At 43.4% G+C, this 230,686-nt stretch carries 215 protein-coding genes, 10 tRNA genes, 3 pseudogenes and 1 riboswitch (2 of these 229 cut by a window edge); of the genes and pseudogenes, 97 read left to right on the top strand and 131 right to left on the bottom strand.

Annotation, left to right across the window (positions count from 1 at the left end; genetic code table 11):
* The 12 genes from mutS to DESYODRAFT_RS13895 all read left to right on the top strand — a co-directional run.
* Positions 1 to 2,281: the 3' portion of a DNA mismatch repair protein MutS gene (mutS, locus tag DESYODRAFT_RS13950; RefSeq protein WP_007784095.1), read on the top strand. 272 nt of this gene lie to the left of the window's left edge; 2,281 of the gene's 2,553 nt are visible here — the last part of the coding sequence; the start codon falls outside the window, past its left edge; it ends in the stop codon at positions 2,279 to 2,281.
* A gap of 214 nt (positions 2,282 to 2,495) precedes the next feature.
* Positions 2,496 to 4,163, top strand: a complete 1,668-nt coding sequence (locus tag DESYODRAFT_RS13945; RefSeq protein ID WP_007784093.1) for a hydantoinase/oxoprolinase family protein — start codon at positions 2,496 to 2,498, stop codon at positions 4,161 to 4,163.
* Positions 4,160 to 5,494 (top strand): histone deacetylase family protein, encoded by a 1,335-nt coding sequence (locus tag DESYODRAFT_RS13940; protein ID WP_007784092.1) that lies wholly within the window; start codon positions 4,160 to 4,162, stop codon positions 5,492 to 5,494. The genes DESYODRAFT_RS13945 and DESYODRAFT_RS13940 overlap by 4 nt, the downstream gene beginning before the upstream one ends.
* The gene (gene mutL, locus DESYODRAFT_RS13935; protein ID WP_007784090.1) at positions 5,491 to 7,440 is read left to right on the top strand and encodes a DNA mismatch repair endonuclease MutL; all 1,950 of its coding nucleotides are present in this window, start codon (positions 5,491 to 5,493) and stop codon (positions 7,438 to 7,440) included. Before DESYODRAFT_RS13940 ends, mutL begins: the two co-directional genes overlap by 4 nt.
* A gap of 96 nt (positions 7,441 to 7,536) precedes the next feature.
* Positions 7,537 to 8,478: a tRNA (adenosine(37)-N6)-dimethylallyltransferase MiaA gene (miaA, locus tag DESYODRAFT_RS13930; RefSeq protein ID WP_007784088.1), complete on the top strand. Its 942-nt coding sequence runs from the start codon at positions 7,537 to 7,539 to the stop codon at positions 8,476 to 8,478.
* A gap of 37 nt (positions 8,479 to 8,515) precedes the next feature.
* Positions 8,516 to 8,761, top strand: a complete 246-nt coding sequence (gene hfq, locus DESYODRAFT_RS13925) for an RNA chaperone Hfq (protein ID WP_007784086.1) — start codon at positions 8,516 to 8,518, stop codon at positions 8,759 to 8,761.
* Between the two features lie 158 nt (positions 8,762 to 8,919).
* The gene (typA, locus tag DESYODRAFT_RS13920; protein WP_007784085.1) at positions 8,920 to 10,743 is read left to right on the top strand and encodes a translational GTPase TypA; all 1,824 of its coding nucleotides are present in this window, start codon (positions 8,920 to 8,922) and stop codon (positions 10,741 to 10,743) included.
* A gap of 73 nt (positions 10,744 to 10,816) precedes the next feature.
* On the top strand, positions 10,817 to 11,818 hold the full coding sequence (locus DESYODRAFT_RS13915; protein WP_007784084.1) for an AAA family ATPase: 1,002 nt from the start codon (positions 10,817 to 10,819) through the stop codon (positions 11,816 to 11,818).
* A 59-nt stretch (positions 11,819 to 11,877) separates the two neighbouring features.
* Positions 11,878 to 13,488: a GTPase HflX gene (hflX, locus tag DESYODRAFT_RS13910; RefSeq protein ID WP_042339728.1), complete on the top strand. Its 1,611-nt coding sequence runs from the start codon at positions 11,878 to 11,880 to the stop codon at positions 13,486 to 13,488.
* A 37-nt stretch (positions 13,489 to 13,525) separates the two neighbouring features.
* Positions 13,526 to 14,794, top strand: coding sequence for a methionine gamma-lyase family protein (locus DESYODRAFT_RS13905; protein WP_007784082.1), 1,269 nt, complete (start codon positions 13,526 to 13,528; stop codon positions 14,792 to 14,794).
* Between the two features lie 67 nt (positions 14,795 to 14,861).
* Positions 14,862 to 15,407, top strand: coding sequence for a signal peptidase I (gene lepB / locus DESYODRAFT_RS13900; RefSeq protein ID WP_007784081.1), 546 nt, complete (start codon positions 14,862 to 14,864; stop codon positions 15,405 to 15,407).
* A gap of 89 nt (positions 15,408 to 15,496) precedes the next feature.
* Positions 15,497 to 16,600 carry a D-alanine--D-alanine ligase family protein gene (locus tag DESYODRAFT_RS13895; RefSeq protein ID WP_007784080.1) on the top strand — a complete coding sequence of 368 codons (1,104 nt, stop codon included), beginning with the start codon at positions 15,497 to 15,499 and terminating at the stop codon, positions 16,598 to 16,600.
* Positions 16,601 to 16,739: 139 nt separating this feature from the next.
* Here the strand turns inward: DESYODRAFT_RS13895 and lexA are convergent, their stop codons facing one another.
* The gene (gene lexA, locus DESYODRAFT_RS13890; RefSeq protein ID WP_007784079.1) at positions 16,740 to 17,354 is read right to left on the bottom strand and encodes a transcriptional repressor LexA; all 615 of its coding nucleotides are present in this window, start codon (positions 17,352 to 17,354) and stop codon (positions 16,740 to 16,742) included.
* A 107-nt stretch (positions 17,355 to 17,461) separates the two neighbouring features.
* Between lexA and DESYODRAFT_RS13885 the strand changes: the two genes are divergently transcribed.
* The 18 genes from DESYODRAFT_RS13885 (at position 17,462) to DESYODRAFT_RS13805 (ending at position 33,907) form a co-directional block, all read left to right on the top strand.
* On the top strand, positions 17,462 to 18,259 hold the full coding sequence (locus tag DESYODRAFT_RS13885) for a M23 family metallopeptidase (RefSeq protein WP_007784078.1): 798 nt from the start codon (positions 17,462 to 17,464) through the stop codon (positions 18,257 to 18,259).
* A 51-nt stretch (positions 18,260 to 18,310) separates the two neighbouring features.
* Positions 18,311 to 19,312 (top strand): D-alanyl-D-alanine carboxypeptidase family protein, encoded by a 1,002-nt coding sequence (locus DESYODRAFT_RS13880; RefSeq protein ID WP_007784077.1) that lies wholly within the window; start codon positions 18,311 to 18,313, stop codon positions 19,310 to 19,312.
* A gap of 45 nt (positions 19,313 to 19,357) precedes the next feature.
* Positions 19,358 to 19,612, top strand: a complete 255-nt coding sequence (locus tag DESYODRAFT_RS13875) for a hypothetical protein (RefSeq protein ID WP_007784076.1) — start codon at positions 19,358 to 19,360, stop codon at positions 19,610 to 19,612.
* A 386-nt stretch (positions 19,613 to 19,998) separates the two neighbouring features.
* Positions 19,999 to 20,667 carry a PspA/IM30 family protein gene (locus DESYODRAFT_RS13870; protein WP_007784075.1) on the top strand — a complete coding sequence of 223 codons (669 nt, stop codon included), beginning with the start codon at positions 19,999 to 20,001 and terminating at the stop codon, positions 20,665 to 20,667.
* A gap of 46 nt (positions 20,668 to 20,713) precedes the next feature.
* Positions 20,714 to 21,241, top strand: coding sequence for an NfeD family membrane protein (locus DESYODRAFT_RS13865; RefSeq protein WP_007784074.1), 528 nt, complete (start codon positions 20,714 to 20,716; stop codon positions 21,239 to 21,241).
* Positions 21,242 to 21,256: 15 nt separating this feature from the next.
* Positions 21,257 to 22,774: a flotillin lipid rafts scaffold protein FloT gene (gene floT / locus DESYODRAFT_RS13860; RefSeq protein ID WP_007784073.1), complete on the top strand. Its 1,518-nt coding sequence runs from the start codon at positions 21,257 to 21,259 to the stop codon at positions 22,772 to 22,774.
* 303 nt (positions 22,775 to 23,077) lie between these two features.
* Complete coding sequence (locus DESYODRAFT_RS13855; protein ID WP_007784071.1) at positions 23,078 to 23,287, top strand: hypothetical protein; 210 nt, start codon at positions 23,078 to 23,080, stop codon at positions 23,285 to 23,287.
* 70 nt (positions 23,288 to 23,357) lie between these two features.
* A complete protein-coding gene (locus tag DESYODRAFT_RS13850) occupies positions 23,358 to 24,188 on the top strand; it encodes an SDR family NAD(P)-dependent oxidoreductase (protein ID WP_242833465.1) in 831 nt (276 codons plus the stop codon).
* Between the two features lie 91 nt (positions 24,189 to 24,279).
* Positions 24,280 to 25,722, top strand: a complete 1,443-nt coding sequence (locus DESYODRAFT_RS13845) for an AMP-binding protein (RefSeq protein ID WP_242833464.1) — start codon at positions 24,280 to 24,282, stop codon at positions 25,720 to 25,722.
* Positions 25,723 to 25,836: 114 nt separating this feature from the next.
* Entirely contained in the window at positions 25,837 to 27,123 is a 1,287-nt protein-coding gene (locus DESYODRAFT_RS13840) for a 3-isopropylmalate dehydratase large subunit (RefSeq protein ID WP_007784068.1), read from the top strand.
* Between the two features lie 15 nt (positions 27,124 to 27,138).
* Positions 27,139 to 27,285 carry a hypothetical protein gene (locus tag DESYODRAFT_RS30075; protein ID WP_242833463.1) on the top strand — a complete coding sequence of 49 codons (147 nt, stop codon included), beginning with the start codon at positions 27,139 to 27,141 and terminating at the stop codon, positions 27,283 to 27,285.
* Positions 27,286 to 27,319: 34 nt separating this feature from the next.
* Positions 27,320 to 27,664 (top strand): 3-isopropylmalate dehydratase small subunit, encoded by a 345-nt coding sequence (locus tag DESYODRAFT_RS13835; RefSeq protein ID WP_242833462.1) that lies wholly within the window; start codon positions 27,320 to 27,322, stop codon positions 27,662 to 27,664.
* Positions 27,665 to 27,878: 214 nt separating this feature from the next.
* Positions 27,879 to 28,217, top strand: coding sequence for a GIY-YIG nuclease family protein (locus DESYODRAFT_RS13830; RefSeq protein WP_427854293.1), 339 nt, complete (start codon positions 27,879 to 27,881; stop codon positions 28,215 to 28,217).
* A complete protein-coding gene (locus DESYODRAFT_RS13825) occupies positions 28,214 to 28,678 on the top strand; it encodes a DUF6530 family protein (protein ID WP_007784065.1) in 465 nt (154 codons plus the stop codon). The genes DESYODRAFT_RS13830 and DESYODRAFT_RS13825 overlap by 4 nt, the downstream gene beginning before the upstream one ends.
* 2 nt (positions 28,679 to 28,680) lie before the next feature.
* Positions 28,681 to 30,726 (top strand): AAA family ATPase, encoded by a 2,046-nt coding sequence (locus DESYODRAFT_RS13820; RefSeq protein WP_007784064.1) that lies wholly within the window; start codon positions 28,681 to 28,683, stop codon positions 30,724 to 30,726.
* Positions 30,727 to 30,762: 36 nt separating this feature from the next.
* Positions 30,763 to 31,359 (top strand): helix-turn-helix domain-containing protein, encoded by a 597-nt coding sequence (locus tag DESYODRAFT_RS13815; RefSeq protein WP_007784063.1) that lies wholly within the window; start codon positions 30,763 to 30,765, stop codon positions 31,357 to 31,359.
* A 306-nt stretch (positions 31,360 to 31,665) separates the two neighbouring features.
* On the top strand, positions 31,666 to 32,100 hold the full coding sequence (locus DESYODRAFT_RS13810) for a small multi-drug export protein (protein WP_007784062.1): 435 nt from the start codon (positions 31,666 to 31,668) through the stop codon (positions 32,098 to 32,100).
* 328 nt (positions 32,101 to 32,428) lie between these two features.
* Positions 32,429 to 33,907, top strand: a complete 1,479-nt coding sequence (locus DESYODRAFT_RS13805; protein WP_007784061.1) for an Lsa family ABC-F type ribosomal protection protein — start codon at positions 32,429 to 32,431, stop codon at positions 33,905 to 33,907.
* A gap of 99 nt (positions 33,908 to 34,006) precedes the next feature.
* Here the strand turns inward: DESYODRAFT_RS13805 and DESYODRAFT_RS13800 are convergent, their stop codons facing one another.
* From DESYODRAFT_RS13800 to DESYODRAFT_RS13790, 3 genes are all read right to left on the bottom strand, one after another.
* The gene (locus DESYODRAFT_RS13800) at positions 34,007 to 34,648 is read right to left on the bottom strand and encodes a DUF3786 domain-containing protein (protein WP_007784059.1); all 642 of its coding nucleotides are present in this window, start codon (positions 34,646 to 34,648) and stop codon (positions 34,007 to 34,009) included.
* Positions 34,649 to 34,748: 100 nt separating this feature from the next.
* Positions 34,749 to 35,066, bottom strand: a complete 318-nt coding sequence (locus tag DESYODRAFT_RS13795; RefSeq protein WP_007784058.1) for an AzlD domain-containing protein — start codon at positions 35,064 to 35,066, stop codon at positions 34,749 to 34,751.
* Positions 35,056 to 35,781, bottom strand: coding sequence for an AzlC family ABC transporter permease (locus tag DESYODRAFT_RS13790; protein WP_007784056.1), 726 nt, complete (start codon positions 35,779 to 35,781; stop codon positions 35,056 to 35,058). Before DESYODRAFT_RS13790 ends, DESYODRAFT_RS13795 begins: the two co-directional genes overlap by 11 nt.
* Before the next feature lie 116 nt (positions 35,782 to 35,897).
* On the opposite strand from DESYODRAFT_RS13790, the gene pdxR reads away from it, so the two are divergent.
* The 10 genes from pdxR to DESYODRAFT_RS13740 all read left to right on the top strand — a co-directional run bounded on the left by pdxR (position 35,898) and on the right by DESYODRAFT_RS13740 (position 45,181).
* The gene (gene pdxR / locus DESYODRAFT_RS13785; RefSeq protein WP_007784055.1) at positions 35,898 to 37,409 is read left to right on the top strand and encodes a MocR-like pyridoxine biosynthesis transcription factor PdxR; all 1,512 of its coding nucleotides are present in this window, start codon (positions 35,898 to 35,900) and stop codon (positions 37,407 to 37,409) included.
* A gap of 233 nt (positions 37,410 to 37,642) precedes the next feature.
* Positions 37,643 to 38,428 carry a VanW family protein gene (locus DESYODRAFT_RS13780; RefSeq protein WP_207636386.1) on the top strand — a complete coding sequence of 262 codons (786 nt, stop codon included), beginning with the start codon at positions 37,643 to 37,645 and terminating at the stop codon, positions 38,426 to 38,428.
* Between the two features lie 37 nt (positions 38,429 to 38,465).
* On the top strand, positions 38,466 to 39,020 hold the full coding sequence (locus DESYODRAFT_RS13775) for a CDP-alcohol phosphatidyltransferase family protein (RefSeq protein WP_007784051.1): 555 nt from the start codon (positions 38,466 to 38,468) through the stop codon (positions 39,018 to 39,020).
* 390 nt (positions 39,021 to 39,410) lie between these two features.
* Entirely contained in the window at positions 39,411 to 40,292 is an 882-nt protein-coding gene (locus tag DESYODRAFT_RS13770) for an efflux RND transporter periplasmic adaptor subunit (RefSeq protein WP_007784049.1), read from the top strand.
* Positions 40,292 to 40,975 carry an ABC transporter ATP-binding protein gene (locus DESYODRAFT_RS13765; RefSeq protein ID WP_007784048.1) on the top strand — a complete coding sequence of 228 codons (684 nt, stop codon included), beginning with the start codon at positions 40,292 to 40,294 and terminating at the stop codon, positions 40,973 to 40,975. Before DESYODRAFT_RS13770 ends, DESYODRAFT_RS13765 begins: the two co-directional genes overlap by 1 nt.
* A complete protein-coding gene (locus DESYODRAFT_RS13760) occupies positions 40,976 to 42,148 on the top strand; it encodes an ABC transporter permease (protein WP_007784046.1) in 1,173 nt (390 codons plus the stop codon).
* Positions 42,149 to 42,213: 65 nt separating this feature from the next.
* Entirely contained in the window at positions 42,214 to 42,888 is a 675-nt protein-coding gene (locus DESYODRAFT_RS13755) for a response regulator transcription factor (RefSeq protein WP_007784044.1), read from the top strand.
* A complete protein-coding gene (locus DESYODRAFT_RS13750; protein WP_007784042.1) occupies positions 42,885 to 43,958 on the top strand; it encodes a sensor histidine kinase in 1,074 nt (357 codons plus the stop codon). Before DESYODRAFT_RS13755 ends, DESYODRAFT_RS13750 begins: the two co-directional genes overlap by 4 nt.
* Before the next feature lie 92 nt (positions 43,959 to 44,050).
* Positions 44,051 to 44,629, top strand: a complete 579-nt coding sequence (locus DESYODRAFT_RS13745; protein WP_007784039.1) for a Uma2 family endonuclease — start codon at positions 44,051 to 44,053, stop codon at positions 44,627 to 44,629.
* 339 nt (positions 44,630 to 44,968) lie between these two features.
* Positions 44,969 to 45,181 (top strand): hypothetical protein, encoded by a 213-nt coding sequence (locus tag DESYODRAFT_RS13740; protein WP_007784036.1) that lies wholly within the window; start codon positions 44,969 to 44,971, stop codon positions 45,179 to 45,181.
* Between the two features lie 986 nt (positions 45,182 to 46,167).
* Here DESYODRAFT_RS13740 and DESYODRAFT_RS13735 read toward each other — a convergent pair.
* Genes DESYODRAFT_RS13735 through DESYODRAFT_RS13690 form a run of 10 tightly spaced genes read right to left on the bottom strand, consistent with a single transcriptional unit; the run spans position 46,168 to position 61,452 of the window.
* Entirely contained in the window at positions 46,168 to 46,419 is a 252-nt protein-coding gene (locus DESYODRAFT_RS13735) for a tetratricopeptide repeat protein (protein ID WP_007784033.1), read from the bottom strand.
* On the bottom strand, positions 46,397 to 47,653 hold the full coding sequence (locus tag DESYODRAFT_RS13730) for a hypothetical protein (RefSeq protein ID WP_007784032.1): 1,257 nt from the start codon (positions 47,651 to 47,653) through the stop codon (positions 46,397 to 46,399). The genes DESYODRAFT_RS13735 and DESYODRAFT_RS13730 overlap by 23 nt, the downstream gene beginning before the upstream one ends.
* Positions 47,653 to 48,948 (bottom strand): hypothetical protein, encoded by a 1,296-nt coding sequence (locus tag DESYODRAFT_RS13725; RefSeq protein ID WP_007784028.1) that lies wholly within the window; start codon positions 48,946 to 48,948, stop codon positions 47,653 to 47,655. The genes DESYODRAFT_RS13730 and DESYODRAFT_RS13725 overlap by 1 nt, the downstream gene beginning before the upstream one ends.
* Positions 48,935 to 52,420, bottom strand: coding sequence for a hypothetical protein (locus DESYODRAFT_RS13720; RefSeq protein WP_007784026.1), 3,486 nt, complete (start codon positions 52,418 to 52,420; stop codon positions 48,935 to 48,937). Before DESYODRAFT_RS13720 ends, DESYODRAFT_RS13725 begins: the two co-directional genes overlap by 14 nt.
* 9 nt (positions 52,421 to 52,429) lie before the next feature.
* A complete protein-coding gene (locus DESYODRAFT_RS13715) occupies positions 52,430 to 54,352 on the bottom strand; it encodes a DUF6765 family protein (protein ID WP_007784023.1) in 1,923 nt (640 codons plus the stop codon).
* Positions 54,342 to 55,970 (bottom strand): Hint domain-containing protein, encoded by a 1,629-nt coding sequence (locus DESYODRAFT_RS13710; protein WP_007784022.1) that lies wholly within the window; start codon positions 55,968 to 55,970, stop codon positions 54,342 to 54,344. Before DESYODRAFT_RS13710 ends, DESYODRAFT_RS13715 begins: the two co-directional genes overlap by 11 nt.
* A 14-nt stretch (positions 55,971 to 55,984) precedes the next feature.
* Complete coding sequence (locus tag DESYODRAFT_RS13705; RefSeq protein ID WP_007784020.1) at positions 55,985 to 56,839, bottom strand: hypothetical protein; 855 nt, start codon at positions 56,837 to 56,839, stop codon at positions 55,985 to 55,987.
* Positions 56,817 to 58,106, bottom strand: a complete 1,290-nt coding sequence (locus DESYODRAFT_RS13700; protein WP_007784019.1) for a hypothetical protein — start codon at positions 58,104 to 58,106, stop codon at positions 56,817 to 56,819. Before DESYODRAFT_RS13700 ends, DESYODRAFT_RS13705 begins: the two co-directional genes overlap by 23 nt.
* Complete coding sequence (locus DESYODRAFT_RS13695; RefSeq protein WP_007784017.1) at positions 58,103 to 60,895, bottom strand: DUF6603 domain-containing protein; 2,793 nt, start codon at positions 60,893 to 60,895, stop codon at positions 58,103 to 58,105. The genes DESYODRAFT_RS13700 and DESYODRAFT_RS13695 overlap by 4 nt, the downstream gene beginning before the upstream one ends.
* Before the next feature lie 14 nt (positions 60,896 to 60,909).
* The gene (locus tag DESYODRAFT_RS13690) at positions 60,910 to 61,452 is read right to left on the bottom strand and encodes a hypothetical protein (protein ID WP_007784016.1); all 543 of its coding nucleotides are present in this window, start codon (positions 61,450 to 61,452) and stop codon (positions 60,910 to 60,912) included.
* A gap of 90 nt (positions 61,453 to 61,542) precedes the next feature.
* Between DESYODRAFT_RS13690 and DESYODRAFT_RS29235 the strand changes: the two are divergent.
* A pseudogene (locus DESYODRAFT_RS29235) lies at positions 61,543 to 61,689 on the top strand (IS3 family transposase); the annotation flags it as partial.
* Between the two features lie 326 nt (positions 61,690 to 62,015).
* The gene (locus tag DESYODRAFT_RS13685) at positions 62,016 to 62,588 is read left to right on the top strand and encodes a Uma2 family endonuclease (protein ID WP_007784013.1); all 573 of its coding nucleotides are present in this window, start codon (positions 62,016 to 62,018) and stop codon (positions 62,586 to 62,588) included.
* A 148-nt stretch (positions 62,589 to 62,736) separates the two neighbouring features.
* On the opposite strand, the gene DESYODRAFT_RS13680 is transcribed toward DESYODRAFT_RS13685, so the two are convergent.
* The 11 genes from DESYODRAFT_RS13680 to DESYODRAFT_RS13630 form a co-directional block, all read right to left on the bottom strand.
* Positions 62,737 to 63,198, bottom strand: a complete 462-nt coding sequence (locus DESYODRAFT_RS13680) for a toll/interleukin-1 receptor domain-containing protein (RefSeq protein WP_007784011.1) — start codon at positions 63,196 to 63,198, stop codon at positions 62,737 to 62,739.
* Positions 63,199 to 63,345: 147 nt separating this feature from the next.
* A complete protein-coding gene (gene nuoB / locus DESYODRAFT_RS13675) occupies positions 63,346 to 64,080 on the bottom strand; it encodes an NADH-quinone oxidoreductase subunit NuoB (protein ID WP_007784010.1) in 735 nt (244 codons plus the stop codon).
* Between the two features lie 11 nt (positions 64,081 to 64,091).
* On the bottom strand, positions 64,092 to 65,600 hold the full coding sequence (locus DESYODRAFT_RS13670; protein WP_007784008.1) for a hydrogenase large subunit: 1,509 nt from the start codon (positions 65,598 to 65,600) through the stop codon (positions 64,092 to 64,094).
* A gap of 6 nt (positions 65,601 to 65,606) precedes the next feature.
* Positions 65,607 to 67,070 (bottom strand): proton-conducting transporter transmembrane domain-containing protein, encoded by a 1,464-nt coding sequence (locus tag DESYODRAFT_RS13665; RefSeq protein ID WP_007784005.1) that lies wholly within the window; start codon positions 67,068 to 67,070, stop codon positions 65,607 to 65,609.
* A gap of 5 nt (positions 67,071 to 67,075) precedes the next feature.
* A complete protein-coding gene (locus tag DESYODRAFT_RS13660; protein ID WP_007784003.1) occupies positions 67,076 to 67,690 on the bottom strand; it encodes a hypothetical protein in 615 nt (204 codons plus the stop codon).
* A gap of 17 nt (positions 67,691 to 67,707) precedes the next feature.
* Positions 67,708 to 68,604 carry a respiratory chain complex I subunit 1 family protein gene (locus DESYODRAFT_RS13655; protein WP_007784001.1) on the bottom strand — a complete coding sequence of 299 codons (897 nt, stop codon included), beginning with the start codon at positions 68,602 to 68,604 and terminating at the stop codon, positions 67,708 to 67,710.
* Between the two features lie 2 nt (positions 68,605 to 68,606).
* Positions 68,607 to 70,625: a hydrogenase 4 subunit B gene (gene hyfB / locus DESYODRAFT_RS13650; protein WP_007784000.1), complete on the bottom strand. Its 2,019-nt coding sequence runs from the start codon at positions 70,623 to 70,625 to the stop codon at positions 68,607 to 68,609.
* 396 nt (positions 70,626 to 71,021) lie between these two features.
* A complete protein-coding gene (locus tag DESYODRAFT_RS13645) occupies positions 71,022 to 72,488 on the bottom strand; it encodes a sigma-54-dependent transcriptional regulator (RefSeq protein ID WP_007783999.1) in 1,467 nt (488 codons plus the stop codon).
* Positions 72,489 to 72,509: 21 nt separating this feature from the next.
* Positions 72,510 to 74,429: a PAS domain-containing sensor histidine kinase gene (locus DESYODRAFT_RS13640; RefSeq protein WP_007783998.1), complete on the bottom strand. Its 1,920-nt coding sequence runs from the start codon at positions 74,427 to 74,429 to the stop codon at positions 72,510 to 72,512.
* 298 nt (positions 74,430 to 74,727) lie between these two features.
* Positions 74,728 to 75,309, bottom strand: coding sequence for a GNAT family N-acetyltransferase (locus DESYODRAFT_RS13635; RefSeq protein WP_007783997.1), 582 nt, complete (start codon positions 75,307 to 75,309; stop codon positions 74,728 to 74,730).
* A gap of 20 nt (positions 75,310 to 75,329) precedes the next feature.
* Positions 75,330 to 76,391 carry a hypothetical protein gene (locus tag DESYODRAFT_RS13630; RefSeq protein WP_007783995.1) on the bottom strand — a complete coding sequence of 354 codons (1,062 nt, stop codon included), beginning with the start codon at positions 76,389 to 76,391 and terminating at the stop codon, positions 75,330 to 75,332.
* Between the two features lie 191 nt (positions 76,392 to 76,582).
* Here DESYODRAFT_RS13630 and DESYODRAFT_RS13625 point away from each other — a divergent pair, with 191 nt between their 5' ends.
* Both DESYODRAFT_RS13625 and DESYODRAFT_RS13620 read left to right on the top strand, forming a co-directional pair.
* Positions 76,583 to 77,446 (top strand): tyrosine-type recombinase/integrase, encoded by an 864-nt coding sequence (locus tag DESYODRAFT_RS13625; protein ID WP_007781978.1) that lies wholly within the window; start codon positions 76,583 to 76,585, stop codon positions 77,444 to 77,446.
* Positions 77,439 to 78,461: pseudogene (locus DESYODRAFT_RS13620) on the top strand (IS91 family transposase); the annotation flags it as partial. The gene DESYODRAFT_RS13625 and the pseudogene DESYODRAFT_RS13620, both read left to right, overlap by 8 nt.
* Positions 78,462 to 78,493: 32 nt before the next feature.
* Here DESYODRAFT_RS13620 and DESYODRAFT_RS13615 read toward each other — a convergent pair.
* Positions 78,494 to 79,993: an IS5 family transposase gene (locus tag DESYODRAFT_RS13615; RefSeq protein WP_007783992.1), complete on the bottom strand. Its 1,500-nt coding sequence runs from the start codon at positions 79,991 to 79,993 to the stop codon at positions 78,494 to 78,496.
* A gap of 130 nt (positions 79,994 to 80,123) precedes the next feature.
* On the opposite strand from DESYODRAFT_RS13615, the pseudogene DESYODRAFT_RS29230 reads away from it, so the two are divergent.
* Positions 80,124 to 80,276 (top strand): annotated as a pseudogene (locus DESYODRAFT_RS29230) (FmdB family zinc ribbon protein); the annotation flags it as partial.
* A 587-nt stretch (positions 80,277 to 80,863) separates the two neighbouring features.
* On the opposite strand, the gene DESYODRAFT_RS13610 reads toward DESYODRAFT_RS29230, so the two are convergent.
* Together DESYODRAFT_RS13610 and DESYODRAFT_RS13605 are read right to left on the bottom strand one after the other, a co-directional pair.
* Entirely contained in the window at positions 80,864 to 81,997 is a 1,134-nt protein-coding gene (locus DESYODRAFT_RS13610; protein WP_007783990.1) for a hypothetical protein, read from the bottom strand.
* 148 nt (positions 81,998 to 82,145) lie between these two features.
* Positions 82,146 to 82,763, bottom strand: coding sequence for a hypothetical protein (locus DESYODRAFT_RS13605; RefSeq protein WP_007783989.1), 618 nt, complete (start codon positions 82,761 to 82,763; stop codon positions 82,146 to 82,148).
* 321 nt (positions 82,764 to 83,084) lie between these two features.
* On the opposite strand from DESYODRAFT_RS13605, the gene DESYODRAFT_RS13600 reads away from it, so the two are divergent.
* From DESYODRAFT_RS13600 to DESYODRAFT_RS13590, 3 genes are all read left to right on the top strand, one after another.
* On the top strand, positions 83,085 to 83,948 hold the full coding sequence (locus DESYODRAFT_RS13600; RefSeq protein WP_007783988.1) for a tyrosine-type recombinase/integrase: 864 nt from the start codon (positions 83,085 to 83,087) through the stop codon (positions 83,946 to 83,948).
* The gene (locus tag DESYODRAFT_RS13595; RefSeq protein ID WP_007783987.1) at positions 83,941 to 85,107 is read left to right on the top strand and encodes an IS91 family transposase; all 1,167 of its coding nucleotides are present in this window, start codon (positions 83,941 to 83,943) and stop codon (positions 85,105 to 85,107) included. The genes DESYODRAFT_RS13600 and DESYODRAFT_RS13595 overlap by 8 nt, the downstream gene beginning before the upstream one ends.
* Positions 85,108 to 86,099: 992 nt before the next feature.
* Positions 86,100 to 87,134, top strand: coding sequence for a hypothetical protein (locus DESYODRAFT_RS13590; protein ID WP_007783986.1), 1,035 nt, complete (start codon positions 86,100 to 86,102; stop codon positions 87,132 to 87,134).
* Positions 87,135 to 87,199: 65 nt separating this feature from the next.
* Here the strand turns inward: DESYODRAFT_RS13590 and DESYODRAFT_RS13585 are convergent, their stop codons facing one another.
* Positions 87,200 to 88,021: a hypothetical protein gene (locus tag DESYODRAFT_RS13585; protein ID WP_007783985.1), complete on the bottom strand. Its 822-nt coding sequence runs from the start codon at positions 88,019 to 88,021 to the stop codon at positions 87,200 to 87,202.
* Positions 88,022 to 88,340: 319 nt separating this feature from the next.
* On the opposite strand from DESYODRAFT_RS13585, the gene tnpA reads away from it, so the two are divergent.
* The 4 genes from tnpA to DESYODRAFT_RS13565 all read left to right on the top strand — a co-directional run bounded on the left by tnpA (position 88,341) and on the right by DESYODRAFT_RS13565 (position 91,009).
* Positions 88,341 to 88,676, top strand: a complete 336-nt coding sequence (gene tnpA / locus DESYODRAFT_RS13580) for an IS66 family insertion sequence element accessory protein TnpA (RefSeq protein WP_007783983.1) — start codon at positions 88,341 to 88,343, stop codon at positions 88,674 to 88,676.
* On the top strand, positions 88,673 to 89,044 hold the full coding sequence (gene tnpB, locus DESYODRAFT_RS13575; protein WP_042338567.1) for an IS66 family insertion sequence element accessory protein TnpB: 372 nt from the start codon (positions 88,673 to 88,675) through the stop codon (positions 89,042 to 89,044). Before tnpA ends, tnpB begins: the two co-directional genes overlap by 4 nt.
* A gap of 77 nt (positions 89,045 to 89,121) precedes the next feature.
* Positions 89,122 to 90,744 (top strand): IS66 family transposase, encoded by a 1,623-nt coding sequence (gene tnpC / locus DESYODRAFT_RS13570; protein WP_007783979.1) that lies wholly within the window; start codon positions 89,122 to 89,124, stop codon positions 90,742 to 90,744.
* On the top strand, positions 90,731 to 91,009 hold the full coding sequence (locus DESYODRAFT_RS13565) for a hypothetical protein (protein ID WP_007783977.1): 279 nt from the start codon (positions 90,731 to 90,733) through the stop codon (positions 91,007 to 91,009). The genes tnpC and DESYODRAFT_RS13565 overlap by 14 nt, the downstream gene beginning before the upstream one ends.
* A gap of 206 nt (positions 91,010 to 91,215) precedes the next feature.
* On the opposite strand, the gene DESYODRAFT_RS13560 is transcribed toward DESYODRAFT_RS13565, so the two are convergent.
* Entirely contained in the window at positions 91,216 to 91,425 is a 210-nt protein-coding gene (locus tag DESYODRAFT_RS13560; protein WP_007783974.1) for a hypothetical protein, read from the bottom strand.
* Positions 91,426 to 91,960: 535 nt separating this feature from the next.
* On the opposite strand from DESYODRAFT_RS13560, the gene DESYODRAFT_RS30070 reads away from it, so the two are divergent.
* Entirely contained in the window at positions 91,961 to 92,272 is a 312-nt protein-coding gene (locus DESYODRAFT_RS30070; RefSeq protein ID WP_157137180.1) for a transposase family protein, read from the top strand.
* 309 nt (positions 92,273 to 92,581) lie between these two features.
* Here DESYODRAFT_RS30070 and DESYODRAFT_RS13550 read toward each other — a convergent pair whose 3' ends face one another.
* Entirely contained in the window at positions 92,582 to 93,247 is a 666-nt protein-coding gene (locus DESYODRAFT_RS13550; RefSeq protein ID WP_007783972.1) for an acetate uptake transporter, read from the bottom strand.
* Positions 93,248 to 93,624: 377 nt separating this feature from the next.
* Positions 93,625 to 93,816 carry a hypothetical protein gene (locus DESYODRAFT_RS28720; RefSeq protein ID WP_169315922.1) on the bottom strand — a complete coding sequence of 64 codons (192 nt, stop codon included), beginning with the start codon at positions 93,814 to 93,816 and terminating at the stop codon, positions 93,625 to 93,627.
* Between the two features lie 647 nt (positions 93,817 to 94,463).
* Here DESYODRAFT_RS28720 and DESYODRAFT_RS13540 point away from each other — a divergent pair.
* Complete coding sequence (locus DESYODRAFT_RS13540; RefSeq protein ID WP_007783968.1) at positions 94,464 to 95,225, top strand: hypothetical protein; 762 nt, start codon at positions 94,464 to 94,466, stop codon at positions 95,223 to 95,225.
* Here DESYODRAFT_RS13540 and DESYODRAFT_RS28220 read toward each other — a convergent pair.
* The 10 genes from DESYODRAFT_RS28220 to DESYODRAFT_RS13500 all read right to left on the bottom strand — a co-directional run bounded on the left by DESYODRAFT_RS28220 (position 95,222) and on the right by DESYODRAFT_RS13500 (position 101,122).
* Positions 95,222 to 95,380 carry a hypothetical protein gene (locus DESYODRAFT_RS28220; protein ID WP_007783967.1) on the bottom strand — a complete coding sequence of 53 codons (159 nt, stop codon included), beginning with the start codon at positions 95,378 to 95,380 and terminating at the stop codon, positions 95,222 to 95,224. The genes DESYODRAFT_RS13540 and DESYODRAFT_RS28220 overlap by 4 nt on opposite strands.
* Before the next feature lie 244 nt (positions 95,381 to 95,624).
* Positions 95,625 to 96,140, bottom strand: a complete 516-nt coding sequence (locus tag DESYODRAFT_RS13535) for a CBS domain-containing protein (RefSeq protein ID WP_007783966.1) — start codon at positions 96,138 to 96,140, stop codon at positions 95,625 to 95,627.
* A 418-nt stretch (positions 96,141 to 96,558) separates the two neighbouring features.
* Positions 96,559 to 97,830: a RidA family protein gene (locus tag DESYODRAFT_RS13530; RefSeq protein ID WP_007783965.1), complete on the bottom strand. Its 1,272-nt coding sequence runs from the start codon at positions 97,828 to 97,830 to the stop codon at positions 96,559 to 96,561.
* Positions 97,831 to 98,003: 173 nt separating this feature from the next.
* Positions 98,004 to 98,696: a DNA alkylation repair protein gene (locus tag DESYODRAFT_RS13525; RefSeq protein ID WP_007783964.1), complete on the bottom strand. Its 693-nt coding sequence runs from the start codon at positions 98,694 to 98,696 to the stop codon at positions 98,004 to 98,006.
* A gap of 61 nt (positions 98,697 to 98,757) precedes the next feature.
* The gene (locus DESYODRAFT_RS13520) at positions 98,758 to 99,174 is read right to left on the bottom strand and encodes a DUF2178 domain-containing protein (RefSeq protein ID WP_007783963.1); all 417 of its coding nucleotides are present in this window, start codon (positions 99,172 to 99,174) and stop codon (positions 98,758 to 98,760) included.
* Positions 99,161 to 99,391, bottom strand: a complete 231-nt coding sequence (locus tag DESYODRAFT_RS13515) for a helix-turn-helix transcriptional regulator (protein WP_007783962.1) — start codon at positions 99,389 to 99,391, stop codon at positions 99,161 to 99,163. Before DESYODRAFT_RS13515 ends, DESYODRAFT_RS13520 begins: the two co-directional genes overlap by 14 nt.
* A gap of 261 nt (positions 99,392 to 99,652) precedes the next feature.
* Complete coding sequence (locus tag DESYODRAFT_RS29985; protein ID WP_282433066.1) at positions 99,653 to 99,757, bottom strand: VWA domain-containing protein; 105 nt, start codon at positions 99,755 to 99,757, stop codon at positions 99,653 to 99,655.
* A complete protein-coding gene (locus tag DESYODRAFT_RS29555; protein ID WP_042338560.1) occupies positions 99,732 to 99,938 on the bottom strand; it encodes a VWA domain-containing protein in 207 nt (68 codons plus the stop codon). The genes DESYODRAFT_RS29985 and DESYODRAFT_RS29555 overlap by 26 nt, the downstream gene beginning before the upstream one ends.
* A 12-nt stretch (positions 99,939 to 99,950) precedes the next feature.
* On the bottom strand, positions 99,951 to 100,583 hold the full coding sequence (locus DESYODRAFT_RS13505) for an HAD family hydrolase (protein WP_007783961.1): 633 nt from the start codon (positions 100,581 to 100,583) through the stop codon (positions 99,951 to 99,953).
* A 116-nt stretch (positions 100,584 to 100,699) separates the two neighbouring features.
* Complete coding sequence (locus DESYODRAFT_RS13500) at positions 100,700 to 101,122, bottom strand: alpha/beta hydrolase (protein ID WP_007783960.1); 423 nt, start codon at positions 101,120 to 101,122, stop codon at positions 100,700 to 100,702.
* A gap of 156 nt (positions 101,123 to 101,278) precedes the next feature.
* Between DESYODRAFT_RS13500 and DESYODRAFT_RS13495 the strand changes: the two genes are divergently transcribed.
* On the top strand, positions 101,279 to 101,473 hold the full coding sequence (locus DESYODRAFT_RS13495) for a hypothetical protein (protein WP_007783959.1): 195 nt from the start codon (positions 101,279 to 101,281) through the stop codon (positions 101,471 to 101,473).
* A gap of 66 nt (positions 101,474 to 101,539) precedes the next feature.
* Positions 101,540 to 102,610: a hypothetical protein gene (locus DESYODRAFT_RS13490; RefSeq protein WP_007783958.1), complete on the top strand. Its 1,071-nt coding sequence runs from the start codon at positions 101,540 to 101,542 to the stop codon at positions 102,608 to 102,610.
* Positions 102,611 to 103,050: 440 nt separating this feature from the next.
* Here DESYODRAFT_RS13490 and DESYODRAFT_RS29980 read toward each other — a convergent pair whose 3' ends face one another.
* From DESYODRAFT_RS29980 to DESYODRAFT_RS13395, 19 genes are all read right to left on the bottom strand, one after another.
* Positions 103,051 to 103,134: a putative holin-like toxin gene (locus DESYODRAFT_RS29980; protein WP_366557028.1), complete on the bottom strand. Its 84-nt coding sequence runs from the start codon at positions 103,132 to 103,134 to the stop codon at positions 103,051 to 103,053.
* A 184-nt stretch (positions 103,135 to 103,318) separates the two neighbouring features.
* On the bottom strand, positions 103,319 to 104,491 hold the full coding sequence (locus DESYODRAFT_RS13480) for an RtcB family protein (protein WP_007783956.1): 1,173 nt from the start codon (positions 104,489 to 104,491) through the stop codon (positions 103,319 to 103,321).
* A gap of 52 nt (positions 104,492 to 104,543) precedes the next feature.
* Entirely contained in the window at positions 104,544 to 105,164 is a 621-nt protein-coding gene (prfH, locus tag DESYODRAFT_RS13475; protein ID WP_007783955.1) for a peptide chain release factor H, read from the bottom strand.
* A gap of 48 nt (positions 105,165 to 105,212) precedes the next feature.
* Positions 105,213 to 106,793, bottom strand: a complete 1,581-nt coding sequence (locus DESYODRAFT_RS13470; RefSeq protein ID WP_007783953.1) for a HEAT repeat domain-containing protein — start codon at positions 106,791 to 106,793, stop codon at positions 105,213 to 105,215.
* 92 nt (positions 106,794 to 106,885) lie between these two features.
* Positions 106,886 to 107,995 carry a slipin family protein gene (locus DESYODRAFT_RS13465; RefSeq protein WP_007783951.1) on the bottom strand — a complete coding sequence of 370 codons (1,110 nt, stop codon included), beginning with the start codon at positions 107,993 to 107,995 and terminating at the stop codon, positions 106,886 to 106,888.
* 518 nt (positions 107,996 to 108,513) lie between these two features.
* Positions 108,514 to 109,521 (bottom strand): WYL domain-containing protein, encoded by a 1,008-nt coding sequence (locus DESYODRAFT_RS13460; RefSeq protein ID WP_007783949.1) that lies wholly within the window; start codon positions 109,519 to 109,521, stop codon positions 108,514 to 108,516.
* Positions 109,508 to 110,791 carry a WYL domain-containing protein gene (locus tag DESYODRAFT_RS13455; protein WP_007783948.1) on the bottom strand — a complete coding sequence of 428 codons (1,284 nt, stop codon included), beginning with the start codon at positions 110,789 to 110,791 and terminating at the stop codon, positions 109,508 to 109,510. Before DESYODRAFT_RS13455 ends, DESYODRAFT_RS13460 begins: the two co-directional genes overlap by 14 nt.
* A 115-nt stretch (positions 110,792 to 110,906) precedes the next feature.
* On the bottom strand, positions 110,907 to 112,001 hold the full coding sequence (locus tag DESYODRAFT_RS13450) for a DUF3102 domain-containing protein (protein WP_007783946.1): 1,095 nt from the start codon (positions 111,999 to 112,001) through the stop codon (positions 110,907 to 110,909).
* A 213-nt stretch (positions 112,002 to 112,214) separates the two neighbouring features.
* Positions 112,215 to 112,454: a DUF2922 domain-containing protein gene (locus DESYODRAFT_RS13445; RefSeq protein WP_007783944.1), complete on the bottom strand. Its 240-nt coding sequence runs from the start codon at positions 112,452 to 112,454 to the stop codon at positions 112,215 to 112,217.
* A 36-nt stretch (positions 112,455 to 112,490) separates the two neighbouring features.
* Positions 112,491 to 112,715 (bottom strand): DUF1659 domain-containing protein, encoded by a 225-nt coding sequence (locus tag DESYODRAFT_RS13440; RefSeq protein WP_007783942.1) that lies wholly within the window; start codon positions 112,713 to 112,715, stop codon positions 112,491 to 112,493.
* A gap of 140 nt (positions 112,716 to 112,855) precedes the next feature.
* A complete protein-coding gene (locus tag DESYODRAFT_RS29975) occupies positions 112,856 to 113,116 on the bottom strand; it encodes a DUF362 domain-containing protein (RefSeq protein ID WP_042338555.1) in 261 nt (86 codons plus the stop codon).
* A gap of 71 nt (positions 113,117 to 113,187) precedes the next feature.
* Positions 113,188 to 113,655 (bottom strand): MarR family transcriptional regulator, encoded by a 468-nt coding sequence (locus DESYODRAFT_RS13430; RefSeq protein ID WP_007783940.1) that lies wholly within the window; start codon positions 113,653 to 113,655, stop codon positions 113,188 to 113,190.
* Between the two features lie 211 nt (positions 113,656 to 113,866).
* A complete protein-coding gene (locus DESYODRAFT_RS13425; RefSeq protein ID WP_007783938.1) occupies positions 113,867 to 114,439 on the bottom strand; it encodes an NADPH-dependent FMN reductase in 573 nt (190 codons plus the stop codon).
* Positions 114,440 to 114,461: 22 nt separating this feature from the next.
* A complete protein-coding gene (locus DESYODRAFT_RS13420) occupies positions 114,462 to 114,947 on the bottom strand; it encodes a ferritin-like domain-containing protein (RefSeq protein WP_007783936.1) in 486 nt (161 codons plus the stop codon).
* 164 nt (positions 114,948 to 115,111) lie between these two features.
* Complete coding sequence (locus tag DESYODRAFT_RS13415; RefSeq protein WP_007783934.1) at positions 115,112 to 116,371, bottom strand: MFS transporter; 1,260 nt, start codon at positions 116,369 to 116,371, stop codon at positions 115,112 to 115,114.
* 152 nt (positions 116,372 to 116,523) lie between these two features.
* Positions 116,524 to 116,997 (bottom strand): MarR family transcriptional regulator, encoded by a 474-nt coding sequence (locus tag DESYODRAFT_RS13410; protein WP_007783933.1) that lies wholly within the window; start codon positions 116,995 to 116,997, stop codon positions 116,524 to 116,526.
* 435 nt (positions 116,998 to 117,432) lie between these two features.
* On the bottom strand, positions 117,433 to 118,635 hold the full coding sequence (gene pylC, locus DESYODRAFT_RS13405; protein ID WP_007783932.1) for a 3-methylornithine--L-lysine ligase PylC: 1,203 nt from the start codon (positions 118,633 to 118,635) through the stop codon (positions 117,433 to 117,435).
* Between the two features lie 82 nt (positions 118,636 to 118,717).
* Positions 118,718 to 119,539 carry a helix-turn-helix domain-containing protein gene (locus tag DESYODRAFT_RS13400; protein WP_007783930.1) on the bottom strand — a complete coding sequence of 274 codons (822 nt, stop codon included), beginning with the start codon at positions 119,537 to 119,539 and terminating at the stop codon, positions 118,718 to 118,720.
* 581 nt (positions 119,540 to 120,120) lie between these two features.
* Entirely contained in the window at positions 120,121 to 120,504 is a 384-nt protein-coding gene (locus DESYODRAFT_RS13395) for a winged helix-turn-helix transcriptional regulator (protein WP_007783928.1), read from the bottom strand.
* Positions 120,505 to 120,675: 171 nt separating this feature from the next.
* Here DESYODRAFT_RS13395 and DESYODRAFT_RS13390 point away from each other — a divergent pair, with 171 nt between their 5' ends.
* A complete protein-coding gene (locus DESYODRAFT_RS13390) occupies positions 120,676 to 121,062 on the top strand; it encodes a pyridoxamine 5'-phosphate oxidase family protein (protein WP_007783926.1) in 387 nt (128 codons plus the stop codon).
* A gap of 483 nt (positions 121,063 to 121,545) precedes the next feature.
* The gene (locus DESYODRAFT_RS13385; protein ID WP_007783925.1) at positions 121,546 to 121,893 is read left to right on the top strand and encodes an ASCH domain-containing protein; all 348 of its coding nucleotides are present in this window, start codon (positions 121,546 to 121,548) and stop codon (positions 121,891 to 121,893) included.
* 81 nt (positions 121,894 to 121,974) lie between these two features.
* Here the strand turns inward: DESYODRAFT_RS13385 and DESYODRAFT_RS13380 are convergent, their stop codons facing one another.
* Both DESYODRAFT_RS13380 and DESYODRAFT_RS13375 read right to left on the bottom strand, forming a co-directional pair.
* Positions 121,975 to 122,280 carry an AzlD domain-containing protein gene (locus tag DESYODRAFT_RS13380; protein WP_007783922.1) on the bottom strand — a complete coding sequence of 102 codons (306 nt, stop codon included), beginning with the start codon at positions 122,278 to 122,280 and terminating at the stop codon, positions 121,975 to 121,977.
* Positions 122,270 to 122,986 carry an AzlC family ABC transporter permease gene (locus tag DESYODRAFT_RS13375; RefSeq protein ID WP_007783921.1) on the bottom strand — a complete coding sequence of 239 codons (717 nt, stop codon included), beginning with the start codon at positions 122,984 to 122,986 and terminating at the stop codon, positions 122,270 to 122,272. The genes DESYODRAFT_RS13380 and DESYODRAFT_RS13375 overlap by 11 nt, the downstream gene beginning before the upstream one ends.
* 116 nt (positions 122,987 to 123,102) lie before the next feature.
* On the opposite strand from DESYODRAFT_RS13375, the gene DESYODRAFT_RS13370 reads away from it, so the two are divergent.
* Complete coding sequence (locus tag DESYODRAFT_RS13370; RefSeq protein ID WP_007783920.1) at positions 123,103 to 124,008, top strand: LysR family transcriptional regulator; 906 nt, start codon at positions 123,103 to 123,105, stop codon at positions 124,006 to 124,008.
* A 50-nt stretch (positions 124,009 to 124,058) separates the two neighbouring features.
* Here DESYODRAFT_RS13370 and DESYODRAFT_RS13365 read toward each other — a convergent pair whose 3' ends face one another.
* The 8 genes from DESYODRAFT_RS13365 to DESYODRAFT_RS13335 form a co-directional block, all read right to left on the bottom strand.
* On the bottom strand, positions 124,059 to 125,006 hold the full coding sequence (locus DESYODRAFT_RS13365) for a hypothetical protein (protein WP_007783919.1): 948 nt from the start codon (positions 125,004 to 125,006) through the stop codon (positions 124,059 to 124,061).
* A gap of 38 nt (positions 125,007 to 125,044) precedes the next feature.
* Positions 125,045 to 125,212: a hypothetical protein gene (locus tag DESYODRAFT_RS28215; RefSeq protein WP_007783918.1), complete on the bottom strand. Its 168-nt coding sequence runs from the start codon at positions 125,210 to 125,212 to the stop codon at positions 125,045 to 125,047.
* A 28-nt stretch (positions 125,213 to 125,240) separates the two neighbouring features.
* Entirely contained in the window at positions 125,241 to 125,600 is a 360-nt protein-coding gene (locus DESYODRAFT_RS13360) for a cupin domain-containing protein (protein WP_007783917.1), read from the bottom strand.
* 224 nt (positions 125,601 to 125,824) lie between these two features.
* On the bottom strand, positions 125,825 to 127,849 hold the full coding sequence (locus tag DESYODRAFT_RS13355; RefSeq protein WP_007783916.1) for a DUF6449 domain-containing protein: 2,025 nt from the start codon (positions 127,847 to 127,849) through the stop codon (positions 125,825 to 125,827).
* Positions 127,824 to 128,723, bottom strand: coding sequence for an ABC transporter ATP-binding protein (locus tag DESYODRAFT_RS13350; protein ID WP_007783915.1), 900 nt, complete (start codon positions 128,721 to 128,723; stop codon positions 127,824 to 127,826). The genes DESYODRAFT_RS13355 and DESYODRAFT_RS13350 overlap by 26 nt, the downstream gene beginning before the upstream one ends.
* Complete coding sequence (locus tag DESYODRAFT_RS13345; RefSeq protein WP_007783914.1) at positions 128,716 to 129,102, bottom strand: GntR family transcriptional regulator; 387 nt, start codon at positions 129,100 to 129,102, stop codon at positions 128,716 to 128,718. The genes DESYODRAFT_RS13350 and DESYODRAFT_RS13345 overlap by 8 nt, the downstream gene beginning before the upstream one ends.
* 223 nt (positions 129,103 to 129,325) lie before the next feature.
* On the bottom strand, positions 129,326 to 129,697 hold the full coding sequence (gene crcB, locus DESYODRAFT_RS13340; protein ID WP_007783913.1) for a fluoride efflux transporter CrcB: 372 nt from the start codon (positions 129,695 to 129,697) through the stop codon (positions 129,326 to 129,328).
* A 196-nt stretch (positions 129,698 to 129,893) separates the two neighbouring features.
* Positions 129,894 to 130,748, bottom strand: coding sequence for a GGDEF domain-containing protein (locus DESYODRAFT_RS13335; RefSeq protein ID WP_042339719.1), 855 nt, complete (start codon positions 130,746 to 130,748; stop codon positions 129,894 to 129,896).
* Positions 130,749 to 131,002: 254 nt separating this feature from the next.
* Here DESYODRAFT_RS13335 and DESYODRAFT_RS13330 point away from each other — a divergent pair, with 254 nt between their 5' ends.
* A complete protein-coding gene (locus tag DESYODRAFT_RS13330; protein WP_007783911.1) occupies positions 131,003 to 131,359 on the top strand; it encodes a helix-turn-helix domain-containing protein in 357 nt (118 codons plus the stop codon).
* Between the two features lie 86 nt (positions 131,360 to 131,445).
* Here the strand turns inward: DESYODRAFT_RS13330 and DESYODRAFT_RS13325 are convergent, their stop codons facing one another.
* The 9 genes from DESYODRAFT_RS13325 to DESYODRAFT_RS29970 form a co-directional block, all read right to left on the bottom strand.
* The gene (locus DESYODRAFT_RS13325) at positions 131,446 to 132,303 is read right to left on the bottom strand and encodes a rhodanese-like domain-containing protein (RefSeq protein WP_042339717.1); all 858 of its coding nucleotides are present in this window, start codon (positions 132,301 to 132,303) and stop codon (positions 131,446 to 131,448) included.
* 70 nt (positions 132,304 to 132,373) lie between these two features.
* Entirely contained in the window at positions 132,374 to 132,982 is a 609-nt protein-coding gene (locus tag DESYODRAFT_RS13320) for a TorD/DmsD family molecular chaperone (RefSeq protein WP_007783908.1), read from the bottom strand.
* A 21-nt stretch (positions 132,983 to 133,003) separates the two neighbouring features.
* Positions 133,004 to 134,146 carry an NrfD/PsrC family molybdoenzyme membrane anchor subunit gene (gene nrfD, locus DESYODRAFT_RS13315; RefSeq protein ID WP_007783905.1) on the bottom strand — a complete coding sequence of 381 codons (1,143 nt, stop codon included), beginning with the start codon at positions 134,144 to 134,146 and terminating at the stop codon, positions 133,004 to 133,006.
* A 2-nt stretch (positions 134,147 to 134,148) separates the two neighbouring features.
* Complete coding sequence (locus DESYODRAFT_RS13310) at positions 134,149 to 134,706, bottom strand: 4Fe-4S dicluster domain-containing protein (RefSeq protein ID WP_007783903.1); 558 nt, start codon at positions 134,704 to 134,706, stop codon at positions 134,149 to 134,151.
* The gene (gene srrA, locus DESYODRAFT_RS13305) at positions 134,706 to 136,901 is read right to left on the bottom strand and encodes a respiratory selenite reductase catalytic subunit SrrA (protein WP_007783901.1); all 2,196 of its coding nucleotides are present in this window, start codon (positions 136,899 to 136,901) and stop codon (positions 134,706 to 134,708) included. The genes DESYODRAFT_RS13310 and srrA overlap by 1 nt, the downstream gene beginning before the upstream one ends.
* Before the next feature lie 27 nt (positions 136,902 to 136,928).
* Positions 136,929 to 137,984, bottom strand: a complete 1,056-nt coding sequence (locus tag DESYODRAFT_RS13300) for a rhodanese-like domain-containing protein (RefSeq protein WP_007783898.1) — start codon at positions 137,982 to 137,984, stop codon at positions 136,929 to 136,931.
* 140 nt (positions 137,985 to 138,124) lie between these two features.
* Positions 138,125 to 138,814 carry a Crp/Fnr family transcriptional regulator gene (locus tag DESYODRAFT_RS13295; protein ID WP_007783896.1) on the bottom strand — a complete coding sequence of 230 codons (690 nt, stop codon included), beginning with the start codon at positions 138,812 to 138,814 and terminating at the stop codon, positions 138,125 to 138,127.
* Between the two features lie 206 nt (positions 138,815 to 139,020).
* Positions 139,021 to 139,209 (bottom strand): hypothetical protein, encoded by a 189-nt coding sequence (locus DESYODRAFT_RS13290; RefSeq protein ID WP_007783893.1) that lies wholly within the window; start codon positions 139,207 to 139,209, stop codon positions 139,021 to 139,023.
* Between the two features lie 2 nt (positions 139,210 to 139,211).
* On the bottom strand, positions 139,212 to 139,406 hold the full coding sequence (locus tag DESYODRAFT_RS29970; RefSeq protein ID WP_042339713.1) for a helix-turn-helix domain-containing protein: 195 nt from the start codon (positions 139,404 to 139,406) through the stop codon (positions 139,212 to 139,214).
* A 395-nt stretch (positions 139,407 to 139,801) separates the two neighbouring features.
* Here DESYODRAFT_RS29970 and DESYODRAFT_RS13280 point away from each other — a divergent pair, with 395 nt between their 5' ends.
* Complete coding sequence (locus tag DESYODRAFT_RS13280) at positions 139,802 to 140,011, top strand: helix-turn-helix domain-containing protein (protein ID WP_007783890.1); 210 nt, start codon at positions 139,802 to 139,804, stop codon at positions 140,009 to 140,011.
* A gap of 6 nt (positions 140,012 to 140,017) precedes the next feature.
* On the opposite strand, the gene DESYODRAFT_RS13275 is transcribed toward DESYODRAFT_RS13280, so the two are convergent.
* Positions 140,018 to 140,593: a Uma2 family endonuclease gene (locus DESYODRAFT_RS13275; RefSeq protein ID WP_007783888.1), complete on the bottom strand. Its 576-nt coding sequence runs from the start codon at positions 140,591 to 140,593 to the stop codon at positions 140,018 to 140,020.
* A gap of 386 nt (positions 140,594 to 140,979) precedes the next feature.
* On the opposite strand from DESYODRAFT_RS13275, the gene DESYODRAFT_RS13270 reads away from it, so the two are divergent.
* The 4 genes from DESYODRAFT_RS13270 to DESYODRAFT_RS13255 all read left to right on the top strand — a co-directional run bounded on the left by DESYODRAFT_RS13270 (position 140,980) and on the right by DESYODRAFT_RS13255 (position 143,472).
* Positions 140,980 to 141,948, top strand: coding sequence for a sulfite exporter TauE/SafE family protein (locus tag DESYODRAFT_RS13270; protein WP_007783884.1), 969 nt, complete (start codon positions 140,980 to 140,982; stop codon positions 141,946 to 141,948).
* A gap of 76 nt (positions 141,949 to 142,024) precedes the next feature.
* On the top strand, positions 142,025 to 142,246 hold the full coding sequence (locus DESYODRAFT_RS13265; protein WP_157137179.1) for a hypothetical protein: 222 nt from the start codon (positions 142,025 to 142,027) through the stop codon (positions 142,244 to 142,246).
* A 27-nt stretch (positions 142,247 to 142,273) separates the two neighbouring features.
* Complete coding sequence (locus tag DESYODRAFT_RS13260; RefSeq protein ID WP_007783878.1) at positions 142,274 to 142,654, top strand: PadR family transcriptional regulator; 381 nt, start codon at positions 142,274 to 142,276, stop codon at positions 142,652 to 142,654.
* Positions 142,651 to 143,472: an extracellular solute-binding protein gene (locus DESYODRAFT_RS13255; protein WP_007783874.1), complete on the top strand. Its 822-nt coding sequence runs from the start codon at positions 142,651 to 142,653 to the stop codon at positions 143,470 to 143,472. Before DESYODRAFT_RS13260 ends, DESYODRAFT_RS13255 begins: the two co-directional genes overlap by 4 nt.
* Here DESYODRAFT_RS13255 and DESYODRAFT_RS13250 read toward each other — a convergent pair.
* Positions 143,469 to 144,269 (bottom strand): S1C family serine protease, encoded by an 801-nt coding sequence (locus DESYODRAFT_RS13250; protein WP_007783869.1) that lies wholly within the window; start codon positions 144,267 to 144,269, stop codon positions 143,469 to 143,471. The genes DESYODRAFT_RS13255 and DESYODRAFT_RS13250 overlap by 4 nt on opposite strands.
* Positions 144,270 to 144,432: 163 nt before the next feature.
* Here DESYODRAFT_RS13250 and DESYODRAFT_RS13245 point away from each other — a divergent pair, with 163 nt between their 5' ends.
* Genes DESYODRAFT_RS13245 through DESYODRAFT_RS13235 form a run of 3 tightly spaced genes read left to right on the top strand, consistent with a single transcriptional unit; the run spans position 144,433 to position 146,186 of the window.
* Positions 144,433 to 145,053 carry a bifunctional transcriptional activator/DNA repair enzyme AdaA gene (locus DESYODRAFT_RS13245; RefSeq protein WP_007783865.1) on the top strand — a complete coding sequence of 207 codons (621 nt, stop codon included), beginning with the start codon at positions 144,433 to 144,435 and terminating at the stop codon, positions 145,051 to 145,053.
* The gene (locus DESYODRAFT_RS13240; RefSeq protein WP_007783863.1) at positions 145,031 to 145,498 is read left to right on the top strand and encodes a methylated-DNA--[protein]-cysteine S-methyltransferase; all 468 of its coding nucleotides are present in this window, start codon (positions 145,031 to 145,033) and stop codon (positions 145,496 to 145,498) included. The genes DESYODRAFT_RS13245 and DESYODRAFT_RS13240 overlap by 23 nt, the downstream gene beginning before the upstream one ends.
* Positions 145,491 to 146,186 (top strand): DNA-3-methyladenine glycosylase family protein, encoded by a 696-nt coding sequence (locus DESYODRAFT_RS13235; protein WP_007783860.1) that lies wholly within the window; start codon positions 145,491 to 145,493, stop codon positions 146,184 to 146,186. The genes DESYODRAFT_RS13240 and DESYODRAFT_RS13235 overlap by 8 nt, the downstream gene beginning before the upstream one ends.
* 24 nt (positions 146,187 to 146,210) lie before the next feature.
* Here the strand turns inward: DESYODRAFT_RS13235 and DESYODRAFT_RS27350 are convergent, their stop codons facing one another.
* Complete coding sequence (locus DESYODRAFT_RS27350; RefSeq protein WP_083842172.1) at positions 146,211 to 146,702, bottom strand: hypothetical protein; 492 nt, start codon at positions 146,700 to 146,702, stop codon at positions 146,211 to 146,213.
* The gene (locus DESYODRAFT_RS13230; RefSeq protein ID WP_083842171.1) at positions 146,699 to 147,802 is read right to left on the bottom strand and encodes a hypothetical protein; all 1,104 of its coding nucleotides are present in this window, start codon (positions 147,800 to 147,802) and stop codon (positions 146,699 to 146,701) included. The genes DESYODRAFT_RS27350 and DESYODRAFT_RS13230 overlap by 4 nt, the downstream gene beginning before the upstream one ends.
* 259 nt (positions 147,803 to 148,061) lie before the next feature.
* On the opposite strand from DESYODRAFT_RS13230, the gene DESYODRAFT_RS13225 reads away from it, so the two are divergent.
* Together DESYODRAFT_RS13225 and DESYODRAFT_RS13220 are read left to right on the top strand one after the other, a co-directional pair.
* Positions 148,062 to 148,895 (top strand): methyl-accepting chemotaxis protein, encoded by an 834-nt coding sequence (locus DESYODRAFT_RS13225; RefSeq protein WP_007783854.1) that lies wholly within the window; start codon positions 148,062 to 148,064, stop codon positions 148,893 to 148,895.
* Between the two features lie 304 nt (positions 148,896 to 149,199).
* A complete protein-coding gene (locus DESYODRAFT_RS13220; protein WP_007783851.1) occupies positions 149,200 to 149,811 on the top strand; it encodes a TetR/AcrR family transcriptional regulator in 612 nt (203 codons plus the stop codon).
* A 179-nt stretch (positions 149,812 to 149,990) separates the two neighbouring features.
* Here the strand turns inward: DESYODRAFT_RS13220 and DESYODRAFT_RS26655 are convergent, their stop codons facing one another.
* The 10 genes from DESYODRAFT_RS26655 to DESYODRAFT_RS13175 all read right to left on the bottom strand — a co-directional run bounded on the left by DESYODRAFT_RS26655 (position 149,991) and on the right by DESYODRAFT_RS13175 (position 162,820).
* Positions 149,991 to 155,669 (bottom strand): cell wall-binding repeat-containing protein, encoded by a 5,679-nt coding sequence (locus DESYODRAFT_RS26655; RefSeq protein WP_007783848.1) that lies wholly within the window; start codon positions 155,667 to 155,669, stop codon positions 149,991 to 149,993.
* A 245-nt stretch (positions 155,670 to 155,914) separates the two neighbouring features.
* Positions 155,915 to 156,121, bottom strand: coding sequence for a hypothetical protein (locus DESYODRAFT_RS13210; protein ID WP_007783844.1), 207 nt, complete (start codon positions 156,119 to 156,121; stop codon positions 155,915 to 155,917).
* Positions 156,122 to 156,171: 50 nt separating this feature from the next.
* Positions 156,172 to 157,290: an anthranilate phosphoribosyltransferase gene (trpD, locus tag DESYODRAFT_RS13205; protein WP_007783843.1), complete on the bottom strand. Its 1,119-nt coding sequence runs from the start codon at positions 157,288 to 157,290 to the stop codon at positions 156,172 to 156,174.
* A 13-nt stretch (positions 157,291 to 157,303) separates the two neighbouring features.
* Positions 157,304 to 158,338 carry a zinc-dependent dehydrogenase gene (locus DESYODRAFT_RS13200; RefSeq protein WP_007783840.1) on the bottom strand — a complete coding sequence of 345 codons (1,035 nt, stop codon included), beginning with the start codon at positions 158,336 to 158,338 and terminating at the stop codon, positions 157,304 to 157,306.
* Between the two features lie 88 nt (positions 158,339 to 158,426).
* Positions 158,427 to 158,603, bottom strand: a riboswitch (cobalamin riboswitch).
* A gap of 42 nt (positions 158,604 to 158,645) precedes the next feature.
* Positions 158,646 to 159,284, bottom strand: a complete 639-nt coding sequence (locus tag DESYODRAFT_RS13195; protein ID WP_052315264.1) for an Rpn family recombination-promoting nuclease/putative transposase — start codon at positions 159,282 to 159,284, stop codon at positions 158,646 to 158,648.
* A gap of 26 nt (positions 159,285 to 159,310) precedes the next feature.
* The gene (locus tag DESYODRAFT_RS13190; RefSeq protein WP_042339704.1) at positions 159,311 to 160,057 is read right to left on the bottom strand and encodes a hypothetical protein; all 747 of its coding nucleotides are present in this window, start codon (positions 160,055 to 160,057) and stop codon (positions 159,311 to 159,313) included.
* A 62-nt stretch (positions 160,058 to 160,119) separates the two neighbouring features.
* Complete coding sequence (locus DESYODRAFT_RS29550; protein ID WP_282433024.1) at positions 160,120 to 160,251, bottom strand: hypothetical protein; 132 nt, start codon at positions 160,249 to 160,251, stop codon at positions 160,120 to 160,122.
* Between the two features lie 382 nt (positions 160,252 to 160,633).
* The gene (locus DESYODRAFT_RS13185) at positions 160,634 to 161,182 is read right to left on the bottom strand and encodes a DUF6144 family protein (protein WP_007783834.1); all 549 of its coding nucleotides are present in this window, start codon (positions 161,180 to 161,182) and stop codon (positions 160,634 to 160,636) included.
* Between the two features lie 126 nt (positions 161,183 to 161,308).
* Entirely contained in the window at positions 161,309 to 162,139 is an 831-nt protein-coding gene (locus tag DESYODRAFT_RS13180) for an AraC family transcriptional regulator (RefSeq protein WP_007783832.1), read from the bottom strand.
* 30 nt (positions 162,140 to 162,169) lie between these two features.
* Complete coding sequence (locus tag DESYODRAFT_RS13175) at positions 162,170 to 162,820, bottom strand: Crp/Fnr family transcriptional regulator (protein ID WP_007783831.1); 651 nt, start codon at positions 162,818 to 162,820, stop codon at positions 162,170 to 162,172.
* Positions 162,821 to 162,976: 156 nt separating this feature from the next.
* On the opposite strand from DESYODRAFT_RS13175, the gene DESYODRAFT_RS13170 reads away from it, so the two are divergent.
* The 6 genes from DESYODRAFT_RS13170 to DESYODRAFT_RS13145 all read left to right on the top strand — a co-directional run bounded on the left by DESYODRAFT_RS13170 (position 162,977) and on the right by DESYODRAFT_RS13145 (position 172,362).
* On the top strand, positions 162,977 to 166,969 hold the full coding sequence (locus tag DESYODRAFT_RS13170; RefSeq protein WP_007783827.1) for an acyl-CoA dehydratase activase: 3,993 nt from the start codon (positions 162,977 to 162,979) through the stop codon (positions 166,967 to 166,969).
* 19 nt (positions 166,970 to 166,988) lie between these two features.
* The gene (locus tag DESYODRAFT_RS13165; RefSeq protein WP_242833461.1) at positions 166,989 to 168,002 is read left to right on the top strand and encodes an ABC transporter substrate-binding protein; all 1,014 of its coding nucleotides are present in this window, start codon (positions 166,989 to 166,991) and stop codon (positions 168,000 to 168,002) included.
* Positions 167,977 to 168,729 (top strand): ABC transporter permease, encoded by a 753-nt coding sequence (locus tag DESYODRAFT_RS13160; RefSeq protein WP_007783823.1) that lies wholly within the window; start codon positions 167,977 to 167,979, stop codon positions 168,727 to 168,729. The genes DESYODRAFT_RS13165 and DESYODRAFT_RS13160 overlap by 26 nt, the downstream gene beginning before the upstream one ends.
* A gap of 3 nt (positions 168,730 to 168,732) precedes the next feature.
* The gene (locus tag DESYODRAFT_RS13155; protein ID WP_007783821.1) at positions 168,733 to 169,440 is read left to right on the top strand and encodes an ABC transporter ATP-binding protein; all 708 of its coding nucleotides are present in this window, start codon (positions 168,733 to 168,735) and stop codon (positions 169,438 to 169,440) included.
* Positions 169,441 to 169,602: 162 nt separating this feature from the next.
* Positions 169,603 to 169,914: a P-II family nitrogen regulator gene (locus tag DESYODRAFT_RS13150; RefSeq protein WP_007783820.1), complete on the top strand. Its 312-nt coding sequence runs from the start codon at positions 169,603 to 169,605 to the stop codon at positions 169,912 to 169,914.
* A 1,119-nt stretch (positions 169,915 to 171,033) separates the two neighbouring features.
* Positions 171,034 to 172,362: an ArsB/NhaD family transporter gene (locus DESYODRAFT_RS13145; protein WP_007783818.1), complete on the top strand. Its 1,329-nt coding sequence runs from the start codon at positions 171,034 to 171,036 to the stop codon at positions 172,360 to 172,362.
* 567 nt (positions 172,363 to 172,929) lie between these two features.
* On the opposite strand, the gene DESYODRAFT_RS13140 is transcribed toward DESYODRAFT_RS13145, so the two are convergent.
* From DESYODRAFT_RS13140 to DESYODRAFT_RS13125, 4 genes are all read right to left on the bottom strand, one after another.
* Positions 172,930 to 173,784 (bottom strand): 3-hydroxyacyl-CoA dehydrogenase family protein, encoded by an 855-nt coding sequence (locus DESYODRAFT_RS13140; RefSeq protein ID WP_007783813.1) that lies wholly within the window; start codon positions 173,782 to 173,784, stop codon positions 172,930 to 172,932.
* A 438-nt stretch (positions 173,785 to 174,222) separates the two neighbouring features.
* Positions 174,223 to 176,871 carry a translation factor GTPase family protein gene (locus DESYODRAFT_RS13135; protein WP_042339699.1) on the bottom strand — a complete coding sequence of 883 codons (2,649 nt, stop codon included), beginning with the start codon at positions 176,869 to 176,871 and terminating at the stop codon, positions 174,223 to 174,225.
* Between the two features lie 183 nt (positions 176,872 to 177,054).
* Entirely contained in the window at positions 177,055 to 177,369 is a 315-nt protein-coding gene (locus DESYODRAFT_RS13130; protein WP_007783809.1) for a 4Fe-4S dicluster domain-containing protein, read from the bottom strand.
* The gene (locus DESYODRAFT_RS13125; protein ID WP_007783807.1) at positions 177,353 to 179,041 is read right to left on the bottom strand and encodes an adenylyl-sulfate reductase subunit alpha; all 1,689 of its coding nucleotides are present in this window, start codon (positions 179,039 to 179,041) and stop codon (positions 177,353 to 177,355) included. Before DESYODRAFT_RS13125 ends, DESYODRAFT_RS13130 begins: the two co-directional genes overlap by 17 nt.
* 291 nt (positions 179,042 to 179,332) lie before the next feature.
* Between DESYODRAFT_RS13125 and DESYODRAFT_RS13120 the strand changes: the two genes are divergently transcribed.
* Positions 179,333 to 180,946 carry a nitrite/sulfite reductase gene (locus DESYODRAFT_RS13120; protein ID WP_242833692.1) on the top strand — a complete coding sequence of 538 codons (1,614 nt, stop codon included), beginning with the start codon at positions 179,333 to 179,335 and terminating at the stop codon, positions 180,944 to 180,946.
* 94 nt (positions 180,947 to 181,040) lie between these two features.
* The gene (locus DESYODRAFT_RS13115; RefSeq protein ID WP_007783801.1) at positions 181,041 to 181,424 is read left to right on the top strand and encodes a hypothetical protein; all 384 of its coding nucleotides are present in this window, start codon (positions 181,041 to 181,043) and stop codon (positions 181,422 to 181,424) included.
* 214 nt (positions 181,425 to 181,638) lie between these two features.
* Here the strand turns inward: DESYODRAFT_RS13115 and DESYODRAFT_RS13110 are convergent, their stop codons facing one another.
* Positions 181,639 to 182,868 carry a (Fe-S)-binding protein gene (locus DESYODRAFT_RS13110; protein WP_007783800.1) on the bottom strand — a complete coding sequence of 410 codons (1,230 nt, stop codon included), beginning with the start codon at positions 182,866 to 182,868 and terminating at the stop codon, positions 181,639 to 181,641.
* Between the two features lie 498 nt (positions 182,869 to 183,366).
* On the bottom strand, positions 183,367 to 184,008 hold the full coding sequence (locus DESYODRAFT_RS13105) for an adenylate kinase (RefSeq protein ID WP_007783797.1): 642 nt from the start codon (positions 184,006 to 184,008) through the stop codon (positions 183,367 to 183,369).
* Between the two features lie 179 nt (positions 184,009 to 184,187).
* Between DESYODRAFT_RS13105 and DESYODRAFT_RS13100 the strand changes: the two genes are divergently transcribed.
* Together DESYODRAFT_RS13100 and DESYODRAFT_RS28715 are read left to right on the top strand one after the other, a co-directional pair.
* Complete coding sequence (locus DESYODRAFT_RS13100; RefSeq protein ID WP_007783793.1) at positions 184,188 to 185,174, top strand: tyrosine-type recombinase/integrase; 987 nt, start codon at positions 184,188 to 184,190, stop codon at positions 185,172 to 185,174.
* Positions 185,175 to 185,303: 129 nt separating this feature from the next.
* The gene (locus tag DESYODRAFT_RS28715) at positions 185,304 to 185,468 is read left to right on the top strand and encodes a hypothetical protein (protein WP_007783790.1); all 165 of its coding nucleotides are present in this window, start codon (positions 185,304 to 185,306) and stop codon (positions 185,466 to 185,468) included.
* Positions 185,469 to 185,541: 73 nt separating this feature from the next.
* Here the strand turns inward: DESYODRAFT_RS28715 and DESYODRAFT_RS13095 are convergent, their stop codons facing one another.
* Entirely contained in the window at positions 185,542 to 187,017 is a 1,476-nt protein-coding gene (locus DESYODRAFT_RS13095; protein WP_007783787.1) for a protein adenylyltransferase SelO, read from the bottom strand.
* A 143-nt stretch (positions 187,018 to 187,160) separates the two neighbouring features.
* Positions 187,161 to 187,637, bottom strand: a complete 477-nt coding sequence (locus DESYODRAFT_RS13090) for a GNAT family N-acetyltransferase (RefSeq protein ID WP_007783784.1) — start codon at positions 187,635 to 187,637, stop codon at positions 187,161 to 187,163.
* A 117-nt stretch (positions 187,638 to 187,754) separates the two neighbouring features.
* Here DESYODRAFT_RS13090 and DESYODRAFT_RS13085 point away from each other — a divergent pair, with 117 nt between their 5' ends.
* The 3 genes from DESYODRAFT_RS13085 to DESYODRAFT_RS13075 all read left to right on the top strand — a co-directional run bounded on the left by DESYODRAFT_RS13085 (position 187,755) and on the right by DESYODRAFT_RS13075 (position 189,900).
* Positions 187,755 to 188,201, top strand: coding sequence for a demethoxyubiquinone hydroxylase family protein (locus DESYODRAFT_RS13085; protein ID WP_007783782.1), 447 nt, complete (start codon positions 187,755 to 187,757; stop codon positions 188,199 to 188,201).
* A gap of 184 nt (positions 188,202 to 188,385) precedes the next feature.
* Entirely contained in the window at positions 188,386 to 188,847 is a 462-nt protein-coding gene (locus tag DESYODRAFT_RS13080; protein ID WP_052315262.1) for a YtxH domain-containing protein, read from the top strand.
* A 156-nt stretch (positions 188,848 to 189,003) separates the two neighbouring features.
* Positions 189,004 to 189,900 (top strand): metallophosphoesterase, encoded by an 897-nt coding sequence (locus DESYODRAFT_RS13075; protein WP_007783779.1) that lies wholly within the window; start codon positions 189,004 to 189,006, stop codon positions 189,898 to 189,900.
* Here DESYODRAFT_RS13075 and DESYODRAFT_RS13070 read toward each other — a convergent pair.
* The 5 genes from DESYODRAFT_RS13070 to DESYODRAFT_RS13050 form a co-directional block, all read right to left on the bottom strand.
* Positions 189,897 to 190,334: a CBS domain-containing protein gene (locus DESYODRAFT_RS13070; RefSeq protein ID WP_007783776.1), complete on the bottom strand. Its 438-nt coding sequence runs from the start codon at positions 190,332 to 190,334 to the stop codon at positions 189,897 to 189,899. The genes DESYODRAFT_RS13075 and DESYODRAFT_RS13070 overlap by 4 nt on opposite strands.
* A gap of 89 nt (positions 190,335 to 190,423) precedes the next feature.
* Positions 190,424 to 191,311, bottom strand: a complete 888-nt coding sequence (locus tag DESYODRAFT_RS13065; protein ID WP_007783773.1) for a GNAT family N-acetyltransferase — start codon at positions 191,309 to 191,311, stop codon at positions 190,424 to 190,426.
* 35 nt (positions 191,312 to 191,346) lie between these two features.
* On the bottom strand, positions 191,347 to 192,249 hold the full coding sequence (locus tag DESYODRAFT_RS13060; protein ID WP_042338546.1) for a DUF2156 domain-containing protein: 903 nt from the start codon (positions 192,247 to 192,249) through the stop codon (positions 191,347 to 191,349).
* A gap of 70 nt (positions 192,250 to 192,319) precedes the next feature.
* A complete protein-coding gene (locus DESYODRAFT_RS13055) occupies positions 192,320 to 192,877 on the bottom strand; it encodes a hypothetical protein (RefSeq protein ID WP_007783768.1) in 558 nt (185 codons plus the stop codon).
* An 83-nt stretch (positions 192,878 to 192,960) separates the two neighbouring features.
* Positions 192,961 to 193,812 carry a DMT family transporter gene (locus DESYODRAFT_RS13050; RefSeq protein WP_007783765.1) on the bottom strand — a complete coding sequence of 284 codons (852 nt, stop codon included), beginning with the start codon at positions 193,810 to 193,812 and terminating at the stop codon, positions 192,961 to 192,963.
* A gap of 179 nt (positions 193,813 to 193,991) precedes the next feature.
* Between DESYODRAFT_RS13050 and DESYODRAFT_RS13045 the strand changes: the two genes are divergently transcribed.
* The 11 genes from DESYODRAFT_RS13045 to DESYODRAFT_RS12995 all read left to right on the top strand — a co-directional run bounded on the left by DESYODRAFT_RS13045 (position 193,992) and on the right by DESYODRAFT_RS12995 (position 196,105).
* A tRNA-Asp gene (locus tag DESYODRAFT_RS13045) sits at positions 193,992 to 194,067 on the top strand.
* Positions 194,068 to 194,087: 20 nt separating this feature from the next.
* Positions 194,088 to 194,171 (top strand) — tRNA-Tyr (locus DESYODRAFT_RS13040).
* A 130-nt stretch (positions 194,172 to 194,301) separates the two neighbouring features.
* Positions 194,302 to 194,376, top strand: a tRNA-Gln gene (locus DESYODRAFT_RS13035).
* A gap of 5 nt (positions 194,377 to 194,381) precedes the next feature.
* A tRNA-Lys gene (locus DESYODRAFT_RS13030) sits at positions 194,382 to 194,458 on the top strand.
* 484 nt (positions 194,459 to 194,942) lie between these two features.
* Positions 194,943 to 195,455 (top strand): hypothetical protein, encoded by a 513-nt coding sequence (locus DESYODRAFT_RS13025; protein WP_042338543.1) that lies wholly within the window; start codon positions 194,943 to 194,945, stop codon positions 195,453 to 195,455.
* 121 nt (positions 195,456 to 195,576) lie between these two features.
* Positions 195,577 to 195,652 (top strand) — tRNA-Thr (locus DESYODRAFT_RS13020).
* Between the two features lie 5 nt (positions 195,653 to 195,657).
* Positions 195,658 to 195,742, top strand: a tRNA-Leu gene (locus DESYODRAFT_RS13015).
* A 17-nt stretch (positions 195,743 to 195,759) separates the two neighbouring features.
* A tRNA-Asn gene (locus DESYODRAFT_RS13010) sits at positions 195,760 to 195,834 on the top strand.
* 14 nt (positions 195,835 to 195,848) lie between these two features.
* Positions 195,849 to 195,922 (top strand) — tRNA-Gly (locus DESYODRAFT_RS13005).
* Between the two features lie 12 nt (positions 195,923 to 195,934).
* Positions 195,935 to 196,009: transfer RNA gene (locus DESYODRAFT_RS13000), tRNA-Cys, on the top strand.
* Positions 196,010 to 196,017: 8 nt separating this feature from the next.
* Positions 196,018 to 196,105, top strand: a tRNA-Leu gene (locus tag DESYODRAFT_RS12995).
* 222 nt (positions 196,106 to 196,327) lie between these two features.
* Here the strand turns inward: DESYODRAFT_RS12995 and DESYODRAFT_RS12990 are convergent.
* From DESYODRAFT_RS12990 to DESYODRAFT_RS12940, 11 genes are all read right to left on the bottom strand, one after another.
* Positions 196,328 to 197,356 carry an ATP-grasp domain-containing protein gene (locus DESYODRAFT_RS12990; protein WP_007783759.1) on the bottom strand — a complete coding sequence of 343 codons (1,029 nt, stop codon included), beginning with the start codon at positions 197,354 to 197,356 and terminating at the stop codon, positions 196,328 to 196,330.
* An 83-nt stretch (positions 197,357 to 197,439) separates the two neighbouring features.
* Positions 197,440 to 198,288, bottom strand: a complete 849-nt coding sequence (locus DESYODRAFT_RS12985) for a class I SAM-dependent methyltransferase (protein ID WP_007783757.1) — start codon at positions 198,286 to 198,288, stop codon at positions 197,440 to 197,442.
* Positions 198,289 to 198,523: 235 nt separating this feature from the next.
* Complete coding sequence (locus DESYODRAFT_RS12980) at positions 198,524 to 198,778, bottom strand: hypothetical protein (RefSeq protein WP_007783754.1); 255 nt, start codon at positions 198,776 to 198,778, stop codon at positions 198,524 to 198,526.
* Positions 198,779 to 199,157: 379 nt separating this feature from the next.
* A complete protein-coding gene (locus tag DESYODRAFT_RS12975) occupies positions 199,158 to 200,015 on the bottom strand; it encodes a DegV family protein (protein ID WP_007783752.1) in 858 nt (285 codons plus the stop codon).
* A gap of 88 nt (positions 200,016 to 200,103) precedes the next feature.
* The gene (locus DESYODRAFT_RS12970; RefSeq protein ID WP_007783749.1) at positions 200,104 to 200,394 is read right to left on the bottom strand and encodes a DUF3846 domain-containing protein; all 291 of its coding nucleotides are present in this window, start codon (positions 200,392 to 200,394) and stop codon (positions 200,104 to 200,106) included.
* A gap of 213 nt (positions 200,395 to 200,607) precedes the next feature.
* Complete coding sequence (locus DESYODRAFT_RS12965; protein WP_007783748.1) at positions 200,608 to 201,846, bottom strand: (Fe-S)-binding protein; 1,239 nt, start codon at positions 201,844 to 201,846, stop codon at positions 200,608 to 200,610.
* Positions 201,847 to 201,869: 23 nt separating this feature from the next.
* Complete coding sequence (locus DESYODRAFT_RS12960; protein WP_007783746.1) at positions 201,870 to 202,712, bottom strand: FAD/NAD(P)-binding protein; 843 nt, start codon at positions 202,710 to 202,712, stop codon at positions 201,870 to 201,872.
* Positions 202,712 to 203,728 (bottom strand): 4Fe-4S dicluster domain-containing protein, encoded by a 1,017-nt coding sequence (locus DESYODRAFT_RS12955; RefSeq protein WP_007783743.1) that lies wholly within the window; start codon positions 203,726 to 203,728, stop codon positions 202,712 to 202,714. The genes DESYODRAFT_RS12960 and DESYODRAFT_RS12955 overlap by 1 nt, the downstream gene beginning before the upstream one ends.
* A 10-nt stretch (positions 203,729 to 203,738) precedes the next feature.
* On the bottom strand, positions 203,739 to 204,689 hold the full coding sequence (locus tag DESYODRAFT_RS12950) for a 4Fe-4S dicluster domain-containing protein (RefSeq protein ID WP_007783741.1): 951 nt from the start codon (positions 204,687 to 204,689) through the stop codon (positions 203,739 to 203,741).
* A complete protein-coding gene (locus DESYODRAFT_RS12945) occupies positions 204,682 to 205,149 on the bottom strand; it encodes a hydrogenase iron-sulfur subunit (RefSeq protein ID WP_007783738.1) in 468 nt (155 codons plus the stop codon). The genes DESYODRAFT_RS12950 and DESYODRAFT_RS12945 overlap by 8 nt, the downstream gene beginning before the upstream one ends.
* A 39-nt stretch (positions 205,150 to 205,188) precedes the next feature.
* Positions 205,189 to 208,221, bottom strand: coding sequence for an FAD-dependent oxidoreductase (locus DESYODRAFT_RS12940; RefSeq protein WP_007783735.1), 3,033 nt, complete (start codon positions 208,219 to 208,221; stop codon positions 205,189 to 205,191).
* A 384-nt stretch (positions 208,222 to 208,605) separates the two neighbouring features.
* On the opposite strand from DESYODRAFT_RS12940, the gene DESYODRAFT_RS28210 reads away from it, so the two are divergent.
* Positions 208,606 to 208,746 (top strand): hypothetical protein, encoded by a 141-nt coding sequence (locus DESYODRAFT_RS28210; protein WP_157137178.1) that lies wholly within the window; start codon positions 208,606 to 208,608, stop codon positions 208,744 to 208,746.
* Between the two features lie 46 nt (positions 208,747 to 208,792).
* Here the strand turns inward: DESYODRAFT_RS28210 and addA are convergent, their stop codons facing one another.
* Both addA and addB read right to left on the bottom strand, forming a co-directional pair.
* Positions 208,793 to 212,806, bottom strand: coding sequence for a helicase-exonuclease AddAB subunit AddA (gene addA, locus DESYODRAFT_RS12935; protein WP_007783732.1), 4,014 nt, complete (start codon positions 212,804 to 212,806; stop codon positions 208,793 to 208,795).
* A 5-nt stretch (positions 212,807 to 212,811) separates the two neighbouring features.
* Positions 212,812 to 216,435 carry a helicase-exonuclease AddAB subunit AddB gene (gene addB / locus DESYODRAFT_RS12930; protein ID WP_007783730.1) on the bottom strand — a complete coding sequence of 1,208 codons (3,624 nt, stop codon included), beginning with the start codon at positions 216,433 to 216,435 and terminating at the stop codon, positions 212,812 to 212,814.
* 126 nt (positions 216,436 to 216,561) lie between these two features.
* Between addB and DESYODRAFT_RS12925 the strand changes: the two genes are divergently transcribed.
* On the top strand, positions 216,562 to 217,293 hold the full coding sequence (locus tag DESYODRAFT_RS12925) for a polysaccharide deacetylase family protein (protein WP_042338540.1): 732 nt from the start codon (positions 216,562 to 216,564) through the stop codon (positions 217,291 to 217,293).
* 2 nt (positions 217,294 to 217,295) lie between these two features.
* On the opposite strand, the gene DESYODRAFT_RS12920 is transcribed toward DESYODRAFT_RS12925, so the two are convergent.
* The 11 genes from DESYODRAFT_RS12920 to DESYODRAFT_RS12865 all read right to left on the bottom strand — a co-directional run bounded on the left by DESYODRAFT_RS12920 (position 217,296) and on the right by DESYODRAFT_RS12865 (position 230,143).
* The gene (locus tag DESYODRAFT_RS12920; protein WP_007783723.1) at positions 217,296 to 218,147 is read right to left on the bottom strand and encodes a YitT family protein; all 852 of its coding nucleotides are present in this window, start codon (positions 218,145 to 218,147) and stop codon (positions 217,296 to 217,298) included.
* 213 nt (positions 218,148 to 218,360) lie between these two features.
* The gene (locus DESYODRAFT_RS12915) at positions 218,361 to 218,588 is read right to left on the bottom strand and encodes a hypothetical protein (protein ID WP_042338537.1); all 228 of its coding nucleotides are present in this window, start codon (positions 218,586 to 218,588) and stop codon (positions 218,361 to 218,363) included.
* Positions 218,589 to 219,045: 457 nt separating this feature from the next.
* Positions 219,046 to 220,350 carry a DUF4349 domain-containing protein gene (locus DESYODRAFT_RS12905; RefSeq protein ID WP_007783720.1) on the bottom strand — a complete coding sequence of 435 codons (1,305 nt, stop codon included), beginning with the start codon at positions 220,348 to 220,350 and terminating at the stop codon, positions 219,046 to 219,048.
* Positions 220,347 to 220,856, bottom strand: a complete 510-nt coding sequence (locus DESYODRAFT_RS12900) for an RNA polymerase sigma factor (RefSeq protein WP_007783717.1) — start codon at positions 220,854 to 220,856, stop codon at positions 220,347 to 220,349. The genes DESYODRAFT_RS12905 and DESYODRAFT_RS12900 overlap by 4 nt, the downstream gene beginning before the upstream one ends.
* A 398-nt stretch (positions 220,857 to 221,254) precedes the next feature.
* Positions 221,255 to 222,685 (bottom strand): cardiolipin synthase, encoded by a 1,431-nt coding sequence (gene cls, locus DESYODRAFT_RS12895; RefSeq protein ID WP_007783714.1) that lies wholly within the window; start codon positions 222,683 to 222,685, stop codon positions 221,255 to 221,257.
* A gap of 113 nt (positions 222,686 to 222,798) precedes the next feature.
* Entirely contained in the window at positions 222,799 to 223,782 is a 984-nt protein-coding gene (locus tag DESYODRAFT_RS12890) for a helix-turn-helix domain-containing protein (protein ID WP_007783712.1), read from the bottom strand.
* Between the two features lie 288 nt (positions 223,783 to 224,070).
* Positions 224,071 to 225,852: an ABC transporter ATP-binding protein gene (locus tag DESYODRAFT_RS12885; protein ID WP_007783709.1), complete on the bottom strand. Its 1,782-nt coding sequence runs from the start codon at positions 225,850 to 225,852 to the stop codon at positions 224,071 to 224,073.
* Positions 225,849 to 226,742: an ABC transporter permease gene (locus tag DESYODRAFT_RS12880; protein ID WP_007783706.1), complete on the bottom strand. Its 894-nt coding sequence runs from the start codon at positions 226,740 to 226,742 to the stop codon at positions 225,849 to 225,851. The genes DESYODRAFT_RS12885 and DESYODRAFT_RS12880 overlap by 4 nt, the downstream gene beginning before the upstream one ends.
* Positions 226,743 to 226,746: 4 nt before the next feature.
* Complete coding sequence (locus tag DESYODRAFT_RS12875; protein ID WP_007783698.1) at positions 226,747 to 227,700, bottom strand: ABC transporter permease; 954 nt, start codon at positions 227,698 to 227,700, stop codon at positions 226,747 to 226,749.
* A gap of 2 nt (positions 227,701 to 227,702) precedes the next feature.
* A complete protein-coding gene (locus tag DESYODRAFT_RS12870) occupies positions 227,703 to 229,295 on the bottom strand; it encodes an ABC transporter substrate-binding protein (protein WP_007783695.1) in 1,593 nt (530 codons plus the stop codon).
* Positions 229,296 to 229,309: 14 nt separating this feature from the next.
* Positions 229,310 to 230,143: a class I SAM-dependent methyltransferase gene (locus tag DESYODRAFT_RS12865; RefSeq protein WP_007783692.1), complete on the bottom strand. Its 834-nt coding sequence runs from the start codon at positions 230,141 to 230,143 to the stop codon at positions 229,310 to 229,312.
* 507 nt (positions 230,144 to 230,650) lie between these two features.
* Between DESYODRAFT_RS12865 and DESYODRAFT_RS12855 the strand changes: the two genes are divergently transcribed.
* Positions 230,651 to 230,686, top strand: the start of a protein-coding gene (locus DESYODRAFT_RS12855; protein ID WP_007783687.1) for a DUF2089 domain-containing protein. The gene runs 372 nt beyond the window's last position; only the first 36 of its 408 coding nucleotides appear in the window; its start codon is at positions 230,651 to 230,653; its stop codon lies beyond the right edge, outside the window.

Genomic DNA, 230,686 nt, shown 5'->3' with positions numbered 1-230,686 from the left:
CAAAGAATCTAAAGGAATTGTCAAACGTGATATTATTCGGATTGTCTCTCCCGGTACACTGACCGAATCCGCCTCAGAACGTTCAAATCGTTATTTAGCGAGTGTCTATTATGCTGAACACTGGGGGTTGGCTTTTCTGGATTTATCCACTGGAGAGTTTACCATTTTTCAAACGACGGATCAGGATGTTCTTCTCACCGAAGTAGCCCGGATCAACCCTGCTGAAGTATTGCTGCCGCCCGACTTAACTAAAAAACCTAAACTTTGGGCGGGATATTATTGTACCGTGCGGGATAGACAGACATTTAAGGACCAAACCATGCGTGATCATTTTGAAGGGCAAAGGGAGTTATTCCAAGAGTTTCCCATAGCCGCCCAAGCCGCTGCGGGTTTATGGAATTACATACTAGAGACCTTGCCCGGGGTTGATCCTACTCATATCGTGGAAATAAAAACCTATCGTTCCGAACGCTGGATGTTCCTGGACCAATGGACCCGGCGTAACCTGGAACTGACCGAATCCCTCCGGGGAGCCGGAAAGAAAGGAACCTTGCTTTCGGTCCTTGACTTAACTCAAACCGCCTTTGGAGGAAGACTTTTAAAACATTGGATTGACAAGCCCTTGCTTAGGCAAGATGAAATAGAGGGACGGCTCAACTCGGTTGAAGAATTAGTATCCGACTCATTTCTGCGTAAAGATTTACAAAAACTTCTTTCAGAAGTCTATGATCTGGAACGCCTGATGGGGAAGGTGTCTTATGGAACCGCCAATGCCAAAGATTTATTATCCTTAACCCAAACCTTAGCCTTGCTGCCTGAAATACGCACACTTTTCGATTCAAGTTCCGCAGAATCCCTAAAAGTCAGGCTTCCTGATCTGGATGGCTTTGAGCCATTTGTCACTAAATTGCAAAGTGCGCTGAATTCTAATCCCCCCCTGTCTTTAAAAGAGGGCAATATTATCAAAACAGGGTATTCCCAAGAGGTTGACGAGTTGCGTTTGATCTCAGCCGGCGGCAAAGAGTGGCTGGCTCAGCTGGAAAACTCCGAACGGGAACGTACCGGAATTCGTTCCCTAAAGATAGGGTATAACAAAGTGTTTGGTTACTATATCGAAATAACCCATGCCAATGCCCATCTTATTCCGTCGGATTACCAACGCAAACAAACTCTTTCCAATGCGGAACGGTTCATTACCCCCGAGCTTAAGGAATATGAATTAAAAATCATCGGCGCTGAGGAAAAACTAAAAGACCTGGAATATGAACTGATATTAGCTTTGCGGGAAGAGGTTCGCAGGAATACGAAGCGAATTATCCGTGCAGCTCAGGTATTAGCCGAAATTGACGTATTTGTCAGTTTAGCGGAAGCAGCAGTTCGTAACCATTATGTACGCCCTCAGCTCAAAAAAGACGGTCAAATTATCATCATTGAGGGGCGGCACCCGGTTGTTGAAGAAATGCTGGAACAGGGTGCCTTTGTTCCCAATGACACTCACATGTCCGGAAGCCAGCATTTAGCTCTTATCACAGGTCCGAACATGGCTGGAAAATCAACGTATATGCGCCAAGTCGCTCTGATTGTTCTTATGGCTCATATGGGATCCTTTGTTCCGGCCAACAAGGCCAGTATTGCTCTGGTTGACCGGATTTTTACCAGGGTAGGGGCATCCGACGATTTAGCGGCGGGTCAAAGCACATTTATGGTTGAAATGCAGGAAGTCGCCCATATTTTAAACTATGCCAGCAAAAACAGCTTGATTATACTCGATGAAATTGGACGGGGGACTGCTACCTACGATGGACTTAGTATCGCCTGGGCTGTTGCTGAACATCTTGTTCAAGATCCTCAGTTCAACCCTAAAACCCTTTTTGCCACTCACTATCATGAACTGACCCAGCTGCAAGATGAATTTCCGGGACTCTTCAACCTTCATGTAGGCGTCAAGGAACGAGGGGAAGATATCGTTTTTTTACACAAGATATTACCCGGCCGCGCAGACCGCAGCTATGGAATACAGGTTGCCCGGCTGGCCGGTCTGCCTCATGATTTGATTCAGCGTGCTAAAACCTTATTATTAAAATTAGAGTCTTCTGAGCCTGCGCATACTCTGGCAAAACCAAGCGAAGTTATTACTCAGTTCACCCTATTTGATGTTCCGCAAACCCATCCATTATTACAAGAAATCGAAACTCTTCCCTTGGACGATATGACAGCACGCCAAGCCCTTCAATATCTCTTTGATTTACGTGAGCGCATACTTTCGAAAGAAACCATGTAGGTACGCGAGGTACGAGGCTCGATGTTCGATGTTCGATGTTCGAAGGTCGAAGATTTGAGTTCTTAATTGGAATTCAGAGTTAAGTGATCCAATATTAATTAGTGGGATAGAGTCTAAAATACAGGTTCGCGTTCGAAGTTTGCAGTACGACGTTTCAGTTTAAAAGTCGTGCCTCGAACCTCGAACTTCGAACATCGAATAAGGGGGGGAACTTATGTTTAACCGGGTCGGTATTGATGTGGGAGGCACCTATACGGATGCAGTGTTTATTAACAATGGACATATCCAAACCACTGCCAAGGTACCCACCCAATCAGAGAACTTAGTAGAAACCCTTATGAAGGCTTTTGATGGGTTAAAGATCTCAAATGAGCAGGAGATTAATCAAATCACGGTCAGTACGACACTGGTAACCAATGCAATTCTTGAAAATCGTATTTCCCCGGTTGAATTACTCTTATTCTCAGGCAAGGGGATGAACATCAATGCACTTCCCTGGCCGGTAAGCTATACAGAACTAAGGGGAGAAATGGACTTCAGGGGCAGGGAAGTTGAGGTTCCCGATCTGAAAGAATGGGAGAGACTCCAAGTGTCGATGGGGCAGGATCATTTAGATCATGTTGCAATTGTCGGTAAGTTTTCCCACAGAAACCGTCTTCACGAGGAACAACTGGCTGCCTATTTAAAAGAACACACCCCCTCACTTAAGATTGCCCTGGGGCATGAATGGGGACAGGCCAATTTTTATCGCCGCAGTTTGACGACCTATCTGAATTTAGGCGTAACTGATCTTTATCAGCAATTCGCCCGTCAACTGCAGACGGCAATAGGTGCTCGGAATAGTCAGGCTCAGATTTTCATTTTAAAAGCAGACGGCGGGTGTATACCCCTTGCCAAGCTGCGGCCCATTGATTCCATTTATTCCGGACCCGCTGCAAGTGTGCTGGCAGCTCTGACCCAAACCGACCCTGCTTCTTCGACAATTATCGTAGATATCGGCGGTACAACGACAGATATTGGTCTTAGTCTATCCGGAGTTCCCTTACTTAGTTCAAAAGGAGCCCGAATCGGCGAGTTTGCTACTCTTGTCCGCTCACTTGCGGTCCGTTCCATCCCAGTGGGAGGAGACTCTGTGCTGCGCAGAAACGATCAAGGCTTCAGCATAGAAAACTACCGGCTTGGTCCGGCTTATTGTCTGGGCGGAGATGTACCGACTCCGACGGATGCCATGCGTTATCTGGGGCTTATTGACTATGGAAACCCACAGCTTGCGGAGGAAGGACTGGCCGCTCTATTACCCCCTGACCAAAGAACCCCTCAGCACTTGCATGATCTCTCGACTGAAATTATCGACAGAATGGTTGACCGAATCACGAAAGCCGTTCATTCCCTTAAGCGGGAGTGGGAGGAAGAACCGGCCTATAAAGTCTGGGAGGTTCTTCATCCTCATGAAAGCAAGGAGTTTAACACCTTAGTCACCGGCGGGGGCGCAAGAGGAATTGCAGGTGCCTTAGGAAAAAGTCTGAAAACCCCCGTTCGCCTCGGCGCTTTCCCGGAGGTTTCCAATGCCCTCGGTACAGCTTTAGCCAGACCTACCTTTGACTGTACTCTTCATCTGGATACCTATATGAAACAGTATCGCGTAGAAGAAACCGGAGAACAGGGGAAGTGGACAGGATCTCTGCGGCCTTACCGGGAAATTGACGATTTTTTGGCAACCCTTGTTCAGCAGCAAGCTGCACACTATGGAATTGAGATTCAAGATCTGGAAAAGGAACCTTTTGATTTCTTTCCCATCGTTCAAAATTATCAAACCGTAGGCCAAATTGTCCGCGGGGCGGTTCATTTGCGGCCTGGTGTCGTGGGGAGGGTACACGAATGAAGCGAACAGGACTATTATTTTTTCCAGCCTTTGACTGGTCATTAGGTGACACTCATCCGGAACGTGAGGAACGTCTTCTCTATACTCAGGAACAGCTTTTTGAAGAAGGGATTCTGGATTTGCCTCAAATCAAACAGTTTTCCCCCCGTGTAGCCACCATAAAAAATGTCCTCGGAGCGCAGGCCATATTACCTACACCAGGGGAGCATACCGATAACTTAGATCCCCATCTCATTGCAGCAGGAAGTGCAATCCTGCTGGGAGAGGCGCAAGTGAAGGGGGAGATAAAAAATGGCTTTGTGCTGGTACGCCCTCCCGGTCATCATTCCGGAGCTACGGTATGGGGAAACCGCGGATTTTGCTCCCTAAATAATGAAGCTATTTTGGTAAACCATTTGCGGGCCCGTTTCGGGGTGAAGAGAATAGCTATTGTTGATACAGATGTTCACCACGGGGACGGAACCCAGGATATCTTTTATCATGATCCCAATGTTCTCTTTATTTCTCTTCACCAGGATGGGCGCACACTTTATCCCGGAAGCGGATTTGTTCATGAAAAAGGAGGGCCTAATGCCTGGGATCAGACCTTAAATATTCCCCTTCCGCCGGGTACAGGGGATGAGGGTTATCACTATGTCCTGGAAAATTGGGTTCTGCCCCGCCTGCAGGCTTTTGCGCCTGAACTTATTATTAATTCGGCAGGGCAGGATAATCACTTTACAGATCCCCTGGCTTCCATGAACCTAAGCGCGGACGGGTACGGTCGAATAACTGAACTTCTTCAGCCTGATCTGGCCGTCCTTGAAGGCGGTTATTCCATTGAAGGAGCCCTGCCGTATGTCAATTTGGCCATCCTGCTGGCCCTTGCCGGAGAAGACTATCACCATGTTCGTGAACCTCAGAAACAGAAACGGCCTACGTTAGCCTTAGATGCTCTTAAACCCTACATTCAAGAGTTGAAAAAGCAGCAGCAAGCCGTTAAACCGACGTTTACAGTCCGGAAGAAATCCGATTTTCCTGACGGAAAATGGATTTCTATACCTCATTCGGTTTATTATGATACAGATGGATTCCAGGAATCCCGGCAAGATTACATTCGTGAGTGCCGTAATTGTGCCGGAACTGTCTATATAGAAACCAGACGGTATACTCAGAAATCAATCCTCGTGAGAATCCCTTTTCAGGCCTGCTCAAGCTGCGAGCAAGCAGGCTATGACCTTTGGGAACAGCTGCAGCATTCCAAAGATGATATCAAAAGTGGTTTTCTCCAGAATCAACTGCAGGATAGATACTATGTTTGGAATAGGAAAGAAGGACTGAGGGAGTTTTGACAGCGCTAATTCATATACTTGATGCTCACTCGGCAAACCAAATCTCTGCCGGAGAAGTGGTTGAACGTCCCGCCTCAGTGGTCAAAGAGCTGGTCGAAAATTCCTTAGATGCCGGGGCAAACCATATCGACATAACCGTTGAAGGAAACGGGGTACCCTTAATCCGGGTGCGGGACGATGGCAATGGCATTGGAAGTGAAGACTTGCCTTTAGCTGTCATCCGGCATGCCACAAGTAAGATCACTCAGATTGAAGACTTGGATCAATTGCGAACTCTCGGTTTCCGGGGGGAAGCACTCCCCAGTATTGCTTCGGTTTCCAAGCTGGAAATTTCGTCACGTCCTGCTGATCAACCTGCCGGATTAAGTCTGACCCTTAACGCCGGAGAACAAGAAGAGATGAAAGAAATCGGCTGCCCCGCCGGAACATGCGTGACTGTCCGGGATCTTTTTTTCAATACACCTGCCCGTTTAAAATTTCTAAAATCCACACCCACTGAATTTGGCCTGATCAGCGATACAGTCGGGCGAATTGCCCTTGCCCACCCGGATATTGCCTTTTCTTTAACCCATCCTCATCAGGTTGTATTGCAAACCTCCGGACGTGGAGATCTGCGGGAAGCCATAGCTGCAGTCCTTGGCCATGCTATCGCCCGGCAACTTATTCCCGTCAACGTGCATCATGAAAAATGGCATCTTCAGGGTTTTATCAGTCCGCCGAGCCTGGTCCGATCCTCCAGACAAGCCCAATATTTTATGATCAATGGACGGATTATTCGCTCACCGCTCTTAAGCCGTGCCCTGGCCGAAGGGTATCACACTCTTATTCCGGCCAAGCTTCATCCTATTGCTGTACTTCATTTGTCGGTTCCGCCTTCAGATTATGATGTGAACGTTCACCCCACAAAAATGGATGTAAGGTTTAAAGAAGAGCAAGAGTTAACTCTTTTTATACGTGAGGCGGTCTATAACACATTGATTAAGAGCAAACCCCTGCCTTCAATTCAAACCAAGGCCGACCTTACTCCTTTAGCTAAGGTTGCAAACACTTTAACCAAGCTCCCCGGGACACGTAGTTCTAATTCTGAATCAATCCCTCGTCCTGACCACAATCCCTCTGCTGAAAAGTCGGAAATTCGTGTATCCGAAGCACCTAAAACCTATAGTCAGCCACAAATCAAATTCCCTCAGCAGCCAACTCAAGTTTATAAACATCCGGAACCTCTCGTTTCAGACAGGCAAGCAGCTGACAGCCCTGCACTGCAGCAAGCTGACCGGCAAGACTCCGATCCATTCACGCTAAAAACAGACGAGACTTTAAACCTACAGAAGAGTCCCTCTGACCAACCTGAACCATCGGGTCAATCCTTAAGCCATATATGGCCCTTAACTCAGCTCTTTAACACCTATATCCTGGCTACGGACGGTAAAATCCTGCTTATGATAGATCAACATGCCGCCCATGAGCGAATTAATTACGAACGATTATTGAAAGAGTTCAAACAAGCGGAAAAATCCAGCCAAGCTCTGCTGATTCCACTGCCTATGGAGTTTACTCTTCAGGAAGAACAAGTGCTTTTAGAAAACTTATGGATTCTCAATGAAATGGGCTTCATTCTGGAACAGTTTGGCTCCCGGACCTATCTGCTCCGTGGCGTACCTGCTCAGACAGGGGCCTTCCAGGCCGATGATTTGCTCCGCCAGTTTATTGATCAGGTCTTACTAAAAAACTCCCCTCCGACCTTCGATAAAATATTGGAAGAGTGGATTTATATGTTAGCCTGCAAGGAATCGATTAAGGCGAATGATTCACTTAACCTGCTTGAAATGGAACAACTCATAGCCAGTCTCAGCCGTACTCAAAATCCATATACCTGCCCGCACGGACGGCCTACGATGATTACAATGACCCGTTCAGAATTAGAAAAACGCTTTTACCGCACATAAGCCCTTGAAGTTTGCCGGCCTTGGGACCCGGGCATACTAATCTGAAAAGGCCGAATCATGATTTTCCCTCAGCTTATGATAAATGGAGATGGTTAGGTGTTTCCCCTAGTAATAATTATCGGCCCGACCGGCATCGGCAAAACAGCCCTTGGCCTGGCCTTGGCCCAGAAAATCGGCGGAGAAATCATCTCCGGAGATTCTGTTCAGGTCTATCGGAAACTCGACATTGGTTCAGCTAAACCGTCGAGTGCGGAACTGGAACTTGTCCCCCATCACCTGATAGATTTCCTGGATCCGGCAGAGCCTTTTACGGCAGCTCAATTTAAAACCATGGCAATCTCCAAGATGGAAGAGATAAGAAACCGTGGACATGTACCGATTGTGGTCGGCGGAACCGGACTGTATATCCGTTCCTTGCTGGATCCCTACGAGTTTTCTCTGGAAGGCTGTGAAGAAATACGCATTAAATGGAATGAGTTTGCCAAAGCACACGGAAACCTGCTCCTGCATGAGGAACTTAAGAAACGGGATCCGGAAACTGCTGAGCAGCTGCACCCGAACAATGTTTTACGAATCATACGAGCCCTTGAGGTTTTCGAATTAACGGGTAAAACTCTTTCCAGCCAGCGTCAATTCAGAGATGATGAATATCAGCCCCTTGATCCGTCAATTGTGTATATCGGATTAACGGCTCCCCGCGAGCTGATTTATGAACGTATTAATCAGAGATGCGCAGCAATGCTTTCCCAAGGTTTAATCGAAGAAACTCTTGAACTTATAACAGATGGTTATTCTCCAGCCCTAAAGCCCTTACAAAGCATCGGGTATCGTCATGCGATTTGGCACTTAAAAGGGCTTGTCACCCAGCCGGAAATGCTGCGTATACTCCAAAGAGATACACGTCATTTTGCCAAACGACAGCTAACCTGGTTCCGGCGGGACCCAAGAATCAGCTGGTATGACATTGAGGCTGGTCTCAGCACTATACTGGAGTCTGCCGTTCAAGCTTGCAGAGCCAGTCAATCTCGTGTAAAATAGATTTAGTGTTGAAATATAAGGTGATGGAGGAAAATATATGAACAAATCGCCCATCAATTTACAAGATACCTTTTTAAATCAAGTGCGTAAGGAAAACCTTCCTGTGACCATATACTTAGTTAACGGGTTTCAGCTTAAGGGGCATATTAAAGGATTTGATAACTTCACTGTTGTCATTGAATTTGAAGGCAGACAACAAATGGTTTACAAACATGCCATATCGACGGTTATGCCGATCCGCCCGATTAACTTTGCCGCGGCGAGTGCAGGAAATCAAACCTAAGTAATTTAGAGATTAACCGCAATAATACATGATCCAAGTATATAGAACTAAGTTCGGCCTATCCGGACTTAGTTCTTTGTGCTTGAATTCATTACTCAACTATGATATCTTAAAGTGATATGTCTATATTTAGTGAAAGAAAGGAACTCAACCCAACTATGGAAACTCGAAACTTAAGAAACATTGCAATTATCGCTCACGTTGATCATGGTAAAACCACGCTTGTTGATGTTATGTTAAAACAAAGCGGAACCTTCCGGGCTAATCAGCAAGTAATCGAACGTGTTATGGATTCCAATGATTTAGAACGTGAACGTGGAATTACTATTTTATCAAAAAATACTGCGGTACACTGGCAGGGAACGAAGATCAACATTATTGACACTCCGGGGCATGCCGACTTCGGCGGTGAAGTGGAACGGGTCCTGCAGATGGTGAATGGAGTGCTTCTGATTGTTGATTCCTTCGAAGGTCCGATGCCGCAAACCCGGTTCGTATTGCGCAAGGCTTTAGAACTCAAGCTGGTCCCCATTGTTGTCATTAATAAAATAGACCGGCCGGATGCGCGCCCGGCTGAAGTGGTGGACGAGGTGCTGGATCTCTTTATTGAGCTTGGTGCAGACGATGATCAATTAGATTTCCCGGTAGTTTATGCCTCCGCTCGCAATGGAATAGCGGGACTCTCGCCTGATGGGCTGGAGAACTCTTTAGCCTCTCTATTCTCGGTTATTATGGAGCATATCCCGGCACCCGTTGTCGATCTTGAAGCACCGTTCCAAATGCTGGTTACCACTCTGGACTATGATGATTACGTGGGCAAGATTGTGGTTGGCCGAATTGTCCGCGGGACAATTCATCAAAATGAAAATGTGACTTTAATCAAAAGGGATGAAAGTTTCGAACGTACTAAAGTCGGTAAAGTCATGATCTTTGAAGGCTTAAAGCGGGAAATTGTTCAAGAGGCTTCAGCCGGAGAAATCGTGGCGCTGACCGGATTGACCAGTGCAAATATCGGGGAAACCGTCGCCTGCGCTCTAAACCCGGAAGCCTTACCGACCATTGAGGTTGATGAACCAACCTTGTCCATGAATTTCATGGTTAATAACAGCCCGTTCGCAGGGCGTGAAGGACATTTCGTAACCTCCCGCAAACTACGTGAACGTCTTTGGAAAGAGGTTGAAACCAATGTCAGCTTAAGAGTTGAGGAGACCGATTCCGCCGATTGTTTTCAAGTATCCGGCAGGGGGGAACTTCACCTTTCGATTTTGATCGAAAATATGCGCCGGGAAGGGTTCGAGCTTCAAGTATCAAAACCTGAAGTCATTTATAAAATGATTGACGGTGTCAAATGTGAACCTATGGAATTTTTAATCTGTGACCTTCATGAAAGCACCTTAGGTTCAATCATGGAACTGTTAGGAAAGCGTAAGGCCGAAATGGCTAACATGACCAATCTCTCGGAAACTCAGCTGCGTGTGGAATTTAAAATTCCGGCGAGAGGCTTGATTGGATTCCGGGGGGAATTTTTAACCCAAACCCGCGGAGAGGGAATGATGAGTCACATGTTTTTGGGGTATGAACCCTATAAGGGGGATATCCCGGGCCGGAACCGCGGTGCACTCATCGCTTTTGAAGAGGGTGAAACCAACGCCTATGGCCTTTATTCGGCCCAGGAGCGCGGCACTTTGTTTGTAGATCCCGGTGTCCACGTATATGGGGGCATGATTGTTGGAGAGAATAAGCGTGAGCAGGATATTGAAGTAAATGTTTGTAAGAAAAAGCAGCTTACAAACATGCGTACCAGTGCGGCGGATGAGGCTTTGCGCCTTGATAGGCCCAGAGAACTATCCCTGGAGCAATCCTTGGAATTCATTAACGACGATGAATTGGTGGAAATCACTCCGAAGAGTGTCCGGCTCCGTAAAAAATTCCTGGATCACACATCTCGTGTACGCTATGCCAAGAGTTTAACAGGGAAATAATAACATCAGGTTTTACCGGACACCTTTCGTCTTTACTTGCGTATAGTAATAAGGATGGGAGGTGCCTGTACATATGACCATTAAAATAATGTTTGGACCGGACAATCAATTTCCCCCGGTTATCAAGACTCCTTTGCCCCCCAAAACTGAACAGCAGCTTACTCCTGCGCCGGAAAAACCGGGGATTGGGCGCGCGCGTAAAACTAACTCCTCTTCCATGGACAAGGAGAGAGACAAGGATAAAGATAGGGATAAAGACAGGGACAGAATTGCGGAAATCCTCGCTGAATTAGAGTCCTATATTGGCCTGGTCATAGTGAAGCGTCTTATCCGGGATCTGCAGGCCTTCGTGGAAATTCAGAAGCGAAGAACTCAGGAGAAGCTGATCGCTGAGCCCCTTGTTCTCCATATGATTTTTAAAGGGAACCCCGGCACGGGCAAGACAACAGTGGCACGCTTGGTCGGGCGACTGTTTAAAGAAATGGGTGTTCTGCAAAAAGGTCATATCATCGAATGTGAGCGTGCCGACCTTGTCGGTGAATATATCGGTCATACCGCCCAGAAGACCCGCGATCAGATCAAGAAGGCTTTAGGCGGAGTCCTGTTTATCGATGAGGCCTATTCCTTAGCGCGGGGAGGAGAAAAGGATTTTGGCAAGGAAGCCATTGATGCCCTAGTCAAATCTATGGAAGACAATAAAGACAATCTCGTCTTAATCTTAGCGGGGTATAGTCAGGAAATGGACTGGTTTTTGCAAACCAATCCGGGACTTCGTTCACGCTTCCCGATACATATCGATTTCCCGGATTACACACTCAACGAATTGTTAGCTATCGGAAAATTGATGTTTAAAACCCGGCAATATGAATTAACCCAGGAAGCTGAGGATGCCCTCCGTTTTCACCTGCATAGTCTGCTAAGTTCTCATCGTTATGCCGGTAATGCGCGGCTTGTACGGAACCTCGTGGAAAAGACCATACGAAAACAGGCAGTTCGTTTGTTTCAAAAGCCAAGCTCCAGCCGGGAAGAACTTATCCGGATTCTGCCTGAAGATATCAACTTGGAAAATCTCTGACTCAGGCTCTCTATAGGCTGATAACTAATAATCCGTTGAATTCGAGGTATTGTATGATTATGGATATTTCGGGGGACTTGTCCGGGATACGGGCAAGTCAGTTACAAGAACTTAAAAATTTATCGGACCTCAAAACTGAACGTTCCGAGCTAATCCATCCTGAAATTCTTAAAGAGCTTATCCGCCTGACTCAGCTCTGGAATCGGGAAATTGCCGTATATCTGTCCCGTTCCGGTACGCTGCTGGCGGCTGCGGTCGGCCGTCATGCCGCGGTTACTCTTCCCCCAATTAAGGGAAGAGCTCTGGGGAAACATCTGCGCTGTATCCATACGCATCCGAACGGAAACTACCGGCTGAGTCCCTTAGATCATAGTGCTTTAGCATCCCTTCAGCTTGAAAGCATGACCTCCCTCGGAGTTGGCGAGGGCAAGCTTACCGGGATACAGATAGCCTATCGGGCGGGAGAAGGGGAACCATTGATCGTTAACCTGAGTCCCCAAAACTGGATTGAGTTTGATTATACGGAAAGTCTGGCCTGCCTTTCCCGGAGTATACCGGAAAGGCCTAAAACCAAGACCGCTCAAGGAAAGGAACAAGCTTTCCTGATCGCTTTGGTAGACAATGAACAAGAAACCAATGACGATTTGCTGGAACTGCGTGAACTGGCCCGGACAGCAGGCGTGGATGTGGTTGGTCAACTGGTCCAGCTCCGTCGTTATGGCCAGTCACGCAGTTATTTTGGAAGCGGGAAACTGGAAGAACTGGTTCATCGTCTGCAGGAAACAGACGCTGACGTGTTGATCTGTGATGATGAATTATCTCCCACTCAACTGCGAACCTTAGAGACGGAAACCGGACTGAAGGTGCTTGACCGGACGGGATTGATCCTGGACATCTTTGCTCAGCGCGCTCAGTCCCGGGAAGGAAAACTTCAAGTCGAATTGGCGCAGTTGAAACATCTCTTGCCCTATTTGACCGGACAGGGACAAGCTCTTTCTCGTTTAGGCGGAGGAGTAGGCACACGCGGACCCGGAGAAACGAAGCTGGAACTGGATCGAAGAAGAATGCGTGATCGTATAAACCAACTGGAAAAAGAGTTGAAGCTCGTCTTAAAACACCGTGACGTACAACGCCGGCAAAGAACCAGAAGCGGACTTCCGATGGTCGCTTTAGTAGGGTATACCAATACCGGAAAAACCACGTTTATGAAGAAGGCCATGGAACAAACCGGCGGCCGGTCTGACTTACCCGCCGGTGAAAATAAATTATTTGCTACCTTGGACCCCCTTGTGCGAGGCATTAGAATAGACCCTTCTTTAGAAATTCTCTTAAGTGATACCGTGGGATTTATCCGGAAATTACCGACCCAGCTTCTCCGCGCTTTCATAGCGACATTAGAAGAGGTTCGGCAAGCCGATGTTTTGATTCATGTTATTGATGCAAGTCATCCCCAAGCATTCCAACACGCGGAAACCGTTCAAGAGGTTCTGAACCAGCTGGAATGTGCCGATAAACCTATGCTGACCTTGCTTAATAAGGTTGATAAAATCAGGAATGAAGATGATCTGAATGAGTTGGCCGGATACCTTCCTTACCCGGTCAAGATATCCCTTAAACGTGGAGATACTCTGAAACCGGTATGGAAGATCCTTGGTTCGTTACTGAGTTAGTCATCGATTTAAGTTTCTATATTTAGGAGGATGTTGTTTGTATTCCAATCCAAAATGGCCAAAGCTGATCAGCAAGGCAGCAGCTGAAGCAGACGAAGCACTCTTTGCTCAATTACCTGCCTTACAAGAAATCACTCAGAAAAATCACGAAAAGGTTCTGAATGCCTTTCAAGAAGAACGTGTATCAGCCTATCATTTACAGGGAACGACCGGATATGGGTTGGGAGATTCCGGGCGTGAAGTCCTGGATCGGGTAGCTGCTCGTATCTTAGGCACAGAAGCAGCGCTGGTCCGTGGTCAGTTCGTTTCAGGTACCCATGCTATAGCGGCTGCCTTATTTGGCGTTCTGCGGCCGGGAGACCATGTCCTCTCGGTTAGCGGGACCCCTTATGATACCCTGGAAGAAGTCATCGGTCTGAGGGGAAAAGGACAGGGGAGTCTAATGGATTTTGGCATATCCCATGCTACAGTTCCCTTGGACTCCGAGGGCAAATTGCAATATGCCCTTATTAAAGAGAACATTACCGATAAAACCCGAATGCTGCTGGTTCAGCGTTCACGGGGCTATGCCTGGAGAAATGCTCTGATGATCCGTCAGTTAAAGGAACTGGTGGATTTTGTCAGAGAGAACTATCCCCATCTGCTTATCTTTGTCGATAACTGTTATGGTGAATTGGTCGAAGCCCTGGAGCCAGGTGATATCGGCGTGGATTTAATGGCCGGATCACTGATTAAAAATTTAGGAGGCAGTCTGGCCCCAACGGGGGGATATGTGGCCGGGCGTTCTGATTTAATTGAGCTCAGCGCTCAGCGCTTAACGGCCCCGGGAGTTGGCGGACATATGGGGGCAACCCTGGAATGGCAGCGCCTTTTTTATCAAGGACTATTCTTCAGCCCTTTAACGGTTGCTGAATCGATTAAAGGGGCTGTTTTTTCGGCAGCCTTTTGGCGGGCTCTGGGATTTGAAGTACATCCCGAACCGGAAACGCCCAGAACGGACCTTATTCAGGCTGTTAAACTCGGTTCACGGGAAAAAATGATCGCCTTCTGTCAGGGACTCCAAAAAGGATCGCCCATCGATTCTCATGTTTTGCCTGTTCCATCCGGAATGCCCGGATATGAAGATGAAATCATTATGGCCGGCGGAACCTTTATCCAAGGTTCAACCAGTGAATTCTCTGCGGATGGACCCCTCCGGGAACCCTATATTGTCTATCAGCAAGGGGGCATATCCTGTACTTATGTTCAGATGGGCAACATCTTAGCGGCCCTGAATTTGTGGCAAAAAGGGCTCCTCAGCTCATGAGTTTCCGGATCAGATTTTAAACTTCCTGAAATTTATGTTACTATAATGGATAGAAAGAGGTGCATTTATGGAAAGTTCGGAGAAACCAAAAAGTTCAGTTCGTTTTTTAATAGAACTCATAGAAATCGTCCTTATAGCCTTTGCGCTTTCCTGGGTTTTGCGCACCTATGTTATTGAAGCACGTAAAATTCCGACAGGTTCGATGCTTCCGACGATTCAGCTTGAAGACCGGGTCATTGTGGACAAGTTTTTCTTCAAACGGTTTGATCATATTAGTCCCGGAGATATTATTGTTTTTCATCCGCCGCCCAGTGCTCATGCGACAGATGACTATATTAAACGTGTCGTGGGCTTAGCCGGGGATACAGTTGAAATAAAAAATAATAAAACCTATGTAAACGGCCAGCCTCTGTATGAACCTTATCTGTTTGAAACAACCATGAACGATTTCAGCATGACGGTTGTTCCCAACGATTATGTATTTGTCATGGGTGATAATCGCAACAACAGTGCCGATTCCAGAGAATGGGGATTCCTGCCCGTGGAAAATATTACAGGAAGAACTCTTTTCCGTTATTGGCCGATTGATCAAATCGGAGCTCTTGCCCGTTAGGCGGGAGCTTTTTGCTTTTTTAAGCATATACTTTATCAATGACGCACATACAAATTACTATCATTACTTAATTGAGAGGGTGGGGCAGTGTGGATGATCATAAACTAAAAGTGGTTCTTCTCTTTGGCGGTCGCTCAGGTGAACATGAGGTTTCCTTGAATTCAGCACACTCGATTTACAAAGCAATAGACCGAAACCGTTACAATGTAGAAACCATCGGAATCAGTAAACAGGGACAGTGGTTTTGGGGGGTTTTACCGGAGGAGCTTATTAAGAATGGGTTCCCTAAGCCTGATGAGGCTATTCAGGTAACTCTGGTTATCGACCCTACAAACCCGCATTTTATCTCCCTGGACGGACATTCTCTTCCCAACCAGGGAACCTTTGATATTATTTTTCCCGTTCTTCATGGTCCTTATGGAGAAGACGGCACTCTCCAGGGATTATTAGAGATGGCCAATGCTCCTTATGTTGGATCAGGAGTATTAGGTTCCTCACTTGGTATGGATAAAGATCGGATGAAAGCGGTCTTTTTGGAGAAACATCTGCCTTTGGCTCGTTATGTTACTCTCCTGCGCTCAGAAGTCCTTGGCAGTATGGAGACATGTCTTAATCGGATTGAAGAAACGATCGGTTATCCCTGCTTTGTGAAGCCTGCTAACCTGGGGTCTAGTGTGGGTATATCCAAAGCTCACCATCGTGAAGAGCTGTTAGACGCCCTGAAGACGGCGTCCGTCTTTGATCGTAAACTTGTCATAGAAGAAACCATCATCGGCCGCGAAATCGAACTTTCCGTGCTGGGAAATGACACACCTATGGCATCTGTCCCCGGAGAAATCTTACCGGCAGAAGAGTTCTATACCTATGAAGCAAAGTATTCGGATATCGGCTCAAGTCTTTTGATTCCAGCGGTTTTGGATGAATCGGTTGTAAAAAAACTACAGGTTATGGCTGTTGAAGCCTTTCAGGCTGTGGAAGCTAATGGCTTGAGCCGGGTTGACTTTTTTGTAACCGCAGAAAATGAGATTATCCTTAATGAGATTAATACCTTACCTGGTTTTACGGAAATCTCAATGTATCCTAAGATGTGGGAAGCCACAGGGATTCCCTATAAGGAATTGATTGACCGTTTAATATCGCTGGGTTTGGAACGTTTTCAGGACAAACAGAATTGCAAGATTTCACTCGGTTAAGTTCAGGCTAAAAGCCGGTGTGCCTTTTTAAAAAAGGCACACCGGCTTTTTAGCGCAATTCTTTTTTCTCGAACAGATTAATTATAATCTTAACTTGTTCTTCCAGTGCATATCTTTGTTAATAAGCAGACCTAAGGTATTAGAGTGTGCGGAAAACACCGACAACCTTGCCTAAGATTGAAACATCTTGAGAGTAAATTGGTTCCATAGCCGAATTCTCCGGCTGAAGCCGAATAAGTGTTCTTTCTTTAAAAAAACGTTTGACGGTAGCTTCATCACCAATTAAGGCGACAACAATTTCACCGTTTCGAGCCTCGTTCTGCTGACGGACTATGATATAATCTCCATCTAAAATTCCGGCTTCAATCATACTCTCTCCTTGCACACGAAGCATGAACATGTTGTCCTGGCGGACAAAATCAGCCGAAAGGGGAAAGGAACCCTCGATGTTCTCGATTGCCGTAATAGGCTGGCCGGCAGTAACATGCCCTACGATAGGGACCTGAACAACTTTCTGAATTTCGGGTGTTTCACTGGAACTATCTAAGATCTCGATAGCTCTTGGCTTCGTGGGATCCCGTCGGATATATCCTTTGTCTTCCAGCGTCTGGAGGTGGCCATGCACAGTAGAGCTGGACAGCAACCCGACAGCTTCGCCAATTTCCCGAACGGCAGGAGGATATCCCTTTTTTCGTATTTGAGCTTTTATAAATTCCAAAATCTTTGTTTGCCGCTGTGATAAATCCGGGTACATAGAACAACCCCCCATCTTTTCAGGAATATTGTACCACCCATTGCCTCAAAGTGCAAACAAATGTTCGTGAAAAGTGGTTATTTCTTTAAGTGAGAGAGGAGAAAACCATGAAAATTCCTATGAAACGTCTTTTAAGCTTCGTTCAGCTTAGCCTGCTCATATTATTGGGGGTAATTTTATGGCAGGTTCTTCACCGCCCGCCAAACATAGCTCCAGATGTCTATCCCTATCTTAATTCAATAACTCCAACCCTGGTCAAACAATGTATAGAGGAAAAAGGCACTTCTTCAATCCCTTATGAGGATCTGTTGGCAATTCGTTCCACACTCTCAGATAATGAGGCTCAAGCCCTTGTCAAACAGCTGAAAGACAATGTTGCTTTCTCAAAGCTGGAGTGGGGTTTATTGCCGAAGGGTACGGTTAAAGTCTTGCTGCGCCGTCATGATATTCTAAAAAAGTTTACCTATTTTCAACCAAACATCTATCACTTCCCAGTCTCAGGGAAATTTTGGTATGACGATAGTTTTGGGGCAGATCGGGAAGGCGGGGCCCGAAGACATGAAGGAACGGATATTTTCGGCAAAGAAGGTACCCCTATCATTAATATCTGCGGAGGTATTATCGAACAACTGGGCTGGAACCGATTAGGGGGTGAACGTGTCGGGGTTCGTGGAGACGATGGAAATTATTATTATTATGCTCACCTGCAATACATCGCGCCGGAACTTGTTAAAGGTAAACGAATTGAAGCGGGAGAATTTATAGGAGGAATGGGACATACCGGTGATGCTCTGACAACTCCTGATCATCTTCATCTTGGTATTGAACTGCCCAACGGGCAATGGATTAATCCCTATCCGTTTTTAACGGTTTGGCAAATGTGGGGGGAAACTTGCCTGGATTGATGAAATTGGGTTATAATGTCGTTGTTTACTTGTCGCAAAAGAGGGATTATCGTGAAAAAACCAAACCAAGATTTTTCAAGGGCGAAATCTAAAACTATGAGAATAACAATGTTAATGATGACGGTTATTCTATTGCTGGCAGGATTTCGCTATTTGAGCACAGCAGACACCAGCTTTCTTTTAAAATCAGCCATTGCTGAAACAAAACCCGAATCATCAAAATCAGACTCTTCCCAGGTAAATCTTTCAACACTTTCAACCCAAGATCTAAGCTATGTAATGATCAGCCCTCAAACCAATGAAATCCTGCAATCTCATAATGCTGATATTCAGCGCGCCCCTGCCAGTACCTTAAAACTCATCACGGGACTTATAGCCTCAGAGACCTTGAAGAAGACGGATATCATCCAAGTTGGTTCGGAGGTAAATGTCGAAGGGTCTCGCCTCGGACTGAGACCAGGGGATAAAATATCAGTCCATGAGTTATTTACCGCCCTATATGTCAACAGTTCCAATGATGCCGCAGCCGCTTTGGCAGTAAAAATCAGTGGTTCAATTCCGGCGTTTGCTCAGAAAATGAACGAATATGCCGCTGCTCTGGGGTGCCAAACTACAAATTTTACAACTCCCCATGGAATGCCCGACCTTGATCAATACACTACGGCCAATGATCTGAGTAAGATTGCTGTTCAATTTCTCAAGAATGAGGAACTGATGGAGTATGTGAAATTAGCCAGCGCTCATGTCCAATGGAAGGATGCCCAAGGGATGCTGCGTGAAGCTGATCTGTATAATACTAATCGTCTTCTCACTGCTTATCCGGGAGACCGGGGCTTAAAAACGGGGACGACAACCGAAGCAGGACAGTGTCTTGTTTCTTATGTCTCACGGCCTGACGGGGATCTATTGTTAGTCTTATTGGGAAGCAAGCAGCGCTACGGAGACACTATTAAATTGCTGGATAACGCTTGGGCTGAGCAGCGTTCGGAAGCAGCTCTGAAAGGTTTGGTCAAAGACCCCAGGTCCCTTATTTTAAGTCCGGGAATTTTTTAGCCTGCCTGAATTTACTCAGGAATTATCTGATGGAGGATTTTAAGATTGAATAACTTTGGAGAGCCCTGTGTTTTAGAGGAGCGTGTCTGTACTGAATGCGGTGAATGTGATGTTTGTGATTTAGATCCGGCTAAACAATGTGATAGCTGCTGCCAGTGTATTAAAACCCCCGAGGGAGACTATGCTGAAATTGAGATTGAGGATGTATTAATCAATACTCAGGACAAAACAACCGATCATCGGTTTAGAGGACCTGGGAGTCGTTATAAGGTTAAATCAAAGAGCCATTCGATAGATTGACTCGTAAAGCCAAAAATTTGGGTATATGATGTGCATGAATGGGTAAGATCGTTATAAAACGGTCTTATTTTTCTATTCAGGATTTTTATTTTCGATTCTTGGCAGGAAATGTAGGTTTAACGTGGAAACTATTTAACAAGGAAGGAATTATCTTGTATTTAAGGAGTAAATAGTTTAATTACAGAGTTTACCTCCGCCTAAAAGGTCTAGTTCGAGGATGCGGTGAGTATTTTGAAAGGCATAGTTCTTTATGCCGGCAGATCCATGTGGTTAAACGCACCCTATTTTCGATCATAAACCATGGTTCTTCAAATAATGGTTTCTGAACAGTAGGCAACTAATACTTACTGTTATAGCTTAATTTAGTAAAGGAGGAGAGTCTGTTTATGGGTTTATTTAAGAGGTTCAGCGACAATATCAGGGCTAATCTTAACTCACTGTTAGATAAGGCAGAGGACCCGGAGAAGATGCTTGATCAATACCTGCGGGATATGGAAGAGGATATCTCCGATGCTGAGGGCTCTGTAGCAAGACAGCTGGCTGTGACTTGGAAATTCAAGGCCCAATTGGATGACGCCCTGGCTATGGTTGAGAAACGTGAGGCTCAAGCTGTTGAAGCCTTGAAAAAGGAACGTGAAGACTTAGCCCGTAAAGCTTTAGAAGACAAGAACGTAAATAAGGCCAAGGCTGAGAACTATCGTCTTCAGTACGAGAACGGCCAGGCGATGGCCGAACAGCTTAAATCAGAGTTGAAAGAAATGAAGATTGAATACGACAAATTACGTCTGAAACGGGATACTCTGATAGCAAGAGTACAGTCTGCCAAAGCACAAAAAGAAATCTACGGAGCTGTGAGCGGATTTGGCAAGGACAGTACCCGGCAGAATTTTGACAGAATGGAAGATAAAGTACTGCGTATGGAAGCCGAGGCTCAGGTGGCCGGGGGCTTGAAGAGCAGAAGCCTTGATCAGGAACTGGAATCATTGAATCATGAAAATGACATAGAAAAGGAATTAGCTGCCCTAAAGGAGGGCCTTATGTTTAGCAAAGAGTAACGCTGGCTGGCCGGCAGAATAGATAGTTCGGAGGAGGGAGCTGGTCGTGCTTGAGTTTTACTGGACATGTTTAATTGGCGGAGTGCTTTTTGCTGTGGTTACCGTCGTATTCGGGGATATCTTAGGAGATATATTCGGCGGATTCTTCGACTCCCTCTCCATGGATCATCTTGACTTTCTGCAGCCAATGATTCTGGTTGGAGGAATCACCGTCTTTGGAGGCTCCGGGATAATGCTTAATCAATATACATTTCTGGAACCTATCCCGGTAGCCATGATTTCGGTAATGATTTCCGCAGCAGTTTCAATATTGGTTTATTTTTCGTATGTGAAACCTATGAAAAACAGTGAGAATTCCTCCGGTTTTTCAATTAAAGATCTAGTCGGCAAAATCGGTGAGGTTACGGTTCCAATTCCGGTTGGAGGTTATGGAGAGGTGCTCCTTAAAGTTGGAGCCAGCAACACAAATCAGATTGCCGCGACTCTTGAGCAGGCAGAGATTCCGGCTGGGGTAAAGGTCGTGGTTGGGGAAACAAGAGACGGCGTACTCTATGTTTTCCGTTATGAATTATAAGGAGGGGAACTATTAATGGGTAATTTAGTAATGGATGTCATGGTGATTCCTATGACAGTGCTGGGAGTCATCATTGTTCTTGGCTTGGCTTTTTGGGCCAGGTATAAGACGGTAGGACCGGATAAGGCCATGATTGTCACCGGATCCTACCTGGGCGGCAAGAATGTTCATACTGACGAATCAGGCCGTAAGATTAAAATCATTCGCGGCGGAGGTGCCTTCATCCTGCCGATTTTTCAGCAAGCGGAATTTGTATCGTTACTATCACACAAACTTGATGTGACCACGCCGGAAGTATATACGGAACAAGGTGTTCCGGTAATGGCGGACGGGGTGGCAATCATCAAAATCGGCGGTTCCGTCGAAGATGTGGCAACAGCGGCTGAGCAATTTCTGAGCAAACCTACCGATGCCCTGCGGTTGGAAGCTCAGGAAGTTCTTGAGGGACACCTGCGGGCAATCCTGGGGATGATGACCGTTGAGGAAGTCTACCGCAACAGGGATAAATTCGCTCAGGAGGTTCAGGGAGTTGCGGCCAAGGACTTGAAGAAAATGGGCTTGCAAATCGTATCCTTTACGATCAAAGATATCCGCGACAAAAACGGCTATCTTGAAGCTCTCGGTAAACCGAGGATCGCAGCTGTAAAGAGGGATGCTGAAGTTGCCGAAGCGGAAGCTGTTCGTGATGCCCGGATTCAAAAAGCTAAAGCTGCTGAAGAGGGTCAGAAAGCTGAGCTGCTCAGAGATACAAGCATCGCCGAGGCAACCAAGGAAAAGGAACTTAAAGTGGCCTCCTATAAAAAGGATCAGGATACCGCTAAGGCTGAGGCTGACCAAGCCTACCATATTCAAGAGGCGCGTTCGCAGCAGCAGGTTACTGAAGAGCAAATGAAAGTTTCTCTCGTCAGGAAAGAAAAAGAAATAGAAATTGAAGGAAAAGAAATATTGCGCCGCGAGAAACAGTATGACGCTGAAGTTAAGAAAAAAGCGGACGCTGACAGGTATGCCGTTGAACAGGCTGCCGAAGCTGATAAAGCTAAACGAATGCGGGAAGCTGATGCCCTCAAATATAGGATTGAGGCTGAAGCCAAGGCCAACGCCGAACAAAAACGTCTTGAAGGTCTGGCTATCGCGGAGGCTGAAAAGGCCAAAGGGACTGCCGAGGCTGAGGTTGTAAGGCTTAAAGGTTTAGCTGAAGCGGAGGCCAAGGAGAAACTGGCCGAGGCTTTCGAAAAATTCGGGCAGGCGGCTGTACTGGACATCATTGTCAAAATGCTGCCTGAACTTGCCGGAAAGATTGCCGACCCCTTGAAATCCATAGATAAGCTAACGGTTGTAGACACCGGCAACGGGGAAGGAGCTGCCAGGGTGAGCAATTATGTTACCTCGCTCATGGCAACTGCTCCGGAAATGCTGAAAAGTGTGTCCGGCATCGACCTGGAAAAACTGGTGAAACAGTTGACCAGGGAGCCTGAACCTGTTTATCACGTGGACGAACAGGCCGCTGACAAAAACCAAGAATCAATTTCTTAAATAGCTTGAGAACTCTGGGCTTAAAAAGGGACGATGGTAATTAGGCTAAGATGAACAGGATTGGAAATAAAATAATTACACAAAAAGTGTACACGGAAGATAATTATATCTTCCGTGTACTTTTAAAGCTAAGCTTAGTCAAGCATACAGTTCATTATCCATTAAGAAAATATGAAGAAACGAGAGAGGGATTATAATAGGATATTGCAGAGCAAGGAGCTTTAGCGGGCGGAGTATGCAAAGGTCCTCTTTGCTTTGTTATAGGGGGTTGGAATAGATAGGTTGAAGGGAGACATTAGTAATGTGAATGGACTATTAAGTTCGATTTTAGGGTATTTAAGGTTTTTCCTTATACTTTTAGGACTAACCTATTTCTTAGATGAATTATGGAACTGGTTTGAAGGGGATTCACTCTTGCGAAATGCAATTGCTATGACGATTGCCATAATGCTGTTTGATTTAGGCAGGCTGTTGTTTAAAAAGTTGAATTTGAAGAAAGATGCATCGGTTTGAATAGTTTAATAATATGACTATTAGAACAAAAAAGGAGTTGTTATGTATAAGTTTAGTTTGGCAAAATTTTTTGTTTCCGCCAGTTTATTTGAACGAAAAGAAACTTAGGTCTGAGCTTCAAGGAAAGACAATTCTTATCACCGGAGCGAGCTTTGGGATTGGAGAAAAATTAGCTTATCAGCTGGCAGATCTGAATATTCATTTGATTTTAGTAGCCAGAACAGAGGAAAAGCTTTTAACAATGAAAAAAGAGATTGAAGGGAAAGCAGCCAAAGTAAGTGTTTTCCAGGCAGACCTTAGAAATTCAGAAGAGATTCAGGAACTTTTAACCTTTATTCATAAACTGCCTGGTGGTATAGATTTTCTAGTAAGCAACGCGGGTATATCAATCAGGCGATCTCTTAACAATTCATTAGATCGCTATCACGATGTTACTCGAACGATGGCCATCAATTATTTGGCACCGGTTCAATTGCTATTGTCAGTCATTCCCCTTCTGGAGAAAAATCAAGGACATGTTATCAACATATCAACCATAAATGTTTTGTTAATACCCTTCCCTTATTGGGCTGCTTATCAGGCATCAAAAACTGCTTTTGATACATGGTTTCGATCTGCAGCGCCAGAGTTGAATGCCATGGGTATATCAACCACAACGATCTATCTTCCTCTTGTAAAAACACGCATGATTCTTCCGACACCGGCTTATCAGAAACTTCCGGCCATGAGTCCGGATCATGTGGGAAGAATCATTTGCAAAGCAATGTATACAAAAAGCCGGAAGTACCGGCCATGGTGGTTAATCTTCGGACAGTTTGCATCAATTATATTCAGAGGAATCTGGGAATTATCAACTCCGGCTATTTTAAGAAAGAGGAGAAACGATAAAAATAATGGTTAAAATCCTCTATGCTTTATTCAAAATGAGATTACTTTCGCCTTTAGGAGTGTACAGCCTGATTTTCGCAATTCTAAAGTATGGAGTGAACCTAATGTCTCTGCTGCGTTTTGCGGAAAAGGCATATGCTAATAAAACTGTGTTAGTGGATGAGAATGAAACATTAAGTTTTGCCCAATTATTATCACAGTCAGAAAAGCTTTCAAGGATTTTAAAAAAGAACTACCAACTTCAAAGCGGTCAAAAGGTAGGACTGTTATGTAAAAACCATGCTTCTTTAGTTAAATCAATTTTTGCAGTTTCTCAGTTAGGAGCAGATATCTATCTGCTCAATGCGGAAATGAGCAGAAGTCAGTTTAATAGCTTAGTCGATCACTATCAGTTTGACTTTCTGATCTATGATTTTGAATTGACTTCTTTAATTGAACAGTCATCTTACAGTAAAGGAATGATTCTGAGTTACCATTATCATTTGCCGGCAATCAATACTTTGCTTGATACAAGAGTGAATGAAAATCAAAAAATACCAAGGTCTTCATCGAGCAAAATTGTAATACTGACAGGTGGTACGACAGGAAATCCCAAAACAGCCGCCCATAAACCATCACTGCTCAATTATTTAAATCCATTTTTAACCGTACTGACCAGACTCAATCTTATAAATCATAGTACTATTTATATTGCTACTCCGATTTATCATGGTTATGGGGCAGCTATGTTATTATTATTTACGGCATTAGGTAAAAAAGTGGTGATCAGTAATGGATTTGAAGCAGAAAAGGCGTGTTGTCTAATTTGGGAGCACAATGTTCAAGTGGCAATCGTCGTACCATTAATGATTCATAAAATGTTAAAATACAATGCGGAAGATTTAAAGTCCCTTACCTGTATTGTTTCTGGGGGTGCTGAACTCAATCCCAAGCTGACAAGTGATATTTTTAATGCATTAGGAGAAGTATTGTATAATTTATACGGCACCTCTGAAGCTGGTTTGAGTACTATAGCAACGCCGCAGGATTTAATTTATTCGGCAAAAACGGTAGGCAAACGAATAGCCGGTGTTCATTTAAAACTATTAGACTCTAATAAAAATGAAGTAAGCATTGGCCGCGTAGGTCAATTGTGCATTAAAAATAGATGGTCAATGAGAAATAGCAGTAGTTCCTGGATCGAAACAGGGGATTTGGGTTACCGGGATCATAAAGGTTATTATTATTTATGCGGACGAATGGATGATATGGTTGTTTCGGCCGGTGAAAATGTTTATACGCTTGAAATAGAGCAAGTGTTAATAAATCACCCTCAAGTAGAAGATGCAGCCGTTATCGGAATTAATGATGAAGTTTTTGGGCAACGGTTAATGGCCTATGTACTTCCAATCAATAACACTGATATTACCAAAGAAGAACTAGTAGAATGGCTGCGCTCCAGGGTAGCAAGATTCCAGTTGCCAAAAGACATAATCTTCGTTGATTATATGCCTTATACACCTTTAGGTAAGCTTGATAAGAAACAACTCAAAATGAAGTATACTTAGAGTGAAAAATTTTCTTTTATCTTACAAGAATTTGTTATACAATAGAACGATAGAGAGCTTGAAATAATCAGTACAGATTTTGAAATTCAATAATCAACTATAAGGGAGAATACAATGGGAAAAACAATAGCTGAGAAACTATTTGATGCTCACAGGGTAAATATGCCGTTTCCTGATACGCATGTTTTAAAATTGGATAGGGTTTTCTGTCATGAAATTACCACCCCGATTGCCATCACGGATCTTATGGCAAGGGGAATGGACAGAGTCTTTGATCCTACGAAAATCAAAGCTGTCATAGACCATGTAACACCTGCCAAAGATTCCAAAACTGCCGAACAGGGAAAAATACTGCGGGATTGGGCTAAAAGACATGGTATCAAGGACTTTTTTGACGTTGGAAGAAATGGCGTTTGTCATGCGATTTTCCCGGAAAAAGGATTCGTAAGACCGGGTTATACAGTGATCATGGGGGATTCCCATACATGTACCCATGGAGCGTTTGGAGCGTTTGCTGCAGGGGTTGGAACCACTGACCTTGAAGTAGGGATACTTAAGGGTGTATGTGCCTTCCATTTCCCGAAAACCATTAAAATGGTGCTTAATGGTGCCTTAAAACCGGGCGTTTATGCCAAAGACCTGATCCTTTTCATTATTAAAGAACTGACTGTAAATGGTGCCACAAACATGGTCATAGAGTTTACCGGACCGGTGGTCGATGCCATGTCAATGGAATCCCGTATGACCTTATGCAATATGGCCATTGAAGCTGGAGGTACTTGTGGTATATGCTACCCGGATATGACAACCGTGGAATACCTGTGGGAATTCATTAAAGACGAATTTAACACAAAAGAAGACGCTTTGAAAGAATACTCAAAATGGGTTTCGGATGCGGATGCTTCCTATGAAAAAGTCTATGAATATGATGTTACGAATTTAGAACCAATGGTTACGTTCGGGTTCAAACCTGACCAGGTTAAAACCGTCCATGAAATGGCGGGTACAGAAATTGATCAGGTTTATATTGGAAGCTGTACCAATGGCCGCATAGAAGATCTGAGAATTGCTGCAAGCATCCTTAAGGACAAAAAAATCAGTGATGACCTGCGTGCTATTGTCAGCCCTGCAACCCCGGATATTTATTCCATGGCCTTAAAAGAAGGCCTCATTGAGATTTTCCAGAATGCTGGTTTTTGCGTTACCAACCCAACCTGCGGAGCTTGTCTCGGCATGAGTAACGGGGTTCTTGCTGATGGTGAAACCTGTGCTTCTACGACAAACCGCAATTTTAATGGCAGAATGGGAAAGGGCGGTACCGTTCATCTGATGAGTCCGGCTACTGCAGCAGCTTCAGCGATTGAAGGGAAAATAGCTAATTCAGAATTGTATAAAGTGTAAGTATCGGAGGCAAAAATGAAAGAATTTAGCGGAAACGTCTTATTCTTAGATAGAAGTGATATTAATACCGATGAAATCATTCCGGCCAAGTATCTTACTGAAATCACCAAAGAAGCTTTGAAACCTTATTTATTGGAGGATTTGTCTCTGACCGGATTTTAACAATAAAGACGATATAAAGGGTAAAGCTGTGCTTGTGACAAGAGCTAATTTTGGTTGTGGTTCTTCCAGAGAGCATGCTCCCTGGGCGTTAGAAGTCAATGGAATCAACGTAGTGATAGCTGAAAGCTTCGCGAGAATATTCAGACAGAATATGTACAATTGCGGTATGTTCGCCATAGAATTGCCAACAGAAAAGATCGACTATCTTTTTGAGAACTACGCGGGGAAAGATACTTCGCTAACTATTGACATTGAAAACGATAAGATTATCGTCGTTTCTACAGACCAATCAGAAGAGATTGATTTCAACGTCGGCGAGTTTGACAAGACGCTTGTTAAAGAAGGCGGCTGGGTAGGTTACGCGGATAAAAACTATTGATTCATAAGCGTAGCGTTTATAGGAACATTTTATGAACAAAGCTTATGTATGAGGCGGACGGCGAAAGTCGTTCGCCTCATGCGCTTTCTATGCAATGTTTTCCTCATAGAGCCGTTTTATCCCACCTGTTTTCTTAGAGAGTAGAGTCTACGGAGCATAGATTGTTTTCTCTATGTACAGCATCTACAATAAAACCGAGGTGAGCAATATGGATATGAAAAGAAAAAAACAAATGCTTGAAGAATATATAAACAGAAAACCAAATATGGGTGTGGTTTCTTTCAGGTGTATTGCAACAGGAGAAGCTTTTCTTGGTATTTCTAAAGATACCAAGGCTGATTTCAACAGCACTCGTTGTAAACTGGCAGCCAACTGGCATCCAAACAAACGGCTGCAAGAACTTTGGAACCAATATGGAGAAAGTGGTTTTGAACTATCTGTACTTAAGGATTTGAAATACGAAGATCCCAAAGCTGATTACACAGATGAGCTTAATGCATTGCGTGAGCAGTGCCTGGTACAGGATAAACAAGCAAGGAGGATTTGGAGATGAATGAAAAAATAGTAATGACCGCAGTAGGATATGACCGTATTGATGGCAGAAACGCCTATCAGTCTGACATCAAACGGCTGACGCTGGGCACACCAGCTTTGGAAATCAACAAGAATATGCAAATTACAGCGCAAATCTGGAAAGAAACGGCGAACGGCGAATTAGAAATCAGCGCTGAACTGCCCATACATCAGGTAGTTGATCTGATGATTTTTCTAAGCCGCACTCTGCTGTATTTTCGTGAAGCCTATCGGTTTCCGCTGTTATACGACCCCGAGAAACCGACTGTAGAACGGATTGGAGTTCAGGGCGGCGTTCTACCGGTCGCTGTCTGTACCGAAAATCCGAATATCAACGAAGACATTCAGACGTTTTCCCAGGCTTTAAATGATTTGGGCGAACTGACCGGGGAACGGCTGCGTGTGCTGTCCCGAATATTTGAAGAAATGGAGTATTGTTAAAAATGAAAAATCAATGGCTTCTGTCGCCTGCCAGACAGTTGACGGAAGAAGAAAAATCCCTTGTCTGGCAAAAGCCTGTCACCCACATCGAGAGTGACGCTGAGCGCCGCATTTGTGCAGAGGTTTATCGGAATTGGACACGCGGCGAAATGAAAATTACAAATATCCTTCTAGAGGGAGATGCCGGTTCCGGCAAGACACAGCTTGCAAAAGCTCTCTCCGCTGACTTTGGACTGCCCTATACTAAGGTGACCTGTTTTGCGGATATGGACAAATCCGACGTGTTAGGTTCTATCCTGCCGGTGCTGCCAGAGGATGAAAATAATACTGAAAGCGTAATATACAAATATTATCCGTCAGAAATTGTGCGAGCTTATGAAAACGGCTGGTTGTTGGAAATTCAGGAGCCTACAGTAATTCGTGACGCAGCGGTGCTAATGTCACTTAACTCGGCGTTGGAGCCGGACGGCAGCATTAATCTGCCTACCCGGATTGTCCATCGTCATCCTGATTTTATTGCTGTTATTACCACAAATCGGGGTTACAATGGCTGCCGCCCGCTGAACGAGGCCCTGCGCGACCGTGTGCAGCACAGCGAAAAGATGGATTTGCCCTCTGTCGAAGTTATGACAAAACGAGCAGCAAGCAAAACTGGCTGTACTGATGAAGGATTGTTGCTGACTTTTGCCCGTGTTATTGTTTTATTGGATCAAACCGCAAAGGCAAACGCCATAAAGGGTGTGGCAGGTATGCGCTCCTATTTTTTCTGGGTGGACGCTGCCCTTCAGGGTTCAGAGACAGTGGACGCGCTATATCACAAGGTTATTTATAAAATCACTACCGACCCCGATGAAATCGTTATTCTGGAACAAGCCTTATCAAAGCATGGGATGTTGTCAGAACTGGAGGAGATATGGGAACGGCGAATCAAAACCAACGGTGAGGTTTATGAGGTTATGGAAATCCATACAGAAGAAGCTATGGAGACAGAGTCCTCTGATACTGTACCGAATGACATCCCGGCGGTTGCCCTGCAAAAATCAGCTGATAGCGAAGGTCAGTCCAATCATGATGCGGAAAATGCCGCTGATACGCAAAGCTCTCATAACGGCGAGGGCGGAGACCCCATATATCATGAGTTGCAACAAACAACCAGTGAGAAATTGGAGCAGCAAAGGCGGGAATTTCGCAAGCATCTGAACCAGCAAGCGCGGGAAATGGTAAAGGGTTCTCCCCATGAGAAAGTAAACTTAATTGTTCACAGACCAGAAGCAACGCTTGCTCATCATCGTGAATATCATCAGATTGCATACGCGTTGATGCCGGTAATCCGGGAGTTGGTGCGAAAAACTGTTCCGCTGTTAGAACACGAAGTATCTATGGAGTTTGCCAAATCCTGTGTTTATGGGACGAAGTTCCATGCAGAGAAGCTGGCTTCTCTCGATTTTCACTACTATTCCCAAAAATGTCCGCCGGATGAAGATCCTTCTCTTGCGGTTGCCTTACGAATTGATGAATCGGCTTCTATGAGTGCCTTTGGGCGGTTGGATGCCGCAAAGCAGGCGGCTGTCGCAGTTTATGAATTTTGTGAAAGCTGCAAAATACCAATGTTAATATACGGAGATACAGCAGACCGCTCATCCTTGGAGAGGATGTCGCTCTACTCCTATATCGACTACGAGAACCCAGCCCTGAACGACAAGTATTGCCTTATGGCGATACAGGGACACAGCAACAACCGAGATGGCATGGCACTGCGCATCCTGTCTGAAAAACTCATGAAAGCGCCGCAAAAGACGAAGCTGCTTATCAGCATCAGCGACGGTCAGCCAAAAGCTATGCCGGACTATACCGGCGAGGCTGCTATAGCTGATATGAAAGGGGTGCTACAGGAATATAGCCGCAAAGGCGTATTATTTTTAGCTGCTGCCATTGGGCGGGATAAAGAGACTATATGTGATATTTACGGGCAGGAACGCTTTTTGGATATCACCGATTTACGGCAGCTTCCCGCACGGCTGGTTCAAGTCATTGCTAAATACTTATAGCAATGATAAACCCTTAACATCCTGGAGGTGATTAATGTGGATTGCGCCAAGATTGGGCGTTTGATTTTTCAGCTACGAAAAGAAAAGGGTCTGACACAGCAGCAGGTTGCGGATTTGCTGAATATCAGCAACAAGACTATATCCAAATGGGAGTGCGGTTTGGGCTGCCCCGATGTTACGCTCTGGTCTGAGCTTGCGATAGTGCTGGGGGCAGATATTCAAAAAATGCTGGAGGGAAAACTTGATCCAAATCTGCCTGACGTGGGAAAGATTGATAAAACCCAATTCTATGTATGTCCTGCCTGCGGAAACATTCTAACGAGTACAGGAAACGCCTCCATTTCCTGCTGCGGACGAAAGCTGCGGCCGTTGAAGCCGTTGCCTTACACAGCAGGACATGAAATTACAGTGCAAGAAATGGACATAGACTACTATATTTCCATTCGACATGATATGATGAAAGCCCACTATATCGCGTTTGTGGCATATGTACTTTGTGACAGAGTACTTCTAACCCGCTTGTATCCGGAGCAAAGTGCAGAAGCCCGTATTCCTATGATAAAAAACGATGGCGACTTATATTTGTATTGTACAAAGCACGGTTTACAAAAATATACTGATCTTTTCAACTAATATCAATTCAAGAAAAAGCAGACATCCGCCCACATAATCGTGAATGGATGTCTGCTTCTGTTATTGCACCGTACCGGTTACCCCTCGGTTCAGTACTTGTCCCTACGATTGATAATAAAATTCCCATTGTGTCACAGCGTTGTTATGCGCTGCCTGTGGTATAGTAATAGTAGTACATCGTTTAAAGGATTATCTGACAAGAAATAATATGACTAATGAATTGAGGAAAGTGGTAGAATTACTCGATATAATATAAAGGCTCACAAAACTATTTGATAAGCTGTCTAACTGGAGGTTTTAGGCTTTATGGAACTATTTATTAAGTTTATAACTGTAACTGGTATAGGAATAATTGAGCTATGGGCTGCCATCCCCATAGGAACTGCATTAGAACTTCATCCTTTGCTAAACGGTATAGCCTCAGCTCTGGGTTCTATCATTGGAGCATTGGTCATTATTTTCTTTGGAGAACGACTGCGCAAGTGGCTGCTGAGGAAGAAGGCGAAGGGTGAAGGTAAAAAAGGACGAATTTATAGAATCTGGGAAAAGTATGGGGTGATCGGTCTGAGAATGATATCCCCACTGATAACAGGCGCACCCTTAGGTGCCGCGATAGGAATTTCATTAGGAGCATCACCCAGACGGCTTTTTATTTGGATGACTATTGGTATTGTAATTTGGACTGTTATATTGACAGCTATAAGCACTTGGGGATTTGCCGGGCTGCAGATGCTTAAATAATAATATAAATCCAATTTTGATTAGATCTGGATTCACTAAACTAAGATCGTTTGTATTTTCCGAAGTTATATAGTAAAATAAAAGCCAATAATCAATGATTGGAGTTGAAAAGATGCGTAATTTTTCTTGCTAATGATACGGAGCATAATGAAATACAGACACGGTTGCAGAAACCGCTTGTTTTGTTGTGCTTAAGCAAGAAAGTTACTATCTCTTCACTCAAATAATACATCCCTGCCATACCAATATGGGTCTGGCTTTGCTGTGTATTTTACGAGCTGCAAGAATTAACTTTCTTGCAGCTCATTTTTTTCACAGGAGGTAAATTATGTCTCTAATAAATGTCACAAACCTATCCTTTGCCTATGATGGCAGCTATGACAACATCTTTGAAAACGTGAGTTTTCAAATAGATACGGATTGGAAATTAGGATTTACAGGTCGAAATGGCAGGGGTAAGACAACCTTTCTAAATTTATTGCTCGGTAACTATGAATACAGCGGTAATATTTCTGCCAATGTCAGTTTTGAATACTTTCCTTTTCAAGTGGCAAACAAAGAGAACAATACCATTGATGTGATCAGTGAAATTTTCCCGGACTATCTCCACTGGCAATTGATGCGTGAACTTTCACTGCTGGATGTTTCTGAGGATATTTTATATCGTCCTTTTGCTTCATTGTCCTCCGGAGAACAAACGAAAGTGCTGCTTGCTGCTTTATTTCTTAAGGAAAATAGTTTTTTGCTGATTGACGAGCCGACCAATCACCTCGATATGACTGCGAGAAAGCTTGTTAGTGATTATCTCGATAGCAAGAAGGGGTTTATTCTGGTATCTCATGACAGAGCATTTCTTGATAACTGCGTTGACCATATTCTGTCTATTAATAAGACCAATATAGAAATCCAAAAAGGCAATTTTTCCGGTTGGTGGGAAAATAAAAAAAGGCAGGACAACTTTGAGCTTGCAGAAAACGAAAAGCTTAGAAGAGATATTAATCGTCTCACGGATTCTGCCAGGCGAACGAATAGCTGGTCACACGAAGTGGAAAAGACAAAGAAAGGAACGAAAAATTCCGGTTCTAAGCTGGATAAAGGTTATGTTGGCCATAAGGCCGCCAAAATGATGAAACGCTCCAAGTCAATCGAAAAGAGACAGCAAACTGCCATTGACGAGAAGTCTAAACTTCTAAAAAACCTTGAAGACGCCGACAGTCTGAAGATTTCTCAACTTGTTTACCACAAAGACAGGCTTGCAGAGCTTGAAAATCTCTCCATCTATTATGATGAAAAGATGGTAAGTACAGATATATCCTTTACTATTGATCAAGGTGACCGCATTGCGCTTATGGGTAAAAACGGCTCAGGAAAATCAAGTATTATCAAACTTATCTGTGGGGAGGCTATAAACTATACAGGAACTTTCAGGAAAGGAAGTCAGCTTAAACTATCCTATGTTTCACAGGACACATCCCATCTTCAGGGTAATTTAACCGACTATGCTGCAAGCAACCTTATTGATGAAAGTCTGTTTAAAACTATTTTGAGAAAACTGGGTTTTTCCAGAGTTCAATTTGAAAAGGATATGTCAGCGTTTAGTGGCGGGCAAAAGAAAAAAGTGCTGATTGCCAGGAGCCTTTGTGAACAAGCACATCTATATATTTGGGATGAACCGCTCAACTATATTGACGTAATTTCCCGGATACAAATCGAAGAGCTTTTGCTTGAATACCAACCGACCATTCTGTTTGTCGAGCATGATAGGATGTTTAGTGAGGCTATTGCGACAAAGATTGTAAATATTTAAGCATCGGCAGAGGATGAAAACGGGAGCCTTCTTTTTTAGGATAGAATGACACGAGAGGTCGCTATGTGGCGACCTCTCGTGTCATCTCTGTCTCCTGAATTATTCATGTGCGGTGTTCAGCCTCTTAAGCTGACCTGCGAGGTATACGCCAAGATCAATGCTGATCGCGCTGCGCAGCATGAGCTCTATGGAAGGATCATACAGAATGGTGGCGTTGGCCTTAACTTCTTCATCTCCTTGCCAAACTATCACACACAAAGGAATTTCGGGAAATGCCCTGAATACGACGGACTCATGACCAAAGGGGCCCGCCTGACCTCCCAGGGAAGGAGCAACCCTCATTAACCGTCCGGTCTGATGTCCGAACGTCTCGATCAGCACTGAGACAGCCGTTTTATGAAACGCCGAATAAAATATCATTCCGCCCGGTATTTCTTTAATGCTCACCCAGCTTGGGACGGATTCCGGTAAAGGCTGAGCATAGGCTAAGTAATTGAGGATAATAATTGTAGCCATCACATCGGGGATGTATCCGTCTGTTTTCCGGCGGATTGTCTCCTTAGCGCTGTCTACGATATACTCCTCATTAAAAAACATCACCACGAACTGACAGGTGTTGCTGCTGTAGGAAACAGCGCGTACTGCTGTTATCTCTTCAGGATCACGTTTCTTTAAATCCTGCCACAATTTATCATAAACAATACGATAACTGGATTCCATCTCTATTTCCCCGCGACCCATTTTGTTCACATCCTTTGACTGTATAACGTCAGATAAGAGTAATACATTCTAATTATTTATATCAGATTTTTATCTTAATAAACAGAGGCAGTCTCTCATCTTACAATAACTTCAGCACAAACATAACGGACATCCCAAGACCTAAGGTGACAATAATATTACGGCTCTTATAAGCCACAAAAGCAGCAACAATGCCGGCAATCAGGTAATGATTGTGTAAACTAATATCCAAATATCCCTTGGGCAAAAGCAATGAAGGTATGATTAAGGTTGTCAATACGGCAACCGGGACATATTTTAACCATCTGTTTAACCAGGTTGGCACCCCTGTAAACCGGAATAAAGCCAGAGCACCGAAGCGGGTAAAATAAGTAACTAAGGCCATCCCGATAATAATGTATAAAACTTCACTGCGCATGTTCACGATCCCCCTCTAATAATCCCCCAATTAAACTGGCCGCCAGACAGGCGATAACGATATACCATTTACCCGGTAAATACAGGGCCGCAAATACCGAAATCACTGCAGCCATACCAAATACAATCAGACTAATGCGGTCTGCCAACAACGGTACCAGCAATACCAGAAAGGTTGCCGGCATGGCGAAGTCAAGCCCCCAAGTTAAGGGATCCGATATGTAGCTGCCCAGGACGACACCGGCTACAGTGGCTAAAACCCAAACCAGATAAAGGCTTGTACTCACGGTCAATTGATAGAGCACACTGTAGCTGGCTTTGTGAGTTCGGCTGATGGTCAGGGCATAAGCTTCATCGGTCAAAAAAAATGCTGTAAATGCTTGAAGCGGAAGGGGCAATTTCATCATATAGGGCGCCAAGGATGATCCCATGATCAAATGGCGCAAGTTTACTAATAAGGTTGTAAGTACAATAATTCCTCCGCCCGTTATGCCTGCACCCAGCATAGTAATGCCAATGAACTGTGACGCACCGGCAAAAACAAAGACAGACATAAGAATCGTTTCTAATCCTGACATGTTTGCTGTAAGCCCCATTATCCCGCAGGTGATGCCAAAGGGCACTACCCCGAGTACCACCGGAGTGCAATCGCGAAGTGCCGTCCATACTTCTTCCGCTAGTTCGTGCTTGCCTGAGAGGAGATTTGACAGTTGCATTATCATTCCACCTACCTTTAATATTTCTTTAAATCTTAACCAGTAAGGGAAACATTGTAAATATCCAATTGCGAATATATAATGATAATTGGATATGAAATAAGGAGAAATGATAAATGGATATATCCAAATATCTAAATGGCTCAGAACTGGATACCTCAAGTAAGCAGCCGCTCTACCTGCAAATTGCCTTGCTTATTGCTGACAAAATCCATAAGCAAATCCTGCCTTCAGGTACGAAGCTGCCCCCTGAACGTGAATTAGCTGACATCTTTACCGTAAGCCGTACAACTGCTATCAATGCCTACCGCAATTTAGAACAGCAGGGATTGGTATGGACGAAGGTAGGCAGCGGGACTTATGTAGCCCAGGCCGGTGATTTAGAGTCTTTGTCTGAAGTACCCTGGCCCCAACTCTTTACTGCCTATCCCCAGAACCCATTAGGATCAATGTTGAGGGATCTGGTTTCCACTCCTGCGCCAGGCACCATTTCTTTAGCTGCAGGTATGGCTGATCCAGCTCTTTATCCTATGGACGTCCTTACAGAATTATTTAACAACCATCTTAGCAAGACTGCCCCTGAGGATTTTGGACATATTCCTACAGAAGGTTATAGCCCGTTGAGGAGGGCAATCGCCGCCATGCTGAACGGGAAGGGGATACCTGCTTCGTCAGAGAACATACTCACTCTCTCAGGGTCCCAGCAAGGCTTGTATTTGCTCAGCAAAGTTTTGCTGGAGCCAGGTGACTATGTTGTGATGGAAGCACCTACATTTATCGGTGCTATTCAGGTATTTCAGGCTGCCGGGGCAAGAGTTTTAAGCCTGCCTTGCTCGGGAAAATTATCCTTAGAGCTGTTGGAAGACTTTTTAATTCGGTACCGTCCAAAATTGTTGTATGTCATACCTACTTATCAAAATCCAAGCGGCAGGGTAATGCCGGCCCAAGAACGCCAAGATTTGATAAAACTTGCCAAACGCCACCGGCTTGTTATAGTGGAAGACGATCCATATAGTGATTTGTACTATGGTGAACAGCCTCCCCAGGCTCTTAAAGCTTTAGATTCCTACGGAGGAGTGATTTATCTGGGGACTTTCTCGAAAATTCTGTTGCCAGGTTTACGTATAGGTTATATTGCCGGTCCGCCTGTTTTAATCAACCGGCTTGCCTTAGAAAAACAGTATATTGACCTGCATTCAAACAACATTGCCCAATGGCTTGTGACGATGTTTTTAAATGAAGGAAAGCTTCCCGGGCATCTAACGACTGTGCGCAGAGAATATAAAAAACGCAGGGATACAATGGCTAAAGCTCTTCAGCGTTTGTGTGTAAACGAGATTGATTTTACCGTACCTGAAGGAGGGTTTTATTTTTGGTGTAAGTTAAAGCAATCAGGCACTTCCCAGCGGCTTCTGCAAGAAGCTGCCAAAAACCGGATTTCCTTTGTGCCCGGCGAAGCTTTCCAGACAGTTCCCACCCCGGATAAAGAGTTCCGCATTTGTTTTACAACCCACAATGAAACAGTTTTGCTTGAAGGCGTACAGCGTTTGGCGAAAACTTTGACACAAGTTACAAAAAAGAATAAAGGTAACGATGCGCCTGATTGTTCAGTATGGCCGATCATTTAATTAATCATTGTTTAATAAGTAGATAGAACCGCTTGCACATTACGTCCAGGCGGTTTCTCCCATTTAGAGGAGATCATCATAAGACTGTAGAATAATGTAAGCTGTTGGAATTATGAGGTTAATCATATTTATTGACTTCACTGACTTATCTGGACAAGATAGAGGAAGGGAATGTTGCCGTTTTGAACCATGATTTTCAAACTACAAGGCCTATTTCTCGCTCAAAGGTCCGAATGTTTCTTGGGAAGTCGTACTTCACATGGCGGCGTTATTTTCTCTGGATATTCAATCCATCGATCCGCTACGTGTCTAGTTTCAGATCCGAAGAACTTACTCATTTAGTGGCAACTCACAAGACACCATTATATAGACGACTACGCAATGTTGACATGTGGCTACAAACGAATAAAGTAACTAATTTAACATTGGCTTGTGAAAAGCTGAATGGGATATTATTAAAACCAGGAGAGACTTTATCATTTTGGCGTTTGGTTGGAAAGCCGACAAAAGCAAAGGGCTTTTTGGAAGGGATGGTTCTGACAAATGGTTCATTTACCGGGGGAGTTGGAGGTGGTCTATGCCAGCTCTCAAACCTCATCTATTGGATGACACTTCATACGCCTTTAACAGTTACAGAACGTTGGCGGCATACACACGATGTTTTTCCTGATGCAAATCGAACCCAGCCGTTCGGAAGTGGTGCAACGGTCGTTTATAATTATGTTGATTTACAAATAAAGAATGAGACTCCACATGAATATCAACTTAAGGTCAGGGTGGGGGAGAGTGACCTGGAAGGCGAATGGAGATGTGAACAATCCTGTCCATTTAAATATCAAATCTATGAAAGCGAGCATAAGATTAAACAAGAATGGTGGGGCGGCTACATACGCCATAACGTGATAATGCGCAGTATTATTGACCATAACAACAATAAAATTGCAGAAGAATTTGTGACAGAAAACTATGCCATTATGATGTATGAACCATTGCTGGGAGAAGGGACAAAGAATAGTTAAGCGAAGTTCGATATTTATCCGATGAGGTGATGTGCAGGTGAAATCAATAGCAAATTATATCTCAATTCTGAGACTTTTTCTTTCACTTACATTTGCTTGGGTAAAGCCATTGAGTACAGAGTTTTATGCAATCTATATGGTGTGCGGAATTAGCGATGTTCTTGATGGATATATAGCAAGAAAAACCAACACGACAAGCAAATTGGGTGAAAAGCTCGACTCTGCTGCAGATTTAACAATGGTCGTGGTATTGATCATTGTATTTTATCCAATAATCAATCCACCCGTTCAAATCGTTACTTGGATAGTTATCATTGTAATGATCAGAGCGATTTCGATGATCATTGTATTTGTAAAATATAGAACCTTTGGGATACTTCATACATATGGAAATAAACTAACCGGGTTTGTGCTGTTTGCGTTCCCGTTATCACTTGCTTTTTTCCAACCAGGCCTGCTGATGTATATAGCTTGCGCAGTTGCAAGTATTTCTGCAATAGAAGAATTAGCCATTCTTTTAATATCCAATAAATTAGAAGTAAATAGAAAGAGTATATTTTCAAAAGATCTGGCGAGTGCATCGGGAGATTAGCCCGGGAACCAATTCCCCTTCAAGCGCCTATCCAGTAAGCTATGACCTTACTCATTGAGGGACACACTTAATTATTTGCACTTATTCAATTACATTCCATGCCTGCTAAGATGAAGAAGCCATTTCCTTGTAATCTTTTTACAAGGGATGGCTTTTTTTTTATCGTCATTTTCCTGTTTTATCACGCTTCCGGATTAACGCTTTCGGCTTTAACCCTTTCACGATCAACTATCGTAGGGAATCACGCTCAACTGATTAAGCTTGCATATTTTCTTGTACATATGTAGAAAACTGTAATTTGAGGATAAAGGTTCAAGTTCATATTGAATTCATACAACCGTATTAAGATTATTCATGTCTTCAATAAAAAAATGGAGGTTATCGTTAAAAATGAGCAAAAAAAGAAAATCAGCTCTTAAATGGATTGTGTTCGGGGTGATAGCTGCAACAGTTGTGGGGTTAGGAGTTACCTATATCAGGAAACCGGCACCATCTCCTTATGAAAGCGTAGTTGCTAAAACAGGAGATATTACAACCTATTATTCCTTCTCAGGAAATGTAGAGACAAAAGATCGTCAAACCGTGACTTCGGAAAAGGTTATGCAAATTTCGGAAATCAAAGTGAAAGAAGGGGAGCTCGTCAAAGAAGGGACTGTATTAATTAAAACTTCCGCCGGAGAAGAAATTAAGTCAAAAATACAGGGGGAAATAGTTAATATCAATGTTGAGGAAAAGGCACAAGTAATGGCCGGTACCAAACTATTAGAAGTCGTAGATTATGACAATCTTCAGATCAAAGTCAAAGTAGATGAGTATGACATCGGAGCTATTGAGAAAGGCAAGGAGGCAACGGTTAAATTAGGAGCAATAAACAAAGAAATAAAGGGTAAGATCAGCTCAATGTCTAAAGAAGGACAGATTACTAATGGGGTGACATTCTTTACGGCAATAATCGATCTTGAAAAGGATGAAAGTGTCAGAATCGGAATGTCTGCTGAGGTAAAAATTATTAGCAATCAAGTTAACGGGGTTGTCACATTGCCTATGACAGCACTTCAATTTAACGAGAATAATAAACCCTATATTCTTAAAAAAGATGAGAGTGGTGCGGAAACCAGGACTGAAGTTACTACCGGCCTCAATGATGGGATAGTCGTAGAAGTTAAAAGTGGTCTTGTAAGCGGAGAGACTGTTTACTATACCAAGACTTCAACCACGGAAGGAATGAATTTTCCCGGAGGCGGGATGAATAATACAGGGGGTGATGATTAATGCCAGAAGTCCTGAGTATGCAGAATATTTCCAAGAGCTACTATATGGGAGAAGAAGAGTTGGAAGTATTGCATAATGTTAACTTGACCGTAAATTCCGGCGAATTTCTATCCTTGCTCGGACCCTCAGGATCGGGGAAATCGACTATGATGAACATCATTGGCTGTTTGGACATGCCAACATCGGGAAAATATCTGCTCTCTGGCAATGATATTGAAGACCTCGACGAAACTGAACTTGCCTTTATTAGAAATAAAGAAATTGGCTTTGTATTTCAGAGCTTTCAGCTCCTGCCTCGCTTAAGCGCGCTTCAAAATGTAGAGCTTCCGTTGATTTATGCGGGCTTATCATCATCCGAACGAAAAGAACGTGCTATGAAAATGCTTGATCGGGTAGGTTTAGTTGAAAAAACAAAAAACTTACCGACACAGCTGTCCGGAGGTCAGCAACAACGTGTGGCAATTGCCCGTGCTTTGGTTACTGAGCCGACAATTTTGCTGGCTGATGAACCAACGGGTGCCTTAGATCAAAAAACAGGGACTCAGGTTATGGAGCTCTTTGAGGAATTGAATCATGACGGAAGAACAATAATTATGATTACCCACGATATCGGGATTGCGCGTCATGCCAAGAGGGTTGTCAATATTCTGGATGGACATTTGACGGAACAGGAGGTTCAGTAGATGCTGCTTGAGAGTATAAAAATGTCCTATGAAAATATTGTTAGAAATAAACTGCGTTCATTTTTGACAATGCTGGGTATTGTAATAGGAGTAGCATCAATTATTGCCTTAATTACGATTGTTCAGGGTGCAACAAATAGTATCAGTGATCAGGTCACTGAACTAGGTGCCAATAAAATCACTGTAAATGTAATGGGTACTCCTCTTAAACAAGGGCTTAATCAAGAGGATATGCTGAACATTTCAGAGGTAGAGAATATTAAAGGGGTATCTCCAACAATTTCAGGAAAGACCGGTGTCGTCTACGCCGGAAAGCTCCTGGAGAACGTTTCAGTTCAGGGTAAAAACGATGTGTATTTCAACATGGATTCCAGCTTGCTTAAGACCGGCAGGCCTATAAATAGTCTTGACTTAAACAGTAAAAATCAGGTTGCCATTATTGGCAGCGATATTATAGACAAACTTTATTATGGTGTCGATCCTCTTGGCAAAGATCTTGTTGTCAATGGTACCCATTTTACCGTAATTGGTACCTTAAAGGCTTCCAGTGGATTTAGTATGGGATCAAACAATGACTCTGTAATAATCCCCTATACTACAGCATTGCGAAGCCTGGGAGTAAAGAATATATCCAGTCTGGATGTATTTTTGGAGGATACTTCATTAGCTGATGATACTGTGACAGATATTAAAGGAGTGCTTAATCCGGCTTTTAACTATAAGGATAATGCCTATACTATTTTTAACATGGGGGACATGATCGAATCCTTTGAATCCATGATGTCCATGATGTCACTCCTGCTGGCTGGAATTGCTGGCATATCCCTTGTCGTAGGCGGTATTGGAATTATGAATATGATGCTTGTATCTATTACTGAGCGAACGACGGAAATAGGTTTGCGGAAAGCCTTAGGTGCAACACCCAATAGAATTCAGCTTCAATTTGTTATTGAGTCAATATTTCTCTCCCTAGTCGGTGGTCTTATTGGCTTGGTTCTGGGAGGTTTAATAGCTTACACTGCTGCAGCTTTAATTGGTATAGGATTTTCCCTTTCCCTGGCTACCATTGCACTTGCTGTAGGATTTTCCGGATTAGTAGGTATTGTATTCGGATATATGCCTGCAAGAAAAGCAAGTCAGTTAAATCCCATTGACGCACTGCGCAGTTTATAAGGATGGTGTCTGTCCCATTAATTTAGCCCCTAAAACATAGTTTTGGGGGCTAGGGAGGTTTAATCATGGTAAATATACTAATTGTCGACGATAACGACAGTATTCGGAAGCTATTGAAGATGTATTTGCTTCGTGATGGATACAATGTTTTTGCTGCTGCGGACGGTTTGGAGGCTTTAGACGTATTAGATAAAGAGCATATTGATCTCATAATTTTAGATATTATGATGCCTAACATGGACGGGTATAGTCTGGCTAAGGAACTTCGAGGCTTAAACTTTAATTTGCCCATTCTAATGATAACGGCTAAGGAAACCATTGAAGATAAGAAAAAAGGCTTTTCAGTGGGAAGCGACGATTATATGGTTAAACCCATCGATTTTGATGAAATGCTGCTGCGAGTCTCCGCCTTGCTTCGTCGAGCTAAGATTTCTAACGAGCATAAAATTGTTGTGGGTGATATTACTCTTGATTATGAGACCTTAACAGTAACAACAAAAACCGAAGCAATTCTACTTCCTCAAAAGGAGTTTTACCTATTATTCAAACTGCTTAATTATCCAAAAAGAATTTTCACGCGTCAAGAGCTAATGGATGAGATTTGGGGATTCGATAGCGACACGGACGAACGAACGGTAGATGTTCATATTAAAAGGCTTCGTGAGAAATTTGACAAGTATGAGGAATTCAAAATTATTACTATTAGAGGGCTAGGGTATAAGGTGGAAAAGTATCTATGAAAAAGCGATTGTTTTTCAATTCAATCTACATTAAATTTACCCTTATCTTTTTGGGAATTTGGTGGTTTTTAAATTCTCTAACTTTCGGCGTTATAATGTTGATTATGAGAAACAGTGTTTTTACAGAGCTGACAGTTGACCGGCAAGAATTTTACAATGAATTTCAAAGAATCAGGTTAGCAACCGGATTAACATTTCAGCTTAGCGCAGTAATCGGAACGATTATAATTCTATTGACTGTGAGAAAAATCATAAAACCAATAAAGCTTATTTCCGAGGCTTCCAAAGAGGTAGCCAAAGGTAACTTCGATACTCATGTAATGATCAAAAGTAAGGATGAAATTGGGCAGTTAGCCTCTGATTTTAATTTGATGGCTAAAGAACTAAAGAGCATAGATCATATTCATAAAGATTTTGTTTCCAATGTTTCACATGAATTCAAAACCCCTATTACCTCAATAAGAGGGTTTGCCAAGTTAATCAGAAATGGTCAACTATCCGACGAACAATTACAAGAGTACAGTGACATCATTGTGAATGAGAGCGAAAGGCTTTCTTTGCTGTCCACTAATTTATTGAAGCTTTCGGAATTGGATAGTAAAAGCATTCGAGAACAAGCAACTGTTTTTTCTCTTGATGAACAATTAAGGTCTTGTATTTTAATTCTGGAAGCGGATTGGATGGAGAAAAATATTAGGTTAGATATCAATCTGGAAAAAATAATTTATATAGGGAATGAACATCTGCTTCAGCAGGTATGGCTTAACCTAATTCAAAACGCCCTTAAATTTTCCAATCAAAATGGTTCACTCAGAGTTAATCTATATAGGAGCGAAGATATCATTAGAGTTGACATTGCCGATAATGGGAAAGGCATATCTGAGGAAGATAAGGAGAGAATTTTTGATCGTTTTTATAAGGCTGACAAATCACGCTCTAAAGAGGGTAATGGCTTAGGTCTCGCTATAGTGAAGAAGATTATTGAATTATCTAATGGGAAAATATATTTTAACAGTGAGCTAGGGAAAGGGTCGATTTTCACCGTTGAATTACCTATGGTTAAAAAGTAATGTTATAGTTACAAAATAAACTTTTTATCTGTTATCCATATATCGGATATGTTAAACTATTTAAAAGGAATTTTTTAACAGGGAGTGATTTTATGCCAATTCTGGAATCCAAGGAAAAATATACTTATGCTGATTACCTAACCTGGCCGGAAGGTGAACGTTGGGAAATCATCGACGGTGTACCTTATATGCAAGCTGCTCCTTCCTGGCAACACCAAGCTATATCCGGCAATATTTTCGGCCAATTCTACGAATACCTTAAAGGCAAGTCCTGTCAGATTTTTGCTGCTCCTTTTGACCTTTGTATTCCTGAATTTAATGAAAGTGATGAAAAAATCTCTAACGTTATCTCCCAGCCAGATATCGTTGTAATTTGTGATAAAAGTAAACTTAGAAAGACAGGTTTTTTTGGAGTGCCAGAATTAATCATCGAAATAATCTCACCTTCAACTGCAAGAACGGATAAAATAACGAAATTCAACAAATATGAAAAGGTCGGCGTAAAAGAATACTGGATTGTTGAACCGGAACAAAAGATCGTGAGCGTATTCTTGCTGCAGGAGAACAATAGATACGGTAGACCGAATGTATTTTCAGAAGAAGACCAAATTACAGTAAGTATCTTCCCGGATCTCGCAATAGATTTAAAGCCGGTTTTCACGGGTATTTAATCCTATGAATATCCACGATCGTGGAATTTGCAGAGAGTCTGTCTGCCTATGTCGGCCAAGGGTAAAGTTCACTGGCGTACTTACAGGAAAAAGAAAAAACGAAGTTAGTCTAAAAGGGGGGGGAGATACAACCATTCTCCCTGGGGTAACACTAATTTTTGTAGGTCTGTTGATTAGGGAGTGAGAATAAATTAAATAAATATTCATAGTTTTTTAGTCTTTATAGAGGAATATGTGAACAAATGAAGAATGGTTTAGGATGAGAAAATTGAATATTGAATGACTCTTTCATGTTAAACTTAGCCTTAATACAGTCATGGGAAGAAGGGGGAACTTATTATGGTTTGGCTCGATGTTGATCAACCAGCTAAAAAGTGTACCTTACACATGAATGATAATTGCTCCTACTTACAAAAAAAGAGTGAGACACTGTATAAAGGAATAGGCGATTTGAAACGAGATGGCGGATGGTTGAGTTTTACTGATCCTAAACTAGCAAAATTATATCATCAAATCAATTGGCCAGATTATCAATTCATTGATCATTGTTGAAATTTACGAAGGCAAATTATATATTGCTTAACGAAAATTTTTATCGGCAGATTTGGATCGTGACTCTATTCAAAAAATCACTGTTTATTTATCTGCAGTGATTTTTGTTTTTTGTAATGACTTCAAAGGTTAATAAGAATATTATTTTGGGTCCTATAATAGATATTATGTAAAGTAGAGTGTGTTTTATCGCAGGGGGCTATACAGATAATAGCCTGAAAAGCTCGATGCGGGTTTACAGGATTTATAAACGCAATTTATCCTTCTCAGCGATTTTCTGGCTATCTGTGATTTTTTAATTAGGTATGCACATTGGGCATTTAGATAAACTCAAATGATAATTAAACATCGGGTTTGGGACTATCGTTATCCATCGGATCTTTTGTCAGAGTCCTATATATAGGACTGAAAAACTAGCCGCTAGAAACCTCTGTATGGCTTTTGAAATAGTTGCCTAGTGTGTGGAATACCATCTGATCCGAGAAAACTGTGGCCACAGGTGCCATACAAAGCGTTGAAAGTGTTAATAATACGATTCAGAACTTTATATTGTTAAATTGTGATGCATGACTAAACGAATTGGATTCTCTAGGGTTATTAGCAATGACTTATTAAAATATTCCTGACCACTTGCACTATCAACTATGCGTTAAATGACTATTTAGTGAAGAGTTAATATTAAGTGCTTTTCTTCTTATTCTTTCGCGTATTAAGTCTTCCAACTGTAGTTGGATTTTCTATATGTTCATCTTAACATTTAAGCTAATCGTCAGTATAATACGGTACTTCTTTAACTTGTTCCTTAGCTTATAGAGTGGTTTACAATAAGAAGACATTATCATCCCCTACCCCATTTGCAATAAGTATTAAACATTATTTCATAAACATCTTTTCAGGTTCTTGTATGGATTTCACTCTTTAATAAATTCATTTGATTGACAACTACAAAGCTTTATCATATGTCTAATCGATACAGCCTATCTCCTCTACAGTACCTCCTTGCTCTGCAGATCTCCCAATCTTTTTAGGGCAAGGCCCATATTCTTATGAACTTCAATATTATCTGGTGACAGCAATAAGATTTTATCATATGCTTCAATGGCCTGGGTATAACTTTCCCATGCTTTTTGATGCTTCGATAAACGGCGCTGTAGTTCTTCCGAATTTTTGAAAGTCAGGCCTTTATTGTTATTAGCGTGTGATTTTGAGTTTTCATTAAACACTATACACGTTGTCAATTTTCTGCCCACCATTACCAGTACATAAAAACCTAACTGTCAGCGCATTGCCAGACGAATCTGTGAACGTAATGTTTCCGGTTTGCTGATCTTGGCTTCTAACAATACCATCCGATGTCATGATTTTACTGGAAGTGTTGTTTAGTATAATCCAGCTCAAGGTGTACTGATAGCTTCCATCCGATTTTTTTGATCTGTAAAAAACGACATTTTTAACTTCTAAGAAGTCTGTTATGTTAATGGTAATTGTCTGCTTTATCAATCCATTTGGACCTTTACAGCATAGAGTATAATCCGTTGACTTCAGTGTTGGCACCACATTGAATACTTTGCTTGTTAACCGCCCTATGCCTTGATTCATAAAGATGCTATAACAGTTCAGAACATCGTATTCGAAGGTGACGCAGTCACCATAACGAATTTTGTTGTCCTTGGCACTACAGGTGAACAAGCGAATAATAGGCGTTTCAATATATACTGTAGCGGACCTGCTCACTTGTTGATCATCGCCTATTGCATAAATCATAAATTCAGTGTCTTCTGTTACGCTTGTTTGAATACTCCCAGTCTTACTGACTTCAAGATCACCTGGGGTCAGTATACACTTAACGGCGTCACCTCCAACAACCCAGCTCAGCTTAATAGTGTCTCCTACGGCTGCTCTTGCAGGTGTTGCTTCAAAAGACACGACTTCTAATAGCATTCTTTTTTTGAAACACGCCAGAAAATCGGTGCCATTGGCATTTTCTCCTTCTTCCATAAAAATGGAAGTAAAATCCACAGCCACATAGACCATTTTTTCTAAGCTGCCGTAAGTCACCATATTGGTTATACTAAAATACATTTTCTCTCTCGGCTCAAATGTATAGCCTGCTGTAGGAAACAGCTTGAAATAGACACCGTACTGGTTTTTATCATATGCCTTTTCTACATTCCAATTGTAAGGTGCATAACATACAAAATCATTGGCAAGACTTTCTGTCGTTAAATAAGCCTCTCCATCGCCTAAAGGAAAGTACACATATATGACTGAAATGTTGTGCTGCTCTACGCCAATGTCTGGTATGGGGTCACCGTCTTTTAGGTTATTTATGAAACTGATGCTTTTCACACAACTGACATTTTCAATTTCGACGTTAATTTGATTGCGAATTTGTATGTCCTTATCACATGTCTTTTCACTGAGCATAAGCCACTTTGACCCGCAAATTTGTCCCTGAATATACCGATCCACTAAAATGCCTCCTTCTTTAGAACGAGGTCGGGGTAACGGTTTCCGCTGCTTTGCGTTAAGCAGAGCTTTGCTGAAACCACTGGGCGATTAGACGTATATTCAAAATCACCGCTGCAAACCTGCGAGACTTTGTACCATGTATCATTGTCTAGAGAAATGTAAAGCTCCCCTTGATTTACATTGTTTGTCTGCCAAGTAAATGTTGTGTAGAAGTAGTCCGGGTATGCCTGGCATTCATAATCAAAAATCTGAGGTGTGTTAAAAGCTCTGCCTTGAAGGCTAATCGCCTTAAAAAGGGTGTATGAACTGCCCTTAGCTTTCAAAGTTGCTTGTTGGAATTCACCTATTGGTACCACAAAATTCCCACAGGCATCAACGTCTTTTTGAATGTTACCGGTTTTTAAAGTTAATGAAGCGCTGTATGCCGATTCCCAGGAAAGTGTCCGACTTTTAACGTCATAATTGAAGCTTTTTAGTTTAGGCGGTGAAACATAAACATTGGCTGCCGAGTCGATATTAAAGCCACTCCCTTCAACGTTGAGCATATAGGACATATTGCGATTCACATGAACTTTTAACTCAGGCGATGGCATTTTAAAAATGTTTATGCCCTCTGGCAATATTTTTCCGGAACTTGCGCCTCTGACATCCCATTTTAAAGTTACTTCCTCATTCAGCCCTGCGGTTGACGGCATTGGTATGTACCTACAAACTTGCGGTACTGCTTTGACCTTCTGAATTGGAAACATTTTAATGACGTCTTGAATGCCTACAACGTTTGAAATTTCGGCGTAAACATAGGTCAATCCCTCTGGGCAATAAGATTGAATGTTTTTGCATTTAAAATAGACGCTAATCAGCGTTTCTATAACCTTTTGTTTATAACAACTGATGACAAAACTTAAATGTCTGTCTTCAACCACACCTTCTGCTACTGACCAATCATCGGATTCCGTTTCGAACGTTATAAGCTTCCCGCGTTCTGCGTCAATGAAATCACCCATGGTGCTGCCATAGGGAAGGAAAAATCGAATGTACGAAGTGTCTTCCACTCCCTCACCATTTTGCAGTTTCTTTAGAATAGCTTCTGCTGTCAGCATTTTGGGATTTTTGAAGGTAATGTTATGCACTCGATCTGGGTTCATGAGTTGAAAAACAAGATTGGATATGACGGGTTGATCTTTTAAAATAATATCTTGTGTATTCACATAAATGCGATTGTCATTAACATCCATTAAATACAAGCAATTGTCAACGCCTTCAATCGTTTCTGCTAGTGCTTCATTTTGTTTCATGGTTCTCACCTGCTTTCAGTTTCAAAAAACCTTCTGCAATACCTATAGGGTCTTTTGCTAAAAATGCGTTTCCATTTGCAGGATACAGATCAGAAGTCTCATACCATTTGTCATCTCCCAACGGCACAATAAACGACCAAGCTCTGTCAGGTATGTTGGCATAGGGCATAACCAGCGGCTCATTACCAACCAATATTGGACCTGTATAAAGTGTTAAATAAAGTGAGTTAAGCGCGGTCTCAATTCGATTTTGAGGAATGCGCTGTGTCATAACCGGCAGCATACCTGAAATGAGATTCATAGTTTGAAGCGGGTCAATGAGCACTGTCAGCGTCTGATTCTTGCCTGAAACTGCCATTGGAATGTCTGCCTTATTGTTTTTATTAAAGTAGTCAGAGGTTTCTTCTTGGCAATATATGCTGTTGAACTGAGCATACGTTTTCTGACCATTTTCGATAAAGAAACCAATAACACCATCTTCTAAATGGTCTCTTTCCCCTACAACAAGTGGCATTTTAAAAGACTCAATAGACGTCGGCGGAATAGGTACAGGGGTTTTTGTATTGCTCTCAAGCACCTTGAACCGAGCTAAAGGTCCCTCTTGCACAATGCTCATGCGTGCTCTTGCCAAAACAAGGGGTCTGCCTATGTATAGACTTAAACCAGTGCTTTGAGCGCCCCCACTGCCTTGTATGTCCCAAAAGGATGAATCGATAATGCCAAGGAGTGGTGTTAAAACGTTTTCGTGTTGACTGCTTCTAGACAAAATTTCATCTGCAAATGCTTTTATTTCACGCTGCATGATTGGAATTTCAGAGTGTCCGGCAGCTGGTCTCAACATGACAGGACTGTCTTTAAAGCCTGTGACGACCAGACTGCCTAACATTTGACCGCTTTCGTCATAGAGCATTAAGCTTTGGTCAATATGATTGGGAATTACCCATCCGCAAATTGGGGTGTCCTTAAGACTAAAGTCGCATGGCGCATTTGTTTTTGAGTCTAAAAAGTCGAACTGCAGCTTTGTAGACTGCATGAATCTTGGCGGCAGCATGACATAAGTCCCATGTTTACCCTTCTCTGGGCTTAGGTCTTCTGAAATTGCCAGAGACTTACATTCAACATTTTGAAATTCTCCAAAAGTATCTATCAGTCTGATTTTGTCGAATTTAAAGAACCCGCCGCGTAAAGGCGAAAAGAAGCTGTTGAAAATAGGTTTCTCAATAATGAAGTCAGAAAGTGCCTGCCTTACGGCGTCAGCAAGATCTACACTTCCATTTTTGTAGATGATTGCCGGAAACCGGAGTACCAATAAATTCATGAGAAATCTGTCATTAAAGCTGTCCAGCATCTGCGATAATACTCCCAGTTCATTAAGTCCTTTTAATCGGTTTAAATCATGATCCGCTAGGTATTTCTGAACCCTTTCATAAAGCAAATCCGTCACCTGCGGGGTTAACAGTATGCGACCCTCTAAGGTTACAGGCTGGTCTGTAGTGACTGCTTCACCTATATAAGTATAATCACTGTCCTGCAGTTTCCAATTTTTCAAGCTGGGTTGACTGGTTAAAAGCTCTTTGTCAGGATAATAAAGCCCTCTCCAGTAAAGCATTATGGGTTCCCAATTCATACCCTCCCAAAAATTCATGCAGTTAGCATCTGGGTAGATTTTGCCGGTTTCACTAAAGGGTGTTTTTTGGGTTGTTAATATTTCTTGAAGAAGATAGGCTCTTTCAGCGGCTGTAAGATTTTGAATGCCAGTCTTATTGATAATACTTTCTAAAATAAAGCTGCTATTACAACCCAGAAAAAGCGCACTTTCCAGTAACACTTCTTTACACTCACCCACTAATGCGTCGGGTTTTATAAGGTCGGTTCTTTGGATTTGAACTGCATAGTCTTGTCCCCTAAGTTTAAAGGCAATTGGCAGGTAGTCCAGCGTGTCGCTGATGCTTCTGCAAATTAACGGGTCGTCTTTTCCGTCTTCATTCTTGGGCTTAAAAACATGATTTCTTTCGACGCCTGAAAGTAGCAAAACAGGCGCATTAGGCTCAAAATACCGATCACCCGCTGTTTTCTGAGCTTCATAATTGTTTTTCAAATCCTCATTTAGCTGCTGAGTCAAGAACTCTATTTGTTTTTGGAGTTCTTGAATTTGATCGTTTAGCTGTTGGCTCTTTTCAAAAAGAGTTTTAAGCATTTCTTCGTACGTTTTCATCCATTTTTGAGCTGCGGCTTTGTCTGCCGGTGGAAAAAGTATTAATGATTTTAGAACGTACTTTGACCAAATATCGTTTATTTCAGATTTTGTGGCATTAAGCTCGTAAATCGATTGTGTACGCTCACTTTCTAGTCTTTTCAACCTGTCATAATAACGTTTGTCAAGGGCAGGTATGTCGGGCAGCTCTTGATAGTCCTTACTGTTTAACAAACTCTGCAAGGTATAGATTTTCTCTTCGCTTTTGGTGATAAAGCGCTGTTCATGCTCTGAATAATTCGATTTGAATACACCGTTTAATTCCGTCAACTCATGAACTTTATTGTTGAGCAGAACCTTCATCAGATTTTCGTTTTTTAAAGAACTGCTTTTTAGCGCTGAAAGAGCTTCGGCAGACGTGTTGCCGACCGCTAGCTCAGGCGATTTTAACCCACGGATAAAGGGACCGTTATAATCTACCAAATCCGATTCCCAACTGATATTGGTTATAAATCCATGTAAAAATGGTTTTGCCGGAAATGCTGCGGCTGCACTAGGCTTCCAGTTGTAAAGCCCTAAGCACTCATCAGCATCCTTGACAATGAGCGCTTCGCCTTCATAATAGCCTCTAATGCTGTAACTAATGTCAGCATTTTCAATCCTTTTTTGGTTGTCATCCAGTAAATCATCGTAAAAACCAAATACGTTTCGGCAATAAGAATACACGACTGAAAACACAGGATTACCGCTGTTTATGGTTGTTAACACATCTACCGAAGTTTCTGCTTTACTAACAACCGTACCATATGGGTAAACTCTTCCTAAAAATCTGTAAGGCAGCTGACTGTCTTGAAGGTACGGATAACTACAACTGTCATCGTTATAGTTTTCGGGTGTGCAGGTTAATTGTAAAACATCGCTTTCCACAAGCCAGTTTTTAACGCTTACGGTTGATTCGTTTTTCATTTTCCATAATCGAGTAATTATATAGCGATTTGGCACTCTCGGATAAACAGGTGGTTCTTCGGGGGATGCTTGAATGCCTTGTCTAAGACTCTTTGGAATAAACCAATGCACGTGAATGCCTGGTTTTTCAGTGGTTTTGTCTGACATAAGCTCAGATGGAACTAAATCGCCTAATGGGTTTAGCTTTATTCTTGTAAAATCGTCCGCTAAGTTGGTAAAAACCGTTGGTACAGGGGATTTACCCACCCGCAGGGCGTAAACTTTCATAGGTACAAGTAACGTACTCATCTCAGAGTTTATTAGTTTCTTCATCGCTAAGTCCTATTGGAAGTCCCAGAAGAAGTCAATGTTTTTACTAAGCGGTGCTCCATCTTTAGACTTAAGCGTTATAATTCTATAGCCTTCTTCGTCTGATGAAATGACTTCTAATTGAACGTCCAATTCAAAGATTAGACTTGCTTTTCGCAATGTGTAAGGCTTTGTCAGAATATGATTTTTCCATTCTTCTGTCGCTTTAATGCTAAAGCTTCCTGCTTCCTTGTCCACTTTTGTGTTGATGTATTTTTTATTGTTGCAATAAGTCAGAACCTTGTCAGGCGACTCTTTAAGGGTGAAGGAATAGTTGTCCAATTTAAGTATTTTATAATGCTCAATCAACTGCAGCTCAAACTCAATTGGCAAATACAAATCCAGCTGTTGCGAACCGTCTTGAGCGGTATAATTGTCATTTAGTGGATATTTGTAGTTGCCAATGCCGCTGTCTGTTCCATTAATAACTTGAACCACTTCTTTGCCTGTGCTGCTGCAAGGGTGAACGAGATTTTTAGTTGCAATAATGCTGTTGTTGCCTTTAATTTTAAGGCTGTTAGAATAAGTGGAGCTCTTGTTTATGCCATTTTCTTTCCAGGAAAAATCGATGTTCAGATCATATTCTTTGTCGTCTAAAGGAATGGGAAGGGTAAAATCCATTTTGAACTTGGAAGTATTCTTAAACTGGTGTTCTTTTGTGACAATCTGAATCCCGGAAGGTGATTCTGTCACAGTTAAAACAACACCTATACAGTCCAGCTTTTTGCTGAGGGACACATTTGTATTCACAGTTAAGTCTGTACCGTCAAAATTAGGGTTTTCTACTTCACAAGAAATTTGAGCAGTTGAGAATCCGTGGGTTTCCATTGACACACCTCCAGATTTTATAACACTTTTTCTAATATGATCGACTGTCACTAAGAAATCGAAATACCCTTGTTTCTCAGGATTGTTAAGGTCTTCCAGCCTTACAAGGCTTGTTTTACAAGCTTCTGCTTCATAATGGTATTGGAATGGCGTCACTTTAGACCACCACTCTTGTAAATCGTTTATGCTCGTATAGTTTGTGTTTAAAGCTTTTTGCAAGTTTGGATAAACACTGTTCTCCCAATCCTGCTGTGACGGTCTTTTATTTTTGAACAGCATTAAGAAGTTATAGACCCCACGACCAGCTTTCTTAAAAATAGGCTCATTCACCCGCGTTAGACTTTTGCGTTTGTCTATTGTATTTTGAGCAAAAAACTGAACGTTATAATCGCTATCGGCGCCTCCAAGCCTTACACTGCCTACATTTGGATAATCCTTGTATTTATCAGGTGTATAATGGCTGGTTATATTTTCATAAGTAACCGAGTTGTACGCTTCGTTGAGGATAAGCGCATTTTTATCGGCTGTGTAGCCATTGAAGGGCTCGTGAATAAAGGTATTAGACAAAATATGCATCAGTATGCCAAGTCGAACAAGGGCATTCTTCTGAGGGTGAGTCAGACTGGAGTCTTCCAGTCCATTCTCTTCAGGTGTCGAGTACAAATCCTTGGCATCCTTGAAAAATTTAGCAAAAAGATCATTGTCGCCAATATCTGAAATTGGTTTGACCAGGTAATCTGTGTCGTCTTCAATTTGATACGCTGGAAAGTACTCAAAGGGAATCAATATTTTTTCTTGAAGGTCTTTGTCGCTTAAGGCTTTTAAGTCGTCATAGCTTTCAAGTGCGGTTAAAAGAAGTGGTACAGTACAATGGTCTCCACTGCCCGTAAAGAGGTTGTTGTCAATAATCCTTTGAGACAAGCTCGCATAATTGGTATAAATTTTCGCATCTTGATTGTTGTCACTAATAAACTGACACATTGAAGAAACCAGTTGAGCTTCTTCATCGGTATAACCCACTACGCTGGCAACATATTTAACTGCGAAATATTGAAAGTTAATCTTCATATTGAGTGATCTCCTTTATTGAATTTTGGAGGATATAGTCGCCTATATACATTCCATTGCCAATAATGACTTGATTATTGGCAAATTGGAAATTGTAAACGGTGTCGTTATAGTCAACCTCGTTATTTTGAATGACACTTTCAAGACCATCTACTGTTCTGATCTTCATGCCCACTAATAACTGAAAGGCAGGCAGCAGACCATTTTCCGAATAGATGATGTGGTCCTTGGTCATTTTGATGGATTTGCCGCTGTCTGTGATGATTTCTTGAATCTTCCCTTGAGGCCCTTTGTATATATTGGTTAGTTTTGCCCCTGTCCCATTACGAGTCATAATTAAATTTTCCATTGTCACGTACTGGGCTTCCTTAAATGTGCCATCTGCTAAGGTTATGAGGGTTTCTTTGGCAACACAGCCCCATTGAATCCAAATTTTTGGACATTGAAGATTCAGTCTGTCGTATAAGTCGCCATAGCTTTTTACCGAAACACCGATAGGCAGCGAAGAAAACTCATCCGTAATGAGTACTTTAAAAGAACCGTAGAAGTCAACATTGGTATTGGGTTGGTAGCCAAGCTTTGAGTTGTCTATGATGTTGCGCCAAGAATCCGGAAAAATGAAGGTCATTTTCGTACATTGATTTTGGCTGTTAAAAGCATCTTTTCTTTGAATAATTTCTGAGTAATTTGCAAAGGCACGAATTTGACCATTGACTACATTTGTAAGCCACAAATCATAGCCATACTCTTCAGCCATACCGTCAATCCAGAAGCCGTCATTTGCCTCAACGGTCACTGAAAACGGCATTCTGACCAATATTTTTTCATGCTTGTCATCTATAAATGGATCATATGGATAAGAATAGTCGTAGTTTGGTATAACGCCATCTCTTAAATAAGACACTTGAACTTTATCGTGATTAGGGTCCTTTTTATGTTTTTCTTGAATGACTGGCGCATTGACTGTAAAACTCTTGATCATGTCTTTGTTGCTTTTAACCATAAAACTGTCTTGCTTTGTAACATAAGCATTCAATTTAAGCTCAGTAGACCCCCCGCTTTGATGCTCCTCAGAACAATAAAAGGTACTAATAATTAAAAATTGCCTTGGTTTATCCTGTACCAGTTTTGAGTAATCAGCGGTTATTATGCCGTTATAGAGATTCGTATTGTCTACATACTCCTCAAGTGTGCTTAAGAGCATATTTAAGGTAACATCACGAAACTCCGTAACAACTTTAATCCTCTTTTTGGTGTTGATATAGTCTGCTCTAATTTCAGCCAGCCCTGTGCCTGCCGGATCATTTCCGTCGTTTACATCGTTTGAAACTGAGTGCCTTTCTCTAACTAAAAGGTTTTCAATCGCCATTTGATTGTCTGGCCCATCATGGTAACCATCGTTTCGAAATAGCTCTGTTTTTACTTTTTTCTCTTTTCTTAATTTTTTCAAAACCCCTATAAGCTCCGGGTTTTCTTCTTCAAATTTCTTCAACCCACCCACTTGCTCTGTAAAAAATTTATAGTGATTCTCATTTGAAAAATCCAGTTCCAGATAGCCAATTCTTGGATCAATTTCTTTTAAGACCTTATTTTTAAGATCAGATAACGATGGATACACGATCTCACACTCCTTTATTTTGCATCTTTGCGGATGACTTTTCCTAGGTAAGGGGTCTTAATCATTTGAAGTGCGAACTCAGCCGATGTAAATGGTTTACTGAAAAAAGTCTCCATATTCTTAGCAGTCGCCGCTACATCGATTGTTCTGGCATTTTTATTTTTTAACACGACCTCAACAGTGTCGGTTTCGCTAAGCAGCGACCCGTCTTCAAAACTTCTGAGCCGCTTATAAAACTTGTCATTAATGTGGTTAAATCCAAAAAAAAAGCCTTCTGGCGGTTGAGCAATTTCAAGTTTATACGGTACGCCAGCAAAGAGCCCAATTAGAACTTCGTCGGAAAGGGTTTCTATTCTGAGTGCTTTAATGACTGCATCTGAATGATCATAGGCTTGAAACTCCAGACCTCTCCAGCCTCTGACAAGAGGCGACCTTAAAAGAAATCCTCCCATAATAGAAACGGGCTCTGACATGGACGCATTGGCTACCGACTTACCTTGTAATAGGGGTCTAACGGCTTGAATTCTTTTAAAGACATTGTCGTAGGCATTTTTTAATAGAACTTCATCGTGATGTAAGTCTGCAGACGCCGTCCTGCCTAAGCTGCAAGCACCATCCATAATGACTCTCTGCCAATTGCTGTTCACGTAGAAAAAACGAACTGAATTGCTTGGCAGTAGGTTTTCTGAGGGTACTAAGTAATGAAAGGAAACGTTCTTTAAAAGACAGATTTCGCTTAACCACGCCAGTAGATCGTCTTCTAAAAGTTCTCCGGAATCGTTAATAGTTTCACGCATGCTTTGATAAAAATGATGCTCTTGTTCTGAATTAAAAATCCTTAGGGATTCATGGGCCAGTCGAATTGGCATTTCCCAGCACCTCCGCGATGGCATCCTCTAGAGACGCTTTAAGTTCAGTTTTTAATGCCTGCTGTGTCAAATGATGTGGTAAAACCTTGTTTCTGTTGTCATTTAAATGGTTTAACATTAGAGTATGGTACTTAGAGGTCTTGACTGTTTTTTGATTGTTCAGGCGCCACTCAAAAAGCTTCTGTGCAAATCCTTGATCTGTCAAAGCCATTGATTTGCCTTGCTGCCACGCTGCTGCGTAGCGAACGTCAAACATACTCAACTCAGGGTCATAGCAAAGGAGTTGATCCGCAAATTGTGCGCACCTCAGTTCAACAGGTTCTTCAGCATAGGGTATAAACGGTGATTGGTACCAGGAAACAGTCTGACTGCCATCACGAATCTGATGATTCATTGGCATATAGCCCTGATTGCAGAGCTTTTGAACCAACTCATTCGTTCCGCTGTAGGGTGTTTCCATCATGCCTGCCTTTAAGTTTGTAAAGACAGATCCGAAATCAAAGAGTGGTTTAGCCATTGAAAACTGCCAACTGCTTAAAACAATCATTCTGACGTTTTCACACCCACTCAAGATTTCTTCGCGCTGCGTTGAATCCTTTAAGCATTTTTCAAAGCCTTCAAGTGACACCAATAGTGCCGTATGAGTAATGGCGTGGGTTTCATCCAATGGCATAAGACAAAATCGATTGGCAACAATTGTCGCAAACCAGTCATCCTTCACGGTTTCGTCGGTTACCTTATAATCCAGGCTGACACCTTTGCCATGAGCCAAAAGACACAGTTCTCTTTCGTAAGGCACCAACTCCGTGAAAAGACTCTTCGGCAAAGTTACAAAACTGCACGGCGAATCGTCCTTTTCATGAGCTTCAAGCTTTAGATTAGGAACAAAGGTGTTCAATTCAGGTTGAATGGCTTCCTGATAATTGGAATTCACCACTGAAAACACATCAGTTTCGTCTAATACAAGCAGCATCAGCCAAGGCATTTCAGGCAGCTCATTATTTAATTTCATCTCCCAAGGTAAAGTTCTGCGTTTTAAAACAATATGCGGCAAACACTCGCTGTAATCACCGACAGCACTTGCAGGCGGGTATACCGAATAAACCTGACCGCCTGGTATGCTAAACCGCTCCGTTGCAACGGTTATATTCAAAGATTCTGATGCAAGCGCCACTTTTAAGTTTGTTACTTGTTCAACCTTAATTTCATATTCGCCAACCTCTAAAGGCGGAACGGTCATTTGTGAAAATCGAATGCCTCTGCTCATTGTCTTATCACCTGCATTTCCAGACTGCCTTCTGTTCTCAGCTTTGGCGCTGTAAAAAATACCGCTCTAGGGTTGTCCCCAATTTGTTTAAACCTGGCAAAATTCCACGTACCAAAATTAAAGCTGGTTTCTTCAATAATATTGTTGCGGCGCTCGTTTTCTGTTATTGTCTTTTGAATGGTTTCCATAACCACATCTTCCTCTTCGTCGTAATGCTTGGGGTCAATAAAGTTAGGTCTTATATAACGGATTTCTTTGGTTATAGATTCTCTTTGGCTGAGCACAGACTCTTTATAAGCGCCTTGACTTGGAATAATGTGAAGTACTTCTGCAAAGTTTGAAGCATTCAGCTGCATACCCATTGGCGCGTCTGTAAGGAGTTCGCCATTGATACCAGGGTCTGTGTTGCCCCATAAAGCCGATGGCACATTTTTCAGACTTGGCGTCGCAAATAGTTTTGCTGTTTTAGTAGTTTGACCCTTTTTATAGACGCTGACTTTCTGCTCAATTGTCACACTACTGACTGCCATAGGCACAATACCAAATGATTTGCCAAACTCAAACACTAAACTGCCATTGTAGTACAACTTGCTGCATGGCGTCTTTTGGTCTACTGAAAAAGCTGCGTTATAGCCGTCAACAATATAGGCGGGTTCACCTAGAGACGTTTTATATTCACCTAAAAGTCCGCCGCTTACTGATGTTTTACTCAGTACCGTTCCTAAAGAAGCACTTTCGGCAGCTGCCTTCTTACCTTTTATTGGTAATGGAATTTGTGAAGCTGCTTTGCTTTTTTGAGTGGATTCCGGTATGAAGCTCTCAGCAAATTCACCCCATTCGATAGGCTTTGGTTTTCTGTCATTTTTATTGTTGTAGCCAATAGTAAAGGATAGGATGTACCAATCTATATAGACTTCACACGAGAAATCAGGACCCCATAAACTGAGCCCGGCACCCATCTCAACCTTAAAGGTCTTTCCAATTCCAAAAATACTGATTCTGTACGATACGCCAACACTTACTTGTACACGTGCAGAATAGAAAAATGGTTTCCACTGCATTAAAAATTCTGCTGCTGCAAAAAACCACGCCTTTAAGTTGCCCAGCTCAAATAATAATTTAAGCTGACCGCCCGCCATCATACAGGTTGGTGTTAACGCAAAATACGCCTCACCCTTAACCGAAATATTCTTATTCAAAATCCAAGTGACACCCAGTGCCGGAATATCAGGGTAATGCTTATTCACAAACTGAGGGTGATGGCACCCGCCAATCGTTACAATGAAATCTCCCTTATAAGCACCGCCAAACCAGAAGCCTAAAGCAAAACCACCCGTCAGCTTGCAACTGGGATGGAATAAAAATGAACGGTCTGTCAGAGCTGCCATGATTATAATTTCTCCAGCCCCAATATCAATCACTGCCTTAATGGCTAATTCTGCCCTGGCAATCGGATTCAGGCCTGATACTTTTGGCGGTAGGGAAGCGTCTGCTAACCCTAGCAGTGAAATAACAACATTGTTGCCAAGTTCAACGTTGAGCAGCAAGAAGGTTTCAAGAACTCCAAATGAAGTAAACCGTATGCCCGCAGAAAAGAAATACTGACCTTTAATCGGTACAATCGATTTACTGAGTGCGCTTAATGCCGCTTTAGGAGGCGTGTCAGGTTTTAATGCACTACTGCCGCCCATAGCTGCAGCAACTAATGGAAACGTCCTTACACCGTCTAAGTTCGGTAATTTAAGTGTTCTATTGATTCCAAAACCCAGCGCTAAGCCTGTTACAAAGAAGTACGGCGGTCCACCCATTGGGGCACCAATCATGAGGTAGGCAAAAAAGCTCATTTCTCCACTTCCAGGCAGCTGTCCATAAGATCCCAGTGCCATGAAGCTGTATTTTGAAAGCGTTAATCCAAGCAAACCGTTGTAAAGACACTCTTCTTCTTGAGATTTATACAGTCCGCCAATTAAACTAAATGCTTTTGTTTCCACATTTACCATTAACCCGCCTAAGCCAAAGCCAATGTCGGTTAGCTTTTTAAGGGATGTAGAAACATATAGTTCATAAAAATCGACACGCAGCATGGCAATTGTAAAGCTCGCGTCGAGATAAAGCTTCAAGTCAGAGCCGTTTAAGCTCACCCCAATTTGTGAAAAGTATAGGACGCTGAACCCTTTATCGATTTTAAGCCAGTAAATTGTGTTCTTTGGCTGTTCGGCATTTAAGCCAAGGCTTTTCACCTGTTTTTTTAATGACTGTCTATAGTCAACAGACAAGTCTAATGGAATTTTCTTTATTCTGAGTTCTGAAACGATAGAAAATACGAACTCAACATTTGCAGTGTACGCTAAATCTATTTTTTTAAAGAGAAAACCATCGCCGTCGTCACAAAATTGGCCTACAATCGGCAGGCTCGAAAGCTCTAATTTTTGATTAAATACCATCTCAAAGCTGTAATTTCTGTTTGTTCCAATGAGTTTGGTCGATAAAGTCAAACTCCCGAAGTCACGGATTACTGCGTTGAAATCAATCAACTGATTGACTGTAGCGTATCTTAAACGGATCGTTTCAATAAAAAGTTCAAAATCGAGACAGTCAGGAAATTCAACACCGAAATATTCAGCAACTTCCTGCATTTTAAAAATAAAATCCCGATTAATCCACTGCCCGGATACAGCTGTACCTTTGGGAGAGTTTAGGAAAACAAGTTGAAAAAGTGCGTTATTAATATAAAAATCGCTGTAAAGCGCTACTTTTAAATCAAGTGACTCAGCATCTTGTACTTTCATATCCTCCGCTCCCTTTATTTTAGGAGCTCATCAATATTTTCAAGTTTCATTCGCTCAATAATTTTAGCGCGTTTTGTGTTGTAAACAGCAAGTCCCAATGAATCAATATGGAATATTTTAAGACTCTCATCCGGCTTAACAGGATTTAGAATCACAAAGTTGAGCGCATACTCAAATGGTTTGGTATTCGCCGCAATAGTTGATTTGTCAACGTAAATGAAAAGTTGTCGCATTTGTATTTCAATGTTATTAAAAACATCAAGACCCATTGAAGTAAGTGTTGCTTTCATATCCTCTTCAGTAACAGGTTGACCACCGCCAAAATCAGTAATAATTTTGTTGACTTCAGTAATCAGCTCAGTCAGTCTCATGCCTTGTGGTTCCGGATCGGTCGGTATAACGAGGATTCGAGTTCTTTTTTCACTATCTGCCTTTGAAGGATCTAAAACCTGGTATTGATAAACCCCTTTAAGTTTACAGTTGAGAAGTGTTAAATCTACAAACGCAAGTACATTGTTTTCCAGGCCATTCGGATCGTTTAACATCATTTCATTCATTACAATACGCCTCCTTGTATGTATGTGAAAGCATGCGATGCTGAATCGCTGGGGTGAATTACTTTTACCTTTTATTCATTTGCCTGAGTGGTCCAGCGTTTAATGAAATTGATGAATATTATCACAATTAATCCAAAACCCAATCTCAGCAAACGTTATCACGCTCAATACGTCAGACCTGATCAAGTCTGGGGTGTGGGTATAAGCTATGTCAAAATGAAAAAAGGCTTCATGTACCATATATAGCATATCGAAATAATTTGTAACAATCAACTACATTTTGGATAAATTGGATACATTTTTATTAAATGGATAGATTGTAAATTTTAAAATAGAGCATGCGTTTTAATCAATAAAATATATCTCAATTATTGAGCTGCCGGCCGGCGCCAGGCTTAACGTTTGAGATACCTTTTTGTTAAATCCCTTGTCTTTTGTATCTCGAAATGGTATAAAATGAACTAATGGATAGCGTTGGATCAAGCTCAATTTGAGATACAAAAGTGGAAAAAGGCTACTAAGAACTTTATGCCAAAAGCTTAAATTAAAGGAGAGTGTTAATGATGTCACACCCTCAAGCAGGAAAAGAATACACATACGCCGACTACCTAAATTGGCCGGAAGAAGAGCGATGGGAAATCATTGACGGAATACCTTACATGCAAGCAACGCCGACACGCATACACCAAGAAATACTAATGGAATTATCGAAACAAATCGCAGTATATTTGACAGGGAAGTCATGCAAAGTATATCCAGCCCCCTTTTGTGTACGATTGCCCCAAGAATGTGATAAAAACGAAAATGATCTTAAAAACGTAGTTGAACCCGATATTTCTATTATTTGTGATAAATCAAAATTAGATGATAAAGGCTGTCTCGGAGCTCCCGACATGATCATTGAAATAATTTCTCCGCCATCAACAAGAAACGATAAAATCATAAAATTTAATAAGTACGAAAAAGCAGGTGTTAAAGAATATTGGATAGTAGAACCAGATCAGAAATTCATTAGTGTATTTATATTAGGAAAATCCAAAAGATACGGAAGGCCTGAAATATATACTGAGAATGACAAAATTGCACTATCAATTTTTCAAGACTTAGTAATAGACCTAAATCCGGTTTTTATATAAGGATATTTTAAAAATTAGCTGAAACTGTATTTCAGTTAAGCAGCTTGGCTGGCCCGGATCCAAACCAGGCCGCTTGATTTATGAGAAAAAAGCCAATCAGCAAGTGATTAGCTTTAGTAGCGAATACTTTATATTAAATTTGAGTGATTCATCTTAACACTACTTCAAGAAATTTGTTTTTAACTTCTTCCCATTTATTTTCTGGTATAGACGTATTATACATTTTTGTTATTCTATCTTTGAGATTGGTCAATTCCATAGCAGACGTTAAATTATAACCTTTCTTACTGTTTAAGCCTTTCATTGCGTAATTTAAATTTGGTAAGATATAAATTGAATATTCATTTTGTGCTCGCCAAGCTGCCCTCATTTCATTGATACAATGGATATTTTTAAAATAATTATTGGACAACATATAAAATACATTCAATCTTTGTTTAATATGCTTATTCAGATATTCGAATATATCTTCATCTCCAGGTACACCATGCCTTGCTGAAGATGTATATAATATGTCAGCCTCAGGAATACCTAATTGTTCTAAAACGTCTACAAATGCGTCACACATCTCCTTATCCTCGGATGAGTGACTGATAAAAATCTTCTTCATTTTGAACCTTACCTCTTTTCTCTAAAATCTTGGCTAAAATGTGTTCTAAATTTAAAGACCACACCATCAGAAAGATGAGAATGAGAGCTAAAATGAAATGACAATTTGATGGAAATTATGGACGATCATTTTTAATCCCATGACCAGCTACATCCGGTCCAGAGCCAGCATTAACCCATGAATAATAGCCTGCGGCCGCGGAGGGCAGCCAGGCACGTAGATATCAACGGGAGCAAAGGCATCAACAGCTCCTCTAATGGCATAGCTCTCACCGAAAATCTGATCGCCGCTGCAGGCACAGGCCCCCAGGGCCATGACCAGTTTGGGAGTAGGTGTTGCCTCATAGGTCATCATCAGAGCCTGGGTAGAATTACGGGTGACAGGCCCGGTAACCATCAACAAATCCGCATGACGGGGAGAGGCTACAAAGTCAATCCCATATTGTTGGATATCGTAAACAGGGTTGCAGACATGGTTCATTTCAAAATCACAGCCGTTGCAGGAACCGATGTCCAGATGCCTGATATGCAGGGACCGGCCCAGGACCCTGCGGATTTTATTTCTCAATTCTGAACCGGTATTCTCAGCCAGTGAACCGCCCAAGATTGCCAATTTGTAATTAGTAGTTTGTTTTAAACAGCCCTCCTGGCAAGAATCAACGCAGAGCCCACAAAAGACACAAGCCTTCTGATTAACTACCCGTGAACCTTCGTACAATTTTATAGCATTGGTCGGACAAACATTGACGCAAAGATTACAACCCTTGCAGGCTGCATTTTGCTCTACGACCACTTCACCCCGGGAACGTTCCGAGGGTACCGCCTTTTCCCAGGGTTCTGTTACATTACCGGTGGCGATAACTTTTTTCCAAACCTTTAACAACTCGTACCCTCCTATCTGTCCACACAGGCGTATGATAGTTCATAGCTCTTATTTATGAGCGGGAAGTCGGGGATGATATTACCGGGTGCAGCTACCGTTAGGGCCGGCCAGTTCGGATAAGCGGCAGCCCGGGCATACAGGCGGTAAACGGTATTGTTCTCCCCTACCATAAGCCAGTGAATGTTATTGCCCTGAGGTGATTCGCACCAGCCAAACCCGCTGCTGTAGGGTTTTATAACAGGGATAGCTGCTTTCAGGGGACCCTTAGCCTTAGGCATTTTCTCTAATATCTCGCGAATCAGGTTCACAGTCTGAGCCACTTCATCAACACGAACCCACAGGCGGGCTGCCACATCACCGCTCGTGTAGATCGGAACCTCAAATTTCAGCGAGGAATAGCATCCATAGGGGAAATCCCGCCGGATATCGACATCAACACCGGAGGCCCTGGCGCCAACCCCAACGACTCCTAAATCCAGAGCTGCCTGCCGGGGCACAATGCCGGTGGTCTCGACACGGTTCAGGAAGGCATCGTTTCCTCTAAAGAGTTCAATCATCTCATTGAAGTCAGGTATCAGTTTGTCCAGCATTGACCTGATCTCAGCGCTTAACTGATCATTAATGTCAAGGCGCACACCACCGGGGACAACCATGCCCCGCAGAAAACGGTGACCGGTAAGTGCTTCGTTAACCCTCATGATATCTTCCTTCAGACGGGCACCGGCCATAATTCCCACAGCAAATCCCATACCGGCACACAAGTTGCCAATATCGCCCACATGGTTATAAAGGCGCTCCATTTCACCTACCAGCGCTCTTAAATACTGGGCCCTAGGCGGAACGGTTACACCGGCAATGGTTTCAATAGCCTGGCAATAGGACAAAGAGTGGGCAACGGTGCAGATACCCGAGATCCGTTCCACCTGGTAGAAAGCTCTTTCAATCGGTGCCCCTTCAATGGCTTTTTCAATGCCCCGGTGCAGGAAGAATAACTTGGCATCCAAGCGGATAATGTCCTCGCCTGCCTGGCTGAAGATGAAGTGACCTGGTTCAATAATACCCGCGTGGATTGGCCCTACAGGGACCTGAAATACTCCCTCCCCTTCCACCCCGGCCATGGGAAACTCTTTCTTAGCAGTGGGTACGGGTGTTTGGTTGTTAAAGTCTTTGCGCAACGGAAAGATCCCCTGGGGCCAGTTCTCATGCAAGGCAAGCGGCCTTAAATCCGGGTGGCCCACTGGCTTTAGACCAAACATGTCGTAAATCTCACGCTCATACCAAGCTGCGCCTGAAATCTTAGGAGTAATTGAAGGGAACTCCAATTTCCCTTTTTCTTTCAGGACAGCTTTGATGACCTGCATACTTTTACCGACTGAAAACAGGCAGTAGATGGCATAATTGCCGTTTAGCTGCCGTTCGTCATTGGCGAACATGGACATCAGGCCATTTTGTCCTTCAGCGTAGAGCTGGCAGGCAGTCTCTCTTAACTCGGCAGCCGGAATCGTTTTATAATCCTTCATGGTTCCTTAACCTCCTATCACAATGTCTGCCGCTTTGGTTAAGATTTCGCTTAGAAACGGTGGCAGGTAAAGTCCGCCGATTATCAGCAGGCAGATGGAAAGACCAATGGCGGTTAGAGCGACTGGCGAAACATTGGCCCGCTTCATTTTTTCGGGAACACTGCTGAAGGTCATCTTTAAGGCGTAGTTCATCAAACCGGCAAAGACGCCCACCAGCAACAGGAGGGTTAAACCACCCAGGAGCCACATTTTGCTCTCGAACATGGCGTTAATCAGCAAGAACTTACTAATAAAGATGTTTAGCGGAGGTGTCCCTGTGATGGCTAGGATGCCAATCATGAACATAGTGGCTACGGCGGGCATAACCCGGGCAATTCCTTGAATCTCTTTAATGTTTCTGGTTTTATACTCCTGGCTAATGATACCGACCAGATAAAATAGAGCCGACTTGGCTATGGCGTGGTTAATGATGTGCAGCAGTGCTGCATACACTGCCAGGTGGCTGCCAATCCCGAAACCGATGGCGATAATCCCCATGTGCTCGACGGACGAATAGGCCAGCAATCGTTTAACATCATGCTGTATCAAGACAAAGGGTATGGCCAGCATGATCGACAGAATACCCAGTCCGAGAAGCACCGTATGAATAAATTCCGTACCAATGGTTCCTTGGATAATAATGACGTTGCGAATCAATGCGTAAAAAGCACAGCTCAAAAGCGCACCGGATAAAAGACCGCTGACCGGCGAGGGAGCCTGACTGTGGGCGTCCGGCAGCCAGGTATGCATGGGGGCCAGACCGGCTTTGGTACCGTAACCAATCAAGATGAAGACAAAGGCTAATTTTACAATGGCAGGATTAAGGGTGTGACTGATTTGCTTCAGGTAGAGCCAATTCAGAGCCTGGGTCTCGCCACCGGCATTAACCTGGGCATAATAGAGAATCATAGTACCCAGCAAGGCTAAACAAATACCTACCGTGCAAATCATGACGTACTTCCAGGCTGCTTCCAGGGCAGAACGGTTAAAATAGAAGGCCACCAGCAGCGCAGAAGCCAGAGTTGTGCCTTCCACAGCCACCCACATCAGACCTAGGTTCCCTACAACCAGAACGCTCACCATGGCAAAGGTAAACAAGTTAAGCAGGGCATAATAGCGGGGAATCATCTTTTCCGTGGCATGTCCTTCTTTTACTTCCTTCTCCATATAAGGCAGGGAAAATAAGGTGGCGGTAAAGGTCAGCAGAGCTACCACTAAAAGGAGTACAGCACTCAGGTAGTCCACATACAGAAACTCGCTGCTAAATACTTTAATTTCCGTTATCTTGCCGATGATCGCCAGGATAATACCACTGGTTAAGGCGCTCCCTGCCAGATTGGTATAGCGGATTGCGGCAAGTTTCTTTTGCGGCAGGGTAATTAACCCTATGACAATAGGCAGCACTAAGGCCGCTAAGATCAACTCGAACATCGATATCACCCCTTTAACTCGTTTAAGATGCTGGTGTCGGTGGTCTCAAAGGAGTACTTAAGTCTATGAGTGAGAATTACCAACACAACCACAGCAACCAGAATATCAAAGAAGATACCCATCTCGATGATCAGCGGTAAACCTTTGGTAATGGATAAACCTAAAAGGTACAGTCCGTTCTCCATGGTTATTAGACCGACAACCTGCATAATGGCCTGAGACCGGGCGATGATCATCAAGAGACCAATCATCGTTAAGGCGATGGCTGCTCCCAAGGTTTCTCCCGCCATATGGGGCAATACTTTATTCACAAACCCGTAGGAAACGATGATCGCCAGAATGGCCAGGAGGAAAGAGACGTTGAAGTTAGCAATTTCCCTTTCATGTTTTAATTGCAAGGTAACCCTCCACAGAGAATAAACAATTAACCCAACTTTAATGACCGCCGTCAGCACTGCGGCGATATACATATGAAATTCCCCGGTCTTAAGACCGAATATCAAACAAGCCAGAGCCACAATCACCGACTGGAATCCTAAGATACCCACAGCAGTCCGTAGAGAGGATACCCTGGTTAACAGGATCGCACCGGCTAAAAGCAGGACTGTCAATAGTGTCATTAATCTTTCCCTCCTTACTACATGGCGATGATCGCCAGCAGTGATAAGCAGCCGGTTGCGGTCAGCAATCCTGGCAATCTGAACAGACGCATCTTATTGGTACTGGTTTCAATACCGGCCAGGACAACAGCAATTACCAAGACCTTAAGGATCAGCCAAACAACGGGCGGCAGACTGCCGGCAGGGTTCCAGGGCAGAAAGAAGTTGACCATCAGCAAGATGGTGACCAGCTGCTTAAGAGCGGAACCCCAAAAGATCAAACCAACTGAGCGCCCGCAATACTCTAAGACCATCCCTTCGTGAACCATGGTTAATTCCAGGTGAGTATCCGGGTTGTCCACCGGGATACGTCCGGTTTCAGCCACAGTAAGAATCAGAAAGGCGATGGCTGCCAGGATGGCCGACAGGGAAATTCCGGAAGATGCTGAGGCGCTGGCCATTTGCGACATGACCGTGCCATTGGCCCGCATAGCCACAGTTAACAAGGTCAGCATCAGCACAGGCTCCACCAGAATATTAATGAACATTTCCCGGGAACCACCCATCCCGCCAAAGGTACTGCCTGCATCCAGGGAGGCCAGGGCCAGAAAGAACCTGCCTAGTCCCAGCATGTAGATCAAGACAAAGATGTTATCATAGTGCAAACCCCGGTCAAACAGGAGAGTCGGTACTAAGGCTGCCGCTCCCAGGGCTGTGGCAAAATAAATATAGGGGGCTGCTTTGAAAATCCAGGATACTGTGGGAGAAAATACATTATCTTTTTTGAAGAATTTTCGTAGGTCGTAGTAAACCTGAAAGTAACCGGGTCCCCTTCTGCTTTGCATTTTGCCCTTGGTATTTTTGATCACACCGGCTACCAAAGGAGCCAGCATTGCCAGCACAACCACCTGTAAGAGCATGAACAATACTGACATGCTTACCACCTCACTCCCAGAATTAGAATAACGACCGTTACAAGCAGGACATAACCAATGTAATGCTGCAAATTACCGGATTGCAGGGGTTTGACACGGCTGACTAAAAATAAGATTCCTTTTTTAAGCGGTTGATAAAGCCAGCTGTCAATTAAATAGCTGATCCCCACTGTCATTTTCATCTTAACCCCGTGATAGGGATTAAGGGTTTTGTCGGCAGTAACATCGTCTTTGGAACGGAGAAAAACCTTAAAGGCTCGGCGAACCGGTTGGGCAAAACCGGTGGCAGTGTATTCCATCCGGGCAGTGGGAATAATACCGCAGGTCCAGGTTTCTCCCTCAACATTTTTCGGTTTACCATTGAAGTTGTAGACCAGCACAGCGGCGATCAGACCAACCACCAGCAGACCCGCGACCACCGGCATGGCGATGACGCCATTGGCCTGTGGGATGTTGAATGCCGCGGCATACCAATGATTGCTGAACAGACCACTGACCTTAAGTCCAGCAGATTGGGAGACAACCCCCTGTAAAAGGTTGAGCATCCATTGGGGCCAAACACCCAAAGCCAAGCACATTAAGGACAGAAGGCCCATCCCGGTCAGCATTGTGCCGGGAACTTCTTTGGCCTGTTCCGCGTGTTTACTGCGGGGCTTGGCCAGGAAGGTTACCCCAAAGGCCTTAACAAAACAGGCAGCGGCCAAGGCACCCGTTAATCCCAGCAAAGCAATCAGAATTACAGACCCTAAACGAGGAATGACCCCTGTTACAGCCTGGGGTAAATAGAAAAGTGACTGATAGGTCAGCCATTCACTGACGAAACCATTAAGTGGCGGCAAAGCTGAAATTGCAGCAGCTCCGGTCAGAAAGAAAACTGCGGTGTAAGGCATTTTCTTAATCAATCCGCCCAGATGTTCGATGTCTTTTGTATGGGTTGCATAAAGTACAGAACCGGCACCCAGGAAGAGCAGAGATTTAAAGACGGCGTGGTTAAAAACGTGGTAAAGTCCTGCCACAAAAGCAAGTCCCGCCAGGACAGGCTGATTTGTACTCATGAAGACCATACCCGAGCCAATACCAAGCAGGATGATACCAATGTTTTCTACCGAGTGATACGCCAGCAGACGCTTCAGGTCGTGCTGCATCAAGGCATATAATACACCCAGGACTGAGGAGATAATGGCCAGGAAAAGAACCACCCCACCCCACCAGGCAGGTCCGACACCTAAGAACTCCAGGTAAAACCGGCACAGGCCATAAATCGCAGTTTTGATCATAATACCGGACATCAGAGCCGAGACATGGCTAGGTGCCGCCGGGTGTGCTTCAGGCAGCCAAATGTGCAGGGGGATCACACCTGCCTTGGTACCGAAACCGATTAAGGCACAGAAAAAAACAGTATTACGCAGGGTATTCGTTAAGGAAGCACCTTTGAACATTTGGAAGTCCAAACTGTGCACCGTCATACTAAGGATTAATAATGCCGTTGTAATAAAGACTGTACCCAGGGTGGTCATCAATATGTATTTATAGGCAGCACGGGTGTTAGCTGTCTTTTCATATTCATGGTTGACCAGGAAGAAAGAAACTACGGTCATGAGCTCCCAGGCGATCAGGAAATAGGCCACCTGGCTGACGGTTAGTACCAGGGCCATGGATAAGATAAAACCGTTATAAAGTGCGGCCATTAGTGCTAAACGCTGCTTGTAAAACTCACGGCTGTAGCCGAGAGCGTAGATACTGGCCGCTGTCCCTACAACTCCTAAGGCCAGCAAGAAAAAAGCAGATAAATTATCAATTCGGATGATTAAGGATCCAACCGGCAGACCCATAGCATACGTGAACGTTACGCCACCGGCAATAAATACTTCAACTGAACAGGCCACAATGGCTAAACAACCTAACACGGATAAACCGTGAGCTAAAATGTTCGTTACTTTTGGGCTGCTGTTCGTTAGGATGGGCGTTAAAATGCCTGCGGTAAACAGCAGCAGCATTACCGGATAGATAGTTTCTATCACGAAATTCACCACCTATTGATTGGTTTGTTTATTGGTTTGTTAAGAAATAATGAGACCAACTTGGAATTATTTCACTAGTTCGCCAGCTCCTTCCCCTGACAACTATTTAGTTGCTTTATGGTTGGACGATTTGACATTATATAGCATTAATTAGCAAGAACTATGCCTATATTATTTGCTGCTTGCGGTCTCTTTCAACGACGGGCTAAACCCGCATGATTACAAGAATAGATGGACTTTTCAGTCAGATAAAAAACGATCATCTTCCGGGCAGGCTAGCAATGACGTATACGTTATTGTTATAGGTATGAAAATATTGCATGGTTTTATATAAAAAATCCCCCGCACCATCATTCATAAGTGAACACTTACAATGATGGTGCGGGGGGAAGATCATTAATTCTTTCTGGCAAGGTTTTTCTGTATTCTTTCAAGACGGTAGTAAAGGGCTCGCACTGAAATTCCCAAATGTTGAGCGGCTTTTGTTTTGTTGCCCTTGTATATTCTCAGGGCTTCCTCAACCAGATCATCTATATGCTTGTCAAGATTAATTGGATCAGGCGGTAAGGATTTGGTTTCCGTTTTCTCCCCTGTACCCTTGGGAGTAAGATTACCTGCAGCGTTTGGAGTTAGATTGCTGAGATGCTCTAATTTTAATTCTTCATCATCAAACATAAACGATACCCATTCCATTGCGTTGCGAAGTTCCCGTACATTGCCCGGCCATTGATAGGACAAGAGAAACTTGGCAGCCGGTTCACTGATCCTGCTAAAATGTTTACCCCGGCGTTTGGAGAAGTCGGTTAAAAACATGAGGGTGAGGGGCAGAATGTCGTCCGCTCTTTCACGCAAGGGAGGAATTAAGATCCGCCCCACTTTGAGCCGGTAGTACAAATCTTTACGGAACATACCTTCCTCAATTTGCTTTTCAAAGTCCAGGTTTGCGGTGCAAATAATCCGCACATCCGTTTTAATCTTTTTCAAGCCGCCGACACGATAGAAACTTTTTTCTTCTAAGACGCGGAGAAGTTTAGCCTGCAGCTCCAAAGGCAATTCCACGATTTCATCCAAAAACAGAGTGCCGCCGGCGGCAATGTCAAATTTGCCTTTTTGCCCTTTGTTCACTCCCCCGGTAAAAGAACCGCCCTCGTAACCAAAGAGCTCACTTTCAAATAAGGTTGGGGAAATAGCGGCACAGTTTATATCGACAAAGGGACTGGGGGTTTCCATAGTTCCATAATGGATGATCCTGGCGATAACCTCTTTCCCCACTCCCGTTTCCCCTTGAATCAAGACAGGTACCGTGCGGTCAGTATGATATTGCTGAGCATGCTTGACCAGGTTTTTCATTTCAGCGGAGAAAACCCCAATCGTTTCAAGCCCGGCCTGTTTAGCAACCAGCTGCTTTAGCTGGGTTAATTGCTGTTCAGCGTCCCTGGTGGCCTCTTTTAGCTTCTCATCAAAGTGCTCCGTCAGCACTTTATTTTCGTACAAGAGGTTCTGGTGTTCCTCAACCCGTTCCAGAATAGAGGTTAATTCCTCAAAGTTAATGGGCTTGGTCAAATAATCATAAGCTCCTGCCCTTAAAGCGGAAATAGCCAGAGATACGTCAACAAAACCTGTATAAAGCACCAGGTCTGCCTTGGGTTCCATATCCAAGGACTTAATGGCCTCGATCAGTTCTATCCCCGACATACCGGACATTTTTATGTCTGATAATACCATCTGAAAGCGGTTCTCTTTGTAAACTTCCAAAGCTTCTTCTCCGGAATCACATTCGATGACAGTATGACCCTGGAGAGCTAAGTAGTTGGCTAAAAATGACCTGCTCTCCCGTTCATCATCCACAAGTAAAATCTTCACAGCTTCTCGCCTCCATGCTGATTAACAACTAGGAAAGGTAATATGAATAAGCGCTCCGCCACCGGGGTTATTAGCGACTGAAATCGTTCCGTTACTAGACATTACAATGGAATGAACGATGGACATTCCCAGGCCCATTGAGCTGCCGGCATCCTTGGTACTAAAAAAGGGTTCAAATATTTTTTGAGCAATCTCCGGGTCAATCCCTGGTCCATTATCCCTAACTGTTAGGTGGATTTTTTGGTCTGCTGCCCAGGTACTGATTATGATTTCTTTTTGTTCCTGTTGATAGGGTTCTAAGGCCTGTACTGCATTCATTAGTAAGTTTAACACAACTTCCTCAAAACGAACAAAGCAGCCGCAGACAGGTAAAACAGCCTCTAGTTTTTTAATGACTTTAATACGCCGTGATAAAATCTGGTTATTGACCAGGGACAAGGAATTTTCCACCACTTCGTTGATATCACAGGGTACATACTTAAAACTCTGGCTGTATTTAAGGAAGGAACGCAAGTGGTTTACTATGGAATCTATGTGGTCAACCTGACGGGAAATATTCGTGACATTTTTTATGATTTCTTCTCCAGTCACCTCTTTCCTGGAGTTATAGAGATAGAGGATGGTTTCTGCCAAAACCTTAATGGCATTTAATGGCTGGTTAATTTCGTGAGCAATTCCTCCGCCGATAACGGCCAGGGTGGCAACCCTGGAAGCCCTTTCAGTTGCCTCTCTAGCTTCGGCAATCTTTAATTCCGCTTTTTTTTGGGCCGTTATATCTCGTCCCACAGACTGATATTCTACGATTTCACCATGCTCATTCAGGATAGCCCGGTTCACCCACTGGGTCCAATGTAGTTTGCCTTGATTGTCAACAAATCTCGGTTCCGTAACCACAACAGGGTTTTCCGGGGTCAAAGCGTAAACTTTTTTCCTGATTTCCTCCCGGTCATCAGCACGAATATACGTCGTAAAATTTTGCCCGATAATTTCTTCCACCGGCTGCCCGATAAATTTGCCGAAGGAGCCATTGACAAAGGTCAGGGTTCCATCGGTATTAAACCGCCTGATCAGTTCAATCTGATCCTCGACAATTGCCCTGAACCTGGCTTCACTTCGTTTGAGCTGCTGCTCAAATTGTTTTTGGTTGGTAATATCCCTGCCAACGGATTGATACTCAACAATTTGCCCGCTCTCGTTAAAGACAGCCCTATTGGTCCACTGCTGCCAAACAACTTCGCCGTTAGGTCTGATAAAGCGGCGCTCAGCGATAGCCACCGGGTTATCCTTGTTCAGGGAAAATATTTGCCCTTTGACAGTTTCCCGGTCTTCCACCGGAAATAAATCCATGAAATTGTGGCCCAGCAATTCATTCATGTCCTTACCATAATATTTGCAGAAGGCACTATTGAGAAAGGTCAGGGTACCGTCCGGCCGGAAACGCCTGATAAGTTCTATCTGATCTTCCACCACTGCCTGGTAGCGGGCCACACTTTCCTTTAAAGCCAGTTCAGTCTGCCTGTATTTGGTAATATCCCGGGCAATCCCTTGCAGTCTGCCGCCGGGAACCATATTAATGGTTAGTTCACACAAGAAAACAGAGTTATCTTTGCACCGGCACCATAATTCTTCAATAATTTTCTTGCCTTCTTTAAGATTAGAAACAAGTTCATACCCGTTATTCAGGCCTTCCGAAGCAATTAACTCAACGAAATTTTTCTCTCTGAGTTCTTCCTCAGCATAGCCAAACATTGAGCAGAGCCAGGAATTTATGTTTATCAGGCGGTATTCGCCATCAGTTACAAAGATGCCCACACCGGCTTGATCGACTAATACCCGGTATAATTCGTTGCTTTGACGATAGGATGCCATTTTATGAGATATATCTGTCCCTTGATCAGCACCGGGTTTAAGATTGATTTTCCTTCTGTATTGTCTTGGCATTTACATAAACTCCTTTGGCATGACAGTGAGCATGCTTTGAAGACACTGTCTTCGCACGGTTTAAACCTTCTTGCAGACTAACTAGAAATTCGCTATTTATCCCCTCAAACCCTTTAACATGACCACTTCCAATGAAAAGACCATTGTAATTAATTATAATCCTAATTCCATGTATTTACTGAAACTGTATAAGTCCTGAAATCAGTTAAAGAATAAAAGCACCTGCTTAATTTGGCAGGTGCCCTAATACTCAAAACTACTATAATAATTGCTGCCAAGCAATTTGTTCAGGGTGCTCCTATTTGAGACTGTATCTCCCTCCTCCTTGGCAATAGTCTTCTGCCACCAGTCCATACATGGAGTAATTGCAGATGCCTTGATTGTTCCAGTATCCCATCTTCACTGTACCTTCCAATACCAAATCGCACTTGCGCATGACTTTACCGGAATTAGGATTACGAGGATCATGTATGGACTCAACCCGATTAACATGAACTTCCTCAAAGAAAAAACGAATCAATTCAGAAAGCGCTTCCGATGTAACGCCCTTATTCCACCATCGTTTTCCTAGGCAATAACCGACATGAACCATTGCAATGCGTTCATCCATTTTAACAATGCTAATGCTTCCTATAGGCTCTGCTCCATTTTCCTTGAACACAATCGCCCATTGATAGAATGCATCGTTTTCATATTGGCCGATCCAGTCCTCCAATACATGGGATGAAACATTGACATTGCCATGCGGAGGCCAGGTTAGATATTTGGTTACTTCCGGATCACTCGCCCAATTTCTATACATTGATTCAGCATCACTTAGTTGAAACTTGCGTAATATTAGTCGGTCTGTTTCGAGTCTTTTAGTTCCCTTATGTCTCATTTGATTTTTCCTCACATTTTTCAGGCTGAGATTATCTCCACCGTAAGATCTTCGCGTCTTTTTTCATAAAATACCATGCGCCATTCCACATCCTCCACCGGTGGAAAGTGCAGTGCGGAACAAACTACATGGAGCTTACTTTGTTCATTCCCGCCATAAATGATGGCAGTCGGACGATCTGCCCCGCCAACAATTACGAAGCAAATGCCGTCGGTTGTCTGCAGATTATTGGGATTGTTGTGCTTTTTCCGAGGTTGGTCGGAACGAAGGCAATCTGTAACGGTAAATGCGTCATCAGGCAGGTCCTGCGAGAGCGTATAGCTCATCACAGTGTAATGTGTCGGAAACTCCTGATTTTGGTTGTCAAAATCCTCCCGGGACATTTCGCGATGGTCATATTCCTGCACAATCAACGTATTCTGTGCTCCGCTAGTCGGGTGGGTAAACTCGATGCGCTCACCGGGGGCCGACACTTGGAAATGCGGCCCTGATATAGCGACAGGGATCTGCATCAGGTTTATGCTGAGCGTTCTGATCTGCGGTTTGCGTTTTTTCGTCCAGGGAAAGGCAGCGCGCCAGATTGCCCAACCATAGGCAGGATCAAGACCGTAATGGCGGATCACGTTCCTGGCCTCAAAGTCGTTGACCTTCGGAAGGCAAGGATTCCATGACACTCCGCAGCCACGAGTTTTTGAAAGGACAGTTCCGTTTAATACAACTTGCGGACTTACATTGATGGTCAGCGGATTATCTGCTTCAATCTGCATCCGCTGTTCCTCGGTAAAGTGGGTCCCGTCGTTCTCCATAGAGAGATTCCACTTATCCATAAAGAACCGGATACGCTCAGCCGGAACTTGTATACAAAAGTCCACTACCAAGCCTTTACTGCAGGTATAGATCGCTGGCATAAGCCAGACCTCACCGTCCCAGATAAACTGCTTAGCGAGAGAAATTTCCTTACCGGCTCTTTCACGGCCATGATGTCCCCAAAAGTTGCCGTCAAAGTAAACCTTCCATTCAGGCAGCGTCTCAGGTATCTTCCCCATGACAGGAATCCCCTCTTTGTAATCTTCAGTCGCCATGATAACCTCACATCCTATGTATATCCTAACTTAACTTATTAATCTTCCGGTATATGGAAAGCACTAAACCGCTTCGCGGTGGTCTCCGTAATTTTAAGATGCCTGTTGCTGAACTGATATAATAATCAGTTCCTTTTTTATTACTCTCCTTTACAATTAGAGCTAATTTAGATTAAAGGAGATGTTCTATTATGACCAAAGAAGAAGTTCTGGAAAAGCTGAAATTCGATGTAGAACTCAGGGGGTTAAGCAAGAATACCCAAGATGAGTATTATACCAAAGCTAAAATCTTTCAGGAGTACTTTGATAGACCTGCTACTGAGTTAGGTGAGCAGGACATTAGAAAGTTCCTCCACTATCTCACTACAGAAAAAGGTCTCGCTTCTGGATCGGTAAATTCCTATAATAGCGGTCTCCGCTTTTTGTATGGCGTAACGTTGGATATTAATTTAAACATCAAGCAAATCCCTCGTCACCGTAAACAACGCAAATTCCCTGATATCCTTACTCAACAGGAAATTCAAACCCTTTTCAAGGCTTGTGATAATTTGAGAGATAAATGTATTCTAATGACCATCTATGGTGCAGGACTTCGCCTTAGTGAAGTGGCTTCCCTTAAAGTCTCAGATATTCATAGTCAAAAAATGCAGCTTTTCATTCGTAATGCTAAAGGCAGCAAAGATAGATATGCTCTACTTTCACAAGCTAATCTTGAAATTCTTAGAGATTACTGGAAGGCATATCGCCCGAAAGAATGGCTTTTTTACAGCAGGAACAAGACTGGCACACACATGACTTCCAAAGCTGTACAAAATGTTTTTCATAAATATATCAACAAATCAAAAATCACCAAAAACGTGACTGTCCATAGCCTGCGGCACAGTTTTGCCACCCACTTACTTGAATCAGGCATAAGTATCTTCCACATTAAGCAGCTACTTGGGCACTCAGATATCAGCACTACATGCTTCTATTTGCATTTACTTAAGATTGAATCTCTAAATGTAACAAGCCCTCTTGATCTGCTCGTTGAATTGGAAAAGCCTAATGGTTGAAGTTCAAGATATCTTCCTAAACTACGGCACTGACTATCGAAACAACCATAAGCTCACTCTGGTGCAGCATAAAGCGATGTCTGCCATTCAAAAATGTCGATCGTCACAGTTAGGCGGTCATATGGACGTTTGTGATAGTTGTGGGCATACTCGAATTTCTTACAATTCTTGTCGTAATAGACACTGCCCTAAATGTCAAACTCTTGCGAAAGAACGTTGGATTGAAAACCAGAAGAGCAATTTGCTTGACGTTGGGTACTTCCATGTAGTCTTCACTATTCCAGATACTCTAAATTTGATGGCCTATCAAAATCAGAAAGCAGTTTATACACTGTTGTTTAAGACGGTTGCCGAAACTCTTGCAGAATTAGCCTCTTACAAGAAATATCTCGGTGCAAAGATTGGTTTCACCTCTGTCCTCCATACGTGGGGGCAAAATCTTATGCACCACCCGCATATTCACTGCATTGTACCAGGTGGTGGATTATCCTCAATTGGTAAATGGGTTAATAGCAGAAAGAAATTTTTCATCCCTGTTAAGGTTCTGTCTCGAAAATTCAGAGGCAAATTCCTGTATTACCTTAAACAACTATACTGCCAAAATAAGCTTGAATTCCACGGTAGTCAATCGTATCTTTCCAACGATCATGAATTTGAAAAGTTACTCTCCCCTCTCTATAGCAAAGAGTGGATTGTTTACTGTAAACCTCCTTTTAAAAATGCTTCTTGTGTTGTCGAATATTTGGGTCGATATACTCACAGAGTGGCTATATCCAACAAGCGTATCGTCAGTATGGAAAACGGTAACATTGCCTTCAAATGGCGGGATTACAAAGATAGCAGCAAGCATAAGCTAATGACTGTTTCTGCTGATGAGTTCATCCGCAGATTTCTTATTCATATTTTGCCAAGCCGTTTTATGAAGATTAGACATTATGGCTTGCTTGGCAATCGTAACAGGACTACCAAACTGAAAATTTGCAAACAGCTTACTAATACGCCAGTTCTAATTAGGGCTTGCTAACCGAATCCTTTTTATTCGTTCGATTACGCAAATACACCAATATCTGTAATTTGAAAATACCTCTTCAAAATTTGGACAAAAAGAACCCTGAGCTTATGCTCCAAGTTCATGACAAAGAATTGCATGCTAATCATGCACTCTGCTGTTTCTTTCAATTTAGCATAAACACGATCAAGGCCATATTTCCTTTTACCCTCGCCAAACTTGCCTTCTACAGCATTACGCATCTTGGCATCCATCCGTTCAATGGCCTTCTCTACTTTTTTCAGGGCATCTCCTGAGGGCCTGCCTAGTTTGGGACCGCTGAGCCGGATGTTGTGGTTTTTGCAATACGCCAGATTTTTGCGGTTACGGTATATCTTGTCGGCCAGCACCGCCTCAGGATAGCATCCATTACGGGCTCTGTAACGCTCTACGCTATCTATCAATGTTTCTGCTTCATTAAACGCGTCCCAAGACAATTTTTCGATGCGGCAGAATCCCTTCTCGATGCTTATGGCTACCTTAGCCCCGAATTCTACTTTGGCACTGGCTTTGCCGCGTACAATCGGTCGGACATGATCCTGATAGAGGTTGACGATTCGATCCGGTATCTGATGTTGTTTTGTCTTATACATTGTTTCCTGCTGCTCAATTACGGTTCGAATGGTTTCCAATAACTTGACTTGTCGGTTGCTTAAGGCTTCAAAGCCTGAGGGAATTTCTTTCAGCATTTGGTCAACGTGGCGAAGGTTTCTTTTACAATATTGCAATTGCTGCTTGATGCCTTTTCTAAGTTGCTTCTTTCTCGGACTCCGCTGTTTAGACACACTCAGATAAGCTTTTCTCGCTTTTTCACGGTAAGTTCTCGGCCGTTTGGTTGCTTTACCCTTCGCTTTATGAAGCGTATCAATGATCTCATCCAGTTTCTCGCGGGATTCGTTAAGCAGTCCGAGGTCTGTCGGATATTTTATATCGGCCGGTGTGCAGGTGGCATCAAGGATCAACATACCTTGATTCGGTTTGGATTCTTCTGAATCAGAGTCAGCAGGGGTTTTCTTCTCTTCCTTATCCGCATCCGGAAGATTAGGTCCTTGTTGATCATCATCGTTCTTCTCGGCTTCCTTTTCAGATGTTTTTGCCGCCCGCTCAGCTAAAGCAATGCGCTCGTTGATTTTAGCCATGCGGTCTTTCTTAAAGCGCTTGCGAAATTTCACCAGGGCGACTGGAGTCAAAGGACGAGTCAATTGAAACTCCTTGAGGCCTATGAACCATTGGAGATAAGGATTCTCCGTAATCTGCTGAACCGTTTCACGGTCAGTATAACCGCAGCGAGCTTGGATGATTAACGTACCGAGTGCCATACGGACCGGTTTGGCCACATTGCCACGATCACTCGGAAACATATGGGCGTATTCTTTTTCATACTCATCCCAAGGAATTATATTAGCTAATTGAACCCAACGATTTTCGGGATCCAGTTTCCCCGAAAAAGGCAGGATGAAATCATCTATGGTTAGCTGGGGACTCGGTTTACGGTACATTTTCAACCTCCAAGTGCACGGTTTTTTTAATCTAAATTCATATTTCCTTGCACTAAAGATTCGACGTAAATGCCCAAAAACCCTTGTTAAATCAGGTTTTTCCCTGGCGTTTAGCACTCGTTAGCAAGCCCTAATTAAAGAAGAGGCTTCCAATCTTCAGCTTATCCAAAAACTCACAGGACTGGATTTGTCCAAATGTCCCCACTGTGGATCGGACAAACTAAAGCGATTTATGGACTTTGGTAAATCTCCTCCTGCCGCCATAAAAATTACAAACTCTTAAAAGTGCCCTGTTATGGGGAGGGGGGAACTATGTCTATGTTGCCATATTTGATGTTGATTTTTCATAGTAGTTATTGCGTCTTAACGCTGATTCCGTAACAGTTCTCAAAACTAGACAGGAGAATACTATTCAATCCCCATACTGATGTGCTTTTCCCGGCGGTTTCGTGCTATCGTAATTATCCAAAGTTAGGCAAGAATCGGTTCCCCTAGATATGTGTATTTATATACTCAGGCTCTAATTTGGGCTTGAGCTTTTTTACGCCTAACTCCGGATAATTTGCTAAGGATAATGTGCAGCATATAACTGCCCATGTCATTTGAAAATTATCAATCATATATTTTCCCCTTCTTTGTTTACCTGTTATATAAATACTCATCACTTGAACAAATTCTGGGCAACTTCGCATTTTTAACCATATGGGAAGTTCGCATATTCTCTCAAGCAGCGCATTCCTATGGATAGGAAGCTCATTTACCCGAAAAATAATTTCCTATATCCATGAATCCATTTGTTATGTAAAGTCGCGCGCCCCCAGATTCAGAGGCCGACAGGGCGTCGGCCCCTTGGACAAATATTACTAGTATCTAAGTAAATTTATACAGAACATCACATATATCGCTATAAAGATTCGAAAGTTCTTTCAATTCCTTCATTCCAAATCTAGCATCTGCATAGACGGCATTATAGTTATTGGTCTCATCATGAGACATAGATTCAACGAGTCTAATCCAATTCCTGCTTTTTACATTTACAATGTCCTTTCCCTTGACGAATAGAAGCAAACCATTTTCGTTCTTCTTTGTGGAATAAGGAAAGCTTGTATTAGTCTCTCCGCAACAAATTCCACTATAATGAAATATTTTAATAAATTTTGCATTATTTCGGATATGCATTCTAATTACATTTTCACATGTCGCGGTCGGTAACTGTTCGATATTCCATACAGTGTTGCTATTAGTAATTAGTTCGATTTCATTTTCTATACGATCATCAGCATATTCTATAATTGCTAATGTTCCTTCATATTCTTGAAATTGATTCCTCAGTTTCAAGACTTTCACACAATCTAAAATAAAATTTTTATTAATGTTAAAATTAATTAGTTGTTCTTGTATTCTTACTAAGCAATTATTCATTTCTATAAATAAAGGCATTATTTCAAATTGTTGTTCTTGTAAATTAAGATATGCAACTTCTTCTGGTTTCCACTCTTTAAAATTGGATAGAAGTCTATCCCGATTTACGTATACCAGTATTTCTTCTTTGTTATCTGTAATAAGTCTTTCTGTTACATTAGAAATAGGCATCTCACAATGCTGAACATAATTTCTTAATCTATACACTATTCTGTAAGCCATGTGATTATCATATTCTTGACTTTTTGCTTTATTAAATAATTCTAGATACTGCTGGTTACCACGATACTTTCGTTTAATGCGAGCCTCCCAATGATCCAAGAATGTTCTAATACCATAAAGGTAATTCATTGTATACCTATTAATATCCATTAATTGGAAATTGCTCCTCTTTTGTAAGTATTTTTGAAGAAAATTAATAAGTTCTTTATATGGTTTATCAAATACCTTATAATAATCGACTTCCATAAGGAAATCATTGAATTTTCTTGTTATCGAAGCAAAATTGCTATATTCATCCTCTCTAACTTCCCGCAACAATGTTATATTTTTATTTGAATCTAAACATGCATATCTTCTCATTAATAGTTCCCCCATCAAAACAAATCCCAATATATAGTCTTTTGTAGCATTCGCCACATGTTGTAACGGTTCGCGGGTTACCGAAGTCTTGTTACTACCTGCATATTATCTCGGATTTTGGTAACCCGCTGTTAGATGACGTTACCCGCTAGGAATTCAGGCAGAAAGAATGAAACCTTTGACCAAACTTACTAAGCGAAATATTTTCGTTTATTGAGTTTCCAGCACCGCCAAAAACAATGCTATTTAATGCGCCTTCCATGATTCCATAAGTCTTTAATTGTGCAAGCGATCCGGCGATTAGTGCTTGATCAACTCCAGGCTTAGATATAGTTGATGCCTGTATAGCAGCTCGTTGTTGAGCTAAAAATATTACTAGCTCAATTTGTAATGGTGTCAATGCGCCCATAATATCAAGGAATAACTTCCGTTCATCAAAATTACCCTTAACCGGAAAGCGCATAGTGTTTTTAAAATATTCTTTATAGTATCTGCGTTTGACCTCAATGTGTTCTGTTTCAACTTTTTCATGTAGTTCTTCCAATATGGCTGACAATTCTTCTGGGTTGTGTGAAGAGATGTTTGGTAAAGGTTGTCCTATGTTTTCTATCTCTTCCTTAAGTTCTTGGTAAAACCTTTCAAGCCGTTTAAATCTTTTCTCCTGCTTCTGACCAAAGTACAGGGTAGCTAGGGGTGCTCCAACATACGGTATGGCTTGTACCAAAGACTCAATAATTATATCACCGCTTAAGCCTTCATTCTTCATCCTAAATATCCCTCCAAATTGTTTCTTTGGGTAATGTCATCTAACATTAGATTACCGACCTGTGACGTATATCCTCCAATTTCATAGGGAGTATCTGACACATGTCGGTAATACTCCCTATAGATGCATGACCTATTACTATAATTTTGCAAATGTATTCATTGATAATCTTCTGATTTCCAACTTCGCATTTTAGACATTGCACTAAACCGCTGGCGCGGTGGTTTTCGTAGATATCTCTTAAAGTTCAAGCGATATTTCTATTAGCTATTATGAAGCTTTGCATCTCCTGTAAAACTATTTTGCAGGAGATGATTGAATATGACAAAAGAAGAAGTTTTAGCCAAACTGAAATTCGATGTGGAGCTTCGAGGATTTAGTAAGCATACCCAGGCTGAATACTATACCAAAGTTAAACTCTTTCAGGAGCACTTCGGTAAACCTGCGACTGAGCTAGGTGTAGAAGATGTTCGACAGTTTCTTCATTATCTCACTACAGTTAAAAAACTTGCTCCTGAAACGGTAAACACATACAATAGCGGCCTCCGCTTTTTGTATGGCGTTACTCTGAACGTCAACTTAAACCCTAGGCAAATTCCTCGCCACCAAAAACCACGCAAACTCCCTGACATCCTTACCCGGGAGGAAATCGAAGCCCTTTTTAACGTCTGCGACAACTTGCGAGATAAATGCATTCTTATGACTCTTTATGGTGCAGGACTTCGCCTAAGCGAAGTAGCCTCGCTTAAAGTTTCAGATATCCATAGTGATAAAATGCAATTGTTCATCCGCAATGCCAAAGGAAGCAAAGATCGCTATGCTCTACTTTCTCAAACCAATCTTGAGATGCTTAGAACTTACTGGAAAGCTTACCGCCCCAAAGAGTGGCTTTTTTACAGCAGGAATCACACCAGCACCCACATGACTACCAAAGCAATACAAAATCTCTTCCATAAATATGTAAAGAAAGCTAACATCTCTAAAAAAGTTTCGGTCCATACTATGAGGCATAGTTTCGCGACTCACTTGCTGGAATCCGGAACAAGCATTTACCACATCAAACAACTACTCGGCCACTCAAATATCAATACAACCTGCGTTTACTTGCATTTGGTTAAGATTGAATCTCTCAACGTAACAAGTCCCCTTGACCAGATGGCTGAATCGGACAAAGCCAATGGCTGAGGTCCAAGATATCTTCATAAAATACGGCCAAAACTATCGTACCAACCATAAGCTCACTATCACGCAACATAAGGCGATGTCTGCCATTCAAAAATGTAGAACGTCAGAGTTAGGCGGCCATAAGGAGATTTGTGACAGTTGTGGGCATACCCGTGTTTCTTACAATTCATGCCGCAACAGGCACTGCCCTAAATGCCAAGCTCTGGCCAAAGAACGTTGGATTGAAAACCAGAAAAACAATCTACTGGACATCGGATACTTCCATGTGGTATTCACCATCCCAGATACTCTCAATTTAATGGTCTACCAAAATCAAAAAGCAGTTTATACCCTTTTGTTTAAGACCGTTGCTGAAACTCTTACAGATTTAGCTTCTGACAAAAAATATCTCGGTGCAAAGATTGGCTTTACATCAGTTCTCCATACTTGGGGACAAAACCTCATGCACCACCCGCATATTCACTGCATTGTACCCGGCGGCGGATTATCCTCCATTGGAATATGGGTAAACAGCAGAAAGAAATTCTTCATTCCAGTTAAAGTTCTCTCCCGGAAGTTCAGAGGCAAATTCCTGTATTACCTTAAACAGCTCTACTACCAAAACAAGCTTGAATTCCACGGAAGTCAAAAATATCTTTTCGACGATAAAGAATTCGAAAAGGTACTCACCTCTCTCTATGGTAAAGAGTGGATTGTCTACTGCAAACCACCGTTTAAAATGCTGCTTGTGTTGTTGAATACCTGGGGGCGATATACTCACCGAGTGGCTATATCCAACAAGCGCATCCTTAGCATGGAAAAGGATACAGTTTCCTTCAAATGGCGGGACTACAAAGACGACAGTAAGCATAAGGTGATGACTCTTTCCTCAGAGGAGTTTATCCGAAGATTTCTTATCCACATCTTGCCGAGTCGCTTTATGAAAATTAGGCACTACGGCTTACTTGGTAATTGTAACAAGACAACCAAACTAAAGATTTGCAAACAACTTACCCATACCCCTTTATTAATTGGAGAGAAAGCTACAACCCTCCAACTCATCCAGAAGCTTACAGGATTAGATTTATCTAAATGTCCTAATTGCGGATCAGATAAACCCAAACGGTCTATGAGCTTGGGTAAATCTCCTCCAATCGCTGTCCAAACTGCATGTATTTAAGAAAGTGCCCTGTTATGGGGAGGGGGAAAATATATCTGTTTCATCATAATAACGCTACTTCGATACAATTCCTACTGAGCTTTACTTAAGTGTTATATAAATAAGACGGGAAATTAGAAATTCAATCCCCATAGCATTCTCGCTAACCTTCGCGGTTTCGTGCTATGTAATTATCCAAAGTTAGGTAACAGCATCACCACAAGAACTACCTTCTATTTACTCAAGCTCAGATTCGGAGTTTGAGCTTTTTTATGCCTAACTTCGGATAATTTGCTAGACATTTGGGCTACAATATCCTAACTAATCTGAATACCATTTCAGCTTACTCTTGATCGAATCAAGTCTTATTCTTTAGTTTAAGGAAACGGCGCTTCTATTGCTCCACTGCAAGCCACCCCTGCGCACCCTCTCTTATTATTGCACAACGCTTGTATAAAATTTGGCGAACGGAGTCACAAAAACAAAAAAGCCCCTACCTACATCGGAAAGGACCTTAGTTGTTCCACTCTTTTTTGTGGGGTACGCAACTCCTTTTTGACAAAACTAATGGAAGCCACCCTACAAAAGCGACTTCCAAATATTTTTATATTTCAAAGAGGATTCACCCCCACTCTAATTTGGTTAATTTTACCACATTTTGAGGTAGTTGCCTATGAGTTTGTGTTGCAATTCCGCTACATTGACTGGTTTTAAAGTCAAATAATATTTCTGTTACTTGCTCATCTTTGCCTAATGTGATTTATTTCCAGTTTTTTAACGAACTGAAATTGGCCCGCGCGGGCCAATTACGGACAGACATTAAGACTCGGGGCTGCGGAAAGTCTAATACGGTTTGAATCCGATTATTTTTCTTGCTTGGATCAGGTGATCGGCTATGCTAAACTGAATGTAAAGGACTTCTATGTAAGGATTTATTTAACAAGAAAATGATTCAGCACATAAAGTCATTACGATACGTGACAACCGCCACTATAATCATATAGGAGGCTTCCATGAACTTTCAAGAAATGCAAAACCGATTATCCCAAAGCAAAGAAATAGCCGTCATCAGCAGGAATGCGGAGATTGACGGTGTGATCTGCCATATCATGGGTATGGTGCGCCGTGACGATCATACGTTGCAGTTATTGATTTTGGAATATGACGAGGCGTATCGGGAAAAGCTGGAGAGTGCAGAAATTTCAGTATTGACCGCTTCCCCTGGAGAAGCGCTTACTAACCGCATGGAGCAGCGGGGCGACAGAAACTTGAGACCCGCCCTGCGTTTTAGTAACGTGAAGAAAGTCTGCTTTGGCGACTTGGAACTGACGACTAATGAAAGCAGCAACGGCAAATGCGGCACAGAGCAATGGGATAAGGTTGCGTTGTTTACCCAATTTCTCTTAAAGGGCTGGAATCCGGTGGGACTTGGTACTAGGGATATTGGGGCCATGTTTCTGACGAGTCTGACGTTCGTAGGTACCTATGACGCCATTCCGGCCTTTGCTGCAGAAGTACCCATCCGTTTTGCCATGGGCCGGGACAGCACCTGCCATCTGGTGGAAATGCCTGTGAGTTTGACTGTCGGCAGTGAGTACCCGGATAAGCTGTACTTTACGGACAAGATAAGCGGAGAGCGGCATTGGGTACAGATTAACAGAGTTACCCTCTGCGACATGTGGGCGGAGATGGCGAAGACATTTGCTGATCCCCGGCTGAAGGAACAGGTATCCCCGGAGGAACTGGCCCGGAGCAAAGCGGACTTTGAGAAGCGCTTTGCCGGAATGTGCTATCCGGTTATTGAGTATGAGTGTGAGGAAGATATCTCCCTTCAGTTTTACAGCCAGGGGTGGCTGAATGCGGAACCAATTCATAAGAACAGTGGTATGAGCTTTTTGATGAAAACTGACAAATCCATAGGAAAACTGGGACTGAAACTGAAAGCTGATATTATCCAGGAGCCGGTGCCGGCGGATACCATATGCATTGAAGCGGAGTTGTTTCAGTATAACCGGGTTAGTGAAGCGGAGGATATCGTGATAGCTTAGAATATAGAATGACACCATTATATGCTTCGTACATTAACTATGGTTTCATAATTATGTTCCTATTCTTAAAATGGCCGTACTTTAGCATTGATAAGCCAAGCAATAGCAATAAAGTAACCCAGTATGGGAGAAATACCGTATCCCATTAATGGAACGGGGAAATTACCAAATAGTGTAGAAATCAAAACAATGTTAAAGTATATTCCCAGACAGATTGAAAGCAACTTATAGTTTGGCGGTGGAAATAGGATAAACGGTAATGGAAGTATGACAAGGGAAGTGATCCCTAACGTGAACCATATTCCCCCCATGTTGGCTACCATTTTAACAATATCTTCAACATAAGCTACCGGAGGCAAACTATCTAAATTTATCCACGAAAAAATGATAATTAGAGAAAACACCCCTAAAACACTAGAGCGAAAATAGTTGTTGTTTGTGTTGCTCAATAAAATAATAGTCATTGGAATTATAAAAGCGGTCGTTTGAGAAGCGTCTGGCTGCAAAGCAAGCAGCAGTGACACGCCGATTGAAATACCAGCTGAAATCCACCAATTTGTAGTGTTTAAGATTCTCCATAACCCCATAATCAAGATAGGTATGACTATGCTTGCAATATGAAACCGAATCGGTCCAATAGATACCCATCGATGGACCCCTTCCGCTCCTGAATCTATAAATGTAAACAACAAGAGTAGTATAGCTATTGGGATAGTAAGAACATTTTTGAAAAGATCGGATTTTTTTGAAATAAGACAGGAAAGCAACAGTGCGATTATAAAGCCGAAAATATTTTGACCCCAAATGAATATTGAAACGTCATTTATATGCATTGCCAGGGAGCCAATTATTATTGCCGGAAGTGGTAAAAGTAATAATCTTTTCATCGAATCTCCTTGATTTAACCAAAATTATTTAGAAGCAGAAAGAGTAAGACATCGTACTTAGTATTGGCAAATTGGTTCCCTTTCATAGGATCAGTCCGGACTAAACCAGATAATTCAGGGACTTTATAATAACTTTTGCGGGAAGTAAGAGGAATTTTTAAACCAACGGCCTGTCTCCAAATTGAAAATTGATTTTCAATTTGGAGACAGGCCGAAGCTTATTGTACGGAGTCCGTAAGCGGTGGAACAAACACCGTCGTGTAGCTCAACCTCCCATCTGATACACTAAGGGCAAGTAATCAGATGGGAGGTTTTTAGGTTGAAATCCAAAGCTGAAACCCTGCAGCTCTGGGAACAGCGAATAAAGGAAAGAGTCCAAAATGGCATGACGATCGGAGAATGGTGCGAGAAGAATGGAGTGAGCAAGTACCGGTACAATTATTGGAATAAGCGGGTACGCGAAAAACTAAAAGCAGGTGAAGAACCGACCTTCGCCGAGGTTACCCCCATCCTTTCACCTGTCGATACAGCAAGTCAGAATTCGGTTTTATCTTCCGACTTTCAGATCTCTTTCAAAAGCATCCATGTAACCGTTCCTAGTAATTTCAATCCAGCCGCATTGGCGAGACTAATGAAGGTCCTGCAGGAATTATGATGCAGCATATCGCCGATGAGGCGGACCATATTTACTTGGCCCTGGGAGCCACCGATTTTCGCAAACAGCAAAGTGGACTAGCCTCCTTGGTGGCCTTGAAATTTAAACTGGATCCCCATGCGGGAACAAACGTCTTCCTGTTCTGCAATAAACGTCACAATGCCTTGCGAGCTTTACGCTGGGACGGCAACGGCTTTATCCTGGTCACCAAAGCGCTCTCCGACGAAATGAAATTCCAATGGCCGAAGAATCAGGGCGAAGTAAGGGACATTACCAAGCGGCAACTGGCATGGCTCTTGGAAGGATTGCAGGTTGACCAGAAAAAAGCGCACCAAGACATGGTTGACACGACTGGCATTATTTACTGAAAATGCTCTAAAATGCTGAGAAAATGGCACTTTTTTGGTATAATGGAAGTAAGAAATTTGATTAGGAAGAAAGCGCCATGCACGACGAAAAAGATCTGCGTATAGCACAACTTAAAATGGAAAACCAAAGACTGCATGAGAAAATTCACAGGTTAGAACACAATGTCGAAGCTCTCACGCAGGCCGTTTTGCATGCAGCAAAGCAGCGTTTCGGGGCATCCAGTGAGAAAACGCCGTCAACAGTAGGACAAGCATCCCTGTTCGGCGAGGAAGACGCAGATAACATTCCTTTACCTTATGCGCCCGTCCTTCAAATCAAGGAACACAAACGACCTGTACGAAAAAAAGGCGATCGTGAGAAACTCACGTTAGGGCTTTCCAGAGAAACCGTGGAATGTGTTCTGAATCCTGATGAATCGGCCTGTGGGATCTGTGGCAGTGAACTAAACGTCATTGGGAAGAAAAAAGTTCGTTCTGAGATGGAATATATCCCAGCAAAGCTGGTTATGAAAGACTATGTCCAAATGGTTTATAAATGTGTGGAATGCGGAAAGAACGACGAGAATCCCTACGATGCGATATACAGCGCGCCGGTGCCGGCACCTGTACTAACACACTCCATAGCCTCCCCGTCCAGCGCAGCTTGGATCCTGTACCAAAAATATGTGCTTTCGGTCCCTTTATACCGGCAGGAACGGGATTTTAAAAGGATGGGTGCAGCACTGAAAAGAGATACCATGGCCAACTGGGCCATACGATGCGCTGAAGATTGGCTGAGACCGCTGTATGACCGAATGCACGAACAATTGCTGAAATGCAGCATCATCATGAGTGACGAGACTTCTTGGCAGGTCAACCGCGAGCCAGGGAAAAAGGCTTCAAGCAAATCGTATATCTGGATCCACCGGAGTGGTAGTTGCGAGGGGCCGCCCATTATTCTCTACGAATACACACGAACCCGCTCGGGAGACCATGCCAGGAAATTTCTCGCAGGATTTAGCGGTTTTCATGTCAGCGACGCTTACGCGGGCTATGAAAAGGTGGAAGGCATCACACGGTGCCTCTGCTATAGTCACTTGCGGCGATATTACCTGGAAGCCATCCCCTTAGATTCCGGAAGAAAAGAGATCCCTGGTTCCGGCGGGGCGATCGGACGGGCTTACTGTGATAAACTTTTCCGGTTGGAACGCAAGTGGAAGAAACTACAACCGGCGGAGAGGAAAAAGAACCGGCTTATTTATAGCGTCCCTGTGTTGGAGGCCTTTTTCGCGTGGGCGGAAACGACAAGGACCCAGCAGGAGAATCTGAGAAAAGCCTTGAATTATACCTTGAACCACAAGAAATACTTCACCAACTTCTTGCTGGACGGAAGAATTCCCCTGTCCAATAATTTATCCGAAGTCGCCGTGAAACCCGTAGCTCTCACGAGGAAGAACTCTCTGTTTTCGGATTCAGTGGCAGGGGCCAAAGCTTCCGCTATCATATTTAGCATCGTAGGGACAGCAAATGCCAACAACCTGGATCCCTACAAATATTTGGAGTATATATTCCGCGCGTTGCCGAATCTGGAGTTTACATCGGATGATACGATATTGGATGACTATCTGCCATGGTCCGAGAAGGTGCAGCTTGAATGTCGGATGCAAAATACCAAAACGGAAGTTAAAGAGAAGGATGACCAAAGAGATGAAACTGCCTAATATTGATTTCTTAATGAACATGACCAAGGAATATCTAGACGGTAAGATTGACAGCATGACCTACAGCCTGGATTTTCCCCATGAGCTTGATCAGCGATACAAAAAGGCGCATCGTGAAGATGATGATTATTGTGAACTGATTTATGAGTGTCTTTATGAAGAAGGAATAGGCATGTATAATGAGCTATCCGATGGGGAATTCAAAAAGCTGATACGGAAACAGTATAACTACATCAAAAAAATTGCCCGAGAAGGATTTTATTAAAAACAGCTCCACTTCAAAAACAGTGGGGCTGTTTTTATCCCACACGGTATGTGTTCCACCGCTTACCGGAGTCCAATTGTCTTATGGCCTTATGCCGGTACCATTTCATACAGTTTCCGCATTTTAGGCACTTTTCTTTGAGTCCGCTCCTGATTTCGATCAATGAACAAGTATTGACGACCATTATTACGAACCTCTGAACAGGGCTATTCCGAATCACGGTTTTCATCTTGAATAGCCAGGACTTTAAGCCCGGGTCCCGGCTCTCCATTCATGAATTGCACCTCCCCCTCCTGCTGTGCTTTTAAAAGAATATCCAGGGCATCGGCAACTTTAGCCGCCAGTTGAAAATACATGGCTTTATACTCCATCCCAGTCTGTACCCCCCATTCAAGCAGAGGCAAGGCTCGGGTCATGACCCGGTCCTGCCGTCTGCTCTTATAGGGGAAATTAAAAAGCACATGCGAGGTTTATTTTGATTTTCACCCTACACATGCGCTGTGCTTCGTTATTTGCTGAATCCTAAATACCCAACCCCATCGACCGGAACAAACCCGGTGGTGAATAGAAAAGCAGTTCGCCCAATGGGTACGCGAACAGTTTCTTTCCGCTGTCTGGGTCAGGAATAGGCTGAATCTCCTGCTGCGTGAAGCCGCACAGTCCCCTCCCCGCCGACGTCTCATTAGACTCGCTTCACTCCGCCGGCACCTTGCTTGTGCACAAACAGGCAGCGTTGTATAATAAACATGTCGTCGTGGACAGTCTGTTACGTGTAGGTGATGTGCCACCTGCGCGTGCCTGGAAGTGCTCCTACACTTTCAGGTCACGGCGACTTTTTAATTTCCACCTATTTCTCATTATAGCTTTTTTGAGGTGAATTGCAAGGTATGGGAGAGCGGTAATCAGGGCGACAGCATTTACTTTTTTCAGCTCAACGCCGATAAATAGAGTATGAATATATATAAATTGACAGAAAAACTTGAAGGCATGACTGATCCAAGGCGGCAATGGGGGAACAAACGGCATTCGCTTATTGACATACTGACCATTGGATTTTGCACGGTCGTATGCGGGGGCGAAGATTTTATGGATAAATTGAGGAAAACCGCGCTCCCTCTGCTGCAAGCCGCCGAATTCGGCAGAACGGGCATTAAAAAGAAAATGTTCCGCGCAGCTATGTCAACATCCTCTTTGGACTCGTCTTTTTGCATAAGTGCACGAAAAAGGGGTTGCCTCTCTATAGAAATTATATTTCTATTTTGAGACAGCCCCTTCTTTGTTCATTCGTTTTTTTACGGTTTAAAAAGTTTCCCATAATCATCAAGAGACATTTTAAAAGTCAAATAAAAGCTTTGATTAACTCTTTTTAAGGATTTGTTTAAGAAACTCTTGGAAGGTTTCTAAGTCATATTTTTCAATGAGCGTATCAGTGGCTAAATAGCCTTGGGCTTCAATAGAATATCGACCTTGTTCGGCGTTATCTAAAGGGTGAAGCTTACTCTTTTTGGCTAAATACTGAATACTATCGAAAAATACCCCCTTTTATTTTAAAAAAACTATGATGATATTATCTTAGACACTTTTAGTTCTAGCGGCAGGAGCAGGAGCAGGAGCAGCTTTTTTGATAAGACCCATTGGTGCACCCATAGGCAATATATCGCGACCATAGAAGTTCTTGAAAAATATTCCCCCGACAGCATAGAAGCCAACTAAGGAGATAGCAAACTCTGACCAGCCAGCGATTTGTGCATACAAAGCGACAGGACCCCATTTAAATGATACGCAAGCAAGGGTGAAAAATAGAACGTCAATGAGAAGTAATATAATAATAAAAGGAACGTTCGTTTCGAAAGAAGCTACCGTAATAAACAGAGAGAAAATAAGATAACCAACAAATACTACACCTAACTGTTTAGGATCAGCTACAGCTTTCATGCCTTCACCTAACATACCATTCAAAGTTGCCCAGGAAAAAGCCATTCCGACCCAGAAAAACCCATAAGCACCTAAAACTGTGCCGCCAAATACGTTACCCTTTTTGAAGTCAATCGTTGCAGCTATAATTTGAACAAGTCCGCCCAACAATGCTGCCCAAACAACAAGTAAACCGGTTGCTTTAGGATCAGTAAAGCTTAATTTAGAAGATGAAGCCACAAAACATATCAACGACAAACCCATAACTCCAAACGCTGTAGGATCTGCACCTGTATAAGCTACTTTTACTTCTTGTGCACTCATTAATTTTTTCCTCCTTAATTTTTAATTGTTAAAAGGTAATAGGTAATATTAGAATAAATCCACGTAAATCACTAAATTTATCAATTCTCCCCCTCTCTAAAATGTTCTCTCTAGAGTACCAAATACAGTACTAAATACCATTATAACCCAAAATTAATATTCTGAATATAGGGAATTTTCTTTAATGTATGTGCCAATAGCTTTGCCTATGCTATTAAATGTACCTATAACATGAACCCGCTCATCTGTCTCAGTTTTTCCTTCGTTCAAATTAAAAGGGTAAAAAGATAATCAACCCACTTTTCTAGAAATATGCTGCAATCCATCCGTCCCTTGAATGCACGTTTTTAATTCCTTGATCACGGGATAACGTTCATTCAAATAGTCAAGGTCTTCTTGAGGCACTTTTTTACCTGACCAAAGGTTTTTGAGCATATCCTGTCGCGTGAGATAATGCTTATTCGCTGCTTGTTTTCCTGCAGCCATTGCCGTAAAGCCGTTCCGGCACGTCCTTCCAATACCGCGACGGGCCTATGGGTTGCTTCATCACGTTCAACATGATCGGTCATATACTGGATCATAGCTTCCTCAGAACTTTAATCAGCTCAGCTAAGGTATTCGGATTGAAACCTTCCGGTATGCTGATGGAATAGTCTCCAAAGGATAAGGAAAATTCCGTTTTGCAGGCACCAGGCCTTCACACTCATTCAGCTCTGGCTGCATTCCGCAATGCGGTCTCGCCAACGCTGTTTTAGGGTTAAATCTTTAGCCATTAAAAATCTCCTGTCTCTAATATCACTGTTTTTACAGAATACCAAAGACAGGAGATTATTACACGATGCCATTATATCCACTGCTTACTACATTCCTTGGCGATTTCGCGCGAAAGTTGTCTATAATTAAAAAATCCTCTTCCTCAAACTGATAGAATGTATACCGATAAGTAAGAACACCAGTCGTAAAAATTACTTCACATAGAAATATTAATTACATAGGTAAGAACTTCATCGCATATCAAGATATAATATGTATCGGAAGATTTATTGTTAATATTTAGTTCAACTATATAGTTGCACAATTTATTTAAATCGGGTTTAGATCTGTTACCACTTGGGTAAGTTAAGGTAGATTTATACGTATATGTACATGCGAATTTGTGTAGAATTAAGTTTAAGTTTGATTTAATATATAAAATTTAAGTAATGGAGGTAATAATATGGAAGAACTTAAGAGGTTACGAGGATTTTCAGGACTAAATTCTGTATGGGAGGTAGATAAAGTTGTAGAAAAGCTAGGGGATACCCAAGCAATTGAAAATCTCATATCCATCATTAATGAGTATGATAATGTTAAAAAACTGATGGAAGATTATAAGGAAATCTATAATAGAATACATAACAAGGTTACAGGGTTGCAAGATGTTAATGAAGCGACAGCCATTAAGGAAAAGTTTGAGAATGTTTTGGAAACAGTAATTGAGGTTAACACCTCTCTTGAAGAGGGTGTTTTAAATAGTACGAAGACTGGCATAATGAGTGCTCTCACTAAATATAAATTAAATTTAAAAAGTCTATATACCGATATAGGTAACGCCAAAATTCTCGATTACTTTACTATGGATGAACCGCTAGCCACCTTTAAAGATTTAGATGGAAATGAGTTTTGTATTTATATGGATTTGGAGAGCACTATCCATATCCATCCTGACCAAAACTATGACCACGATATAAAGGTTCACTTAAAAAGAAATAATGATATAACAAAAATTGCTTATATAAATGTCAATTACAGAGGATTTGATAGCTATGATTATTCTGATAATCGGGCTATAAATCCGATAGAGGCAGAAATAACTCCATGGATAGATAATTTCAATGAAGATATCAAATCTGTTATTGGAGGCATTATTGCTTCCATGAAGAACAAAATACAAGCTCTAAAGAAGTTCGATTTCGTCTGTGTATATTCCGTTTTCTAAGGACACCTCAACCGGCGAAGTTGAGCAGTGCCGCCGGGAGGGTTGCACATTGAAGGCGGCGTGTTCCAATGGATAAACATGCTTTTAACCGTGGCGGATAGTGCAACGCTGAGGTGCATTTCCCGGAGCTTGGTTACAGTGTTTTGGGTCAGCATTACTTTCTCCTCCTTTTTGCTTTTTGGCATGAAAAAAGGGCCTAACCTTTCGATTAAGCCTTTTGGGTAGCGATGATGCCGTTACCCAATTTATATCCCACACAAAAGCCGCCCATAGTCTCCATAGGGCGGCCCTTGCGTGGGATATTCATTTTTTGTTGTAATATGCTTGTCTGGTGCCTGTAAACCCTTAATTTTACTGGCTTTCTTTAAGTCCTGTAATTCCACTCCGACCAGTATTTTCTTATAAACATTCCTCAATATAATATAAAATATCAATAGCCCGAATAATTCCGATCGGCTTTCCGCCTTCAAAAACCGGCAAAATATTAATTTTCTTAGTCATCATTATACGAATCGCATCAGTTGCATTCTGCTCTGAATGAACGAACTCAGTTACTAACGGGCGAATTGCATCCGAAACCTTAGTACTGACGCTATAACCTAAAGTACTTTTACGATAAAAATTGCCCCACTTCACGGGAAATTTTTCATCGTTATCATCAGCATTTATAGTTTTTACTTTTATGGCATTAAGTATATCTCGAACAGTTAAAATACCTGCGAGTTTTTCTTCTGTCCCTTCTCGTTTTAAAACGATCATGGAACGATGAATTTTGCTCTCCCCCGTAGACTTTTTTAGAACCTTTATAGCATCTCTTAAGGTATCGGTATTATAGACAATTGGGTAATCTGATGAATCGGAAACGGGGACCATTAAATCTTTTACCTTTTTTGTTTCGGGTTTTGTTTCGAGCATAGCAAGCTCCTCCTTTTTACTTTTTAAATGACATACCATATTGACTTTGCATTCAGAATAGTCAGATATCAGTTTACGTGTTTTAATTATATCACAACATATGTCATGTTTATGACATATGTCGATAAACCTACTTGATAGCACTATCGAAGGTTCATATTAACATTTTCCCATGCCAAGTATCCAACATAATCTTGTTATGCGACCCTTACAGTCTATTGGCTGTATCTATAAAAATTCAATTGCATAGATTCGTAGGGCCTAACCCAGTTCTTTGGTTATGCCCGGAAACTAAAAAAGCATCAAGATTTTTGCCATAATCGGCTAAAATCTCGATGCTTTTTCATGTGCGTTGTTAAAAAAAGGAAGCTGTCAATTTTCATTTGAGACCGTTCCTGTATTTACAAACGAATGCCTGTTATGCTTTTGGAGGTGTTCCTTCAGCGTTTGATACAACTGCATCGATTTGGATTAAAGCATCTTTAGGTAAAGCTGATACGCCAACTGTTCTCCGAGCAGGAATACCGTTTGGGAAGAATGTTGTGTAAACTTCGTCTACAGCATCAATATCTGCAATATTTTTAAGGAAGATATTTACTTTAACCACATCGTCCATAACGTGGTCGATACTTTCTACAATTGCCTTGATATTTTTTAAGCACTGTCCAGCCTGCTCTTTTACACCGCCAGCTACCATTTCACCAGTTTTTGGGTCTAAAGGTAATTGAGCTGAAATATGATTGTAATGAGAAAAAGCTACAGTTTGTGTATACAGAGAACTGTTTGGTGCATTTTCCGTATTGTTTGCTTCTATGATGAGTCCATGCCTGTCTTCGATAGCTTGTGGGGGTGTACCATCTCCATGTGACACCACTGCTTCAATCTGTACCAAAGCATCCATAGGTAAAGCAGAAGCTGCAACTGTTGTCCGTGCAGGGACATAGGCTGTGGCCCTGGCGATAGCCGAGTCTGGGAAAAATGTTGTATAAACTTCATTTACGGCTTCAATATCCGAGAGGTTTTTGAGGAAGATATTAATTTTAACAATATCATCAAAAGGAACGTCGATACTTTCTAAAATTGCCTTGATATTCTTTAAGCACTGTCCAGCCTGCTCTTTTACACCACCGGCTACCACTCTGCCAGATTTTGGATCGATAGGTAATTGAGCTGAAAGATTATTGTAATGAGAAAAAGCTACAGTTTGCGTAGATAGAGGACATGTTGGCGCGTTAGCCGTGTTATTTGTAAGCTTTATGAGGTCGCCTGCTTGTGGTGCGTTTGGAATTGTACCTTCACCGTTTGAAACAAGTGCTTCAATTTGCACCAAAGCATCCATAGGCAAAGCTGCAACTGCGACTGTCGTCCGTGTAGGAACATAGCCTGGGAAGAATGTTTTATAAACTTCGTCGACAGCATCAATATCTTTGATATTTTTAACGAATACAGTGATTCTAACAACATCGCTCATAACATGGTCGATGCTGTCTACAATTGCTTTGATATTTTTAAAACACTGTTCAGCCTGCTCTTTTGCACCACCAGCTACCAACTTGCCGGATTTTGGATCGATGGGTAATTGAGCTGATAGATTATTGTAATGAGAGAAAGCTACAGTTTGTGAATATGGACCGATACCTTTTGGAGCATTTTCCGTATTTCTTGCTAATACTGCGTTATAGTTGCTCATGATAGTATTCCCCTTTATGATAAATTTTTTAATAGATATATTTGTGTATTTTTTACTATCAGCTTGCCAATATCATATATTACAGACTTATCCATCAAAACATGCGCTTACATACTGATCCTAACTGTATTAGTGTACTTATTTATCAATAAATATGTATAATTGAACTGGTATTATTTTGCTTTCAGCGTCCGCAGGTAAGCCTTTGCTTCGTCACCGATCCGGTAGCTCTCAACCGCTTTCTGGATAGCTTTGTTGTGGGTCCACTTCTCTAAACGCTGTTCCTGAATATAGGGCACAGCCGCTTCGTACTGCTTGGCCAATGCCGTTGCGAAATACCAGGCGATCATCATCCTGACATAGTATTCCTCCGAGCGGATAGCCGCCACAAGCTCAAGGATCTCCGGTCGGAAAGCGTCATCGAGATAGAAGCTCATCAGCATTCCGACTCCGAAGCGCACGGTATAGGTCTGGTCGGATAGCAGCCAGACTTTGATTTTTTCGTAGAGTTCGGGCTGGTGCTTTTTAAATATCTTCGGTGAAATCAGGTCACAAGTTGCCCAGTTGTCTATGTAGGGAAGAAACTCATCAACAGCGGCAACGGCGGCATCATAATCCCTAATGGTTTCAATGAGGAAGCCGTGCAGGTTATTTTCTTCATAATATCTGTGGGGAAGGATTTCAAGAAACTCCGCAACCTCCGGTCTTTTGGAAAATTCCCGGGCAAGCTTGCGCAGATCGGGCGTGCGGACGCCGATCACAGTTTCCGGGTTCACCGTCGGCATGAGTTTGCATGCAAACTCTTTGTATTTCAGATCCTGCAGCTCGAACAGCCGGTGCTGGACCTCTTCTTCTATAATGCTCATATCCTTTTACCTCTCATCTACTGAATTTTATTAATTGGATATACCTCCTCTTAACTTTATTTTACATGTGTCTTTCATAATAAATTCCGGAGAAGATTTCCGAAAGCATAGAAACTGAGTAAGCAAAAGCAAAAGTAACTCCTATTGCAACAAAAACCTGCTCACCTGATTGTTTTCCCATGATCAGAAAAAGGAACATGAGCACAATAATAATCACCTGTGTTAAATCAAAAGCCCTGCTTTTAGATGTTAACTTGATGAGATGGTTGCGTTCATCTTTCGCCTCGATATTTTCATGCTTTGCCGCCTCTCTATTGACACTGCGATAGATTTCACTTGCACCAATCAGTAGCGCTAAAATTGTCTGAATGACTTGTTTAACGTCAAAACCCTTTAAAAAGCCCAGTATCAGTGAGGATAAGCCTAAGAAAAGAAACACAACTCCAAAAGCAAATTTTCTTCTGTTATAAATCTCCATATTGTTGATCCTCCAATTCCTTGTTCTCTTTAAGACAGCATAAATTCTCCACCGTTGTCCCAAACACCTCTGCCATTCGATAGGCTAACATAAGCGATGGTCTGTATTGTCCCTTCTCAATAGAGATAATTGTTCGCGAAGATACATGAACCAAATCCGCCAGCTGTTGTTGTGTTAAATTAGCCAGATTTCGTAATTCTCTAACTCTCGTTTTCATAATCCCCTCCTCTTATAACATGAAGCTAGCTTCTGGTGAAGTCAACTTCACATTATTGCAAAAATCCTATCATTGTCAAGAATAAATACGAGGCTTACTTCGCAAATGACATGAGGGGTTCATGCAGATTTTATCATTAATTTCAAAACCGTAAAAATAAAGGCCTATCCCATCTCTAACCACAAATCTATTGCTATAAGAAACGCTACTATTTCTTTAACAAAGAGATAGTAGCGTTTCTTATAGCGATAGGGCCTTTTATTATTGGTCAAGAATTTTTTTAAGCTTTGCTTCCTTAAGCCACTGCGGGAATTCGTTCAACAGCCTTTCGTACAACTGTTCATCCGATATCCGGTCCAATATCATCCAGGGCAAAAAAGTTGGCGTTATCGACGACTCTGTCTTCTATCGTATCTAATTTTTCCAGGATGCCATAGTTTTCCCGCCCAATTCCTATGAATTGCCAAAACAGCGGCAGGATAGCGGCATAAGTGATCAATTTTCTGATCTCTCTATTTTTGTTGATTCCTTCGCCGGTGTATTTCAAATGAATCAATCCTCACCTATCATTGATTAAAGTTAATAGTTCTTCAAAACGATCAATCACATAATCATAGTCTTCTACCTTACCAAAGCCATATCTGGCATATACAAACGGAATTCCCGCCACTTTGGCTGACTGGGCATCTCCATTTGTATCTCCTACATAAATAGGTTTTTTCAGTTCATTTCTTGCCATGATGATTTTATTGGTTTCCCCTTTCGACAACTCTGTTACACCCCAACATTCAAAATCGCTGAAGTATTTATTTAAGCTGTGGGCCTTAAAGAAGGCTTGGATATAGCCATCCTGACAATTACTGACTATGAACAATTTGTATTTTTGAGACAACTTTTCAAGGGTTTCTTCTAATTTAGGGTATAACATTCCGCCATGTTCCTCTAAATAAACTTGTTCTGTTTCACAGAATTCTTTCATTAATTGCCTTTGCAAAGCTCCATCTAATTCCGGGAACAACTTTCGGCCTATTTCATCCATTGGCAGCCCCATGCATCCCTGCATATCTTCAGGCGTTACTGCTTTTGTAATCTTGGGATAGTTTGCTAAGACCGCTTGCCAGGCCTCACAAATTCCTGATATGGAATTCCAAAGAGTGCCGTCTAAATCAAAAATAATACTATCAATCTCCATTTCTTATTACCATCCCTCTCAGTAATTACCAATCTAATCTGTTTGCTTCATAGGAATGCCGACCGCCCTGCAAGCCTTTTTCTGTTACAAATAAATTATAGCATACAAGCATCCAATTATGGGTGCTTTTTGTTATGTTTGCTCCCGCCACCAAGAAAGACCTTTCCTTTGAAAAGCTTCCGCGCATATGCCACAGTATCACGGAGATTCTCCAAATGTTCATCCCAACAAAAATCGCCTTTTCTGCGTGTGTTATATCCAAAGCCCTCCAAATCGGGAGAAACCACATTATAACATTTTTCCAATATAGGCATGATAAAAGGTAATAATAATCTGGAATAACCGGCAATCCCATGTGAAAAAACCAGGGTCGGTTTGCTCGGCTCTGCGGCTCTATATATCTCAACACTAATTGGCCCCTTTACAGAATCAATCGTTGTCACTTCAACATGTTTGTACCATTTGTCTATCAGATCCGCACCAAACCAGCGGGTCATATAGTTCTTCCAAAATTCATCATTGTGATACTCTATTTGCATATATTTCCTCCATAAAATCAGCGGCCGATTTATCTTCATCGATCAAAGGGTATGGCATCTGGTCATACTGTACCCTTCTGATATGTTGTCATAATTGGAACTGCCACACTTGTAGCAGTTCCAATTATTGAAGCCAATTTTGAAAGGTGGTACAATATGGATATAAACGAAGATATACATCTGCCTGAGAAAGGAAGAAGTGGTAAACTCATGGCAGCACCAATAACTTCAACCCCAGTTTTAAAAGGCAAGGACTTGGTTGATTTAGTAATTGATTTAAAAAAAACCGATACCAATAAAGACAGAAGACAAAAAGCATTAAACGCCCTTAAGATTGTTACGAAAGGGTAGTTTTCCTATGTTTTATCGAGAAGATGAATTTGAAGATATCTCCATAAAATCACAAAGGAGACCTCCATGAATTTTCAAGAGTTACAAAACCGATTATCCCAAATCAAAGAAATAGCCGTCATCAGCAGGAATGCCGAGATCGACGGTGTAATCTGCCATATCATAGGTATGGTGTGCCGTGACGATCATACTTTACAGATGTTGATTTTGCAATATGACGAGGCGTATCGGGAAAAGCTGGAGAATGCAGAAATTGCAGTATTGACCGCTTCCCCTGGGGAAGCGCTTACTAACCGCATCGAACAGCGGGGCGACAGGGACCTGGAACCCACCTTGCGTTTTGGCAGCGTGGAAAAGGTCAGCTTTGGCGATTTGGAACTGACGACCAATGGAGGCGACAGCAGCAAATGCGGTACAAAGCAATGGGATAAGGTAGCCTTGTTTACCCAATTTCTCTTAAAGGGCTGGAGTCCGGTGGGTATTGATACTAAGGATATTGGCGCCATGTTTTTGACGAATCTGACTTTCACGGGTGCGTATGACGCCATTCCGGCCTTTGATACAGAAGTACCCATTCGTTTTGCCATGCGTCAGGACAGCACACGCCATCTGGTGGAAATGCCTGTGACTTTGACTGTTGGCAGTGAGTACCCTGATAAGCTGTACTTCACGGACAAGATAAGCGGAGAGCAGCATTGGGTGCAGATTAACAGGGTTACCCTCTGCGACATGTGGGTGGAGATGGAGAAGACATTTGCTAATCCCCGGCTGAAGGAACAATTATCCCCGGAGGAAGTGGACCGGAGTAAAGGGGAATTTGAGAAGCTCCTTTCTGAAATGTGCCCTAAAGGAATGTGCTATCCGGTTATTGAGTATGAGTGTGAGGAGAATATCTTCCTTCAGTTTTACAGCAAGGGGTGGCTGGATGCGGAACCAATCCATAAGAACAGTGTTCTGGGCTTTTCCATGAAAACTGAGGAATCCATGGGAAAACTGGGATTTAAACTGAAAGGTGATATTATCCAGGAGCCAATGCCGGCGAATACCGTAAGCATTGAAGCAGAGTTATTCCACTATAGTCAGATTGGTAAAGCGGATGATATCCTGATAGCTAAGAATGTATATCCAGATGTCTAAAGGGAATTTATGAGGATTGCACCTATCGTTGCCCTAAGGGCAATGAGAACCGGATGTTATCATGTTCAGATAAGGTTATTGTCAACTAACCCAGGCCCGGATAATAAAAAAGTTAAGAGAGGCTGTTTTTTAAACAGCTTTTGGAAAATGATCCGGACAAAAAATCAGCCCAAGAGGACGCTTATTGAAGCCTCTGGGGCTGATTTGGATTTGGACAATTTGGAAACGAACTACTCGCTGGCCCTACGAACGTTCAAAGAGCGGATGAACATTTAAATTTTATATTGTCTAACACTATCAATAGTGATAGTTTGAATCAACTGTGGTATACTATAATCAAAGAGGAGTCATGTTACTCGCATGACTCCAATATAACAGCCGCTTAAAGAGCGGACGGCTTCAAAAGTACGGAATAGACCGAACCTTTGCTGTGAGGCGGTCTATTTCCGTTTATGGAATGAAAGTATTAACACCACCAATGTTGCAAATGAAATCATCAGCATCAAAGTTTGGTATACTTCCACGGCATCACCTCCCTTCGGAGGAATGCCGACCGCCCTGCAAGCCTTTTCTGTTACAAATAAATTATAGCATACAAGCACTCCATTTTGGGTGCTTTTTATTATCTAAAAAGACGTTTATATACCATCTCCACACAGCTTGCATATATCTATCACAATACATATAAATGATGTCTGAATATCTTTCTTAATGCTCTTCTCCTGCCTTAAAGTTATAAATCGGCTGAATTACTTTCACAATATCCGCTGTCGGGCCAATATTATTTACGATGTTATCCATTGTCTTATAAGCCATCGGACACTCATCCAAGGTTTCTTTATTGACCGAAGTCGTATACACATCCTTCATCTGTTTTTTAAAGTCCGAAAGGGTAAAGCTTTGTTTGGCCTTGGTCCTGCTCATGAGCCTGCCTGCGCCATGAGGAGCAGAACAGTTCCAATCCTCATTGCCTTTGCCAACACAGATGAGACTGCCATCCCTCATATTGATGGGAATTAAGAGTTTTTCCCCTTTCTTGGCGGACACAGCACCTTTTCGTAAGATCATCATGTCAGTGTCAATGTAATTATGAGTCGTAGTGAACTGCTCCATTACGTCTAATTTCATGCCCTTCACAATCTCGGTAATCATGGCTTTACGGTTGAGCACTGCAAACTGCTGGACGATTTTCATATCATGAATATAGTCCTCAAACAGGCTCCCGGTTACATAAGCAAGAGGAAAAGGAATCTTCTGGATTTCCTTATCCCGGCCTTCAGACTTTAAACGGTCAACGAGTGCCTCCATATCTGATTTGTCATTATGGTTTAACTGCTTATACCCTGCATCCTGATAATATTTTGCCACCTCAAGTCCCAAGTGGCGGCTCCCTGAGTGAACTACAACATATAAGCTGCCGGCCTCATCCTTATTAACCTCAATAAAATGATTGCCGCCACCCAATGTCCCAATACTTTTTTCTGCTCTGCCCAATTGCACTGCTTTATGACAACGAAGCTCTGTTAAATCAATTTGTTCGTTATACCGATGAGGTGTCTTCCGCACTTCAAAACCTGACGGTATATTCTCATAAATCAACTTATCTAACTTTTGCAGCTCCAATCGTTTGTTGATGATTGAAATGGTTTCCATACCGCAACCGATATCCACCCCCACTAAGTTAGGAACCACTTTATCCGTAATGGTCATCGTGGTTCCAATCGTGCAACCGGCTCCGGCATGCACATCAGGCATGACCCTAATTTTGCTTTCTTTTACAAACTCCTGATTACAAAGAGTTTCAATCTGTACAGCGGCCCCTTCTTCCAGAATATCCGTATACACCTTCGCTATATTATATTTCCCTTCTATTTGCAACATTTTTATCCACCGTTCCATTTCTATATTAAATAGCCTGGTCATATGTAGCTCATCAATTATCTGGTCTTTGTATTAACTTAAACTCCTTGCCTTCATAAACTCTCATCGGATTTCCTCTGGTAAGCAGGTTATGCTGCCTCCACATAGATTCTTTATGGCTACTGTTATTATCTTCATTTTTAGCTTCAATAAGGTTTGCCAACCGGGCAAGTGCCAGCTTTTTATTCATATATTGCGATCGTTCCTCACCTGAAGTTACCGTTAACCCAGTAGGAATGTGAACTGCTCTGACTGCCGTCTCTACTTTATTTACATTTTGGCCACCCGGCCCGGAACTTCTCATGGAGGCAATCTTCACATCTTTTTCCGTAAACTTGAACCTTTCAGTCGACTGATATACTTCAAGATTAATAAACCAATTCTTTCTCCGATGATTAGGCCTGTAGGGGCTTTGACAAATCCAGAGGATTGTACCCTTTCTGCTGTCAGTATCACTCTTGAATTCCTGCGGATCAATGGATAGAAGAACAGATTTATAAGTACCGTTATAATGTCCGGGTACCGAATCAATGACTCTTATAGTTTTGTTTTCCTTCAGTATTGTTTCCAGGAAAAGCCCTACTGCCAGTTCACATTCATCCGGACCTTTCCCTGAGCTGATTTGCATCCACATTTCCGGAACCTCCTTGACTTTAGAAAAGAAAATATCAATGTAGATTCACTATCTTCTGGTGACAAGAACAAATTGTAATTCTTTTAGGGCACTCTCGCTGATTAATCCTTTTAGGAAGATAGTCTCATAAAGATTGAAAATCGCTTTTTCTGTGTCTCCGTCTGGCTTAGAGTATAAGCTTGTAGATTTAGGCAACCAACTATTTAATAAAGTTCTTGCTTCACTCAAAACCGGCTCCTGCTCTCCAGAGATGGCATAAAGAATAGCTAGAAGAGCCTGCCACCCACCGTAACTATAAATTACTTGAAGTGCAAAAATTCGGGTATTAAGATCTTCGCTCTTTAATTTTTCTTTCATACCGGAAAGTATTTCAGGCATTTTTGTTTTTTTGAAAAGACGTTTTGCTGTTTTTTTAATCTTAGTCAGATCAGAATTTAAAGCGTCCAATACAAAACCAACGGTATCCACTTTCGATAGTTGCCACATGGCTATCAGGGAAGCTAGTCTTATTTTAGGCTCTTCATGTGTTTTGAAACCACAAATAATGTCAAAGTCTCTTTGGCTTCCTGTTTCCCCCAGCCCTGCAATAGCTCCCGGCAAAGGGTTCTTTATAATTTGCTGCCGATAGAATTCTGGAATATCTGTGATCATTGAATGTTTTTTTACGATAAACCTAGCGTCATCTCGCACGGAAGCAGACTCATCTACCAAGAGCATCTCTAAAATTCCTCTGAAATTCAGGCAAACACTATCTGCATGTTCCCTTAGTACTGCCGTTTTAACTTTAACGGATTTGTCCTGAAGCAATTTTTCAATAATCACATCTTGGGCTTGAGGTTCAAGAGTTTTTATTGCTACCACCAGCCACATCCTAACTTCAAATGATTTATCTTGAAGAGCAGAATTTAGGATGGTTTGATCATTGACAATCCTCTCCCTCAATAGCTGATAGCAAAATAGCCGTGTCTTAATCTGAGGATGTTTTAGCTTACTCTTAACTATCTCTTTAAAGGAATCAGCTTTGAGGAAATCTTCAACTTGTATTTTTATGCGGTTAAGATCCACCCGAACCGAGTCTTGCAATTTATTAATCAAATCAAAGTGATTGATAAAAGGATCTATGTTGTCAGGAATGAACATGTTTTTAAGAAGATGCTCCGCCAGATTTCTTACAGATACAACCCAATCATTGAGCCTTAAAAGAATATATGGAACAACACTTGGGCTTTTTACACCAGATATTAATTTCAAAGCCTTCTCCCGTACATAGCCATTACTGTTGAGTGACGCAATACCTAGCAGGTGAACGGAGATATCGGTCTCAAACTCTAAAAGTCTAACCAGGCTTTTCTCATCTATTCTAGTGTATTTAACTTGATCGTAGATGCGGTTCCAGTCCTTAACCCCAATTTTACTCATAATTCCTGCAGCTATTTGGGCAGCAGTTAAAGCGAGCTTTGTATTTTTTATAAAAATTAGAGGAAAGACATATTCAAGATCCTTTGGATCGATATCTTTGCTTAACCAAAGCAAGGCATCTATTTTATCGTTAACCTTCGGAAATCCGAATATTTTTAGGGGTTTAATTAGAGTCTGATGGGCAGAGTATTTATCAAGATATTCCATCATTAATTCCCCTTCTTTTCCGATTCCCCTCCCGAAGGAAGGAAATCTCTCCTACAAGCCATTGGTTCTTCGGAGAGATTTTTAACGAGCTCTTATTAGTTCATTGCCTTCGCCGAGAGCAAATTGTTCAGCTGTTCGAGCAAGCTGCCTCCGCCTGTAAGGGATATATTTCCGATCTTATCACAAATTTTTTCTAGGAACTCCAGTTCCTTTAAGCGATAAAGAGTCTGGTTTTCCTCCATCAGCTTTGCTGTATTTAAAAGGCTTCTGGTGGAAGCAACTTCCTCTCTGCGGGTGATGACGTTGGCTTGGGCTTTCTTTTCCGCAATCAACACGGTATTGAGGATTTCTTTAATATCCCCGGGCAGAATAATATCTTTCACCCCAACAAACATAAACTCTACACCAAAACCGGAGCTTTTCTCTTGGAATTTTCCAAGGATGTAGTTCCCTATTTCCTGCTTTTTCAAAAGAAGATCGTCTAACTTTAAGGATCCAATATATTCTCTTAAGATGAGCTGTAAAATGATATAAAGCTGTTCCTCAAAGGACTTTAACTCAATGACTTTTAGAGGATCGATAATTTTGTACTGACAGACAAAATTCAATCTTAAGGTGATCTTGTCTTCCGTCATAATTTCTTGACCCGTCATATCCATCTGCTGCTGTCTAAGATCAACATTTTTAACGGCAATATGGACCGGACTCTTCCAGAAGAAATATCTGCCGGGTTCCAGTATCCGTTGAATTATATTGTCGTAATAGAGAATCCCTTTCTCATAGCTTGCAACTTCGCAATAACTCAAAAAACCGGCCAGCTTCGGGCTACTGTAGACTGAAGGGTCTATATCCCCTTGGACTTCGGGATTGCGTATGTCTATGATGATAAACTCATGCTTTTTCATGACGTTCCAGAATGCATATTTTCCTGGCTTCAGCACCTCAACAAGCTTATTATCTTCAAAATGAATAGCAATCTCATAGTCCTGGATATCGACAACTGTGAGTTCCTGCAAAAGTTCATGATCTCCAAGAAACAGATTGATGTTTTTACCGTTCGTTTCGAAAGTTTTGTTAACATCTGATGTCACTACCTGATATTTAAGCAATGGATTAAAATAATGTTTCCCAGGTTTTAAGCATTTCGTATAGTTACCGTCTTTGAATAATAATCCTCTTTCATCATTCTTAATGCTTACCTTCATTTTAATCCATCCTCTTTCTTAACAATTTTGCTGAATCTTTTTTGAGAACCCCTGCGAAACCTTAGCGGAGTACTGCTTAAGGACAGAGTTACCTATCTTGGCCATGATGAATTGCTTATGCCTCAGACAAGTTTAGGTTCGCTTTATCCGGTATCCGCGCACTTCATGGCTTAAGTCCCGCTGTCTTTGCAGAGATACTGCCCAAACGTGGGATTCTCTCCAAAGATCCAATCTTCAGGTGACCATTGAGAGCTAACCATAGCTTCAGATCCTTAAATCTGATGGGGATTCGAACCCCTTATAGCCGAAGGCTCTGCCACTGAGCTAATTACCTTACGGTAATGGAGGAATCGAACCTCCGTTCCTCGGTTCTTGAGTTCCATATTCCGATACCGGCATACCTAAATCTTAAGAAGTCAGGCACCGTAAGATTATACAGAAATCTATGTAAAGGAATTAGGAACATTTTTAGTATAGCGGGATAATTTACCGGTCAAAAGACAAAAAGTTTGCAACATTTATCTTGTTGCAAACTCTAATGATTTTCTTACCCGGCTTATTATTTCATCAGCGATTCTTTGCGGGGATGTTACCTTGACATAGGGTCCTAACGAAATAATACTCCGTATTAAATTTTCTTCTTCAAATAGGTAGTAATGAAGCTGTAACTCATATTTATTATTGCCTAAATGTTTTGCGGATCTCTCCATACCGGAAAAACACATAAAACTTCTTTCCATCGCTCCCTTTTTATCCGTAACTTCTAAGACAATAGGCTCTTGGGAGTATTTTTCGTAAAGTAATGCCCTCGCGGTTTCCCGATCTATGGGGACCTTCTCGTTGACGATCCTTAGGTTTGACAGCGTAAAAAGGTTGGCCATAACCGGCCTGTTATCATCAAGGGAAAACATGGATATTCGGAATCTGCCGTCTCTCATTGAATATTCAAGGCTAACCGGCACGGCCAGTTTATTCTTATGAAGATTCCCTTTTCTATCTTGGTTATCATAGCGAATAGGCTTTTCTTGAATTAACGCTTCTAAGAGCAATCTAAAATTAGCTTGGTAAATATCCGGCTGAGAAATCTCCGGCAGCTGAATGATATTGGTCATTTCCAGATAGTCTTTTTTAAGCGGTGTATCAATGTCACGCAGAATGGTTTGAAGTTGTGCCAAAGTCTCGTCACTTAAAATCATTTCTATTCCCGGTTGGCTAAGCAGCGCTTTTAGCCATGCTTTTTCCAGGTTTGTAAAACGAATCGGCAAGGGTCTTTTTCCGGTATCTCTAAGGCACGGGAAAAACAGATCATTCTCTTGTTTTAATAGATTGAAATTATTGTCTTTGTCCCCGGTATTTAAGACGAGATCAGCAAACGTGCATTGATTTTTTCCGATAACTTTTTGTTCAAATTCTCCCTCATCAATGATTTTTAAAATCTCATCTTTAGTTTTTCCGGAGACACATTCGTTAATAATTCTAAATACCAGCTGAAAATATCTGTTTTTTACTTCATCAAACAATTCCATAGGACAAAAGAATCTCCTTCCAGTCTGCTGCAAGCTTTTCGGCAAGCTCAGCACTTTCTAAGACCCGGATGTTTCCGGCATAGCTTCTCAGCCAGGGAATCATTTCACCACTGTCACTAACTTTCAGGGAATAGTGATAGCAACCTTCCTCAATTTTCTCCATTTTCCCACCGGGTGCTTCGTTTTTAATCTTTTCAATTAAATACCTCTCTGAGGATTCATCAATTAATAATTCCAATTTGATGTTTTCCGGTTTTTTTCCATCTGCCAAAGCTACACTGGACCAAGTGTATTTCATACGTTCTTTGTAATTTTTGTCATAATCGTCCCTGCTGAAGGATTCCTTTTGCAATTCAATGCTCTCGATCCTATCCAGCCTTGAAATAATGCACTTACCATAATTATTGAAGGATATTAAATAAAATCTGCCATGACGTACATCATATCTTATTTTGTAAGGTGCTAGGACTTTATAGGTGTTCTTATCTGGTCTTTTTGCTGTATGATAGTGAATTTTAATCTTTCGTTCCTGATGAATTGCCTTCAGAATCTCCCAGAGGATCTGTTCCTCAATTACAGGATGAAAGTGAACAGACTTGTAATTAAACAAGTTAAAAGTAACGCTGCATTCTCTTTCATAATACAAATAATCCTGAAGTGTTTGGGCGCAGAAATAACCGATAGTTGTAGGAAAAATAATATTTTTATAAAGATCAATGACTCTGAGTAGCTCCAGTAACTGGTCGTTGCTTAGTTGTTCAAATATATCCGGTGCTATATAGTACTGTTTTGTCCTTTTCTCCGTAGCACAAGAAAGGATACCGATTCCTTTAGACATTTCATTGAGTTTTCTTTCGATTGTCTTTACGCTGATTTTTTCGAAGTCTAAATGGCCATCCTTAATTAGTTCATCGACTATAGCGTTTACTGAATAAGGAGTATTTTTGGACTGAAGGTACATCAGAATCAGCAGATACAAGTACAGGTCCGACCTTGTAAAACTTTTGGTCATAAAAGTATTCACAAGGAAGTTGTCTGTATGCCTTAAAAAATCGTAAGTAAGGCTAATGAGCTTATACCGTCCATCTTTATCGACTTTCACATATTTCTTTTCGACGTACTGCTGAATACGCCGTATTTCATAACTAACTTTCCTGGGGCTGACATTTCTTTTAGTTTCGAGTTCGTCAATCGAAAAACATCCATATAAAAAACAGTCTCTGAGAATATTTCTAATGGTATTATAATGTTTAATAAAATCGTTAAACATAATGCTCCTTATACAATAAGCCATTTCTTCTCGGTATTATAAATAATTGTAGATGATATTTATGAATATTTCAAATACTTAAACCAGGCGTGATTTTCCAGCACATAATTGCTTTTTAAGTCATTTTAATCGCCGGAGGCCATTGGCTTATAATTTTGGCCATGTTTTCAAGGAAGGATTTGAGCTGCTTGCGCAGTCTCTCCTTCATCTCCTTATCCTTCCTGGCCAGCACGGTCAGCAACAGCTTGAGCTGGTCAAAAGAGCGGTGAATATTGCCGCGGTGAAATTCAAACAGGGATTCGGCCTGCCTGATATAGTATTCGGGATCGGCGTTTTCAAACCCGGTGGCCGTAAAATTGGGAAATTCAGGCACCGTGAAATCGGAAGCGACGAGCACGGGAGCAGAGGAGCGCTGGCCGGCGGAGCGAGCTTTAGCGGGCGCTGCCTCTGGGGCGGCAGGCCTTACTGGCGCTGCTTCCGGGGCAGCCGGTTCCGTCGTCTCGGAGGCTGGGTGGGATTCAGCGCCTGCTTGGGATATGGGGAGACGCGCAGTTTGGACGCTTTGGGCGGCCGCCGGCGCTTCTTTTTGGCTCTTGCCCGAACTCGCCTCTTTCCCTGCGGCTCTCGTCCGTCCTGTCCTGAATTTCGACGCTGCCTCTTCCACCCGCTGTTCCAGGCTCCGGACCTGGTCGGCAAGATCACTGATTTTAGCGATCATGGTGTTCAGCGCCTTTTCCAGGTCGGCGATCTTCTGCAGAGCCTGGTCAATCTTTTGCAAAGACGGGGTGTGCTCCTTCTCTCCGTCAGCCCCGGCAGCTCCAACGGCCCGCTTAAGTTCACGGGAAGACATGTTCCCGACATCGTTGTGCGCGATAAAGTCCGCCCGCAACTCTTCCGGGACGTCGAGGAGGATAAGGGCGTTGGTGTAAGTCAAATTAGACAGCGCCGGCCAATTTGGATTGGATTCGAGGTCAGGAGAAGCGCCATAAGCTTCATATAGCTGAATCAGCCGCCCGGCTGAGCGCTGGGAATAACGGACCGACTCAGCCAGCCATTTGCCCCATTCCCCGTACCTGACCAGGGCCTTGGCTTCTTTCAGACACCGACCGATCTCCATGGCGTTGGCCAGCAGGGTCGTTCCGGTGCGATGGTTGATTATATTTATTTCATCCGCGATAATCCCAGGGGTACGTTCCGTCATAGAAGTCATCCGAGCATCAATCCTTCCTGGTTGCTTTCTACAGATTATGTGCTCAGGTTTAAGAAGGTGAGGACTTGCCCGCGGAAACCCCGGAATAAACAACCGACCACAGGAATGGCGGCCAGTTGAAGATGCTTTCAGCCGGCCGCCATTTTTCGATTTGGTTTATTTATTAGAGTATGGACTGGGCTTTAACCGGGTTTGCGCCGATATCAAAACAATTTAAGCGATAGGTGGATCGAATATATCCTCAGTCACTGTTTCTACTATTTTTGCATCCCGTTTGGCGACGAGGTCGCCATCGGAAAGATCAAAAATATTCTTTTCGATAAGGAGATCCATGACCTGCTCAACTTCCGCCTGCGTCAGGTCCGCCCTTGGCGAGGGCAGCGTCATGGTGAACGTGCCTCCTCCGGCGACGGTGAAGACGAGGCGAACAACTTTCTGGGTTGCAGTGGGCATGGATAATCACTTCCTTTTTACCTTAAATATCGACATCTACTCTTCAGTGAGAATATAACTGCTGTTGCGGCGTATCTCTGCGATGGGGTATTCCACTAAACTGAAGAGTGCTATGGCGACTGCGTAAACCTCTTCGATAGCAGCGCTTTCTTTTACTTTCGCCAGGGATTTCTGGCGGGTAAGGGGAATGCCCTCGGCATCCATTCCGGTTTGATACCGCACCACCATAGCCGTTTCAGCGTGTGTTGAATTGATCGGCATTATTTTCTCCTTTCGCATCTCAGCTTGGCAATCGTCTCTTATAGCGGCGGCAAACTCTTGTGAGTAAAAGCCAGTCCATGTTTCATTATATGAACTTGTCCGAAAACGGTGACAAAGCCAAAATCAAAATGTGCTTGATACTAAACAAAATCCAATCTTTGTATTGCCTTATACTTGCACCACTTCATACAAGTTCCGCATTTTATGCACTTTTCTTCATCGATCACATACACTTTTCTGCGCTCTCCGCTGATCGCCCCTACCTTGCAAATTTTTTTACACCTATCGCAGCCCCGGCATTCATCAGCGTTAATCTGATATCGATAGTGAGCTGGGACTGGATTTGTTTCTGGCTTCTCGTCTGCTTTTTTAATGAGACGAGACAATATATTTTTTAGCATGGTGTACCCACTTTCTTAAGCATTCGTTTCCGCCGCCGATTCTGTGAAATTTCTCTTTACCTCGGTATCACTTACCAGCCGGCCTTGTCAGTTTTATCAGCCGGTTTGCCGTTAAAAAGACCGTTAATATCTGTGAAAAACCGTAATATTGCAGCTTGCTCATCGTCACTGTAGCGTTCGAAAAAGGACAACCACTCTTCTCTGAGTTGGTTGTGGAGTTGTTTATGCTCGTCATAGACATATTGTCCGCTCTCAGTCAGCCGAAAGTAGATTTCTTTGTTGTTGTCTGGCTCCTGGTAGCTCTCTATTAGGCCTTTACCTAGCAGCCTTTTGCTGATTCTGCTTATGCCTCCCCGGGTCAACCCCATTTTTTCGGAAATTTTTGTTACATTCGGATGGTCCATCATACCAATACAGTCAATACAATGGACTTCCGCAAGGCTGATGTCATCCAACAGCCCCTCTCCTTTATGCTGGAATACGTCCGACTGCTCCTGCATTTTAGTAAGAATATCTAAGATTCTTAGCGTTTGATTCATACGGCTCTCTCCCTTTTGTTGACATGGTAACAATAACAAGGTTAATATATCGCGTTTTTGTTGCTGTGTCAACAAAAAAAGTGCCCTTCAGCTTCATTAGAAACCAAAGAGCACTTTTTGCCCGTAATAATCTTTTTAAGTAAATACAATTATCTACGTTATCCGCTTTTGATGCCGCTAATAATATTGACGAGAGCAGTGGTTTCCTGGATTAACTTCTTTCTTGGCACTCCTTCATTTCCCGTGTTTTATCCACCAACGCCTGTAAAAGTTTTGTAATAGCGTTTCTGCTGTACTCGTCAATTAACTTTCCGCTGGGATCAAACTTCGTGTGCGCACTCATAATGAACACTTCCGGCTTATTCAACGGCAAAAGATTGAGTACAACGCAGACCTGACGCAGATGGTACTGGACGCGAGCTCCGCCAAATATGCCGGTGGAAGCGCTCATGATCGCCAGGGGTTTTCCGCTTAACGGCAATTCCGTACCGCGGGACGCCCAATCCAAAGCATTTTTCAACACCGGCGGTATGGAATAGTTGTACTCGGGTGTGGAAATCAGGATGGCGTCTGCCTCGTCCAGTTTTCTTTTCAACTGGACGACGACCTCAGGGACCCCTTCTGATTCCAAATCTTCATTAAAAAACGGAATAGGCGATAAATCTACTATTTCCAAATTTGCCCCGGCAGGCAACAATTCTTTAGCCGCGTTAAGAGCTGCCTTATTATAAGAGTTGCGGCGCAGGCTTCCGGTAAAACCAACGATATTAATAACTTTTTCCATTAAAACATCCATCCTTTGCTTGTCAATATTCTTCCCTGATCCCGAACTCCGCAGATTCTACCCATTCTTCCGACCGACTAATCAGTGCTACCAATTCTTCAAGCGTTTCATAGTGATATTTTTCTTGCTGAATTAAAAAATCAAACACTTCTTTTACCTGTATATCTTCCGCTTTATCCGACAGATGCGTATATAGGTTAATACTTTCTTGTTCCAGCTTTAACGCTGTTCTGTAAAAATCCAATTGGCTGGGCAGCATCTTCCCTGGAACGTTCACATCCTTTAAATCAGCAAAAATGTTTTTGGTTTCATTACGTATGTTCGTATTCGTTAATTCAAATGGCAGTCCATTCAATTTATTTTTTAGTATTTCGGCATGTTTCTTTTCATCCTCTGCCATCAACAAGCACACCGAACGCAACGGGTTATTTTCGTTTATTTCCATTTGTCTGGCGTAATACTGTTCTCCATCCAGTTCCATTTTAATTGCAAATTCCAACGGATTCATAAATTTCCCTCCTTATACCTTCTAACACTTCAGTATTCTCGAATTTTATTTTAATTATAAATTAATTGTTATTAAAAATAAACCCTTCTGGTAGAAATAGTTTCGCTCACCTTGTACAAATGCGTCACCAATTATCTCCAGCATATTGATTCCTGTGATGGCATTCAGAAAAACGAATTATTTCGCGAAGGGTCTCCTCCCTCAGTGCCCTTATACAAAACCGGTATTGCCGCTGCTATAAGGATCATACCCATAAAAGCGGGTGCGGCATGACCAAGTGATACATAGATCTGACCTCCAATGATAGGCCCAATTATTCTTGCCAAAGCCTGAATAGATTGGCTGCCTCCTAGAATCCTTCCTTGTTCATGAGAATCGACAGACTTGGAGAGCATCCCATTGAATGAAGGCCCGAAGATCGAATCACCAAAACCAAATATAAACATTCCAGCGATTAAAAGAGGATAGAATGAGAACAAAGCCGATGCTGCAATAAGACTGTAGCCTATAATCTCCGAAACCATTCCAAGAATTGCAATACGAGCATCATTAAATTTCAGCAAAAGCTTTGGCATTATGAAACCTTGTGAAATGATGTCTTGGACGCCTATAATTGAAAACATAAGTCCGATCAGTGCAGGCTTCCAACTGAATGTATCCATTGTAAATTGTGAAAAAACTGCCTGTAAAGATCCGTTAGGTATCCAAAGTAAGAACGCTGAGACAAGCAGCCTTTTTAAGCTTTTTATAGAAAGTATGTTTACGAGCTGTGTGAATGGATTCAGTCTTACAAAGGTAATTTCTTTGAGTCTATTATTCTTGGCAAGGCTCTCAGGCATAAAAAAGAATCCATAAGCAACATTTAATAAAGTTATGATTGCTCCAAAATACAAGGGTACAGAATAACCAAACTTGGCAAGTAATCCGCCTAGAGTTGGGCCGATGACGGTGCCTGCACCTACAACCGCACTCATCCATCCAAAGTATTTGGTTCTCTGTTCTGGAGGAATGATGTCAGCAAAATATGCGAAGATAGTGCTTATGCTCCCGCCTGTTATACCTTCTATTATACGCCCAGCAAATAGTACCCATAGAGCCCCACCTATGCCAAAAACTAAGTACCCGATTGCGGAACCCAAAAGACATACTAAGAGCAAAGGACGACGGCCATATCTGTCGCTCAAAGCTCCAAGTCCGGGGGCCGCCAAAAACACGCAGACTGCATAAACAGAGGTCAGCAGTGTAACAACTATAGCTTGATCTCCCGGATTGTTTATATAAGGCTGCACCAGGAATGGAACGACCGGTGCTATAATACTGAAGCCTATTCCGCAAAGAAAAACAGACATAAGACCGAATATTAAAGCCTTTTTATCTACGGTTTGTTCTGTATTCTGTTCATTTTGTGATCTGAATTTGAACACTTAAATTCTCCTATCAAAAGCCATAATTTTGAGTCCTCGGAAACATATTTATCCTATCACTATTTTGTTTCCTTGTCCACAAAAAATAACCATAAAAAAGCAGCCTGTTCTCAATAGAGTTAGGCTGCCTGTGTCATTTTCATTATTCAAATTTATTCCGAGTTAGTGTCTACACCCTGTTTCTTTATTTCTGCATCCAAATGTCTACTATACTTTTCCATGAAGCTAAGCATACTATCAAATTGTTCCTCGGTTACCTGCTCAAATACAGGTTTATCCCGCTCTTGAAACTCTTTGTGCAGTTCATCATGGATTCTATAAATCTCTTTCCCTTGACGAGTCAAGCGAAAATAGATTTCTTTCTTGTTATCTGTTTTCTGGTAACTTTCGATATAACCTTTTTTAATGAGCTTCTTAGTTACTTTACTTATGGCGCTTCTAGTCATATAAAAGGACTCCGCAAGTTTTGTCACGTTGGAATCTACATTTCTTCCAATGTATTCAATGCAATGTACTTCAGAAGACTTATAACCCTTAAGACTCTCTTCCATCTTAAGTTTATTAAGCCAAACCATCTTATTGTATAAGTCCCTGAAACTCAGTATGACCTGTTCTTCTTTGTTCATGGCCTGTCCTCCCACCCGTTGGTGCATGACAATATTATATTAAATTTTCGTTTCTATTTCAAAAAGGAATTTATTTGGTAATAAATATTGTCTAACACTATCAATAGTGATACTTTGAGCCAACTGTGGTATACTATAATCAAAGAGGAGTCATGTTGGACCCATGACTCCAATGTAACAGCCGCTTAAAGAGCGGACGGCTTCAAAGAGTGCGGAATAGACCGAACCCTTGCACAGAGGCGGTCTATTTCCGTTTATGGAATGATGAAATCATCAGCATCAAAGTCTGGTATACTTCCACGGCATCACCTCCCTTCGGAGGAATGCCGACCGCCCCGCAAGCCTTTTTCTGTTACAAATAAATTATAGCATACAAGCACTCAAATTTGAGTGCTTTTTAATATTTCAAAATTCAAGGCTGAATCATTAATATAATCACCTAATTGTCGCGTGTTCAATAGAGCTAAATGACGACACATCCCTCTGCAAGCAATAGGCAGATTGATCGAAGTATTTCTCTATCCCCCACTCGTCTTTGATTGCCCGGATGATAGTTTCTCTTTTTAACCAGGCCTCTTGGCTGTTCACCCCGGTGATAATCAGTGTTGCCACCCAATCCGTTTTACCCGGAGCATAGTTTGAAATTGCTTCATCTGCTCCATAAAAATACGGATATAAATAAAGCGGACCCGCTTCAGCCATAATGTGCTCACCACAGATCTCAAGTTTATCATTGATTATACGGATGTGTTCGAAAATCACGCTTCTTTTCACGAATACATCAAACTCTTGCCAGGGCTTACCTTGTACAAAGGCATTACCGATTATCTCCAGCATATTGATCCCTGTGGCATGATAGACTGAGATTGGAGTTTGGCTAGGCAGACGAGCATCAATTTCAAGAACCTTTAACCTTCCTTGATGAAGTATAGTTTCAACATCCATAATTCCTTCAAGATTCAGACTTTGGGCTAACTTTAGTGCGACGGATTCAAACTCTGCCCTAAGCTCTTCCGGTAAAACAGCTGAACCCACCACTCGTTTACAATCGTAGATTTCGTCCATATGTAGTTCCGTGACTTGAAGAACTTTATAAACTCCTGAAAATCCCATGACTTCCAACGAGTAAGATGGCCCTTCAAGATACTCCTCTAATACCCAATCCTTCAAACCATTCTCCAATAATTCTTCGAACTCTTGAGCATTATTAAGTTTGTAAACCCCTTCGCTCCCGCTGGCACCTGAAGGTTTCGCAATGATTGGATAACCGCATTCCGGCCAGGGTACAGGAGCCGGAACTCCTATTTTAGCAAACAACCGGTTAGAGTCAATTTTTGAAGAAGAAATGGCATAAGCATCCTTATCAAATAATAAAGGAGTCTTGGTAAATCGTGCACTGCGTACCAGACTATCTAAGGCTTCTTGATTCTCAAGAGCAGGGATAATGAGATCAACCCCTTTAAGGATTGGCATCCACTCCAAAATTTTTGTAACGTCGAGCAAATAAAATTCATCACAAAGCACCGCCGCAGGAACTTCCGATGTTTTATCAATGAGAAGAACTTCCCATCCGGCTTTCTTGGCCAGATAAGCTGCCTCAACTCCCTGCAGTTTTCCACCTACTATCGCAACCCGCATATCAACTCACCCTTCGTCTCTCAAGCACTTTGTATTAATTGTTAATCAAATCCTTCACTTTGTGGATATAAGTTATATTCGGTCATAACGTATATTGTCTGTACCTACTTGGAGTAATTCCCTCAATCTTTTTGAAAACTCTTGAGAAATAGGTAGGATCTTCAAAGCCGCTCTCTTTAGCAACCTGTGTAATACTATATTGAGAGTCCTTTAACATTGTTTTAGCGTTTTCTACTCGCGCTTGAGTAATGTATTCCGATATTGTACAGCCAAGATTCTGTTTAAAAAGCCGGCTGATATAACAGGGACTTAGATAAACTGTTTGGGCTATATGTTCAATGTTTATCTTTTTTCGGAAATTAAGTTTTATAAACTCTGCGGCTTTCTGAATTTCCTTGATATTCTTTTGATACATATTAATGTCAGGCAGATTCATATAGGTTTCCAACATATCCTTAGTCCGGGCGCAAATTTCTTCAGTTGTTGTTATTTCAAGCAATTCCTGATAAAATAAAAAATTTTGCTGCAAAACCGCATTTAAGTTGGCTCCTCCGCTTACAGCAGCTCTTGAGATAATAACGACTAGTTCAATAACTCTGGTTTTGAAGGCATCGAAGTGCTCATAATTGACTTCGGCAATATCAACTAATAATTGCTCCAATAGCCTCTGAGCTGCTCGCTTTTCACCATTTCGTACCATCATTTTAAGCTCATATTCTTTATCCAGAGAGTTAATACTCATTGCTCTTGACTCAATTATTCGCATGGCAACTTTGGAACGTTCGCGAGCCTGTATTTCTTCAGCCAGTCTCAACTGCTGATCTGTACAGTCCCTGCTTTGCGTTAAGACCTTTGTACCGCTTTTCAATAATTCATTTTCAAACGCAATATTTGCTTGAATCACCTATCTCACCTCCGTAGAAATTTCTCACTCTAGATTTTTTGTGTCTTTTTACTCATTTCCCAAAGTCAATAATGATTTTAATATAAATGTATAAATGGCGAGGAGTACGGGAGTTTCACCCGTCTGCACGAATTTAGAGTCCGTGTGATCTATCCGATCTACCCCCCATGTTAATTTAAGTTCATTTTCAACTCGATCTAACCCTTTTCCTTAATTCCTTTAAGGATTTCATAGATCATTGTCGCAACATCAATCAGCCCCTTATTTTTGAATGTTGTTCGCCTTGCAACTTTCCGTTTAATAAACTGCCCCCCTTGAGGCACCGTTCCCCATGATTTAATGAAGCAGATCTTAGGCGTGAGTTGATACCATTAATAAATAGCAAAAATCATGCCAAAATAAAAGCAACCCCAAAATGCCTGTTCAGTGGCATTTTGGGGGAGTAAATATTATGAAAAGTCTAAACTCGTCAGAATTTACTACACCAAGTTTCTTAATTTATCAAAACTGTAATGATACTCTTACATAAAAATTTAAATTCAGTGCAAAAATGTACCGGAATCATTACACACCCTAACCGTTTAGGTATCGCATTTGTAATCGCATTTTTGACATTGGGAAAGGATATACTCGCTGTTCTCCCGGTGGTATGCCCCCGACCATCTGCAAATGCTTTGCAAAATAGGTACAACGGATCTTCCCTTATCCGTCAGGCAATATTCTACCCGCGGCGGAATTTCATCAAATGGCTGTCTTTGAACAATTCCGTCCGCCATTAACTCTTTTAAAGTCGTTGCCAAAACCGCGTCCGTGATATTGGTCATTTCCTTGCGCAGAGAGCTGTAACGCAGAACCTCTTTCTCTGCCAGAACACAGATAATCCGTGATTTCCATTTTCCGCCGAAAATGTCCAAGCCATATTCCAGTGGGCAGCGAATATCTTTTTCTAACTTGGGTTTATACATGCTGACCATCCTCCTGTATCGTAATTATAAAAGGCATACTGTGCAAAAGCTAGTAACTATGAAATTTATGAGTAACTCATAAATTTACGGGTATCTTCAAATCACACCGCAGCTTGCCTATACTTTACTTAAGCTCAAATAAGAGCAAATCATATAGGAGGGGTCGTTCAAATGAATGCAAACGTAGTGAAGCTTCTCAAAGAGCAGCTGTGGTTTTTGGGTACATATTCGGATGAGCCGAATGCCGTACCAGTAGCTTTCAAGGATGTTACCGAAGATGGCAAACTAGTGGTAGGTGATGTATTTTTGGATACCACGCTTTCCAACATTAAAGAAAATGGTAAGATAGCCATTTCTGCCTGCAATGGAGCGACCATGGAAGGATATCAGATCAAAGGCAAGGCCGAGTACCTGACGGAGGGCCCTGTTGTGGAGACGTTCAAAAAGCTTGTCTCGGACATGTTCAAAGGGGCTATGACTGCCAAGGGTGCGCTTATTATCACCCCGGAAAAGGTTATTGTCACTACCCCCGGCCCGGATAACAAAAAGGTTATCTGATCACAGGCAAAAAAGCCCTTTAGGTTGTTCTGTAACTAAAAAACCTTGCAACTGCATAAGCTGCAAGGTTTTTTAGTTGCTTGAAACTAACAAAGGATATACCCTTTTTTACAAATATTAATAACTGGATTATACCCTAGATGGAATACGTATTACACTTTATCCAACGACTGCGAAGCAACTATCTCATTCTTTCGTTCGCGCCAGCACTACGAGGCTTTGGCACGATATGTCGTAAAGCAGCCTGGACTGAAATCTTTAGGAAACTGACATAGGGGTTGAGTAAAGCTCACTGCCAAGGACTTAAATCCGTTATTGTTCAATAGTATTACTCTGAAAAACTCTATCAATTATATAGGCTGTCCGGGCAAAAAGGAACTTCGGGTCAACTTGGCCCGAAGTGGTTGTGATTGTGAAGTTGAGGAAAATGCTATATGATAAATTTTATATGTATGTAAACAGGAATTTTCGGAGGTGTTTCACATGAGGCATAAGATGGATATTAATCCTTCACCATTTTCTAAAATTGAAAGTGGCAAAAAAACTATTGAGTTGAGGCTCAATGATGAGAAAAGGCAAATCGTCCATATTGGTGACGAAATCGAATTTATAAATACGGAAGATATTGAAAAAAGATTACTGACCAAGGTTCTGTCTATTCATAGATATCCGTCATTTGAAGAACTGTATAAGTCTTTGCCTTTACTAAAATGTGGATATTCGGAAAGGGACCTATCAACAGCAAAAGCAAGTGATATGGACATTTATTATTCAAAGGATGAGCAGATACAATATGATGTTGTTGGAATCGAAATTTCGATAATAAGTTAAGTACTATTTTGTCGTTGTGGATGGATTATATACCTCAAGTCAATAATGTAAAGAAAACGTTCTAAACGTGGCGGGGATAGTTCACACCATCAGCTCAATAATAAAGACCGTTAGACAGGCCAGGATGGAAACCTTGAACAGACTGCCGCCCCGGTAGGCCAGGATTAAGGCCGCGCTGAATCCTGCCAGGGCTGACCACAGGCTTGCCGTGGCGCTTAAGATCGCGGGAAACGTCATCACCGCCAGGGTGACATAGGGTACATAGTACAGAAAGGATTTGAGATACACATTCTTGATTTCCTTACGCATGAGAATCAAAGGAATGAGTCTGATCAAATAGGTAACACCCGCCATGACCAGGATATAGAGATAGGTATTACCTCTCATGGGCAGCCTCCTTCACCGGAAACAGGAGTGCTGCCATTCCTGCTATCAATACCGTCAAAATAATGATTTTGAATCCCTGGGAGATTTGATTTAGGATAGGCAGTTGGGCAAACAGCAAACTCAGCAGCATGGATAAGACAATGATTCCCGTCAACAGCTTGCTGCCCTTAGCCGGCGGGACAATCACAGCGATAAACATCCCGTACAAGGCGACGCTTAAGGCGCTGATGATCCTGGCCGGCAAAATTTCTCCTGATACTGCCCCGCAAAAGGTACCCAGCATCCAGCCAGGTATACTGACACACATCAAACCGTAATTGTAAAAGGGATTCAGTTTGCCTTCTTTGCAAACGGATACCCCGAATATTTCATCCGTAACGCCGAAGGCCACCAGAAAGCGATGGGGCCAACCGGCAGTTGTTTCAAATTTTTGGGATAGGGAGCAGGACATCAGGCAGTAGCGCAAATTTATGACCAGTTGGGTCAGGGCCATTTCCAGATAAGTGGCGGAAGTTCCGATTAAAGCCAGTGCTCCGAATTGTCCGGCTGAGGTCAGGTTGGCCGCAGACATGAAGACGGCCTGAAAGGGCGTCAGCCCGGCCTTCTTCGCCATAATGCCGAAGGTAAAAGAAACCGCGAAATAGCCGAGAGCGATGGGGATACCGTCTTTGATCCCGTTTTTCCAGGGAATAATCTTGTTGCTCATTGAAACTTACCTCTGATCAATCATCATTTCTTTTTATCATACTCTCCCCTCTTGACATAAGTAAAACGAATTTTCATAATGAATATATAAGTTTTTCTAATGTATTCGAGGTGGATATGAACCGCTATCAAGCTTTTATTAAAATTATGGAAACAGGAAGCTTTACCAAAGCCGCTGAGGAACTGGGTTACACCCAATCCGCCATCAGCCAGATGATCCGCGCCCTGGAGCAAGAACTCTCCACCACGCTCTTTTTGCGTTCACGCAAAGGGATCACCCTGACGCCTGATGCCGAGGAATTTCTGCCCTATATCAAGGCTGTCTATCATTCCCACCGGGAGCTTGAAGAAAAACACCGGGAAATGCAAGGACTGCAGAAAGGAATTGTTCGTATCGGCACCTTCTCCAGTGTCTCCAGCAATTGGCTGCCTGATTTGATCAGGGATTTTAAAGCCAGGTACCCTTCCGTCTGCTTTGAGCTTCACCAGGGAGAGTACACCAGCATTGCCCAGTTGATTAAAGAAGGCAGCGTGGATTTCGGCTTTGTCAATCCCGATGCCCAAGCCGTATCCGAACTCAAGACCATCCCCCTCCAGCAGGACGAAATGCTGGTGGTCGTGCCCCAAAACCACCCCTTAACCCGCAAAGAGAAAATTTCTCTCCGGGACTTGGTGGATGAAGCCTATATCCTCTTGGATGAAGGGCAATTAAGCGTGCCTTTGGAGTTTTTTAAACGGGAAGATCTCCACCCCAACATCCAATACCGTGTTCATGACGACTATACGATTATGTCTATGATTGAAAGCGGCTTAGGGATCTCTATCCTGCCGAAATTAATCATCAGCAGGTCCCCTTATCATATCGCCACCCTGGAGCTCTCCCCGCCGATTGTCCGCACTATTTCCCTGGCTTTTAAAAACAAGAAGGTATTGCCCATTGCCAGCCGCTACTTTATGGATTTTATTGCCGAGGAGTATGGAAGGAGTTCTTCATTATTGAACCGGCGGTGTAAAACATTGTAAAACGTATTTAGACATTTTTGGAGAATTTTTTACACTACAACTTCTGCTGCTTACTCAAAAGCCTTTAACTCAAAGGTCTCCTGCTTGTTATTCCATTTGACGGTAAGCTTATGAATAGCATCTTTTGAAGGTATAGGACTGCTCCCATGAATGATGGTTCCAAAGCCGAGTACTACACCGCCATAATTTAAGGCCATATCCTTTTCGCTATATCTCCTTGCATTAAACCCGTCAGAATGCGTAACGCCAAATTTACGGCCTGGACACTCAAAATCATAACTAAAATTACCCTGAATAGTACCCGCATCCCCTTTAAACTCCAGTATGGGTTGCTCGTGGGTCCAGCTATCATAATTGATAGCTCCTTTAGCATCGGTCCAAAGGTTATCATAGTAGTTGACTATGAGTTTCCCCTTCCAATTTTCTCCTTCCCCTTGATAGACGATTTGGTCTCCTTCGTTTAAGTTATAAAAAAACCATTTTTCCAAGTTCTTTAGTCTTGATGAAATTTTCTGTACATACTCTTCACTGGAAAAGGGGCGTAAACTAAGAACGGTGATGGTATTTTTGGCGGCATAAGCCAAATTATGATTTTCTTTTGACGAAAACATATTTGTATTTGAATTGCCGCTGTATTGCCTGGTGGATTCTTCCCACTGATCATAGGCTGTATTCCTCTCGCCCACTGAAGAGAAATTATAGATAAACAGCATTCCGTCGAAATTTTTGACTTGATAAACCTCAGGCTCAACCTGCCCCATCTTATAGTCGGCGGGGTCAACCGTCGAATTTGAGGTTAAGCTCAAACCCGATCCTTCCGCAGTACGCTTTATATCCTTAACTGATAAAATATCTTTTTTAATTTCATTTCCCAGTTTATAGCTTGCAAGACTGATCCCAAGGCTGGTGAAGACAATTAGAATGAGCCCGATGAGAGCAGTTGTTTTAAGTCCTCCCTGCCACTTCTTATCACTCCCGGGTAAGGATTCTGTTTTCATTTGCCCATCCTTTCCTCTTCTCTTGTCGCTTTAATTCCTTACTTAATTGTACGTTCATCCGTATTTAATTTTTTAAGAATCTCCTGAACAGTCTCTTCAATCCTATTTAATTTTCTGATATGCCAGACAATAAAAACGATAATTGCGACCGGCACAACCAACAGAATTAAAAGAACACCGAGAGAAGCGCGTGTAGCATCCAACATAGTCCTGTTTACTCCTTTCAGCTTCGGATTAGATTCTCTCCAATTGTTCAACCGTTTTATCGTTTATTATGTTTCCGGTATTCAACGTGCTTTTGGGCTCTATTAACAGCACATGGGCCTCCTCAGCAGCAACAGGCAGATGTTCAGTTCCTTTAGGAATGATGATACCCTCTCCCTCCTGTAAGTGCACGTCTTTATCCCTGAATTTTATAGTCAATAACCCTTTGACTACATAAAACATCTCATCTTCATTGTCGTGTAAATGCCAGGTGAATTCCCCTTTTAACTTGGCTATTTTGACGTAGGAATCATTGACCTCCCCGATTATTTTGGGGCTCCAGTGTTCGTTAAAAAGCTGAAATTTTTCTTTCAGATTAATTTTTTCCATTTGCACACCTCGTAATTTTATAATGATTTTATTTCTGATATTCACTATTAGGTAGCTATAGTTACCATAATTCTGCATCCAGAACAGCAAATACCAATTCTAGGTTTATTTCGCCACTATCTCACCTTATCCTCTTTGTCGTAATATATTTCCATTGCCAAAAATCGCCTGTCCCAGTTTGGAATGCGCATTCCAAACTGGGACAGGCGTGGCGGCAGCGCTGCTTAATTATTTTCCAATTCCCTGAAATATCCCTTTAATTTTACTGAAACAGGGGAATCAAGGCTGACATGTTTTTCCCAGGAGCTATTCCGTATATTAAAACGCACAATGACCGCATTGCTGTTGTAATCCGTACTGGAATTAATGTTTAACAATTCTTCAATCACTTCCCGCTCATTAATCTTTACCCGGCTGCGTGTTGCCGCTTTGCTTGCGTATCCTAGACTATCAGCTTTTTCCAGTTCAACGGATTCAATGTCCTCCAATAGCAGGGCAAACTGGTCATAATAGCCCTTGTCCTTAAACCAGTTTATCAGGGAGGTAAAACTGCTTTGAACCAGGATGCGTTTGTCATAGATTTCTTTGGCATTATTGTTTTCCAATACGGATAGCCAGATATAAGGATCTCGAGGTGAGGTCATATCCTCATAGGGCATCTCAGCGGTTTCCTTTTTCAGAAGTTCCGTTAATTCCCGGATCTCCTCAGTTTCTGTGAGATCGACCGGCCTTTTGCCGCTGCGGTCATCTCTGATAGACATCATTTTTATGTCCTCCGGCACCAGATTCATTGCCGGAAATTTCAGGCCTTTATACTCCAGGGATTCATAAATGGGCTTGAGGAAAGCGGCATCACTCTGATCAGCTTCATTCATATTGTATCGGCGAATGATATAATCTCCGTTTTTCAGGGTGTAAATGATATAAGGGTATGAGCCTGCCCCCTTCTTCCTTTCCTTGATCAAATGCTTCTGGAGTTCAATCACTCCCGCAATATTCTCCTGACTTTCCAGGAGGAGGGGCGGGTTATTTGCGAAGTACTTGCTGTCATTATACCTGGACTCCAGAAATTCGGGATTCTTTTCCTTTTCAAAATAAAACCAGTCATTATAGTTATAGCCGAAATAGATCTTTTCTACTTCCTCAGGGCTGGGCACCCGTTTAACAAAGCCCGAAACATCCAGGGACAGGCCTCCCAGGAGTATCCCAATGACAAGGGCGTAGCGGAGATACCCCTTATAGAAGCGCAAAACCCTGAAGGACTTATGGATCAGAATTTCCGCTACAAAATAGCCCAGAGCCGAAACCAGAGCATAGCCCACGATCAGCATGGGCAGGGATTGCCGGGAAGTACCGCAAAAATAAGTTCCTCCCATCAGCATTAAACAGAAGGTCACCCCGTATTTAAAGACCGGATATAAGGTCGGAAAGGCAATAATCTCCCCTGCCGTTTCCAGCCTTCTGTGTTTATAGACAAACCAGCCCAGGACTAAAAAGGCGGCGGCGGCCAGGATGTAAGCCGCAAAGTAGCCCAGCGTCTGCGGGTTCCTCGGAAAGCCCCCGTTCAGCAGCCAAAATAAAGGGTAATTATCCTGGTTAAACAGTGCGTAAGGGGCTTCAGCGAAGCCAAACAACAATTGCTCAAGGCTGAATTTCAGCAAAGCATAAATTCCTATAGGCAGGATTTGAATGATATAAGTGAAGACGATTTGGGCTACGGAAGATCCGGTCAGCATCCCGGCAAATACGGCGATACTGTAAAATAACATACAGAAAAAGATATTTAGTCCAAGCCAGGTGAAAATCTTGGACAGGGTATAAAAACTTCCCAGTACTGTCCAATACTTTAAGACGATCAAAAGCAGAGAATTTAAGACGGCGGGCATGATTAACAGAACAAAGCCTGCCAGGCAATGGCTGGCATAATGAGAGCTCCTTTTAAAGGGCAGGCTGTGCATCATAACAGCTGATTTGTCTGCCTGCAAGTACCGGAATATCAAGACTGCCATTAGAACCGGCACAGTACAGACGAGAAGAGCTTGAACGCCGCCCTGAGAAAAACTCAGGGTTCTGTCGATAGTGTCTTGGATCCAGAAAGTCTCCCAAACATCCATCCCCATGGCGTTCATCAGGTGACTGAAAGGAATATAGGCCATAAGAGCTAGGGTATAGAGAGCGCTTACCCACCAAAAACGCTTGAAGTCGTTTAAGATCAAAGTTTTTTTAAATAATGATATTTTGAATGTCATAACCCATCCCCCCTAATTCATAAATAAAAATTTCTTCAAGTGTCAGAGGCAGGACATCCAAAATAAGCGGATTGGCGGCTTTCATCCTTTGCAGCAATTCATTCTTATCCCCTCTGGCAATCAGCAGCAGTATGCTTCCTGTCCGGGTTCTGTGCAAGACCTCAGGACCTTCCAGGAATCCTTCCGGAATCTCACCGGCAAATGCCAGCTGAAACTTGTGAACCTCGGATTTCATATCGTCCAGTTCCCTCTCCACAACAATTTTCCCCTTGTGCAGGATGCCGATGTGATCACAGACATCTTCCAGTTCTCTTAAATTATGGGATGATACCAGGACGGATATCTGCCTTTCCTCTACATCCTGGAGGATGAGGTTCCAGACCTTTTTGCGCATCACCGGGTCCAGGCCATCCACGGGTTCATCCAGGATCATGACTTGAGGCATGGAGGAAATACCCAGCCAGAAAGCCACCTGCTTCTGCATTCCCTTGGACAGCTTGACCACTCTTCTCCTGCTGTCGATGGGAAATACCTGCTTTAATTGCTCATAGCGCTTCCAATTCCAGTCAGGATATATTTTGGCATAAAACCTGGCGGTTTCAGCGATGCTTGCTTGAGAAAAGAAGTACAAATCGTCGGGAATATAAACCATTTGCCCTTTGACCTGGGGATTTTCGTAGACTGGCTGATCAGCAATACTCACTGTCCCCTGGTCCTGACGGTATAATCCCGTTAAATGTTTAATCAGAGTGGTTTTGCCGGCACCGTTAGGCCCCAGCAGGCCGTAGACGGATCCCTTCTCAACCTTTAAATTCAGATCATCAAGAACTTTATAATTGCCAAAGGATTTTGTCAGCTTTTGGGCCTCAATCATGGTTCCTTTGCCTCCCTTTTTTATAGATTTCCTCAATTCTGGAGAGGAGCTGTTCCTGGGGAATATTCAGGTAGGCCAGCTCTGAAACCAGTTTCTCCAGCTCCAGCAGCAGGTCATCCTGTCTTCCCGGGTTGATTTTACGGTTTATGGGGGTTACAAAACTTCCTTTGGCCCGGATGGAGTATATGTATCCTTCCAGCTCAAGTTCTTTGTAGGCCTTATGAATGGTATTGGGGTTGATGGTGAGAGACTGGGCCAGTTCACGAACGGAGGGAACCCTCTCGTTAGGCTTCAGTACCCCGCTGATGATGAGTGCTTTTATTTTCTCCTTAATCTGTTCATACAAAGGGCTATGATCCATATAATCCAATTGAAACATAGTTACCACCCATCTGTTCTATATTATTTAGTACAGTTAATACAGTTCGTATACTAGCAGAAACTTCCTTTATTGTCAATATACAATGCCAGTGATCAACCTTACACAAAAAGGCCTATCTCAAATATGAAGGCGCGCGCCTTCGTATTTGAGATAGGCCTGGAACTTCTCGGATTGGGCAGGAGTATTCCCATATCCTTGTACTTTAATGGTTCAATGAGAATCAGAGCAGGCGGGCAAGTCCCATTCCCAAGGCAACTCCGGCGAAGCCAATGAGTACAGTTAAACCGGTATAAAGTACTGCCGTAAGCAGACTCCCTCCTTCCAACAACATGATCGCTTCATAACCAAAGGTGGAAAAGGTTGTGTAGCCGCCCAGAAAACCTATGCCTATGCCCAGACGCCATAAAGGACTTACATTTAAGCGTTCAATGAATAAGATATTGAGAAATCCCAAGAGAAAAGCACCGGTTATGTTGATGATAAACGTCCCCAACGGAAAACCCTGACTCCATTTGCTTGATACCCATAAACCGAGAGTATAGCGGGACACTGTCCCTAAAGCTCCTCCTAAAGCAACGACTAAAATATTCACCCTGTTGGCTCCTTTCTTAAAAATAAAAAGACTCCTACTGAAATAGTTTCAGTAGGAGCCATCAGCGTTACGCAATAGCGAGCCCCATCGCAAGTAAGGTTAACAAAAACTACCTAACTCATTATCTATCATAGCTGAAAATACACACTAAAGCAAGATGCTTTAGGCTTATCCTTTGCCGTAGCTAGTTTCTAAATCAGCACACCCTGTTGCGGCCTTCATTTTTAGCCCGGTACAGTTTCTTGTCCACCATAGCCAGCAATTCGGCTATGCCTGCAATCCCGGAATCTTTAAAGACGGTTTGAGTCCCTATGCTGCAGGTCACCATTACTTTTTTTCCTTTAAAGTAAAAATTATAGTTTTGAACGGTCTCTCTGAGCCGGTTGGCAATGCTTTTGGCGGCTTTTTTTCCGCTGCCCGGCAGACTGATGAGAATCTCATCGCCGCCGTAGCGGGCGACCCAGCCGCTTCCCCTGCGGAGATGCTTCTGCAGCAGCAGGGCCAGCTTCTGAAGCACCTGGTCCCCCGCTGCATGACCGTTTTGGTCATTGATCCGTTTAAAATAGTCAATATCTATAAAAAGAACGCTTAGAGGTTCATCCAATTCAAAAGAACTTTGCATATCGATAGGCAGCCGTTCATCGATGTATCTCCGGTTATAAAGCTTGGTGAGGGAGTCTGTGATGGCCATTTCCTTTATCTGATGGATATACAAATCTTCCAAATCCCGGGGCTCCGGACTGAATTGAATGTTTTGCCGGATAAGCTGTTTGAATTCCAATAAATAAGATTCGCCGCCAATTGCGACGGGTATAGTGGTTATGGCAGTCACCCAGTTATCGATTAAGTGTACTCTGAATGTAGCCCTTAGAGAAGGCCGGAATACCCTGCCGATCTTTTTAAGATCCTCCGGGCAGACACTTGGCCGACAATTTTTATTCGAACTCTCATAAATCATGTTATGGTCGGTATCTGTAATGCAAATCAAGGTATTGACTGACTCCAGTGCCTGAATACTATTTAAGGCGTCGGCTAAATCATCAAAAACCATTTTCACTCACCTTTCCTGCTGGAATATAAGGAAATGACGCGCCTTTGCGCGTCATTTTTGGAAGCAGTCAATGTGTTTATGGGCATTCAAGATAAGCCTGAATTGCCAAGAGTCATCACATGAATGAAATTCTCCTTTTTACACATTATAAATGTATTATTCAGCATTTTACACCAATAATAAGTTTAAGTCAATACATCAGTAATGTGTGTGGTATTATTTTATACACCAATTAAATGTAAAGGAAGCAAGGCATGAAGGAATCATATGAAATAATCCGCGAGCTTCGAGAGGATAAAGACTTGAGGCAACGGGATATTGCCAAAATTATCGGAACGACACAACAACACTATTCCAGATGCGAGCAGGGAGAATCCGATCTTCAAACCCGTGCGGTTATTACATTGGCAAATTTTTATAATGTATCCACAGATTATCTTTTAGGCAGAACTGAATGCAAACAAGGCATTGACGTACTGAATCAACCGGTCCTGGGAGATTATACAACCGGGCGGCTTTTAACAGAAGTGCTCTCCTTAAACGATATCGGACGGCGTGCCATAATTGAGTATATCGAACTTCAAAAACTTAAAGAAAAAATTCATAGATAAAACAACCATCAAAAAGCGTCCTCCACTTTGATAGTGAAAGAGGACGCTTTTTGATGGTTGAAACCACTTAGAGTTTTGGATTTAACTTACTCGTATTTAACGTTGCCTTCTTTGTCAATCGTAACCTTATTGTCTAATGCCAGGACATTAGTGTATCCTGCGGCCTTAAGGTGTGCCTGAGCGACTTTAGAACGTGTTCCGACTGCACAGTGTACAAGTATCAAAGCATCTTTGTTAGGAATGGCTTTTTCTACATTAGCAATCGTTGCTGCGTGATCCACAGTAAATTGGTCTCTTACTCCAAAATTCAAGGCATCCTTCATATGACCGGCTTCGAACTCGCTCTTGTCACGAGCGTCAATGACAAAAAAGTCCCGGCCAATGCTTCCTTGCATTTTAGCCTGCCAAGCATCGGGTTTAAGCTGTTCGTTATTCGCTGTAATGCTGGCAACCCCTATGAATCCTTTAGCATCAAATGCTGTCCAGCCATCGAGAGCAAAGGTATTTACATAGCCCTTTTCAAGGAACTTAGCCAGATTTGCTTTAGCTCTTCCGCCAGATTTACAATGAACTAAGACGACTGCGTCTTTGGCAACGCCTTTCAGTTTCTCATCAAGAACCCCCAGCTCCCCTTTAGCAAGCGTTGCATTGGCATCAATATTAATGGCGCCTTCGAGTGCTTTTTCCAGCTTAATCTCATCCGGAGTTCTCAGGTCTACAACATAATAATCTTTGTTGATCGTACCGGTCATTTTTGCTTTCCAGGCGTCCCACTTTAGAATGTTACTATCTGCAGAGGGCGTAGGACTAGCCGGTTGTTGGGTGGTAGGCTGGGGTGCAGGCTGGGTGACTGCCGGAGCAGCAGGCTGGGAGCACCCGCTGAGTAAGGTCAGTACCAAAACAAGTGAACTTACAAGGGTTAGGATTTTAGATTTTCTAAACATCATTTTTGGTTTCCCCCTTCTTTTTTATATAAATTAACTTACTCGTTAATTTATTTCGGAAAAATTATTTCTAAAGAATATTTAATCCCAAAAATCTCTCCAGTTCCTTTACTCCATACTTGTAGAAGTGCCCCTTTTGAAGCTCGTCCAAAGCTTTCCGGAAATCCGCCAGCCAGTCCAAATGATCCTCTTTAAATTGTTTGGCTTCCTTTAAAAATCCTTGCCCGATCAAATAGGCTAAGACCTCTAAAAGAATGGTGAGATGATCCGGCATCAGGTCATATTCGACAGGGATTTCCAGGTTAAATGCCTTAAGAATATGCTGGACATGATGGGCAGGGTCCCCCATCAGATAACCCTTTTGCTGCTTAAAAGGGACCTGATAGCTCTCATCCGTCGTCCATTGTTTGTATACGGATTCAATGGGAGGGGCAAAAGGTTTTTCCATCCCTAAAAAACAGCTATTAAATGACTCTACTAATTGCTCATAAGTATGGATTTCCCTCATAAAGCAAGTCGTGATCGGATAACCCGCCTGTTTACTCAATACGCCGATTTGCTCGTCGATTTCCCCGCGTTTAATCTCCTCGAAAAAATCCTCTTCCGGAAACTTGAAGAATTCCGCAAAGATCATTAAGAGATTTTGTAAAGCTTGATTGCGTCCGAGTATCTTATTCATGTTCTCACCTTTACCGTTAAATTAATGCTTGGAATCAAGCCTGAGCTTATATTCAGCCCAGCTGAACATTAACATAATGAAACCTAAGGCTCCAATGATTAACGACCATTCACTCCAAGTTGAGGTGTAGACATTAAAACTTCCAACAGCAGGAGGGGAATCAGGGATCACCTGCAGGGGTACAACCTGACCCGAATAAACGAAATTCAGCCTGGAAAACAGCATACCCAATATTGCCAGGGAAGCAGCTAAGAAAGCTTTCCCAATCGATGAGAATTTAGAGGAGAACAAGATAGCCAGGGGTAAAACCATACCTATCAAGACTTCCATGAACCAAAAGGAGATCGCTATAGGACCTGCGGTTACCGCTTTGGCAGCTTCAACCAGAGCCGGATGACCACTTGCTAAGGAAAAACCTATCTTGACAAACTGCATTCCGGCTAAAAGAACGAGGGCTCCTGCCAGGATCTTGCCCAGGGTCAGGGAGATATTTTTACCCAGATAGTCAAATTGGGCACTATCCCTGCCTTTCAGATAGACAATCATAGTCAGTACTGCCGCTCCGGAAACAATCCCCGAGACGACCATATAGACGGGGTAATAATAGCCGGCCCAAAATTCTCTGGTTATGGAAAAGCTGAAAAGCCTCCCCAGATTGATAATCGCCGCTAATTTAACCACGAAGGAAACATACGCTATTCCTGTAGCGGCACGATGGTTGTCTTTAAGCGTGAAATAGAACTCAGCAAACAGTAAGATCAAATAGACTCCATAAAAAGCTCCCATCCAAAAAATCGGGCTGGACAGATTCGGAGTAAAAAGCAGCCAGACCATTTTAAAAGGATTGGACAGTTCAACAGCCAATACGGCAAAAGCGGAGATAAGCAATAGAATCGAGGCCAGAAGTGCTCTCTTAGCCAGAACATCAAATTTCTTAATTCGAAAGACATGCCCCAAAGAAGCGACTAAACCCGTCCCTGTGGCGGCTACGGCAAAGAACACATAGCCTGCAATCAGAGTTCCCCAGGGCACATCCAGTGTTGTACCGAAGGCCTGTTCCCCGCTGATAAAATACTTGTTGGCGGCTCCCACTAGAGCCAATACCAAGAAGAAGAAGGCTAGGTAAGTCCAGAAGGTTTTTTCGAATTTCTGAGTCTTCTCCATTTTTATGCTCCCCCTCCCCGCTTGGCTTTGGCATAATAAATTCGTGGCTTGGTGCCAAGTTCTGAGCGAAGCTGTTCTATTTCCCGGCTGTTCATGGCCTTCAGCAAAGGGCTGGCCGGATCATCCAGATCGCCGAAGATACGGACCTGATTCATACAAGTCGATACACAGGCGGGGCTTTCCCCGTTAACCACATACTCCGCACAGAACCGGCATTTTTCCGGAACACCATGCTCGTTTATCACTCTTACATTGTAAGGACAGGCCACCATACAGTATTTACAGCCAATACACTTTTTCGGATCAATCAGAACGATGCCGTCTTCTCGTTTGTAGGTTGCCCCGGTCGGACAGACCGTCTGACAAGGAGGATTCTCGCAATGCTGACACTGCACCGGAGTGATCATTCTCATCAGCTTAGGATATTTTCCCTCCTCACGTTCTTCTAAGCGGTTAAAGCTCAGAATGGGAGACAGCCCCCACTGCATCTGGCAAGCAATCCGGCAAGCGTTGCACCCTGTACATTTGTTGGGATCAATGAACATTGCATACCTGGCCATCATTTCCCCCCCTTTGTGATCCTGACGATACATTCCTGCCCCATGACATGACCGGTTTTCTCGTCAACCCGTGCCGGAATAAAGTCATTATAGTTGACACCTTTGGCAAAACCGTTTTCCAACCTGTCGGAGAAGGTTCCATAGGTTGAAGGTATCCAGACACATTCAGGATGGAGCCCTTCGGTTACGTGGATTTGAACCTGCTTGGAAGTGATTTCACTTTGCACAGTCGCCCAGTCCCCTTCTTTAATCCCCAGTTCTCCGGCACGTGAAGCATTCATCCACATATAGGTGCCTTTTTTCTCCTCAGTAATAGCCATAAGATAGGGGTTGTTCGTGGTCATAATATGAGAATGCCAGGGTTGCTTACCATGAATAAGCCGGAATTCCTGTGCTCCTTTGGGTTCGACCAGAGTTGGTATCCAGGTAGGCACACCCAGATACCCTTCCTTCTTCCAAGCCCCAAGAGAGAATTCAATTTTTCCGGTGAAGGTGCTGAAGCTAAGCCCTTCTTCTTTAGGCAGAACGGAAGGCATTAACTCAATACATCCTTTTTCTCTTAGCTCCTCCGCACTAATTCCCAGAGGACCCAGAGCTGCTTCCAGTTCTTCCTCGACTGTGAATCCGTAGAGATTTTCCAGGCCGAAAGCCTTGGTTACGCCTTTCATGATCTCCAATAAATCCAGACTGCCGGCCGGACTCTCTAAGGCTTTAAAGCGTGTGGCAATCTGAACTGCGGGCCAGTAGATATTGCCATTTATAACCTTGGGATGTTCCGTTCGCTCCAAATAATGGTTTTCCGGCAAAATATAATGGGCAGTGTACAGGGATGTTTCATTCCAGTCATAAGGGATACTCACGACCAGCTCCGCATGTTTAATCTTCTTTTGGTATTCGGGATCAGGCGCTGAGCGCAGAGGGTTATAGGAATAAAAAAAGACGACTTTAGCCCTTCCCTTTTCGATCATATCCGGAATTCTTTGGGGGATACCCCGGGAGGGTTCAACCAAAGGATACTCTCCCGCGACTCCGGCTCCATCTCCCCTGGAGCCTTTAACAGCTTTTGTCCCAAAATAAGTTTCCTCCGGATGCCCAAAGGTAGTGCCGGCTGCCGGGAAAAGACCCCCTGCCTGCCAATAGTTACCGAGCAGGGCGTTGACAATCACGTTCATCATGACGGTCTCATTTGAATTCAGGTAATGAGCATTAAGTCCATGATACCCTGGGTCCAGAAAGGCTTGGGGGGCATTCCGGGCAAGCTCCCTGGCAATTTCTTTAATCTTAGCCGCTGGAATTCCTGAAATTCCGGCAGCTTTTTCCGCGGTAAACCCTTGATTATGCATCCAAAATTCATCGAAACCGTACACATACTTACTGACGAACTCCTGATCATACAAGTCTTCTGCAATAAGAGTGTGAGCAATTCCCAAGAAGAAGGCTAAATCAGTTCCCGGTCTGATCGGGATCCACTCGTCGGCGATGGTCGCTAATTCACAAAACCTGGGATCGACCACAATAATTTTCATGCCTTTGGCCTTGGCCTCGGTTATGCGCTGCATGGCGGCAGGAATAATCCCCCCGGCATAATTTCTGCCGGCAAAGAGCATATATTTGGCCTGATCAAAATCCGGGTTGTACATACCCCCGCACATTTGCTGCCAGATGTTGGTCTTGGCTGAAAAACAAGTGGCATAGTGAGTTATATAGTTGTCAGACCCAAGCACATCAAGCAAGGGCTGCGCATAAGTTTCTTTGCCTCCATGACAGGCCCAAACAACTTTGTCCCCCCCATGCTGTTCAACCAATTGCTGCATTTTACTGCCAACCTCTTGGAAGGCTTCTTCCCAGGACAGCGGTTTGAACTTGTTATCGGCAATCCGCTTCATGGGCTGTGTGACCCGTCCCGGGTTATAGACATTGTAAGCCACACCATGCCCCCGGGCGCACAGGTTTCCTCTGGACTTCATATGGAGTTCATGCCCTTCAACTTTCCACAATCTGCCGTTCTTGACATAAGCCCAGACTCCACAATAACTGGAGCACCCGTTACAAAGTGAAGGAACCTTTGTGACTTCCCCACTCTTTGCTTCTTCGGCAAAAGCTTTAAAATCCATGTTTAGAGCTTCAGGCAAGGCAACGACTGCAGCAGCGGCAGCGGCAACTTTTAAAAATGAACGTCGTGATATTAGCTGCATAATCTTTCCTCCTTCAAGATAATTGAATCACCCGCACCCGGCTGCACCTGTACTTGGCTGAACAAAATTCAGCGGAGATAATTCATAATAATCCCGGACAAGATTATGAATAGGGCTGATACCCGTTACTTTTTCATCTCCATGCCAGTAACTCATGCCATATTTCAGAGCGACGGCATCATAACCTAAAGTGACTAAGACTCTGGTCCCCTGACTTGCATCCATACCATCATAGCCAATCAAAACAATCTTCTTATTTAAGGGCAGATGGTTTAACATTTCCAGATCCGCCAGTTCAGCCAGCGGAATATTGACGGAGCCTTCCAGATGTCCGTTCTGATAATGTTGCTGCTCCCGTATGTCCACCATATAATAGTCACTTTCCGGACCTTGTTGGAGAACGCCCAGCAAATCTTCCGCGGTGATAAAACCTTTATAATTGCGATCCAGATACGTTGCAGACGTCTCCAAGATGTATTCTTCTGTTTTTCCCTGAGCATACTTCAGCTCCGGAAATTTATATTGCTCCAATGCCGCCTCGTTCTTAACTAAAGGATTGACGAGGGCTTGGGAAGGAAAAGCTTCGTAACCTGCAGGGGCTTCTTCGTGGGTCCACCCCTGTATGCCATACTGCAAGGGTACAGCCCGATAGCCCAGAAGATTCCAAGTTGCGGCAGTTTGGGCTGCCGAATGTCCATTATAATCAATAATCACTAACGTCTTATCCTTAGGCAAGGAAGCAAGTTTTTGGGAACTTGCTGTTTGGTTATAGGGGATACTGACTGACCCCCGGATATTACTATTCACGAAATCCTGGTTGGCACGTATGTCTACTAAAAAATACTGGGCATCTTGCCCTAGAACAACTTTTTGGTAGAGCTGTTCCGGAGCCAACGATACCAGTTTAAGATTTGACAGATACTCATCCGCTATCCGGCTAACGGATTCAAACTGATCTGTCAGAGGCAAATCACTGTCCGGTTTGGCGACTTGAGCTGATTGGCCGGAATATGAACAACCCACCAGGGACAATACGAGAATGGGAAGCAGCAGCAGTTGCCATAACCCTTTATTGCGCTTCATTGGTTCCCCCTCCTAGTTTGATTTTTTTAACAATAATGCCACAGCTCAGTGATAATGTTATTATTATCACAAGCTGTGGCATTATTGTATCATATTGTCATCTAATGATCTGTGACAAAAGTACATACTAACTAACTACTTCAGTTTCTGGCAATCCTTTCTAAGGCCTCGGTATTATTAATAACCAGACGCCCTCTGGCCAGGCTTAGAATACCTAACCTTTCGAAGCCCTTTAATTCCCGGCTTACTACTTCTCTGGCCGTACCAAGCTCTCTTGCAAAAGCTTCATGGGTCATATAAATTGAATATTTGCCGGAGTTACTGTTTAAAAGCAGCAACTGAGCCAAACGCTTCTTTACAGAAATAAAGGCTATGCTATCGACAACTTCCGTCGCTTGAAAAAGCCTGTTTGATATATCGCTAAAAACAAATCTATAGAACGGCTCGCATTCAGCTATTGACTTTACGAAGAAATCGCGGGTTACAAAGACAACTCTGGAGTCTGTTTCGGCAGTTACCGTCACAGTATTTCCTGTATAGTTACCGAAAATACAAGCTGCGGACAGAGGACAAGTTCTGCCTTTCCCAATTCGATAAAGCGTCACTTCACGACCATCTTCTGAAATCATGGATATTCTCAATTTTCCCGCTAGAAGAAGTGCCAGAGCAGAACAATCCGATCCTTTTTCCGCCAGCACGGTTCCGGCAGGAACCTTTTGCAGGGTTGCATAACCGACTAAGCATTCAAGCTGGTCTGAAGTTAATTCTCTGGCAAAATCGAATGCAGCTTTAAGTTCTTCCATAAAAACTAATTTCGAATTAAACTCCAAGTTCTGTCCCCTCCAAAATCAGTCTTAGTTCTTTTTACACTATTTTACCATCAGGAGGGTTACCTGTCATTTTTTATTGGACTATGTAATTTGAGCAACAATAGTAGCTGATGATTACCTCCCTGATAAAAAGTGAATACTCGGCGGAACGGCTATGAATGCTAACAAGCAGTTCCGCTGAGTATACCCCTTTGTCTGTAAAGAAACTAACTATTACAACTGTTGATTTCATCAATAGATGCTCTAATTGAGATTATCATCTCATCAATTTCTCGTTTTAACTCTTTTGAGAATTGTATTTTGCCTTTGTCTTCATTGAGTTCAATATACCCTTTGATCACTGTGACTTGATCACATAATTTCTGACAAAAGCTTAATAGTTTATGCTCGTCCAACCTTACTCCTCCCCCAGTAGCTTTTTTAATTCGACTTCAAGGGTATCAGCGATTATCGCCAATGTTTTGACATGTGGCCGCTTATAATGTCCCTCCTCAATCTTCTTCAGATAACTCTTACTTATTCCTGATTTTTCTGCTAACTCTTTTTGCGTCAGGTTTTTGGCCCGGCGAAACTCCGCTATTTTCCTGCCAATCTCTACGGATGTCGCCCTCCTATAAGGTTAATTCATGTCGTGAGTCATAAGAAAGGAAAATATGTAGGAAAAAAGGATCAATTTTACTCTTATTTTCCATAAGATTCGACCTGGTGATAGATTATCCTGTAATATGAGTCAATACCTACCATTATACCCGAAGTCTCTGCCAAGTGTATGACAGCTCTACACTACCAACAGCAAGGTGATTTTCGTATATAGTTGGACCCCGGTGCTCAGAACACCGGGGTCCATGTTTTAAATTGCCATACTTTAATCGAGCTTTTGCGAAAGCCGTTGGATTAAACGGATGTCACTTATCGTCTGTAGACTTAACGTCTACAAAAATTCTATCATTCGCTTAAATACTTTGTCAATAAGGTGGTAGTATATAAGTGCCCAATATTAGGATTCTTTTCGGAAAACGGGTTCGAAAGTTGAGACAAGCCCTTGGTATTTCTCAAGAAGAACTGGCATTCAGCAGTAACTTACATAGGACATATATCTCAGACATTGAGCGGGGAACCAGAAACGTCTCATTAGATAATATTTACAAGATCGCAGTGGCTTTAGACGTTTCTCCAAAAGATTTGTTTGATTTTTAAATTTAATTAAACAACGAAAACAGGTTTTAAATCTATTGTGAGATCTGGGATAATATTCAAAGTAATTTGGTCTTCTTCCGAGTATACTTCTTGTCTTCCATAACGACCATTCTCTTGGAGTACAAAAACACTGACTATTTTAACTTCAGGTTCAACAATCCAGTATTCTTTAACACCCACTTTTTCGTACATATTAAATTTTATTATCCTATCAGTTTTTACTGATGAAGGGGAAATTATTTCGATTATCATATCGGGTGCCCCATTACAGCCCTTTTCATCAACCTTGGATTTGTCGCACACTATGGTAATATCTGGCTCAACAACCTTTTTGATATCTTCGTTTGATATTTCATCACCCTTCGTTAGCCTTACACAGAAAGGTGCCGGATAAACTTTACAAGATCTGTCCTTTAAATGGTTAGCTATTTGCCTTGATATTTCCATGAGTATTTCCTGGTGCACTGTAGATGGTGCTGCTTGCATATGTGGTACTCCGTCGATAATTTCCCACCGTTCTCCTTCCGGCCAGGTTAAGTAATCAGCATAAGTATATTTCTCCTTTGCTTCCGGTATAGGCATAAAATCACTCCCTGTTAAAAAATACCTTTTCAAAAATGATTATAACATATCCCGATATATAGATAACAGGATAGGCATCATTTTGAACCTTTTTTGTTATCGGAGCCATTGCTCTTGTTCATAATCATTTAAATTCCAGGACGATAATCTTTGTTGTTTTACAAAGGTTATCGTTTTTTCATTCTATACAATTTCCCTAAATATTTTACCCGCCCAAAGGATATTACTTACAGACGTCGAATATATACACGACAACACTATATGCACGATAACAATAGATGACCATTACACATATAATTATTGAAAAGTTACCTTTTAAAGACGCTGTTGCGTGCTAAGGATTTGGCCAAGACCCTTACTGAATAGATTGAAGAGGAGGAACTATTATGCATTTTCCAATTTCCGGTGTGGACGTCTTGCCCTTTATTCCGCCTTTAGTAGCCTTTCTGGTCTCGTCACTAACCGCCTCGGCCGGGATATCGGGGGCTTTTCTGCTCCTGCCCTTTCAGGTCAGTGTTCTTCACTTCACCAGTCCGGCGGTGAGTCCCACCAACCTGATTTACAATATTATCGCCATTCCCGGCGGTCTTTACCGCTATATTAAAGAAGGACGCATGGCCTGGCCTCTGACCTGGGCCGTGGTCATCGGTACCCTGCCGGGAGTATTTGTGGGCGCTTGGGTGCGTATCCTCTACCTGCCAGACCCTAAAGCCTTTAAACTCTTTGTCGGCGTTGTGCTGTTGTACCTGGGCTACCGGCTCTTATCCGATGTGCTGGGCTGGAACAAAAAGGTTAAAGAGCAAAATAAAATTATGCAGAACAAGTTTGCCGGACAAGTCGCTAAACTGAAGGAAGAAAACACCAACCGCTTAGCCTCCGGTCTGCCTGCGGAAGCTGTTGTCAGGACCAAAACCCTTTCCTGGCGGAAGGTTGAATATGAATTCTGGGGGGAAACCTATTCCTTCAGCGGACCCTCGATTTTATGTCTCTCTCTGGTAGTGGGCTTAATCGGCGGCATCTATGGCATTGGCGGCGGGGCCATTATTTCCCCTTTCTGTGTGGCGGTATTGGGTCTGCCCGTTTATACGGTGGCCGGGGCTGCTTTAGCCGGCACCTTGATCACTTCCATTGCCGGAGTAGCCTATTATTACCTGCTGGCGGCCGGCGGCGTGGCTGCCGGCGCAGCGGTCACTCCGGACTGGATGCTGGGCCTGCTTTTTGGCCTGGGAGGGCTGTTGGGTACTTACGTAGGTGCCCGTATCCAGAAATTCCTGCCCGATACCCTGATTAAGGCCATCTTAACCGCTTTAGTCCTCTTCCTGGCTTGCAGCTACATTGGCCAGTATTTCTTCTGAATTTAATCATCTGCGCTGATTAAATTAGGAGAACATGCTCTTTCCTTGGGTATTACTAACTAATGGGTGTGATAATATGGCTTTTAGCACGATAACCTTGTATATTAATGAAGAGGATAAAACAAATCTGCAGCAAGTTCTGGAACAATTAGAAGGAATTCTGCAGTACCAACCCAATGGTGGGGATGATATTGTTCTCTACGATCCCCAAAGGATTTCCTATGATCAGATTTTAGAAACTGTCCTGCAGGCCAGTTACCACATTAGCAGGTTTTATGTTGCCGGGGAAGAATGTTAGACAGAGAAGGAATTGTGAGGTGAGCCTGTGAAAGAAGAAGAAACACTGAACCCGGCCTTTGCTTATATTGCCGGGCGCATAGATAAAATGCTGGTGCCGGCTCTGCTTAATTTTTTGGCCCAAAAACCCGCCCATGGCTATGAATTAATTCAAAAAATCAACGAATCGGGCCTCTCGGAAATCGAGGCGGACCCCGCCACTATTTACCGCAACCTGCGCCGCATGGAAGAGGACGGACTGGTGCTTTCCCAATGGGAAACGGAGCACACCGGTCCTGCCCGGCGCTCCTACCGCTTAAGCCCCGCCGGTTGCCAGGCCTTGGAGTTTTGTGTTCAGCTAATCACTGAGAAAGTAGAGAAAATGACGGCATTTTTAGACCAGTACCGCCGGGAGGTGAAGAAGGGATGAGCCAAGAAAGTATCTTAACTATTTTACATGCCGGGGCCTTGCGCAAACCCATGGTGGAATGTGCCAAACTGCTGCAGGCAGCTCAGCCGGAACTGGACATCCGCCTGGAATCCTACGGTTCACGGTCCTGTGCCCGGCAAGTCAGGGAGGGCAAAGCCGCCGATATCCTGGCTTTGGCCGATCCCCTGCTCTTTGCCGAGCTCCTTGGGCCTGAGTATGTAGACAATTACTATATCTTTGCCAATGACCAAATCGTCCTGGCCTTTAACGAATTTTCCAGGGGCAGCGGAGAAATCGGCGCTGCCAACTGGTTCGATATCTTGCTGCGGGAAGACGTCAGCTTTGGGCGTTCCAACCAGCATTTAGATCCCTGCGGATATCGCACACTGATGGTCTGGCAGCTGGCGGAGCAGTATTACCGTCGGCCCGGCCTCTTTGCCCAGCTGGACCAGCGCTGCTGGGGGGATTTGATTTACCCTAAATCCTATGACTTGGCCTCGGATGTTCTGATGGGTAAACTGGACTATGCCTTTGAATATCTCTGCGTAGTCAATCAATTTGGCCTGAACCATCTGACCCTTCCCGAAAAAATCAACCTCTCCAGCCCCGCCCAGGCGGACTATTATCGCCAGGCTGCCGTAAGCCTGCAAGGCAGGCATTCCGGCGAGATGATTACCACCTTCGGAGCCCCTATTGAATTTGCCGTTTCGATCCTGAAAAATGCTGAAAACCCTGGGCCGGCCAAAGCTTTCCTGGATTTGATTTTAAGCAAAAAAGGCCAGCAGATCCTGGAAGACTGCGGACTGATCCCCTATTAAAGCTGAAAGCCCGGGCTCCCGGGCTTTTGTTGTATCAAAACCTGAACAGGAATCGCTAAGGCACGAAGTTCTGATTTGCCATTTACTTCAAGATTAGTGCTGGCAAAGATAATGCCTACCACCTTGGCCTGATTATCGATGACCGGACTACCGCTATTACCGGGATTAATAGGTATATTGATATCAAAAATCTGAGGCAGGCCATTCTTTATATTGTAAAATCGACCTACCTCACCTCTCTGCGATATCTTCTCAAACCCTAGGGGATTCCCGATAATGGTCACGGTTGCGCCACTCTGTACCGTGTCTTTCATGTTAAGGGCTATGGTGGGAAGAGCGTTCCCTTCTATTTGAATGATAGCTATGTCTACATCCGGGATAACCTTATATTGTTTAGAGTAATACATCCTGCCGTCACCAAAACGGATAGTAATCATGCTGGCGTTGGCTACGATATGTTGATTAGTTATTATCCTGCCTGTTGGGGATATATTGAAGCCTGTGCCCCGTTTTACCTCGGTATTAAGAAGACCCTCTGTCACCACCGTCTCTATGCTTACTACCGCAGGCTTGCATTGTTGAACGATATCGTCTTCCTTTAAAGCCCTATTCTGATCTAAGAAATTCAGTTTATCCGATAAAAGATAAGGAAGATTCGGCACGGAAAAGCCCATAAAGGCAACTATAATCAGAAGGGCTACTAATTTCCTGAAATAGCCCGGTTTCGTGCTCACTATTTCGTCGTCCTCAAACCGTTCCTCGTCAGCCTCTTGATTAATTAATTCGTCATCGTTCATGATTACCTCCTTTATATCAATTGTATCATTTCCATGGCGGCTTTTCCGCAAAGGTAATGTACGTTTTAGCAGAATTACACCGGGAAATCCGATAAGACTTATCAATCTCCCGGTGCTATACTATAAGACAAAACCAAACCGCTATATGGAGATGAAAAAAACAATGGGTCTTACAGATGATAAGATGTGGAAAGCCGTAGTGGATTGTGATAAAAGCTATGATGGGCAGTTTTTTTACGCAGTAAAAACGGTGGGTGTTTATTGCCGCCCGTCTTGTAAATCAAGGACACCACTGCGCAAGAATACGAACTATTTTGAAACACAGGAGGACGCTGAAAAAGCGGGCTTTCGCCCATGCAAACGCTGTCGTCCCGATTTACTTGATTATGCGCCTATGCTGGAGCTTGCACAACAAACAAAAAACCTGATCGATGATTATTTCCAGGAGAGAAACCGCCTTGCGGCAGAAATGAAAAGACTTGGCGTATCGGCCAGCCATTTAGCTGCTGTCTTCAAGCAGCAATACGGAATGGTGCCAAGTCAATATTTGAACAAAACTCGCCTTGATTATACAAGGAAAATGCTTGCAGAGACGGATACCCCTATTATTGATATCGCCGGTAATATTGGATATGATAGTCTGCCATCCTTTTATGGTTTTTTCAAAAAACAAACTGGGACAACACCAAGGGAATATCGGGAGTTAAACAAGGTTCCCGGCATTCACCGAAACATTCCTAATAACAGCAAGGAGCAAAAACATGAAAAGCGTATTTTTCTATAATTATCCTGTCGGTATGCTTGGAATTGCAGAAGATAACGGCGCGATATGCCGTATATTTTTTAAGGGCGAAACCACGCCCGCCGATTTTGAAACCATTGAAACACCGCTCATTCAGAAAGCGGCCGCGCAGCTCACCGAATATTTTGCCGGGAAGCGCAGGTCTTTTGATTTGTCGCTGGTTCTTCAAGGCACGGATTTTCAAATGTCTGTCTGGAAAACCTTGCAGACGATTCCCATTGGGGAAACTCGCAGCTATAAAGATGTTGCCGTGATGATTGGCAATCCTCGGGCAAGCCGGGCAGTAGGTATGGCGAATAACCGTAACCCTATGGTCATCATTGTTCCCTGTCATCGGGTGACAGGGCAAGACGGCAGTATGACGGGCTATATCGGTGGGATTCCCGCCAAAGAATACTTGTTGGAGTTGGAAAGACGCGATGCTTGACACACACTATTTTCAATATGGAGAAAAAGAGATCGAGCACCTCAAAGCTAAAGACCCGATTTTAGGTGCCGCGATAGACGAAGTGGGACACATAGACCGTGTTGTCATCCCCGATATGTTCATGGCACTTGTCAATTCTATTGTTGGACAACAAATATCTACAAAGGCACAAGCGACCATTTGGGAGCGTATGCAAAATCAGTTTGCGCCTTTAACGCCGGAAAACATAGGGATAATATCAGCCGAAGACTTGCAGACTTGTGGAATATCCATGCGCAAGGCCTTATATATCAAAGAGATTGCAGCTGCGGTACTGGATGGGAGTTTAGATTTAGCCCATCTGCATACGATGACAGACGATGAAATTTGCAAACGGCTTTGCCGGATAAAAGGCATTGGCGTTTGGACTGCGGAAATGCTAATGACATTTTCCATGCAGCGTATGGATATCATGAGTTGGGATGATCTTGCTATCCACCGCGGACTTAGGATGATATATCATCACCGTAAAATCACGCCTGAATTGTTTGCCAAATATAAGCGCCGGTATTCGCCCTATGCAACAGTAGCAAGCCTGTACCTTTGGGCGATAGCCGGCGGCGCGTGTGCCGAGCTTGTGGATTACGCGCCCAAAACCGAAGCTCGGAAAAAGGCAGATGCTAAAAAACGAAGGAAGATACATTCCTAGTAATCACAAGCTTTTGCAAGATACTTATTTCTTAAGTAAATTAATCTGACTTTTCAGCCATTGAATAAGCTCTTGCTTGTTCTTATTGACGGGAGCAATCTGTTCCCAAATGTCTTTAAAATAATCCTCAAAGGCCTTAACCAGCATAGGTTCTGTTATGGCTAACCGTACTCCCGGTTCCCCTTCCAAAAAGTCAAGTACTTCAAAAAATATAGCTTGTCTTTCTTTAACCAGACAATAATAGCTGCTATTAACAGAGCTCTCAGTACCCTCATTTTGAGTTAGAAAAGCAATATTATAATTTTCATATTTTATAAGAAAGGCTACCATATTCTCCAGAAGTTCAACGGCATCCTCAACTTCCAGATCAACCGGCTCAAGACCCGAGGGGCTATAAAGAAAATACTTTCTCTGTTTAATCAGATCCTTGATTGAATCCGCCGAGTATATGTCATAACATTGATACTCTTTGACATTGGCTAAAAAGGCCGCTAATCGCTTTTGGAAAAAAGTCAAAGCCCTGAGCAGCTCATCATGGGATCGCTCTTTTTTTTTAGAAGTTTAAGATATAAATTTTCGGGCAATGTTACCAGCCCGGCACAAGGCTTGTATAAAAACCGGTCCCCAATAGTTTCCTCACGTTTTAGCAGGCACTGGTTGAAAATGTGGCTGTTTTCCCGGGCATAGTATTTTATGAGGGGCTGATTATGATTGGCAATCAGCATCTGATAGTAGTTTTTAAAAACCTCAACGGCAATTTCATTTCTAAAATAGAAAGCACAATTGACTTCCGAATTCTCCCCGGTTGAAAAACACGATAGTGCTCCGATACCCGGAACCGTAATGTTCTCTCTGCCTGTGCCGGAAGTGTAGTATTTATTCAGATAATAGGAATTAAATTTTCCGGTTTTCACAAGAGGTTTGGCAAATTTTATCAGGCTGATTATTCTGTTGATATTACTGTTTAAATGGACTAACAAAATTACCTGCCAACCCTTATTGATGGCATTTAACAAGGCATTTCTTAAACCATCCATTAAATGTCTATTTTGATTGGCTAAAGACATGTCGTTATTATAGGTTATGTAAATAGTCTCGTTATTTTCACAGGTTTGCTGGGCTGCTATTTCAAGCAAAGAAACGGCCGCGGATAAAATAGTTTCAATCTGAAAAATTATTTTATCTTCTTTTGACAAAGCTACGGAATGAGTAAGCTCATTGATAGCAAATAAGGGATTCTCGTCATTAATAGGGTTTTGTCCTTTCTGAAGCCGGTTGATTCGTTCTCTCCGTTTGCATTCCATGGAATACCCTTGGGCTTCCAACAATAATTTAGCGATCATCTCTTTTGGCATACCCGCCAACTCCCGATTATCGCAGGCACTTAGGAAAAGCTCATTCAAACGCTGGATTTGCAAGGAATTCAAGAAGTTTTTAGCAAAGTACTCAGTAATACTCTCTATGTAGATTGAATCATAGCCCGGAATCCGTTTGCCGTTAACCCAGCGATTAACCAATGAGCTGTCCACATTGATCGCTTTTGACAATCGATTGGCACTTATATCCAGAATCGAAAGTAACGACGTCAAACACTCACCAAATTTTATGTAAGTCAAAGATTTCTACCTCCTAAAATTGATACCTTTACAATAACCTTATCTAAGCCGGGAGTGATATATCTTTATGAATTTGTCATAACCGCGGTTGTGACAAATTCATAAAGATACTACAAATTATGCGATTAATCCTCTATTATAAAGAATGCCCTACATAATTCGATATCTTATTCCTTACATAATTCGAGAGCATTTATTAATTATCGCAAAATTGCAGTTGTGTTTAATAAATAGGCGGTCTAAAATTGGAGGTATTAATATGGAAAAATTTATGGGCAGAGAAACATTGGAGTTTTTTGCCAGAATGACTCCGTTATTAAATAGGCTCTTTCTAATGGATGTTTTCGTTGCCGTAAGTGACACTCAAACCATTCTGGCTTACCAGGCAGCCAAAACCTTTGACATTGGCATTAAGGCCGGCGATCAGCTTAAATCGGGCACATCCCTGGCCAAAGCCATGCGGGAAAGAAAGTCGGAAATCTTAGAAATCGACAAAGAAGTTCTGGGGGTAGCCTATAAAACCGTCACAGAGCCTATTTTTGATGAAAACCAGCAAGTCATCGGCGGAATCAGCGTCGGCACAAGTCTGGAAAACCAAAATAAGCTGGGTGAAATCATTGAACAGTTCAGCGCTTCCTTTCAGGAAATCAACAGCAGTATTCAGGAGATTGCCACGGGTTCCGAGAAACTGGCGACAGTTGGCGAAGAATTGTCCCAAACCGCTGTCAACACCAAAGCCGATGTTAAAAAAACCGATGACATTATTCAAATGATCAAAAGCATTTCGGATCAAACCAAACTTCTCGGTTTAAATGCCGCCATTGAAGCAGCCAGGGCCGGCGAGAACGGCAAGGGCTTTGCCGTTGTGGCCGAGGAAATCCGGGGCCTTTCGGCGAAAAGCAACAGCTCGGCTAAAGAAGTGAACAATATTTTAAAAGCCATTGCCGACTCCGGTAATTTTATCAGCGATGAAATTCAGGAGTTGAGCGCTATAAGTGAGGAACAATCGGCAGCTATGGAAGAGATTTCTACCGCCGTACAGGATCTTGCCGCTCAATTAGAGGCCTTGACGGGATTTACGAAAATTATTTGAGGAACGGACTCTTCAGTTTAACATAATCCGCCGCAAGATTAAGAGCAGGAAGCAAGTTGACAATCAGCTTGCTTCCTGCTCTTTTTAAAATTAGTACCGTCACAACAGGTCCCATTACTACTCTCATTTTCCAATCTAAGTCCGAAGTTTAAAAAAAGCCCCTCTCTTTAACGCCGTTAAAGAAAGGAGCTCCTTTATTAATGACTACTAACCTTGTGATATATTTCTCTTTATGCTATTCTTGGCAATAAAGGAAAAATAAGTTGACTGTATCATGATTAACACAAGGCATAAGGAGGCTTTTATGAAGAAAACAGCTGATCTTATCCTCAATCAGTCCCAGCAATGGTTTATTGATGCCCTGCTGACCTTAATGAAAACAAAACCTTTCCATAAAATTCAAATTAAAGAGCTGGCCGAGAAAGCAGGTTTAGACCGCAGGACTTTTTACCGGCATTTTAAATCTAAAGAGGACGTCCTGTTCCTACAGTGCAGAGTCGTCATTGAGGATTTTGCCAAAAAAGTCCTGGCTAAAAATGAATTAAATTTTAAAACCGTCGCCATCTCCTATTTTGAGTTTTGGAATGACTATCTTGATTTTCTTAAACTTTTGAAAGCAAGCAATATGATCTGCTTCTTTTCCGATAAGATGGATAAGCTCTATTATGAGCATGTAACTTCTAAAGTTAAACAATATTTGAACGGCGTGGAATTAGACCATAAAACCAGATACCATTTTTTCTACGGGATGGGCGGCCTTTGGCATGTGATGAATTGGTGGCAGTTGGAAGATCCTCGCGAGACGCCGGAAGAAATGGGACAGATCCTGGTGGAGTATATTACCGAAATCTACGCTTCTTTAGCTTTAAACACTGCAGCCGGGAATTCGGTCCGCCAGGCCGCCTCACCAAGTTAATTCAAAGTGTAGGACCAGAAAAAGGACGACATCAGTACCCCAGCCAACGGGCTATGCCATTCGTTATTTTGTTAGTTCAGGAACCGGTCCGGCTTTGCGGACCGGTTCCTATACTTATTGACATCTTCATAGGCGTAGTTTGACAACCTTAGTTGCGTAACTTAACAATTTTAACCATCTTAGTCTTCCAGAAGAGCTTTAACAGCTTCCAGCGTGGACTGAGGTACAGCCATGGTGCCTCCGAAGATCCGTACTTCCTCCACCTTCTCTTTAGCTGACTGGAGCAGGGCTTGCTGCTCCAGGGTCAAACCATTGCTTCCCCCTTCTCCCTGGTAGCCCGCCAGCAGCAGCCAGGCGTTGTTTTGGGCTGCCACAGCTGCTGCGGAGAGAGCGTCGGCAAAATCCCGGCCGCTGACCACATAGATGGCTTGGGGATCAGGCTGGAGATTAGCCAGAACCCGGGCATTGGTACCGTAACGGTCGATGCCGTCATAGCGCTTGGCGTTGGGGACGAGGCTTTCCAAACCTTGCGGCAGGACTGCCGTTCCGCCAATGAGGAGGGTTTGACTGACGCCCAGTTCATTGAAAGCCCGGGCCGTGGCTTCCGGCAGAGTCTCCCCTTCTCCGCCTGCGTAAAGGATAGGTACTCCCTGATATCCTGCCCAGGAGGCAATGGATAGAGCGTCGGCAAAGGAGCCCTGCCCGCTGTTGCCGTTGACCAGAACGGCCTGGCCCGCCCCGCTGCCCAGGGCTTTGGCAATTTCATAGGCCGTTTCATACTGAGTTGTTCCGTAAATCCGTTCCACACTGATTCCCTGAGCTGCCAGCTGGTCAGATACGGCAGGCAGGACGGCTCCGATGCCGCCGGTAATGATCACCTTTTTAGCGCCCAGGGCCTGGATTTGGGCCAGAACGCTGTCCGGCAGGTGATCCGGAGGAGTGAGCAGAATCGGGGCGTCGAGTTTCTTAGCCAAAGGTACTGCCGGCAGAGCGTCGGCGGAGACGTCTCCCCGGGCCAGGATCACGGTGTCGGCACCGGCAGAGAAGTAAGCTTTGGCGATTTCCACAGCCGTGTCATAGCGGCTTTCCCCATAAATTCTCGCCAAGCCGATCTCCTTAACGGTCAGTTTTTGGGTGAGAAGGACGTAATCGGAACAATGGTCCTGGTTTACCGTGACAAAGCCTTGGGAGTCTACACGGACGCTTTGCCTGTATTCCAGCTGATCTGTGCTTTCATTATAGTAATAGTAATGAAGGGTTTGGCCTGCATAGCTGCTGCCGGCTTTAACCCTGACGGCGGCTTCTCCCGGCAAAGCTCCGCTGTGCTTAAAGCTTAAAACCAGGACCAGGTTGCCCGCGTCCGAATCCGGGAGATTTATGCTGCCGGCAGCGACAGCGGTCTTAAGACCGAAGTCAATCCCCGTCTGCCCGGCGGTCGCCTGCATGCTGCCCGGGGCAAAGGTTATGGTATAATCGGCGCCATTGAAGACAATGGGTTTATCCTTATTCTTGTCAATGAGTTTCTTAAGCTGAGCAGAAGAAATTTTAGAGGAACTGCCGGTAAGAGTAACCCTCACTTCACTTGCTTTTTCCACAATAGAGGAGTTAGGTACATATTTATCCTTGGCAGTTGAGCCTGAACTGCCGCTTGAACCGCTGTCCGAATCATCGTCATTATCGTTATTATCGTCATCGTCCGCACTGCCGCCGGGAAGGGATTGGACGGTCAGGCTGTACAGCGCTCCCTCATTGTTGGTATGTCTCACAAAGTAGTGGTTCTTAATCTGAGGTACTGCGTTATCGCTGTCGGCAGCCTTTCTCCCGTCGGCTGTATAGACGCCGGCAAAAGTGTCGTAATTGTATATAGGGAACGCCGCATAGCCATTGTTTAAAACCGTTTCCATCCGAGTGCCTTGGGCATAGGCCAGGGATTTGTCGAAACACATATTGAGTAAGTCACTCCGCACATTATTAGCTAAGTACTGCTCAATGGTTACAGATGAGCCGGAGTTGATGGCTGCAGGCAGCCCTTCATAGGTCTCTCCGCCGTAAGTGACATCCACATAAACCGTATAGCAGCCCAGCTCTACTTCGCCCTCGCCGGTCAGCACTCCCCCCTCTGTCAGCGCAAAGTCAAAGCCACTTTCCTCCGCGGACTTGGCAAAGGTGGCCCCAGTGAGAAGGTTTCCGTTCCGGTATGCCCGGAGAGTTGTACTAATAGAAGTTCCCGTTTCACCTGCCGCCACCGGGAAACTCTCCTGAGCGGGCATGACGGATATGGAATCGTCATCTGCTGCAACCCGTTCAAAGGTTGTGCTGAGAATAGTATCCTGAGTGACGGTCAGGGTATAGGTGCCGTAATAGGGACCGTCGAGAAGAATGGGACGACCGCCGGTCGTTTCCGCTTCCGTGGCAACGGATTCAATCTTCCCTTTGCCGTCCTCCATGGGATAGGCCAGCATATGCAGTGTATCTCCAATGGCTACCTGCACATTTTCTCCCACCGGCAGTAATTTTACATCTCTGGAATTGAATGCCGCAAGAACCCCGCCTCTGACGTTTTCAATGTAAACCGTGGCGTATTCCGGCGCTTTCCCGGCCAGCAAGACAACGGGGCTGAAGGACTCCAGTGTAAAGCTCAGGGTATCCCCATCCTCGGAAATCTCGCAGCGAACCGCTTCTGTGGTTTGGCCGTAATGAATGGCGGCAATCTCATCCGCATTCGCCAGTGCCTCAGGAACCGGCATGGTGATAATAACCCCATAGGTACCGACGGTTCCCGAGACCAGGTCAATGTCCAGCTGAACCGCTGAATCTACTTCCGGCGAGGTAATGTTTAAGGCGGCGGCATCAGCAGTCAAGGTTTCGCTGCTTTTAGGTTCCGCTAGAGCCTGAACGGATAATTGAGCCGTTTGCCCCGCCCCGCCGAATTTAATCAGCGGCAGGGCTCCGCCAAAGAATCCTTTGACAGTTTCATCAACAGTGGCTGTATTGGTCCCTCTCCATTTGGCGTCAAACTGGATCAGCTCCCCGTAAATGTGGTCGCCGGCTTCCAGCTTTTCACCGTCAAAGTACCAGCCTTCAAAGGTATAGCCGGGGCGGTCCGCCAGTACGGGAATATTCCCGGCAGAGATGATGCTGTAATAATATCCATCGTCATCCAGTTCTCGGGCAGGAAGGACAACCTCTCTGGTTTCAGTTGTGCCGTTATTCTCAAAGGCTCCGCCTTTAGGATCAAAGAAGAGGGTTACTACCTCATCCGTCACCGTGAATTCCTTTTCGCCAAACTCTTTGGCTCCCGAGCTGCCGCTGGGCAGAGATCGGACAGTCAGACTGTACAGCTCTCCTTCATTATTGGCATGTCTCATAAAGTAGTGGTTCTCAGCCTGGGGCACCGCGTTATCAGTGGCGGCAACCTTTTTCCCGTCGGCTGTATAGACGCCGGCAAAGTTATCGTAATTATACATGGGAAACGCCGCATAGCCGTTGTTTAAAACCGTTTCCATCCCAGTGCCCTGGGCATAGGCCAGGGATTTATCGAAGCACATATTGAGCAGGTCGCTGCGCACATTATTGGCCAGGTATTGCTCAATGGTTACAGCGGAGCCGGAGTTAATCGTGACCGGGAGCTCTGCATAGGTCTCCCCATCGTAAGTGACATCTACATAAACCGTATAGCGGCCCAGCTCCACTTCACCGGCGCTGGTCAGCAGGCCGTCCTCTGTCAGCGTAAACTCAAAGCCGCTTTTTTCACCGGATTTGGCAAAGGTTGCCCCGCTCAGAACGTCTCCGTTCCGATAGGCCTTGAGAGTGGTGCTGATGGACCTTCCCGTCTCACCTGCCCCTACCGGAAAACCTTCCTCAGCGGGTTGGACGGATAGGGAATCGTCGGCCCTTCGTTCAAAGGTAGTAGTGAGAATGGTATCCTGAGTGACGGTCAGGGTATAGGTACCCCCGTAAGGACCGACGAGAGGAATAGGCCGGCCGCCGGTGGTCTCCGCCCGTGTACCGACGGAGGCAATGGTTCCCTTGCCGTCCTCCATGGGATAGGCCAGCATATACAGGGTATCGCCAATAGCTACCTGCACATTTTCTCCTACCGGCAGCAATTTGACATCCTTGGAATTGAACACCGCCAGAACCCCGCCTCTGACATTTTCAATGTAAACCGTGGCATAGTCCGGCGCTCCCCCTGCCATCAGGACCACCGGGCTGAAGGATTCCAGGGTGAAGCTCAGGCTGTCCCCATCCTCGGAAATCTCGCAGCGAACCGCTTCTGTGGTTGAACCGTAATGAATGGCCGCAATCCGGTCCGCACCCGCCAGGGCCTGGGGAACCGGCATGGTGATCACAACCCCGTAAGGACCCACTGTCCCTGAAACCAGGTCGATGTCCAGTTGAACCGCCGAGTTCACATCCGGCTCGGCAATGCTTAAAGCAGCAGCAACCGCAGCCAGGGTTTCGGCGCTTTTGGGCTCTGCCAGGGCTTGAACGGATAACTGGGCCATTTGCCCGGCTCCGCCAAACTTAATCAAGGGCAGGGTTCCGCCAAACAATCCCTTGACATTTTCATTAACTGTGGCGGTATTAGTTCCCTTCCACTTGGCGTCAAACTGGATGAGTTCCCCGTAAAGGTGGTCGCCGGCTGCCAGCTTTTCCCCCTCAAAGTACCAGCCTGCAAAGGTATAACCGGGCCGGTCCGCCAGCTCGGGAATATCTTCGGCAGAAATGATGCTGTAGTAGTAATGATCCCCATCCAGCTCGTCGGCAGGAAGGGCAAGTTCCCTGGTTTCCGCAGCGCCGTCATCCGCAAAGGCCCCGCCTTTGGGATCAAAGAAGAGGGTGACTTCTTCCCCTTCCACCGTGAATTCTTTCTCACCGAACTCTTTGAATTCCGAGTCTGCTGCCAAGAGATTGACCGTAACGGCCTCACTCCATCGGGCCTCAAAAGCAGCGCCGTCAAAAATCCGGCTGCCAGCTTCCAGCTTTGTTCCCTGGCAATACCATCCTTCAAAACTATAGCCCGGTCTTTCCGCCAACAACGGTATGTCCTCACCGTCAGCTAATTTATAATATTGATTATCATTATCAGTGTTGTTGGCAAAAAAAATAAACCCCCTAATTTCCTTTGTCTCGTCATCCTTAAATATTCCGCCCTGAGGATTAAAAGCAACGCTAATCTCCTCACCCTGCAGTACTGCCTCACTATTCTCTGAATTCTCCTCAAGTCCCGTTTCTCCGGAACCGTTCTCCGTTCCCGAATCAATATCGCCGCCGGTGTCAAGGCCCGGGTCTGTACCCTCATCTATACCGGCATCTGTGTCCGTATCCCCGTCGGCGTCTGGATCACTGTCAGCGTCAAGTCCCGCCTCGACACCGCTGTCAGTGCCGGGATTGATGTCCGCATCGGCAGCAGCCTCCGGGTCAGGGCCAGGGTTTACAGCACTGTCCGGCTCACTCCACCGGGCGTCAAAGGTGACATCATTAAAAATACGGTCGCCCTCTGCCAGCTTCTTTCCCTTCAGGTACCAGCCTTCCAAAACATAACCGGAGCGTTCTTCCAGTTCAGGAATATCTGTATCGGCAATTATCTTATAGTATTGATTATCATTATCAATACTATCCGTAAAAAAAATAGTCTCCCTTGGTTCTGTTCTCCCATCATCCTTAAATACTCCGCCGTGAGGAGCAAAGACAACTGTCAATGCCTGCTCCGATCCCTGAAGATTTTTGTCGCCGTAATCCCTGGCCAAAGCATTCATTTCACAAGCAAAGCTCATGTAAAAAGCCATAATGAAAGTCAGGATGAATGCTAAGGATCGTCTCATTCGGATTACACTTTTTCTTTTCATTTCCATTGATCTCCTCCTCTGGTTAGATTTATCTAACTTTTGGACTTATTGTATATTTGCTCTTGGCAAAAATCAATAGATTGCCCACAAGTGCTACATATCTTAGATTGTGAGACATTGTAGATAAGGAATTTTGTAAGAATGCGACATTAACTCTAATTTTCAATTTAAGAAAATCCAAGTGTTCCCCACTCTGAAATTTTAAAATCTCCGGTTCCCTTGTTTTGCCAAAGGAACCGGAGATTTTTTCCTCATTCCACTGCACTTTCCGTAACTATCAGCTCTACGATCCGCACGTCCCTCAGCCCCCTCTTTTTCACTTCTTCAAGGTATTCCTCGATGACCGGGAATTTCTCCGGCGGGAAGACACTGGCTTTATCCAGGTCTACCCATTGATAACCCTCCCTGTCGCTGACCTTTAGATATTGACCCCGGCATTTTAAGGCATATAGTTTCACAGCGGCTCATCCTCTCTTCTCCGATTTACCTGTGCAAAGATTTAAATAACTTAACCGGCCAAAGCCTTCCTGGTCAGTTTTTCCAATCGGGCTAATCCCTTTTCAGGATTGTGATTTTGCGCCGCTACCCAATCCCGTAATTTTTCCATAGCCTTACCAGCGGCAATAATTTCTTGAGCCTTCTCAAACCCTTCCCGGATAGTGCTGACTTGGTTCATAAGATAAACTATCAGGGCCGCATTTAAACAAACAATATCGGAACGGGCTCCCCAATCCTTTCCATTTAACAAGGCCAGCATGCGGATAGTTTCTTCTTTCAGGTTATTGAGGGAAGCAATCTCTTCTTTCCTACCTCTCTTGATTCCCAGGTCTTCGGGAGTAAAGGAGTACTTGAGGATACTTCCGTCTTCTTTTAATTCGGCAATAAAAGTTTCTCCCAAATTGGAGGCTTCATCCATGCCTAAGGTACCGTCTTCAGTCACTCCATGAACTACCAGGGCCTTTTTGTAGCCAATCTCCTTCATGACCCGGGCCACGGGTTCCAGCATTTCTTTGGCATACACCCCGCGCACCCCGTATTGGGGCAGGGCCGGGTTGGCCAGAGAGGCAGCGATGTTAAGGACCGTGCCGAAAGAAATTTGCGCCAGAATTCTGCCTAAAGCCTGGGGATGAACCTGGGGACTCATGCCATTAAAAATACCAATTCCTGCTTTTTCAATGCTTTTTTTGACTATTTCCGGATGGCATTCCACATCCACACCCAGTTCTTCCAGAATGTCAATCGTGCCGCAATAGGAGGTAATAGCCCTGGAGCCGTGTTTTGCCATTCTGATTCCATTGGCTGCGGCAATAATTGAAGCAGCCGTGCTGATATTAAAGGTTTTAAATGAGTCCATTCCGGTACCGGAATTGTCCACTAAAGGCAGCTCTGTTTCAGGATTCACCTTGACTGTATCCAGTTCATAGATAGCCTCCCAGCTTCCCGCAATCTCCTCAGCCGTTTCACCTTTGGCCGCCAGAGCAGCCAGAAAGGCGCCTTGATTCATAGGCGAGGGCTCATTGCGGAGGATTTCTGAAAACACGGCTTTGGCTTCCTTCCTGGTGATGTTTTGGGACTGAATGAGCCTGGTTATGACGGACCCGAATTCTTTAGCTTTTTCTGCACACATAAGCATTTCCTCCTTAAAACTCAACAATGATGGATGTTTCAGACATCCTGCGCACCATTTCCAAACCACTTCCCACTTCATCTAAAGGAAGTTTGCGGCTGATCATAGTTTTCACCCTGACCTTATCTTCCGCAATCAGCGCCAGGGCTTTTCTGTTATGAGACAAAGAGCAGCCATAAGCTCCCAAAACCAACAGCTCTTTGTAGTGGATAGTATTCAAGTCAAAGCCTGGGACTGTATTGCCTATTAAACCACTGAAAAAGCCCAGGCGTCCTCTTTTGGCTAAAGCATTCAGGCCCTGACTAAAAGCTTCCAGACCCGGACAACAGGGAATTGCCGCATCCACTCCCGCCCCCTTGGTCAGCGCCATGATTTCTTTAACTAAATCCTTTTCTTTGACGTTGATCACACAGTCAATAGGCAATTTCTCCGCCTGCTTGATTCTCCTTTCGTTAATCTCGGCTACTATAATTTTCCTGACACCATTGGCTCGGGCTAATTTAGCATTTAAAATCCCCAAAGGCCCTGCCCCGATAATAAGCAGCGAGTCCTCATCTGAGACATTTAAAGAGCTTTGCATGTTAACTGAACAGGCCAAAGGCTCAGTGAGGGCAGCTTCTGCAAAGGAAACATGATCGGGTATCCTTTGCAGTACGCCGTTTTTAACCCCCCTGGCCGGAACTAATAAATACTCGGCGAAGCCGCCATTCAGATGAAAGCCAATAATCTTCATCGAATCGCAGAGATTATCCTGACCTCTCAAACAATAACTGCAGGTACCGCAGGGTATTCCGGGAGCTACCTGAACCCTGTCCCCCAGGGAGACCTGACTGACACCCGGACCCTTGGCAGCCACAATCCCGGCAATTTCGTGTCCCAGAATCCGCGGGACCTTTAAATCTTTTTGCCCCTGAGTTAAGCATTTCAGATCCGTGCGGCAGATTCCGCAGGCCTGGGTCCGGATGAGGACTTCCCCCTCTCCGCATTGAGGAGTATCCACCTCTGTCAGGGTCAACGTTTCAATAGCTTCCAGTACAGCCGCTCTCATTTTGATCCTCCTTTTTTAAAAACAAAAAAATCCACACTACTCATAGCGTGGATTTTCCATCATCCTCACAGAACCTTTTTCTCGTTAAAGGCCTCTCTTATCTCAGGCAGGTCTCCTGACTCAGGTTCATCGCCCTTATGTCCCTTCCCCCAAAACCGGAGTGGTTGTTGACATCGGCTTACCTTTACAGTGGCGGGCCCGTCCGGGACTTGCACCCGGTTCCCTATTCTCCCTTTAGCAGGGCACCTAAGACAATCTATTCTTAATAATTACTATTATATCCGCAAAATGGATGGCGTCAAGGGGGTTAATCTTTTAGGCGCTTAACTTCTTCTTCCTTCATACCTGTTGCTTGAGCTATCATTGAGACCTCCATACCCAGATCCAGAAGCTTCTTCGCAACTTCCACCTTTCCCTCTGCTTTGCCTTCCGCTTTTCCTTCTGCCTTGCCTTTATTCTTCGCTGACTCTATCCTCGTCAGCTGGTCATGCAGCTCGGTTTCTCTGGCCTCGTACAGCATTCTTGCCTTTTCATCTTTACTGATGATCTGCAAAATGTCATAAGCTTTTTTAATGTCTTTATTCTTTTCAGCCAACATCTCTATCACTCCTTTTGATTTGGCATCCAAAAATTCCATCCATTCAATGACCTTATCATTCTCACCTCTTGGAATCTCTTTATCTGCCAGTTTTATGATCTCCAGAAAGTGTACCTCTAATATGTCGGTCAACTTGTATCCTGCTTCGTCCTCAATTAAATGATAGCTGGAGTGCAACTTCTGAAGCGGGGTGCATCTGAAATCGACAATATTAATGGTGATACATTTTTTTAACTTGGCATAGGTATCTCCCGGCTTTATTTGGCCTGTGTACATCTTCGACCAGTAGAACATGGTTCTTTCAGGCATAAATTCTGTCGGCAATATTTGAATTAAAAGGAATAGCATTCTTCACCGAAGCGGTGGTCACTCACTCAGTTGGAACTTGCGACAAATTGTTCTGCCTGGGGATCGTAACGATACAACTCAACCGACTTGGCAACTCTATCCGGATTGGTAATATCCTCCTCCGGTTTAGCGTATTCATGGTTCATTGTCGAATAGATCAATAACTGATTATCCATGGACAGATTAAGAGAACCCACAGTTCTGCGATAAGGCAGCTGGACGAACTCCATCTTCTCTGCTAATCCGGACCAGATTTCTTTGTAGCCGTCCTTAGTATAACTGATAAGATGAAAATAGTTTTCCTGATAACCCGTCCCCCCATGACCCGAAACAAAGGCAATCATTTGCTTTCCTCCCCAGCCGCCATAGACCTGCAGCCCGTATACCGGCTGGTGCAAGGAATAGACTTCCTTATAATTGCCTTCAGCGAACTCATAGAGCAGGAAATACCCTTCCACACGATCCAAGGTTACATAAGCGGCTATTTGGGGTCCGGCGGAATTCTTCATATTAACCTGGGCCAAAGTGATAGCTTCTCTTGGCAGCTCCAACTCATTTTCAGCATCCAAATCAAATTTAGCCAGCAATGACTGATATAACCAGTCCGGTACAAATTCGGCTGAATTTTGTCCCCCTTTGGAATTTATGACTGAGCTGATATCCTCACCCGGCTTATTCCCCTCTTTGCCCGGATTACCTGGATTATTGCTGTTATTGCAGCCACTTAAGAAAAAAACAGCCAGAACAATGCTTAGGAATATCACTTTCTTCACATTTCCACCCTCTTCCTCCGCCACTCTTAGCGGCAACCGCCTGTTTCCTTCCCAAACCTCAACTAACGCTTTCTTAAATTTTCCTCATAGGCTTCCACCAATTCCTCTTTGGCCTTTTCGAGAAATTCACTGACATAAGCCGGCAGCTCTTCCGACCAAGGGCACTTTTCTCCTCTAAGAGGAAAATTTGCCATTTCAATTCTACGCAGGAACTTTTCTCAAGGCCGGTCACATTGACAGAGATAGCTTCCAATCTAACTTTCGGGCAGCATCACTTTACTGCCTCTTTCAGTAAATCTAAATGGAAATTTATACACTACTCACTATAAATTGTATAAATTTCAAACAATAAGTCAACAGAAATAAAATGCTTTTACTGCCAACAGTTACAACTATAAGTGATATAGGTCTCCTTTTGGGACACCAAAAAGAAGTACTGCTTGTCTCCTCAAATTCGGATTCGAATCCGAATTTGAGGAGACAAGCTCTCCTGCTCCGGCTTCCGCGCAGTAGTTGATAGCCAGGGGATACTCCTTTGACAAAATCGTTTCCGGTCATTATCACATTTTTGCCGCTTTAGTTCCAGATAAGGCCATGAGGGATGATTTTCATAAGGCAGATATCGTCCCCGCTTTTTATGCTTTTCAATAGTTCTACATCGACCATGCACCCAAAGGCTTTTTCAAAAAGGACTTTACTGTACCCTGTCGTACACTGGCACCAGGTTTTTGTTTTTAATTTGTCCACGTCAGCAAGCATGGGGCAGGGGCAAAATAAAAACTGCAGCAATAGTTGGCCGTTTTCACAAAACAGGCCCGCAGCCTTGGCCTTGTCAGAAGCAGCAAATTCTTCCATGTTTGACGCGGCGGTTTTCAGTTCATTCAAAAGGGCCAGCTTCTCGTCCATTCCGTAACCGCACTGGCAGTTCATCCGGATCTGTTTTGTCCTTTCTTGGTCAAATTTGTCTTCCAATCGGCACATCGTGGATTTTACCCAATCGGCATTAGTTTCACCTTTTGCTGTTCCATCTTTCCCGTATACAATTTCGGCTGCCGTCCCGGCCTCGCTCTGCTTCCTGACGGCCTCAAAAATGATTTGCTCCTGAATTTTTCTTACATCAAACATTTCCATACCTCCATACGTTTTCTTCGCTAAAATAAAACAGACCTTTCTCCAAGAGAAGCTCCGTGCCCGGATTGCTCTCATTATAGAGAAAAGTCTGTTTCATTACTTCTGAATTCTTGCTCTAATTTATTTAACCGGGATACATAAATCCATGCTTACATATTCGCTGTTTCCGTCGATCTTTTGATAGATGTTCAAGCCGTATCGCTTATCCATGATATAGCCGCTCTCGGGCAGCCAGATGCTGAATACCCCCTGTACCGAGCAGAATATGTCACGTATTTTTCCTTCATAATGATAAATTGCGAACTTGCCGCCTTTTATCGTTGTTATATTTTCTGGTGCCCAGAACTCATCCGCCGTCATGCAAATATCGCATATACAATTGTCCAGGCCGGTGATCGCAGGATCGTCGTAAAACCTCTCAATAAACAGCGTTTCAGCTTTAATGTAATCTCTATATTTGTGCATAAAACGCGGCCATTTTTCTTTCAGCTCGATATAGGTTCCGATAACCCTTTCGTAAATAACTAAGAAATTTTCAAGTTGCTTTATTTTGATCTTACCGGCATAGTCTTTAAATGTGTCGAATTCTGAAAGGCCTTCCGGATAGAAAGGATTTGCCATATCCGTAACGTTTGTTGATTTGCGAAATTCTGCCGGGGAAACGTTATGATGCTTTTTGAATGCGGAGCTGTAATTGGATGAGCTGTACCCATAATCCAATCCGATATCGGTAATGGGTCTGTTCTTTATAAGCTTAATATCAATGGCGCTCTGATCCATTTTCAGACGCTTAATAAATTCATAGACGCTTTCGCCGGTCGCCGCCTTAAAGGATCTGCTAAAATAAAACTCCGAGAAATGAAAATGATCCGCGACATCTTTGGCAGAGAGGCCTTCATGAAAATGCTTGAGAATATAGTCGATGCTTTGATTTATCAGTTCTTTGTTCATTATGATCCACCATTTTATTTTTGCTTTTAATTATATTAAATATAGCTTTATTCTTCTTTTCTCAATTTGAAGCAGCCCCTCATCATTCATTCGTTTTAATTCACGACTGAGGGATGGCCTGGAAACATTCATATACTCTGCCCATGCCCTTTGGGAAAAAGGCAATTCAATGTGTTCGGCAGCCGCCTGCTTTCTCCGCTCAGTTAACAGATAAAAAACAATCTTCTGCCGCATAGAGGATTGGGAAAGCAATTCAATTTGCTGATTCATTTTAAAAAGTCTGTTGGCATACTGCTTTAGAAAGTTTTCCAAAACACGGCTGTCCAGAGATAAAAGCTTCAGCAGCTGCGGCTTATCGATCAGCAGTAGTTCGCTTTGTTTACGGCAATATATCGTGACCGGATAGTGAACGCTTTCCGACAACACGGCCGCCTCTCCGAAGACTCCCCCCTCTCCCAGCTGGGAAACCAATACTACTTTCCCATCGGAGAAAAGCTTTTGAACCTCCACCTTCCCGGATAAAACAATTCCCACATATTCCGCCAGGTCGTTTTCAGAAAAAACGACCTCTTTAGCTGTATAGGAGCGGACGACATAGCGGACATGGGTAAAGAGGGCCTGGATATCTTCTGCTGGGATTCCCCGACAAAATGCCGTCTGTTGCATTATCGACCATATCATTTCCTAACAACCGTCCTTACCTTCTAAAATAGTTTAAAAGTGTAACCTTGGATACTGTTTTAACTCCTCTCATTTTACTATACTTAGTCTATCCTGTAAATGATATTGATTATCACTTTCATAAAGACTAGGAATGATTAGGAGGAGTTAATACACATGGTTCATTTAGGAATTGATCTAGGAGCCTCCTCTGTAAAGTTGGTTCTTTTAGATAAAAACAAACAACTGTTTTATGATCGCTATGTCTTCCATCAAGGAGATGTAAAAGGAACCCTAAAAAAATTGCTGGCGGAAATGCTGGAAGTTTGCAGTCCGGAGCAGATTGTCTCCTGCGGGGTTACAGGAAATATCAGCGGTCTTCTCCAAAAGTGCCGGAGCCTGCAGGTAATCAACGAGGTAGCCGCAGTGGTGGAAGGAAGCCTGATTCTGCATTCGGAAACGGCATCTATCATCGAGATTGGTGCTCAGACTGCCCGCTTTATTACTGATTTCTCAAAAACCGATAAATCACGGATAAGGTTTTTCATGAACTCAGATTGTTCAGCAGGCACCGGCTCCTTTCTGGAAGAACAGATATTACGCCTAAACCTGAAGCTGGAGAATTATTCAAGCTACATCGAAAAAGCCGTCTCTATACCTAGAATTGCCGGCAGGTGCAGCGTATTTGCCAAAACCGACATCATTCATCATCAACAGGAAGGGGTTCCGATTGAGGACATACTTTTAGGACTAGCCTATGCTGTGGTAAAGAATTATCGGGGAACCGTCATGAAAAAACTTCCTTTGAATAAGCCGGTCTTCTTTGCCGGAGCTGTTACCCGGAATCTTGGTATTATAAAGGCATTGCACTCGGTATTAGGTTTATCGGAAGCCGACCTTCTTGTACATCCGAAAGCGGAAGTTGCAGCGGCTGCCGGTGCTGCAGCGGTGGCCTCCACAGGAAGTGTGCCCCTGGATATATCCGAATTGCTCCAGGAACTAACTGGACGGACTGTGGATTTGCGGGCAGCCCCAAGCACTATGGTACCGCTGGCGGGCTTTGGAAAGCCTGACTACAGAAACAAGCATCGTTGTATAAGCACGAATTTTCAGGAAAAGCCCCTCCAAGCCTACCTGGGAGTGGATGTAGGCTCTACCAGTATCAACCTCATTATCATGGATTTGCAAAAACGGGTGATTACCAGCCGGTATCTAAAAACTTTAGGCAAACCGATAGACGTAGTCCGGGAAGGTTTGCTGGACATTTATAAAGAGCTGGGATCGAATGTGAAAATTCTGGGGGCAGGTGTAACCGGATCCGGCAGGTACCTGATCGGACGTCTGATCGGGGCTGATGTCGTTAAGGATGAGATAACGGCTCAGGCAAGAGCTGCAATGACTTTAAACCCGGAGGTAGATACCATATTCGAAATTGGTGGACAGGATTCTAAATACATTAGAATTGACAACGGAGTTGTCACTGATTTTGAAATGAATAAAATCTGCGCCGCAGGTACCGGCTCTTTCATAGAAGAACAGGCCAAAAAACTACAAATTCCTATTGAAAAACTGGGTGATCTTGCCTTGGCCAGTGAGCATCCTGCCAATCTGGGAGAACGGTGCACCGTTTTCATAGAAAGCAATATTTCCGCAGCTCTTTCACACGGTACCGGTATGGAGGACATTGCTTCAGGATTGTGTTACTCCATTGTGAGAAATTACCTTGACAAGGTTGTCGGTCAAAAGCATATTGGCAACACGATCTTCTTCCAAGGGGGTGTGGGTCACAACCCTGGTGTTGTCAATGCCTTCAAATCAATTCTTGGCAAGGACATCCTCCTTCCCGACCATTTCAGCGTAACCGGTGCTTTAGGTGCCGCCATCCTCACTATGGAGGAGAAGTCTGAAGGACCCACTTTGTTTAAAGGCTTAGCTCTGAAGCGTGAACCCCTTCCCGCTGCTCCTAATGTCAATAATAAAGACGGTGATGCCCCCCATACCCTGAACAGAATGGAAGCCTTATACTTGCAGAACTATGATGGACCAGCAGACAAGACTAAAAAAACAGTAGGAATTCCCAGAGTCTTGTTCTTGCACAAACTGTTTCCCATGTTCAACGTGTTTTTTAAGGAACTGGGTTATAACGTACGTTTATCCGATACCACCGGCGAAGAGGTTATCCGTCTCAGTCAACAGTTTTCGATTGAAGAGACCTGCTATCCGGTGAAGTTGATCCACGGACATGTAGCCTGGTTAGCGGAGCGTGGCGTGGATTATATCTTCCTGCCAGCCTTATATACTATGAAGCACGCTGTTTCCAAGACTCGTCAGGATTACGCTTGTGTCTATATGCAAACATCACCGAAAATCATCGAAAAGACCATGGAACTGAAAAACAAAGGAATTAAGCTGCTCTCCCCCTCTCTATCCTTTAAATTCGGCAAGACTTACATGTTGAAAACCCTCATAGCCCTGGGTAAGGACCTGGGTAAAAACCCGGTACTGACCTTAAGTGCCGCCGCTAAAGGAATGGCCGCCTTTAAAAAATATGAGGAGGACATGGAGGCTGTAGGCACTGAGTTTTCCAGTTCCCTCAAGCCCGGAGAAAAAGCCTTTGTTCTCATCAGCAGACCTTATAATATTGCAGATCCTGCCTTAAATATGAAAATTCCTGAGAAACTGAGAGAAATGGGTTACAAGGTTCTTACATTGTCCATGCTGCCCGCTCATAACCATGATCTTTTCAGCGAATATCCTAATATGTACTGGCCTTTCGGACAGCATATTTTGTCCGGTGCACAAATCGTCAGACAGCACCCTTCTCTCTTCGCAATTTATATTACCAGTCACGGCTGCGGACCGGATACCCTCCTTTCCCAGTACTTCCAGCAGGAAATGCAGGGTAAGCCCTACCTTCACATCGAAGTTGACGAGCACTCTTCAAGTGTTGGAGTCATCACCAGGTTGGAAGCTTTCGTAAGCAGTTTGAAGCAATATCCGGTTCCAGCGGAAAAACTGGAGGATTTAAAGGTTTATTCAGACAAAGTCATTCATCAGGCAGTCAGGACTCCGACTTCCATAGCACAACTCAAGCAGGAAAGTACGGTATATCTCCCCTACCTCTATCCATATTCCGCTATATTGGCCCAGTTGCTTATAAGAGAGGGCACACGTGCCAAAATACTTCCCATGACCTCAGAAACTTCTTTAGCCCGGGGTAGAGCCTTCACTAGGACAAAGGAATATTTCACTCTGACAACGCTTTTAGGGGATGTTTTCACTACCTTGGAGGAGACTCCCCAGCAACATCCCACTGCCTTTCTGATTCCCACGAATGAAGGAACTGAAGCAGAGGGTCAGTATAATCGTCTGCTTCAGATGAAGCTGGAACAGGCAGGTTATCCTGACGTGGAGGTAATCTCACCCTTTATTGAAGATATTCCTTCGAAGGTTCCGGAAAAAGTGCAGCCCTGGCTCATGGGTCTGCTAGCCGGAGATCTGGTTATGGCAGCAACCCCTGAGCAAAGGAGCCATTATCTCAGGGAAGTGCTTTCGTTTATAGGAGGAAGCGAAAATTTGACATTCCGTCATCTGGAAAATCTGGCGGAAAGAATCGTGACCGAAAGGAACCGCGTACCGGCTGAAAAAAGAGTTTATGTTCTAGGAGATCCGGCCATCCTCTTCAATGATTTTATGAACGATCACAGTATCCGCTTTATGGAGCAAAAAGTTGAGATCTTGCACCAGCCCTTAAGTGAATGGCTGTGGTTTATCTGGAAAGATTCCTGTGCACAAGGCAAAAAGACGGGTGCCTACCGAAAAAACCTGGACCTTGCCCGAGATGCCATACAACGGCTGTCCCAGACATTAGGGTCCTATAGTCCTTATGAACAAAACCTTAACACTCTGGTGAAAACAGCAGATGAACACCTGAACTATTTTGCCGGAGCAAACGGAAGGTACAGGCTGGCCAAGCTTAAGGCAGTATCCGGAAGGGTTCAGGGCCTCGTCACTGCTGCTTCCATGTACGATAACACAGGGATAATTTTGAGTATCCTTCAAAAAGACTTGAATAACAGAGATTCGAAGCCCATTTTGGACTTGACCTTTGACGGAAATCAGAGTCAGTCACTTAGCATGAAAATCCAATCCTTCCTATATTACCTATAAACTATGAAGAGGAGTTGTTATGATGAGAAAACTAATTTTGTTAGCAATGAGCATTTTGTTATTAATAGGGATTTTAGCGGGATGCGGAAGTAACTCACAGGAAGTAATCGCTGAAAAAACGGAGAAAACCCAAATCCAAGAAAAATCAGTCCTTAAGGTTGCTGTACCGGATGGCGTTACCGCCCTCAGTATGATCAAAATGATTAAAGAAAAACCTGAGTTGGGTGAAGAAGTGGAAGTTAGTTATGAAATAGTGAAGTCCCCTGATCTCATGGCCTCCAAGGTGATCTCCCAGGAAGCAGACATCGCAGTAGTGCCTACCAATCTGGCCGCCATGCTCTATAGCAAGAACGTGCCTTACAAGTTGGCAGCCTCCACGGTATGGGGGGTTCTATATGTAGTGGGAACTGAAGAGGTAAAGAGCTGGGAGGATTTAAAAGGAAAAGAAATTTACAACATGGGCCGGGGGTTAACTCCGGATGTTATCTTCCGCTACCTGCTTGAGAAAAATGGTTTGAACCCCGAGAAGGATGTTGTACTCCATTATCTGAGCAGCGGTCAGGAATTAGCCCAATCTCTGATTTCAGGCAAAAACAGTCTTTCTGTAATTCCCGAACCCGTTGGATCTCAGGTGCTCCTGCAAAAGCAGGATGCCAAAGTCCTCCTGGACCTCCAAGCGGAATGGGAAAAAGCAAGCGGAATCAATGCCAGCTATCCTCAAGCATCCCTGCTCATCAGTAATAACTTGTCTGACAAACATTCACAGGTAGTGGATAACTTTCTAAAGGAATTAGAGCTGAGTATCCAATGGATCAATCAGAACCCCGGGCAAGCAGGAGCGTATGCAGAAGAGCTCCAAACCGGGATGAAGGCTAAGGTGGTAGAAACAGGGCTGGTCAGGAGCAATATACGGTATGTTGGCGCCAAGGAGGCACGGAGCGCTATTGAAGAATATCTAAAGGTGCTGATGGATTTCTCGCCCGAGACTATAGGAGGAAAGCTTCCCGATGAAAGCTTCTATCTGGCCAAGTAAACTGTATACCCTTGTGGCAGTCCTTAGCCTGGTGATCCTCTGGGCATTGGCAGCGGTTGTCGTGGGGGCGGAAATTCTTCTGCCCTCTCCTTGGACCGTTCTAAAGGATTTGGTTCAACTTCTGCCGTCCAGGGACTTTCTTCAGGCCGTGCTCCATACGGTATCGAGATGCCTGGCAGGTTTTTCAATTGCCTTTTTGGCAGCTTTATTGCTTGGTATACCGGCCGGATTATGGCCTCCTCTGCATTATCTATTGAATCCTCTGGTTATCACGATAAAATCAACTCCTTCAATGTCCATTATTCTGCTGGCTTTAATCTGGCTGGATACTGAACGGGCGACGATTCTGATCGGTCTTCTGGTCATTTTTCCGATTCTTTATGCCAACATAACAACAGGAATACAGAATGTTGACTCCAAGCTGGTAGAAATGTCGAAGATATACCATGTGAAAAAATCCAGAATGGTGCGGGAACTATATCTGCCTTCCATGTTGCCGCACTTGGTTTCAGCCAGTTCCACGGCCTTGGGCTTAAACTTGAAAGTGATCATTACGGCAGAAGTATTTAGTCAGCCAAAAATCTCCATGGGAACAAGCCTGCAGTTGGAGAAGGTTTACTTAAACACGGCGGGTGTCTTTGCGTGGACGCTGGCAGCCATTCTTATATCCGCAATCTTTGATTATGCCCTGGGGCATATTAAAAAAAGAATTGAAAAAGGAACGTGAAACATGTCCTATGCAATCAATGAAGTATCTAAAAACTTTAATCAATTAGAAGTATTAAAGGATTTCAACATGGAAATTGTCGAACACAAAGTAACCTGTATCCTAGGTCCTTCCGGGTGCGGAAAGACCACGCTGTTAAATCTTCTTTCGGGGATTCTGGAATCGGACTCCGGCAGCATTTCCGGTTTCCAAAGCAAAACCATCAGTTATTTGTTCCAGGAACCGAGACTTTTAAGCTGGAAGACAACCGCTCAAAATGTGGAGTACATTTTAAAGGACTGTATGTCAGCTCCCGAACGAAAGGCTATTGTTGAGAAGGTTTTAACAATGGTTCAGTTATGGGAATACAAAGACTATTATACGGATAAGATCAGCGGCGGAATGCAGCAGAGACTGGCAATTGCCCGGGCTTTTGCTTATCCTGCTGAAATCTTGCTCATGGATGAACCCTTTAAATCCTTGGACCTTGAAATCAAGCTTTCCCTGTTCCGATGTTTTCACGACCTTTGGAAACTAGACCAGCGAACAGTAGTGCTTGTGACCCACGACATTCATGATGCCTTGATTTTGGGCGACGAAATTTATATCTTAAGTAAGAAGCCAACGACAGTACGGGAAAAAATAATTAATAATGTGCCGCACAAATGTAGAAACCTCAAAGATAAACAGACGCTCCTTCTGGAAGAGCGTCTATACGGAATGTTGGCTTGATTTCCAGGAAATTATCTTTTTTCTTAGGTTTGAGGTAATATTATGAGGTTTTTGCAGTAGAATCATTTATTAATATTTTTTTGCATCTTGCCAATTGTTTTTTTTGTAATAAAATGAAGTAGTTAAGTTGCTCATATTAATTAAATTAAGGGAGGTTTAGCAGTGGGATTGGAAGGTTACAAACTGATTGTAAGCATTGTAAACAGAGGAAAAGCGGAAAAAATTGTGGATGTTACCCATCGGGCAGGAGCTGAAGGAGGAACTGTTCTTTCCGGACATGGCACTGCTGTTCGATTATTATTAGGGATTAGCATCGAACCTGAAAAAGAAATTGTGTTAACTTTGGTTGAGAAAGATAAAGTCCAGACTGTGTTGGATGCCATTGTGAAAGAAGTGGATTTGAACAAACCCAATAAGGGAATTGCCTTTGTCGTATCCCTTGATCAAGTGGTTGGCATCAACAAAGACTATTGATAAAGATGCCGTTTATATCGGCCAAAAGCAGGAAATAGGTGAAAAGATAACCGGGAGGATTACACAGACTCTGACGGGGCGCTGCCAATCCTCTCGGAAAAATTCCTTTCGGCTTCCTCCCTACCTTCATCGCTCATCAAATTACCCATCAGTTTCTTTCCTTTCAATAAAACATAAAGACGGCCATTAATAGCCGTCTTTTCGCCGAAGAATCATATGTCGATAATACAATCTTTTTAAAATTTTATACAATCATTGAGACGAGTTTAATTTGTCGTTCTGCCATTAATATCTGGGAAGTTAAATGTATAGCAACCTATACATTCTTGTATTCCTTCTATTCTTTCAATAGTTCTATTGACTAATAATTATCATATCATATATGATAGTATTATATGGTTAGATTGGCGAGGAGACTTTCAAAAAAACGGTATTTCAGCAGAAATGTTTTTATTTTTTCACAACCAAGCTTCCAGGGCTTACAAGAGATTGAAAATATACCAGATTCTATACTGAAAAATAGAAACATAACATTAAGACATAATTATCAAGTAATAATGACAATAGGGTATGCCGGAAAAGAATTAGGTGTGTACCAAAAATCAAACATCTGCGGATTGAAAGCAGCCATCATAATTCTACGCTGTTTTTACATAAATTAGCCTAAGCATTGGGGAAAGAAATTATAGTGACATAAACCCGGAGGAGTGGAAACTCATTAGCGGGAGCGTCCGTATCCTGTATAAGCAGGTTTAAAAGGAGTTAACCCACCCAAGCAATCTGATCATTGCCCAAAAGTGAGAATGGTGAATTTTATAATTTATAGGGTAAAAAGTAGGCCGGGTTGTCCGGTTTTGATAAAAAGTTTACTTGTCTATGACGAATGAAACCATCAGCAATGAGCAGACTGGGGTTTAAAATGCGGAACAGTGCCGCTAATTTTACGTTGCAAAATTTACGAAAGAGCCACCGCAATGCTAATGCTAATATCAATATCCGGCGAAGAAGGACAAAGATTTTTTGCGATTATAGTCCTTTATTTCGTTATGACCTTTTACCTCTTTTAGTTCTTCCTACCAATATCTAGCCTTAAAATAAAATAAGAAGGAGGCCACAACAGTGATAAATGTAGAACCGAACGTAGCCAATTGGCAAATTATTGTAGCAGTAGTCATTTTTCTTACTAGTTATGCCCTTATTATTTCGGAAAAAATTAATCGATCCATTATCGCCATGTCCGGCGCGCTCTTGATGGTTATATTTGGCATCGTGGATTTACATGTGGCTTATACGGAACATATTCATTGGGCGACCATCTTTCTGCTCCTCGGCATGATGATTCTGGTGGGTATTGCCAACAAAAGCGGCATCTTTCAATATATTGCAATCAAAACAGCTCAAAGTGCCAATGGAGATCCTATGAAAATATTGATAAGGCTTGCTTTACTGACGGCCGTTGGATCAGCTTTTATTGATCTTGTGACTATGGTTTTATTGATTTCGCCCATCACCATTGCCATTACCCGGATTCTGCATATGAACCCCATCCCTTTCCTCATTACGGAAATTCTAGTCTGCAATATTGGTGGAGCGGCTACCCTGGTAGGAGATCCGCCAAACATTATGATCGGCGTAGCGGCAGATATTTCATTTAATGATTTCCTTATTCATATAACACCAATTATTATCATCATTCTGCTTATCACTATCGCCTATCTAAAATTCTATTTTAAAAACCACCTTCATGCGGAGAAACGATATCAACAGGGACTTATGGACATCGATCCTAACGAATATATTCAAAATATGGCATTGGCTAAAAAATCTGTTTTTGTCTTTGCCCTTACCTTGTTAGGTTTTGTCTTGCATCAATTTCTGCATATGGAACCAGCGGTGGTAGCTTTGTCCGGCGCCACTCTTTTAATGCTCATCGGAACCAAAGAAAGTGATTTAGACGAAGTGTTTCATTCGGTGGAATGGGTAACCATCTTTTTCTTCGCCGGTTTGTTCGTACTGGTGGGGGGGTTAGTTGAAGTAGGCGTTATTAAACAATTGGCATCTTGGATGATAGAAGTTACCGGTGGAAATATAGCGCTTACTTCCTTAGTCATACTATGGGGAGCCGGGTTTGCGTCTGCTTTTGTTGACAATATTCCCTTGGTGGCCACCATGATTCCCATGGTTCAGGATATGGGCACCCAATTGGCTGTGTCACAGACGGAAATCTCCACCATATGGTGGTCCCTTGCCTTAGGAGCTTGTCTGGGCGGCAACGGTACTTTAATTGCTTCTTCGGCGAACCTGATTGTAGCCAGCATAGCGGTTCGGGAAGGAGCCCCCATTTCTTTTACAGATTTTCTAAAAGTAAGCGTTCCGGTGACTTTGATCTCTCTAGTGATAGCTAGCGTCTATATATACTTTGTTTTTATCAAGCTAGGTTTTTCATAAGAATGCCAAGCCAAGTCCTATGGAATAAGCGGCAGCCTTCTGTTGTATTGGTCTGGCATCCTTTCATAACTGCTTTACCTAAAACCAACCCGCTTTCAGGTTTAAAACCTGGAAACGAGTTGGTTTTATCTTTTATTCACCTTAATGCACTGTATCGTAACTGTTTTTTTGTGTTTTGTCAATGGCTCATTTTTATGTACATTGCAATTTTATTAATGCTCAATGCTTTTGAGGTCAATGCTTCTTTCAGAATACCCTGAAAAACCTGGTCAATTGGTTGCATTGGTTGCTCCATAATACGCTTTAACTGTCCTTTTTCTTAGTAGAATGGGATCAAAGGTTCTGTTTGGAAAAGTCTTTGTACAGCATTTTCTCCAGAATACGCAGTAATCCTCCTTGGAGCGGATATTTTATCCAGCGTCCATTAAAAATCTTTATCATGATTCAGGCATCCCTTAGACTACCTTGATTCAAAGGCCGGCGCCATGTTGTTTGCCCTATTGGCGCCGGACAATACTAAGAGACTTATAAGACTAGCAGAACAAACTCGGCATCACAGCCATTAGCTTAGTTACTGTAGTCATAGAAGCCTCTGCCGGTCTTCTTGCCCAAATGTCCGGCCCGTACTTTTTGTCTGAAAGCCAGAGAAGGGCGGTATTTGGAATCGGCAAATTCTTTAAAGAAAAAATCGCAGACTGCTAAAACAACATCTATTCCTACCATATCTGCTAAGGCCAGAGGACCCATGGGCATTCCCGCGCCCAGCTTCATTGCTTTGTCAATTTCTTCTGCTGTAGCAATGCCTTCATAGAATACATTAGCGGCTTCATTCATATAGGGAACCAAGATACGGTTAACGATAAAGCCGGGACTTTCTTTGGCTAGTACTGGCTCTTTGCCTATTTTCTTAGCTAACTCAATGACTGCCTGGGTAACATCATCAGTTGTAACGACACCCGGAATGACTTCAACTAATTTCATGACGGGTACTGGATTAAAGAAATGCATTCCCACGACTCTTTCGGGGCGATTAGTTGCCGCAGCGATCTCTGTAATACTCAGAGCGGAGGTATTGGTGGCTAAAATAGTATCCGTTTTGCAGAGTTCACCAAGCTGCTTTTGAACCTTTTTCTTAATATCAATGTTCTCTACAACAGCCTCGATTACAATATCGACATCGTTCAAATCATGAATATCCGTGCTCTTGATCAGCTTGGCCTTATAATCAGCCACAGCTTCTTCGGTCACTTTACCTTTTTCAACCGCTTTGGCCCAAGCCTTATCTAAACGATTAATTGCCCCCTCCACAATTTCCGGCACAACATCTACTAAAACCACGCTATATCCTGCTTCAATACTGACTTGGGCAATCCCCGCACCCATTGTGCCGGCACCCAATACACCAACTTTTTTTATCTCCATGATTATTCTCCTTTACGTGCGCAGTTGTGCGCTTCATTGATAATTGATTTCTTCATCCTGCATTTATTGTTAAGCTTGTCTTGGTTTCTAAAACCACCTCCTTTAAACCTTCCTCCTTCCTATGAATTTGGACATGCAATAATAAATCCAGATTTCCGATTGTTCGGAATATTCTCCAAAATAAGGTGTTCTGCAAAACAACTCTGTTAAACAAAAATCACATAAAAATACGCTTTGAAGCGGCTTAAGAAGCCGTTTCAAAGCGTATTTTTTTACTGTTGGGACCCTCTGACTATCACTGTAAATTGATTTGGCGACAGTCTCAGGTCAAAGTTTTATAGTTATTAGGATCGTCTAACTTCAATTAGAAATATGTCTTTAAATTGAGACAACATCCATAAGAAAAGACACATCGTCTCGATTTATAGACATGACTTTTTACGGTTCATTATCTTTGTTAACTATTTCTTTCATCTGTTGTTTCGCAGCTGGAGACAATACATCTACAAGGTAATTACGATCTATTCTCTTCATCTCCTGATATTCCCTTTTCATTCGTTCATTAGCCCCGTCGATCTCAATCTTCAGGTCTCTGGCGGATAACAAAGCAGATCCCGCTCCCCTGATAATGAGCTGCTGCAAACCGTCTGAGGTTGCCACGGTGATATTATATTTTTTCTGATTATCATGGGCGAATTTTTCAATATACTGATCCGCCGTTTGTGCTTCCCTGGTAAAGACCATATGGATATTATGATAGTCGATGACTTCCTCGACATGCCCCTGAACACGATAAGCATCAAAGACAACGATAACCCGGCATTTGCGAATCCCCTGATAATTGCTGAGAGTATCCAGCAATTTCATCCTGGCCCCGTCCATATTCTCATCGGCAAGCTCTTTCAGTTCAGGCCAGGCATGGATGATATTATAACCGTCCACAAGGAGATACTCTTCCTTGCTTTCCTTCTGTCTGTCGGCATAGGCAGCCTGTTCATAATAACTGTCCCGGGCTGTTTTGCGTCGTTTCCAGGCAGACTTCTTCCCTTGGTTGGCATAAAAGGTATTGTTGATAATTTGGTCAATCTCCTCTAAACTGATCCACCGCTCCTCTGAGTATGTGGCCTGGTTGAGGACTGCTTCTCCCGACGAGCCTTTTTGCTGAAGATAGCTTTCAACATGCATGTAGTCCTTGACGGCATCCCATTCCACTAAAAAGCCCGTACCATGGGCACAAAATACCGAACCTGTCGGATTTGCCAGGTCTCTTTCCGAATCATAGCCGCTGTTTTCTATGACCTCTTCTGCATTGTGGCATGGCTCGTACCCTTTCAGGCTGCAAAACAACCTGCCGAGCCCTTTGGTGTAGGCCATTACCTCTTTCTGATAATTCCTCATGGTCACAACCGGGGCGCTCCCAACCAGAACCGCCGTTTCGCCATTAGTCTCGGATATTGCGCAGGTGCCATGCATTTTCTCGATATCAGTCATCCCTCTGCCCACCATTTTCTCAGGCAGTTCCAGTTGAAAGGTGTAATAAGGCTCCAACATTATGGACTGGGCCTCTTTTAAACCTTGGCGCACCGCCCGGTAGGTAGCCTCTCTGAAGTCACCGCCTTCCGTATGCTTATTGTGGGCCCGACCTGAGACTAAGGTAATTTTCAGATCGGTAATCGCTGACCCGGTCAGAACCCCTCTATGAACTTTTTCTTCCAGATGGGATAAAATAAGGCGCTGCCAGCTTTTACTTAAGCTATCCTCACTGCATTGCGTTCCAAACTGCAGACCGCTTCCCGGCTCCCACGGCTCTAACAACAGGTGGACCTCCGCATAATGCCGCAAGGGCTCAAAATGCCCTACCCCTTCCACCACATTGGCAATAGTCTCCTTATAAACAATCCTGCCGGCATCAAAGGCCACCTCAATACCGAAACGGCTTTGGATAAGACTCTGCAGAATTTCGATCTGCACCTCTCCCATGATCTGAGCCTGAATTTCCTGCAGCTGTTCATCCCAGACAATCTGAAGTTCCGGTTCCTCTTCTTCGATCTGACGCAGCTTGGGAATCATCACTCTGGGATCACAGCCTTCGGGCAGAATAATTTGATAGGACAGCACAGGCTCCAATACCGGTGCAGCGGAAGCTGCCTCGATCCCTAACCCTTCTCCCGGTCTGGTTTGACTGAGCCCGGTTACAGCGCAGACAGAGCCCGCCTCGATCTCGTTCACTGTCCCGAATTTCTGTCCGGAATAGATACGAATTTGGTTCACTTTCTCTTTCCGGATACCGTTGGTTAAGACATCTTTCACCTTAAGTCTTCCGCCTGTTATTTTCAGGTAGGTAAGGCGGTTCCCTTGCTCATCTCTGGCTATTTTAAATATCTTAGCCCCGAATTCAGGGGGATAGGAAGGTATCATAGCATAGTTCACAAGGCCCTGCATAAATTGCTCGACACCTTCTAATTTTAAGGCGGAACCAAAAAAACAGGGAAAAACCTTGCGCTCTCTGACCGCTTTTTGAATCTGCACCCTTTTAATATGTCCGGTTTCCAGAAAGGCTTCCATCATCATTTCTTCACACATGGCCAGCTGGTCGTAAAAATTGTCCATCTCAGCTTGACCAAATTCAATGCAGCCATCATCCAGCTGTTTTTTCAATTCCTTGATTAGCTTGTCCTTATCTGTCCCAATCTGATCCATCTTATTGACGAATAAAAAGACTGGTATCCGATACATGTGCAGGAGCCGCCATAATGTTTTGGTATGCCCCTGCACCCCATCAGCACCGCTGATCACTAAAATGGCATAATCCAGCACCTGAAGTGTTCTCTCCATTTCAGCCGAAAAATCCACGTGTCCCGGGGTATCCAGTAAAATAATCTGAGTCTCACCTATCTCCAACATGGCCTGCTTGGAGAAAATGGTGATTCCTCTTGCCCTTTCCAGCTCATAGGTATCTAAATATGCATCCTTATTATCCACCCTGCCCAATCTGCCAATTTTGCCGCTCAGATAAAGCATACTCTCCGATAGTGTGGTCTTGCCCGCATCCACATGGGCTAATATGCCAACGACTAGTTTTTTCATCATCTATTTCAATCCTTCTGTTTGTCTGGTCCCGAAAATCATAGTCCATTTAGGCCTGCCCGCCGATTCTTTATTATTATGATACCAGTAAGTTTCCTACTTAACAATTTTCCTATAGAAAAAGAGAAGGCCGGCTATAAACCGACATTCTCTTATCAACAGTCTAATTTGATCCTTTGGCATTTAATACCTATTAGCCTGAGTTCTATCTACCGAAATACAGACATTTTTCCCATCCGGTTTGCATATAAACCAGTGCAACTGATCCTTATCGAGTTTAGTATACAAATATCCCCCTCTGCCGCCCATATCTGCCCCCAAATAATACTTAATCGCTCCGCTGGAACATTCTTTCAGGCAAGAGGTACACCCCCAACACTCTTTTGGATATTTGACATAAGCTTGGCCTGTATCGCCCCTGTCTAAAAGATTGCCTGGGCAGGCATTTACACACTTACCACACCTGATACACAATTGCTGATTAATTTTGATGCTCATACTGCTCATCCTTTTTCACAATTTCCCGAAAAATAATCTCGATGTCTCCATCCTGATATCGTGAATTAACATACTTAAAAAAATGTTCATCATCTTTTTTCGGATAGTCAGCATTCTCATTAAAACAATGCCACCTTGTTTCTCTTCTGGCTATCAGATGCTCTATCACTATCCGGCAGACATATAGTCTATCAATCACCTCATGGATAAACATCAGCTCATGCATATCATTAGCTCTCAGAAAGCTGCACCTATCCAATAATATTTTGATCTGTTCCCGTGCTATGGACAATTTGTTCAAATTCACCATATAACCGGACGATATCCCTCCGGCATATTCATCCATCACTTTTTGCATAGCCTCTTCAATATCTTCTATCCGCAATAAACCGGGCGGATTCTTTAGGAATCGTGAGACATTGTTAAACGCTTCAATAATTTGTTCTCTGTCGATCGGGAAAGGTCTTTTTCTTTCAATATAGGACATTGCCGATAGTGCCGCTATCTCACCTTCAGCAAAACAACCTGTCACGTATTTCTGAGGACTGCCGCCCGCAACATCTCCGGCGGCATATAGTCCTGCCAGAGTAGCAGCTCTTTTTGTATCTACCCAATAACCGCTTGCCGCATGCCCGCCAACAATATACGGTTCCGTACCTTCAATCTCTACATTTTCCACCGCCGGACCCTGCCCGCGCTCAATCCAGCGCAAGGTCTGAGCCGGTGCCATGTTTAGATAAGCCTTGTAAAGCTCCTCCTGGGTCTCCATGGACATTCCTTTAGTTTCCAGATAACAAGGCCCTCTCCCTTCCATGTTTTCCCTAACGGTTGAGTACATGCGGTTGGGGGTTGACGGCACTCCGTAGTTCCTTTCGTATACTTCCCCCTTACCATTGATCTGCGAAGCACCCGCTCCCTGAGCAATCGTCCCGGTCGGAGCAATGGTATCCTTACACCTTAGAGCAATAAAACGCATTTCCATAGTCGTCATTTCAGCTCCGGCCCGGATGCCCATGGCATAACCGGCACCGGTGTTGAATGGTGAATACCACATCTTATGCCGTGAAAAACCCGGGTTATTCGGACGGTACAATCCTGCGGCACCCCCCGCAGCACAAATAACCGCTTTGGCTTGAATTGTGTAAAAAATCTTGTCTTTGACGGAAAATCCATAAGCGCCAATTACCCGGTTGTCCTGAATAACGTAATCAAACACATTTACTTGGTTAAGCACCTGAATAGTTTTCGTTTGCTCAACAGCCTTGGCCAGAAGCGGCTTGATATTTTCTCCATTGATTTTGATATTTCTCCGGCCACGGGCGATGTAATCACCATTCGAGTCCTTTTGGATTACCAACCCCATAGTTTCCACTTTACGCGTAACTTCATTTAGCCTCTTGGCGATAGAAAAGACGAGATCTTCCCGAATTAAGCCTTCCGCATCATTGCGTACATATTCCAGATAGCTTTCTGGGGTTTCCCCATTAATGATATACGCATTTAGGGCGTTAACCCCCGCTGCAAGGCAACCGCTGCGTTTAATATTGGCCTTTTCGGCTATAATGACCTGGCAGCCGGACTTATTAGCAATCGTCAAAGCCGCAAAACATCCGGCTGTTCCGCCGCCGATAATCAGAATGTCCGTATTTAATAGCTTCAGTTCTAAGTTCATTAAATAGTTCACCAGCTTTCACATCAAATAATAAGTAATCTATTCCTATGGGTTTAGTTGTATTTTAACGCAAAATTTTAAGGAGTATTCTCCTTATTGTATATAAATCCTATCGACTTTTAATGAATTATAACAAAGACTCTTTTGTCAGGTCAAATACATTTACTGGTACCGTCTTCATTGTTTTCTTCCGTGTTAAAAGGTCTGGACAAATATTCATAGTTATAGTATTCTACATGGTATAATTAAATCCAAGTATTTTGGTATGTTTAGGAGGTATTTGATTTGACTGTGAGTAAAACCTGGGTAAAGAATTATAATGAACTCAACGATTTTGAGAAACTAAAGCTAGTAAACGACGGCTTGGATATTGTTGAAAAACTTCCGATGTACCAAAAATACGGATTTGAATCCATCAATCTAAAAGAACGCAATCTCTTAAAATGGGCAGGGGTAAATGTTCAAAGACCACGAGATGCCGGATATTTTCTAATGAGAGTGAAAATTCCCAGTGGAATCATGAATTCAGATCAAGCCCGTGTCCTGGCGACTATCGCCAAAGATTACGGTCGGGGAATTCTGGATCTGACAACTCGTCAGGCCTTCCAGTTTCATTGGCTCACGATAGAAACTATCTCTATGATCATGAACATTTTAGATAAGGTCCAGCTGCAAACAATCGGGTCTGAAGGAGACTGCCCCCGGACAATTACAGGGAATCCCCTCGCAGGAATAGACCCTGATGAAACCCTCGATACCCGGGAGCTTGTACAGGAGGTTTCTGACTATTTTCAGGGAAACAGAGAGTTTTCAAATCTCCCGCGGAAATTCAAACTTTCGATCTCAGCTAATGTCTATAACGCCGGGCATGCCCAAATCAACGATCTTGCCTTCACCCCAGCGGCTAAAAATAATCGTTACGGATTTCATGTTCATGTTGGCGGGGGGTTATCGTCCCAACCCCACCTGGCCCAAAAATTAAATCTGTTTGTTCTTCCTGATGAAGTATTAAAGGTTACTATTGCTGTTGCAACTCTTTTCAGAGATTTTGGCTACAGAAAGAATCGTGGACACGCACGGCTTAAATTTCTCTTGGCCGATTGGGGAAAAGCTAAATTTGAAACGGAACTTTTAAAACTAACCGGCCCTCTTGAACGTGGTGGAATTGACTTAACTCTCGGCTGGAATGCGGGGTATTTTTACGGTGTTCATCCTCAAAGACAACCAGGCCTCAATTATGTTGGACTATCCGTACCACTAGGCCGGCTGTCTGCCGACGATCTGCTTGAGGTTGCGCGATGTGCCGATAAGTATGGAGATGGTTCCCTTCGGACCTGTCTTTCGAAAAATCTGGTGCTTGTCAATATACCGACTGAAAATATTGAGGCCCTTCTTGCCGAGACAATCCTCAAACGTTTTACACCATATCCAAAGCCCTTTGTAGGATACACTGTTTCCTGTACGGGAAAGGAGTTCTGCAATTTAGCTTTCGCTGAAACAAAAGAGTTTGCTTCAAGATTGGCACAAACCCTTGGTAAGAGGGTTGATTTAGATACCCCGCTTCGAATCCATGTCAATGGCTGTCCTAATTCCTGTGGTCAATTACAAATTGCCGATATTGGATTAAGAGCTACGTTGGAGACGGTAAAAGGTAGGAACGCCGGGAAATTTGAACTCTCGATTGGAGGAAGCCTCGGAATGAGTGCCGGATTTGCAGCCACGCTCCAAGGAGCAGTCCCATCCGGCAGAGTTCATCAGGTCCTGGAGGACTTTATCAGCCTTTACAAAACTCAAAGGCATTTCCAAGAGTCGTTTCATGATTTTGTTTCAAGGGTCGGAAGTGAAACCTTTCAGGAACTTCTTAATCCCTATATAGAACCCCTAAGTAAATTAGCCTGTAGGTAACAGAGGCTATTCCCATTAACCTCATTTGTGAAGGTTCATTTTGACACTCGATCATTGTATAATAAGGGTAAAAAAAATTGTTGGGGTGTAAATAATGTCTTTAGGAATGGAAGATAAAGAAAAGATGATTAAAACCTGTCAAGTTATCCTAGAATCTTGTGACAAACCGTTTGTTTGGGAGGAAGAAGGCACCTATCAATATGGCAATTATAAAAAACCTTTCAATCTCGTTCTCCCGCATCCCCAAATAGATCATGAGTTACATAATCTATTTGAATCCTTTTCAGGGTCCAGCTATTTGTACGATCAGATTAATACTATCTGTACCCTTGATGAAGAGTGGGCTGAGTCTGGAACTTACGGCTTAGATAGAGATTTTACTTGTTACTTTCGCAGATTTTCTCTAAAACCGGAATATGTAGAACAGGTTAAAGTCTATTTTATTAATCGGCTTAACGAATTACAAAAAACAAATTGAAGTCGGAGTCATACTGAAGCTGTGATCACCTTGTTTGCTGAACGAGATGAATAACAATCGGTTCCCTTAACAAGCCACCTTATCCATATCAATGGATGAAGGTGGCTTGTGTTTCATATTATTTCTTTGAGTTCAAATCCATCGGCTAAGACTCTAGGTTGATAATGTAACTTATGTTTGGGCTGAGAACGATTAAAACTATGGGCTGAAAAATTTAATGAGAAAATTGCTTCTCTTCATCAACCAAACCCAGGGCAACTTCTATTAATGCGGTGAGATGCATCATTTTCATACCGAGTTTGTAATGCCTATTCATATCAACGAATTGGTCCATACAATTATGGCAAGGAATGCAACCAATTTTTGCACCTGTCGCCACTAATTGATCAACCTTTGGTTTGGCTTTAACCATACGCATTGCTTTAGTTTCGGCTACGGCACCTGCTCCGCCGCCGGCTCCACAGCAGATATTATACATTTTGTTAGGAAACATTTCACGAAAGTCCATGACCGTATTGCTTAACACATAGCGCTGAGGCTCAACTATCCCCTCTTTACGAACCATATTACAGGGATCATGTAAGGTTACCGGGATTGTATTTCTGGTCTTATCTAATTTCAATGTACCGTCTTTAATTAGATCGGCATACAACTCGACTATATGGCGAACAGGAAACTGCTTCCCATTCCAGTAATCACGCGCAAATACTCTGGTTGAGCGAAAAGCGTGCCCACATTCCGTGACAATGATTTCCTTAGAGTTCAGTCTCTCAGCTTCTTCGAACAGCGGGCGTGAGATCGCATCGAATTCATCGTTTTTGCCTGTGAACAAACAAATATTTGTTGCATCCCAGCGCCTGGAGCTGATCGTAAAGTTTAGTTTGGCAGCGTGGAAAACATTTAAAATACTTTGCAGATCAGCAGGATAGTGTTTGATCTCCCGGGCATTAAACCCAAAGAAAAAATCTGCATTAGGAACATCGATAGGAATCTTATAAGTGGGATCTTTGAGATCTTCCTGCATCATTTCTTCTATCCATTCTAAGGTCTCATCATAGTCAATTTGTTCCACGCCCATCTGATTGCCTGTGCGTATATGATCATCCGCAATTACTTGCAGGAAACCAGGCGGCTTTGCCACTTTTCCCCGAAAGGCTCTCGTCAGGGCGTTAATATTAACTCCCATCGGACATTCCACTGTGCAGCGATTACACATGGTACAGTTCCAAATGAATGGATCGTTTTCCGCTTCTTCCCGCATACCCAGGACTACTTTACGTACGAATTTACGTGGGTCCTGATCTGCATGCAAATCACTATAGACACAGCCTGCAGTACACATACCGCAAGTAAGGCAATTGGAAAAATCATAGCCTTGCAATAATTCTGCCACTTCATCCCGTAAGGTTGGATCTAAATTTTTAACTCTTATTGGTTCACTCACTTACGATCACCTCTGACCTTAATTATTATACTTACCAACTTTGTCATAATCCTATAATGTCTACCTTGTGAGTTTTTTCTCACAGCATACTAATCCAGGCATATATTTTTCTGTTCACGAGTCTGCGTCCCATGCCGCCTGTTCTAGTTTTTCGGCGTGAGGTTTAAGACATATGCCCTTTATGATTTTAATTATACTCTGTTATGGGTATATGTCAATTAAATTATCCGGCAAAATTGTTTGATTTTTGTGATAACCATTAAGAAGTGCATTGAATACTTCCTTTATACGCATAAACAACCAACCAAAAGCACAGGCAAGTTATTATGCCCGTGCTTTTGGTTGGTTGTTTATTTAAGTAATTGTCTCATTTCACCCTATCTTACCCTCTGATTTCCAGCAGAAAGAGATATCAGACAAAAAGCTCATAAATACTGAATTTGAATCACTTTTGGAATTGGTAAGGATATAAGTGAAACTAAGCTCAATCCAGCCGATTTAGGCCAAGGCTTTCAGGATATCTTGAAAAACCTGGTCAATTGGCTGGTCTCCATTAATGCGTTTTAACAGTCCTTTTTCTTGATAAAAAGCAATCAAAGGTTCTGTTTGTGAATTATAAACATTTAACCGGTTTTTAGCAGTCTCAACCGTATCATCAGAACGCTGATAAAGCTCTCCTCCACATTGATCACAAACTCCCTCCTGTTTCGGTGGGTTGAAGATCATATGGAAGGAAGATCCGCACTTCCGACACACTCGTCGTCCGGTTAATCTGGGAATTAACACCTCTTCGTCAACTTCAATATTGATAACACCGTCAAGCTTCATGCCAAGGCGGTCTAAAATATCAGCTAAAGCGCTCCCTTGGGCTAGTGTCCGGGGAAATCCATCAAGAAGAAATCCATCCACACAATCAGGCTGTGCTAACCGTTCCTCTACAATCCCAATGGTTACCTCGTCAGGTACCAGGCCACCTGCATCCATATAGGATTTAGCCTTTAGACCTAAGGCAGTTCCTTCTTTAATAGCAGCCCGGAACATGTCGCCTGTCGAAATATGCGGGAAATGAAAACGCTCTACGAGTGGATTTGCCTGAGTCCCCTTACCTGCACCTGGGCCACCCATTAATATTATCTTCATTGCTCTACCTCCTCTTTGATTCTAAGTTAATCTGTTGTTATCGTATCGAGCGCAGCACAACAATACCCCTTCCTGCCTTAAAACATCTTCTACAGAAAGAAGGTAATTCCTCCTTGGAGTGGAAATTATTATAGATGTTTGCTTTAATGGATATAGTTAAATCATATGGAGGTTTGATCATGGATACTGGATTTAATCCCCACCACCTTCCCCCATTCGCTAAGAACTTTATAAACCATCTGGCCCTCACCAATAAATCTAAATCAACTCAGATTGCCTATACCTATGAACTTTGTTTATTTTTTCATTATTTATGCGGCTATATGCCTGATTTTCCCTCCTCTCCGCCGGAAATCGAGCTGCCGCTTATGGAAAATGTCGGGCATCGCCAGATTGAGTCATATCTAAGCTGGGCTAATACTGAGCGCACGAATGGCCCCCGTGCTCTGGCCCGTAAACAAGCTGTTATTAAGTCTTTATACCGTTATTTGCTTCGTGAAGATATGATCCATAAAGACGTCACCATTAAATTAGACCCCATCAATGTTCATCAAAAGCTTCCCAAAGCATTGGAACCTAATGAGATTGCGGATTTGACGGATGCTTTAGAAACTGGTATAGGCTTAACAGACGGTCAGCTCAAATACCATGTCTATACTGAGAAACGGGATTATGCCATCGTCCTAACCTTGATCGGTACAGGGCTGAGGTTATCAGAACTTTGCAGCCTGGATATCAGTAAGACAAATCTTAATAAGGGGTATTTTGAAATTGTGCGTAAAGGGAATAAAGAAACGTTGATTTATTTTAATAACGATGTTGCCAAAGCCCTGAATGATTATTTAAGGAATGAACGGTCCAGGTACGTAAACAAAGACATTGATGCTCTTTTTCTATCAATTCAAGGAAACCGAATTAGTAAGAGAGCGGTTCAAAATCTAATCGCTAAATACATGACCATTCTTAAAACCCTTGGACATAATACGGAGGGCTTCAGTGTTCACAAGATGCGTTCCACATTTGCTACTATGCTGCTCCGGGAAACAGACAACCTGGCTATTGTTCAGGATGCTCTTGGTCATTCTGACCCCAGGACAACGAGAATATATGCCAAGGTGCTGGATGAGCAGCTAAGAAGAGCGGCGGACCTAATAAAATTTAAATAGAAATGATAAAATAATTCTGATTATGACAAAACAAAACAATTGTTTACCTTGCTCACATAGGGTAAAATGTTCTTAGCTCTTTCATCATCGTTATATTTTGCATCAAACAGACAGAAAGGCGTGGGTTGTATGAATTATGAAAAAATGTGGACTGACTTGCTGGAGAAACTAAAATTTGAGTGTGAAAAGGTCAATGGTTTTAATGGAACGACTAAAGAAGATCATATAAAATTTAATGCCTTCTATTCTATTGTAAAATTAATGGAGGATATGGAAGGTATTGAACGAAAATAAAGAAAAATTTCCTTGAGAAATGCTGCCTCACAAAAGGGGTGGCATTTATTATTGTTTGTCCCCAAGGCCTGTATCATGTTCCGCAAAACGTTCGGTAAGGGTGGTTTGATATCTCTGGCAGCGTGGCGTAATCGGCCTGTTCGGGGACGTGTACATAAGGAATTGAAAGAACGGCAAGCAATCCCTTCATCACACTGTAATCTCCCTCTTTCACAGCGGCATCCAGTGCTGCTTCTACCCGATGATTGCGTGGAATCAGCGCGGGGTTGCTATTCCGCATTAACTGATGGGAAGAGTCTCTCGATTCCTGCTGTCGTTCCAGTCTCGACAGCCACATCTTATGCCATTCGGCAAATTCCGGACTGCCAAACAGATGGTTATCATCCTGATTATCAAAAGTTAAGGTTTGAAAGGTATTGGTATAGTCGGCACGATACTTCTGCATCATACTGAGCAAATTTTCAATAAGAGATTCATCTTGCGTCTCTTTATTAAACATTCCTAGTTTTGCTCTCATTCCTGCGAGCCAGTTATGGCGAAACAGCTCCGTAAAGTTTGAAACTTCATTTTGGGCCAGTTTGACAGCCTGCTCCTGGCTGTCATGCAGCAGCGGCAATAGGGTCTCAGCAAACCGTGCGAGATTCCATCCTGCTATAAGCGGCTGATTGCCATAGGCATATCGGCCTTGATGATCTATGGAACTGAATACGGTGTCCGGGTCATAGGCATCCATAAAGGCGCAAGGACCATAATCGATGGATTCTCCGCTAAGGGCCATATTGTCGGTATTCATCACCCCATGAATAAACCCAACCAGCTGCCACTTTGCAATCAGCTCAGCCTGACGCTTAATCACTTCCTTAAGGAGTGAAAGATAACGGTTCTCAATATCTCCAATGTAAGGAAAATGCCGTTTTAACGTATAATCAGCGAGGTCCCGGAGATCCTCAACCGTGCCAAATTTTGAAACATATTCAAACGTGCCGACTCGCAAATGACTGGAAGCTACGCGGGTTAAAATTGCACCTGGCTGCACGGTTTCGCGGATTACCGGCTCACCGGTTGTCACCACCGCGAGGCTGCGGGTAGTGGGAATACCAAGAGCATGCATTGCTTCGCTGATGATATATTCACGCAGCATCGGTCCAAGGGCCGCACGGCCATCCCCCCGCCGGGAGTATGGCGTTCGGCCTGAACCCTTGAGCTGAATATCAAACCTCTCCCCTTCAGGCGTGATCTGCTCACCTAGCAGCAGCGCCCGTCCATCCCCTAACACAGCAAAATGCCCGAATTGATGACCTGCATAAGCCTGAGCAAGAGGCAAGGCACCTTCGGGAATCCGGTTGCCGGCGAACACCGCTGTGCCATCTTTGCTTTCTAACCACTGGAGGTTCAACCCCAGGGATGATGCCAAGGGATAATTAAGAATCATTAGTTCCGGTGATTGTACGGGGGTTGGGTTAAGAGTAGTAAACAATAAGTTTGGCAGCCGTGCATAACTGTTTTCAAAGTTCCACCCTGTTTCTTGGCTTGCATTTCCGTTTGTCATTGTATCTCCTTCTTCTTTAAGTTTTCTCTAATACTACTTGATTACTTAAAACAACTCATAGGCAGGCTGTGATTTGTTTTATTAGTGTCTGCTTCGGCTAATTAAATATACCTGTGTTAACTAATTCGCGCTTAAATTGGGGGTTACAAATTTAAATACATTGTCTTATTCAACTCTTTAAATCCTTTTTGATTATAGAATTCTATAGCGCTTCTATTAAAGGAATATACCTTTAACTCTATTCTATTAATCTCCTTAAACTTTGCCCAATCCTTTACTTTTGTTAATAGTAAAGAGGCTATCTTACAATTCTGATGATCTTTCTTTACTACAATACTATCTAATTGTATCCACTCTCTTTTTTTAAAAACGGGGAAATTGGATGACTTTAAAATATTACATTCTGCAAATCCGATTATTTTTGATTCTACTAAAGCGACAAAAATAGCCTTATCATGGTCATCAATAATTTCTGAAATATACTCTTTTGCCCTGGCAAAATCTGCGGGTTTCACAAATAATTCGGGATGGCTTAATCTATGATGCTCATCAAGTTCAACATAAACCTTACATAACCCCTCATAATCCTCAATGAGGGCTTCTCTTATTATTATTTCCATTTCATAGCTCCTCAGGATGTTTAAAATCGATTCACAAGTCTCCTCACCTCTAGCTTAACATATTTTAATTTTAATTTGAGAATTATATGTTATAAATATTTATAACTGGAGGTAAAAATGGATAGCAAGTTAATTTTTCGCTTAAAGGAATTCTATATATTGGAAACATTTCAGGTTGCTTTTTATAACGCCCAAGCTAATTCAGCGACCGATGAATATTACAAAGCGGCCTTTGATAAGATGGTACAAATAGAACAAGGGCATGCAGATTATTTTGCCGATATAATTAATCGGGCAAATGAAGAAGTGCCCTCTGTGGCTGGTTCAGTTTTTCAGTTAGCAGGCAGTTTTGTTGGCGAAACGGTTGAATCTATTGGCCAGCACAGTACGTGCAAATTAGGAGTTCTTCTTGAAAATAAAGCGATGGATGCCTATCGTAAGTTCATTAACGAAGCAAAAGAAAAAGAATATCTCGTTATCAAAGCTACTCTTATGGAATATCTTCTCGACGAAGAATTTCACACATTTTGGCTTAGAGATTATATGAACAAACATCCAAATTAAAATGCTCCTAATACATAGAAGCTTTTTTCGATGAAGTGCATATAATGAAAAAGGCACTATTAGACCGGATGCCATGATATTGCGAACACGCTCCAAGTCCGAAAACTGCCTGTTAAAGGATAGAGGGATTGATTGGTTATTTCATGGCCAGAAACCGGATTAACAAAAAGGAGTGGATAAGCAGGTGGGAAATAAGGACATAAAGGGTAATAAAGTGATTAAAGCGGCTCTGTTTGGAGGTCTTATTGGAGGGATAACAGGGCTATTACTTGCTCCTAAGAGCGGGCAGGAATTAAGACAAGATATAACACTACAAGTCCACGAACTCGGAGATAAAGCTGTAGGCATTAAAGACAAGGCCCAAAGTGCCTGGCAAAATATCGGGGATAAAACACAAGTAAGCGTTAAAACAGGTAAAAATCTAATCGAAAAAGGCAAACACATGGCTGGTAACCTGAAAATACTGATCACTGAGATACAGCATGGGGCTTTGACAAAGACAAATAGTGTTGATGGGCCGGAAGAAAAGGTTAAAAATAAACCAATTGAAGTCATTGTGAGCAGCGATAAACCAATTGAACTAATTACGCCAGACAATGACTCATTAGAAGAAATAATGATTATCGAAAATGAACATGAATGCTGATTTGGTTAATCCACGTGGCTGGAAAAGGGTGCAATTAAAGCACCCTTTTCCTATAAATTCAATATATTAAGTTAACTGCATCCAGACGTCAGGCATTCTTCTTGTGTAAAAACTCTCAAGGAATTATTCTACACCTACTTTCGTGGAGGGGTATAGATGAATAAGTTAAAACGTATTTCTAAAGTCTTTGAATCTGCCCAAGAAATTCCTATTGACGACTCCTCCAGAATTATTTTAATGAGTGACGTTCATAGGGGTGACGGAAGCTGGGCAGATGATTTTTCCAAAAACCAAAATCTATACTTTGCTGCCTTAACTCATTATTATTATGAAAATTATACTTATATAGAAATCGGTGACGGAGATGAACTTTGGAAGAATAAAAGGTTTTCCGACATTATATATGTGCACAGCAATGCTTTTTGGCTTTTAAGCAAGTTTTATGATGAGGGCAGACTTTATATGATTTTCGGAAATCATGATATGGTCAAAAGCAACGCTAAATTTGTCGATGATACTATGAATCAATACTTTGATGAACGAGAAAAAAAGTATATTCCTCTGTTTAAGAATATCAAACTTCATGAAGGATTGGTTTTAAGGCATAGAGTAACAGACCATAAGATTCTCTTAATTCACGGACATCAAGTAAGTTTCTTGGATTATGAATTATGGTGGTTATCCAGATTTTTAGTGAGGTATTTATGGAGGCCTCTGGAGTCATTCGGAGTAAATGATCCGACAAGCACAGCTAAAAATTACCGCAAAAAAGATGCTGTTGAGAAAAAGCTCACAGAGTGGGTGATCCAAGAAAAACACATGCTCATAGCAGGCCATACTCACAAACCTATGTTTCCCGAAGTTGGCTGTCACCCCTATTTTAATGATGGAAGCAGTATCCATCCTCGCAGCATAACTGCCATTGAAATTGCAGACGGGAATATTGCGCTTGTTAAATGGAGTGTAAAAACCAAAGATGACGGTACATTGTTTATTGGCAGGGACGTACTGGCCGGACCAAGAAAACTAACAGATTACTTTTATCAATATTAATTGTTATGCTTTTCATTTATCGTTCCTTTGCGCTCAATTAGGAGCTTGGAGCAGTATTCGATCATTTCCCGCCGACGAACAATTCCTATAAAAATCTGCTGATCGTCCACCACAGGGACGAAGTTTTGAACGACAGCTCTGGAGATCAAATCTTCTATTTGGGCATCAATCGTAACCGGCAAATTTTGAACATGTCGTTCCACTTCGCTCAGTACAATATCCTCTGTGTTTTGAAAGGTTAAACCAGGGGTATTTTTAAGCTTCCAAAGCAAATCCCCTTCAGTAATCGTTCCTACATACTTTCCCTCATCATCAATAAGAGGGACTGCTGTATAACTATGGTACTCCATCCTCTCCAGAGCTTGGCGCATCGTTGCACTTTCCTTAAAGAAAACGATGTTCTTCTTAGGCACAAGGAAGAAAGCTACATTCATATCTTAACACTCCATTTTTGGATATTTGTTTGGGTATTTATATTGGTAAAAATTAAAAAATTGTATTCAGCCATCTAATTTTTAAGTGGTTAGTCGAAGGCAAAACCCAGATAGCCTAAACCGTCAGAGTTTAGTGTTAACTCAATTTCTCTGAGTCCCCTGATCATGCCGAAGGGACGTATCGAGCCTCCTAAATGCCCGCCTAAATACGCAGGTGTGCGCAAAGTATACTCCTTCGCAGGCAATTGCCGGGCTATCTGTTTGATAGCCCCGTTAACAGCCTTATCGGGCAGTAGGATTTCTTTGATAAACACCTTATCGGCGTTCAATCGTTCGATGGCTGCACACCCCTGCATTGCTCCACAATCTATACCATAGATGTCAGCACCGGACTGCTGTGACAGCTTTTTCTGGTAAGCTATGTCCTTGTCAGCATACTGAACATAAAACCTGCCGTTGAGCTGGTTATTCCTCCTCTGATTATACCCTTGAGGATTAATTGAGGAGACCAGGTATTCTGAGGAGTCACAGGCAGGCAAGGTGTCGATCATGTCCCGGGTAAATAAAGTCTCTCTGATATAGAATCCATCCTTGTATCCTTGTTTACGATAAAAGTCGAAAAGTTGTTTATTGGCCGGTACTAGAATGGAACAGACTTTATTATTTACTCTAAGATATTGGTTGCAGAAATCAATAAGTTGGGTGGCAAACCCTCTGTTCTGATAGTTGGGGTGTGTTGCAATGGCATAGAACATGACCGAATCGAGGCCTTGAGTATCCGTAATCATGATTTTGACCGATATCATGGTAAGCATGGCAGAGATCTCTTCATCATGAAGCAATACGGCAGTTTCATCCTTTTTATATCTTTCGGCATAAAAGAAGTTAATATAGGAATCACTGTCTCCGAAGCAAAGCTTCCATAGTTCTTTTTGGCGGGTTGTCTCCCCTTCTTTGGCCAATCTGATTATGCTCATTCTATCTCTCCTTGCCAAGTACCATAACCTTCTTATTATACTTCAAAATAGTTAGCTATAAATTTTTCCTCCATTTTAACCGGATGGTAGGATAACTTCGCCTTTCTCAATCCTTCCAAGCCCATATCCTCTTCACGATTCACATAAATCATTTGGGGATGGTTCTGTTGAATATAGGCCGCAAATTCCCGGTTGATCATTTGATAGGCCCCTTGTATCTCACCAAAGGCTTTTTCGATGTGAATAACGTAAGTATCTGAATTCAGTATTTCTCCCATTGTATAGGCAATAACCCTGTCATTCGAACGAATCAGACCACCCTCTAAGCCCAGTTCTTTAAAATTCTTGAAACATCGGCGGACAGCACAGTTTTCCTGGGCAAGCTGATCTTTATCATCTGAGCCATGTGCTTTACACCATTCAATATTCATCTCCCAACACTCACCAAGATTTTCTGATGAGATCGGTTCAAAGTTCCAACTATTATCTTTCTTAAAACGATTGATATGATTACGTTTGGAATGGAGCTTATTCCCCGCCAGAGTAACGAGCTTGTCCAGTAAATAAACATAATCAAACCCATAACGCATCTCTTGATATTCAAAGTTATCAGGGTAAAGGCTTTTAAGAGTATTTATATTCTCAGGCGACACACCGGCTATGGCAAATTCATACCCGCCGGCAGCAGCGTCCTCTTTCATTGCTTCAATAACTGTTTTGATATCACCCCAGCCTGCGGGATAAAAATAATAGTTTAAATCATTGATAAAACCTTTAACCACCAGATAATTATTGACTTGTGCAATACGATAGTTATAAATTTCTGCCCAAGCAAAGATATTTGTAAAGTTTTGATGGCATCCCGGCAAATCTGCTGCTTTTAGGAGAGGTTCCATCCATGTTTTATCGCTTAGCTCTACTTTTTTAAAATTAATCATCATTCATTCACCATTCGTTAAGTATTTTGAACTATTTTCTGCTCTTACCCAAGTTATAAGTCATTGCTTTCTACAAGTGAGTGTCACTGCTCATACCAATGATGTCTGCAAAGATGTCCAGAAATTCCTGTTCGACAAGAGTAAACTCCTTTGGAGAGAAGTCATGTTCGGTTGTTTTAGTTGGCGCAACATCAAAGATAGGGAAGTTCATCAATTCTGCAAACTCATAGTGAAGCAGGGTATCGTCAACCTCTTCTATATGCCGTTTCTCTTCATCCTTTAGATCACCTAATCCAAATCTGTCGTAGATAACACCCTGCAATGTTTCTTCGATCGCAAAATACTCGGGCATATTGCGTTTGACCGGTCTGGTTAAATCAGAAATATAGCTTTCACTGGCATCATGCAATAGGCAGCCCAGTTGTACCCGTTTAGAGTACCCTCGGCTTTTCGCCTCCCGAAAGCAATGAATTGAGTGCTGGGCAACCGAGTAAAAATGACGGCAATGCCCATTAGCCCTGGTCATCAGTGACAATGAGTGGGCAATGTCCTCTATTTTAATGTCTTCTTTTATGGGTTCAAGCGGAAAGAACTTGATTTTTGAGTAGGTCAATATGTAGTCAGCCATTATAATCTCCCATTCAGTGTATTTTTAGATTATCACATAAATATAATTATACCATTTCATATTGTTTAATAAAAATATGTTAGTTATTTAGATTTGAATGTCGAGTACAATACACCGCTTAAAATAATAATTCCGCCTAGGATTTCTTTTGAGGATGGAATTTCTTTTATTAATAGCGCAGCAAAAATAATACCGTAAACCGGCTCAAGGCTGGAAATAATACCGGCTGTTTGGGTTTTAACATTTTTCAAGCCATTAATAAATAATGAATGAGCAATTCCGGTGAAAACTATACCTAATATGATAAGTAATAATATATCCCTGGTCTGTAAAATGGGTCTTTGCCAAGCTATAACTGGAATTAAAATAATTGCCGCAATAATCTGTTCATAAAAGGCAATGACTGTGCTGGAATAATGGTTTACAAATTTGCGATTCAATATTGAAAGAATTGCGTAGGTAAAACCTGAGGCGACTCCCCAAAGAACACCCTGGGTTAGATTATTTCCTAATTCGAATCCGGGGATTACCAAGATTACACCAAGGAAGGTAATCAGGGCAGTGACTATATCGGATAATTTCATTTTCTCTTTAGAGAAATAGGGGGCAATAAATGTTGCAAAAATGGGAAATGTAGAGAATGTCAGTAACCCGATTGCAACAGAGGAAACTTGGATTGATTTAAAAAACGTACTCCAGTGGATTGCTAAAATAACTCCCATAAGAATAAACCATAGGCCGTCCCTATAATGTTTGACCTTCAGATCTTTTTTAAAATACAGTATAATCATAAGCAAGAATAGGCACGAAAAGAAAGCTCTCCCTAAAACTATTATCATTGGCTGTAATAATAATAGTTTCCCAAATAATCCTGATACGCCAAATAAGAACACGGCTATATGAATTTCCAGCATACGAATGTTTTTTACCTTCATCTCATTGTCCCCCAATTCAACCTAAGGATATAATAGAAATACAGGTTTTTGCGCCTCTTTAACCTTCTAATAATTGGCAGCAGCAAATTTATCGGAGAGATTATTGACCATTGGCGGATTATTGTGTATACTAATTATCGTCTGCTTCAGGCGATAGCTCAGTCGCAGTACGTTTGCCTGGCCCCGTGGTGTAGTGGTTAACATGCCTGCCTGTCACGCAGGAGATCGTCGGTTCAAGTCCGATCGGGGTCGCCATCTTAATGCATAGTACTCATGGGTAGGTGGCCGAGTGGTTAAAGGCGACAGACTGTAAATCTGTTCCGCGAGGTACGATGGTTCGAATCCATCCCTGCCCACCATACTCGAAGTTCGAAGATCGATGATCGAGGTACGAATCGTGATTCGTAATAAGAAAGTGGGATCTTAGAGGTAATTTTGTAAGAAATACCTGTGTTCGAACATCGAATATCGCACATCGCACTTCGATATTGGGGTGTCGCCAAGCGGTAAGGCACCAGACTTTGACTCTGGCATTCGGAGGTTCGAATCCTCCCACCCCAGCCATTTAAGGGCCATTAGCTCAGTCGGCTAGAGCACCTGACTTTTAATCAGGGTGTCCCGCGTTCGAGTCGCGGATGGCCCACCATTTAAGATTATCAAGCGTTAACCATTTTCTATAACACATGATTATGGATGTGTGAACAGGCCATCACATGTCAGAAGGTTATAGGGAATGGCCTAAATATTTAAAACTTATGAAAAAGGATAAGCCTTCTGAAAAGAAGGTCTATTTTTTTATCTATTTTCAAAGGCTTCAATCATCGCATACCAAGCACTACGTGTTACACAAATATATGCTATGTTTATGAAGAAAGAGTTGGCTCTTGTGGGAGTTGTACGGTATAATGAAATAAAGATATTGTAATAATTTAGAAGGGGTGGAATTCATTGACGAATGTATTAGGAAAAAAATGATTATACTTGCAAGTATAGTAGTTTTCTTTTTAATAATGTGTGCGTTAATTATTTTTCCCCTTAACTCCAAGACTCTCTCTGCTAATGACCAAATGAATTACAACATTCGGACCAACAATGTAGTTCATGCTGAAAATAGTGGAGGAGGAAAAACCATGTCTGATTTAACTGCTAACCCGGATGGCCCAGTAGTTGTCAAGGCTAAACAAACGGACTGTAACGACTTTGCTGAAGCGCAGAAACTTGCAAACTTTATAATAAAAGCACCACAAAATATACCAGATGGATTTAGATTGGTCTTCATTCAGCATATTAGGCCAGACTTACCGAAAATTGCTGCTACAGCGAAAAATGATACAGTTTCAGCAGTTTACAGTAACGGGAATGCCCAGTTCAATATCATTCAAGGACATTTTAGTGGAGGCGATGTTCCTGTCGGCCCTGAAGGATCTGCACATGGCACGGTTGAAATCGCCGGTGTGCAAGGAAAATGGGTTAAAGGGGGCTGGAATGTGGTCGAAGAACCATCCGCAGATAGCAAGGGAACAAAGGAATGGAAAAGTAATCCTTTAGACCTTGGGTGGTATAAAGATGGTATTGGTTATGCTATACTAGCCACTGGTATGGAGCTTGATGATATAGTCAAACTTGCAAATTCAATGGAATAAATTTTTACTTTAACCTGTTGCATACAAGTAAACTCTGTGGTATTATGAATATCGTCTTGTTAAACAGTCATGGGGGCTGTAATAATCACCTGTTCGAATCTCTCCGAGCGCACCACAAAATGCCGTTGTAGCTCAGTTGGTAGAGCGTATCCTTGGTAAGGATAAGGTCACCGGTTCAATCCCGGTCAATGGCTCCAAATATGCGGGAGTGGCGTAATTGGCAGACGCGCACGTTTGAGGGGCGTGTGGGTAACTCCGTACGGGTTCAAGTCCCGTCTTCCGCACCATACTGTTCCAATCATATTCCTCGATAGCTCAATGGTGGAGCAACCGGCTGTTAACCGGTAGGTTGTAGGTTCGAGTCCTACTCGGGGAGCCATACCTTTATCCCAGGCGGGTGTAGCTCAATGGTAGAGCACTAGCCTTCCAAGCTAGCTACGTGAGTTCGATTCTCATCACCCGCTCCAATCAAATCTCCTGGCGGCATAGCCAAGTGGTAAGGCAGAGGTCTGCAAAACCTCTATTCCTCAGTTCAAATCTGAGTGCCGCCTCCAATTAATTTGCCGATGTGGCGTAACTGGCAGACGCACGGGACTTAAAATCCCGCGGACTTAACATCCGTACCGGTTCGATTCCGGTCATCGGCACCATTCAAACTTACAGCAGTTATCAGCATAAACCAATAATAACATACTAAGATGCTGGTTATGCACTAAATGATAATTTAATACATACAAGCAGGGAAGAATTTCAACTGAAATCCTTCCCTGCTTCTTTCTTTTAAGAATAAGTATTTTCATTTAAGGATAAGTATCACTGATAAACAAGTTCTAACGAATCGAACTTTAGTTTGCTGTGTCAAGCCTTATCGTTTATATGGCCACGAGATCGTAGTTCTCAGTGGTGCGTATCTGAAAGTCCCAATGAACATCCTTTGGAGCGGTTACCTTCTCCCCCATCAGCTGCTTTATGGCCAGGTATAAGAAGTTAACCCCTGTAAAGCAGGACTTATGAATCCCGGCGGACATTCGGGTATTGATTTCAATAAGGTGTGCCTGACCGTGGTGATATTTCACCTGAATATTATATAAATAACTCAAGGAGAATTCTTTAGTCAGTTTTTGAGCCAGGTCCAGCAAATCTTCATGGTATTCAATGTTTTGCCGATAAAGGTCCAGCTTTCTTCTAGGAACAGCGACGACAAGTTTTCCGTTGTTCCCTAAACAATCAATACTATACTCATCCCCTTCCAGGTATTCCATAACCATAAAGGGTTCCACTTTTTCGGAATTCTGTAATATTCGTATTATCCTATCCTTGGCAATCGTCGAACCTGTTGTTTTGTAGAGCTCATTGACCTCTGTGGTATCTTCCAGAATTTCCTTGAAGCCATTTCCGCCAATCCCGGAGATAGGCTTCAAGCAAGCTCTGCCGCCCTTGTTAGATATTTGCTGATAAGCATTTTGAAAATCAGCAAAACCTTCAATTCGAAAGGCTTTTGGAATAGCTACAACATCCGTTTCTTTTAAAGTCTCGTAAGTTTTCAGTTTATCCTCCAGGACTTGATAAGTTTCACTGTTCCCGATAAACATTACTTTAACCCCAAGCCGTTCAAAATCTTCCTTGTAATCAATTAATGTGGTTACATTATACCTTGGCACAAACAAGTCAATCTTGTGTTTAAGACAAAAATCCAAACAGTAATTGACATAGTCTGTTCCGGTCAACTCAGGCTCCACTTCAAAATAATCTGCAACCTCTTGTAGATAATTATTGGGACATACATGTGAAATAAAGATCTTAAACCTTCGGAAATCGTGGTTATTTAACAACTGTTTAATAATTTGGGGAGTAGACGAAAAACAACGATTGAAATAGATAGTTGGGATTTTTTTAGACATGATTTTATTAGCTACCTCCTATAGGGTTCCCGTATAGGATTAGCAGAAACTGTCAATTCCATACATGCGAAGAAATCCCGTAATCACTGTCTAGGCTTTCTGCGGAACAAAACCTGCCATAGCCGGTCTTTGAATCCCAATTTAAGGGGCGGGGGAGTTGGTTTTCGTCCATAAACCAGACCAAAGCCAAAGTAACTGCGGTTCCTCTTCATAAAACCGGCATTTTTCTGCAAACGGCGCACTAAGCCAGGCTGCCTGTTAATTTTAGACATGAGGTCTTTCACGAGCACCCAATCCTTTTTCAGCTCGTTTAAGACAATATTGCCGTTATCTCTTAAGGGCTGTGGATTTTTAATATCTACATCCTGAAATCCCGCTTGTGCTAATGCCTCAAGCCATTCTTGGAAAGGTAAGGGATTCGTGCCCGAACCAAAACATTCCTCCATTTGATGTCTGACTGCCGCAGGCATTTCTTTCAATATGGCCATTTCTAAATCCGCAACTCTGCCCTCGGGTTTTAGGACTCGATAAAGTTCCCGATACACTTTTACCTTGTCTAGAAAGACCGCAATTGACTCGGCAATAACGACATCAAATTGGTTATCCGCAAAAGGCAGTTCATAAACATCTGCAACCTTAAACTCGACTAAATGGGATACTCCCTCTTTCTCTGCTCTTTGCCGTGCTTTTTCAATCATCTGAGAATTTATATCAATACCCATGATCTTGCATCCGACTGTTTTGGCCAAATGACAAGCGGTCAGCCCGCTTCCGCATCCGGCATCAAGTACATATTCCTCGGGTTTTATTTGGACAGCATCCAGATTTTGTTTAGTTGCGGGAAAACCTCCTGGATGAGAACTTCCTATACCAAGCCAAGCTATCAGTTCAAAATAGTTCATTTCTTCTACCCGTTTGTTTTCACCTATCATGTATGGTCCTCCTTCCCTGAGTATGTGGTATTATATTCCAGGGATAAGTTTGCTGATCATCCTATGACTTGACCAAAACCAGTAATCACAAAATTAATTTTTAAAAATCTTAACTTACAAATAAAAATAACCACCGCCTATAAAAAGCGATGGCTTATCTGTGTAAACTAAGCATTATAAGTTTTAGACGAAAATACGAGAACTAGAATTCAGCTTAGATAATAAATTAAATTCTCTAGTTAATTTTTTTAATGTCTATTGTTTCATGAATGACTTCAGATTTTACATCGACGACTTCACCGAACGTATACATTTGAGTTTTTGTATGATATAGCGTGGATTTTCTCTTTTTGGGAAAATAGTGCCGGTACAGCCCATATAAGGTGACCATCACAGCACCAATCACAAGGATACTAAAGGAAAAAATTATTGTGAAACTACCAATAACCAGAATCGCAATTGTCCATAAAAGTTTATTGAGTTTTGGCATGGCTAAAATCCTCCGTAACTCTAAAATTCAGGCAAGCTCATATAATGTACTTACCTAATTATAACATGAGTCATAAGGTTTTAGAAATTCAATCGGGAAATTCGGTTAATTCTCCGTCCTCAAAATTGATATAGAAACCAGCTTGACGTGTACAGCCCTGCACACCACATAGCCCGCTTCAAACGGGCTCTAACATACTGCGATCAATTTTATGCTTTGAAACGCATATTCTACAGATCTGGCTCCAAGCTCTAGTGCCGTCCGCATGTTTCGGATTGGCATTTTTAAAAATAATGCCGTTGTATTGGTACATCATGACTACCCAAACCTCTTTCTGTGCAGTAATAATACGTTTACGTGACATCAATTTATTATAGCATTATCTCATAGCCTTTTCAGTATAGTATGCTATTCCAATTGCACCGGGACCTACATGTAAACCGATGACAGGTCCAATATCCATAATATCTATATCTGCGTTTAACTTATCTTTGATCAGTTTGGCAAGCGTTTTTGCTTCATTTAGACACTGGATATGATGAACGGCAATCTCTCCTAAACCATAGGCGCTTATATCCTGCAGCATTTTATCAACCATAGCTAAAACTGCGCTATTCTTGGTTCTGACCTTCATTAAAACATTTGTTTTACCATCTTCTACAGTCAGTATAGGAATTATTTTAAAAAGGTTTCCGATTAAAGCACTTGCACCGCCTATTCTGCCGCCCTTTTTCAAGTATTCAAGATTCTCGGGGATAAATAAGAATCTACTCCTTTTTATAGTTTCTAAGGCAGCTTCTTTCACCTGATCAAGTGTCTTCCCTGCTTGAGCAGCTCTTGCTGCCCTAACCGCAGCAAAGCCAAGCTGCATGCAATTTGACCTGGAATCAATGATCTCTATCTGAGCATTCTCATACTTCTCCAAAATCATTTCTTTTACGGTTTGACTCGTTGCAAAAGTACCACTCATTTCTGACGACAGGAAAATGCAGCACAGACTATCGCCCATTTCAATAACACGTTTCATTTCATGATACATATCTCCGACAGAAGGCTGTGAAGATGTGGGAATTCCTCTCTCAGCCATCCTTGTGTAAAATGTCTCATTATCAATGTCAATTTCCCTCATGCTGTCGGTTCCAAACGAAAGATTTAAGGAAACCATTCTGATATTTAATTGGTTTCGAATATCTTCCCGCAGGTAACTTGTGCTATCCGTCAAAACCTGTACTGCCATCTTTTTAGCTCGCTTTCATTACATGCTAATTACCTTATTTCATCTAGCATGCAGTTATTTCAACTAATTATAATTTGTTATAACTAGTTCATTTATAGACTTCTGAAAGAATTTCAATATCATCCTGACTAAGGGATACCGGATCAGGAGGGTCCACACGAACTATAATAAAGGTTCCTTCAATATCCCCTCGTTTTTGAGGCTTTTGGGCCAGGGGGTAGTTTCCATTGTATATGATTGAACACCCCGGACGTACGCTCTCAACGATCTCAAGATAACCCCCAATGGTTAATTCGAAAGCCTTAAGATTATTAGGCATTTCCCGAAGTTCAGGATCTTTTCCGGGCTCTGCTATGAGAACAGTTATCCATTTAACCATTCTACCCTCCAAGATTAGTAGATTAATCATTAAAGACTATAATCACGGTAATTCTATCTTATATCGACATAAATGTCCACGCATAAAGCAAGAATCCTGGGGGTCTGATAGCAAGAAAAAGCCCCGTTCGATGCGGTTAATTCCGCCGACGGGGCTTTCTATCACCTAAAATTCCTAGTCTCTAATGATCGGATCTTCGATTTCACGAGAATCCTATGCTTCTGCTTCTGCCGCACTCTCCGGCACTTCATCGGGAACCAGAGCATTTTCGATGAGTGTACTGAGATGCACCATTTTCATTTTTAGCTTATAGAACTTATTCATATCATTAAACTGGTCAATACAGTTATGACAGGGAATACAGCCAATCTTTGCTCCGGAAGCCACTAATTGATCAACTTTTGGTTTCGCTTTAACCATCCGCTGCTGCTTAGTTGCAGCAACAGCCAGAGCTCCGCCGCCGGCTCCGCAACAAATGTTGTACTTGCCATCCGGATTCATTTCGCGATAGTCTTCAACGACATGTTTGATAACATAGCGCTGGGGTTCATAAACCCCTTCCTTACGAACTGTATTACAAGGATCGTGAAGGGTAACCGGCAGTGGGTTTTTGCTCTTATCCAGTTTTAATCTGCCTTCTTTAATCCAATCGGCGTAAAGCTCGACGATGTGACGTACAGGGAACTGCTTTCCTTTCCAGTAGGTGCGTTGGAACATTTTACAAGAGCGGAAAGCGTGACCACATTCTGTAACGATTAATTCCTTAGCGTTTAAACGCTCTACTTCTTCAAAGAGCGGACGGGTGATTTCCTGGAATTGATCGTTCTTTCCTGTGAACAGACAGATATTAGTCGCATCCCAGCGCTTGCTGCTAAGAGTATAATTAGCTTTAGCTGCCGCAAATACATGTAAAATAGTCTGGAGTTCATGGGGATAATGCTTAACTTCTCTAGCATTGAAGCCAAACATAAAATCTGCATCCGGCTTGTTAATAGGTATCTTATAAGTTGGATCATTGAGCTCTTTCTGGAGTTCTTCTTCAAGCCATTCCAGAGTTTCATCGTAATCGAGTTGTTCTACAGCCATCTGGTTACCGGTTCTGACATGGTCATCAGCAATAATTTGTAAATGACCGGGAGGTACAGGAGTTTTTCCTCGGAAAGCTCTTGTGATAGCTGCAATATTAACACCCATTGGACATTCAACGGTACAACGTTCACACATATTGCAATTCCAGACAAAAGGATCATTTTCTACTTCTTCGCGTAATCCAAGGGCAACTTTGCGAATGAATTTACGAGGATCATTATCCTCAACTAAATCACTGTACTTACACCCGGCCGTACACATACCGCAAGTCAGGCAATTGGAAAAATCATAGCCTTTTAATAATCCAGCTACTTCATCTCTCAGGGTTGGATCAAAGTCTTTAACTTTAAGGGCTTCAGCCATTCTTACTATCACCTCCGACTTGATTAATATTCATTAGGTAATTCTTTTAATTGAGCCATGGAGAAGACCGGGCCATCCTTACATACATATTCCGTACCGATATTGCAACGACCGCAGATTCCCAGACCGCACTTCATGCGCATCTCTAAGGAGGTATAAATACTTTCCGGAGTAAACTTTAACTTTTCTAAGACCGGCAAGGTAAATTTAATCATGGCTGGCGGTCCGCAAACGACTGCATAGGTATCTACGGAAGAAGGAGCAATTTGTTCCGTGATGCTAGGAATGAAGCCTACGTGTTTAGTCCAGCCTTCCGCAGGTCTGTCAATAGTTGTTACCAGATTAATGTTGGGATTGTTTTCCCACTCGGCTAATTCTTCTTTATAGAGCAATAAGCCAGGGTTTCTGGCACCGTAAATAACCGTAATGTCACCATAGTCCCCGCGATGTTTGTCATCGAGCATATATTTTGCCAGGGCACGCAGAGTTGTAAACGCAAAACCTCCGCCGATAATAACAACGTTTTTCCCTTTAAACTTTTCAAGCGGATAGTAATTACCCATTGGTCCTCTAACCCCTACCATAGTACCTTCTTCTAAAAGGTGCAGGGCATTAGAGACACATCCTACTTTAGCAACCGAAAACTTTAGAATTCCAGGCTCGGTCGGGGAGGTTGCGATTCCAAAAGGTGCTTCTCCATGACCATAGGCGCTGATTTCCGCAAACTGGCCGGGCATATATTTGAAGTTTTCCTCATCTTGCTTGTTGAGAAACTCAAAGGTGAAGGTATTGATCAGTCTATCTTCAGTTTCCACTAAATTTTTAATGAGCTTCATTGTTATCGGGATATATGGATTCTGTTGCATCATTCCACCACCAATTCTGCTTTGTTAGCCCCATCAATGACTTGCCGTATATCCATATTAACCGGGCAACTCTTTATGCAGCGACCACAGCCTACGCACGCCATAGCCCCATTGTTATGGACATAATAGTTAAACTTGTGCATTAAACGCTGACGCCAGCGGGCTTTTTTCTTATCCCGGGGATTATGACCGGAGCCATGAAGGGTAAAGAGAGGAGCCATACAAGCATCCCAGGTTCGTACTCTGGTGCCCTCATTCTTGCGTACTTCTTCAGAAATGTCAAAGCAATGGCAGGTAGGACATGAGAACGAACAAACATTACACCCAATGCACTTTTCCTGGAGAGTATCCCAGAAAGGACTATTAAACATTTTATCAAGCTTACTGGTGGTGTTTGAGAGATCAACTTTACTGGCGGTTTCCGCACTCTTCAGTTTGGCAACTAAGGCTTGCTCATCCGCGGAAAGTTCTGAGAGGGATTCGAAACGGGCGGCTAAGGCCTTCCCTTTTTCTGTGATCACTTCGACTTCATAGGAATCTCCGAGGTCGATGAGAAGGATATCGGAACCTTCACTGCCGGCAGGAGAAATACCAAATGAGGAGCAGAAACAAGTAGGCGCTATTTTGGTGCAGGCGACCCCGATGATCACAGCTTTTTCACGTCGCTCATAATAATAAGGGTCGGTATATTGATCATTTTTAAAGACCATATCTAAGAGCTGCATCCCCTTAGCGTCACAGGGTCTGATCCCAAAAAGAACGGTGTCCTCTACCTTAAGTTCGCTCTTAACGGTTACATCTTTACCCTCTTTCTTGTAAGACATGAGTTTTTCATGCTGAGGGAAAAAGAAGGCTTTGGGAGGAAGTTTAGAATTTAGATAATCTTGCTTGACTTCTGAGAAGCTTTTGACTCCTTTGAAAGCAATACCGTTCGCATCACTGACAGGAGCAATGATTTGGTACTCAGCGGTTAAAGCATCAAATACCTGGCCGAATTTTTCTTTACTTATCTTCATTATCTTCACCTCACTCCTTTACCAAGAACTGTTCTGGATCATTGGTTGTATACTCATTAAGAGCAGGTTTGCCATCTTCACTGATACCGGCTTCGTGATTATACATAACGTAAACATCTTTGGTCATCTTGCGGTTCAAGGCCCGGATATCGACACCTTGCGGACAAGCACGAGTGCAGGCACCGCAATCGACACACCGGCCGGCTAAGTGCATGACACGTCCGGCTTGGAAGAAGAGATTTTCGGCGCGGTTTACTCCGCCTGTCAGCCATCTTGGGGAGTTGCAGTCCACGAAACATTCCTGGCAATAGCATAATGGACATGCATTGCGACAAGCATAACAGCGGATGCATTTGCTCATTTGCTCTTTGAAATAATCCTGGCGTTCGCCCGCTGATTTTTCTTCTAAAGCGATAACATCAGCAAAGTCCGGGGCGTCTTGAGAAACTTGGATGGTTTCCCCAATATGAACATCTTCCATAACCGGGTTGGGATAACGGCAGGTCTGACAGGTAGCGTCTTTAAGTTCAGCAAAAAGATACTCCTTATCTCCTTCCATCCCTTTAACGGATATTTTTCCGTCACTGATACCAGCCTCTAGGATTTCTCCGACGTCAGCTCCGATTTTCCGTTGATCGATAACGCCATGACAGGAAACCCCGATGATATACAGGTCATCTCTGACCAGTTGGTTTTCTTGTAAAAGGACCGCCAGAGCGCGGCTGTCACACCCTTTAGCGATAATGGCTTTTTTGCCAGGAGTCTGAGCAACGTACCCAGCTAAGTTATTCTCACAGGTTTCATCCCAGATCAATAAATCGGCACCTTCAGGAGAATGCACAAAGCATGGGGTCGCTTTAAGAGGTAAGGATCCTTTTTCGTAGCCGATAACTACATCGACTTTGCCTTCAGCCAGCAACTGACGGGCCTTTTCCCGGATATCGCTAATGACATTATTCACCCGCTGCACCCCCGTCATCTACTTTAAATATCCCGTTATTAGGACCAAGGGCACTAACACGCTCGGTAACTCCTTTTACAACTTCCGCAAAACGAATACCTTCCGCTGCTGATACCCAAGAGAAATTGACCCGGTCTTCCTCTAAACCTACATGGTTCAGCAATGATTTAATTAGGGCAAATTTTCTTCGTGCCACATAGTTTCCGCTGATATAGTGGCAATCCCCCGGGTGGCATCCGGATACTAAAACCCCGTCCGCCCCATTGGCCATTGCTTTCAGAACATATAAAGGATTGATTCTTCCGGAACATGGGACTCTGATGGTTCTGATTGTAGCCGGATATTGAATTCTGCCAACGCCTGCAAGGTCTGCACCTGCATAACTGCACCAGTTACACAAGAAGGCTGCAATTTTTGGCTCATAGTTTTTCGTTTCAGTTTCTACCTGAATTTCTCCCATAATCATCTACCTTTCCCTAGTTAGTTAGGTGCCCAAAATCTATAGGGAGTTTAACATCTCGACAATTTGCTCGTTGGTACATCCTCTGAGACTGATAGCGCCGCAGCGGCAACTGGAAGCACATGCTCCGCAGCCTTTACATAAGGCATCATTAACAACTGCTACGCGATTTTCATGATCAACGGTGACTGCTTTAGCTGAACAGACAGCCTCACAGGTTCCGCAAGCGGTACATTTGCGTTTATTGACAAAGGCATTCAGACCCGCTGATTCTACTTGATCCTTAGACAAGGCTACCCCTGCACGTCCTGCCGCTGCTTTAGCCTGGGCAATGACTTCTTCCATGTTCTTCGGACTGTGGGCAATACCGGCCATAAACACTCCATCCGTACTGAAGTCAACGGGACGCAGCTTCATATGAGCCTCTAAGAAGAATCCGTCGGCATTGAGCGGAATTTTGAACCACTTGGAGAGTTTCTTGCCGTCTTCAGGGGCTTTAATAGCAGCAGCTAAGCAAAGCACATCTGTTTCAATTTCAATGGGCCTGTCTAAGACATGATCATTAATTGTTACAACAAGGGCATCCCCTTCTTTAGCAACAACCGGTTTGGCATTCTCACTATAGCGGACGAAGATGATACCGATGCGTCTTGCTTCCTCATAGTCCTCTTCAAAGTAACTATAAGTTCTCATATCACGATATAAGATAAAGACATTAGCTCCCGGGTTTTTCTTCTTGACTTTAAGTGCCAGCTTAACTGATTTTGTACAGCAAGTACGGCTGCAATAGGGATTTTCCTCAGAGCGGGAACCTACACATTGAATGAAGACAAAATTCTTGGCATTTTCCACTTTGGCATCATGATTGTAAAGAGCTTCGTCCATTTCAATTTGGGTCATGACACGCTCGTCTTGGCCATAGAGATACTCGTTCGGTTTATATTCCTGACCGCCGATGGTCAGAAGTGCAACACCGTGGGCGATCTGTTCACCATTTTCCAAGGTGGTGGTAAAGTTGCCTAAGAAACCGCCGACATCTTTAATTCCCACACCAACGTGAAGTTTAATCTTCGGATGGCTGCTTACTTTTTCAATAAGCCCGGCAACAAAGGCTTTCATATCTTCTCCTCTGAAACCAGTGGAGAATCTTCTGGCTACGCCGCCTAAAACATCGGTTTTTTCCACTAAATGAACTTCATATCCTTGATCCGCAAGGGACAGAGCACTTGTCATGCCTGCAACTCCGCCTCCGATCACCAGGGCGGCATGATTCATATCCATGAAAATCGGCTGGGTTTGCTGCTGCATGGAAGCACGCACGATAGCTAACTTTGTGAGATCTTTCGCTTTTTCGGTTGCTTTTTCAGGCTCGTTCATATGAACCCAAGAACATTGGTCACGGATGTTTGCCATGTCGAACAAGTGCGCATTCAAACCGGCTTCCTTCAATGTTTCTTGGAATAAAGGCTCGTGAGTTCGCGGACTACAGGAAGAAACCACAATTCTGTTAAGTTTTTGTTCACTGATCAAGGCTTTGATGGAAGCCTGAGCATCTTGAGAACAAGCATAGATTTTATCGGTGGCATAGGCTACCGTGGGCAAGGTTTTTGCGTATTCGACGACACTTGGTACATTAACAACACTGCCGATATTGACACCGCAGTGACAAATAAAGACACCTGTTCGGATAACATCTCCGGCTACATCCATTTCAGGCGGATATTCTTTTTCACTGACTAAGGTTCCCCGCTCTTCCGCTAATAAGGCAGAGGCGGCACCGGCGGCTGCACTGGCCTGCATAACGGTTTCAGGAATATCTCTCGGACCGCTGAAAGCTCCTGCTGCATAAACCCCTTCTTTAGAGGTGTTTACTCCGGTTAGCGGCTCAAGCTCTGCGAATCCATATTTATTAACTTTAAGGTCTAAGAGTTTGGCTAGTTCTTTGGAACTGTCGCCCGGCTCAAGACCCACTGACAGAACAACTAAATCAAATTGATCCATTTTAAGCTGACCATCTTCTGTGGAGTATCTGATGACCGCATCTCCGGAATCATCTGTAGCTTCTACAACTTCATAGACACGGGAACGAATGAAATTAACTCCCTGCTGATTCTTGGCGTTGTTGTAATATTTTTCGAAATCTTTACCGGGAGTTCTCATATCCATATAGAAAATGGTTGTATCGACGGGAATGTGACTGTGCTCTTTGGCAATAACTGCTTCCTTGATGGCGTACATACAGCAGACACCGGAACAGTAGTTTTTGTCAATTTTAGCGTTTCTGGAGCCGACGCACTGAATCCAGGCGATTTTCTGCGGTTCTTTTTTGTCAAAAGGCCTTACCAGATGTCCGTCGAAAGGTCCTGAGGCACTGAGCAGACGCTCGAACTCAAGACTTGTGATAACACTTTTAATTTTTCCGTAACCGTAATAATCGAGGGAAGAGGCATCAAAAATTTTGAATCCGGGATTAAGGATCATGGAGCCTACTTCAACTTCGAATTCTTTGTCTTCCATATGATGATCGACCGCACCGGCTTGACATGCTTTAACGCATTTCATGCAGATCTCTTTGCCTTTTGCTTTACCCCGGGACTGATACAAACAATTCTTTTCATCAATTCCATAGGCATTAGGGAAGGCTTGTGAATATTGTTTAAACGCGGCTTTACGTTTTCCTAAGCCTTGATTGAATTCATCATCGACTTTTACCGGACAAGCTTCAGCACATGCTCCGCAGCCGGTACATTTTTCCAGATCAATATAACGGGCCTTTTGTTTAATGGTGACTTTGAAATTTCCGGCTTCTCCTTCGGTTTTGACAACTTGTGAGTTGGTGTAGGTTCTGACGTTAAGATGGCGTCCACACTCAACCAATTTAGGGGATAAAATACACATCGAGCAATCATTGGTCGGGAACGTTTTGTCCAACATCGGCATAGTTCCGCCAATTGCTGACGATTCTTCTACCAAATGAACTAAGTATCCCGACTCTGCCAAATCCAGTGCCGCTTGAATCCCCGCAATCCCTGCGCCTACAATCAAAACAGAACCTATTTTATTTGGACTCATTACAACCCCTCTTTCATCCTTACTCCTTATAAAGATAGTTAAAACGATCACAAGGAACAAAGTATTTACTTCGCCATTAATTCAAAAAATCCTTTCTCAAGATGACAAAATATTATGGGATTAAATAATTTTATAGCAATAAACATAATTAAGGCGTTTAATTGACATATACCCGGATAATACCCTTTATTTTCCCTCTGCGGGGAAATTATTAAGGGGAATTTTTGAATAATTCCCGCTATTGCTATTTATGATTGCGGACAGACTTCAGTATTATTGGTTGCCTTTATACACCCCCAGACTTATACTTTCCGACCTGAAAAACACCCCAAAACCATTCAAAAAATCTGTAGCCCTCAAAGGAAGGCAGCTTCTCCCACAGGAGTGAACTCATCGCATGGAGAGGCGATAAAAGCCCACAAACCGGTGCGGGGAAACGTAGCCACGGGTTCACATCAGGTATTACCCAGAGGTTTGGCGGAGTCCCGCGCCGGTGAGTGGGCGAGCCTCGGAGTGCTGAGTTAACGGATGTGAGAGAAGCAGCCCGACCCGAGGGACCTATTTTCATTCATCAGTGGTGCCGCAAAGCGGTATGGGAGCCTGATTGCCAAGAACTTTTACGAAACTCATCAGATAGATCAATTTCGCATCCCAAGGTAAATGAATATAAAGTGCAGCGCGTAACATCAATCTTATTCAAACGTTCAATGGCCAGGGCATATAGCGAGAGTTGAAGAGCATACCGTTCTCTTAAGATTGAGGCTGCTTCAATTGCGCTGTCCGTCGGAACCGAATCTGTCTTGTAATCAAGAATCTCTGCTTTTAGTTGATGAAATTCATCTTTGTAGATAAGAACAACATCAATCACCCCTTGAACCAGGATATTTGTAAGGTCCTCAGTTGGCAGGGTCAAGGTAAATGGCACTTCCCGAAGCAGCTGATGGGCGCTGAATAACCGCTGACCCAGGGGCGTGTTAAGAAAATGAACAATCTGTGTGGGGTGAATGACACTCTTCTGTTCCGTCGTGAGAATTTCTCTTTGTTCCAGGTCATTGACAAACTTGATCATGGTATCAACTTGCTCCATCTGGGACAGGGTTGACCAAAACGCCGCTAACTCCTTAAAGGGAAGGTGCTGCATAACTGTATGCAGCGCGGTTCCGCGTTCGGCAGCAGTCAGAGGTTGTGTGGTCTGAAGGAATTTTGGCCGTTTTACACCATCTGTCTGCTTACGGAGCATAGGCATTATGGATACCTCTTCGTTTGCATGCCAGGCATTTTGACGTTTTAATTCACTAACGCTGGTTTTTGCCGCCTGTTGAACCGCTTTAAGGTGGGGATACTGCCAGCTTAAGCGGCGGTTGACCTCGGAATACCAGTGTTCAAGGGTGTTATCGTTACATGAGATTCCAGACTTACTTTGCCCGGCATCTGCTGCCTCTTCCTCACTTTGAGATCCTTCAGGCTTCTCTTCAAGAATATTTTGGTTGGGGCTTGCTGTCGATTCCGATGTTAAACGTTGATGAATATGGAGTTCCCAACATGAGGAATTATCCGGCATCGTAAAGGCCGGTTCTGAATCGGTTTCACCAAAAAGCCGGGCAGGATGGCGAACTAAAGCAGGACCAATCCAATCAAGAAAGCACTTGGCACTCCTGAGCTGCCCTTCCGGTAAGCAGACCTCTTCCCATTCTAAGGTGCGCTGCCATTTTTGAAGGGTATTGTCCAGGTTTTCGATATGACCATAGAGAAACAACCGTTCTTTTGCTCTGGTCAGAGCAACATAAAGAATCCGCAATTCTTCCGCCAGAGATTCTTGAGCCAGTTTCTGCTTAACCGCGTATTGAATGAAGGAAGGGTAGCGAACATTGTTATCCACGTCAATGACCGGCATACCTACACCTAATTTAGAGTGCAGAAGCATCTTACCCTTGAGGCTTTGAGTATTAAATGACCGTCCAAGACCGACAACAAACACGACCGGAAATTCCAAGCCTTTGCTGGCATGGACGGTAATCAAGCGAACCACATCTTCATTTTCCCCTAAGGCCCGTGCACTTCCCATATCTTTGCCTTGTCCCTGAAAGCGGTCCAGAAAACGAAGAAAACGGAACAAGCCCCGATACCTGGTGGCCTCAAAGTGACAAGCACGGTCATAGAGCACGCGAAGGTTGGCCTGGCGCTGTACACCGGCCGGCAAAGTACCAACATAAGCTAAGTAGCCGGTTTCGTCATATAAAGACCAAAGCAGTTCTGCCAGGGAGGTACGGCGTGACCGTGTTCGCCAGACTTGCAGATTCCTCCAAAAAACTGAGATTTTCTCCTTCAGCATTGGCAGGGCGTTTAATTGCTGCTGAGCGTGTTTCAGCTTTTCAGGCAGGGTTTCCTGGTACAGTCCTAAAATCTCTTCGAATTCACAGACTTGAACCGGGTCCGAATTCCCCTCACATCCGGCCCATATTGCCAGAGTTAAGGCTTCGTAGAAGTCTCCTTCGGGAAGGATCATCCGGATTTTAGCTAATTCACTTCCGTTCAAGCCTACAAGGGGAGAGCGAAGAACGGCCGCCATAGGGATATCCAGGTGGGGGTTGTCGATGATCTTGAGCAGGGATAAAACAGTCTCCACTTCACTGGCTCCGAAGTATCCGCTGGTTGTTTCAGCATAAACAGGAATATCAGCGGTTTGGAATTCTTCGACGTAAATGGGCGCCACGGCTGAGTAGGAACGCATTAAGATGACAATATCCGAATATTGAACCGGGCGGAAATCTCTGATCTCTTTGTCATAAATCTGAAATTCCCCGCCGCGAACCATGCGCTGAATCCGTGCACTGACAAGCCGGGCTTCAATTCGTGCCTTATCAAGATCTTCTAAGGACGGAGTGTCCTCTGCCCCAGCTGATAAATCTTCCGCTGCTTCGTTCATTCCCTCATCAGAATATGAGGACAACTCGCTTTTTATACGTTTAGGATCAATAAGATGGACTTCAATAGGGCCTTCTGCCGTGCGGATTTGATTCTGCCCGGATACAAAGGATGCACCATACTGCAAGGCCGCCAGATCATCATAGGCAATTTCCCCTGCGCTTATCGTCATAATCTGGCGAAAGAGAAAATTCACCCCTTCCACCACTTCCAAACGACTTCGAAAGTTGCGGTTCAGATCAATCACCATTTTTGTCTCACTTTGATGGTCAGGCTGCCAATGGGGCAGGAGATTATATTTTGCAATAAATAAATTGGGATCTGCCATGCGAAAACGGTAGATGCTTTGCTTTACATCTCCTACCATAAAGAGATTTGGGAGTTCCCCTTGCCTGGATACCTGATGTAAGATACGTTCTTGAACAGGGTTGATGTCCTGATATTCATCCACTAAAACTTCAGCATAATACTCTTTTAGCCCTTGGGCAATCAACGAAGGCTCCCCATCTGCTTCCAGCAAACGAAGAGCGAAATGCTCCAGGTCCGTAAAGTCTAAGATATTGCGACGTCCTTTGGCCGCCCCGTAGACTTGAGAAAATTCCTGAACTAATTCACTGAGGGTTTGGGCCATGGTTCCCATCTCACCCAAGGCAGATAGCTGCTCTTCAAGGGGATAAGCAAAGACTGCCTCTTTTAGGGAATTGAGTTTCTTTTTGGCATCCTCCCTCAATTTTTTGCTTTCTTCCTGCAGCTTTTTCTTATAGGATTCCTCAGATTTCGACCGCATGGGCGGAAGCTTGGGATAATTGACAACGGATTGAAATTGAGCTTCCACTTGCGCCCAATCCCCTTCTTTTAAGGCACGGCTAAGCAGCCCAACGCGATTTAAATCATCCTGGAAGGTTTCCGCGTAGAGGATGGGTCCCCCGGGACGTTGGGCAATTTGCCCGGCCTGTTCAAGTAAGTTTATGGTTTCATTCACTAAATCGAGAAGTCCTTGACGAACTGCCTGCCCCCATTCGCTTTGGATCAGGGATTCGGTGCTGTCCCAGGTATAGGCTTCTTTCAGTGAACTTAACCAGCTATGGGGCCGGGGCTGACTATAAGCAAAGGTATATAGCCGCAGAACATAATCCATTAAAGGCTGATCATCGCGATCCGTTCCAAAAGCGTCAACGAGTTTCAGAAAGTCCGGGTCTTCCGAAGCATATCTGGCTTCAAACAAATCTTCGATCACATCTTGACGCAGCAGGTCTGCCTCAGCCTGATCCGCGACTCGAAACGCCGGATCAAGTTCCAGCTGATAAAAATACTTGCGAATCAACTCCAAACAAAAGGAATGCAAGGTCGTAATACTTGCTCGGTGAAGAAGGGTCCGTTGGCTGATAAGCCGCTCGATTTCTTTAGTCTCATGTTCCTGAAACAAAGCATTGTCCAAGGCTTTGCCGATCCGCTCCCTCATCTCGTTAGCCGCCGCTTTGGTAAAGGTAACAACCAGAAAACGATCCACATCAACCGGGTGATCCGCATCTGTGATCTGATGAATTAAACGCTCAACAAGGACGGCTGTTTTACCGGAGCCGGCCGCAGCTGCTACTAAGAGTTCCCCGCGCAAACGAATGGCGGCACTCTGTTCGTTTGTCCATTTTGGTTTATTCACTCAAATCACCCTTCTTCCTCGTTCTCTTCTCCCAGCCAGTTTAGCGCTGACCCCTTAATATCCTTCGTTTCCGGCAGCACCATAGGGTCAGCCGAATTACCGGTCTTTGAGTTTTCCAGACGTTCCCAGACCTCTTCCGGCTTTAAGACAGCCAGGTCCCGGTATTGGTTCTCAGGCAGGTAGGGATCAAAGTGGCAAACGGGCTTATAGGCACAATACTGGCATCCTGTACTTTTGCCGCGGCGGTAAGGAGACAGGGAAATATCGCCGTCTAATATTTCTTCGCCCTTCTCTCGAAACCACTGCTGCAAATAATCACGAAGCAGAGAAAACTGCTCCTCTGTCAAAACATTTGATCCTTTTGTAAAGGCCCCGTCTTTTTTCAATTTAATGCCCAGCAAATCCGATTGTCCTGTGGAAAAGGTCGCATCCATGGCTTCTAAAACCCTGGGATTAGCTAATAAAAACCCGCTGACTTTGACAGCTTTAACACGGCGCTGCTCCAGTTCGTCTGCGCTGAGGGGAACTTTCTCTTCAAGCTGTGGTTCCAGAACGGGGAAATATAAAAATCCCGCCGGAATCTTCTGGGGCAAGATAGTTTGCGTTTCTGAGGAATTAACCTCTTCGGAGGGGAGCGGAGCCGTCGTGTTCAGCAAAACTTCCGCTCCCTGCAAGGCCACATTTAAATAGGTTAATAATTGAAGATTTAAACCGTAATAAACTGAATCCAGAGATAAGGATAATTCCCGGGATTTATAATCAAGGATCCGCAAATAGACCTGTCCATCCAAGAACGCGGCATCTACCCGGTCAATTTGCCCTCTGAGAATGAGGGAATCCTCTTCGCTTAAAGGAATCTCTATCCCGGGGAGGGGTTGAGCGGGACCAAAACCTACTTCCAGCCGAATCGGGATAAATACCCCTTTTCGGGCATGCTCTCCTAAGACTCGAACAGCGTGATGAACTGTGCGCTTTAGTTTATGAGTTAAATAGCGGTAGCGGGCGCTGCTTAAAAGGATTTCATGCTGAAGACCGGGTGCCAGTTGATCTGCCAGATCACTGACAATTGCCCAGGACTCTTCCTTTGTCAGTTTGCCCCAATCCAGGCCTTGGGTTTGTAGTTGGAGGGCAAAATTGTGCAGAAGTGTGTGAAAAAATTCTCCCATATCCGGGCTTGACAACTGGTAGGTAGATCTTTCACGCAGCTTTAGACCATAGCGGGCATAATGGCTAAAGGGACACTTAGCGAATTGTTCAAGACGGGAAACACTGGCCATCAGGCGTTTGCCGTATAAGCGGCGGGCCAGGGGACGCTGGAGTTTTCCCTCTTGATTTTGAGTCAAAAGGCTATCCTGTAATTTCATGATTTGCTGGCGGCGAAGAGGATCTTCAATCAGCCACTTTTCCGCGGCTTGCCAAAGAGGAGAAAGGGGTTCCCCCTGGCGCAGGGTACGGAGCTGTCCGGCGTAGGATTGAAGGACTGAATCAGGCTGACTTATCCGCTGAATATCCTCGATATTACCCAAGAAACACTCGGTAAGCTCAGGAAAAAGATGGTTAAGCCGAGTGACAACCGGTGAAACTGTCAGGCTTTTCCCCTCTTCATCTGTCAGAGGATAACAAACCACAAGCTTTTCTACGGCCCGGGTAAGTGCCATATAAATAAAGAATTGTTCCTCAAAGGTCTGAAACTTTCCTTTAGGGGCAAGGGCAACTCCGGCTTTCTCTAATTCTTCTCTTTCCTCTGCATCCAGCACCCCATCAGATACAGGCCGCGCTGGAAGTATTCCTTCATTAGCTCCGATCAGAAAGAGAACCCGGACTTCGGGATTCCGTGAACGGTCTAATGATCCCACTAAAACCTGGTCAAGCCCCGGAGGGATCAGGCCAAGTTCAATTCCCTCCAGGCCGGAGGAAAGTATTAAAGCATAGTCCTCCAGCTCCAGACATTCTTCCCCTAGTCCGGCGACGATTTCATCCAAGACCTGGATGACCGATTCCCAGATTTGATCATGCAATCCGGCCTCGCTGAGGTCTCCCTCTTCCTGGGCCTTTTGGGACCATGTCCTTAAGGTTCCGGGAACGTCAAGGCTTTCTAAGAAAACATACAGGGCTTCAGTCATTGTCCGTACATTCGGCATTTCTGCCTGACCTTTAGGTAAAACCTCCTGGCTAAAAGGAAAAATAAGGTTAAAAACAGTCTGACGGGAGGAGTTTAGTTCAATCTGATAGTTAAGCTCTGCGGCACGTTGTTCCTCATTTTGCCCTAAAGACCATTGACGATGATAGCGCCAGGGGATATTCCTGGTCCAACCCTCACCGTGTATCCCATGTTCCAGCACATAGTTTTCCAGACGATCCACAGCATCTCTTGTCAATGGGAAAAAATCGGTCTTCAGGCAGCGAAAAAGCGGTTCATAACTCCAATGACTCTGGGCCACTTCCAGAATGGATTTCAGCAGTTCAATCAAAGGATGATGAAGAACAGAACGTTTATGATCAATAAAATGAGGAATTTCATAAGAGGTAAAAACCTGTGTAATCAGTTCATGATACCCTGAGAGATCCCGGCTCGTGACAGCCATTTCATGCCAGCAAAGCCCTTCATCCCGGGCCAGGCGCCTTAATTCCCAGGCTGCCCCTTCTACTTCAGCCCGCCGGTTAACGGCTGATAAGATCTGAATTCCTTCGGAAACGCTCTCCTCAGTCATTTGGTAAGCAATCGTGGGATAAGCAGCGAAATATTTTTCCAAATGCCAAAGCCAAGGATGCTTATAGCGTTTTGAACTTGTTAGTAAGGTATGAGCATAAACCTGGGTTCCGGTTTCCAAGGCCATACGCTGCAGGTCCTGATAGGTTTTCCAAGGACCGGCAAATAACTCTTCCCCGGCTTTAAAGATCCCCTCTTCAAGCTCCCGCTCCTCTTTAACATACATTGGGTCAAGGGGAGAGGTTATAATCACTTCTTGGGCAGTTAGCATCAGGTTTTTTAAAACCTCTAATTCTTGAGGGGTAAATCCGGTAAATCCATCAACCCAAACCTTAGCTCCTTGAATCAGGAATGCAGAAGGGATCTTTTCTGCCAGAACTGAGAGTTCATCATCAGGGTCCCGGATAACTTGTCCCAGAGCTGCTTGAAACTCTTCATAAATAAGAGCTAAGTCTTCAAGCTTATCCTCTAAAATCCCCTTCGTATGTCTGACCTTCCTTAAATCGTCCGGAGCGATCCGATAGGTTTTGAATTCTCCGATTGCCTGAGCGAGAAGTTCGGCCATACCGGGCCGGGCGGCGGATCGTGCAAAGGCTTTTAATTCAAGACGATGTTTTAAAAGAATCCGGCGCAGGAGCATCCGTTTGCCGGTCTGGCCAATCAGGACTTTTTGCCCTCCTCCGGTTTCAGAAAAAACCCGCCACCCCAGTCGTCGAAAGCTTAAAACCTGGGCACGCAAGCTCCCGCCAAGATCCGGCGTATTAGCCAGGGCAACTTCCATCTGATAGGTAGCCTGCTCCGGGACAAGGAGGATCAAAGGAGAGCCCCAGGGTTCTCTGCGCAGCTCAGCTCGGATCTCTTCTAAACACAGAGTGCTTTTGCCGCTGCCTGCCCGACCGAAAACGAACCGAAAACCCATCTAAATCCCGCCCTTCAAAGAAACTCTTTTTATAATAATTTTGTTAAGTATTAGTAAGATTAAGACAAGAAGCATGCATGTAACACATTATTTATCCATAGTTATATAGAAGTGACTTGGGGGTGAATGAGGTTGCGCATTTTAATCATATCTCGCCGGAAACTCGTCTTAACCTTTTTGTTCCTGCTCACCTTGGGAGGTTTTCTCACAATGGCTCAGGGTTCAATGACCGTTCCTTCTATAGTTAAAGCTCCTGGCACTTACTATATGACCAATACGCAGGAAAAAATCGCGGCTTTGACCTTTGATGATGGACCTGACCCAATCGACACACCGGCTGTTTTGGACATCCTTAAAGAAAAGGACGTGCGGGCAACCTTCTTTGTTTTAGGAAAGGCAGCCCAAACCTACCCCTTCCTATTAAAGCGTCTGATCAAAGAAGGACATGAAATCGGAAATCATGGTTATAGCCATGATTATCAGCAGCGCCGTTTAGTCGAAGAAATGAATCAAACCGATCAGGCAGTCTTTGCCGCAACCGGCTACCACACCTACTTCTATCGTCCTCCCGGAGGATTCGTCTCAAAAAGCCAACTGGAAACCACGAAACGAAATGGGCATGTTGTAGCACTTTGGAGTGTGGACAGCAAAGATTGGCGCAATCCCGGAGTAAAACAAATCACAGATAATGTTGTAAAAAATGTTTTTCCCGGCTCGATTATCCTTATGCATGACGGCGGTTATCGGCGTACTCAAACCGTAAAATCCTTAGGACCCATTATTGATGCCCTAAAAGCACGCGGATACCGCTTAGTTACCTTGAGTGAGCTTAGGATGCTGGATGCTGAAACCAAGTAGCACTAGCCCTCATTAGTAATAAACCCGCTGCCAAAGACTTCCCCTGCATTTTGGATGATTATAAAAGCATTGGGATCAACTTCCCGTACAGCTCGTTTCAGCCGGCCTATTTCAGGCAGACTGACAACACAGATAATAATGTCTTTCGGCTCGCAGGAGTAAGCTCCCCTGCCATGCAGATAGGTGGCGCCCCGGCCTAGATCCACCATAATTCGGTCGACGAGTTCTTCGGATCGATCTGATATGATGGTGATTGATTTCGACGGAACTCCGCTCTGAACCAGGTCAAGCACGCGGCCATAAACAAAAAGCATAACCAGGGTATAAAGTGCCGCTTTTGAACCCAGCACCGCCCAGGATAGCAGGATGATCAATCCGTTGATAGCCAGGGCGGAGGTTCCCATGGGCACACCATATTTCTGCTGAATGATTTTAGAGACGATGTCTGTGCCGCCTAAGCTCCCGCCAAAGTGAAAGACTATGGCTGAGGAAACCCCGGAGATAACCCCGCCATAGAGTGCCCCTAACAATATGTCGTTAAAGTCCAGCGGTTGAACCCCGCTGAATAGATCCAGGAAAACAGAGAATACTGCCAGCCCCCATATGGTCTTAAAGACGAATTGTTTATCCACTTCCCGCCATCCTAAAACAAGCAGAGGCACATTCAAAAGAAAGGTCATGACCCCAATCGGAAGACCTAACGTATAGAAGAGGAGCAAAGCAATCCCGCCGACTCCGCCGCTGCTTAAGCCGGAATAGACAATAAAGCCCTGAATTCCGTAAGCAGCAAGGATGGCTCCGACAGAAATTCCTATGATCCTGCCAATAAACTTTGATCGCTTTGATAGTTTCAAGTAAATACCCCCTGCCTTGGTTGAAGATTCATTTACTTATTATATAGAGATTATAGTTCTACGTAAAGTCAGCCGGCTGCCGGGAAAAGGGCCTGGACCACGCTTTTGATGCAGGTCCAGGCCCTTTTAGGTTGCGGATACTTGAGACAAGGGGATAGGTTTCTTGGGTTGGGCAGCTCCCGGGTTGGGCAGCTTCGCCACATCCGTGCAAGATTAGTTAATTCGTGCGAAGACAGTGTCTTCGTACCGCAGCACTCCGAGGCTGGCCCACTCGCCGGTGCGGGAGCTACCTTCAGCGGATAAGTCTTCTTTGGAGATTGCCGCTTCGGCGAAACTGTCCACCGGACACTTTCGTGCCAAACCTCCGGGTAATACCTGATGTGAACCCGTGGCTCCGTTTCCCCGCACCGTCTTGTGGGCTTTTATCGCCTCTCCATGCAATGGGTTCGCTTCTGTGGACGAAGCTGCCCTGCCTGCGGGTCTAGGGATTGTTCTGCATGCCTTTAGGGTCTTTTTTTAGGGTAAAAGATTCCACGAAGCCTTACCAGGCCCCCCCCAAAGTTTTGCTTACATTCTCAACAAACTGGCTGAAGGAGCGCTTGTCTGCTAAGCGGATGCGTCAGTGGAGCCGCGCTAAGGCGAGCGCAGACGGTTCGCGTCCCCGTAGCGCGCCGCAGGTTCACATGCAGAAATACCCAGAGGTTCGGACGCGCTCGCGAACCGTCCAGCGAGCCAGCGGCGGAACTCGCAGACGCGTGCGGACCGAAGACATCGTCTTCGCACGGGTTAACATAGCAGACAAGCGCTCCGCTCCAGAGTCAGACAGTAGAACCGCCCCCCTGTCTAACCCAGGAGGCTTTTTTCAGAGCAGGGGTAATGTTCAGCCCTAGTTAAGCTACTACTGGGATCTGCTCTTTTTCCATACTCTATAAAGGCTCCAGCCCAAAGCACAGGCCAGCAGGTACGGCAAGGCATACCCTATACCGACCACCAGATAATTCAGCCCATTCCAGGTAGTGCTCAGAGTTTTCAGTACAGCATCTCTTGCCGCTTTCCAGGTTTCGCTCCAGGAAATCGGCTGCCACGGGTCCTGGACATTGACATTAGGGCTTTGGCGGGTAATGATCTGAAGGTTGACTGTGGAGTAATCTACTTGGTTGTTCCAAAGTTTTAATTGACCCTTTAATTGTTCGATTTGCTGCCGGATGTTTACTAAAGAGTTCTCGACTTTAAGCACATCGTCAACCGTTTGGGCCTGATTTAAAATCTCCAGATAACGCTTTTCTTGCGCCTCCAGAACTTGTAAGCGAGTTTGAGAATCATAGTATTGATTGGTAATGTCGTTGGTAAACAGTTCTTGATCGAGCACTTTACCCCAGGCAGGGAATGAATCCCGTAATACACTAAGCTTATCGGCTGGTATTTTAGCCGTCAGATAGGCGGATGAATGATTGTCCGATCCGCTTTGGCGGGAGGAAATGACATACCCTTGAAGTTTCTGTACTTCCTGGCTGACTGATGTGACTGTATCGTTAATGTTCGTTACTTCAAGGGTTAAGGATAAATCATGAATCATTTTGCGGGGAACCCCTGTATCAGCAGGCGGCACAACATCTTCTTCCGGTGGAACAGGAAGAACTGCGGCTTCCTTTTGCATTGCTACAGATTCATCCATACTATATAAAGAATTTGCTTGCGGTCCTGCCACTCCGCTTTCCAGAGAGCTGTCACCAAATGCTTTACTCTTGGCATTCATCTCCCCGCCTGCTGCTGCGGAACCATTTGAAGCGGCAATCTGTGGTGCTCTGTCAGCGAGTTCTGCGGATTGGTTAGATTTCTGCATGCCCCCCATACGAGGAAACAGACTCCCTGAACCATTCAACGCATCCTGTCCAATGATGACAAGGACCGCCAGCACAGCGACTGAAAGGCCGAGTTTCCACTGTCTAAAATAACGCAGAGTGAGTATTTTGTCTCGTATACGTTGGGTTAAGCCTTCTTTTTCATGCTCATACACCGGCAATGGTTCCAGTTCTTCGGTTTTTGCCATTTTCTCAAGAGCCTTCTGCTTTACACTCTGCTTAATTTGCTCGTTCCTCTCTGAATCTGTCTCAATCGTTTGGAAGAATGCTTTCATACGCTGCAAATCACCATCCTCTTCCCAGAGAGCGGTGAGATCCGGTTTATTAAAAAACCTTTTCATCGGACTCTACCTCCTCTGTCCAGATTCCCTTGATAGATTTTTCGGAACCCTTTCTTTGCCCGGTATAAAAGGCTGTCCACTGCCTGCTGAGTTGTTCCTAAAATCTCTGCTGCTTCTATGGCACTAAAACCTTCAATCAATCGGAGTTGGATGACGTTAACCTGCTGCGGGGAAAGCTTAGCTAAGGTTTCTTTGACGCTTAAAAGAGTTGCCCAGGACTCGCTTTGATCAGTCTGGGGCAAGGGCAAAGGAGTATCGTCTAAAGCCATGACGGGCGTGCGTTTATGACTTCGGTAATAATCTGCAATCTGATGGGCGGCGATCTTTAAGGCCCATGGTTTGAGTGCTGATAGTTTCTCCATATTCGGCAAATTCCGCCACACTTTCACAATAATTTCGGCGGTCACATCTTCCACATCCGCTTTGGGAATACGAATCGATACAAATCGGTAAATCAAAGGAAATAATAGTTCATAGGTCTCATCAAAGGACGAATTGACCTCCACCTCGTCGTCGACCTCCTGCCTTTTCTCTGAATATATCAACAAGATTATACTTGCTCAGATAAGAATGTCTGTTTGTCTTTATGATGCTAAACAATAATACCATACATTCCGGATGTACAGAGCTAAAAATTAATCTTTGTCTCGTGCTTATATTCTATTTAGACGTATTTGGAACGCATTTTCTGATGCACTCATATAATTTTAGTACAAATACAAAAGCCCTTAATCATTAATAATAACTTATCATGCCAACAAAAAGGACGGTGGCAAACGTTATTAATGTATTGCCATCGTCTTTCCAGGAATTATCGGTAATCGTGTTTGGTGGTCAAACATAATTAATATAAAAATTATCGGGGGTAACAACGATAACAGATAATCGTTAGGGTTTTATTGAATTATAAAAGAGATGAAAACAAACGCGCACATGATTCCTTAAACCGTACCATGACCGAACGGCCTTGAAACTCTTTAAGATTGACCTGAGTACTTTCCTTTAAATCCGCCTCAAAATTATTTCTTAAGTGTTCATTCAACACCTGGTCAAACATAAAAGCACTGATCTCAAAATCAAGGAAAAAACTTCTAAGATCCGTGTTGGCAGACCCTGCACAAGCCAGATGATTATCTATAATGAGAATCTTGGCATGAAGAGTTCCTTTCATGTATTTGTAAATCTTTACACCCGCTTTAAGTAATTCTTCGATATAGGAGTTCATTGCCAGATAGGTCAGTTTGTGTTCAGGGATTCCCTGAATAATCAAGCGCACGTCTAAACCACTAAGGGCTGCCGTCTTTAAGGCCATGATCAAACTTTCGTCCGGAATGAAGTAGGGAGTTTCTATATAGACGCTCTGTTTAGCCATTGTGATCGTACTAAAAAAGCTCTGCAAAATTGATGGCCATTTGGAATCTGGTCCACTCGCCAGAATTTGGATGGGTAGATTCTGAGAAACCGTTGTCTCCGGAAAATAACAGGGACCTTTAAATTCCTGATGAGTTACAAAATACCAATCATTTAGAAAAACCGATTGAAGGGTATGGACTGCTTGCCCTTCTAATTTCAGATGGGTATCCCGCCAAAACCCTAATTTAGAATCCCGGGATAAGTACTCGTCTCCTATATTAAGTCCGCCCATAAAGCCGATTCGTCCATCCACAACGACAAGCTTGCGGTGGTAACGGAGATTTAATCTGGACGTAAGATACGGAAAGCGGATGGGAAAAAACCATTCTGCCTGAATCCCTGCTTTCCGCATTTTTTTTATAAACTTCTCTGAAATCGAAAGACTTCCCATGCCGTCGAAAATGGCTCTGACTTCCACTCCTTCAGCAACTTTACGGCTTAAGATTTTTATTACATCTTCACCGATTTCATCGTCCTTAAAGATATAGTAACTGAGGTGAATGTGATGGGTTGCCTCTTCTAAAGCGTTAAATAATGCTTTGAATTTTTCTCTGCCATTCAAAAGAATCTCCGCACGATTATGTAGAGTTAAAGGGGCCAAGCCTGAGTTTAAGAAAAGGCTCGCTAATTTAGAATCCAATCCTGCGCTTGAGGTAGCCGGCATATTAATGGGTTTAATCCCAGTTTGCTGCTGGCGAACGATTTTCTCTAAGGGTTTATCCGGTATATGTTTACCATAAAATAATGGTCCCTGGGTTTTTCGGCCAAAAACCACATAAAACACGGTCCCCAAGAGAGGAAGAAGAGCAAGTATAAAAAGCCAAGTTATGGTTTTTCCAGGAGGGCGGTTTTCTAAGAGAATGACTGTGCCAATGAATATCACCTGAAGAAGGCTTATGAAGAATAGAAAATACCCTATCATGTATCACCGATCCTCTTAGTTAAAATAAATTCTTCCATCCATATTATTCTTTTTCATAGTATCTAGTTATCCCCCAATTTAAAAAATAATAGTCTGATAAAACTATTTCTATATTAACCGTCCAGCGGTTCCCGCCAGAGGGGAGTGACTGCTTTACTGTTTCTATATTGCAAGGGCGGCATATTCATGACCGCTTTAAAGGCCGCTGCAAATTTGCTGGGATTTTCATAGCCGACCTGACGGGCAATGTCAGTGATACTTTTTGTTGTTTGCCCTAGCAGATTGGCAGTTGTCCGGATACGGCAGGAACGGAGATAGGCATAGACTGATGTGCCATAAATCTCCTTAAAACAGGCCTTCATGGCAGTAAGGGGAATTCCAAACTGGGCGGACAATTCTTCGAGAGTCAGGTGTTTGTCTGGATGATCCGTCATGTACTTCCGAATCTCTCTCACCGCATCCACCTGGTTTTTGGGAAAGTAAGGTCTTGCCCTGCTGTTTGGCGAGACATCGGCGACACTCAAAAACAAAAGCAATTCCAAAACCTTAATTTTAAAATAGTTTTCCCGGATCTGATCGGGCACAGCATAGAGTTCGGAAAAAATACGCTGAATAGAGTCCCCTGCCTTGAGAATAAAGGGCCTTTTGCAGGAACAGAGTTTATTGCGTAAACCATACAAGTCGAGAAAAAATCCGTCTGTTAAAGCGGAGAGAGTGTTCGACGCTTCCTCGATGTATATGGCAATGGTTATGCCCTGATAATGGCTGAACGGTAAGTCAATGGCCCGGCAAGTTTGGGGTTTTTGTAAATCTCTCTCTTGTAAATACATATATAAATTGTTCTGCAGTTTCCACTCCCTACAGCCCTGGCAGCAATGGTCGATTCCTATCATTTCGACCTTCGGCCGCAACTTTAAAAAACAATTTTGCAGGTAAAAGTCATTGTACATTAAGTCGATACCCGGGAAAACTTGATAGCGGGTCATGGTCCCTTCGCCGCACACATCTTTCATTTTGTACACGGTACAATCCGGTTCTCTTTTTATCACCGTGATATTATGACCGTAAAAAAGCTTTTCCTCAGCTGACACCTCCATTCATCACTCATCTCCTTTTACTTCATCGCCAACTTATGAGTTGCTGATGGGTTCAATAATCATTGTCTATTAATAACATCTCTCTGTTTGCCCTATATGATAATGAAAACTATTCTCACTGTCAACCCGGAAATTCAGCACTATTCATTTACAAAGAGGCTTCTGTTCTCCTGGACCTTCCGGAGACTTGATGCTTTTCCTCGAAAAAATTATAGAGATTGATCAGCCTGACTGACCAACCTCTCTGAAAAGCTTTCAAAATAATCCGACTGTCAGCTATCTCTTCCTCTAAAGCAGCCGCAATTGCTTGGCGGCTGTCTTTGCTTTTGGCCGCCTGCAGGCTACACGCCTGTGCCCTTGATTTCCTTTAATAATCCCCGCATTAATCAAGAGAGTTTTCGTGTAGTCTGCTTGAGGATTTAAAAACACCTCCCCCAAGGCACCTTCCTCAATGATAATTCCCCTGTGCATAACGTAAATTTTGTCCGCAATTTTTTGGGCCAAGGATAGGTCATGGGTAATATAGAGCATAGCGAAGCCCTCTGTGTTTTGCAGTCCCTTGAGCAGCCTCAGAATATTGGCCCCTGTTGAAGGGTCCAGCATAGCACTGATTTCATCAGCAATCAGAAGTTTAGGCTTCATCACCAGACTGCGGGCCAAGGCTATCCTTTGCCGCTGTCCTCCGCTCAGGGTATAACAGCGCCGGGCTAAAAAATCATCCCCAGAGGGCAGCTGTACCCTTTTAAGGGCTGAGCGAACCACATTCAGGCGCTGCTCCTTCCCACCCTCTTTAATAATATCCAGAGGCTCCCGTACGGCCTCGGCAATGGTGAACTGTTCATTGATGGTGGAGAGAGGGTCCTGAAAAACCATCTGCAGGCCGCCTTTTCTGGAGGTTTCACTGTTTCCCTTCACCCTGCGTCCTTCAAAAAACACCTCTCCCTGATCCGGCGGCAAGGCTCCCGCTAAAATCTCCGCCAGCGTAGTCTTGCCCGAGCCGGATTCCCCTATGAGAGCGACGACCTCCCCGGATCTGACCTGAAGGCTGCAGGCGCTGCAAGCTTGAATGCTTTTTCCTTTGGCCGGATATTTTTTGTGCAGGTTCGTCCCTTGCAAAAGAGTTACAATTCCTCCGCGAATACAGGCTACCTGCCTGCGGGGCCGGGCATCTGCAAGAAGCGGATGCTCCCTTTGGCACGCTTCAATACTTTGCTTACAGCGGCTGTAAAAGGGACATTGGTTTTCGCTGCTCCTCTCGATTTCACCGGGAATTCCCCACATATCCCGGTAAGGATTTATGGCCGGAGAAGCATAAACCAACCCCCTGGTATAAGGATGCAGGGCATCCTGCAGCATTTCTCCCGTAGGCCCGGCTTCCATGATATTGCCGGCATACATCACCATCAAGCGAGTGGTCAGGCTTTTAATCACCGGCAGCTCATGGGAGATAACCAGCAAGGCAAAGCCTTTTTCAGCCTGCAGTCTTTGCAGAAGCCGGACAATTTCATTTTTCGCCACGGCATCCAGAGCCATAGTGGGTTCATCCACCAGCAAGATCGCGGGATCACAGGACAAGGCCATGGCAATCAGGGTCTTTTGGCGCATGCCTCCGGAAAGCTGATGAGGGTATGCCCTGCACCAGGATTTATCGAGACCCACCATTTCCAGCAGGTCCTCTGTTTTTTCCAGAGCGGCTTTTGGGCTCAGCGGCGAATGCCGTTTGATACACTCCACAATTTGTTCACCGATGGTCAAAACGGGATTGAAAACATCCAGGCTGTTTTGAAAGACCAGGGCAATTTTATCCCAGCGGTATTCGTTCCATTCTTGCTCCGTAAGCTGATTGAGAGGGAGACCGTCATAAAGGATCTCCCCCTGAACAACCGCCTGATTTTGCAGCAGCCCCATTAAGGCCAAAGCCAGGGAGGATTTTCCGGAGCCGGATTCGCCAATAATGCCGACTCTTTCCCCACCCTTTAAGTCAAAACTGACGTTGTGAACGGCAAATATATTGCTTATCTGCTCATAACAAACGGACAAATTCCTAACCGTTAAGGTTACCTGATTCATTTTCCACTACCTTCCAGCTTGTGATTAACCAGCCGCTCCAGATCTCTGCTCACAAAAGCAACAGCCATGACCAGCAGGGTTAAGGATAATAAGGGGGCCATAACCCACCACTGCCAGTACTCTGTAAAATAAATGCCCGGAAAATTGATAGAGCGGTTTAAAATCATTCCCCAGCTTTTGGAGACAGGGTCCCCCAAGCCCAGAAATGCCAAGCCGGCTTCCGCTACAATAGCGTGACTGACAATGCGGATGATGCTGACCATCATGATGGGCGTGACGGCAGGAATAAAGTGCCTCATAGCCAAGTGAAAAAATCCTGCTCCATATCCTTGGGCGGCACGAATATAGTCGTCCTGCCTGACAGAGAGGATTCTGGCTCTCACCGTCCTGGCCGGTCCTGTCCAAGCCAAAACCGCGATGACGATGATGATGTTTTTTAAACTGGAACCAAAAAAAGCGCCGAAGACGATCATCATGGGCAGCTGGGGAATGACCATCATAACATCACACAAGCCCATGATCAGCCTGTCAGCCCATTTTCCATAGTAACCGGCTAAAATCCCCAGCCAACTGCCGCCCACTCCGGCAAGGAAGGCCGCCCCAAAGCCTACCAGCATACTGATGCCGGCGCCATGGCAGATTTGGGCCCAGAGATCAATTCCCAAATCATCTGTGCCCAGAGGGTGGGCCCAGCTGGGGGATTCCAAAGAAGCCCCCGAAGGAACCTGATGGGCCTGGTCCATGAACAGCCCGGAAATAACCCCGGTCAGGAATACGAAAATAACCACCGTTAAGCCTAGTTTTCCTCCTGTTGTCATATTGAATTTTATCTTTGACCAAGGCCTTACTTTCCAGGACTTCAGCAGGTTGCTTTGCGAAAAAAATCGCATTTTGTCACACCCTGGGATCAAATTTTTTGTGAACCGCATCGGCCAAGAAGTTCATTAACAGCACGGTAACCGTGATAAAAAGGAAAATACCTTCAATTAAAACATAATCTCTGACTACCACAGCTTCACGCATCAGCCGCCCTATCCCCGGATAATTGAAGACATTTTCTATTAAAACAGCTCCCCCAAAAAGGGTCCCTAAACTCATGAAAATCCTGGTGATAATAGGCGGAAGGGCGTTTCTCAGGGCATGTCTGAACAGTATGCGGCTTTTTTTCAATCCCTTAGCCCTGGCCGTGGTCATAAAGTTCTTAGCTATTACTGTCAACATGCTGTTGCGGGAAAGGAGGTAAAATCCCCCCAGTCTGGTCAGGGTCAAGGTTATAACCGGCAGGGCCGCATGGTTTAAAAGGTCTTTAAGATAGTCGAAATTCGAAGAAAAAGAGAGGAAAGGACTTACTCCGCCTGAGAGGGGAAACCAGCGGAGTTTAGCGGCAAAAATAAACAGCAGCAGAACCCCCAGCAAAAAAGCGGGAATTTCCGAGAGGAGAATCATTCCCGAATAGAGGAGTGTATCCGCCGGCTTCCCGCGCAGCCAGGCAGACACCACTCCGGCGCTAACCCCTATTAAACTGCTCAGCAACAGCGAGGTCAGGACGATAAAGATGGTCCAGGGGACCCGGGAAGTAATAATCCCCAAGACACTGGTATTAAAGTAAATGCTGTAGCCTAAATCCCCCCGGGCCAGCTTAGCCAGATAACTTAGATATTGAGCTGCCAGCGGCTTATCCAAACCGTAGTAAGTCTTATACTGGACAATCTGCTCCTCAGAAAAGGTCGAACTGACATTGCCGTCCTCAACAGAAAGATATAAAAAAGGATCACCGGGCATCAAACGGGGCAGAAAAAAATTAATGGTAATAATGATCAACAGCACCAGCAGGTAGCCCTTTCTCATGGTCAGCTTCTCTTGAGATAGGAAAGCTTATTGTGATCGGTTTTGTTGTGATCATAGCGAAACATCCAGCCGTCATATTTTTCCGGGCGGTAAACGTAATTGTCCACGGCTCCCTGCAGTATTATCATGGGCACATCCTCAGCGATGAGCTTCTGAAGCCGGAATATCATATCTTTGCGCTGGGCGGGGTCCCGTTCTACCGCTTGTTCCTGGGACAGAGCATTAATCCGTTCATTTTGATAGCCCATGAGATTCTGCTGGTTAAGGGCGGCTGTTGAGGATTGTTTGCCATAGATACTTCTCAAATAATCCGGATCTCCTCCCATTCCGCCGGAGTTGATAATCAATAATTCATATTGACCTGTTTTTACGGCGTTATCCCGTACTTTAGAGTCAACACTTTTAATCGTCAGATCGATCCCTGCCTGGGCCAGGGTCAACTTTATTAATTCGGCTACTTTCACTTCGGGAGCAGTATTCCCTGTGAGCACCTCAAAGGCATAGGTTTTCCCCGCCAGGAGATCTTTGGATTTTTGGATATTGAAGGGATATTGCTCAATATCAGGGTTGTACCAGGGGCTGTCCGGAGGGACATAGCCCATGCTGCTGACGGTAGCGGAGCCGCGGTCCACTTTGTCCACTAATTCCTGGCGGTCGATGCCATAGGCCAGTGCCCGGCGCAGGTTGACATCCTGCAGCTCGGGGCGCTTTTCCATGTTCATCATTAAGCGATAGCTGTGATAGGATGGCTTGGTCGCCACTTTATACTCGGGTTTGCCGCTATAGCGGGTAAGGACATCGGCCGTGGCATTAATCAAGTCGATTTCTCCGTTTTCAAAGGCCATCACTCCATCACTGGCCGGTACCCATTCAATGGCCGCAACGGCCGGTTTAAGACCCCAATATTGAGGGAAAGCAGTATACCGGTAAGTTCCCTGCTCTGGGTTATATTCCTCCATGACAAAGGGCCCGCTTCCCACCCCTGCTCCTTCTCCCTCATAGGTCAGGGGATCGGAAACCTTTTCCCAGATATGTTTAGGCAAAATCCGTGTGAAGCCAATTTTAGAAAGATAGGTATTGTCAAAGTCAGGCAGTTTAATTTCTACGGTATGCTCATCCAGCACTTTCGTGCTTTCAATGAGGTATTTGCCGTTGGCGATCAGATCATTGGATACCGGGGGATGGTCCTTATAGTAGGCGAAGGAAAAAGCAACATCCTCTGCTGTCAAAGGTTTGCCGTCGTGCCAAAGGGCTTTTTCTTCAAGATGAAAGGTATACACCCTTCCATCATCACTGACATCCCAGCTTTTAGCCAGCCAAGGGATATCCCCTTCTTCGCTTTTCTCCAAAAGAGAATCATACAAGAGCTGCATTTTAGACATTCCCGGTCCCCGCATATAATGTTTGAAGGGGTTGGGCAGACCGGTATCCCCTCCCGCCAGGCGAATCACCTCCGGCTTGGTTTCTCCATTCTGGTCTTGGGGTGCATTAACCCCTTGGCCATCGGCGGTCCGGCTGTTTTGGCAGCCCGCAAGGCTCAGTACAAGCATCATTGCCAACAGAATCCCCGGCAAAACCCGCAAACGTCTTTTCATTACCATTCTCCTTTCTATCTACAAGAACCTTTTGCTGCTTTCCATAAGATCAAGGCCAGGGTAGAATGGTGAGTAACCTTTACCATCCCCTCCTCCGCAATATCCAAGATCATATCCTTTACCGCAAACTTTTGAGAAGCAGAGGCATTTTGCAGCCACCTCTCATAATGCTGCAGCGCCTCCTCAACGGTAAAATCCAATTCACCTTTTTCCAGCAAATAGGTAATTTCCGGTTCTAAGCCCTGAAGCCACAATAAATTAAATATCGCATAGACTGAATTTCTGTCATTATGTGGATCATGAGAGTTGTTTGAAGAGCCCAGAACACCCTTTATCAGTTCGGCAAGGCCATCTTTGGTTTCAATAAATTGAGCAATCAAACAGTAATTCCTCGAAGCTTGGGACATTTTTTCAAGAGATTTTTGGCTTTTGATGCCGGGGCACATGGCAGCGAAAACCAAATCAAAGCGGTTTTGAAAATCCATTTCCTTCAAGTCAAGATCAGCCCAATCCAGCTTCAGGCCCTCAATGTTTTTCAGGCCAGTATTTTCAGCATTAAACTTCAGATAGTCCAACATTTTCGTGGAGATATCCAAGGCTGTCACTTTTTGAACGGTTCTGGCCAGAGGAATGGAATACCTGCCGGAACCGCAGCCTATGTCAAGAACTGAGCTGCCGCCGCTAACCAACCCTTTTTTGAGAAGAAAGCTGATCATCTGATCCGTGTAGCCGGTGTCCATTTGTTGCCTGGAATTAAACTGCTCAGCCCTGGCATCCCAGTGGGCCTCTGCCTCTTCAGAGTTTCTTTTAAATTTGTTTAGAAGTTGTTCGTAATAGTCTGCTGTCACATTATGTCCTCCTCTGCCGGCGTGCTCTTGGCAACCCTTCGATTGCTTCAAATTGATTCCTCTCCCCGCAAAAGTTAGGTTATACTAACTTTTTAATCAATAAAAATGTTAGATGGTTCTAACTCAGAGTCTCAAAAAGGCCTTTCGCCAAGGATAGCCTGATATAAACCTTATACTTATTGTCCAGAAAATTATAGCAAAAGGCACACGGATTATCTGCTCTATTCAGACAAAAACAATCCATTCGGACATTTTTTTCTCTAAATCTAAAATAGGGACCTCTGCTTCTAAGTTTAGATACCAGCATCAGCTCCGACAGTAACAACGACTCAAATGCGTCACCAGTGACGCATTTGACCTGCACCCAGGCGATACTCCTCTTAGTGATCTTAATATTATTAGCTTTAATATTAAATATATTAAAGCTAATATTGACATTATTAAAGATCTGCTTTATTATCATTACCATGAAGTACTTCAGACAGCATGACGTTAGAGGTGATGATCTTGGATTATAAAATGCCCCATCGATGTCCGGTGTGC

Origin of the sequence: Desulfosporosinus youngiae DSM 17734, from assembly GCF_000244895.1 — a bacterium.
GTDB lineage: Bacteria > Bacillota > Desulfitobacteriia > Desulfitobacteriales > Desulfitobacteriaceae > Desulfosporosinus > Desulfosporosinus youngiae.
Note: the sequence above shows the minus strand (reverse complement) of the source record. Positions and strands in the feature narration are given on the sequence as shown.

Coding starts and splice junctions, on each gene's coding strand:
- DESYODRAFT_RS13705 (WP_007784020.1), bottom strand. CDS start 56,839: ATGCCAATTCGACTGGCCCATGAATCCCTAAGGATTTTTAATTCAGAA.
- DESYODRAFT_RS12925 (WP_042338540.1), top strand. CDS start 216,562: ATGAGGTTGCGCATTTTAATCATATCTCGCCGGAAACTCGTCTTAACC.
- DESYODRAFT_RS13320 (WP_007783908.1), bottom strand. CDS start 132,982: ATGAATAAGATACTCGGACGCAATCAAGCTTTACAAAATCTCTTAATG.
- DESYODRAFT_RS13440 (WP_007783942.1), bottom strand. CDS start 112,715: ATGCCGATCAATTCAACACACGCTGAAACGGCTATGGTGGTGCGGTAT.
- DESYODRAFT_RS13235 (WP_007783860.1), top strand. CDS start 145,491: ATGCTTGACACACACTATTTTCAATATGGAGAAAAAGAGATCGAGCAC.
- DESYODRAFT_RS13790 (WP_007784056.1), bottom strand. CDS start 35,781: ATGCAACTGTCAAATCTCCTCTCAGGCAAGCACGAACTAGCGGAAGAA.
- DESYODRAFT_RS13845 (WP_242833464.1), top strand. CDS start 24,280: ATGTCTCTGCTGCGTTTTGCGGAAAAGGCATATGCTAATAAAACTGTG.
- DESYODRAFT_RS12875 (WP_007783698.1), bottom strand. CDS start 227,700: ATGAGAAAGGGCTACCTGCTGGTGCTGTTGATCATTATTACCATTAAT.
- DESYODRAFT_RS13515 (WP_007783962.1), bottom strand. CDS start 99,391: ATGAAAACGAGAGTTAGAGAATTACGAAATCTGGCTAATTTAACACAA.
- DESYODRAFT_RS13715 (WP_007784023.1), bottom strand. CDS start 54,352: ATGAAGATTAACTTTCAATATTTCGCAGTTAAATATGTTGCCAGCGTA.
- DESYODRAFT_RS13595 (WP_007783987.1), top strand. CDS start 83,941: ATGGCTGAGGTCCAAGATATCTTCATAAAATACGGCCAAAACTATCGT.
- DESYODRAFT_RS13630 (WP_007783995.1), bottom strand. CDS start 76,391: ATGGCGACTGAAGATTACAAAGAGGGGATTCCTGTCATGGGGAAGATA.
- DESYODRAFT_RS13410 (WP_007783933.1), bottom strand. CDS start 116,997: ATGAACAAAGAAGAACAGGTCATACTGAGTTTCAGGGACTTATACAAT.
- DESYODRAFT_RS13325 (WP_042339717.1), bottom strand. CDS start 132,303: ATGTTTAGAAAATCTAAAATCCTAACCCTTGTAAGTTCACTTGTTTTG.
- DESYODRAFT_RS13380 (WP_007783922.1), bottom strand. CDS start 122,280: ATGAGAGGTAATACCTATCTCTATATCCTGGTCATGGCGGGTGTTACC.
- DESYODRAFT_RS13420 (WP_007783936.1), bottom strand. CDS start 114,947: ATGAATCCGTTGGAATTTGCAATTAAAATGGAACTGGATGGAGAACAG.
- DESYODRAFT_RS13945 (WP_007784093.1), top strand. CDS start 2,496: ATGTTTAACCGGGTCGGTATTGATGTGGGAGGCACCTATACGGATGCA.
- DESYODRAFT_RS28215 (WP_007783918.1), bottom strand. CDS start 125,212: ATGTTGGATGCTACACGCGCTTCTCTCGGTGTTCTTTTAATTCTGTTG.
- hfq (WP_007784086.1), top strand. CDS start 8,516: ATGAACAAATCGCCCATCAATTTACAAGATACCTTTTTAAATCAAGTG.
- DESYODRAFT_RS13525 (WP_007783964.1), bottom strand. CDS start 98,696: ATGAGCATTATAGAAGAAGAGGTCCAGCACCGGCTGTTCGAGCTGCAG.
- DESYODRAFT_RS13180 (WP_007783832.1), bottom strand. CDS start 162,139: ATGAACAAAGAACTGATAAATCAAAGCATCGACTATATTCTCAAGCAT.
- DESYODRAFT_RS28220 (WP_007783967.1), bottom strand. CDS start 95,380: ATGCTGACCCAAAACACTGTAACCAAGCTCCGGGAAATGCACCTCAGC.
- DESYODRAFT_RS13100 (WP_007783793.1), top strand. CDS start 184,188: ATGGATACTGGATTTAATCCCCACCACCTTCCCCCATTCGCTAAGAAC.
- DESYODRAFT_RS13560 (WP_007783974.1), bottom strand. CDS start 91,425: ATGACCCGAGCCTTGCCTCTGCTTGAATGGGGGGTACAGACTGGGATG.
- DESYODRAFT_RS13430 (WP_007783940.1), bottom strand. CDS start 113,655: ATGAATCAAACGCTAAGAATCTTAGATATTCTTACTAAAATGCAGGAG.
- DESYODRAFT_RS13610 (WP_007783990.1), bottom strand. CDS start 81,997: ATGAGAAGATATGCATGTTTAGATTCAAATAAAAATATAACATTGTTG.
- typA (WP_007784085.1), top strand. CDS start 8,920: ATGGAAACTCGAAACTTAAGAAACATTGCAATTATCGCTCACGTTGAT.
- DESYODRAFT_RS13065 (WP_007783773.1), bottom strand. CDS start 191,311: ATGAGCATAATCAGATTGGCCAAAGAAGGGGAGACAACCCGCCAAAAA.
- DESYODRAFT_RS13090 (WP_007783784.1), bottom strand. CDS start 187,637: ATGGAAATAATAATAAGAGAAGCCCTCATTGAGGATTATGAGGGGTTA.
- DESYODRAFT_RS13565 (WP_007783977.1), top strand. CDS start 90,731: ATGAAACTGCCTAATATTGATTTCTTAATGAACATGACCAAGGAATAT.
- DESYODRAFT_RS13740 (WP_007784036.1), top strand. CDS start 44,969: ATGGTTTGGCTCGATGTTGATCAACCAGCTAAAAAGTGTACCTTACAC.
- DESYODRAFT_RS13375 (WP_007783921.1), bottom strand. CDS start 122,986: ATGAGCAACAAGATTATTCCCTGGAAAAACGGGATCAAAGACGGTATC.
- DESYODRAFT_RS13170 (WP_007783827.1), top strand. CDS start 162,977: ATGGTTCATTTAGGAATTGATCTAGGAGCCTCCTCTGTAAAGTTGGTT.
- DESYODRAFT_RS13275 (WP_007783888.1), bottom strand. CDS start 140,593: ATGCCTATACCGGAAGCAAAGGAGAAATATACTTATGCTGATTACTTA.
- DESYODRAFT_RS13355 (WP_007783916.1), bottom strand. CDS start 127,849: ATGACATTCAAAATATCATTATTTAAAAAAACTTTGATCTTAAACGAC.
- DESYODRAFT_RS12880 (WP_007783706.1), bottom strand. CDS start 226,742: ATGCGATTTTTTTCGCAAAGCAACCTGCTGAAGTCCTGGAAAGTAAGG.
- trpD (WP_007783843.1), bottom strand. CDS start 157,290: ATGTGTGCAGAAAAAGCTAAAGAATTCGGGTCCGTCATAACCAGGCTC.
- DESYODRAFT_RS12955 (WP_007783743.1), bottom strand. CDS start 203,728: ATGAAGATAAGTAAAGAAAAATTCGGCCAGGTATTTGATGCTTTAACC.
- DESYODRAFT_RS13600 (WP_007783988.1), top strand. CDS start 83,085: ATGACAAAAGAAGAAGTTTTAGCCAAACTGAAATTCGATGTGGAGCTT.
- DESYODRAFT_RS13700 (WP_007784019.1), bottom strand. CDS start 58,106: ATGAGCAGAGGCATTCGATTTTCACAAATGACCGTTCCGCCTTTAGAG.
- DESYODRAFT_RS29985 (WP_282433066.1), bottom strand. CDS start 99,757: ATGATATTGGACCGGATATCGGATGAACAGTTGTACGAAAGGCTGTTG.
- DESYODRAFT_RS28715 (WP_007783790.1), top strand. CDS start 185,304: ATGAATTATGAAAAAATGTGGACTGACTTGCTGGAGAAACTAAAATTT.
- DESYODRAFT_RS13490 (WP_007783958.1), top strand. CDS start 101,540: ATGAATTTTCAAGAGTTACAAAACCGATTATCCCAAATCAAAGAAATA.
- DESYODRAFT_RS13465 (WP_007783951.1), bottom strand. CDS start 107,995: ATGAAGGTAAGCATTAAGAATGATGAAAGAGGATTATTATTCAAAGAC.
- DESYODRAFT_RS13335 (WP_042339719.1), bottom strand. CDS start 130,748: ATGGTTTTTGATGATTTAGCCGACGCCTTAAATAGTATTCAGGCACTG.
- DESYODRAFT_RS13330 (WP_007783911.1), top strand. CDS start 131,003: ATGAAGGAATCATATGAAATAATCCGCGAGCTTCGAGAGGATAAAGAC.
- DESYODRAFT_RS13270 (WP_007783884.1), top strand. CDS start 140,980: ATGCATTTTCCAATTTCCGGTGTGGACGTCTTGCCCTTTATTCCGCCT.
- addB (WP_007783730.1), bottom strand. CDS start 216,435: ATGGGTTTTCGGTTCGTTTTCGGTCGGGCAGGCAGCGGCAAAAGCACT.
- DESYODRAFT_RS30075 (WP_242833463.1), top strand. CDS start 27,139: ATGAAAGAATTTAGCGGAAACGTCTTATTCTTAGATAGAAGTGATATT.
- DESYODRAFT_RS13495 (WP_007783959.1), top strand. CDS start 101,279: ATGGATATAAACGAAGATATACATCTGCCTGAGAAAGGAAGAAGTGGT.
- DESYODRAFT_RS13365 (WP_007783919.1), bottom strand. CDS start 125,006: ATGAAAACAGAATCCTTACCCGGGAGTGATAAGAAGTGGCAGGGAGGA.
- DESYODRAFT_RS13300 (WP_007783898.1), bottom strand. CDS start 137,984: ATGAAGCGCAATAAAGGGTTATGGCAACTGCTGCTGCTTCCCATTCTC.
- DESYODRAFT_RS12960 (WP_007783746.1), bottom strand. CDS start 202,712: ATGCAACAGAATCCATATATCCCGATAACAATGAAGCTCATTAAAAAT.
- DESYODRAFT_RS13550 (WP_007783972.1), bottom strand. CDS start 93,247: ATGAGTGCACAAGAAGTAAAAGTAGCTTATACAGGTGCAGATCCTACA.
- DESYODRAFT_RS13640 (WP_007783998.1), bottom strand. CDS start 74,429: ATGCCAAGACAATACAGAAGGAAAATCAATCTTAAACCCGGTGCTGAT.
- DESYODRAFT_RS26655 (WP_007783848.1), bottom strand. CDS start 155,669: ATGGAAATGAAAAGAAAAAGTGTAATCCGAATGAGACGATCCTTAGCA.
- DESYODRAFT_RS12905 (WP_007783720.1), bottom strand. CDS start 220,350: ATGAAAAGGTTTTTTAATAAACCGGATCTCACCGCTCTCTGGGAAGAG.
- DESYODRAFT_RS13520 (WP_007783963.1), bottom strand. CDS start 99,174: ATGGAGATTTATAACAGAAGAAAATTTGCTTTTGGAGTTGTGTTTCTT.
- DESYODRAFT_RS12970 (WP_007783749.1), bottom strand. CDS start 200,394: ATGGTTAAATGGATAACTGTTCTCATAGCAGAGCCCGGAAAAGATCCT.
- DESYODRAFT_RS29550 (WP_282433024.1), bottom strand. CDS start 160,251: ATGGCAAATTTTCCTCTTAGAGGAGAAAAGTGCCCTTGGTCGGAAGAG.
- DESYODRAFT_RS12980 (WP_007783754.1), bottom strand. CDS start 198,778: ATGCCAAAACTCAATAAACTTTTATGGACAATTGCGATTCTGGTTATT.
- DESYODRAFT_RS13760 (WP_007784046.1), top strand. CDS start 40,976: ATGCTGCTTGAGAGTATAAAAATGTCCTATGAAAATATTGTTAGAAAT.
- nrfD (WP_007783905.1), bottom strand. CDS start 134,146: ATGGAGAAGACTCAGAAATTCGAAAAAACCTTCTGGACTTACCTAGCC.
- DESYODRAFT_RS13370 (WP_007783920.1), top strand. CDS start 123,103: ATGAACCGCTATCAAGCTTTTATTAAAATTATGGAAACAGGAAGCTTT.
- DESYODRAFT_RS13220 (WP_007783851.1), top strand. CDS start 149,200: ATGAAGAAAACAGCTGATCTTATCCTCAATCAGTCCCAGCAATGGTTT.
- DESYODRAFT_RS13125 (WP_007783807.1), bottom strand. CDS start 179,041: ATGAACTTAGAACTGAAGCTATTAAATACGGACATTCTGATTATCGGC.
- DESYODRAFT_RS13360 (WP_007783917.1), bottom strand. CDS start 125,600: ATGGAAAAAATTAATCTGAAAGAAAAATTTCAGCTTTTTAACGAACAC.
- DESYODRAFT_RS13765 (WP_007784048.1), top strand. CDS start 40,292: ATGCCAGAAGTCCTGAGTATGCAGAATATTTCCAAGAGCTACTATATG.
- DESYODRAFT_RS13345 (WP_007783914.1), bottom strand. CDS start 129,102: ATGTTTCAATTGGATTATATGGATCATAGCCCTTTGTATGAACAGATT.
- DESYODRAFT_RS12945 (WP_007783738.1), bottom strand. CDS start 205,149: ATGGGAGAAATTCAGGTAGAAACTGAAACGAAAAACTATGAGCCAAAA.
- DESYODRAFT_RS12890 (WP_007783712.1), bottom strand. CDS start 223,782: ATGGAGGTGTCAGCTGAGGAAAAGCTTTTTTACGGTCATAATATCACG.
- pdxR (WP_007784055.1), top strand. CDS start 35,898: ATGGATATATCCAAATATCTAAATGGCTCAGAACTGGATACCTCAAGT.
- DESYODRAFT_RS13480 (WP_007783956.1), bottom strand. CDS start 104,491: ATGTTGCAAATAGAAGGGAAATATAATATAGCGAAGGTGTATACGGAT.
- DESYODRAFT_RS13445 (WP_007783944.1), bottom strand. CDS start 112,454: ATGCCCACTGCAACCCAGAAAGTTGTTCGCCTCGTCTTCACCGTCGCC.
- DESYODRAFT_RS13395 (WP_007783928.1), bottom strand. CDS start 120,504: ATGTATAAACCCAAGTTAGAAAAAGATATTCGCTGCCCACTGGAATAT.
- DESYODRAFT_RS13530 (WP_007783965.1), bottom strand. CDS start 97,830: ATGAGCAACTATAACGCAGTATTAGCAAGAAATACGGAAAATGCTCCA.
- DESYODRAFT_RS13635 (WP_007783997.1), bottom strand. CDS start 75,309: ATGAGACATAAGGGAACTAAAAGACTCGAAACAGACCGACTAATATTA.
- DESYODRAFT_RS13810 (WP_007784062.1), top strand. CDS start 31,666: ATGGAACTATTTATTAAGTTTATAACTGTAACTGGTATAGGAATAATT.
- tnpB (WP_042338567.1), top strand. CDS start 88,673: ATGATGCAGCATATCGCCGATGAGGCGGACCATATTTACTTGGCCCTG.
- DESYODRAFT_RS13830 (WP_427854293.1), top strand. CDS start 27,879: ATGAAAAGAAAAAAACAAATGCTTGAAGAATATATAAACAGAAAACCA.
- DESYODRAFT_RS13535 (WP_007783966.1), bottom strand. CDS start 96,140: ATGCTCGAAACAAAACCCGAAACAAAAAAGGTAAAAGATTTAATGGTC.
- DESYODRAFT_RS13805 (WP_007784061.1), top strand. CDS start 32,429: ATGTCTCTAATAAATGTCACAAACCTATCCTTTGCCTATGATGGCAGC.
- DESYODRAFT_RS12885 (WP_007783709.1), bottom strand. CDS start 225,852: ATGAATCAGGTAACCTTAACGGTTAGGAATTTGTCCGTTTGTTATGAG.
- DESYODRAFT_RS13690 (WP_007784016.1), bottom strand. CDS start 61,452: ATGAATGAAATGATGTTAAACGATCCGAATGGCCTGGAAAACAATGTA.
- DESYODRAFT_RS13310 (WP_007783903.1), bottom strand. CDS start 134,706: ATGGCCAGGTATGCAATGTTCATTGATCCCAACAAATGTACAGGGTGC.
- DESYODRAFT_RS13455 (WP_007783948.1), bottom strand. CDS start 110,791: ATGTTTAACGATTTTATTAAACATTATAATACCATTAGAAATATTCTC.
- DESYODRAFT_RS13685 (WP_007784013.1), top strand. CDS start 62,016: ATGTCACACCCTCAAGCAGGAAAAGAATACACATACGCCGACTACCTA.
- DESYODRAFT_RS13075 (WP_007783779.1), top strand. CDS start 189,004: ATGAATAAGTTAAAACGTATTTCTAAAGTCTTTGAATCTGCCCAAGAA.
- DESYODRAFT_RS13820 (WP_007784064.1), top strand. CDS start 28,681: ATGAAAAATCAATGGCTTCTGTCGCCTGCCAGACAGTTGACGGAAGAA.
- DESYODRAFT_RS13695 (WP_007784017.1), bottom strand. CDS start 60,895: ATGAAAGTACAAGATGCTGAGTCACTTGATTTAAAAGTAGCGCTTTAC.
- DESYODRAFT_RS13050 (WP_007783765.1), bottom strand. CDS start 193,812: ATGAAGGTAAAAAACATTCGTATGCTGGAAATTCATATAGCCGTGTTC.
- DESYODRAFT_RS13500 (WP_007783960.1), bottom strand. CDS start 101,122: ATGCAAATAGAGTATCACAATGATGAATTTTGGAAGAACTATATGACC.
- DESYODRAFT_RS13505 (WP_007783961.1), bottom strand. CDS start 100,583: ATGGAGATTGATAGTATTATTTTTGATTTAGACGGCACTCTTTGGAAT.
- DESYODRAFT_RS13940 (WP_007784092.1), top strand. CDS start 4,160: ATGAAGCGAACAGGACTATTATTTTTTCCAGCCTTTGACTGGTCATTA.
- pylC (WP_007783932.1), bottom strand. CDS start 118,635: ATGCGGGTTGCGATAGTAGGTGGAAAACTGCAGGGAGTTGAGGCAGCT.
- cls (WP_007783714.1), bottom strand. CDS start 222,685: ATGATAGGGTATTTTCTATTCTTCATAAGCCTTCTTCAGGTGATATTC.
- prfH (WP_007783955.1), bottom strand. CDS start 105,164: ATGTGGATGCAAATCAGCTCAGGGAAAGGTCCGGATGAATGTGAACTG.
- DESYODRAFT_RS12965 (WP_007783748.1), bottom strand. CDS start 201,846: ATGGCTGAAGCCCTTAAAGTTAAAGACTTTGATCCAACCCTGAGAGAT.
- DESYODRAFT_RS29975 (WP_042338555.1), bottom strand. CDS start 113,116: ATGCTAAAAAATATATTGTCTCGTCTCATTAAAAAAGCAGACGAGAAG.
- DESYODRAFT_RS13915 (WP_007784084.1), top strand. CDS start 10,817: ATGACCATTAAAATAATGTTTGGACCGGACAATCAATTTCCCCCGGTT.
- DESYODRAFT_RS13870 (WP_007784075.1), top strand. CDS start 19,999: ATGGGTTTATTTAAGAGGTTCAGCGACAATATCAGGGCTAATCTTAAC.
- DESYODRAFT_RS13140 (WP_007783813.1), bottom strand. CDS start 173,784: ATGGAGATAAAAAAAGTTGGTGTATTGGGTGCCGGCACAATGGGTGCG.
- DESYODRAFT_RS13755 (WP_007784044.1), top strand. CDS start 42,214: ATGGTAAATATACTAATTGTCGACGATAACGACAGTATTCGGAAGCTA.
- DESYODRAFT_RS13095 (WP_007783787.1), bottom strand. CDS start 187,017: ATGACAAACGGAAATGCAAGCCAAGAAACAGGGTGGAACTTTGAAAAC.
- DESYODRAFT_RS13240 (WP_007783863.1), top strand. CDS start 145,031: ATGAAAAGCGTATTTTTCTATAATTATCCTGTCGGTATGCTTGGAATT.
- DESYODRAFT_RS12870 (WP_007783695.1), bottom strand. CDS start 229,295: ATGAAAAGACGTTTGCGGGTTTTGCCGGGGATTCTGTTGGCAATGATG.
- DESYODRAFT_RS13350 (WP_007783915.1), bottom strand. CDS start 128,723: ATGATTGAGGCCCAAAAGCTGACAAAATCCTTTGGCAATTATAAAGTT.
- lexA (WP_007784079.1), bottom strand. CDS start 17,354: ATGTACCCGGATTTATCACAGCGGCAAACAAAGATTTTGGAATTTATA.
- DESYODRAFT_RS13605 (WP_007783989.1), bottom strand. CDS start 82,763: ATGAAGAATGAAGGCTTAAGCGGTGATATAATTATTGAGTCTTTGGTA.
- DESYODRAFT_RS13885 (WP_007784078.1), top strand. CDS start 17,462: ATGAAAATTCCTATGAAACGTCTTTTAAGCTTCGTTCAGCTTAGCCTG.
- DESYODRAFT_RS13385 (WP_007783925.1), top strand. CDS start 121,546: ATGAGGCATAAGATGGATATTAATCCTTCACCATTTTCTAAAATTGAA.
- DESYODRAFT_RS12940 (WP_007783735.1), bottom strand. CDS start 208,221: ATGAGTCCAAATAAAATAGGTTCTGTTTTGATTGTAGGCGCAGGGATT.
- DESYODRAFT_RS13165 (WP_242833461.1), top strand. CDS start 166,989: ATGATGAGAAAACTAATTTTGTTAGCAATGAGCATTTTGTTATTAATA.
- hflX (WP_042339728.1), top strand. CDS start 11,878: ATGGATATTTCGGGGGACTTGTCCGGGATACGGGCAAGTCAGTTACAA.
- DESYODRAFT_RS13265 (WP_157137179.1), top strand. CDS start 142,025: ATGGCTTTTAGCACGATAACCTTGTATATTAATGAAGAGGATAAAACA.
- lepB (WP_007784081.1), top strand. CDS start 14,862: ATGGAAAGTTCGGAGAAACCAAAAAGTTCAGTTCGTTTTTTAATAGAA.
- DESYODRAFT_RS13590 (WP_007783986.1), top strand. CDS start 86,100: ATGAACTTTCAAGAAATGCAAAACCGATTATCCCAAAGCAAAGAAATA.
- DESYODRAFT_RS12975 (WP_007783752.1), bottom strand. CDS start 200,015: ATGGCAGTACAGGTTTTGACGGATAGCACAAGTTACCTGCGGGAAGAT.
- DESYODRAFT_RS13450 (WP_007783946.1), bottom strand. CDS start 112,001: ATGACTTCTATGACGGAACGTACCCCTGGGATTATCGCGGATGAAATA.
- tnpC (WP_007783979.1), top strand. CDS start 89,122: ATGCACGACGAAAAAGATCTGCGTATAGCACAACTTAAAATGGAAAAC.
- DESYODRAFT_RS13425 (WP_007783938.1), bottom strand. CDS start 114,439: ATGGAAAAAGTTATTAATATCGTTGGTTTTACCGGAAGCCTGCGCCGC.
- DESYODRAFT_RS13680 (WP_007784011.1), bottom strand. CDS start 63,198: ATGAAGAAGATTTTTATCAGTCACTCATCCGAGGATAAGGAGATGTGT.
- DESYODRAFT_RS13725 (WP_007784028.1), bottom strand. CDS start 48,948: ATGAAACAAAATGAAGCACTAGCAGAAACGATTGAAGGCGTTGACAAT.
- DESYODRAFT_RS13105 (WP_007783797.1), bottom strand. CDS start 184,008: ATGAAGATAATATTAATGGGTGGCCCAGGTGCAGGTAAGGGGACTCAG.
- DESYODRAFT_RS13840 (WP_007784068.1), top strand. CDS start 25,837: ATGGGAAAAACAATAGCTGAGAAACTATTTGATGCTCACAGGGTAAAT.
- DESYODRAFT_RS13175 (WP_007783831.1), bottom strand. CDS start 162,820: ATGATATGGTCGATAATGCAACAGACGGCATTTTGTCGGGGAATCCCA.
- DESYODRAFT_RS13130 (WP_007783809.1), bottom strand. CDS start 177,369: ATGAGCATCAAAATTAATCAGCAATTGTGTATCAGGTGTGGTAAGTGT.
- DESYODRAFT_RS13055 (WP_007783768.1), bottom strand. CDS start 192,877: ATGGCTGACTACATATTGACCTACTCAAAAATCAAGTTCTTTCCGCTT.
- DESYODRAFT_RS13160 (WP_007783823.1), top strand. CDS start 167,977: ATGAAAGCTTCTATCTGGCCAAGTAAACTGTATACCCTTGTGGCAGTC.
- DESYODRAFT_RS30070 (WP_157137180.1), top strand. CDS start 91,961: ATGAATATATATAAATTGACAGAAAAACTTGAAGGCATGACTGATCCA.
- DESYODRAFT_RS13390 (WP_007783926.1), top strand. CDS start 120,676: ATGAATGCAAACGTAGTGAAGCTTCTCAAAGAGCAGCTGTGGTTTTTG.
- DESYODRAFT_RS13625 (WP_007781978.1), top strand. CDS start 76,583: ATGACCAAAGAAGAAGTTCTGGAAAAGCTGAAATTCGATGTAGAACTC.
- DESYODRAFT_RS13585 (WP_007783985.1), bottom strand. CDS start 88,021: ATGAAAAGATTATTACTTTTACCACTTCCGGCAATAATAATTGGCTCC.
- DESYODRAFT_RS13185 (WP_007783834.1), bottom strand. CDS start 161,182: ATGTTTGATGTAAGAAAAATTCAGGAGCAAATCATTTTTGAGGCCGTC.
- DESYODRAFT_RS13770 (WP_007784049.1), top strand. CDS start 39,411: ATGAGCAAAAAAAGAAAATCAGCTCTTAAATGGATTGTGTTCGGGGTG.
- DESYODRAFT_RS13070 (WP_007783776.1), bottom strand. CDS start 190,334: ATGAATGTAGCTTTCTTCCTTGTGCCTAAGAAGAACATCGTTTTCTTT.
- srrA (WP_007783901.1), bottom strand. CDS start 136,901: ATGCAGCTAATATCACGACGTTCATTTTTAAAAGTTGCCGCTGCCGCT.
- DESYODRAFT_RS13250 (WP_007783869.1), bottom strand. CDS start 144,269: ATGAACGATGACGAATTAATTAATCAAGAGGCTGACGAGGAACGGTTT.
- DESYODRAFT_RS13155 (WP_007783821.1), top strand. CDS start 168,733: ATGTCCTATGCAATCAATGAAGTATCTAAAAACTTTAATCAATTAGAA.
- DESYODRAFT_RS13245 (WP_007783865.1), top strand. CDS start 144,433: ATGGGTCTTACAGATGATAAGATGTGGAAAGCCGTAGTGGATTGTGAT.
- DESYODRAFT_RS13135 (WP_042339699.1), bottom strand. CDS start 176,871: ATGAAAAAACTAGTCGTTGGCATATTAGCCCATGTGGATGCGGGCAAG.
- DESYODRAFT_RS13115 (WP_007783801.1), top strand. CDS start 181,041: ATGTCTTTAGGAATGGAAGATAAAGAAAAGATGATTAAAACCTGTCAA.
- DESYODRAFT_RS13470 (WP_007783953.1), bottom strand. CDS start 106,793: ATGATGGAATATCTTGATAAATACTCTGCCCATCAGACTCTAATTAAA.
- DESYODRAFT_RS13795 (WP_007784058.1), bottom strand. CDS start 35,066: ATGCGCAGTGAAGTTTTATACATTATTATCGGGATGGCCTTAGTTACT.
- DESYODRAFT_RS13200 (WP_007783840.1), bottom strand. CDS start 158,338: ATGAGAGCGGCTGTACTGGAAGCTATTGAAACGTTGACCCTGACAGAG.
- DESYODRAFT_RS13195 (WP_052315264.1), bottom strand. CDS start 159,284: ATGCTATTCCTTTTAATTCAAATATTGCCGACAGAATTTATGCCTGAA.
- DESYODRAFT_RS12985 (WP_007783757.1), bottom strand. CDS start 198,288: ATGATAGGTGAAAACAAACGGGTAGAAGAAATGAACTATTTTGAACTG.
- DESYODRAFT_RS13800 (WP_007784059.1), bottom strand. CDS start 34,648: ATGGGTCGCGGGGAAATAGAGATGGAATCCAGTTATCGTATTGTTTAT.
- DESYODRAFT_RS13540 (WP_007783968.1), top strand. CDS start 94,464: ATGGAAGAACTTAAGAGGTTACGAGGATTTTCAGGACTAAATTCTGTA.
- DESYODRAFT_RS13780 (WP_207636386.1), top strand. CDS start 37,643: ATGTTTCTTGGGAAGTCGTACTTCACATGGCGGCGTTATTTTCTCTGG.
- floT (WP_007784073.1), top strand. CDS start 21,257: ATGGGTAATTTAGTAATGGATGTCATGGTGATTCCTATGACAGTGCTG.
- DESYODRAFT_RS13060 (WP_042338546.1), bottom strand. CDS start 192,249: ATGATTAATTTTAAAAAAGTAGAGCTAAGCGATAAAACATGGATGGAA.
- DESYODRAFT_RS13660 (WP_007784003.1), bottom strand. CDS start 67,690: ATGACACTATTGACAGTCCTGCTTTTAGCCGGTGCGATCCTGTTAACC.
- DESYODRAFT_RS13255 (WP_007783874.1), top strand. CDS start 142,651: ATGAGCCAAGAAAGTATCTTAACTATTTTACATGCCGGGGCCTTGCGC.
- DESYODRAFT_RS13720 (WP_007784026.1), bottom strand. CDS start 52,420: ATGAAGAAACTAATAAACTCTGAGATGAGTACGTTACTTGTACCTATG.
- DESYODRAFT_RS13825 (WP_007784065.1), top strand. CDS start 28,214: ATGAATGAAAAAATAGTAATGACCGCAGTAGGATATGACCGTATTGAT.
- DESYODRAFT_RS28720 (WP_169315922.1), bottom strand. CDS start 93,816: ATGACCGATCATGTTGAACGTGATGAAGCAACCCATAGGCCCGTCGCG.
- DESYODRAFT_RS13085 (WP_007783782.1), top strand. CDS start 187,755: ATGGATAGCAAGTTAATTTTTCGCTTAAAGGAATTCTATATATTGGAA.
- DESYODRAFT_RS12990 (WP_007783759.1), bottom strand. CDS start 197,356: ATGTCTAAAAAAATCCCAACTATCTATTTCAATCGTTGTTTTTCGTCT.
- DESYODRAFT_RS13225 (WP_007783854.1), top strand. CDS start 148,062: ATGGAAAAATTTATGGGCAGAGAAACATTGGAGTTTTTTGCCAGAATG.
- DESYODRAFT_RS13460 (WP_007783949.1), bottom strand. CDS start 109,521: ATGGAATTGTTTGATGAAGTAAAAAACAGATATTTTCAGCTGGTATTT.
- DESYODRAFT_RS13615 (WP_007783992.1), bottom strand. CDS start 79,993: ATGTACCGTAAACCGAGTCCCCAGCTAACCATAGATGATTTCATCCTG.
- DESYODRAFT_RS13655 (WP_007784001.1), bottom strand. CDS start 68,604: ATGTCAGTATTGTTCATGCTCTTACAGGTGGTTGTGCTGGCAATGCTG.
- DESYODRAFT_RS13665 (WP_007784005.1), bottom strand. CDS start 67,070: ATGTTCGAGTTGATCTTAGCGGCCTTAGTGCTGCCTATTGTCATAGGG.
- DESYODRAFT_RS13745 (WP_007784039.1), top strand. CDS start 44,051: ATGCCAATTCTGGAATCCAAGGAAAAATATACTTATGCTGATTACCTA.
- DESYODRAFT_RS13750 (WP_007784042.1), top strand. CDS start 42,885: ATGAAAAAGCGATTGTTTTTCAATTCAATCTACATTAAATTTACCCTT.
- DESYODRAFT_RS13025 (WP_042338543.1), top strand. CDS start 194,943: ATGTCTGATTTAACTGCTAACCCGGATGGCCCAGTAGTTGTCAAGGCT.
- DESYODRAFT_RS13670 (WP_007784008.1), bottom strand. CDS start 65,600: ATGAAGGATTATAAAACGATTCCGGCTGCCGAGTTAAGAGAGACTGCC.